Source organism: Saccharopolyspora gregorii, assembly GCF_024734405.1.
Lineage (GTDB): Bacteria > Actinomycetota > Actinomycetes > Mycobacteriales > Pseudonocardiaceae > Saccharopolyspora_C > Saccharopolyspora_C gregorii.
In genome coordinates, this window is sequence record NZ_CP059556.1 from 744,878 (window position 1) to 975,563 (window position 230,686).

At 73.4% G+C, this 230,686-nt stretch carries 160 protein-coding genes and 3 pseudogenes (2 of these 163 cut by a window edge); 95 read left to right on the forward strand and 68 right to left on the reverse strand.

Annotation, left to right across the window (positions count from 1 at the left end; all coding sequences use genetic code 11):
* Nucleotides 1-558: the 5' portion of a CPBP family intramembrane glutamic endopeptidase gene (locus H1226_RS03400; protein ID WP_258346004.1), read on the reverse strand. Its footprint begins 306 nt before the window's first position; the window shows 558 of its 864 coding nt (coding positions 1-558); the start codon lies at nucleotides 556-558; its stop codon lies beyond the left edge, outside the window.
* Between the two features lie 62 nt (nucleotides 559-620).
* Here H1226_RS03400 and H1226_RS03405 point away from each other — a divergent pair, with 62 nt between their 5' ends.
* Nucleotides 621-1,295, forward strand: coding sequence for a TetR/AcrR family transcriptional regulator (locus H1226_RS03405; RefSeq protein ID WP_258346006.1), 675 nt, complete (start codon nucleotides 621-623; stop codon nucleotides 1,293-1,295).
* A 233-nt stretch (nucleotides 1,296-1,528) separates the two neighbouring features.
* Here the strand turns inward: H1226_RS03405 and H1226_RS03410 are convergent, their stop codons facing one another.
* Nucleotides 1,529-2,617 (reverse strand): DUF418 domain-containing protein, encoded by a 1,089-nt coding sequence (locus tag H1226_RS03410; RefSeq protein WP_258346008.1) that lies wholly within the window; start codon nucleotides 2,615-2,617, stop codon nucleotides 1,529-1,531.
* Between the two features lie 409 nt (nucleotides 2,618-3,026).
* The gene (locus H1226_RS03415) at nucleotides 3,027-3,251 is read right to left on the reverse strand and encodes a hypothetical protein (RefSeq protein ID WP_258346010.1); all 225 of its coding nucleotides are present in this window, start codon (nucleotides 3,249-3,251) and stop codon (nucleotides 3,027-3,029) included.
* Between the two features lie 316 nt (nucleotides 3,252-3,567).
* Between H1226_RS03415 and H1226_RS03420 the strand changes: the two genes are divergently transcribed.
* The 3 genes from H1226_RS03420 to H1226_RS03430 all read left to right on the forward strand — a co-directional run bounded on the left by H1226_RS03420 (nucleotide 3,568) and on the right by H1226_RS03430 (nucleotide 4,885).
* The gene (locus tag H1226_RS03420) at nucleotides 3,568-4,419 is read left to right on the forward strand and encodes a helix-turn-helix domain-containing protein (RefSeq protein ID WP_258346012.1); all 852 of its coding nucleotides are present in this window, start codon (nucleotides 3,568-3,570) and stop codon (nucleotides 4,417-4,419) included.
* Nucleotides 4,416-4,610, forward strand: a complete 195-nt coding sequence (locus H1226_RS03425; RefSeq protein WP_258346014.1) for a DUF397 domain-containing protein — start codon at nucleotides 4,416-4,418, stop codon at nucleotides 4,608-4,610. The genes H1226_RS03420 and H1226_RS03425 overlap by 4 nt, the downstream gene beginning before the upstream one ends.
* 80 nt (nucleotides 4,611-4,690) lie before the next feature.
* Entirely contained in the window at nucleotides 4,691-4,885 is a 195-nt protein-coding gene (locus H1226_RS03430) for a DUF397 domain-containing protein (protein ID WP_258346020.1), read from the forward strand.
* Nucleotides 4,886-4,922: 37 nt separating this feature from the next.
* On the opposite strand, the gene H1226_RS03435 is transcribed toward H1226_RS03430, so the two are convergent.
* Together H1226_RS03435 and H1226_RS03440 are read right to left on the reverse strand one after the other, a co-directional pair.
* Nucleotides 4,923-5,600, reverse strand: coding sequence for a response regulator (locus tag H1226_RS03435; RefSeq protein ID WP_258346030.1), 678 nt, complete (start codon nucleotides 5,598-5,600; stop codon nucleotides 4,923-4,925).
* Nucleotides 5,597-6,718 (reverse strand): sensor histidine kinase, encoded by a 1,122-nt coding sequence (locus H1226_RS03440; RefSeq protein ID WP_258346032.1) that lies wholly within the window; start codon nucleotides 6,716-6,718, stop codon nucleotides 5,597-5,599. Before H1226_RS03440 ends, H1226_RS03435 begins: the two co-directional genes overlap by 4 nt.
* A gap of 134 nt (nucleotides 6,719-6,852) precedes the next feature.
* Here H1226_RS03440 and H1226_RS03445 point away from each other — a divergent pair, with 134 nt between their 5' ends.
* Nucleotides 6,853-8,037 carry a serine hydrolase domain-containing protein gene (locus H1226_RS03445; RefSeq protein WP_258346034.1) on the forward strand — a complete coding sequence of 395 codons (1,185 nt, stop codon included), beginning with the start codon at nucleotides 6,853-6,855 and terminating at the stop codon, nucleotides 8,035-8,037.
* 140 nt (nucleotides 8,038-8,177) lie between these two features.
* Here H1226_RS03445 and H1226_RS03450 read toward each other — a convergent pair whose 3' ends face one another.
* On the reverse strand, nucleotides 8,178-9,344 hold the full coding sequence (locus H1226_RS03450; RefSeq protein WP_258346044.1) for a sensor histidine kinase: 1,167 nt from the start codon (nucleotides 9,342-9,344) through the stop codon (nucleotides 8,178-8,180).
* Complete coding sequence (locus H1226_RS03455; protein WP_258346046.1) at nucleotides 9,341-10,006, reverse strand: response regulator transcription factor; 666 nt, start codon at nucleotides 10,004-10,006, stop codon at nucleotides 9,341-9,343. Before H1226_RS03455 ends, H1226_RS03450 begins: the two co-directional genes overlap by 4 nt.
* A gap of 191 nt (nucleotides 10,007-10,197) precedes the next feature.
* Between H1226_RS03455 and H1226_RS03460 the strand changes: the two genes are divergently transcribed.
* The 5 genes from H1226_RS03460 to H1226_RS03480 all read left to right on the forward strand — a co-directional run bounded on the left by H1226_RS03460 (nucleotide 10,198) and on the right by H1226_RS03480 (nucleotide 14,898).
* Entirely contained in the window at nucleotides 10,198-10,551 is a 354-nt protein-coding gene (locus H1226_RS03460) for a hypothetical protein (protein WP_258346048.1), read from the forward strand.
* 460 nt (nucleotides 10,552-11,011) lie between these two features.
* Nucleotides 11,012-11,365, forward strand: a complete 354-nt coding sequence (locus tag H1226_RS03465) for a hypothetical protein (RefSeq protein ID WP_258346049.1) — start codon at nucleotides 11,012-11,014, stop codon at nucleotides 11,363-11,365.
* Nucleotides 11,366-11,713: 348 nt separating this feature from the next.
* A complete protein-coding gene (locus H1226_RS03470) occupies nucleotides 11,714-12,451 on the forward strand; it encodes a helix-turn-helix domain-containing protein (RefSeq protein WP_258349328.1) in 738 nt (245 codons plus the stop codon).
* A gap of 175 nt (nucleotides 12,452-12,626) precedes the next feature.
* On the forward strand, nucleotides 12,627-13,508 hold the full coding sequence (locus H1226_RS03475; RefSeq protein ID WP_258346050.1) for an SAM-dependent methyltransferase: 882 nt from the start codon (nucleotides 12,627-12,629) through the stop codon (nucleotides 13,506-13,508).
* Nucleotides 13,509-13,578: 70 nt separating this feature from the next.
* Nucleotides 13,579-14,898: an aspartate aminotransferase family protein gene (locus tag H1226_RS03480; protein ID WP_258346051.1), complete on the forward strand. Its 1,320-nt coding sequence runs from the start codon at nucleotides 13,579-13,581 to the stop codon at nucleotides 14,896-14,898.
* 91 nt (nucleotides 14,899-14,989) lie between these two features.
* Here the strand turns inward: H1226_RS03480 and H1226_RS03485 are convergent, their stop codons facing one another.
* The gene (locus H1226_RS03485) at nucleotides 14,990-15,679 is read right to left on the reverse strand and encodes a type 1 glutamine amidotransferase domain-containing protein (RefSeq protein ID WP_258346065.1); all 690 of its coding nucleotides are present in this window, start codon (nucleotides 15,677-15,679) and stop codon (nucleotides 14,990-14,992) included.
* Nucleotides 15,680-15,855: 176 nt separating this feature from the next.
* On the opposite strand from H1226_RS03485, the gene H1226_RS03490 reads away from it, so the two are divergent.
* Nucleotides 15,856-16,074, forward strand: coding sequence for a hypothetical protein (locus tag H1226_RS03490; RefSeq protein WP_224958477.1), 219 nt, complete (start codon nucleotides 15,856-15,858; stop codon nucleotides 16,072-16,074).
* Here H1226_RS03490 and H1226_RS03495 read toward each other — a convergent pair.
* The 3 genes from H1226_RS03495 to H1226_RS03505 form a co-directional block, all read right to left on the reverse strand.
* On the reverse strand, nucleotides 16,071-17,927 hold the full coding sequence (locus H1226_RS03495) for a transglycosylase domain-containing protein (RefSeq protein WP_258346068.1): 1,857 nt from the start codon (nucleotides 17,925-17,927) through the stop codon (nucleotides 16,071-16,073). The two genes, H1226_RS03490 and H1226_RS03495, sit on opposite strands and share 4 nt — an antisense overlap.
* Before the next feature lie 139 nt (nucleotides 17,928-18,066).
* A complete protein-coding gene (locus tag H1226_RS03500; protein WP_224958470.1) occupies nucleotides 18,067-18,354 on the reverse strand; it encodes a winged helix-turn-helix transcriptional regulator in 288 nt (95 codons plus the stop codon).
* Nucleotides 18,355-18,646: 292 nt separating this feature from the next.
* Nucleotides 18,647-19,030, reverse strand: coding sequence for a hypothetical protein (locus tag H1226_RS03505; protein WP_258346079.1), 384 nt, complete (start codon nucleotides 19,028-19,030; stop codon nucleotides 18,647-18,649).
* 367 nt (nucleotides 19,031-19,397) lie between these two features.
* Between H1226_RS03505 and H1226_RS03510 the strand changes: the two genes are divergently transcribed.
* From H1226_RS03510 to H1226_RS03530, 5 genes are all read left to right on the forward strand, one after another.
* Entirely contained in the window at nucleotides 19,398-20,759 is a 1,362-nt protein-coding gene (locus H1226_RS03510) for an MFS transporter (RefSeq protein WP_258346081.1), read from the forward strand.
* Nucleotides 20,760-20,825: 66 nt separating this feature from the next.
* Complete coding sequence (locus H1226_RS03515; protein WP_258346083.1) at nucleotides 20,826-21,959, forward strand: L-talarate/galactarate dehydratase; 1,134 nt, start codon at nucleotides 20,826-20,828, stop codon at nucleotides 21,957-21,959.
* A 212-nt stretch (nucleotides 21,960-22,171) separates the two neighbouring features.
* On the forward strand, nucleotides 22,172-22,387 hold the full coding sequence (locus H1226_RS03520) for a PLDc N-terminal domain-containing protein (RefSeq protein WP_224967240.1): 216 nt from the start codon (nucleotides 22,172-22,174) through the stop codon (nucleotides 22,385-22,387).
* A gap of 149 nt (nucleotides 22,388-22,536) precedes the next feature.
* Nucleotides 22,537-22,803, forward strand: coding sequence for a PLD nuclease N-terminal domain-containing protein (locus H1226_RS03525; RefSeq protein ID WP_258346085.1), 267 nt, complete (start codon nucleotides 22,537-22,539; stop codon nucleotides 22,801-22,803).
* A 303-nt stretch (nucleotides 22,804-23,106) separates the two neighbouring features.
* Nucleotides 23,107-23,325 (forward strand): PLDc N-terminal domain-containing protein, encoded by a 219-nt coding sequence (locus tag H1226_RS03530; RefSeq protein ID WP_258346087.1) that lies wholly within the window; start codon nucleotides 23,107-23,109, stop codon nucleotides 23,323-23,325.
* A gap of 28 nt (nucleotides 23,326-23,353) precedes the next feature.
* On the opposite strand, the gene H1226_RS03535 is transcribed toward H1226_RS03530, so the two are convergent.
* Genes H1226_RS03535 through H1226_RS03550 form a run of 4 tightly spaced genes read right to left on the reverse strand, consistent with a single transcriptional unit; the run spans nucleotide 23,354 to nucleotide 27,339 of the window.
* Nucleotides 23,354-24,025: an N-acetylmannosamine-6-phosphate 2-epimerase gene (locus H1226_RS03535; RefSeq protein ID WP_258346089.1), complete on the reverse strand. Its 672-nt coding sequence runs from the start codon at nucleotides 24,023-24,025 to the stop codon at nucleotides 23,354-23,356.
* Nucleotides 24,022-24,921 carry an ROK family protein gene (locus tag H1226_RS03540; protein WP_258346092.1) on the reverse strand — a complete coding sequence of 300 codons (900 nt, stop codon included), beginning with the start codon at nucleotides 24,919-24,921 and terminating at the stop codon, nucleotides 24,022-24,024. The genes H1226_RS03535 and H1226_RS03540 overlap by 4 nt, the downstream gene beginning before the upstream one ends.
* On the reverse strand, nucleotides 24,918-25,847 hold the full coding sequence (locus tag H1226_RS03545) for a dihydrodipicolinate synthase family protein (protein WP_258346095.1): 930 nt from the start codon (nucleotides 25,845-25,847) through the stop codon (nucleotides 24,918-24,920). Before H1226_RS03545 ends, H1226_RS03540 begins: the two co-directional genes overlap by 4 nt.
* Nucleotides 25,848-25,869: 22 nt before the next feature.
* Nucleotides 25,870-27,339 carry an MFS transporter gene (locus tag H1226_RS03550; RefSeq protein WP_258346097.1) on the reverse strand — a complete coding sequence of 490 codons (1,470 nt, stop codon included), beginning with the start codon at nucleotides 27,337-27,339 and terminating at the stop codon, nucleotides 25,870-25,872.
* 345 nt (nucleotides 27,340-27,684) lie between these two features.
* Here H1226_RS03550 and H1226_RS03555 point away from each other — a divergent pair, with 345 nt between their 5' ends.
* A complete protein-coding gene (locus H1226_RS03555) occupies nucleotides 27,685-28,242 on the forward strand; it encodes a FadR/GntR family transcriptional regulator (protein ID WP_258346105.1) in 558 nt (185 codons plus the stop codon).
* Between the two features lie 159 nt (nucleotides 28,243-28,401).
* On the opposite strand, the gene H1226_RS03560 is transcribed toward H1226_RS03555, so the two are convergent.
* Nucleotides 28,402-28,983 carry a DUF4232 domain-containing protein gene (locus H1226_RS03560; protein WP_258346107.1) on the reverse strand — a complete coding sequence of 194 codons (582 nt, stop codon included), beginning with the start codon at nucleotides 28,981-28,983 and terminating at the stop codon, nucleotides 28,402-28,404.
* A 340-nt stretch (nucleotides 28,984-29,323) separates the two neighbouring features.
* On the opposite strand from H1226_RS03560, the gene H1226_RS03565 reads away from it, so the two are divergent.
* Entirely contained in the window at nucleotides 29,324-31,234 is a 1,911-nt protein-coding gene (locus tag H1226_RS03565) for an N-acetylmuramoyl-L-alanine amidase (RefSeq protein WP_258346109.1), read from the forward strand.
* A gap of 51 nt (nucleotides 31,235-31,285) precedes the next feature.
* Here H1226_RS03565 and H1226_RS03570 read toward each other — a convergent pair whose 3' ends face one another.
* The 3 genes from H1226_RS03570 to H1226_RS03580 all read right to left on the reverse strand — a co-directional run bounded on the left by H1226_RS03570 (nucleotide 31,286) and on the right by H1226_RS03580 (nucleotide 33,543).
* On the reverse strand, nucleotides 31,286-31,657 hold the full coding sequence (locus tag H1226_RS03570; RefSeq protein WP_258346111.1) for a hypothetical protein: 372 nt from the start codon (nucleotides 31,655-31,657) through the stop codon (nucleotides 31,286-31,288).
* A gap of 67 nt (nucleotides 31,658-31,724) precedes the next feature.
* A complete protein-coding gene (locus tag H1226_RS03575) occupies nucleotides 31,725-31,982 on the reverse strand; it encodes a DUF3040 domain-containing protein (RefSeq protein WP_224958444.1) in 258 nt (85 codons plus the stop codon).
* 355 nt (nucleotides 31,983-32,337) lie between these two features.
* Nucleotides 32,338-33,543 carry a cytochrome P450 family protein gene (locus H1226_RS03580; protein ID WP_258346120.1) on the reverse strand — a complete coding sequence of 402 codons (1,206 nt, stop codon included), beginning with the start codon at nucleotides 33,541-33,543 and terminating at the stop codon, nucleotides 32,338-32,340.
* A gap of 92 nt (nucleotides 33,544-33,635) precedes the next feature.
* Between H1226_RS03580 and pabB the strand changes: the two genes are divergently transcribed.
* From pabB to H1226_RS03595, 3 genes are all read left to right on the forward strand, one after another.
* On the forward strand, nucleotides 33,636-35,630 hold the full coding sequence (gene pabB / locus H1226_RS03585; protein WP_258346140.1) for an aminodeoxychorismate synthase component I: 1,995 nt from the start codon (nucleotides 33,636-33,638) through the stop codon (nucleotides 35,628-35,630).
* Between the two features lie 204 nt (nucleotides 35,631-35,834).
* Entirely contained in the window at nucleotides 35,835-36,422 is a 588-nt protein-coding gene (gene idi, locus H1226_RS03590) for an isopentenyl-diphosphate Delta-isomerase (protein ID WP_224958440.1), read from the forward strand.
* 64 nt (nucleotides 36,423-36,486) lie between these two features.
* Nucleotides 36,487-37,236: a thioesterase II family protein gene (locus tag H1226_RS03595; RefSeq protein WP_258346151.1), complete on the forward strand. Its 750-nt coding sequence runs from the start codon at nucleotides 36,487-36,489 to the stop codon at nucleotides 37,234-37,236.
* Nucleotides 37,237-37,258: 22 nt separating this feature from the next.
* Here H1226_RS03595 and H1226_RS03600 read toward each other — a convergent pair whose 3' ends face one another.
* Nucleotides 37,259-40,099 carry an AAA family ATPase gene (locus H1226_RS03600; RefSeq protein ID WP_258346157.1) on the reverse strand — a complete coding sequence of 947 codons (2,841 nt, stop codon included), beginning with the start codon at nucleotides 40,097-40,099 and terminating at the stop codon, nucleotides 37,259-37,261.
* Between the two features lie 226 nt (nucleotides 40,100-40,325).
* On the opposite strand from H1226_RS03600, the gene H1226_RS03605 reads away from it, so the two are divergent.
* From H1226_RS03605 to mycP, 3 genes are all read left to right on the forward strand, one after another.
* Nucleotides 40,326-43,109, forward strand: coding sequence for an AAA family ATPase (locus H1226_RS03605; RefSeq protein WP_258346159.1), 2,784 nt, complete (start codon nucleotides 40,326-40,328; stop codon nucleotides 43,107-43,109).
* A gap of 296 nt (nucleotides 43,110-43,405) precedes the next feature.
* Nucleotides 43,406-46,300, forward strand: a complete 2,895-nt coding sequence (locus tag H1226_RS03610) for a hypothetical protein (RefSeq protein ID WP_258346161.1) — start codon at nucleotides 43,406-43,408, stop codon at nucleotides 46,298-46,300.
* Complete coding sequence (mycP, locus tag H1226_RS03615) at nucleotides 46,297-47,592, forward strand: type VII secretion-associated serine protease mycosin (protein WP_224958435.1); 1,296 nt, start codon at nucleotides 46,297-46,299, stop codon at nucleotides 47,590-47,592. The genes H1226_RS03610 and mycP overlap by 4 nt, the downstream gene beginning before the upstream one ends.
* A 430-nt stretch (nucleotides 47,593-48,022) precedes the next feature.
* Here mycP and eccCa read toward each other — a convergent pair whose 3' ends face one another.
* Nucleotides 48,023-52,006, reverse strand: coding sequence for a type VII secretion protein EccCa (eccCa, locus tag H1226_RS03620; protein ID WP_258346186.1), 3,984 nt, complete (start codon nucleotides 52,004-52,006; stop codon nucleotides 48,023-48,025).
* Between the two features lie 136 nt (nucleotides 52,007-52,142).
* Between eccCa and eccD the strand changes: the two genes are divergently transcribed.
* From eccD to H1226_RS03695, 15 genes are all read left to right on the forward strand, one after another.
* Nucleotides 52,143-53,552 carry a type VII secretion integral membrane protein EccD gene (gene eccD, locus H1226_RS03625; protein ID WP_258346205.1) on the forward strand — a complete coding sequence of 470 codons (1,410 nt, stop codon included), beginning with the start codon at nucleotides 52,143-52,145 and terminating at the stop codon, nucleotides 53,550-53,552.
* Nucleotides 53,552-54,979 carry a type VII secretion protein EccB gene (eccB, locus tag H1226_RS03630; RefSeq protein WP_258346208.1) on the forward strand — a complete coding sequence of 476 codons (1,428 nt, stop codon included), beginning with the start codon at nucleotides 53,552-53,554 and terminating at the stop codon, nucleotides 54,977-54,979. Before eccD ends, eccB begins: the two co-directional genes overlap by 1 nt.
* 165 nt (nucleotides 54,980-55,144) lie before the next feature.
* Nucleotides 55,145-55,468: a hypothetical protein gene (locus tag H1226_RS03635; protein ID WP_224958429.1), complete on the forward strand. Its 324-nt coding sequence runs from the start codon at nucleotides 55,145-55,147 to the stop codon at nucleotides 55,466-55,468.
* A gap of 52 nt (nucleotides 55,469-55,520) precedes the next feature.
* Nucleotides 55,521-55,823 carry a WXG100 family type VII secretion target gene (locus H1226_RS03640; protein WP_258346220.1) on the forward strand — a complete coding sequence of 101 codons (303 nt, stop codon included), beginning with the start codon at nucleotides 55,521-55,523 and terminating at the stop codon, nucleotides 55,821-55,823.
* A gap of 125 nt (nucleotides 55,824-55,948) precedes the next feature.
* The gene (locus H1226_RS03645; protein WP_258346222.1) at nucleotides 55,949-56,395 is read left to right on the forward strand and encodes a hypothetical protein; all 447 of its coding nucleotides are present in this window, start codon (nucleotides 55,949-55,951) and stop codon (nucleotides 56,393-56,395) included.
* An 81-nt stretch (nucleotides 56,396-56,476) separates the two neighbouring features.
* Nucleotides 56,477-59,707: a hypothetical protein gene (locus tag H1226_RS03650; RefSeq protein ID WP_258346223.1), complete on the forward strand. Its 3,231-nt coding sequence runs from the start codon at nucleotides 56,477-56,479 to the stop codon at nucleotides 59,705-59,707.
* Nucleotides 59,708-59,711: 4 nt separating this feature from the next.
* Nucleotides 59,712-61,511, forward strand: coding sequence for a hypothetical protein (locus H1226_RS03655; RefSeq protein WP_258346224.1), 1,800 nt, complete (start codon nucleotides 59,712-59,714; stop codon nucleotides 61,509-61,511).
* Entirely contained in the window at nucleotides 61,508-61,978 is a 471-nt protein-coding gene (locus H1226_RS03660; RefSeq protein WP_258346226.1) for a YbaB/EbfC family nucleoid-associated protein, read from the forward strand. Before H1226_RS03655 ends, H1226_RS03660 begins: the two co-directional genes overlap by 4 nt.
* Nucleotides 61,971-62,294, forward strand: coding sequence for a WXG100 family type VII secretion target (locus H1226_RS03665; RefSeq protein WP_258346229.1), 324 nt, complete (start codon nucleotides 61,971-61,973; stop codon nucleotides 62,292-62,294). Before H1226_RS03660 ends, H1226_RS03665 begins: the two co-directional genes overlap by 8 nt.
* Nucleotides 62,295-62,406: 112 nt before the next feature.
* A complete protein-coding gene (locus H1226_RS03670; RefSeq protein ID WP_258346236.1) occupies nucleotides 62,407-114,636 on the forward strand; it encodes a WXG100-like domain-containing protein in 52,230 nt (17,409 codons plus the stop codon).
* A gap of 70 nt (nucleotides 114,637-114,706) precedes the next feature.
* Entirely contained in the window at nucleotides 114,707-116,005 is a 1,299-nt protein-coding gene (locus H1226_RS03675; protein ID WP_258346237.1) for a type VII secretion system-associated protein, read from the forward strand.
* 95 nt (nucleotides 116,006-116,100) lie between these two features.
* Complete coding sequence (locus H1226_RS03680; RefSeq protein WP_258346238.1) at nucleotides 116,101-117,057, forward strand: hypothetical protein; 957 nt, start codon at nucleotides 116,101-116,103, stop codon at nucleotides 117,055-117,057.
* A gap of 47 nt (nucleotides 117,058-117,104) precedes the next feature.
* A complete protein-coding gene (locus tag H1226_RS03685; protein ID WP_258346240.1) occupies nucleotides 117,105-117,722 on the forward strand; it encodes a type VII secretion system-associated protein in 618 nt (205 codons plus the stop codon).
* Complete coding sequence (locus H1226_RS03690; RefSeq protein ID WP_258346243.1) at nucleotides 117,719-118,333, forward strand: type VII secretion system-associated protein; 615 nt, start codon at nucleotides 117,719-117,721, stop codon at nucleotides 118,331-118,333. Before H1226_RS03685 ends, H1226_RS03690 begins: the two co-directional genes overlap by 4 nt.
* A 295-nt stretch (nucleotides 118,334-118,628) precedes the next feature.
* A complete protein-coding gene (locus tag H1226_RS03695) occupies nucleotides 118,629-121,040 on the forward strand; it encodes a right-handed parallel beta-helix repeat-containing protein (RefSeq protein WP_258346250.1) in 2,412 nt (803 codons plus the stop codon).
* Nucleotides 121,041-121,208: 168 nt separating this feature from the next.
* Here the strand turns inward: H1226_RS03695 and H1226_RS03700 are convergent, their stop codons facing one another.
* The 6 genes from H1226_RS03700 to H1226_RS03725 all read right to left on the reverse strand — a co-directional run bounded on the left by H1226_RS03700 (nucleotide 121,209) and on the right by H1226_RS03725 (nucleotide 129,774).
* The gene (locus tag H1226_RS03700) at nucleotides 121,209-123,206 is read right to left on the reverse strand and encodes a hypothetical protein (protein ID WP_258346252.1); all 1,998 of its coding nucleotides are present in this window, start codon (nucleotides 123,204-123,206) and stop codon (nucleotides 121,209-121,211) included.
* A gap of 362 nt (nucleotides 123,207-123,568) precedes the next feature.
* Nucleotides 123,569-126,652, reverse strand: coding sequence for a hypothetical protein (locus H1226_RS03705; protein ID WP_258346254.1), 3,084 nt, complete (start codon nucleotides 126,650-126,652; stop codon nucleotides 123,569-123,571).
* Between the two features lie 249 nt (nucleotides 126,653-126,901).
* On the reverse strand, nucleotides 126,902-127,642 hold the full coding sequence (locus H1226_RS03710; protein WP_258346267.1) for an ABC transporter ATP-binding protein: 741 nt from the start codon (nucleotides 127,640-127,642) through the stop codon (nucleotides 126,902-126,904).
* A gap of 282 nt (nucleotides 127,643-127,924) precedes the next feature.
* Nucleotides 127,925-128,278, reverse strand: coding sequence for a hypothetical protein (locus H1226_RS03715; protein ID WP_224955954.1), 354 nt, complete (start codon nucleotides 128,276-128,278; stop codon nucleotides 127,925-127,927).
* A 56-nt stretch (nucleotides 128,279-128,334) separates the two neighbouring features.
* Complete coding sequence (locus H1226_RS03720) at nucleotides 128,335-128,550, reverse strand: DUF397 domain-containing protein (RefSeq protein WP_373690007.1); 216 nt, start codon at nucleotides 128,548-128,550, stop codon at nucleotides 128,335-128,337.
* Between the two features lie 309 nt (nucleotides 128,551-128,859).
* Nucleotides 128,860-129,774 (reverse strand): helix-turn-helix domain-containing protein, encoded by a 915-nt coding sequence (locus tag H1226_RS03725; RefSeq protein WP_373690008.1) that lies wholly within the window; start codon nucleotides 129,772-129,774, stop codon nucleotides 128,860-128,862.
* A 220-nt stretch (nucleotides 129,775-129,994) separates the two neighbouring features.
* Here H1226_RS03725 and H1226_RS03730 point away from each other — a divergent pair, with 220 nt between their 5' ends.
* From H1226_RS03730 to H1226_RS03745, 4 genes are all read left to right on the forward strand, one after another.
* A complete protein-coding gene (locus H1226_RS03730) occupies nucleotides 129,995-130,792 on the forward strand; it encodes an exodeoxyribonuclease III (RefSeq protein WP_258349329.1) in 798 nt (265 codons plus the stop codon).
* 160 nt (nucleotides 130,793-130,952) lie between these two features.
* Complete coding sequence (locus H1226_RS03735) at nucleotides 130,953-131,750, forward strand: thymidylate synthase (RefSeq protein ID WP_224965993.1); 798 nt, start codon at nucleotides 130,953-130,955, stop codon at nucleotides 131,748-131,750.
* On the forward strand, nucleotides 131,747-132,205 hold the full coding sequence (locus tag H1226_RS03740) for a dihydrofolate reductase (RefSeq protein WP_258346277.1): 459 nt from the start codon (nucleotides 131,747-131,749) through the stop codon (nucleotides 132,203-132,205). The genes H1226_RS03735 and H1226_RS03740 overlap by 4 nt, the downstream gene beginning before the upstream one ends.
* Before the next feature lie 47 nt (nucleotides 132,206-132,252).
* A complete protein-coding gene (locus tag H1226_RS03745) occupies nucleotides 132,253-132,894 on the forward strand; it encodes an HD domain-containing protein (RefSeq protein WP_258346280.1) in 642 nt (213 codons plus the stop codon).
* A gap of 45 nt (nucleotides 132,895-132,939) precedes the next feature.
* Here H1226_RS03745 and H1226_RS03750 read toward each other — a convergent pair whose 3' ends face one another.
* The gene (locus H1226_RS03750; RefSeq protein WP_258346289.1) at nucleotides 132,940-134,457 is read right to left on the reverse strand and encodes a S8 family peptidase; all 1,518 of its coding nucleotides are present in this window, start codon (nucleotides 134,455-134,457) and stop codon (nucleotides 132,940-132,942) included.
* Nucleotides 134,458-134,955: 498 nt separating this feature from the next.
* On the opposite strand from H1226_RS03750, the gene H1226_RS03755 reads away from it, so the two are divergent.
* From H1226_RS03755 to yhjD, 3 genes are all read left to right on the forward strand, one after another.
* Nucleotides 134,956-135,201, forward strand: a complete 246-nt coding sequence (locus tag H1226_RS03755) for a hypothetical protein (RefSeq protein ID WP_258346291.1) — start codon at nucleotides 134,956-134,958, stop codon at nucleotides 135,199-135,201.
* Between the two features lie 85 nt (nucleotides 135,202-135,286).
* Nucleotides 135,287-136,351 carry a tryptophan--tRNA ligase gene (gene trpS, locus H1226_RS03760; protein WP_373690009.1) on the forward strand — a complete coding sequence of 355 codons (1,065 nt, stop codon included), beginning with the start codon at nucleotides 135,287-135,289 and terminating at the stop codon, nucleotides 136,349-136,351.
* Nucleotides 136,352-136,446: 95 nt separating this feature from the next.
* Complete coding sequence (yhjD, locus tag H1226_RS03765) at nucleotides 136,447-137,484, forward strand: inner membrane protein YhjD (RefSeq protein ID WP_224965989.1); 1,038 nt, start codon at nucleotides 136,447-136,449, stop codon at nucleotides 137,482-137,484.
* A 243-nt stretch (nucleotides 137,485-137,727) separates the two neighbouring features.
* Here yhjD and H1226_RS03770 read toward each other — a convergent pair whose 3' ends face one another.
* Nucleotides 137,728-138,972: a D-alanyl-D-alanine carboxypeptidase family protein gene (locus H1226_RS03770; RefSeq protein ID WP_224965988.1), complete on the reverse strand. Its 1,245-nt coding sequence runs from the start codon at nucleotides 138,970-138,972 to the stop codon at nucleotides 137,728-137,730.
* A 514-nt stretch (nucleotides 138,973-139,486) separates the two neighbouring features.
* Between H1226_RS03770 and H1226_RS03775 the strand changes: the two genes are divergently transcribed.
* Complete coding sequence (locus H1226_RS03775; protein ID WP_224955942.1) at nucleotides 139,487-139,714, forward strand: SCO4848 family membrane protein; 228 nt, start codon at nucleotides 139,487-139,489, stop codon at nucleotides 139,712-139,714.
* Nucleotides 139,715-139,728: 14 nt separating this feature from the next.
* Here H1226_RS03775 and H1226_RS03780 read toward each other — a convergent pair whose 3' ends face one another.
* Together H1226_RS03780 and H1226_RS03785 are read right to left on the reverse strand one after the other, a co-directional pair.
* Nucleotides 139,729-139,959: a tautomerase family protein gene (locus H1226_RS03780; RefSeq protein WP_258346305.1), complete on the reverse strand. Its 231-nt coding sequence runs from the start codon at nucleotides 139,957-139,959 to the stop codon at nucleotides 139,729-139,731.
* 31 nt (nucleotides 139,960-139,990) lie between these two features.
* Nucleotides 139,991-140,761, reverse strand: coding sequence for an SDR family oxidoreductase (locus H1226_RS03785; RefSeq protein ID WP_258346313.1), 771 nt, complete (start codon nucleotides 140,759-140,761; stop codon nucleotides 139,991-139,993).
* A gap of 100 nt (nucleotides 140,762-140,861) precedes the next feature.
* Between H1226_RS03785 and H1226_RS03790 the strand changes: the two are divergent.
* Nucleotides 140,862-141,712 (forward strand): annotated as a pseudogene (locus H1226_RS03790) (helix-turn-helix transcriptional regulator).
* A gap of 67 nt (nucleotides 141,713-141,779) precedes the next feature.
* Here the strand turns inward: H1226_RS03790 and H1226_RS03795 are convergent.
* The 4 genes from H1226_RS03795 to sdhC all read right to left on the reverse strand — a co-directional run bounded on the left by H1226_RS03795 (nucleotide 141,780) and on the right by sdhC (nucleotide 145,287).
* The gene (locus tag H1226_RS03795; protein ID WP_224955938.1) at nucleotides 141,780-142,568 is read right to left on the reverse strand and encodes a succinate dehydrogenase iron-sulfur subunit; all 789 of its coding nucleotides are present in this window, start codon (nucleotides 142,566-142,568) and stop codon (nucleotides 141,780-141,782) included.
* Nucleotides 142,568-144,358, reverse strand: a complete 1,791-nt coding sequence (sdhA, locus tag H1226_RS03800; RefSeq protein WP_224955937.1) for a succinate dehydrogenase flavoprotein subunit — start codon at nucleotides 144,356-144,358, stop codon at nucleotides 142,568-142,570. The genes H1226_RS03795 and sdhA overlap by 1 nt, the downstream gene beginning before the upstream one ends.
* A 68-nt stretch (nucleotides 144,359-144,426) precedes the next feature.
* Nucleotides 144,427-144,846 (reverse strand): succinate dehydrogenase hydrophobic membrane anchor subunit, encoded by a 420-nt coding sequence (locus H1226_RS03805; protein WP_224955936.1) that lies wholly within the window; start codon nucleotides 144,844-144,846, stop codon nucleotides 144,427-144,429.
* 3 nt (nucleotides 144,847-144,849) lie between these two features.
* The gene (gene sdhC / locus H1226_RS03810; RefSeq protein ID WP_224955935.1) at nucleotides 144,850-145,287 is read right to left on the reverse strand and encodes a succinate dehydrogenase, cytochrome b556 subunit; all 438 of its coding nucleotides are present in this window, start codon (nucleotides 145,285-145,287) and stop codon (nucleotides 144,850-144,852) included.
* 415 nt (nucleotides 145,288-145,702) lie between these two features.
* Between sdhC and H1226_RS03815 the strand changes: the two genes are divergently transcribed.
* From H1226_RS03815 to H1226_RS03840, 6 genes are all read left to right on the forward strand, one after another.
* Nucleotides 145,703-146,869, forward strand: coding sequence for a BMP family lipoprotein (locus H1226_RS03815; RefSeq protein ID WP_258346361.1), 1,167 nt, complete (start codon nucleotides 145,703-145,705; stop codon nucleotides 146,867-146,869).
* A 254-nt stretch (nucleotides 146,870-147,123) separates the two neighbouring features.
* Entirely contained in the window at nucleotides 147,124-148,695 is a 1,572-nt protein-coding gene (locus H1226_RS03820; protein ID WP_258346376.1) for an ABC transporter ATP-binding protein, read from the forward strand.
* A complete protein-coding gene (locus tag H1226_RS03825; protein ID WP_258346383.1) occupies nucleotides 148,695-149,756 on the forward strand; it encodes an ABC transporter permease in 1,062 nt (353 codons plus the stop codon). The genes H1226_RS03820 and H1226_RS03825 overlap by 1 nt, the downstream gene beginning before the upstream one ends.
* Nucleotides 149,753-151,009, forward strand: coding sequence for an ABC transporter permease (locus tag H1226_RS03830; protein WP_258346389.1), 1,257 nt, complete (start codon nucleotides 149,753-149,755; stop codon nucleotides 151,007-151,009). The genes H1226_RS03825 and H1226_RS03830 overlap by 4 nt, the downstream gene beginning before the upstream one ends.
* A gap of 119 nt (nucleotides 151,010-151,128) precedes the next feature.
* Nucleotides 151,129-151,506: a cytidine deaminase gene (locus H1226_RS03835; protein WP_224955930.1), complete on the forward strand. Its 378-nt coding sequence runs from the start codon at nucleotides 151,129-151,131 to the stop codon at nucleotides 151,504-151,506.
* Between the two features lie 278 nt (nucleotides 151,507-151,784).
* Nucleotides 151,785-153,062 carry a thymidine phosphorylase gene (locus tag H1226_RS03840; RefSeq protein ID WP_258346421.1) on the forward strand — a complete coding sequence of 426 codons (1,278 nt, stop codon included), beginning with the start codon at nucleotides 151,785-151,787 and terminating at the stop codon, nucleotides 153,060-153,062.
* A 193-nt stretch (nucleotides 153,063-153,255) separates the two neighbouring features.
* Here the strand turns inward: H1226_RS03840 and H1226_RS03845 are convergent, their stop codons facing one another.
* Nucleotides 153,256-154,461, reverse strand: a complete 1,206-nt coding sequence (locus H1226_RS03845; protein ID WP_258346435.1) for an apolipoprotein A1/A4/E family protein — start codon at nucleotides 154,459-154,461, stop codon at nucleotides 153,256-153,258.
* Between the two features lie 378 nt (nucleotides 154,462-154,839).
* Between H1226_RS03845 and H1226_RS03850 the strand changes: the two genes are divergently transcribed.
* Nucleotides 154,840-155,838, forward strand: a complete 999-nt coding sequence (locus H1226_RS03850) for an adenosine deaminase (protein ID WP_258346447.1) — start codon at nucleotides 154,840-154,842, stop codon at nucleotides 155,836-155,838.
* A 79-nt stretch (nucleotides 155,839-155,917) separates the two neighbouring features.
* Here the strand turns inward: H1226_RS03850 and H1226_RS03855 are convergent, their stop codons facing one another.
* Nucleotides 155,918-157,150, reverse strand: coding sequence for a primosomal protein (locus H1226_RS03855; RefSeq protein ID WP_258346458.1), 1,233 nt, complete (start codon nucleotides 157,148-157,150; stop codon nucleotides 155,918-155,920).
* Between the two features lie 263 nt (nucleotides 157,151-157,413).
* Here H1226_RS03855 and H1226_RS03860 point away from each other — a divergent pair, with 263 nt between their 5' ends.
* The 3 genes from H1226_RS03860 (at nucleotide 157,414) to H1226_RS03870 (ending at nucleotide 159,070) form a co-directional block, all read left to right on the forward strand.
* Complete coding sequence (locus H1226_RS03860) at nucleotides 157,414-157,938, forward strand: SMI1/KNR4 family protein (RefSeq protein ID WP_258346463.1); 525 nt, start codon at nucleotides 157,414-157,416, stop codon at nucleotides 157,936-157,938.
* 176 nt (nucleotides 157,939-158,114) lie between these two features.
* A complete protein-coding gene (locus H1226_RS03865) occupies nucleotides 158,115-158,465 on the forward strand; it encodes a PadR family transcriptional regulator (RefSeq protein WP_224955924.1) in 351 nt (116 codons plus the stop codon).
* A gap of 5 nt (nucleotides 158,466-158,470) precedes the next feature.
* Nucleotides 158,471-159,070, forward strand: a complete 600-nt coding sequence (locus H1226_RS03870; protein WP_258346474.1) for an HAAS signaling domain-containing protein — start codon at nucleotides 158,471-158,473, stop codon at nucleotides 159,068-159,070.
* Between the two features lie 124 nt (nucleotides 159,071-159,194).
* On the opposite strand, the gene H1226_RS03875 is transcribed toward H1226_RS03870, so the two are convergent.
* The 5 genes from H1226_RS03875 to H1226_RS28065 all read right to left on the reverse strand — a co-directional run bounded on the left by H1226_RS03875 (nucleotide 159,195) and on the right by H1226_RS28065 (nucleotide 166,904).
* Complete coding sequence (locus H1226_RS03875) at nucleotides 159,195-160,079, reverse strand: aldehyde dehydrogenase family protein (protein ID WP_258346491.1); 885 nt, start codon at nucleotides 160,077-160,079, stop codon at nucleotides 159,195-159,197.
* The gene (locus H1226_RS03880) at nucleotides 160,069-161,502 is read right to left on the reverse strand and encodes an aldehyde dehydrogenase family protein (protein ID WP_258346510.1); all 1,434 of its coding nucleotides are present in this window, start codon (nucleotides 161,500-161,502) and stop codon (nucleotides 160,069-160,071) included. The genes H1226_RS03875 and H1226_RS03880 overlap by 11 nt, the downstream gene beginning before the upstream one ends.
* A complete protein-coding gene (gene deoC, locus H1226_RS03885) occupies nucleotides 161,499-162,476 on the reverse strand; it encodes a deoxyribose-phosphate aldolase (protein WP_258346525.1) in 978 nt (325 codons plus the stop codon). The genes H1226_RS03880 and deoC overlap by 4 nt, the downstream gene beginning before the upstream one ends.
* A 61-nt stretch (nucleotides 162,477-162,537) precedes the next feature.
* A complete protein-coding gene (locus H1226_RS03890) occupies nucleotides 162,538-162,840 on the reverse strand; it encodes a CU044_2847 family protein (RefSeq protein WP_258349331.1) in 303 nt (100 codons plus the stop codon).
* Nucleotides 162,841-162,938: 98 nt separating this feature from the next.
* Nucleotides 162,939-166,904, reverse strand: a complete 3,966-nt coding sequence (locus H1226_RS28065) for an nSTAND1 domain-containing NTPase (RefSeq protein ID WP_309148779.1) — start codon at nucleotides 166,902-166,904, stop codon at nucleotides 162,939-162,941.
* Between the two features lie 183 nt (nucleotides 166,905-167,087).
* Between H1226_RS28065 and H1226_RS03900 the strand changes: the two genes are divergently transcribed.
* The 5 genes from H1226_RS03900 (at nucleotide 167,088) to H1226_RS03920 (ending at nucleotide 170,858) form a co-directional block, all read left to right on the forward strand.
* Nucleotides 167,088-168,221, forward strand: coding sequence for a glutathione-independent formaldehyde dehydrogenase (locus H1226_RS03900; RefSeq protein WP_224965980.1), 1,134 nt, complete (start codon nucleotides 167,088-167,090; stop codon nucleotides 168,219-168,221).
* A gap of 113 nt (nucleotides 168,222-168,334) precedes the next feature.
* Nucleotides 168,335-168,958, forward strand: coding sequence for a uracil phosphoribosyltransferase (gene upp, locus H1226_RS03905; protein WP_224955918.1), 624 nt, complete (start codon nucleotides 168,335-168,337; stop codon nucleotides 168,956-168,958).
* Nucleotides 168,959-169,007: 49 nt separating this feature from the next.
* Complete coding sequence (locus tag H1226_RS03910; protein ID WP_224955917.1) at nucleotides 169,008-169,214, forward strand: type II toxin-antitoxin system VapB family antitoxin; 207 nt, start codon at nucleotides 169,008-169,010, stop codon at nucleotides 169,212-169,214.
* A gap of 14 nt (nucleotides 169,215-169,228) precedes the next feature.
* Entirely contained in the window at nucleotides 169,229-169,609 is a 381-nt protein-coding gene (locus tag H1226_RS03915) for a type II toxin-antitoxin system death-on-curing family toxin (RefSeq protein WP_224955916.1), read from the forward strand.
* Between the two features lie 79 nt (nucleotides 169,610-169,688).
* Nucleotides 169,689-170,858, forward strand: coding sequence for a glycosyltransferase (locus tag H1226_RS03920; RefSeq protein WP_258346573.1), 1,170 nt, complete (start codon nucleotides 169,689-169,691; stop codon nucleotides 170,856-170,858).
* Nucleotides 170,859-170,913: 55 nt separating this feature from the next.
* Here the strand turns inward: H1226_RS03920 and H1226_RS03925 are convergent, their stop codons facing one another.
* The 5 genes from H1226_RS03925 to H1226_RS03945 all read right to left on the reverse strand — a co-directional run bounded on the left by H1226_RS03925 (nucleotide 170,914) and on the right by H1226_RS03945 (nucleotide 176,758).
* A complete protein-coding gene (locus tag H1226_RS03925) occupies nucleotides 170,914-171,252 on the reverse strand; it encodes a hypothetical protein (protein ID WP_224955913.1) in 339 nt (112 codons plus the stop codon).
* Nucleotides 171,253-171,690: 438 nt separating this feature from the next.
* Entirely contained in the window at nucleotides 171,691-172,143 is a 453-nt protein-coding gene (locus tag H1226_RS03930; protein ID WP_258346595.1) for a flavodoxin family protein, read from the reverse strand.
* A 16-nt stretch (nucleotides 172,144-172,159) separates the two neighbouring features.
* A complete protein-coding gene (locus H1226_RS03935; RefSeq protein ID WP_224968407.1) occupies nucleotides 172,160-173,830 on the reverse strand; it encodes a phospho-sugar mutase in 1,671 nt (556 codons plus the stop codon).
* A 308-nt stretch (nucleotides 173,831-174,138) separates the two neighbouring features.
* Nucleotides 174,139-174,948, reverse strand: a complete 810-nt coding sequence (locus H1226_RS03940; RefSeq protein ID WP_258346623.1) for a purine-nucleoside phosphorylase — start codon at nucleotides 174,946-174,948, stop codon at nucleotides 174,139-174,141.
* A gap of 112 nt (nucleotides 174,949-175,060) precedes the next feature.
* A complete protein-coding gene (locus H1226_RS03945; protein ID WP_258346636.1) occupies nucleotides 175,061-176,758 on the reverse strand; it encodes a serine/threonine-protein kinase in 1,698 nt (565 codons plus the stop codon).
* A 491-nt stretch (nucleotides 176,759-177,249) separates the two neighbouring features.
* On the opposite strand from H1226_RS03945, the gene mbhE reads away from it, so the two are divergent.
* The 13 genes from mbhE (at nucleotide 177,250) to H1226_RS04010 (ending at nucleotide 189,553) form a co-directional block, all read left to right on the forward strand.
* Nucleotides 177,250-179,646: a hydrogen gas-evolving membrane-bound hydrogenase subunit E gene (gene mbhE / locus H1226_RS03950; protein ID WP_258346644.1), complete on the forward strand. Its 2,397-nt coding sequence runs from the start codon at nucleotides 177,250-177,252 to the stop codon at nucleotides 179,644-179,646.
* Nucleotides 179,643-180,212 carry an MnhB domain-containing protein gene (locus H1226_RS03955; protein WP_224955907.1) on the forward strand — a complete coding sequence of 190 codons (570 nt, stop codon included), beginning with the start codon at nucleotides 179,643-179,645 and terminating at the stop codon, nucleotides 180,210-180,212. Before mbhE ends, H1226_RS03955 begins: the two co-directional genes overlap by 4 nt.
* Nucleotides 180,209-180,643 carry a Na(+)/H(+) antiporter subunit C gene (locus tag H1226_RS03960; RefSeq protein WP_224955906.1) on the forward strand — a complete coding sequence of 145 codons (435 nt, stop codon included), beginning with the start codon at nucleotides 180,209-180,211 and terminating at the stop codon, nucleotides 180,641-180,643. The genes H1226_RS03955 and H1226_RS03960 overlap by 4 nt, the downstream gene beginning before the upstream one ends.
* Complete coding sequence (locus H1226_RS03965; protein ID WP_224955905.1) at nucleotides 180,640-182,169, forward strand: Na+/H+ antiporter subunit D; 1,530 nt, start codon at nucleotides 180,640-180,642, stop codon at nucleotides 182,167-182,169. The genes H1226_RS03960 and H1226_RS03965 overlap by 4 nt, the downstream gene beginning before the upstream one ends.
* The gene (locus H1226_RS03970; protein ID WP_224955904.1) at nucleotides 182,166-182,735 is read left to right on the forward strand and encodes a Na+/H+ antiporter subunit E; all 570 of its coding nucleotides are present in this window, start codon (nucleotides 182,166-182,168) and stop codon (nucleotides 182,733-182,735) included. The genes H1226_RS03965 and H1226_RS03970 overlap by 4 nt, the downstream gene beginning before the upstream one ends.
* Nucleotides 182,735-183,001: a monovalent cation/H+ antiporter complex subunit F gene (locus tag H1226_RS03975; protein ID WP_224955903.1), complete on the forward strand. Its 267-nt coding sequence runs from the start codon at nucleotides 182,735-182,737 to the stop codon at nucleotides 182,999-183,001. Before H1226_RS03970 ends, H1226_RS03975 begins: the two co-directional genes overlap by 1 nt.
* Complete coding sequence (gene mnhG, locus H1226_RS03980) at nucleotides 182,998-183,345, forward strand: monovalent cation/H(+) antiporter subunit G (protein ID WP_224955902.1); 348 nt, start codon at nucleotides 182,998-183,000, stop codon at nucleotides 183,343-183,345. Before H1226_RS03975 ends, mnhG begins: the two co-directional genes overlap by 4 nt.
* 142 nt (nucleotides 183,346-183,487) lie before the next feature.
* Nucleotides 183,488-184,024, forward strand: a complete 537-nt coding sequence (locus H1226_RS03985; protein WP_258346748.1) for a hypothetical protein — start codon at nucleotides 183,488-183,490, stop codon at nucleotides 184,022-184,024.
* 126 nt (nucleotides 184,025-184,150) lie between these two features.
* Nucleotides 184,151-184,444, forward strand: coding sequence for a hypothetical protein (locus H1226_RS03990; RefSeq protein ID WP_224955900.1), 294 nt, complete (start codon nucleotides 184,151-184,153; stop codon nucleotides 184,442-184,444).
* Between the two features lie 565 nt (nucleotides 184,445-185,009).
* Nucleotides 185,010-186,302 carry an amidohydrolase gene (locus tag H1226_RS03995; RefSeq protein WP_224955899.1) on the forward strand — a complete coding sequence of 431 codons (1,293 nt, stop codon included), beginning with the start codon at nucleotides 185,010-185,012 and terminating at the stop codon, nucleotides 186,300-186,302.
* Nucleotides 186,299-187,651, forward strand: a complete 1,353-nt coding sequence (locus H1226_RS04000) for a M20 family metallopeptidase (protein ID WP_373690010.1) — start codon at nucleotides 186,299-186,301, stop codon at nucleotides 187,649-187,651. The genes H1226_RS03995 and H1226_RS04000 overlap by 4 nt, the downstream gene beginning before the upstream one ends.
* 78 nt (nucleotides 187,652-187,729) lie before the next feature.
* Complete coding sequence (locus tag H1226_RS04005; RefSeq protein ID WP_258346779.1) at nucleotides 187,730-188,611, forward strand: hypothetical protein; 882 nt, start codon at nucleotides 187,730-187,732, stop codon at nucleotides 188,609-188,611.
* Between the two features lie 153 nt (nucleotides 188,612-188,764).
* A complete protein-coding gene (locus H1226_RS04010) occupies nucleotides 188,765-189,553 on the forward strand; it encodes an HAD family hydrolase (protein ID WP_258346797.1) in 789 nt (262 codons plus the stop codon).
* A 5-nt stretch (nucleotides 189,554-189,558) separates the two neighbouring features.
* On the opposite strand, the gene H1226_RS04015 is transcribed toward H1226_RS04010, so the two are convergent.
* Together H1226_RS04015 and H1226_RS04020 are read right to left on the reverse strand one after the other, a co-directional pair.
* The gene (locus tag H1226_RS04015; RefSeq protein ID WP_258346804.1) at nucleotides 189,559-190,344 is read right to left on the reverse strand and encodes a DeoR/GlpR family DNA-binding transcription regulator; all 786 of its coding nucleotides are present in this window, start codon (nucleotides 190,342-190,344) and stop codon (nucleotides 189,559-189,561) included.
* 85 nt (nucleotides 190,345-190,429) lie between these two features.
* The gene (locus H1226_RS04020) at nucleotides 190,430-190,882 is read right to left on the reverse strand and encodes a gamma-glutamylcyclotransferase (protein WP_224961533.1); all 453 of its coding nucleotides are present in this window, start codon (nucleotides 190,880-190,882) and stop codon (nucleotides 190,430-190,432) included.
* A gap of 170 nt (nucleotides 190,883-191,052) precedes the next feature.
* Here H1226_RS04020 and H1226_RS04025 point away from each other — a divergent pair, with 170 nt between their 5' ends.
* Together H1226_RS04025 and H1226_RS04030 are read left to right on the forward strand one after the other, a co-directional pair.
* Nucleotides 191,053-192,456, forward strand: coding sequence for an NAD(P)H-quinone dehydrogenase (locus H1226_RS04025; protein WP_224961531.1), 1,404 nt, complete (start codon nucleotides 191,053-191,055; stop codon nucleotides 192,454-192,456).
* A 72-nt stretch (nucleotides 192,457-192,528) separates the two neighbouring features.
* Complete coding sequence (locus H1226_RS04030; RefSeq protein WP_258346827.1) at nucleotides 192,529-192,912, forward strand: thiol-disulfide oxidoreductase DCC family protein; 384 nt, start codon at nucleotides 192,529-192,531, stop codon at nucleotides 192,910-192,912.
* A 40-nt stretch (nucleotides 192,913-192,952) separates the two neighbouring features.
* On the opposite strand, the gene H1226_RS04035 is transcribed toward H1226_RS04030, so the two are convergent.
* Nucleotides 192,953-194,092 (reverse strand): macrolide family glycosyltransferase, encoded by a 1,140-nt coding sequence (locus H1226_RS04035; protein WP_373690058.1) that lies wholly within the window; start codon nucleotides 194,090-194,092, stop codon nucleotides 192,953-192,955.
* 697 nt (nucleotides 194,093-194,789) lie between these two features.
* Nucleotides 194,790-195,812 (reverse strand): tetratricopeptide repeat protein, encoded by a 1,023-nt coding sequence (locus H1226_RS04040; RefSeq protein ID WP_258346839.1) that lies wholly within the window; start codon nucleotides 195,810-195,812, stop codon nucleotides 194,790-194,792.
* Between the two features lie 395 nt (nucleotides 195,813-196,207).
* Here H1226_RS04040 and H1226_RS04045 point away from each other — a divergent pair, with 395 nt between their 5' ends.
* The 4 genes from H1226_RS04045 to H1226_RS04060 all read left to right on the forward strand — a co-directional run bounded on the left by H1226_RS04045 (nucleotide 196,208) and on the right by H1226_RS04060 (nucleotide 198,927).
* Nucleotides 196,208-197,047 carry an NAD(P)H-binding protein gene (locus H1226_RS04045; protein ID WP_258346841.1) on the forward strand — a complete coding sequence of 280 codons (840 nt, stop codon included), beginning with the start codon at nucleotides 196,208-196,210 and terminating at the stop codon, nucleotides 197,045-197,047.
* The gene (locus H1226_RS04050) at nucleotides 197,044-198,027 is read left to right on the forward strand and encodes an alpha/beta fold hydrolase (protein WP_258346860.1); all 984 of its coding nucleotides are present in this window, start codon (nucleotides 197,044-197,046) and stop codon (nucleotides 198,025-198,027) included. Before H1226_RS04045 ends, H1226_RS04050 begins: the two co-directional genes overlap by 4 nt.
* 43 nt (nucleotides 198,028-198,070) lie before the next feature.
* A complete protein-coding gene (locus H1226_RS04055; RefSeq protein WP_258346866.1) occupies nucleotides 198,071-198,610 on the forward strand; it encodes a GNAT family N-acetyltransferase in 540 nt (179 codons plus the stop codon).
* A 173-nt stretch (nucleotides 198,611-198,783) separates the two neighbouring features.
* The gene (locus H1226_RS04060; RefSeq protein ID WP_258346875.1) at nucleotides 198,784-198,927 is read left to right on the forward strand and encodes a hypothetical protein; all 144 of its coding nucleotides are present in this window, start codon (nucleotides 198,784-198,786) and stop codon (nucleotides 198,925-198,927) included.
* Between the two features lie 246 nt (nucleotides 198,928-199,173).
* Here H1226_RS04060 and glpK read toward each other — a convergent pair whose 3' ends face one another.
* Entirely contained in the window at nucleotides 199,174-200,673 is a 1,500-nt protein-coding gene (gene glpK, locus H1226_RS04065) for a glycerol kinase GlpK (RefSeq protein ID WP_258346902.1), read from the reverse strand.
* A gap of 148 nt (nucleotides 200,674-200,821) precedes the next feature.
* Entirely contained in the window at nucleotides 200,822-201,565 is a 744-nt protein-coding gene (locus H1226_RS04070; RefSeq protein ID WP_258346915.1) for an MIP/aquaporin family protein, read from the reverse strand.
* 418 nt (nucleotides 201,566-201,983) lie between these two features.
* Here H1226_RS04070 and H1226_RS04075 point away from each other — a divergent pair, with 418 nt between their 5' ends.
* Together H1226_RS04075 and glpD are read left to right on the forward strand one after the other, a co-directional pair.
* Nucleotides 201,984-202,865, forward strand: a complete 882-nt coding sequence (locus H1226_RS04075; RefSeq protein WP_224961508.1) for a DeoR/GlpR family DNA-binding transcription regulator — start codon at nucleotides 201,984-201,986, stop codon at nucleotides 202,863-202,865.
* A 148-nt stretch (nucleotides 202,866-203,013) separates the two neighbouring features.
* Nucleotides 203,014-204,711, forward strand: coding sequence for a glycerol-3-phosphate dehydrogenase (glpD, locus tag H1226_RS04080; RefSeq protein ID WP_258349332.1), 1,698 nt, complete (start codon nucleotides 203,014-203,016; stop codon nucleotides 204,709-204,711).
* A gap of 59 nt (nucleotides 204,712-204,770) precedes the next feature.
* On the opposite strand, the gene H1226_RS04085 is transcribed toward glpD, so the two are convergent.
* From H1226_RS04085 to H1226_RS04115, 8 genes are all read right to left on the reverse strand, one after another.
* On the reverse strand, nucleotides 204,771-205,580 hold the full coding sequence (locus H1226_RS04085) for an ESX secretion-associated protein EspG (RefSeq protein WP_258346924.1): 810 nt from the start codon (nucleotides 205,578-205,580) through the stop codon (nucleotides 204,771-204,773).
* Complete coding sequence (locus H1226_RS04090) at nucleotides 205,577-206,446, reverse strand: PPE domain-containing protein (RefSeq protein WP_258346929.1); 870 nt, start codon at nucleotides 206,444-206,446, stop codon at nucleotides 205,577-205,579. Before H1226_RS04090 ends, H1226_RS04085 begins: the two co-directional genes overlap by 4 nt.
* Nucleotides 206,447-206,477: 31 nt before the next feature.
* Nucleotides 206,478-206,864 (reverse strand): hypothetical protein, encoded by a 387-nt coding sequence (locus H1226_RS04095; protein ID WP_225044459.1) that lies wholly within the window; start codon nucleotides 206,862-206,864, stop codon nucleotides 206,478-206,480.
* Between the two features lie 136 nt (nucleotides 206,865-207,000).
* The gene (locus H1226_RS04100) at nucleotides 207,001-207,741 is read right to left on the reverse strand and encodes a DUF3558 domain-containing protein (RefSeq protein ID WP_224967651.1); all 741 of its coding nucleotides are present in this window, start codon (nucleotides 207,739-207,741) and stop codon (nucleotides 207,001-207,003) included.
* Between the two features lie 228 nt (nucleotides 207,742-207,969).
* Nucleotides 207,970-208,341 (reverse strand): DUF1707 SHOCT-like domain-containing protein, encoded by a 372-nt coding sequence (locus H1226_RS04105; RefSeq protein WP_224961859.1) that lies wholly within the window; start codon nucleotides 208,339-208,341, stop codon nucleotides 207,970-207,972.
* A gap of 131 nt (nucleotides 208,342-208,472) precedes the next feature.
* The gene (locus tag H1226_RS04110) at nucleotides 208,473-209,804 is read right to left on the reverse strand and encodes a dicarboxylate/amino acid:cation symporter (protein ID WP_258346963.1); all 1,332 of its coding nucleotides are present in this window, start codon (nucleotides 209,802-209,804) and stop codon (nucleotides 208,473-208,475) included.
* A gap of 164 nt (nucleotides 209,805-209,968) precedes the next feature.
* Nucleotides 209,969-210,046: a putative leader peptide gene (locus H1226_RS28235; RefSeq protein WP_373690059.1), complete on the reverse strand. Its 78-nt coding sequence runs from the start codon at nucleotides 210,044-210,046 to the stop codon at nucleotides 209,969-209,971.
* Between the two features lie 142 nt (nucleotides 210,047-210,188).
* Nucleotides 210,189-210,803, reverse strand: coding sequence for a Maf family protein (locus H1226_RS04115; RefSeq protein WP_258346970.1), 615 nt, complete (start codon nucleotides 210,801-210,803; stop codon nucleotides 210,189-210,191).
* A 418-nt stretch (nucleotides 210,804-211,221) separates the two neighbouring features.
* Here H1226_RS04115 and H1226_RS04120 point away from each other — a divergent pair, with 418 nt between their 5' ends.
* On the forward strand, nucleotides 211,222-212,358 hold the full coding sequence (locus H1226_RS04120; RefSeq protein ID WP_224961853.1) for a S1 family peptidase: 1,137 nt from the start codon (nucleotides 211,222-211,224) through the stop codon (nucleotides 212,356-212,358).
* Nucleotides 212,359-212,421: 63 nt separating this feature from the next.
* On the opposite strand, the gene H1226_RS04125 is transcribed toward H1226_RS04120, so the two are convergent.
* From H1226_RS04125 to H1226_RS04135, 3 genes are all read right to left on the reverse strand, one after another.
* The gene (locus H1226_RS04125) at nucleotides 212,422-214,356 is read right to left on the reverse strand and encodes a Xaa-Pro dipeptidyl-peptidase (RefSeq protein WP_407074030.1); all 1,935 of its coding nucleotides are present in this window, start codon (nucleotides 214,354-214,356) and stop codon (nucleotides 212,422-212,424) included.
* A gap of 186 nt (nucleotides 214,357-214,542) precedes the next feature.
* Entirely contained in the window at nucleotides 214,543-216,405 is a 1,863-nt protein-coding gene (locus H1226_RS04130) for a sensor histidine kinase (RefSeq protein WP_258346991.1), read from the reverse strand.
* Nucleotides 216,389-217,096: a response regulator transcription factor gene (locus H1226_RS04135; RefSeq protein ID WP_258347001.1), complete on the reverse strand. Its 708-nt coding sequence runs from the start codon at nucleotides 217,094-217,096 to the stop codon at nucleotides 216,389-216,391. The genes H1226_RS04130 and H1226_RS04135 overlap by 17 nt, the downstream gene beginning before the upstream one ends.
* A gap of 146 nt (nucleotides 217,097-217,242) precedes the next feature.
* Between H1226_RS04135 and H1226_RS04140 the strand changes: the two genes are divergently transcribed.
* From H1226_RS04140 to H1226_RS04165, 6 genes are all read left to right on the forward strand, one after another.
* The gene (locus H1226_RS04140) at nucleotides 217,243-217,632 is read left to right on the forward strand and encodes a hypothetical protein (protein WP_258347009.1); all 390 of its coding nucleotides are present in this window, start codon (nucleotides 217,243-217,245) and stop codon (nucleotides 217,630-217,632) included.
* Between the two features lie 10 nt (nucleotides 217,633-217,642).
* Nucleotides 217,643-218,272, forward strand: coding sequence for a class F sortase (locus H1226_RS04145; RefSeq protein WP_258347029.1), 630 nt, complete (start codon nucleotides 217,643-217,645; stop codon nucleotides 218,270-218,272).
* A 237-nt stretch (nucleotides 218,273-218,509) separates the two neighbouring features.
* Entirely contained in the window at nucleotides 218,510-219,523 is a 1,014-nt protein-coding gene (locus H1226_RS04150; protein ID WP_258347036.1) for a trypsin-like serine peptidase, read from the forward strand.
* Between the two features lie 60 nt (nucleotides 219,524-219,583).
* Complete coding sequence (locus H1226_RS04155; RefSeq protein WP_258347052.1) at nucleotides 219,584-220,408, forward strand: biotin--[acetyl-CoA-carboxylase] ligase; 825 nt, start codon at nucleotides 219,584-219,586, stop codon at nucleotides 220,406-220,408.
* Between the two features lie 107 nt (nucleotides 220,409-220,515).
* Complete coding sequence (locus H1226_RS04160) at nucleotides 220,516-221,034, forward strand: PH domain-containing protein (protein WP_258347055.1); 519 nt, start codon at nucleotides 220,516-220,518, stop codon at nucleotides 221,032-221,034.
* Nucleotides 221,031-221,984 carry a hydroxymethylglutaryl-CoA lyase gene (locus tag H1226_RS04165; protein WP_258347056.1) on the forward strand — a complete coding sequence of 318 codons (954 nt, stop codon included), beginning with the start codon at nucleotides 221,031-221,033 and terminating at the stop codon, nucleotides 221,982-221,984. Before H1226_RS04160 ends, H1226_RS04165 begins: the two co-directional genes overlap by 4 nt.
* A gap of 75 nt (nucleotides 221,985-222,059) precedes the next feature.
* Here H1226_RS04165 and H1226_RS04170 read toward each other — a convergent pair whose 3' ends face one another.
* A complete protein-coding gene (locus H1226_RS04170; RefSeq protein ID WP_224968281.1) occupies nucleotides 222,060-222,509 on the reverse strand; it encodes a MaoC family dehydratase in 450 nt (149 codons plus the stop codon).
* A 258-nt stretch (nucleotides 222,510-222,767) separates the two neighbouring features.
* Here H1226_RS04170 and H1226_RS04175 point away from each other — a divergent pair, with 258 nt between their 5' ends.
* Together H1226_RS04175 and H1226_RS04180 are read left to right on the forward strand one after the other, a co-directional pair.
* Nucleotides 222,768-224,498 (forward strand): glycohydrolase toxin TNT-related protein, encoded by a 1,731-nt coding sequence (locus H1226_RS04175; protein ID WP_258347080.1) that lies wholly within the window; start codon nucleotides 222,768-222,770, stop codon nucleotides 224,496-224,498.
* A pseudogene (locus H1226_RS04180) lies at nucleotides 224,495-224,746 on the forward strand (hypothetical protein); the annotation flags it as partial. The gene H1226_RS04175 and the pseudogene H1226_RS04180, both read left to right, overlap by 4 nt.
* 128 nt (nucleotides 224,747-224,874) lie before the next feature.
* Here the strand turns inward: H1226_RS04180 and hisN are convergent.
* Nucleotides 224,875-225,642 carry a histidinol-phosphatase gene (hisN, locus tag H1226_RS04185; RefSeq protein WP_258349333.1) on the reverse strand — a complete coding sequence of 256 codons (768 nt, stop codon included), beginning with the start codon at nucleotides 225,640-225,642 and terminating at the stop codon, nucleotides 224,875-224,877.
* 126 nt (nucleotides 225,643-225,768) lie between these two features.
* Here hisN and H1226_RS04190 point away from each other — a divergent pair, with 126 nt between their 5' ends.
* Nucleotides 225,769-226,443, forward strand: a complete 675-nt coding sequence (locus H1226_RS04190; RefSeq protein ID WP_224961839.1) for a response regulator transcription factor — start codon at nucleotides 225,769-225,771, stop codon at nucleotides 226,441-226,443.
* Between the two features lie 11 nt (nucleotides 226,444-226,454).
* Nucleotides 226,455-227,729 (forward strand): ATP-binding protein, encoded by a 1,275-nt coding sequence (locus tag H1226_RS04195; protein ID WP_258347105.1) that lies wholly within the window; start codon nucleotides 226,455-226,457, stop codon nucleotides 227,727-227,729.
* A 106-nt stretch (nucleotides 227,730-227,835) separates the two neighbouring features.
* On the opposite strand, the pseudogene H1226_RS04200 reads toward H1226_RS04195, so the two are convergent.
* Together H1226_RS04200 and H1226_RS04205 are read right to left on the reverse strand one after the other, a co-directional pair.
* Nucleotides 227,836-228,339 (reverse strand): annotated as a pseudogene (locus H1226_RS04200) (GtrA family protein); the annotation flags it as partial.
* A gap of 84 nt (nucleotides 228,340-228,423) precedes the next feature.
* Nucleotides 228,424-230,686, reverse strand: the 3' portion of a protein-coding gene (locus tag H1226_RS04205) for a sigma-70 family RNA polymerase sigma factor (protein ID WP_258347110.1). 140 nt of this gene lie beyond the right edge of the window; only the last 2,263 of its 2,403 coding nucleotides appear in the window; the start codon falls outside the window, past its right edge; the stop codon is at nucleotides 228,424-228,426.

Genomic DNA, 230,686 nt, shown 5'->3' on the forward strand with positions numbered 1-230,686 from the left:
GGCGTGCCACACGGCCCAGATGATGCCGAGCATCACGTTGGAGGCGAACGGCGACACCACGGACTGGAGCCGGGGGAGGGCGTAGCCGCGCCAGCCGAGCTCTTCGTTGCCGCCGCCGACCAGCGCGATGAACAGGAACGTGGTGGGGGCGCTGAGCAGCGCGGCCTGCAGCGCGGCGTCGTCGATCTGCCCGCCGCTCAGCAGCAGGTGGAACATCCCCGAGATCATGATGAACAGGCCGGGAACCAGCGCGAGCAGGTAGGGCAGGACGCCGCCGCGCCCCCGCGGGGAGTACCGCCGGAACATCGCGCCGACGCCCGCCTTGCCCTGCGTCGCCGCGGTGACGATCACGGAGGCGGTGGCCGGGCCGAAGCTGCCCGCGATCACGAAGGGCATCGGGTTCACGCCGGGGAACAGCTTGCTCGCGTACCAGATGCCCCAGGAGAGGCCGAAGGCGAGGAGGAAGAAGGCGGCGAGGCCGCGGGCCGGGAGGGTCCTGGTGCGGGCCAGGTCGGCGGTGTCGTCGGTGAGCTGCCGCGTGGGCGCATCGGTGATCATGTGGAGAAACATACACTGTAGGAGTGCTCTCATACAACGTAGGTCTCAACTATGCTGGATCTATGTCCGACACACCCCCTGAACAGCACGTGGACAGCGTCTTCTACCGCCCGCCGCGCAAGCGCCGCACCGAATCACCGCTGAGCCGGGACCGCATCGTCATCGCGAGCGTCGCGCTGCTCGACCGGGACGGGGCGAGCGCGCTGACCATGCGCAAGGTCGCGGCGGAGCTGGACGTGCACGCGACGAGCCTCTACTGGTACGTGCAGCGCCGCGAAGACCTCATCGACCTGGCGCTGGACCACGTGCTGGCCGGGCCCGCGGGCGACCTCCCCGGCGACGACGTGCCCTGGGACGAGGTCGTGTTCCGCGTCGCGAAGCAGTACTACGACGCGTTCGCCGCGCACCCGTGGGCCGCCGGGTTCGCGGGGACGCGGCCGCTGATCGGGCCGAACGCGATGGCGCTGGCCGGGCGGATCATCGCCGCGCTCACCGAATCCGGGGGCACGGAGAAGGACCGGATGATCGCCGCCACCGCCATCTCCCAGCAGGTCCTCGGCGCGGCCACGACCGCCGTCGTCGCGCGCGGCTTGTCGAACGCGCCCGCGGAGGACTACGCCGCGGCCGTGGGCACGCCGCAGACGCTCGACATCTGGCTCCCGTCCTTCGACGACGTGCTGACCCTGCTGGTGGAAGCCATCCGCACCCGCCTCAACCCCACCGGACCCACGACCTGAACAGGACCTGCGCCGACCACTCCGCACGTCGAGCGCGGGCTCGCCCCCGCACCCCGGCCCGCGTCGTCTTCCTGTCAGCGGCGAAGCCGCTGAGCCGCCGACCACCTGATCAGCAGGACCACCCGCGGGTTCTCAGCGCCCTCCTCGCGAGGACAGCTTTTTCACCTGTGGCGGAGCCACAGGTGAAAAAGATCCCGCAGCGAGGAGGGCGCTGAGGTTCCGCCACCCCAGCGCTACGCAGCCGAAGCGGGCAGCCCCCGAAAACGGATCGGGGGCAGGTTCCACCAGGTCAGGCAGCGCCAGGCCCACTCCAACGGCCCGTAGCGGAAGTGCGCGAGCCACAGCCTGCTCCACACCGCCTGCACCGCGATGACCGCGACGGCGAACCCGAGCATCGTCCACCAGGAGCTGGAGTCCGCCAGCCCGAGCAGCCGTCCGGCGCTCACCATCAGCAGCGTCGCGCTCACGTAGTTGGTCAGCGCCATCCGCCCCAGCGGTTCCAGCACCGCCGAGATCGGCCGCCCGGCCCGGGTCCGGAGCAGCAGCGCCAGCCCGCTGCTGTACGCGGTGGCCAGGCACAGCCCGGCGACCACGGTGGTCAGCGCGAACCCGAGGTCGCGCGGGCCGTAGAGCTGGGTGAGCAGTGCGGGCACCGACAGCCCGGCCGACACCGCGAACACCACCGCCAGCTGGTTCCGCCGCGCGTGCAGCGTCTGCGGGATCTCGTAGCGGGCGAGGGCGTAGCCGAGCACCAGCGCGCCGGGCACCGGGCTGATCGGGAGCACCAGCGCCACCAGCAGGGCCGCCCACCGCGGCGCGAAGCTCAGCGGCAGCAGCAGCGCGACCCCGAGCACGCCGTAGAACAGCAGGTATTCGCCGGGGTGCAGCAGCTGGTGCAGGCCGCCGAGCGGGAACAGCACGGCCAGCCGGCGCGCCAGCAGCAGCCGCGGCCGGGGGTGCTTGCGGGCGGCGCGCTGCAGGAAGATGCCGAAGCCGATCCCGAACAGCAGCGCGAAGATCACGTTGAACCGGTACTGCACGAACAGGTCCAGCGCGCGCCGCACCGGCGCTTCGACGCCGCCGACCTCGCTCGGCATGCCCAGCACGTGCGGGATGTTCACCAGCAGGATGCCGAACAGCGCGAAGCCGCGGAGCGCGTCGAGCGTCGTCACCCGCTGCCCGGAGGAGCCGCCGGGCGCCCGGGCCGGGACCGCGGCGGGCACCCGGGCGGCGATGGGCACCGTGTCCTGCGCGTCCGGTCGGGTGAGCCGCCGGGTGGCGGACCACGGGTCGGCGCCGGGGTGCGGGGCGCTGTCTCGCATCGGATCACTTCTTCGCGGCTCGGTTCCAAGAACCGGGCGCGTCGTCCCGCCCGGCCCGAGCCAAGTTAGGGATCCGCGGCACCGCGGTGATCGCCTTCCGAGCCGACCCGCCTACGACTTTCGGGTATGGCCGGGAGAACGGCCCGTTCGCCCACTCCGGTCGGGCGGTGGGCCGTTCACGTGCTGGGTGGGTGCCGGTTCTTGTCGGGTGAGTGGCCCGTTCGCCCGTTCTCGTCGGGCTGGTGGGCCGTTCACCTCTGGTGGTGAGCGGGGGCGCACCGGAGTGGTGCGCCCCCGCTCCGCCTCCCTGGCGCGGGCCGGGTCGGGGTTTCCGGCGCCGCGACCGGCGGGAGGCCTGCCCGGGACGGGAACGGGACGGGGAGAGGGGTCCCGTCCGCCCCGGGAGTCTTCAGCCGAACAGACCCGGCTCGGGCCTCGGGAGCTCGGCGCGCAGCAGCTCGTTGCAGGCGGTGCAGGTCGGGGCCACCACCCAGTCCTGTTCGGACGGATCGGACGTCAGCTCCACCCCGGCACCGCACACCGCGGTCGCGCTCGGCTCACCGCACCACCGACGACCCCGGAACGCGTGCCGCACGGAATCCCCGCCGGGACGCCAGAAATGCCGCTCACCCATCACCCACCGCCGCGCACTCCAGGCAGGCGTCCCGATCGAACACGCCGTCCGGACACGCACCCCGCCGCAAGTGCACCGGCCCGTACACGAACACCCCGCACCACGCAGGCAACGCACCACCATCGGACCGCCGCACCCCGTGCCACCGCGAATCCACCGGCCCGCACGACGCGGCCCAGATCGGAACAGCCATCGCTTTACCCCTGTCGCCGTATTTACCGCCGCGTGCCGACTCATGATCAGGTATCGGTAAATAGGGGCACAATTCCCCGATAGAGGGATGATCTGTGCTGCTAGAAGGCTTATGATCATTTTCATGACTGGAAAATCGGAGCACACCCCCAAGGCGCGAGCGCTCGGAGCGGAACTGCGCGCCTGCCGGACCGCGGCAGGGCTCACGCAGCAACAGCTGGGCGAGCAGATCGGCATCAGCTACGTGTCGATCTCCCGCTACGAAACCGGTTCGCGGACGCCGAAACCCGAGGGCGTCGCGCAAATCCTCGCGACGCTGGGTGTGACGGGCGAGCGGTACAGCTCGCTCGTGGAGATGGCGCGGGGAGCGGACCAGCCCAACTGGCTCGACACCGGGGTGGGCATCCGCAAGGAGCTGACCAGGCTGATCCACTTCGAGCGGACCGCCACGGAGATCACCGATGTGGCGACGAGCATCGTTCCGGGGCTGTTGCAGACGGCGGACTATGCGCGGGCGGTCATGGCCGACATGGCCAGCGACGAGATCGAGCCTTACGTGACCATGCGGGTGGGGCGGCGCGAAGTGCTCACCAGGAGGGATCCGGTGCGGTTCACGGCATTCGTGTCGGAAACCGCGTTGCGGGACCGGATCGGTGGTGCCGAGGTCATGCTGGATCAGCTCCGGCACCTCGAAACGGCGCTGGCGAGCGAGAACATCACCATCTACGTGATTCCTGCTGTTTCGGACCGGTGGCACCCGGCTCATGTGGGCTCGTTCAGCTACTACACCTTCGCTAAGACCTCGCCGATCGTCCATTTGGAGCACTACGCGTCCGGTGTCTTCCTCTATGACGAAATCGATGTGGCTCCCTACGTGCCCGCTCTGGATAGGCTTCGTGAAGTGGCGATGAGCCGAGACCACTCGGCGAAGTTCATCGCTGGACTCATCCGTGATCTGGAAGGTGCGCCGACATGAAGCCGATCCCGACGAACTGGCGGAAGTCCAGCCGTTCGCACCAGGTCTCCAACTGCGTCGAGGTCGGGAGCTTCGGCTCCGGTGCCGCGGTTCGGGACACCAAGGACCGCGCGGCCGGGTACGTGTCCGTCGACGGCGCCCGCTGGAACGACTTCCTCGCGGCCATCAAGTCCGGCCGCTACGCGCGCTGAGTCCGTGACCGGTGTCGGCGTGAGTCGCGTGCTCCGGGACTCATCGCCGACCTGCCTCGTCACCTGGAAGGAGCGATTCCGTGACCACCATTCGTGCGAAGTGGCGCAAGTCCTCCCGGTCGAACTCGGGCGGCAACTGCGTCGAGGTGGCGATCACCCCGACCGTGATCGGCGTGCGGGACACCAAGGACCGCGCCGCCGGGCACTTCACCACCGACCGCACCCGATGGAACGACTTCCTCGCGGCCATCAAGTCCGGCCGCTACGCGCGCTGAACCGTCCGGCGGTGGGCACGCTGATCGGAACCCCGGCTCAGCTCCGGTTGCCGGGCCGGGCGGCCGGGACGATCAGGCCCGACTCGTAGGCGACCACGACGGCCTGCGCCCGGCTGGTCAGGTCCAGCTTGGCCATCATCCGCTTGACGTGCGTCTTCACCGTCGCCTCGCTGAGCACCAGGCGCTGCGCGATCTGCGCGTTGGTGAGGCCGTTGCCGACCAGCCGCAGCACCTCCGTCTCCCGCGCCGTCAACCGGTCCAGCCGGTCGTCCGCGAGCGCGTGCGTCCGGTGGTGCTGAGCGTAGGTCTCCACCAGCCGGTGCGTGATCTGCGGCGAGATGAGCAGATCGCCCGCGGCCACCGCCTGCACCGCGGCGACGATCCGGTCCGCCGGGGTGTCCTTGAGCAGGAAACCGGCGGCACCGTCGCCGAGCGCCGTGTACACGTACTCGGGCAGGTCGAACGTCGTCAGCACGATCACCCGGACCTCCGGGTCGGCCGCGAGGATGCGGCTGGTGGCGCTGATCCCGTCCAGGGACGGCATCTTGATGTCCATCAGCACCACGTCCGGCCGCAGCTCGGCGGCCAGCCGCACGGCGTCCGCGCCGTCCGCGGCCTCGCCCGCGACCTCCAGCCCCGGCGCGGCGGTCAGCAGCGCGACGAGCCCGGCCCGGATCAGGGTCTGGTCGTCGACGACCAGCACTCGGACGGTCATGCCGCCTCGCCCGTCGGAAGCCGCAGCACCACGGCGAACCCGCCGCCGGCGCGCGGACCCGCGGTGAGGGCACCGCCGTACAGCTCGGCGCGTTCCCGCATGCCGCGGATGCCGTGCGAGTGCGGCGAGAACTCCGGCGGCACCGGTGCGGTGCCGTCGTCGGTGATCTCCATGGTGAACGTCAGCTCCCCGTGGTCGAGGTGGATCGTGGCCTCGGCGGGCCCGGCGTGCTTGAGCACGTTCGTCAACGACTCCTGCGCGATGCGGTACGCGCACAGGTCCGGCCCGGCCGGGAGTTCGCGCGGTTCCCCGGTGACCACCAGGTCCACCGGCAGGCCCGCGGCCCGGGTGCGCTCCACCAGGCCGTCCAGCGCCGCCAGTCCCGGCTGCGGGCGGTACTCCGCCTCCGGATCTGGCCCGGCGGGACCGTCGTCGACGCGCAGCACGTCCAGCAGCCTGCGGAGTTCGTGCAGCGCCTCCCGGCTGGTGTCGCCGACGGTGGCGAGCGCGCGCGCCGCGGTGGGCGGGTCCGACTCGATGACGTACTTCGCCAGCCCGGCCTGCAACGAGATCACCGACATGTGGTGGGCGACGACGTCGTGCAGCTCCCGCGCGATGCGCACCCGCTCGTTCGCCACCGCGTGCACCGCCTCCTCGGCCAGCCGCTCGGACCGCTGGGCCCAGCGCTTGGTGCCCTCGCCGACCATCCACACGATGAACATCGTCGGCGCAGCCTGCGCCAGCTCCGCCCAGGTCAGCTGCATCGGCGAGACGAACCCGGTGAACATGACGGTGCCGGTGCCGACCAGCCACATCACCGCGGCGGCGGGCGTGGAGCGCAGCGTGGCGATGGTGAACATCGAGATCACCACGCCCACACCGGCGTTGGTCAGGCTGCCGTTCCCCAGCGCGTGGTAGCCGATGGTGGCGAGCACGATCGTCGCCGACGTCAGCACCGGGGCCAGCTGGCGCAGCGCGACCGGTGCCACGGTGAGCGGCAGCAGCACGGCGGCGATCCAGTTCATCCCTTGGCCGCCGACCTGCGCGATGACGGTCAACGCGGTCAGCGCGACCGCCAGCAGCACATCGGCCCAGATCGTTCGGAGGTTCCACGGCACAAGATCACCGTAGTGAGCGCGGCGGCCGGAATCGCCGCTCCGCAGGGGTATCCGGGACTACCCCCACGGGGGTAACCGAAGATGCCGTTCCAGGGCGACGACCGGGATCCGCGGCGAACCTAGTGTTCACCGCCATGAAGCGAACCCTCGCAACCCTGATGATCGTCACCGCCGTCCAGACGGCCGTGTTCGCCGGAACCGCCGGAGCCACCCCGGTGCGCGACACCATGCAGCACGACGCGGACGTGCTGCTGTCCCACGGTGCTCCCGGCGTGCTCGCCGAACTCCAGACCCCGGACGGGTCGACGAAGGTCCGCAGCGGCTTCGGCGACACCGAGGCGCGGACCCCCGTGCCGTGGGACGCGAACTTCCGGATCGGCAGCTTCACCAAGACCTACGTGTCCGCGACGCTGCTGCAGCTGGTCGGCGAAGGCCGGATCTCGCTGGAGGACCCGGTGGAGAAGTGGCTGCCCGGCGTCGTGTCCGGCAACGGCAACGACGGCAGCCGGATCACCGTCCGGCAGCTGCTGCAGCACACCAGCGGCCTGCCCGAGTTCGTGCTGCAACTGCCGTGGATGTTCGACGAGGAGGGCTTCCAGCAGCACCGCGACGACACCTTCGCCGCCGAGCACCTGGTCTCGCTGGCCATGCAGCAGCCGCCGAAGTTCGAGCCCGGCACGTCCTGGAGCTACTCGAACACCAACTTCGTCCTCGCCGGCATGATCATCCAGCGGGTCACCGGGAACGAGTGGCAGACCGAGGTCCAGGACCGGATCATCGAACCGCTCGGGCTGCACGACACGTACACGCCGCGCGCCTCGAAGCACATCCCCGGGCCGCACGCCACCGGCTACCAGCGGTTCCCGGACGACATGAACTCCCCGAACCCGACCTTCGGCGCACCGCTGGACGTCACCGAGATCAACCCCACCTGGGCCGGGGCGGCGGGCGACATCATCAGCAGCACCGCGGACGGCAACCGCTTCCTGCGCGCCCTGATCGACGGCGAAGTGCTGCGCCCCGCGGAACTCGCCGAGATGCAGCGGACGGTGCCCGCCACCGAGATGGAGGCGAACTGGCCGGGCCTGCGCTACGGGCTGGGCCTGATGTGGGCGCCCAACGACTGCGGCGGCTACTGGTCGCACGGCGGGGACATCCCCGGCTACAAGACCCGCAACGGCGTCAGCCCGGACGGCGAGCGCAGCGTGGTCGTCAGCATCAACACCGACTCGCTGGTGCCGGAGCCGGGCGTGCCCGCGCCCACCACCGACCCGGTGTCGGAGATCGTCGAGAACGCCCTCTGCGGCGACGGCAGGTAAGGCCGGTCCGGCGCGCCGGACCCGAACGTCCACATCGGACTCGGGTCCGGCGCCGACGTCGTCCGGCGAGCCGGGTCCACGCCTCCGCGAGCTGGTTCCGCTCGAACTCCGGCCGCCGGCCCCGCGAGCCCCGCGCCGGATCAGCCCGCGCTCGATCGGCCCCGCGCCGGACCGGCCGCCTCGGGGAGCCGGACGGTGACGGTGAGCCCGCCACCCGGGTTCGGCGCGGCACCCGCCGTCCCGCCGTGGGAGCGCGCGATCGCGCGGACCAGGGTGAGGCCGAGCCCGTGCCCGCGGGTGCCGGTGCGGCCCCGGTGCCTGCGGAAGGCCTCGAACAGCTCGCCGGTGTCCGCGGCCGTGAGGTCATCGCCGGTGTTCGTGGCGGTGATCGTCACCGAGCCGTCGGCGACCTCGACGGACAACCGGGCACCACCGCCCCGGTGGTTGTGCCGCACCGCGTTCTGCAGCAGGTTCAGCACCAGGTGGTGCAGCAGGTCCCGATCCCCGTCCACCCGGGCCGGGTGCGGCTCGCCGCGCACCTCCACCCCGGCCGCCGCCGCCTCCGCCCGCACCTGCTCCAGCGCGCCCTCGGCCACCGCGGCCAGGTCGACGGGCCGCGGATCGGTGATGCCGTGATCGGCCCTGGACAGCGCCAGCAGCGACTCCACCGTGGTGATGCTGCGGTCGTTGGTGGCGAGCAGCTTCGGCCCCAGCACGGCGAGTTCGTGGTCGTCGGGATGCGCCAGCGCCACCTGCAGCATGGTGCGGGTCGTCGCCAGCGGCGTGCGCAGCTCGTGCGAGGCGTTCGCCGCGAACCGCTGCTGCGCCTCGAAGCTGTCGTGCAGCCGGTCCAGCATCGTGTCGATGGTGTCGGCTAGCTCGGTGAACTCGTCGCGGCGCCCGCCCAGCTGGATGCGCTCGTGCAGGTTGTCACCCGCCACGGTGCGCGCCGTGGACGTGATGCGGTGCACCGGCGCCAAGATGCGGCCCGCGATGATCCAGCCGAGCACGAACGCCACCAGCGCCAGCCCGGCCAGCGCCAGCCCCGACACCTGCAGCAGCACGCCGAGGAAGTCGTCCCGGGTGGCGATGCTGCTCCGCATCGCGGGGCGCACCAGCGCGCCCGGCGGGATGGCGTTCGGCGCCAGCGGCGTGCTGGGCGCGGCGTAGTCCGGCAGGTACCGCATCAACGCGTACACCGTCACCAGCAGCAGCACCCCGCACGCCAGCACCGCCCCGCCCAGCAGCAGCGTCAACCGCACCCGGATCGACGGCCGGGTGCGCCGCAACGCGGCCGAGACGCTCATGCCGGAGCTCCCAGGTAGTAGCCGACGCCGGTGGCGGTGCGCAGCACCGGCGGATCGCCGAGCTTGCGGCGCAACGTGGACACGGTGATGCGGACCGCGTTCGTGAACGGGTCGGCGTGCTCGTCCCACGCCTTCTCCAGCAGGTGCTCGGCGCTGAGCACCGCGCCGTCCGCGCGCATCAGCAGCTCCAGCACCGCGAACTCCTTGCGGGTCAACCGCAGCGGCCGCAGCCCGCGGTGCGCCTCCCGGCGCGCCGGATCCAGCCGCAGGTCGTCGAAGGTCAGCACCGGTGGCCGGGCCGGGGCGGCGCGCCGCCGCAGGGCGTGCAGCCGGGCCACCAGCTCCGGGAAGTCGAACGGTTTGGCCAGGTAGTCGTCCGCCCCGAGGTGCAGCCCGTCGACCTTGTCGGCGAGCCGACCGGCGGCGGTCAACATCAGGATGCGGCAGTCCGGGTGCTCGGCCACCACCTGCCCGCACACGTCGTCGCCGTGCACGCCCGGGATGTCGCGGTCCAGCACCAGCACGTCGTAGTCATGGACCGCCACGTTCTCCAGCGCGGTGTGCCCGTCGCCGGCGACGTCCACGGCCATGCCCTCCTTCCGCAGGCCGGAGCGCAACGCCTCGGCGAGGAACTCCTCGTCCTCCACGACCAGCACCCGCACCGAAGTACCTCCCGGAAGTTCCGCGCCCCGCGCGCCGGGGTGAGCACATGATCCGCGACGGCGGATATGGCGGCCGTATGGCGTCGGCCAGACGCTCGCCACAACCCCGGCCTGGCTCCATGGGTTCCGAACGCGGCACCCCGCCGCGGTCCCGCCCGCCGGGCGGTTCCTCGCAGGGAAGGGAAGTTCTCATGATGTCCATCCGCAAGAAGGTCGTCGTCGCCGCCGCGGGCCTCGCCGTCGTGCTCGGCGGCGCGGGCGGTGCCGTCGCGTTCGCCGGTACCTCCGACGAGCCGGGCCGCCCGGTCCGGTGCGCGCCCGTCACGCCGCTGGACCGGGACCAGCCCGGCCTGGTGGTCGAGCCCGCGAAGCCCCTCGAAGGCGCCGAGGACGAGATCGTCGGCTGCGCGCCCACCCCGCCGGTGCGGCCGGGCCGCCACGTCGTTCCCGCCCAGCCGGGCTGGCCCGCGCAGGACGCCGCGCCCGCGCGGCCGGGCCAGGACGGGGCGCCCGCGCGTCCGGTGCAGGGCGCCGACGCCGAGTGAGCCGACGCGGGCGGCCGGAGGAGCGGGTCCGGTGGAGCGCGGGTGGGGCCGCGGTCCTGCCTGCGCCCGCACCCGGCCGCCCGCCGGAGCACGAGGGGCCCGCGGGCGGTGATCGAGGCCCCCGGCGGCGGGCTCCGCGTCGAGGTGGCTCTTCCGCCCGCGCCCTCGGCTCGCCGCGCGATCGATCGTCGGCGGACGGGCGCCGCCCGGGGCGGTCGCCGGGCCGCCCCGGAAACCGGCGGCTTCGCGTCGTCCTTGCAGGTCAGAGGTTTGTGCTCATTGTCCTGGCGCGGGTGGACAAAGCCGTGGCCGAAGCGGGACGGCTTTGGTCAAAGTTGGCTGGAAGCGGGTCGCGGGTGGTGCTTAGCGTGATCGGCGTACGGCGCTCCGGGGGTGGGCGCCGAGCAACGGGAACCGACGGCCGGGCCGCGCGTCCGGCCGCGCACTGGGAGGAACTCAGATGAACTCGAAGGCTTTCCGCCGCATCGCCGGAGCGACCGCGGGCACCGCAGCCTGCCTGGCGCTGCTCGTCGCGCCCGCCTCGGCGGCACCCGACGCGACCGCCAAGGCCGACCACCACTACTCGGTGAGCTGCACGGGCGGCAAGGCGAACCTGTCCTGGTCGACCGGCAGCCTCAACACCCGCGTCTACTACAACAACCACTGCTCCACGACCGCCAAGGTCAGCGTGCAGCTGGCCGACGCGGAGAACACCTGGCTGGAGTGCCTGTCGATGCCGGCCGGGAAGAAGAGCAGCAAGGAGTTCAACCATGGGCTGTCCGGCTCCATCCAGAAGATGATCAAGGGCTGCTGATCTCGGCCCGTCCCGCCGAGCGGGGCCGGGGGCGGGACGCGGCGGTGTCCACGCCGCGGCCCCGCCACCGCCCGTCGGCCCCCGGCCCGTCCGACCCGTGCGGTCGGGCGGGCCGCGGTGCGTCCGGCACCCGCGCCGGTCTCCCGCGCGGCGGTCTCCCGCGCGCCGGGGGAGCGGGCCGGGGCCGCGGTGCGCGGCGGCCCGTGCGGCAGCGGCGACCCCGAGATCCACTCGATATGCTCCGCGGCACCGGCCCAGGGCACCGGACGCGCCCGAGCACCGGCCCACCGCGGCGAGCGGTCCCGGGCGCGGCCGGTGGAGAGTGGCCGGTGGGGAGGGATGAGCGCGGTGGGCTGGAGCACCCGGGAGATCGCGGAGCTCGCGGGCACGACCCTGCGCGCGGTGCGGCACTACCACGACGTCGGCCTGCTCGACGAGCCCGAGCGGGGATCGAACGGCTACAAGAAGTACGGGGTGGCGCACCTGCTGCGGGTGCTGCGGATCAAGCGGCTCACCGAGCTCGGCTTCTCCCTCGCCCAGGTCGCCGAGATGGGCGCCGACGACGAGCACCCGGCGGAGGCGCTGCGCGCGCTGGACGCCGACCTCGCCGCCACCATCGAACGGTTGCAGCGCGCCCGCGTCGAACTCGGCATCGTCCTCAACCGCGCGGCCCCCGCCGAACTGCCGCCGGACCTGGCACCGGGCGTGCGGGACCTGTCCGATGCGGACCGGAACCTGGTCGTGGTGGTGACCCGCGTCCTCGGCCCCGAAGGCATGCGGACCTACGCGAAGATGCTGGAGAACCTGCCGCAGGACCCGGCGGCCGACGAGTTCGACGCGCTGCCCGCGGACGCCGACGAAGCGACCCGCGCCGATCTCGCCGAGCGCATGAAGCCCTACGTGCGGGCGCTGCGGGCGCTGAACCCGGACCTGACCGAGGCGCACGAGGACGCGCCCGGCGGCCCGGCGTTCGCCCGGCGGACCGTCGGCAAAGCCGTCGCGGAGCTCTACAACGCGGCCCAGCTCGACGTGCTGCGGCGGGTGGGCCCCGAGGGCGCCGAGCGGCGCCGGGACGACGGCGGATGACCGGAACGCCCGGTTCGCGGAGTCCGCCGCGAGGTGGCGCGGCACGGGTCGAGGAGCGCCTGACGAGCCGCGTTCCGAGCCAGAGCGGTCCGGTGACCGTGCGTGGATCACAGCGTGCACGCGGAGTACTACAGTGTGCGGACGACTTCTCGGCGGCGGCAGGAAGATCACACGTATGAGCGTCTCGGGCAAGGATCCGTACCCACCGCAAACCGCGGACTTGACCAAGCCCAGCGTGGCCCGGGTGTACGACTGGTACCTGGGCGGCAACGCGAACTGGGCGATCGACCGGGCCTTCGGCCGCAGCGTCATCGACAAGTACCCGCTGCTGCGCCCGATCGCCGTCAGCAACCGCCTGTTCCTGCACCGGGCCGTGCGGCGGCTGGTCGCGCACGGCGTGCACCAGTTCATCGACATCGGGTCCGGTGTGCCCACCATGGGGAACACGCACTCGGTCGCCGAGGAGATCGAACCGGACTCGCGCGTGGTCTACATCGACAACGAGCCGGTGGCGGTCGCGCACTCCAAGGTGCTGCTGGACAAGCACGGCGACCCGAAGCGGCACGCCGCCGTCAACGCGGACCTGCGCAACCCGGACAAGCTGTGGCAGCGCGCGCTGGAGACCGGGGTGCTGGACCTGGAGAAGCCGATCGCGGTGCTGCTCATCGCGGTCCTGCACGTCCAGCAGTTCGGCACCGACGGCACCGACATCTCCGAGCAGGTCGTCGCCCGCTACCGCGAACTCGTGCCGCCCGGCTCCTACCTCGCGATCTCGCACATCACCGACGACGGGGTGCTGCCGGAGATGGAGGACAAGCTCGCCGGCATCAAGGCCATGTACGACCGCTCCTCCAGCCCGGTGATCTGGCGGCCGCGCAAGGACATCGAAGGCCTGCTCGGCGACTTCGAGCTGATGGAACCGGGCATGGCCTGGACGTCCGAGTGGCACCCGGAGGACCGCAGCCCCAACCACACCAAGGACCTCGGGTTCGAGCACCCCGAGCAGTCCGGGATCTGGGCGGGCGTCGGCCGCAAACCGCTCCAGCCGCGCGGCTAGCACCCTTGCCGTCCCGCCGCTGATTGTTAGGCTCGGCGGCGCACACGTGGCGCCGAGCCGGGAGCGGACAGTGGACGACCAGGACTTCTGGCGGTGCGCCGCCGACCACCTCGTCAGGTACGGCGGGCCGTTCACGCCGCGGATCATCGAGCGGGCCGCCGGTTCGCACGTCCACGACTCGGACGGGAACGCCATCCTGGACTTCACGTCCGGGCAGATGAGCGCGCTGCTCGGGCACGCGCACCCGGACGTGGTGCGCGCGGCGGGGGAGGCGGTGGCGAACCTCGGCCACCTGTACTCGGGGATGCTGAGCCGGCCGGTGGTGGAGCTCGGCAGGCGGCTCGCCGCGACGCTGCCGGACCCGCTGAGCCGGATGCTGCTGCTGAGCACCGGCGCCGAATCCAACGAGGCCGCCATCAAGATGGCGAAGCTGCACACCGGCGGCTGGGAGGTCATCGCCTTCGACCGCTCCTGGCACGGGATGACCTCCGGTGCCGCGGCCGCCACGTTCTCCGCGGGCCGCCGCGGGTACGGGCCGCCGGTGCCGGGGAACCTGACGCTGCCGACCCCGGACGCCTACCGCTCGCCGTTCCGGCACGCCGACGGATCCTACGACTGGGAGTCCGAACTGGACTACGGCTTCCGGCTCGTCGACCAGCAGTCCACCGGGAACTTCGCCGCCTGCGTGGTGGAGCCGATCCTGTCCTCCGGCGGCATCATCGAACTCCCTGCGGGTTACCTGGCGAAGCTGCGGGAGCACTGCGACCGCCGCGGCATGCTGCTGGTCCTCGACGAGGCGCAGACCGGGCTCGGCCGCACCGGCACCATGTACGCGTTCGAGCGCGACGGCGTGGTGCCGGACCTGCTGACCCTGTCGAAGACGCTCGGCGCGGGGATTCCGGTGGCGGCCGTGCTGACCTCCCCGGAGATCGAGCAGTCCTGCCACGAGCGCGGATTCCTGTTCTTCACCACGCACGTGTCCGATCCGCTGGCCGCGTCGGTGGCGCTGGCCGTGCTCGACGTGCTGGAGCGCGACGAGCTGGTGCCGCGGGCCGCGCGGCTCGGCAAGGAGTTGCGGTCCCGGCTGCTGGACCTGCACGACCGGTACGAGGTGGTCGGGGACGTGCGCGGCCGCGGCCTGCTGCAGGGCATCGAGCTGGTGACCGACAAGGCGAGCAAGACCCCGGCCGACGACCTGGGCCGCGCCGTCACCGCCGCCTGCCTGGAGCGCGGGCTGCACGTGAACATCGTGCAGCTGCCCGGCATGGGCGGGATCTTCCGCATCGCGCCCCCGCTGACCATCGAGGAGGCCGACCTGCACGAAGGCGTGGACCGCCTGGAGTCGGCGCTGCGCGCGGTGGTGGGCGGCCCGCCGTCCACCGCGCGCTGATCGGAGGCCGCCCCGGCGTCGTGCACCGGCCCGCTCGGGCTTCCCGGTCCCGGCGCCCGATCGCCCGGCCGCCGGGCCGGTCCCGACCGGGTCAGGCGCTCCGCTCGCCGAGCAGCGCCACCAGGTCGTCGGCTGCCGCGGCCGAGGAGGCCGGGTTCTGGCCGGTGATGAGCAGGCCGTCCCGCAGCACGTAGGACGACCAGTCCGGGCCCTGCGAGTAGTCGCCGCCGAGGGACTTCAGCTCGTCCTCCACCAGGAACGGCACGACCTCGGTCAGCTGCACCGCGGCCTCCTCGGAGTTCGTGAACCCGGTGACGCGCTTGCCGCGGACCAGCGGGGAACCGGCGGGATCCGTGACGTGCCGCAGCACCCCGGGGGCGTGGCAGACGAGCGCGACCGGCTTCCCGGCGCGCAGCACGTCCTGGATCAGCCGGATCGAGTTCTGGTCCTCGGCGAGGTCCCAGAGCGGTCCGTGCCCGCCGGGGTAGAAGACGGCGTCGAAGTCGTCGGCCGACACCGAGTCCAGCCGCACCGTGGAGCGGAGCGCGGCGGTCGCCTCGGGGTCGGCTTCGAAGCGGCGGGTGGCGTCGGTCTGCGCGTCGGGTGCGCCGCTGTTCGGGTCGAGCGGCGGCTCGCCGCCCTGCGGGGAGGCGAGCACGAGCTCGGCACCGGCCTCCTTCAAGCGGTAGTAGGGCGCGGCGAGCTCCTCCAGCCAGAAACCGGTCTTGTTCCCGGTGTCGCCGAGGCGGTCGTGCGAGGTGAGGACGATCAGGACCTTCATGAGCTGCTTTCCACTTCGGCTGCAGGACGTTCGGTCGGGCGGTGCCCACGTCCGGGGTCCCCGGCCGGGCCGATCTTTACACCAGGCGACCGGTCCGAGCGTGGTGATCCCGCCGACCGGGTACTCCCGGTGCGGGAGGCCCCGCCGCGGGGCCCGCACCGGACCAGGAGGCGCACATGGCGAACAACGCGCACTTCATCACCGCGAACTCCGGCGGGCCGCCCGTGGTCGTCGTCCGCGACGACCGCGGCTCGCCGGTCACCGAGCTGGAACTGCCCGCGGGCGATGCGCGGATCGAACGGGCCGACGCCGAGCTCGGCGCCGCGGGCTGGACCCGCGAGGTCGAGTGGACCGCCGCGGACGACGGCTGGGTCGTCCCCGTCGTCCCGGCCTAGGCGCCCGGCCTGACCTCCCGGTCCGGCTCCTCGTCCCGGCCGCCCGGCCTGGCCCCCGGTTCGGCTCCCTGCTCGGGCTGCGGGGGCAGCGCCCCGGCGCCTCCGCGCCCCACCTCGAACAGGCGCCAGACGTCGTCGGTGGCGGCCGTCCCGTCCAGCGGGAGGCCGTCCGCGTCGACCAGCGGCCGCGACCGGTTCTGCTCGTCGGTGGCGCTGAGCACCACCGACGTCGCCAGCCGCGGGGTGAACCCGCTCGTCCACGCCGTCATCGAGTGGTAGCGGCCGCGCTCGACCACCAGCGGCTCCGTCCCGTAGGACCGCGCCAGCTCCGGCCACCGGGAACCGGCGACCTCGCGCGCCAGCAACGCCGAGGCTCCGGCGTCCGCGGCGAACGCCGGGTGCGGGGCGGACTCGGCGGCCAGCACCTCGCGGCCGTCCCGGTCCAGGATCCGGCTCAGCATCCGCGGCTTCCGCTCCTGCCCGTTCGCGGCGATCGTCGCGTAGGCGTGCGCGACGTCGGTGGCGCTGACCGGCTGCTCGCCCGTCGTCAACGCGTCGAACGCGGACCGGCCGGACGGCTCCCACGCACCGGTGTCGAAGCCGAGCCGCGCCGCGCTCCGCCGGACGGTCTCCGCCTCCAGGGCGGCCTGCGGGCGCGGGGACGAGCACTCCGGGCCCTCGCAGCCGGCCTGCTGCGACGCCTGCGAGCCCGCGAGCTGCAGGAACTGCGCGAACGGTTCGAACGCCGTGCCGGGGTGCTGCGGCGCCGCCGCCCAGTCGTAGCCGCCCGCCGTCGTGGCACCGCTGTGGTACGCGCGCACCGCGCCGGTGCCGGGTTCGATCGCGACCAGCGCCGCGTGCGAGCCCGGTGCGCGGGCGGTCACCTCGGCGACGGCCCGCTCCGCCGCGCGCTGCGCCGCGGCGTCGATGGTGGTGATGATCGAATAGCCGCCGCGCTGCAAGGTGCCCTCGGTGAAACCGGCCCGCTCGGCCTCCTCCAGCACCTGCTGGCGGATCTCGTAGGTGGTGCCGGACAGCGCCTCGCCGCGCCAGGCGAAGCGCTCCCGGGTTCCGGGCATCCGCATCTTCGCCGCCTGCGCGTCGTCGACCATGCCGTGCCGCCGCAGCTGCCCGGCGACGTACTCCCAGCGGGCCCGGCCCTGCTCGGCGTTGTACGCCGGGTCGTTCTCCGTCGGGCGCTGGACCATCCCGGCCAGCAGCGCGGCTTCGCTCGGGTCGAGGTCGGCGGGCGGCTTCCCGAAGTAGGCCTCGGCGGCCGCGTGCACCCCGTACGCGCCGCGCCCGTAGTACGCGGTGTTCAGGTAGGCCTGCAGGATCTCGTCCTTCGGCAGCTCGTTGGTCACCTTGAACGCGAGCACGACCTCCTTGAACTTGCGGGTGTAGGTGTGCTCGTCGGCGCCGGTGGCGAGCTTGACGTACTGCTGGGTGAGCGTGGAACCACCGCCCACGCCGCCGGTCACCTGCGACCACGCGGCCCGCACGATGCCGAGCGGGTCGAACCCGCTGTTGCGGTAGAAGGACGCGTCCTCGGCGGCGAGCGTCGCGTCCCGCATCGGCTTCGACACGTCCGCGCGCAGGTCGTCGACCATGGTCCGGTTCCCGGACGACGGCACGATCCGGGTCATCTCGCTGCCGTCGGAGTGCGCGATCAGCACCGACTGGTCGGTGCGCGCCGCGATCTCGACCGGGTCCGGGATGGGCCACACCAGGTAGCCGATGCCGAACGCGATCCCCACGGCCGCCACCAGCGCGCCGCACGCGATCAGCACGCCCCGGAGGGCGCGGCGCCACCGCTTCCGCGGGCGCCGCGCCGCGGTCGTGTCCTCGTCCATCCCGCTGATCTTGCCGGGCGGCCGGCGGATGTTCCACCGCTTCCGGCGAGGGCTCTCCCCGCGAGCTGCGGCCGCGGCCCCAGAACCGCACGACCCGGAGTACCGCGCGCCCGTCCGGGTCGCCGGAGCGGGCGTCCGTTCAGCGCGGGAGCTGGTCGATGTGGTCCTCGACCCAGGCGCGCAGGGCGTTGAGCGGGACGGCGGCGCCGCGGCCGAGCTCGGTGAGCTCGTACTCGACGTGCAGCGGTACCTCCGGGTACACGGTCCGCGCCACGAGCCCGGTCGCCTCCAGGCGGCGCAGCGTCCGGGTGAGCACCTTCGGGCTGACCCCTTGCAGGCGCCGCTGCAGGGCACCGAACCGGTGCGGTCCCGCTTCGAGGGCGCCGATCGCCAGCGCGGACCACTTGTTCGCCAGCAGGTCCAGCACCGATCGGCAGGGGCACTGGGCCTCGTAGACGTCGTGGTGCTCGTGCTCGCCCGTGGGGCACCGAGTGCTGATCGCGATCCCTCCGTCCGCTCCGCCGAGCAGAGTACTGGGCGATCGGCGGCGGCCCGCCCCCGGTTCGTCCTCCGCCCGAATCGCTCCGGGCGCGCGGGAACACGCGCGGCGCATTCTTGCGCGCGCCGCGCGTGTTCCCGGGTTCGATTCGAATTCAGGATTCAGCCGATTCCTGCCGCAATTGTCGTACCGGAATCGGTGGGGCGGTGGATAGGGTGCATCAGATGACCCGCAGGTACAGGCTCACCGTCGTTCCGGAATGCGATTTGTTGAACTCCTTCTTGGTGCCGTTCCCACCGGCCCGGACGGTGCCGAAGCTGTCGCCGTTGCCCCAGCTCCCGTACACCTCGGCGGCCTTGCCGTCCGCCTTCGTGTCCTTGACCCAGCCCTGCACCCGGACCTTCCCGCCGCCGCAGGTGATGGTCCACCCGGCCGCGCCCCCGCCGACCGAGGGGGAGAACGTGTCCCCGCACGTTCCCAGAATGGTGATGACGCCGTCCGAATCGTTCGGAGCCGCGGCGGCCGCGCCGCCTCCCACCAGTGCGGTTCCCAGGACGGCGCCGGTCAGCGCGGCGGCGGTGGCCGCCTTCTTTGCGATGTGCATCCGCTTCCTCGATTTTCTGTTGGACCCCAGTCCGGCATTCCCCCACGGATCGCCGGCGGAAGCCTGATCGGCTTCGGTGAGATCTTCACACGATTCTCCGGAGCATTTCCAGGCTGATCACCGCAATGGCCGAACGAGAATTCTTCGGATGAGTCGGATTCCGCCGAGGTGGTACCGGATGCTGCTCCGATCGGTCGTCGCCGTTGGTCCGCGCGGAATCCCGATTCATTTTCGGCATCGGATGATGCCGAAACGGTGTTGGCCGCGCATGATCTGCCGACCCTAGTCTGCTGGCACTTCGCGATCGGGAACCCCGGTGGTGCCGCTCCGGGACTACCGGCTCGCTTTCCCCTGCGGAAGGACGACGATGTCTGGCAATGAATCGGGAGCGGCCGGGAGAACGGCGGGGACGCGCATCCCCACTCGCTACCTGGTGCTCGCCCTGATCTTCACGATCACCGTGGTGAACTACGCGGACCGCAGCAGCCTGTCCATCACCGGCAGCAGCGTGCAGGCGGAGCTGGGCTTCAGCACCGTGCAGCTCGGCTACGTCTTCTCCGCGTTCAGCTGGGCGTACGTGGTGGCGCAGCTGCCCGGCGGGATGCTGCTGGACCGGTTCGGCGCGCGCCGCGTCTACGCGTGGAGCCTGGTGCTGTGGACGGCGGTGACGCTCGCGGTCAGCGCCGTCGGGCTGGTCACCACACCGGTGCTCATCGCGGTGACCACCATCTTCGTGCTGCGGCTGCTGCTGGGCGCGTTCGAATCGCCCGCGTTCCCCGCGAACGCGCGGGTCGCCACCGCCTGGTTCCCCACCGCGGAGCGCGGCCGCGCCACCGCGATCTTCAACTCGGCGCAGTACTTCGCCACCGCCCTGTTCGCCCCGATCATGGGGTGGATCACCCACCAGTACGGCTGGCGCTGGGTGTTCGTGCTGCTCGGCGTGCTCGGGTTCGCGCTGGCCGCGCTGTGGCTGCGCTGGATGGACTCGCCGCGCGACCACCCGCGGGTGTCCGCGGCCGAATTCGAGAAGATCAGCTCCGGTGGCGGGCTCGTCGACCTCGACGCCCCGAAGAGCGGGGACGCGCAACGGGTGCAGGAGCGGGCACCGCTGAACGCGGCCACCTTCCGGCAGATCTTCTCCGCCCGCGCCCTGTGGGGCGTGTACGTCTCGCAGTACGCGGTGAACGCGCTGACCTACTTCTTCATCACCTGGTTCCCGGTGTACCTCGTGCAGGGCCGCGGGTTGTCCCTGCTGGAAGTCGGTTTCGTCGCGGCGCTGCCCGCGCTGTGCGGCTTCGGCGGCGGGCTGCTCGGCGGATTCCTGTCCGATGCGATGCTGCGGCGCGGCTTTTCCCTGACCGCGGCCCGCAAGGTGCCGTCCGTGTTCGGCATGCTGCTGGCCACCAGCATCGCCCTCTGCAACCTGACCGACAGCAGCGCGCTGATCGTGGCGCTGATGACGCTGGCCTTCTTCGGCAAGGGCGTGGGCTCGCTCGGCTGGGCCATCACCACCGACATCGCGCCGCCGCAGGCGTCGAGCTTCGTGGCCTCGACGATGAACGCCTTCGGCAACGCGGCGGGCATCGTGACGCCCATCGTCATCGGCTACACGGTGCAGGCCACCGGTTCGTTCACCACCGCCCTCTGGTTCGTCGCCGCCCACGGGCTGCTCGCGCTCGTCGGGTTCGCCGTGATGGGCCCGATCAAGCGCATCCACTTCGACTCCTGAACCGCTCGTTCCCGCTGAGATCCAGGCAGTGACCGGAAAATCCCCTCGTGCAAGGGAGTTCGCCCGATGCCCCAGTCCGCCACCCTCGACCGGATCAGCCGCGTCAAGATCTCTTCGGTGACGCTGCCGCTGGCCACGCCGATCAGCGACGCGAAGGTCCTCACCGGCAGGCAGCGGCCGATGACCGAGGTCGCCATGCTGTTCGCCGAGATCAGCACCGAATCCGGTTGCGAGGGCATCGGATTCGGCTATTCGAAGCGGGCCGGCGGCCCCGGCCAGTTCGCGCACGCCCGCGAGATCGCGCCGGTGCTGATCGGCGAGGATCCCAGCGACATCGGCAAGATCTGGGACAAGCTGGTGTGGGCGGGCGCCTCGGTGGGACGCAGCGGTCTGTCGGTGCAGGCGATCGCCGCGTTCGACGTGGCGCTGTGGGACCTGAAGTCGAAGCGGGCCGGGCTGCCGCTGGCGAAGCTGCTCGGCGCGCACCGCGATTCGGTGCGCTGCTACAACACCTCGGGCGGTTTCCTGCACTCGCCGGTGGAAGAAGTGGTGGAGCGCGCCGCCGAATCCGTCGCCGGCGGCATCGGCGGCATCAAGCTGAAGGTCGGGCACCCGGACGGCCGCACCGACCTGGCCCGCGTGTCCGCGGTGCGCGAGAAGATCGGCGACCAGGTCGCGCTCATGGTCGACGCGAACCAGCAGTGGGACCGGCCGGCCGCGCGCCGGATGTGCCGCGCCCTGGAGCCGATAGACCTGGTGTGGATCGAGGAACCGCTCGACGCCTACGACGCCGAGGGGCACGCGGGCCTCGCGGCCGCGTTCGACACCTCCATCGCCACCGGCGAGATGCTCACCAGCGTCGCCGAGCACGCCGAGCTGATCCGGCTGGGCGGCGCCGACATCGTGCAGCCCGACGCACCGCGCATCGGCGGCATCACCCGGTTCCTCAAGGTGATGGCGCTGGCCGAGCAGCGGAACCTGCAGCTGGCACCGCACTTCGCGATGGAGATCCACGTGCACCTGGCGGCGGCCTACCCGCACGAACCGTGGGTGGAGCACTTCGAATGGCTCGACCCGCTGTTCAACGAGCACCTGGAGATCGCCGACGGCCGGATGCACCTGTCCCCGCGACCCGGCCTCGGCATCACCCTCAGCGACCAGGCCCGCGCCTGGACCGTCGCGGAGCACGACCAGACCTGACCCTCCCGGTCGGCGGGCGCCGCACCGCGGTCGTCCGCCGGGACGGGCGGTCGGCGGGCGGTTCGTCCGGCCGGTCGGTGCCGGACCGGACGGGCTCGGCCGATCGGTCCGCGGAGTCCGGCCGGTTCGTCGAGGCGAGCGGCCGGGGAGAGCGGGAACCGTGGGACGCGTCGGTGGAGGTGCCACCGGCCCTGCGAGGAATGGAGTTCCCGATGTCCCACTTCGACCCGGTCGCCGCGTTCCTGACGCTGTTCCTGATCGGCTACGCGATCTTCTTCATCACCGCGGTGACGAGCGTCCTGACCTCCGGGACCGGCTGCGGGATGACGCTGGTGTGGTTGATCGTCGTGTGCGTGGCGCCGATCCTGGGCGGCCTGCTGTGGTTCGCCGTCGGCCGCGAGGACGCGCGGCGCCGGCTCCGCTGCTGACCGGCGGGCCGTTCGGCAGCGGAGGTAGGACTTTCGGTCAATCCCGTTCCGGCCGATCTTCTGAGGTGCGAGGACGTCCCGAACTGCGAAAGTGGTTCACGTCGGCGGCGGACGCCACCGAGACGGTCCACTGAGAACGGAGCTTTCCGATGATGTCCTTGGTCGCACAGCAGTCGATGGCCGCGGCGAACGGCACCGAACAGATCTGGGGTTTCCTGCTGGTGGGCGGGAGCCTGCTCGTGGCGGCGGCCTTCGTGTTCCTGTTCATCGCGGCGCTGATCAGCATCCTCGGCTCGGCGCTGAGCGGCGGCATGAAGCTGGTGTGGATCGTGCTGGCCTTCATCGCGCCCTTCCTGGGCAGCCTGCTGTGGTTCGTCGTCGGCCGCCCGGACGCCCACCGGCGCTACGCCCGCTGACCGGGCGGTCGCTCACCCGACGCCCGCTGACCGGACGGTCGCTCACCCGACGCCCGCTGACCGGGCGGCCACCCCGGACCGACGCGGTCCGTCCGCCGAGCGCCCGCCGAGCCGGCCCGGCCGAGCCCGGCGCGGCGTCCCGCTCACCGAGCCCGACCCGGCCGAACCCGGCTGCGAGCCGAACGGCCACCCGGGGATCGACCTTCGGACAGCACGACGAGGTCGATCGATCGACGCGGGAGGGCGGCTCCGGCTGCGACGGTGGTTCCACTACGGCGAACCACCGAGAACGGAGCCGACACCGTGCACCACCTGCTCGACCACCTGGGCGTACCCGCGCTGTGGCAGCTCGCCCTCCTGCTGGCCTTGCTGCTCTTCCTCCACGCGCTCGCCGACATCCTCGTGCAGCCGGAGCTCGACGGCGGCCGAGCACTGCTGTGGGTCCTGCTGGCGCTGGCGCTGCCGTTCGTCGGCCCGGTGCTCTGGTACGTCCGCGGTCCCCGCACCCTCCGCTCGACCTGAGGCCGGGGCGGGCGATCGGCCCGTCGGCTCACCGGGAGGGCAGCGCCCCGGCGAACCAGCCGGTGATCGTGGTGGGGTGCGTGATGGCGGTGCCGACGACGACCGCGTGCGCGCCCCGGGCGATCGCCTCGGCCGCCTGCTGCGGGGTGTGGATGCGGCCCTCGGCGATGACCGGCACCGGCAGCGCCGCGGCCAGCTCCGCCACCAGGTCCAGGTCCGGGCCGGTCGGTTTCGGCCCCGCACCGGTGTAGCCGGACAGCGTGCTGCCGACGACGTCCGCGCCCAGCTCCGCCGCCCGCACCCCTTCTTCCACAGTGGACACGTCGGCCATCGCGAGCCGCCCGGCGGCGTGGATCGCGGCGATCGTCTCCGCCGGCGGCCCGCCGTCCGGTCGCGGCCGGTCCGTGCCGTCGAAGGCGACCACGTCCGCACCCGTCCCGGCCACCGCCACCGCGTGGTCGGCGGTCGGGGTGATGTACACGCCTTCCGCGCCGTCCTTCCACAACCCGATAAGCGGCACGTCCACCGACTCGCGGATCAGCCGCAGGTCGTCCAGGCCCTGCGCGCGGATGCCCGCCGCACCGCCGTGCAGCGCGGCCAGCGCCACCCGCCGCATCGAATCCGGGTCGCGCAGCGGCTCCCCGGGGTAGGCCTGGCAGGACACGATCAGCCGGCCCCGCAACCGTTCCAGCACGTTCACGCCAGTTCCTCCCACGCCATCCGGGCGGCGCCCAGCACCGCCGCGTCCGCACCCAGCTCCGCGGGCAGCACCGGTGTCCCGCGCACCGCGGGCAGCACCTCGGCCGCCACCGCCGCGCGCAGCGGCTCCCACCAGGCCGGGCCGCAGGAGGCGACACCGCCGCCGACGAGCACCAGCTCCGGGTCGACCGCGTTCACCAGCCCGCCCAGCGCCTGCCCGGTCGCGGTCGCGCCGTCGGCGAGCACCGCCGCCGCGAGCGCGTCCCCGGTCCCGGCGAGCGCCGCGACCTCCGGCAGCGTCGTCGCAGTCCCGCCGCGCGCCCGGTACTCGGCGAGCAGCGCCGGCCCGCTGCCCACGCCTTCCACGTGCCCGGAGCCGCCGCACGGGCACGGCCGCCCCGCCGCCGCGGGCACCGGCAGGTGGCCGAGGTGCCCGGCCACCGCGTGCGCGCCGCGGTGCGGCCTGCCGTCCACCACGATCGAACCGCCGATGCCGGTGCCGACCGCGGCGAACAGCACGTGCCGCCTGCCCGCGGCCGCGCCCGTCCACAGCTCGCCGAGCGCGTGCGCGTGCACGTCGTTGTCCACCACGACCGGAACTCCCAGCCGTGCCGCCAGTTCCGCGCGCAGTTCGGTGCCGGCCCAGCCGCTGATCGAGTCCGTCGCGGAGCGCACCGAGCCCGATCCGCGGTCGATCACCCCGGCGCTGCCCACCCCGGCGGCGGCGAACTCCCCGCCGAGCCGGGACGCGGCCGCAGCGACCGCGTCGAGCACCGCCACCGGCCCGTCCGCCGCCGGGGTCGGCACCGCGGCGCGGTCCCAGATCGCCCCGTCCGCGGTGACGAGGCCCGCGACGATCCCGGTGCCGCCGATGTCGACGCCCAGCACGAGCGTCACAGCAGACCTGCCGCGACCAGCCGCTGCCGCACGCCGTCCACCTCGTCCACGGTCAGCGGCAGCTGCGGCGGTGCGGTCACCGCGTGGTCGATGACGCCGCGCAGGTGCAGCCCCGCCTTGAACGCGCCCAGCGCGGAGGAACTGGCCCCGATCCGCGCCGGATCGCCCACCGAGGTCAGCGCGAACAGCTGCACCAGCCGCTCCTGCTCGGCCAGCGCCGCGTCCCAGTCGCCCGCGGCGCACGCGCGGGCCAGCCGCACGTATCCGTCCGGGTCCACGTTGCCCAGCCCGGGCACCACGCCGTCCGCGCCCATCCGCAGGTTCGTGTCCACCGTCAGCTCCGAGCCGGTGAACACCCGGAACGACTCCAGGCCGCGGTCCGCGCGCTCCACCAGCAGCCCGCGCAGCGCGGCGTCGTCCCCGCTGGAGTCCTTGACCCCGGCCAGCACGCCGTCCGCCGCGAGCTCCAGCAGCGTCGCCGCGCTCAGCTTCGAGTGCACCGACACCGGGATGTCGTAGGCGAACAGCGGCAGCTCGGTGCTCTCGGCGAGCAGCCGGAAGTGGTGCGCGATCTCCGCCGGGTGGGTGCGGGTGTAGAACGGCGCGGTCGCCACCACCGCGTCGCACCCGGCGCGTTCCGCGACGCGCACGTGCTCGCGCACCCGCGGGGTGGTGGTGTCGATGACCCCGGCCAGCACCGGGACCCGCCCGGAGACGACGGCGGTGGTGGTGCGCAGCACCTGTTCGCGCTGCGCGTCGGTCAGGTACGCCATCTCGCCGGTGGAGCCGAGCGCGAAGACGCCGTCCACCCCGGACGCCAGCAGGTGCTCCAGCAGCCGTTCCAGCGAACCGGTGTCCACCTCCAGATCGGGGGTGAGCGGGGTGCACACCGGCGGGACGACGCCGCCGCGGATGCGGGATTCCATGTCTCTCCTTCGGTTTCTCGGTTCAGGACGCGGCGCGGATCTCGCTGCCGTCGACCGCGTCGGTCGTCCACACCGCGTCGGGGCGCAGCCACCGCTGCATCCGGGACGGGGCGTCGACGGCGATGAGGACCAGCACCACGAAGGTCAGGCCGAACGACAGCACGGCCAGCGCGGTGCCCAGGCTCAGGCTGCTGCCGAGCGCGGCCCCGAGCGCCGGGGCGACGGCGCCGCCCAGCGAACCGACGTTGTAGCTGAACCCGAGCGCGGCGGCCCGGTGGCGCACGTCGAAGTAGCCGCCGATCCACTTCGGCAGCAACCCGGCGATGCCCTGCCCGAACACCTGCTGCACGAACAGCAGCGCGCCCAGCGCGAGCAGGCTGCTGCCGCCGATCGCGAACACCGGGAAGATCACGACCTGCGAAACGAGCAGGCTGATCCAGTAGGCCCGCCGGGTGCCCAGCCGGTCCCCGGTGAACCCGGCGACGCAGCAGCCGACCGCGGCGCCGAGCCCGGCGAAGAACAGCACGTTCCCGGTCTCGGTGGCGCTGTAGCCGAGGTCGGTCTTCAGGTACGTCGGCAGCAGCGATTGGATCGGCCACGAGTACAGGAACGCGGTGAACACGATGACCAGCACCGTGATGCCGGTCGGCCAGCGCGGCCCGGTGAACTGCACCATGTAGGACGCGAACACGGCCGCGGCGACCACGCCCAGCACCGCGATCAGCCACGCCGATCCGGCGGTCTGCGTGAAGATCGCGATCAGCGCGCCGAGCGCGGCGAGCCCGCTGACCGCGTTGAGCACCGCCCGGCGCCCGGTGAACAGGATGCCGATGACGGACGGGGTCGCGTCCTGCCGCGCGGCGGCCCGCGACCAGTCCCGCGACTCGGGGAGGCTGCGGCGCAGCCAGACGGCGAGCAGGATCGGCAGCAGCCCGATCCAGAACAGGGCGCGCCAGCCGAAGTTCGGCACGATCAGGCTGTAGGCCTGCGCGGCGACCACGGTGCCGATGGAGTAGCCGGAGATGAGGAATCCGCTGGCCTTGTTCCGCATCGACGTCGGCCAGGACTCGATGACGTAGGTGGAGCTGGCGCCGTACTCACCGGCCATGCCGAGGCCGACGACGAGCCGTGCGGCGAACAGCACGCCGAAGGTGGGGGCGAGCCCGCAGATCAGGGTGCCGACGGAGAACAGCACGATGCTGGCGATCATCGCGGACTTGCGGCCGAACCGGTCGGCCAGCGCGCCGAGGGTGAGCCCGCCGATCCACCGGGAGATGAACGCGGCCGACACGAGCGTGGCCGCTTGCACCGCGGTGAGCCCGAATTCCGCCTTGACCTCGGTGAGCACCAGCGTGATCAGCACGAAGTCGAAGCCGTCCAGCAGGTAGCCGATCCAGGCGGCCGCGAACGCCTTCCACTGCGCGCGGTCCAGCTGCCGGTACCAGGGGGCGGACGCGCTGGGCGGATCTGCGGTGGGGGTGGCGCGGCGCATGGGTCACCTCGGTTCACGAGCGCTCGTCGTCGGCCCGGGCCGCGCGGGGGTACCGGCGTCGGCAGGGTCAGCGGTGAGCTCTGAACGTGCCGCACCTCGCTGTGCGGACGTAGGACGTCAGACGTTGGACGTCTTGGTCGGTCGGACTGTAGAGTGCGGCCGACGGCGTGTAAACCCCGCGACACCAGTGCGATGCGGAGAACCGATGACAGACGTGGCGATCGGCGCGGCTCGCCGCCCGGCGCTGGATCCGCTGCCGGAACGGGTGCTGGAGCTGATCCACGACCGCGGGCTGCGGCCCGGCGACCCGATGCCGACCGAGCTCGAACTGATCGAACTGCTCGGGTGTCGCGCAACAGCGTGCGGGAGGCGGTGCGCTCGCTGCGCGCCCTCGGCATCGTCGACGTCCGGCACGGGCACGGCACCGTCGTGGGGGAGGCATCGCTGCACGTGCTGTCGCCGTCGCTGGCGTTCCGCGCCGTCGCCGGCGGGGACGACCTGGCGGGGCTGCGCAACCTCATCGAGGTGCGGGAGCTGATCGAGGTCGGCGTCGCCGGGCGGCTCGCGGGCGAACTCGATGAGTCCACATTGGACCGGTTGGACGCGCTGTGCACCGCGATGGGCGAGACCGAGCTCGACCCGGAGACCGACCGGGAATTCCACCGGCTGCTGTACGCGCGGGTGGACAACCCGCTGATCGGGCAGCTCGTCGACGTGTTCTGGGACGCCTACCGCACCGCGCACGACGCGCTCAGCGCTCCCGGCCCCGCCGAGCAGGCCGAGACCGTGCGGCTGCACTCCGCGATCGTCGACGCGCTGCGCGCCGGGGACGCCGCGGCCGCGCGGGAGGCGATGACCGCCCACTTCGCAGAGATCAACCACCGCCTGGGTTTCGACGGTTGACCGGCTGGGCCCGGAAACGCGGAACCCCCGCCGCGCGCGGCGACGGGGGTCCGCGCCGGAATTCCACCGGCGCCGTTCTCGGTCGGCGCCGACCGCTCCGCGCGGTGGCGGACCGGAGCGGGGAATTCGCGGCGCAGCTCCGGCGGAACCGGAGCGGGATCAGAAGGTGACGCCCTGCGGCGACGGCTGCAGCGTGCCGACCTGCATCGACTTGATCGGGAACTCCAGGTACTCGGCCTCGCCGCTGTCGACGTTCACGTTCACGTCGCCGGAGGTGTCCGAGAAGCTCGCCCGGAAACCGGTGGCGGTGCGCACGTCGTTCTTGTCGCCGAGTTCGAAGTGGACGCCCGCGAACGCGGTGCGGTTCGGCTCCAGCGAGATCTCGGTGCGACCGCCCGGGATGTCGACGTTCTCGCTCGGCACGCCGTCGATCGGGGAGCCCGTCATGTCCTCCGGCGTCAGCTCCACCCAGCCCGCCACCGGGCAGGTCCGGTCCGACTGGTTCGTGACGGCCAGCAGGTTCACGCCGGGGCGTCCCGGCTGCGGGATCAGGTCGACCGAGTAGTCCGCCGCGGAGCAGGGGGAGGCCGAGATGTCCTCGGTCGTCCCACCCTGCTCGACGGCCGCGTTCGACGCCCCGGACGGCGCGGCACCGGTGGCCTGGCCGCAACCGACGAGCAGCAGCGCACCGCTGAACAGCGCGGCGGCGGCACCGATCTTGCGGGTCTTGGTCAGCGACATGGTGGTTCTCCCCCTTCGGCTTCCGCACGGTCGTCCCGTGCCCTTCACGCCGTAGGACGTGCCGCTCGCGACCGGGTTGCCGCCGCCGCGCCGGGAGATCGTTCGTGCGGGTATTCCCGCTCCGGCTTTCCGGAGCAGTGGCCGCGATCGCCCTGATCGTTATGATTCACCCACTCGTGCGCGGACGCGACATCGCGCCGAGCGGTGCCGGACGCCGATGTCTGCCGCGCCGCCGGTGCCGCGCAGGCCCCGACGTGCGAGCCGCCGGATCGCCGCCGCGCGATCCCAGAAGACACGGGTAGTGGTCCACATGAGAACGTCCTTCGTCAGAGGGGGTGCGGTGCGCGCCGGTCGGTTGCCCCGCGCGCTCGCGGTGTTGACGGGGGTGACGGGGCTGCTGGTGAGCGCGGCGGCCCCCGCCTTCGCCGAAGAAACACCGGAACGCCCCGACACCGTCCAGCAGCGGGCCTACGAGTCCGCCGCCGCCGAGTTCGGCGTGCCGCAACAACTGCTGATGGCGGTGTCCTTCCAGCTCACCAGGTGGGAGGACCACCACGGTGAGCAGAGCAAGGCCGGCGGCTACGGCCCGATGCACCTCGTCGAGGTCAGTGCCGAGCAGCTCCGCGAGCAGCACCCCAAGCTCGTCCGGTACGCCGACGAGCCGTCGCTGCACACCCTCACCGAGGCCGCCGAGCTCACGGGCACCGACCCGGAGCAGGTGAAGTCGGACGTCGTGCAGAACATCCGGGCCGGTGCCGCGCTGCTCGCGCACCGCGCCGAGGAGATCGACGGCGGCGCTCCCGAGGAGATCGACGACTGGTACCCGGCCGTGGCCGAGTTCAGCGGTGATGCGCAGGCCGACGGCGCGCAGTCCTTCGCCGACGACGTCTACGACGTGCTCGGCCAGGGCCGCGCCCGCACCACCTCCAGCGGCCAGCGCCTCGCGTTCCCGAAGGTCGCCGCCGAGCCCGAACCGGACCGCGACCTGTCCGCGGCCCGGCTGAAGGCCGCGCCCGCTGAGGACGCGGACCAGCCGAAGGCGGAATGCCCCGAGGGCCTGGACTGCCGTTACCTGCCCGCGGCCTACCAGCCCACCGACCCGGAGGACCCCACCGCCGGGTACGGCAACTACGACACCGCGAACCGCCCCGAGGACGTGAAGATCGACTCGATCGTCATCCACGACACCGAGGTGTCGTACCAGTCGACGATCAGCGCGTTCCAGAACCCGGCGCACGGCGCCTCCTCGCACTACGTGGTCCGCTCCTCCGACGGCCAGATCACGCAGATGGTGCCCACCAAGGACATGCCGTGGCACGCGGGCAGCTGGGACCGCAACATCCGCTCCATCGGCATCGAGCACGAGGGCTGGGCCGCGGAAGGCGGCACCTGGTACACCGAGCCGATGTACCGCGCCTCGGCGAAGCTCGTCCGGTACCTCGCGGACAAGTACGACATCCCGCTCGACCGCGCGCACATCCTCGGCCACGACGAGGTCACCGCGGAGAAGCCCGCCAAGGCCGGGCTGGAGCACTACGACCCGGGCCCGTTCTGGGACTGGGCGCACTACATGAACCTGATGGACGCGCCGCTGGACAACGACACGGGCGGCGACGACGTCGTCACGATCTTCCCGCGGTTCGACACCAACCGCCCCGAGGTCGTCAGCTGCCCGCAGGGCGAGGAGTGCGAGACGCTGCCCGCGCAGCCCGCGAACTTCCTGTACCTGCGCACCGAACCGCGCGCCGACGCGCCGCTGCTGAGCAACCCGGCGCTGCACGCCGACGGTGAACCCGGCACCACCCGCATCGAGGACTGGAGCGCCAAGGCCGCCGTCGGCAGGCAGTACGTCGTCGCCGAACGGCGCGGCGACTGGCTCGCCATCTGGTTCGACGGCAAGAAGGCGTGGCTGAAGGACCCGGACGGCACCAACACCGCCCCCGCCGACGACGCGGAACTGGGCACCCCCGCCCGCGACGGCATCCCCACCTACGGGCGGGCGCTGCCCGCGCCGGGCGACTACCCGGAGGGCGTCGAGGCCCAGGAGCTCGAACCGCTGCCGTACAAGATCCCGGCCGGTCAGAAGTACGTGACGGGGGACGAGACCAAGGCGGTCGACTACCACGCCACCTACGACGAGCTCGACGATCCGAAGAACCACACCGTGATCAAGGGTTCGGAGACCTACGTCCCGGTCTCCTACAACCACCGCTGGGTCTACGTCAAGAAGTCGGACCTGGACGCGGCCTGATGAGCCGCGGGGCGCCCCGATCCGGTCGGGGCGCCCCGCGCTTCCTCGCGATCAGCCCTGGTGGGCGAGGTTGCGCGCGTAGTTGACGCGGTTGCCGAAGTCGACCACGGCGAACGCGGAGTGCACCGGGATCTGCGTCTGGTGCGCGATCCCGGAGCCGTGCACCGCCACCTGCACCCAGCCCTCGGTGCGTTCCTCCTTCGCGAGCAGGAACAGCAGACCGAGCAGGCAGAAGAACGCGAAGATGATCGCGCAGACGATCGCCCAGGCCGGGATGCCCCGCGTGGTGCGGCTCAGGTCGGTGAACGACCAGGTGGTGCCCGCGATCGGGGCGCGCCCGGACGGGGTGATCACTTCGTGCTGGGTGCAGGCGATGTCGCCGATGGCGACCAGGATCGGCGGTTGCGCGGGGTAGGGATGCACGGGAGTCGATCGTACGTCGCTGCCCGGCGCGATTCAGGCGAACGCACCTCGCCGCCACCCCCGGCGCTCAGTCGGACCAGAGGTGCCAGGTCCGCGTGGTGATGAGGACCGCGGACAGGGCGGTGCAGAGGGCGAAACCGGCCGCGTCGTCGATCAGCAGGCTGATCACGGCGAGCAGGCCCGCCACGACGCCCAGCACCAGCCGCGCCTTGCCGGGCGTGGCCGGGTGCAGGTCGGTGCGGGAGAAGGTGGCGGCGAACTCGGGGTCGTCGGCGGTGAGCCGGTCCTCGATCTCGGCGAGCCGGCGTTGCTCGTGTCGGTGCACTGGCTCCTCCTCCCGGCTCGGTGCGGGCGTGTGCCCGAGCGTGCCCGGGCGCAGGCGCGCGGGTGAGAGGACAACGGCCCGCGTTCCCGGGACCAAAGGCCCGGGCGGGCCCCGGCGAGAACCCGGCCGAGCGCCGAGACCTGGCTCAGCGCCGAGCCGCGGCTGAGCGTGCCGACCGGCCCCGTGCCGAGAGGGACCGGCCCGCTCCTACCCGCGCCGCGCGGCGGATTCCCCGGCGCGATCGAGGTTGGCTGGAACGGCCGTCCGATGAGTTCTCGCGACCGCATCACCTGATCGGCCGTCCCGGGAGCGGATCACGGCCGGGAGCCCGCGACTCCGGGCTCCCGGCCGGGGCTCAGCCGAGCACCACCGGCAGCGCCCGGAACCCGTTCATGATCAGGCCGCGGTTGCGGCGCAGTGCGCTCCCGCCGACGGCGAGGCGGGCCTCCGGGAAGCGGCGGGTGATCTCCTGGAACGCCACCTCGCCCTCCAGCCGCGCGAGCGGGGCACCGAGGCAGTGGTGCAGCCCGTGGCCGAACGCGAGGTGCCCGGACCGGGGCCGCTCCAGGTCCAGCTCGTCGGCCCGCTCGAACTGCTCGCCGTCCCGGTTCGCCGAGGACAGGTTGATCATGACGAGTTCGCCCGCCGGGATGGTCACGTCGCCGATGGTCACGTCCTCGGTGGTGAACCGGTGCGTGCTCATCCGCAGCGGCCCGTCGTAGCGCAGCACCTCCTCCACCGCGCCGGGCAGCAGTTCGGGCCGTTCGCGCAGCTCGGCCCACTTCGCCGGTTCGGCCAGCAGCCAGCGCAGCCCGTTGCCGACCAGGTTCACCGTCGTCTCGTGCCCGGCCACGATCAGCAGGAACGCGGTGGCGAGCAGTTCCTCCTCGGTGAGCCGGTCCTCCTCGTCGGAGGCGGTGGTCAGCGCCGAGAGCAGGTCCGCACCGGGTGCGGCGCGCTTCGCCGCGAACAGCTCGCGGAAGAACCCCGCCATCTCGCGGGACGCACCGAGGCTCTGCCCCCGTTCCGCCGGGGTCAGCAGTGCGGCGGTCCACTCGCGGAACCGGGAGCGGTCGCCCTCCGGGATGCCCATCAGCTCGCAGATCACCGTGATCGGCAGCGGGAACGCGAAGTGCTCGATCAGGTCGACCGGCTCGTCCCGCGGCAGCGCGTCGAGCAGCCCGGTGACCAGCTCCACCACCCGCGGCCGCAGCGCCGCGATCCGGCGGACGGTGAAGTCGCGCGCCAGCAGCTTGCGCAGCCGGGTGTGGTCGGGCGGGTCGGAGTTGAGCATGTGCTTGGAGAACAGCCCGGACAGCTGATCGCCGAGCTCGGGGTTCCGCTTGCTGCGGATGACGTCGCTGAGGCGGTCCGAATCCTTGGCCAGCCGTGGATCGTTGAGCGCGGCGCGGGCGTCGGCGAATCGGCCGATCACCCAGATCGGGAGCCCGTCCCCGGGGACGGCGCGGTGCACGGGGGCCTGTTCGCGCAGCGCGCGCTCCACCTCGTCGGCCCGGTCCCAGTAGTCCTCGTCGAACAGCGCGGTTCTCGTGTCGGTCACCCGGCCGAGTCTGCCCGTCGCGCAGCGCTACCGGCCACCAGATGATGTCGACGGTCCTCCGGCGGTGGACGCGTCCGGGGGAGTATGTCCCGGTGCGGACGCTGCTCATCGACAACCACGACTCGTACACCTACAACCTCTTCCACCTGCTCGCCGAGGTCAACGGACGGGATCCGGAGGTGGTGGCGCACGACGCCGCCGAGGTGGGCGACCTGCGGCTGGAGGAGTTCGACGCGATCGTGCTCTCGCCGGGCGCGGGCGATCCGCGGCGGCCGCGGGACTTCGGGCTGTGCCGCGACGTGCTGTGCAAGGCGGAGCTGCCGATCCTGGGCGTCTGCCTCGGGCACCAGGGCATCGCGGTGTCCGAGGGCGCCGAGGTGGTGCGCGCCCCGCAGGCCCGGCACGGGTTCCGCAGCCGCATCGAGCACCGCGGCGATCCGCTGTTCGCCGGGATGCCCGCCGAGTTCGCGGCCGTGCGCTACCACTCGCTGTGCGTGGCCGAGCCGCTGCCGTCGCAGCTGGAACCGCTGGCCTGGGCCGAGGACGGCGTGCTCATGGCGCTGCGGCACCGCTCGCTGCCGCGCTGGGGCGTGCAGTTCCACCCCGAGTCCGTGGCCACCGAGCTCGGCGCCCGGCTGCTGGGGAACTTCCGCGACCTGGTGCGGCCCGCGAGCCGCCCGCCCGCGCCCGCCCGCGCCGCCGCCCGCCGCGCCGAACCCGAGGTCGAGTACCGCGCGCACGTCCGCGAACTACCGGCGGTCGACGCCGAGGCCGCGTTCGCCGCGCTGTTCGCCGCGTCCCCGGACGCGTTCTGGCTGGACAGCGCGCAGGTCGTGCCGGGCACGTCCCGGTTCTCGTTCCTCGGCGACGGCTCCGGCCCGCTGGCCGAGACCGTCCGGCACCGCACCGGGGACGAGCCGTCGATCTTCGACCGGCTGGACGCGGAGCTGGCGCGGCGCCGGGTGCGGGCGCCGGAGCTGCCGTTCGACTTCGTCGGCGGCTACGTGGGGTACTTCGGGTACGAGCTGAAGGCCGAGTGCGGCGGCGACGCCCGGCACCGCGCGGGCACGCCGGACGCCTGCTGGCTGTTCGCGGACCGGTTCCTCGCCGTGGACCACGAGCTCGGCCGCACCCACCTCGTGGCGCTGAGCGCCGACGCGGGCACCGAGCGGGCGGCGCGGCGCTGGCTCGCGGACGCGACCGCCGCGCTGGAGCGGCTGCCCGCGCTGCCCGACCCGCTCGCCGGGCACCGCGGGGTCGCCGACGTGCAGCCGCTGCTGGAGCGCTCCCGGGACGACTACCTGCGGGCGGTGGCGGCCTGCCGGGAGCAGCTGCTGGCGGGGGAGAGCTACGAGATCTGCCTGACCACCGGCGCCGCGCTGCCCGCCGCCGACGGCGCGTTCGAGACGTACCGGCGGCTGCGGGCGCTGAACCCCGCGCCGTACGGGGCCTTTCTGCGCTGCGGCGACGTGGAGGTCGCCTGCTCGTCGCCGGAGCGGTTCCTGAAGATCTCCGGCGGCACCGCCGAGGCCAAGCCGATCAAGGGGACCGCCCCGCGCGGTGACACCCCGGAGCGGGACGCGGAGCTGCGCGACGGGCTGGCCGCCGACCCGAAGTCCCGCGCCGAGAACCTCATGATCGTCGACCTGCTGCGCAACGACCTCGGCCGGGTGTGCGCGCCGGGCTCGGTGCACGTGCCGGTGCTGATGGACGTGGAGAGCTACCGCACCGTGCACCAGCTGGTCTCCACGGTGCGCGGCGAGCTGCGGGAGGGGAGCGGCGCCGTGGACTGCGTGCGGGCCTGCTTCCCCGCCGGCTCGATGACCGGGGCGCCCAAGCGGCGCACCATGGAGATCATCGACGAGCTGGAGGACCGGGCGCGCGGGGTGTACTCGGGCGCGCTCGGCTACCTGAGCCTGACCGGGGACGCGGACCTGTCGGTGGTCATCCGGACCGCGGTGCGCAGCGGCGGCGGCTGGCGGATCGGCGCTGGCGGGGCGGTGGTGCTCGACTCGGACCCCGAAGCCGAGCACGCCGAGATGCTGCTGAAGGCGACCGCCGCGGCCCGCTGCCTGCCCGAGCCGTGACCGCCCGCGGGTGCGGCGGGGCCGCCCGCCGGGGCGGGCTGTGCGGGCACCGAGCGGCGCCGAACCACTCGGAAGGGTGACCGCGGGCGGTCCGCGGACCGCGGGAGGTGGAGGCGCGGCGCGGAACCGTGGATGATCGATTCCTGTTCCCGGCGACCGGCCCGTCCGGCGACCGGTGTTCCGGCGATGGGGAGGACGAAGCACATGGAGCGAGTGGTTCTGCTCGACGAGGGCGGTCGGGCCGCGGGCACCGCGGACAAGGCGACGGTGCACCACGAGGACACCCCGCTGCACCTGGCCTTCTCCTGCTACCTGTTCAACGAGCGCGGCGAGCTGATGCTCACCCAGCGCGCCCTGAGCAAGCGCACCTGGCCCGGCGTGTGGACCAACACGTGCTGCGGGCACCCGGCGCCCGGCGAGACCCCGCACGACGCGGTGCTGCGCAGGCTCGGCGAGGAGCTCGGGCTGCGCATCGAGCACATCGAGCTGGTCCTGCCCCGCTTCCGCTACCGCGCGGTGATGGGCAACGGCGTGGTGGAGAACGAGATGTGCCCGGTGTTCCGGGCGGTCGCCGAACCCGTGCCCGCGCCGAACCCCGCCGAGGTGGAGGACACCCGCTGGGTGCCGTGGACCGGGCTGGTCGAGCAGGTGCGCGACGGCGGCGCCGACATCTCGCCCTGGGCGGCGCTGCAGATCACCGAGCTCGCCGAGCTCGGCCCGGACCCGCTGGCCTGGCCCACCGGCGACGCGGCGGAGCTGCCGACCGCGGCCCGCGAGCCCACGACCGCGTGATCGCCGGGCGGCGCGGGCCGGTTGGTAGCGTCGCCCCGCACCCCTCGACCGCGCGGAGGATTCGATGACCGGGAGTACGGCGGACACCGCCAAGTGGATCCGGCGGTTCCAGCCCGCCCCGGAGGCGACCGCGCGGCTGGTGTGCTTCCCGCACGCGGGCGGTGCCGCCTCCTACTACTTCTCGGTGGCGAAGCGGCTGGCCCCGGCGATCGAGGTCCTCGCCGTGCAGTACCCGGGCAGGCAGGACCGCCGCACCGAACCCTGTGCGGACAGCGTGCAGGAGCTGGCCGAGCAGGTGCTCGACCAGCTGCGGCCGTGGAGCGACCAGCCGCTCGCGCTGTTCGGGCACAGCATGGGCGCCAGCGTGGCCTTCGAGGTCGCGCGGCGGCTGGAGGAGTCGGGCACGCCGCCGCGCGCGCTGTTCGCCTCCGGCCGCACCGCGCCGGCGCGCACCCGGAACGAGGGCGTGCACGCGCTGCCGGACGACGAGTTCCTGGACGCCCTGCGGGAGCTGGACGGCACCGAGTCGGCGGCGCTGGAGAGCGAGGAGCTGATGAAGCTCGCGCTGCCCGCGCTGCGCGCCGACTACCGGATCGCCGAGACCTACGCGTACCGGCCGGGGCCGCCGCTGCACTGCCCGCTGCACGTGCTGCTCGGCGTCGACGACCCGAAGGTCTCCGCGGACGAGGCGCGGGACTGGGCCGCGCACACCACCGGCGCGTTCCGCTTCCACCCGTTCCCCGGCGGGCACTTCTACCTCAACGCCGAGTCCGACGGGGTCCTGCGGCTCGTCCGCGAACACCTGGCCCGCTGAACCGGTAGCGGGCGCGGGCCGCTCAGCCGACGGCGGTCTTCTCCGCGAGCCTGCCCTCCAGCGAGGCCGTCGCCAGCTCCACCCGCGACCGGCAACCGGTGCGGGCGAACAGCCGGGTCAGCCTGCTCTCCACCGTCTTCTCGCTGACCTGGATCGCCATCGCGATCTGCCGGTTGGTGTAGCCGTCGCTGACCAGCCGCACGATCCGGCTCTCGGTGCTGGAGATGAGCTGCTGCTTGCTGCGGGTGCGCGGCGGGGCGATGCCGCGGCGGCGCATCAGGTCCTGCGCGGCGTAGCGCAGCTCGGTCCAGCCGAGCCTGCGGGCGATGGCGTGCGCCTCGTGCAGCGGGGCCTTCGGGTCTTCGGCGAGTTCGGCGAGCAGCATGTGCAGCACCGCCAGCTGCGGGACGTCCGCGCGGCGCCGCGCGATCTCCAGGGCGCGCGCGGCGGGTTCGGCGGAGCCGCGCAGCTGGGCGCGGGCCATCAGCACCGCCGCGGAACTGGTCTCCGAGCGCAGCCGTTCGTCCAGCGCGACCAGCTCGTCGAACAGCTCCGCCGCCGCCTGCTCGTGCCCCTCCCGGTGGTGCAGCGCGACCAGCCGGTGCAACAGGTGCTCCAGCCCGGCCGGGGAGCCGCCGCCGTCCCTGAGCTGCTCGTACTCGGCGCGCGCCACCCGCAGCGCCTCGTCCGGGTCACCCGCCCGGTAGGCGACGCCGAGCCGGGCCCAGGACAGCACGTGCCCGCCCGCGAGGTGCCGCGGCGTGTCCTGCAGCCACTCCTCGGCGCGCCGGTGCTCGCCGCGGGAGGCGCAGATCTCGGCGGCGACGGCGCGCGCGAGGAACCGGGCCGGGGTGCGCCGCTGCGGGGAGAGCTCGGCCTCCATGCGCCGTGCCGCGGACAGCGCCGCGTCCCACTCGCCGGTGCGGAACGAGCGCAGGATCTCCTGGTAGTACAGGACGCTGCCGCGCGAGGGCAGCCGGTAGCCGTCGCCGAGCACGATCTCCAGCGCGGTGGCGTGGTCGGTCATCGCCCCGGCTTCGCGCAGCCGGTCGGGGGCGTGGTCGACGGGGTGCTGCGCGCGGTCCCGCCACAGCGACCAGGCGCGCTGGAAGGTGTCCGCGTCGCCGCTGGCCGCGTGCAGCAGCATCAGCACTTCGGGCAGTTCCGGCAGGTCCTGCGGTTCGGCCTCGCGGTCGGCGTCTCCGGAGAACAGCGCGTTGAACCGGTCGGCGGCCTCGTCGAAGCGGCCGCAGCGGACGGCGGCGGCGAACTCCTGCAGCTCGGCGTCGAAGACCGCGCCGCCGGTGAGCGCCTTGAGCAGCCGGGCCGGTTCCTGCACCTGCGCGGACTGCTCGTCCTGCAGCAGCGTGGTGAGCCAGCACAGCCCGACCGCCACCAGCAGCGTGCGGCGCAGCGGCTTGGCCTGGTCGTCCTGGTTGGACCCGGCGATCAGCGCGGGGACCAGCAGCCCGAGGTCCTTGGTGAGCTCGTCGTACTGGCCGAGGCTGGCGCGCAGCCGCAGCAGTTCCTCCAGCAGCGGCGGCCACCGGTCGTCGTCGTCGGAGAGCTGGCGCAGCGCGGCCTTGTACCAGGCGGCGGCGACCTCGGGGTCGGCGCTGGACATCCGGTCGGCTTCCTCGATGAGCACCCGGATCGCGGCGGCCTCCCCGTCCAGGCTCTCGCCGATGTGCACGAGGTGGGTGGCCAGGCGGGTGCGGTCCACCTGGCCGTTGCGCTCCAGCTTGGCGAGCATCTGCCGGGCCAGCGCGGTGTGCAGCGCGCGGGCGCGTTCCGCTCCGGAGCGGCGGCGCAGCGCGGCGGTCAGCGCGGGCACCGCGAACCGCAGCCTGCCGCGCTCGCCGATCTCCAGGATCCCGTCCTCCACCAGGGAGTCCAGTCCGCGGCCCGCGCCGTCCAGGCTGATCGCGGCGGCGGCGGTGAGCATCGGCAGCTCGTCCACCGACACCTCGTCCTGCAACGCGAGCAGCACGGCGAGCCGTTCGGTGTCGTCGCCGTCGGCGACGACGGCGCGGACCAGGTGGTGGGATTCGGGCAGCGAGATCGGTTCGTCCAGCGGGGACAGGCAGAAGTGCTGGTCGATGAGCACCAGCCGGCCCCAGGCCAGCAGGTCGTCCAATGTGGACAGGATGGTGGCGGGGTTCCCGCTCAGCGGCCCGAGAGCGGCGCGCAGCGCCTCCGGCACGGTGGGGTCGAGCCGGGTCCGGCCGTGGGCGGCGCACCAGCGCTTGAGCAGCGCGTCGAACTCCTGCTCGTCCAGCGGACGCAGGTCGATGATCTTGTCGGCGAACGGCGTGAGCCGGGTTTCCCCCGCCGTGGCGCGAGGTCCGGAGCCGGTGGAGACGACGACGGTGCACCCGACGGCCCGCAGCCGTTGCGCCAGCAACGAGATGAGCGAGCCGGTGGCGCCGTCGCCCCGGTCCGCGTCGTCGACGACGATGACGGTGCGGCCCTGCTCGGCGGCGACGCCGAAGACGCGCGCGAGCTCGTGCACCAGCGGCAGCGCGGACGCGTGCGGGGTCTTCTCCAGGTCGGCGCGGATGCGGGTGGCGGTGGCGAGCGCGTCGAGCAGGACGGCGTGCCAGCTGGACTCCAGCTGCTGGCGCGCGGCGTCCAGCAGCGAGTCGATCATCTGGGGCGTGCCGGTGGCGGGATCGACGGTGATGTAGCACACGGTGGTGTCGTCGTCGCGCCAGCTCTCCGCGAGCGACTCCAGCAGGGTGGTCTTGCCCTCGCCGGGACCGCCGCGCACCAGCACCAACGTCCCGCCGGCCGCACGACAGGCCTCGTCGGCCTCGGTCCACTGGTCTCGTCTGCCGGACAACGTCGAGCGTTCCCGCGCCATGGGGTCCTCTCCGCTTCACCTGGTGTGGTGGTGCTACATCGTCGAGGTGTTTTGATATTTTTGCACTAGCAGAGGATCAAGCGCTCGTCATTGAACACGCCTAGTGACCAATGGTCGTTAACTCTTCGCGATCGCGCTAGTAAAGGTGTCGCCCATTATGGTGAATGTATAGCACACCGTTACCAGTGGCTCAGGGCAGCGATCGAGCCGTGCGGAGGGAGTCACCGTGGCGGTACACACCTCAGCCGCATCAACGTCGATCGGCGAGCCGGACGCGGAGCCGTTGTTCCGCGAAGGACTGCTGGATGAAGCCGCCTCGGTCGGCGGCCCCGGCAGGCCTCCGCTCGCGCTGCTCGTCGGAGAGCCCGGCGCGGGCGGCAGCGCGGTGCTGGCCGCCGCGGGCAGGCGCCTGGAGGCCGGCGGCTGCCGGGTGCTGCGGCTGACCGCGTCCAAGCAGGACAAGCGGACCCCGTACGGCGCGCTCTACCGCCTGCTGTCCGAAGTGGACCGCAGCGCGCCGCCGGAGCAGGAGCGCGCCGCGCTGCTGGGGCTGGTCGCCAAGCTCAGCCGCGGGACCAGCCCGGACTCGCTGCGCGTCGCCGTCGAGCAGGTCGCGCTGTCCATCCGCAACGTGGTGCGGCACCTGCTGCCGGTCGCGGTGCTGGTGGACGAAGCGCAGTGGCTCGACCACGGCACGGCGTCGGTGCTGGAGCCGCTGGCCAGGCGGATGGCGGGCGCCCGGTTCTCGGTGCTGCTGGCCGCGCGCGCCGACCCGGACGCGGCGCCGCTGGAGCCGTTGTGGAATCGATTGTCCGCGCAAGGACTTCTGCGGGCGCTGCCGATTCGCCCGTTCTCGAAAACGGAGAGCGGACAATTCATCGCCCGTTCCATCGGTGCGAAACCCAATGTTCACCTGATCGATGAGTTGTACGACATCGCACGCGGCCGGCCCGCGATGTTGCTCGCCGCGATCGACGCCTACCGCCGGGCAGGCGCGCTCGTCGTCGTCGACCAGAACGCCTACCTGCTGCGCAAGCTCGGGCCCGAGCTGCCGGTCGACGGCAGCGCCCTGCTGGCGCCGGTCCGCGAGGCGGGGGACGCCGCGTGGTCGGTCGCCAAGGCCATGAGCCTGCTCGCCCCGCTCGGCCCGCACGCGGTGGACGTGCTGGCCGCGGCGCTCGGCCTTGCCGAGCGGGAGGTGCGCGAATCGCTGGACGCGCTGGTGCAGCACCGGCTGCTCGCCCCGGACGGCGCGGGCTGGCGGTTCCGCGTCCCGCTGCTCGGCACCGCGCTGGCGCGCGCCCTCGGGCCCTACGAGCACCGCAAGCTCGCCGCCGCCGCCGTCACCGCGATCTGGGCCGGTGCCGCGGAGGTCGCCGACCCGGCCTACCTGCCGGACCGGATGGCGGACGCCGGGACCCTCGTGGACGCCCGCCGCGCCGGTGAGGAGCTGATGGCCCACGCGGGGAACCGGCTGATGGACCCGAACGTCGACGCCTCGCGCTGGCTGCGCGCCGTCGTCGAGCGGGTGGACGACCCGGTGCTGCGGATCGAGGCGCTGCGCAGGCACGTCACCGCCTGCCTGGTGCGCAACGACCTGCCCGAGGTGCTGCGCAGCTCCCGGGTGCTGGTGCGCCACCACGCGGGCGAGCTGTCCCCGCAGATCCTGCCGGGCACCGTGCTCGCCTACCTGATGGTGCTGGCGGCGACCGAGGAGCGCGGCGAGCTGCGCCGCATCGCGCAGGGCGAGCAGGTGGTCCCGGGCGGTGCCGCGCAGCGCATCGTGGCGCGCGCGTTCGCCACCGGCTGGCTCGGGGACTGGCTGGGCGGGCAGCGGCTGCTCGACGAGCACGCCACCGAACTGCTCGCGGCCGAACCGGTGCTGGTCCAGCAGGTCGACATCTACCGCGCCGGTGCCGCCGTGATGCGGGGCGACGTCGCCGAGCTGCGCCGCTTCGGCGCCTCGCTGGCCGAGGTCCCGCGCGGCGCGGAACCGCACTCGCAGTGGGTGGAGGCGATCCGGCACCACGTGGACCTGCTGCTGGCGCTCGGCGAGGCGCGCGAAGCGCGGCAGGTGATGGACCGCAGCGGGCTCGCCGAGGACCGGCTGGTGCTGCCCGACCGGTTCCTGCTGCACCACGCGCGCGGCGAGTGGAACAGCGCGATGGACATCGCCCGCCGCTGCATGTCCTCGCCGGTGCACGCCGTGCGCCCGTTCGCGTGGGCGACGATGCACGCGCTCGCCGCCCAGGTGCACATCGACTCCGGGATGCTCAGCCGGGCGCGGCGGCTGGTGGAGATCGGCAAGGACGGGCCGTTCGACCACCTCTTCCACTTCACCGAATCGCTGGTGAGCCACGTGCTGGGGGAGCTGCACCAGTCGCACGAGCGCCTGCGGACCGCGGTGCGCCGGGCGGACGAGGCCGGGTTCACCTTCGGCACCGACGTGGTGCTGGCCGAGCTCGCGCACCGGGCGCACACCTCCGGCAGCTTCGACGAGGCGGCCGGTGCGCTTCGGCGGCTGGAGGAGGTCACCGCGCGCCTCGGCACCGGCCGCGCCGAGCTGGCGCTGCTGCTGACCCGCGCCCGCCTGGAGTCCGACGAGGCCGCCGCGGGCGCCGCGGTCGAACTGGCGCGGGAGCGCGGCGAGCCGTACGAGATGGCGGTGACCTTCAGCAAGCTCGCCGCGGGCGGGCACCGCCCGGCCGAGCTGCTGCCGGAGGCGTACCGGCTCGCGGGCGGGCTGGACGCGCTGCTGCTGCGCGCCCGGCTGCGGCACGTGATGCGCCAGAACGGCGTGCCGGTGCCGGACCGCAGCGCGACGACCTCGGAGAACGAACGGCTGCTCGCGGTGCTGGTCGCCGAGGGGCTCAGCAACCGGCAGCTGGCGACGGTGTTCGCCACGACGGAGAAGAGCGTCGAGGGCAGGCTCACCCGGATGTTCGCCCGCATCGGCTACCGGTCGCGGGTGGAGCTCGCCGCCGCGATGCTCACCGGGGACTTCGGGTGATCCACCGGTCGTGCCCGTTTCGTTCCGTTCCGGTCCGCCGCGGCGCCCGCCCCGGCGCCCGAACGAGACCGTTCCGCCCGGTACCGGGTAGTCGGGGCCGGTTGCCGGGGGCCGTCCCATCAGCGGAAACGCATGCATGGCCGCGGTTTCCCGACCGGTGGGAACGCAGGTGAGGGAATCCCCCTGGAACCCACAGCTTCGGATACCCCTGACAAGGTGGCCCGGTGGTCCCCGCGATACTCGATCGCTGAGGTGTCGCATCGAGTCGCGTACCAATGTGCTCGACGGGAGTGGAGATGCAGCAAGGTTCGGCAAGACGGTCGCTCGGCCCGCTGGTCGCCGAATGGTGCGGGGCGCACGTCCTCGTCCGCTGCGAGGGCGAAGACCCGGCTGAGCGCGCCTTCTTGGCCCACCTGCCGTCCGCGGCGAACGAGCTGTTCCTGTCCGCTTCGCGCGGTGCCTGCGCCGATCCGGAACTGCTCGCGGCGCTGCCGGGGCTGCTGCGACCGCTGCTGCGCGCCGCCGCTGCCGTGCCGCACGTGCTGTGGCTCGGCGTCAGCGGGCTGGCCGGCCGCGCGGACGAGCTGACGAAGCTGGCCGTCGACCTGGAGCTCGACGTGGTCGCCCCGGACGGCGCCGTGTCCGGCGAATCCGGCACCACGGTGCACGCGGGCCGCGTCAGCGGTGGCACCGGCTGGTACCTGTTCCGGCCGGGCAGCAGGCCGTGGTTGTTCAGCACCCGGTACCCGATCCCGGCGTGGGAGCGCTGGGTGCCGATCCAGCCCGTCGCGAACCCGCGGCTGCTGGTGGACCCGGTTCCGGCCGGGTTGCTGGTCCGCGACCCGCGCAGCTCCTGGGCGGAGGTGCGGCGGGCCGCGGCGCGGGTGCCGGTCAGCGGCAAGGTGCCGAAGGTGCTGCTCGCCGGTCGGCCGCTGCCCGCGCCGGCCGAGGTCGCGCAGCTGCTGCAGGCGCTGCCCGAGTTCGTCCGCGCCTCCGTCGTCCTGATCCCGGTGGCCGCCGCGGCCGCCCGGCACGAGTGGCTGGTGGAGCTCTCCGCGCGGTCGTCCCGTCCGGTCGTGTTCAGCACCGGCGCGGAGTTCGCCGACGGGCCGCGCCGCCAACCGGTGGCCGCCGTGCTGGATGAGGCGGGCGAGGAGGTGTTCCGCCCGTTCGCGAGCGCGTTGCGCCAGCCGGCCGGTGCCGGTGACCAGCAGGTCGTGGACATCGCCGAGCCGCCCGCGGGCTGGCAGCGCTGCGGCCAGCGCACCTACCGCCCGGTGCAGGGCCCGACGGTGTTCGCCGAGGTCGTGCCGTCCGGGCTCGCGCTGCGCGACGAGCAGGGCGCGCCGCTGGTGGTCTCGCTGGCCGCCGCGGGCGCGTTCGACCCGGCGCGCTGGGTGCTGCACCTGGTTCCGGCGGAGGGGGCGCTGTCGGAGGACGTGCTCGCCGGGCTGGGCCACCTGCTGGCCGGGCTGGACGAGCAGCGCCGCCGCACCGCGATCATCCGGGTGTGGGGGCCGCTGGACCAGGGCCCGAGCGCCGAGCTGCACGCGCTCGCGGAACCGTTCGGGGTGCCGGTGAGCAGCAACGGGCGGCCCGTGGACGCCGATCGGGAGGTCGGCGAGGCGCCGGCCGCCGCGGCGGTGCCGCCGGGCTCCGCGGAGCAGGCGGTCGCCGAGCCCTCCGCTCCGGAGACCGCGGCGGCCCCGGCCCCGGCCCCGGCCGAGCAGCCCGCCGAACAGCCGGCCGAGCAGCCCGCCGAACAGCCCGCCGACGGTGCGGAGGCCGACGGCTCGGATGCGGACCAGGCCGACTGGACGCCCGCCGCGGCGCCGGTCGCCGCCCCGATCGCCACGGTCTCCGCGGCCCCGGTGCCGACCATGTCCGGCATGCCGCACCGGTCCACTGTGGACGAACCGTTGCAGGACGTGCCGATCTCCGAGCCCGCCGCGGTGGATCCGCCCGCCGAGCGCGCGGCCGACGAGGCGCCAGAGCCCCCGGCTCCCGCCGAACCGGTGGCGGCCCCCGAACCCCCGGCGGACGCCGCGCCGCAGGAGCCCGCCGCCGCGCCGGAACCGCAGCCCGAGTCGGAAGTGGACTCCGCACGGCCGGTGGTGGAGTCCGGCCGCCCGGCGGTCGAGTCGGGCCCGCCGGTGCCGGAGCCGGCCGAGCCCGAACCGCAGGCCGAACCCGAGCCGCTCGTCACCGACCCCGAACCCGAGGACGTCGCGGAGCTCGCCGAGGACGAGCTGGCGGACGACGACTCCGCCGAGGAGTCCGAGCCCGGTGCGACGGCCGCGCCGCTCAGCCCGCGCGACCTGCGGGACCGGGCGAGCAACGGCGGCGAGCAGAGCCGCTTCACCACGGCGGCCGGCCCGTCCTTCTCCGACGCGCTGGCGACGGTGAACGCGGCGATGGCCTCCTGGCCCGCGCTGCGCCAGGACGACTCGCCCGGTGCGAAAGCCGACTTCGTCGCGGTGTGCCTGTACCTGGGCCGCGGCGAGGGCGGGGCGGAGCAGGTCAACGCGGCCATCCGCGGCGGCGTGCAGCCGGAGCTGGACGGGCACCTGCCGTGCCTGGTCTCCGGGATCCGCCGGTTGCCGACGCACCGCCGCCCGGTCCTGCGCCAAGGAGTGCTCAAGGGCACGGCGGAGGAGAACTCCACGCCCGGCACGCTGTTCGTGGAGCCCGGTTTCCTCAGCGCCAGCATGAACCTGGACGTGACGGTGCCGGGCGCGCTGGTGGACGTGCTGATCTGGCCGCACCGCGCGCGCCGCACCTCCGAACTCGCGCTGAACCGGCCGATGGACGAGGTGGTGTTCCTGGCGGGCACCCGGTTCAAGACGCTCGCGGTGCGCGATCTCAACGAGCAGGAGGACGCGGACGAGGCCGAGGAGCGGGACGAGGACGCCCCGGCGGCGCCGAAGATGGCGGTGCTGTTCCGCGAACTGGCCCCCGACGAGCGCGCCACCAGCACCGAGCTGGACGAGCGCGACCTCGCCGCCCTGAGCAAGCTGGACCGGGCGCTGGCCCGCCGCCAGCGCGGCTCGCTGCGGATGCTGGAGGACGCGGACGCGATGTCCCGGCTGACCGGCTCGATGGTCGAGACGGACCTGGCGACCGCCGGTGCCCCGCAGGAGGAGCGGCGGGACACGCTCATCACCACAGGAGGACAGGTGGGACACCCGTGACGCGGACCCCGGTGCGGTCGGCCGCGGCCCTGCTGCTGGCCACCGGCATCGTCGCCGCGACGGCCGCGCCCGCCGCCGCGCAGTCGTCGATCCCGTCGATGCCCACCGGCGAGCAGCCGTGCATCCAGCCGCCCACCACGACCTACCCGGAAGAGCCGTGGGCGCAGCAGATCCTCGCGCCGGACCAGGTCTGGGACCTCACCCGCGGGGCCGGGGTGACGGTCGCGGTGGTGGACACCGGGGTGGACGCCGATTCGCCGCAGCTGGCCGCGCCGGGCTCGGTGCTGCCGGGGCGGAACGTGATCTCCGGCCAGTCCGGTCCCGCCGACGACGACTGCTTCGGGCACGGCACGTTCGTGGCGGGCATCATCGCCGCCGATCCGACCCCGGGCACCGGGTTCGCCGGGATCGCGCCGGACGCGACGATCCTGCCGGTGCGGGTCGCGACCGGACTGGAGGAGGAGACCGGCGACACCTTCGAACCGGAGGCGCTGGCGCAGGGCATCCGCAGCTCGGTCGACCTCGGCGCCGACGTGATCAACGTGTCGGCGAGCACGAACTTCCCGAACCAGGCGCTGGCGGACGCGGTCCGCTACGCGGCCGACCGGGACGTCGTGGTGGTGGCCTCGGCCGCGAACGGGGCGCAGGAGGGCGATCCGGTCACCTACCCGGCCTCGTACCCGGGGGTGATCGCGGTGGGCGCGGTCGACGTCTCCGGGACGCACGCGAACTTCTCCCAGACCGGCGAGTTCCTGTCCGTCGTCGCCCCTGGCGTCGACGTGATCAGCATCGGTCCGCACGGCCCGGGGCACTGGCAGGGCAGCGGCACCAGCTACGCGGCACCGTTCGTGGCCGGGACGGCGGCGCTGATCCGCGCCTACCACCCGCACCTGAGCGCGCCGCAGATCAAGCAGCGCTTGGAGATCACCGCGAGCCACCCGCCGACCCGGATGCCGGACCCGGCGCTGGGCTGGGGGACGGTGAACGTGACCGCGGCGGTGGCCTCGGTCGTGAGCGGTGAGGGCGCGGACGGGGCGATCGTGGTGCCGCCGTCCCCGGCCGCCGCCTACCGGGTTCCGCCGGACGAGATCGGCCCGATGCTGGCGGTGCTGTTCACCGTGCTGGCCGGGGTGGGGGTGGCGCTGGCGGTGCTCACGGTGCGGCTGTCCACCTCGGGGCACCGGCGCGGCTGGCAGGCGCCGCGCACGATGCGCGTGATCACCAAGGACGAGCCCGGGAAGTCGGCGGAAGAACCCCCTGCGGAACCCGCCGAACCCGCCGAAGCCAGATGAGCCCCGCCCCGCCGCGGAGAACGGCCCGCCCGATCGAGGTCGACTCGATCGAGCGGGCCGTCCGCACCTCCGCTCCACCGGCGAAGCCGCTGAGCGGAACCGCAGGTGGGCGGGGCACGTCGTCGTCCTGCCGACGGCGCAGCCGCTGAGCGGCGCCGCGCACGCGGCCGCGGGTTCTCGGCGCCCCCTCGCGAGGGCGGCGTTCCCCCCTGCGGCGGAGCCACCGGTGAGGACGATCTCGCGGCCAGGAGGGCGCTGACCGCCTGTCCCCGAACCTGACCGCCTGTCCGGCCGGGTGCGGCCGCATCGGCGAAGCGGGCAGCGGGGGAACCGCTGAGGTCCCGCTGCCCGAGCGCTCCGCAACACGAGTGCGAAGGCGGGCGGCGAGGTTCCGCCGCCCGCCCTGAGGAACAGGGCGGGCGGCGGAGGCTCAGTCCCGGGACTTCGGCGGCCCGGGGACGAGCGGGGTCTGCACCAGCCGGACCGTGCGGCGCCGGTTGATGTACTGCGCCCGCCCCGGCGGCAGCGTCCGCGGCTTGAGGTTGCCGAGGAACCGCTCCTCCTTCGGGCAGGACAGCAGCATCGCCGGGGTGCCGAGTTCCCACATCCGCCGGATCACCTGGTTGCTCATCGAGCGGCTGCCACCGGAGGTGCTGCGCGCGAGGATCAGGTGCACGCCGACGTCGGCGCCGTGCGGCACCAGCGAGTTCAGCGGCTGCAGGATGCCCGCGCCCATGCCGCCTTCGGCGAGTTCGAAGTCGTCGATGATGATGAACAGCCGTCCGCCGTTCCACCAGTCGCGCTTCGGCAGCCTGCTCGGCGGGATCTCCGGCCCGGGGATCCGCTTCTCCAGGCCGCGCGCCGCGTTCGCGATGGAGTTGCCCAGCGCGTCCGCTCCGACGGCGTACTCGATCTGGTTCTCCGCGGGGATCGAGTCGTGCAGTTCGCGGCGGAAGTCGCCGAACATGACCCGGGCCTCGTTCGGGCCGTAGGTCGCCGCGATGGACTTGGCGATGTGCCGCAGCACGCTGGTCTTGCCGGACTCCGCGTCCCCGTAGATGAGCAGGTGCGGGGTGGTGTCGAAGTCGTACCACTGGACGTTGAGGCCGGTGTCCTCGATGCCCAGCGGCATCCGCAGCTCCTTGTCCCCGCCGGGGCGGGTCGGTGCCGGGAGCTCCTCCGGCGCGAGCGTGACCGGCAGCATCCGCACCCGCGGCGCGACCGGCGCCTCGGGCAGGGCCAGCGATTCGGACAGCTCGGTGGTGGCGTCGGCGACGTCGTCGTTGCTCGGGTCGCCGTCGATGCGCGGCAGCGCCGCCAGGAAGTGCAGCCGGTCGGTGGTGATGCCGCGGCCGGGGATGTTCGGCACGGTCGCCGCGAGCCTGCTGTTGACCTCGGAGTCGACCGGGTCGCCGAGCCGCAGCTCGAACCGGGTGCCGAGCACGTCCCGCAGCCACGGCCGCATCTCCGCCCACCGGTTGGTGGCGATGAGCAGGTGGATGCCGAAGCTGAGCCCGCGCGCGGCGAGTTCGGTGAACCGGTCTTCGAGCTCCTCGAAGTCCTGCCGGATCGTGTACCACCCGTCGACGACGAGGAACACGTCGCCGTAGGGGTCGAGGTCGGTGAACCGGCCGGCCCGCCGCGCCTTGCGGTAGGTCGCCATCGAGTCGATGTTGTGCTCGGCGAACAGCGTCTCCCGCTTGGCCAGCAGGTTGGTCACCTCCAGCACGGTCCGGGTGACGCGGTCCTTGTCGAGGCGGTTCGCGAGGCTGCCGACGTGCGGCATCTTGCCGAGCGAGGCCAGGGTGCCGCCGAAGTCCAGGCAGTAGAACTGCACCTCGGCCGCGCTGTGCGTCAGCGCCAGGGCGCTGATCAAGGTGCGCAGCATGGTGCTCTTGCCGGTCTGCGGGCCGCCGACGACGGCCGCGTTGCCGCGGCTGCCGCTGAGGTCGGCGGTGAGCAGTTCGCGCCGCTGCTGCGCGGGCAGGTCGATCAGGCCGACCGGGACGTGCAGGTTCGCGGTCTGCAGGTCGCCCACCGGACGCGGCCCGAGCACCGGGTGGTCCACCAGCGGCGGCAGCAGCTGGTCGAGGGTGGGGGACTTCTTCAGCGGCGGCAGCCACACCTGGTGCGCCCGCGGGCCGATGTCGCGGAGCCGTTCGATCAGCACGTCGAGCACGGTCTGCGTCGGCTCGTCGGCGTCCGGTTCCGGTTCGGGTTCCGGCTCGGGCAGCTTGGCGGGTTCGATGTAGTCGGTGCCGAAGGCCACCACCTGCTGCTCGGCTTCGGCGCGGGTGCTGCGCTGGCGCTTGGTGCGGTAGGTGCCGGAGACGAACGCGCCCTTGAACCGGGTCAGCGTGGTGGTGTCGGGGCGCAGGTAGCCGTTGCCGGGTCCGCTGGGCAGCTCGTAGGCGTCGGGGACGCCGAGGATGGAGCGGGACTCCATCGCGGAGAACGTGCGCAGGCCGATCTTGTACGACAGGTGCGTCTCGATCTTGTGGATGCGGCCTTCGTCGAGCCGCTGCGAGGCGAGCAGCAGGTGCACGCCGAGGCTTCGGCCCAGCCGGCCGATCATCGCGAACACGTCCACGAACTCGGGCTTGCTGGAGAGCATCTCGCTGAACTCGTCGACGACGATGAACAGCGCGGGCATCGGCTCCAGCTGCACGCCCTGCTGGCGCGCCGCTTCGTAGTCGCGCCGCGACGCGTAGTTGCCGGAGGCGCGCAGGTGCTCCTGGCGCCGGTTCATCTCACCGGTCAGCGCGTCCTGCATCCGGTCCACGAGCTCCAGCTCGTCGACCAGGTTGGTGATGACCGCGGAGGTGTGCGGCAGCTGGTCGAAGCCGAGGAACGCCGCACCGCCCTTGAAGTCGACGAGCACGAAGTTGAGCTCTTCGGAGGTGTGCGTGGTGGCGAGCGCCGCGACCAGGGTCCGCAGCAGCTCGCTCTTGCCGGAACCGGTGGCGCCGATGCACAGGCCGTGCGGGCCCGAACCGTCCTCGGCGGATTCCTTGATGTCCAGTTCCAGCGGGGATCCGTTGGCGGCGATGCCGATCGGCACCCGCAGCCTGCGCTTCGCGGTCATCCGCTCGCGCCGGTACTTGGCGGGGGAGAAGGTGCGCACGTCGCCGAGGCCGAGCAGCCCGGCGAGCTCGTAGTCCCCGGCGAGCGGTTCGTCGCTCTCGGCGACCGCTTCGCCGACCCGGTAGCGGGCCAGGGTGCGGGCGAGGGCGGCGATGCCGATGGTGCTCAGCGAGTCGGGGCGGCACAGCGGGCTGCCCGCGGGCTTGCCGAGCCGGTCGAAGGTGACGGTGCTGACCTGCTCCGGCTCGACCTCCAGGAACAGCGCGTCCGCCTTCGCCTGCCACGGCAGGGTTTCGCCGACGTCGAGGACCACGGTGTTGCGGTAGCCCTCCTCCCCGACGCGGTGGTCGGCGGGCAGCTGCACGCCGTCGAGCACGATGACGACGAGCGGTTCGCCCGGGGTGACCGGGGTGTCGGCCTCGAAGCGGGGCCGGGAGGTGAAGTCCCCGCCGCCGAGCAGGTCCTCGACCTCGGTCATGGTCTCGCCGACCAGGCGGCGCGAGCCCGCGGCGTCGCGGCCCTCGCCCTGGTTGTGCGGCAGCCACTTCAGCCAGTCCCAGTCGTCGCGGCGCTGCTCGCTCGCGCACAGCGCGATCCGCACCTCGCCGGGTGCGTGCGCGGTGACGAGCTGGGCGAGCATGGCGCGGGCCAGGCCGCGCACCGCCTCCTCGTCGCCGCGGAACCGGATCTGGCTGAACCCGCGCAGGTACACGGCGATCGGCGCGTTCGACAAGGTCGTGTAGGCGCGCAGGAACCGGCGCAGCGCGTGCGCGGACAGCGGCTCCAGGTCCTCGATCGGCTTGCTGTCCGGCGGGACCAGCTTCGTCGCGGAGCGCTGCTTGCCGAGCCCGATCCGCACTTCGCCGAAGTCGTCGTGGGCCGGGCGGCGCTCCCACAGCCGGTAGCCCAGCGCCAGCGACCACAGCGAGCGCGGGTCCGGGTGGATCCAGCGCGCGGCCTTCTGCTGGCTGGTGAGCGCCTTGCGCACCTGGCGGCGCAGCTGCCCCAGGTACCGGATGTAGTCGCGGCGGAACCCGTGCAGCTTCTGCTTGTGGTTCACCGAGTTCCGCAGCAGCTGCACCAGGATCATGCCGATGGCGGAGCACATCATGATCCCGCCACCGATGTAGGACAGCACCCCCGACCCCGGGCGCACGAACATCATGACCATGGCCAGCGAGCCGAGCCCCATCGGGGCGTACATCATGACGGAGCTGATCCCGCCACCGGTGTTCTCCGGAACCGCGGGCGGCTCCTGGATCTCTATCTCCTCGCTCGGTGAGGTCGGTTTCGGTCGGCGAGAACGCCGAGCGAACAGCACCGTGCTCACGTGCTCTCCCTTTGGTGAGTGGAATCCCCTGGATGTCCGCGGGGACGGACTGATCAGTAACGTCTGGGCCCGCAAGCGTTACGTTGCTGACCGGGTCGCGGTCTCTCAACCTGGCAGGAAAGGACCCCGGGCACCCATGGCGATTTCGGAAGAGCAGGTCCAGCATCGCACAACAGACTCGGGGAGGCTACGGTTCGTCCTCGGCAAGAAGTCGACCGACGTCGCCCTGCCCGCTGAAGTGCCGCTGGCGGACCTGCTTCCCGCCGTCCTGCCCCAGTTCGGCGCCGAATGGGTCGAACAGGGCGCGGACCACGAGGGCTGGGTCGCCCAGCGCGTCGGCGAGGCGCCGCTGGACGAGGACCGGACGATCGCCGAACTAGGTCTGCTCGACGGCGAGACGATCTACCTCCGCCCGCGGGCGGACCAGCTCGAACCCATCGATTACGACGACCTCGTCGACGGCGTCGGCGAGCAGGTGCAGAACCACGCCGGCCGGTGGCGCCCGGCCCGGACCCGCTGGCTGCTGCGGGCGATGGGGCTGGCGGCGCTGCTGCTCGGCTTCCCGCTGCTGCTGGCCGGGACCGAGGTCGCGGTGGAGGCGCCCATCGCGGGCGGCATGACCGCGCTGCTGCTGGCCGTGGCGACGCTGGTGGCGCGGGGCGCCGCGAACCCGGTGCTGGCGACGATCATCACGGGCGTCGCGGTCTGCTACTCGGCGCTGACCGGCGTGCTGCTGCTGCTCGCGCTGGACCCGGTGGCGACGGTGCCGATGATGATCAGCTGCGCGGCTGCGGGTGCGTTGATCGCGCTCGTCGTGGGGCTGCTGGGCGTCGCGGACTCGTCGCTGCTGTTCACCACCGCCATCACCTTCACGATCCTGGTCGGCATCCCGGCGCTGATCGCCTCGGTGAGCCCGGCCTCCGGCCAGCAGGCCGCCTCGATCGGCATCGTGGTGACGATCGTGCTGAGCGTGTTCATCCCGTCCCTGTCGTTCCGGCTCTCCGGACTCACGCTGCCGCTGCTGCCGACGACGCCGTCCGAGCTGACCGAGGAGATCGAGCCGATCGGGCAGCAGATCGTGGTGGAGCGCGGTGCGGTCACCGTGGGCTACTCGCGGGCGCTGCACGTCGGCGTCGGTGCCGCGCTCACCTTCATGGTCCTGGGCGCGCTGGTCGGCGAGGCCGACGTGTGGACCGTGGTGTTCGGCGCGGTGGTCTCGCTGCTGCTGTTCCTGCGCTCCCGGCATCCGGACGGCGCGATCCAGCGCTGGGCCCTGGTCGTCCCGGCCGCGGTCGGGTTCGCGACCTGCACGCTGCTGGTGGTGACCTGGGCGGGTCCGCTGGTCGCGATCCTCGCGGTGTGGCTGCCCTCGCAGGCCGTGGGCGCGCTGCTGCTGGTGCTCTCCGAGTTCCTGCCGAACCGGAGGCTGCGCCCGTACTGGGGTCGCGCGGTGGACATCTTCGAATCCCTGACGGCGGTGGCGGTGCTGCCGCTGCTGCTCCAACTCCTGCACGTGTACGCGAAGATGCGAGGGCTGGCCGGCTGATGCAGTCACGCAAGGATCAGGTCCAGGCGTACTTCTTCGTGGTCGGCAGGCTCGTCGCCGCGGTCACGCACGGACGTCCGGACGCGTTGGAATCGCCGAACCGCAGGGTGAAGAACGGCACCATGTTCGGCGTGCTGGTCGCGGCGCTGCTGATGGCGGTCTTCGGCATCCTCGGCCTGTTCCTGCCCGGGGGGAACACCTCCTGGAAGCAGGCCGGGTCGATCGTGATGGACAAGGAGACCGGCGCCCAGTTCGTGTACCTGGACGGGCAGCTGCACCCGGCGCTGAACTACTCCTCGGCGAAGCTGGCCTCCGGCAACACCGGCGGCACGGTGTCCTCGGTGTCCCGGGAGTCCATGGAGGGCACTCCGGTGGGGCAGCCGATCGGCATCCCCAACGCGCCCGACTCGATCCCCACCGCGGAGACGCTGCGGGTCACGCCGTGGACGGTGTGCGTGCAGCCGCTGCCGCCGAACCAGATGATCGGCAACCCGACGATCACGCTGATGATCGACGCGCAGGCGGGCACCGCGGCCACGCACGGGCAAGGACTGCTGGTGCGCACCCCGGACGGCGCGCTGCAGCTGATCTGGGAGGGCAAGCGGTACCGGGTGACCAGCCCGGCGGTGGTGGACGCGCTCGGCTACGGCGACACCGCGCCGCTGGAGGTCCCGGCGACCTGGCTGAACCCGATCCCGGCCGGACGCGACCTCGAGGTGCAGGACACCCCGGGCGCCGGGCAGGCCGGTCCGGCGATCGACGGCAAGCCCAGCCGCGTCGGCCAGGTCTACGAAGTGCGCAACCCGGCCATCGACTCCAGCCAGTTCTACCTGGTGCGGCAGGACGGCGTGACGCCGCTGAACCGGATGAGCGCGGCCCTGCTGTTCGCCGCACCGTCCACCCGGGACGCCTACCCGGGGATGCAGGTCGCGCCGATCCAGGCGGGCCCTTCCGCGATCTCCGGGGTGCCGACCTCGCAGGGGCCGGACCTGGTGACCGGATTCCCGGGCGTGGTGCCGGAAACGGTGATCCCGCCCGCGGATTCGCAGCCGTGCGTGCGCTACGCGTCCTCGGCCTCGGGCAACATGAAGGTGACGCTGGAGCTGCAGCCGACCTCGCGGGTGAACGCGGGCGCGGTGGACACCGCGCAGCACATCGCGGGCACCGTGGCGGACCGCATCGTCGTCCCCGCCGGGGGCGGAGTGCTGGCCAGGGACCTGCCCGCGCCGGGCGCGGCGCCGGGCACCGCGTACCTCATCACCGACGTGGGCACGAAGTACCCGCTGGCGGACGCGAACGTGCTGAAATCCTTGGGTTACTCGGAGAATTCCGTGATGCAGGTGCCCACGGACCTGCTCGCCCTGCTGCCCAACGGCCCGGTGCTGAGCACGGCAGCCGCCACCCAGGTCCAATCCCCGTCTTCTTGATCTCCCAAGTTTGATGAGGGGAGTCCCTAGCTTGACGCGGTCAAGACCACTCGCGGGTCGCACCGGCTGCGCGGAGATCTAAGTTGGTAGTCGGGTTAGACCCGATATCCACAGAGCACGAGAACTGCGGCGGGCCGCCGCGGCGATTGCCAAACGGAGGCACAAGTGGCTATTGACGGCGCACTTTTTGACGAAGCGGAAATCCAGCAGGTCGCCGGTCGGCACGACACCGCCCGCGAAGAGATCGAGCAGCAGCTGACCCAGCTGCGCAGCCAGCTCGACGGCGTGGGCCAGCGCAGCCCGAACGAGATGACGAAGATGCTCGTCGACCAGTACGAGCAGGACCTCACCCGCCTGAAGGACTCCGTGCTGGCCGACCTCCAGGCGATGTCGCAGGACATGCGCTCGACCGCCGGTCAGCAGACCGAGCAGGACCAGAGCAACGTCAAGCCGATCACGAACACGCCGATCGAGAACTTCATCGGCTGATCGCGCTTCGCGCACCCGAACATCCGCAATCCCGCACTGAGGAGCAGCAGAGATGACCAGCCCCAAGACTTATGACTACGGCGCACTCGAAGAAGCCCAGAACTTCCTGAAGCAGGGCCTCGAGTTCGTCAACGAGCGCGCCAGCGAGCTCATCAAGGACGCCACCAACCTGCAGGAGAAGGGTTGGCAGGGGCAGTCCGCCACCGGCTACAACGCCTCGGCGGAGCGCCTGCGCGGCCGGCTGGACGGTTTCGCCCAGTACATCGAGCAGCAGAAGCAGAACGTCCAGACCGGTACCACCAACATGCAGGACACCGACCAGGCCGGTGGCAAGCGCATGAGCGCCTACAGCTGACCGGTGCCGGGCGCCTTTGCGGTGGCCGGGCCGGTCGCGCGACTCGGCCCGGCATCGCTCTTCTCCACCCGCCGCTCTCCGCGGCCACGTTCGATGCTGACGACACCACGTAAGTAGGGATGGTCATGGCGGACAAAACCGCTTTCTCCCCGGATGACATCAAGAACGCTGCCAACGAGATCGGCAAGCTGACCGAGGACATGGCGGCCTTCCAAGAGCTGAAGGCGCACTGGCCCAACGCAGGTCACTTCGAGACCGCGCAGTGGCTGGAGCGGATCGTCGACGACCGCCGCAACGGCCTGGTCGCGCACGCCGAGCGGTTGAAGAACATCTTCGACAACATGAAGACCGACCTCACCGCGATCGCGAACGACTTCGAGAACGCCGACGGCGAGAACGCCGACAAGATCAAGGCCGAGGTCGCCGACATGCGCGGCCACATCGACACGGCGATCTCCTCCCTGGACAAGGGCACCGAGCAGGACCAGCACAACTTCTCGGAACACCCGGACATCGACGCCGACGACAACGCGACCGACGGCGACGGGTACAACGACAACCTCAACGCCTGAGCGTGGTGCCGGGTAGCGGTACCAGATCCCGTTAGTCATTCGATCGGCCGGTGGGCCGCTTCTTTGTGAGGACCTTTCCCGATGGCGGACAAAGCCGAAAACGTGGTGGGCGTCTACAGCGCCTCCGCCCCTCCCATGGCAGTCGACAACTACTCCAACTGGGAAGAGATCGACGCCGCCACCTGGGACCTCACGCACAACGGAGGGGCCACCGGCGATCACGCGAGTCTGAGCAGCAACAAGACCGCGGAAGCCTGGTACGAGCTGGAAGCCGCCTTCAAGAAGGCGACCGAACGGCTCGGTGAGATCAACGAAGGCTTCAACAAGCAGATCAAGGCCCTGCAGGACCACATGCAGGGCGTCGCGGGCGACGAGTTCAACAAGTACGCCACGGATCTGTTCAAGGAGAGCGAAGACCTCTACAACACGCTGACGAACCAGGCGTACGCCACCACCGTCGGCAACATCGGTCACGCCATCCAGGACTACGCGCATCGCTGGTGGGAGGCGCTCGACAACGAGCACGCGCGCCGCAAGACCGCGATCGAGAAGATCGAGGCGGTCTCCACCGAGCTCACCCAGTCCGAGTTCGACAGCAAGGTCCAGGAAGCGGTCGACGTCAGCGAGGAGAACCTCCTCAAGGAGCTGAAGGTCCTGCTGACGAACCTCACGAACCAGTACAGCTCGCGCGGTTCCGACCTGAGTCCGCTGCACATCGCGCTGAGCCCCGCCGCCGAGAACACCGGCGGCGGCGACGGCAAGGACGGCAAGGACGACAAGGACGGCAAGGACGACAAGGACGACAAGGACGACAAGGACGACTCCAGCGGTTCGGGCGACGACGAGGACTCCTCGGGCTCGGGCGACGACTCCTCGGGTTCCGGCGACGACGAGGACGACACGTCGCAGGACGAGAAGGACGCCAAGGACGACGCCGACGACGCCATCGACGACCTGACCGGCAAGGGCGAGGGCGACGGCGAGGGCTCGGGCGAGGGTTCCGGGGAGGGCTCCGGTTCCGGATCGGGCTCCGGCGAAGGGTCCGGCGAGGGCTCGGGCGAGGGCTCCGGCAAGGGCGAGGACTACGACAAGGGCCTGCAGGACGCGAAGAACGCCGCCAACGACGCCATCGACGGACTCACCTCGGATGGCCCGGGTGCCGGTGGCGGTGAGGGCGAAGGCGCCGGTGGTGGCGAAGGCGCCGGTGCTGGTGAAGGTGCCGGTGCGGGCGAGGGCGCCGGTGCCGGTGAAGGCGCCGGCGAAGGCCAGGGCGACGACTACCAGCAGGCCACCGAGGACGCGAAGAAGGCCGCGAACGACGCCATCGACGGGCTCGGCGAGGGTGCCGGCGCCGGTGGCGGCGAGGGCGCCGGTGAGGGCGAAGGCACCGGTGGCGGTGTCGGCGGCATGCCCGGCGGCATGGGCTCCGGTTCCGGTGGCGGCACCGGCAGCAAGAGCGGTGGCGCGGGCGACAGCCAGCGCGACAAGGGCCTCGAGGACGCGAAGAAGGCCGCGAACGACGCCATCGACTCGCTCGCGGGCGGCGGCGAAGGCGGCCCGGAGACCGAATCCGGCGGCCCCGGCAGCGAGGGCTCCGGCGGCGGTGCCGGCGAAGGCGTCGACACCGGCGAGGCGAAGAAGGCCGCGGGCGACGCGATCGACGACCTCAAGAGCGAGGGCCAGAGCCCGGAGACCCAGCAGCGCCTGGACGACGCCAAGAAGGCCGCGAACGACGCGATCGACGACCTGACCAAGGACGGCGGGCAGCCCAGCGCGGAAGAGGCGAAGAAGGCCGCGTCCGACGCCATCGACTCGCTCGGCCAGGACGGCGACAGCCCCGAGCAGAAGCAGGCGATGGAGGACGCGAAGAAGGCGGCCGACGACGCCATCGACTCGCTCTCCGGCAGCGGCGGACCGAACACCGAGTCCGACGGTCCCGGCGGTGCCGACCAGAAGCTCGACGGCGGCGAGGCGAAGAAGGCCGCGGGCGACGCGATCGACGACCTCAAGAGCGACGCGCAGAGCCCGGAGGCCCAGGAGCGCCTGGACGACGCCAAGCAGGCGGCGAACGACGCGATCGACGAGCTCACCAAGGACGGCGGCCAGCCGACCGCGGAGGAGGCCAAGCAGGCCGCCGACGAGGCGATCGACGCGCTCGGCCAGGACGGCGACTCCCCCGAGGTGCAGCAGGCGATGGAGGACGCCAAGAAGGCGGCCGACGGAGCCATCGACGACCTCGCGGTGAAGGACACCCCGGTGGACGGGGGCCAGGCCAAGACGGCGGCCTCCGACGCGATCGGCGACCTCGCCAAGGGCACCCAGGACCCGGCCGCCCAGCAGCGGATGGAGGACGCGCAGCAGGCCGCGAGCGACGCGATCGACGAGCTCACCAAGGACGGCGGTCAGCCGACCGCGGAGGAGGCGAAGCAGGCCGCCGACGAGGCGATCGACGCGCTCGGCCAGGACGGCGACTCCCCGGCGCAGCAGCAGGCCATGGAGGACGCGAAGAAGGCCGCGGGCGACGCGATCAACGAGCTGGCCAGCCCGTCCGACTCCGGCGGCCCGATCGACGACGCCCAGGCCCGCAAGGCGACCTCGGACGCCATCGGCGACCTGACCACCAAGAGCGCCGACCCGGCCGCGCAGCAGCGGCTCCAGGAAGCGCAGCAGGCGGCCAACGACGCCATCGGCCGGCTCAGCCAGGACGGCACCCCGCCGAGCGCCGAGGAGGCCAAGCAGGCCGCGTCCGACGCGATCGACAAGCTCGGCCAGGACGGCGACTCCCCGGCGCAGCAACAGGCGATGGAGGACGCGAAGAAGGCCGCCGACGACGCGATCTCCGGTCTCGCCTCCGGCGGCACCGGCGGCGGCGGTGCCGGTTCCGAACTGGACGACTTCCTCGGCGGCGGTGGCGGCGGCGGTGCCGCGAAGGCCGCCGCGGACGACGCGATCTCCAGCCTCGGCTCCGGTGGCGGCGGCGGTGGCGGCTACGGCGGTGGCGGCTACGGCGGCGGCGACAGCCCGAGCGCCCAGTTCGACGTCGCGGCCAAGCAGGGCCTGGCCGCTCCGGGCGGTGCCGCGGCCGCGGCCGCGGGTGGTGCCGCGGGCGGTGCTGCCGGTGGTGCCGCGGGCGGCATGGGCGGCGGTGGCATGCCCATGGGCGGCATGCCGATGGGCGGTGGCATGGGCGCGGGCGCCGGTGCCGCCGGGCAGCAGAACCAGGAGCGCGAGCCGCAGATCTGGATGAAGGCGGACGACGGCGTCTGGGACGAGGACAAGGACAACCCGCCATCGGTGCTCGGACGGAGCTGATCTCGTGCCCACCAGCACACCCATCCCGTCGAACCTGGACCAGCTGAACTTCGACCAGCTGGCCCAGCTGATCAACGAACGCGACCCGGAGCTGTACCACCAGCGCGCCGACGAGTTCGATCGCGCCACGGCGGGGCTCCAGCAGCTGATCGACGGCCTGCGCGCCACCATGCGCAGGCTGGAGGTCGGCCTGTCGGGGCTGTCGATGGACCAGGCCGCGCAGGCGGCCGAGCACCTGTCGGCGAAGAACGAGGCCGTGCTGCACGCGATGCAGCAGCCGGGCTACGCCGCGATGCTGCGCCGCGCCGCCGAATCGCTGGCGTCCGCGCAGCAGCGGCTGCGCGATCTGCAGCAGCAGCGGGCCGAGCAGAGCGACGCCCCGCCGGAGGAGGCCGGGAAGGCCGACGAGGACCGCACCGAGCAGGCCCGCCAGATCCTGCGCGACCTGGCGACCTCCTACGGCGACGCGGCGGGCGGGTTCACCCCGCTGCCCGGCACCGGCCCGGGCAGCACCCCGGTGGACCAGATCACCGCGAACGGCGGCGCCGAGGGCGGCCAGTCCGGTAGCGGCGGGGAGTTCTCCACCGCGGTCTACTACGGACCGGACGGCACGCCGCAGGTGTCGGACGCCGGCTACGCACCGGGCGCGGGCGGTGGCGCCGTCGGCACGATGGCACGCACCTTCGGCAGCCCGGCGGGCATCGGCGGCAACGGCTCCGGCGACGGTTCGGCCTACGGCGGCGGGACCGGCGGTGTCGGCGGCGGCGGTGCGGGGGAACACTCCGGCGGGAACGCCGCCCCGTGGCTGGCGGCCTCCGCGACCGGATCGCCCGCGGTGCTCGGGCAGTCGCCCGCGGGCATCGGCGGCGGTGGTGGTTCCACGACTGCCGGCGGCGGATGGCGGATGGGTTCGGCCGCCCGCTCCGGCAGCGTGCAGGAGGGCTCGCCGCAGGTCCTCGGCAAGCGGATGGTCGCGAGTTCGGCCACCGGCGGGACCGACGCGTCCGCCGGGAAGAAGGAGAAGCGGCCGCAGACCTCCAGCCAGGAGAACGTCTCCTCGGGGCAGGAGGAGATCAGCACGATGAGCTCTCCGGTGGAGGAGCACAAGGAATCCACCGCTGACGCGCCGTTCCTGCAGTCCCACTCCCCGGGCCACCTCACCGCGACGGCCACCGCCGGCGCGGCGGCGGGCGCGACGGCGGCGGGCACGCTGTCGTCGAACACGCCCGGTTCGCACGCGCCGCTGCACGCGCAGACCCCGGCGCCGGACCCGTCCGCGAATCCGCCCGGCGGCGGGAACCAGCCCGGCCAGCACACGCCGGTGGCGAAGTCGACGACCGCGGGAGCGCCGCTGGACGCCGGTTCCGCCGGCGCGCACAGCACCACCAGCGGCGGGCCGCGCAGCGCGCCGAGCTCCGCGCTGGACCTCGGCCAGGTGCGCACCCCGGGCGGTACGCCGACGCTGCCGCGCCCCGGCGGGGAGCTCTCCGCCGCGATGCCCGGCACCGGTGGCGGGGTGCCCGGCGGCACCGGGCAGCCGGGCGGTCCGATGCACGGCCCGATGGGCATGATGGGTGCCGGTGCGGGCGCGGGTGGCCAGCGCGACCAGGAACGGCAGCCGAACGTTCCCGTTCCGGCGGACCGGGATTCCTGGGACGACGGCAACGGGGTGCTCGGCGCGGTCGGTCGCCGCTCGCGGTCCGATGAGGACGATCCGGCGCCGAAGGAGAAGCCGGTGGGCGACGCGAACGCCCAGATCGACGAGATCATCAATGGTCTCCGGGAGGAGCGGAAGATTCGATGACCGAGATGAACCGCAGTGGTGGCGGCGCCTTCCAGGACCTCGAAGCGGCCATGGCCGCGCTGGAGCAGGAGCAGCGCAAGCTCGCCGAGATCGGCGAGGTCCGCCAGAACGAGACGACGACGGTCCAGGCGAAGGACCGCTCGCTGGAGATGACCTTCGACGGCGGCGGCGAGCTGTCCGAGCTGAAGTTCAACGGCACGAAGTACCGGAACATGGCCCCGGCGCAGCTGGCCCACGTGATCGTGGAGACGCTCCAGCAGGGCCGCGCGCAGGCGATGGCGAAGATGACGGACCTCATGGGATCCGATGTCCTGCCTGGAATTGATCTAGCGGGCATCGCCGCGGGTAAGGTGGACCCGAGCAGCGTGATCGACGCGCTGCTGTCCCCGATGCTGGACGGCATCGTCGACGACGACGACCGCCCCGGCAAGGATTCCCGTTCGGAGAAGGGTGGCCAGGATGGCTGACGACTTCTACCTCGACCCCGACGGGATGCGGGACGCCAACCAGCGGATCAAGACGGCGCACGACGAGATGTCCGCCGCCTTCGACGAGCTCAACGCCGAGCTGGCGGAGCTCTACGGCTGCTGGGGCAACGACGACGTCGGCAAGGCGTTCGAGGGGAACTACAAGGAGCCGGCGGAGAACATCAAGAAAGGCTCCCAGGGCATCCTCGACGGCGTGAACGAGCTGACCGGCATGCTGGACGAGACGGTGGACGAGTTCGTCGCGGTGGACGAGCAGAACCGCCGGAACGTCGAGAACACCGGGTACGAGTCCTGATCCCGGTGCAACCGGTGGTGCGGCCGCTCGGTCCGACGAGGGACGCGAAGACGTGAGTTGACCATTTGGGCGCAGCGGGGCGCCCGGGTTCGAATCTGGAGGAGGGGGCCCGGTGAGCAAGTACGAGACCACCGAGCTGCCTCCCAAACTCCAGAAGTTCTTCAAGATCACCCTCGGCATGGAGTGGCCCGAGGGCAGTGAAGGCGGCCTCAACGCGATGCACGACGCGTTGGAGCGCTACGCCGACCGCACCGACGAGATGGCCGCCAAGATGGAGTCGGCCGGCGGGGACATCGACGACGCCCTGGACGGCGACACCTCCGACGAGACCGTCCGGTACGTGAAGGGCGATCTGCCCGGGTACCTGCGCGAGCAGTCCGCCGTCGCGCGCGACCTGGCCAGCAAGGCCAAGGACGCGGCCGCGGACATCCAGAAGAACAAGATCATGTTCATCGCGATGACCGCGATGACGCTGGCGACGGTGATCTCGCTGATCGCCTCGCTGTTCGGCGCCTTCATGGTGCCCGCAGTGCTCGCCGCCGCACGGGTGGGCATCACCGCGCTGCTGCGCGAACTGATCAAGCAGATCGCGCAGAACATCGTCAAGCAGCTCGGCCGCATCCCGCAGGCCATCAAGGCGGGCGGCTGGCAGGCCGGGGCGAAGGCGGCGGGTTCGCAGGCGTGGCAGCTGGGCAAGTACCCGGCGGGCGGTGCGGCGTTCGGCGCGGGCGTGATGGGCGGTCTGGACGCGGGCATCCAGGGCGCGCAGAAGGCGGCCGGTTACCGCGACAACATCAACACCGAGTCGATCAAGGGCATGGTCATCGGTGGTGCGATCGGTGGTGCGGCTTCCGGGTTCGCCGCCGGTGCGGTCCGAGGTGTGGCGAAGAACCTCGACGACGTGATGGTCAACATCAACAAGAACATCACGAACGCGAACAAGCTGCGGGGCCCCAAGGAGCAGATCCCGGAGAAGAAGTTCACCCGGGGCCAGGTCGCGTTCGGGCGCTTCGCCGACGGTGCGCTGCAGATCGTCTCGGTCGCGGCGAGCAACCCGCTGGTCTACATCGCCACCGACGACAAGCACGGCGTGGCCTCGGACGGCATGTTCGGCGCCTTCGCCAGGGGCGGCCTCGGCGGCAAGTCCGGTGGCGGCGGCAAGGCGGGCGGCGGCACTCCCACGATCAGCGAGGTCAAGGGGCCGGGCGACCTGAAGATCCCCGGCCCGGGCGAGATCGGCGGCGAGAAGTCCGGCGGCGGCGACGCCACGGGCGACAAGAAGGGCACCGGCGGCGCGAAGGACGGCGCGACGTCACCGGACACCTCCAGCGACGGGCCGCCGAGCTACGAGCACGCCGCCGAGGGCCTGCCGTCGTACGCGGAGGCCACCGGCGAGGGGGCCGCGGGGGCCGGGCAGGGCGGCCAGGATTCCAGCGGGCAGTCGGATTCCAGCGGCCAGTCGAACTCCAGCGGGCAGTCGAACTCCAGCGGGCAGGCCGATTCGAGCGGGCAGTCCACGTCGTCGGGCGACCGGTCGACGTCCCACTCCGGGAGCGGCCAGCCGGACTCCGCGGGCTCGCGCGACAGCCTGGTGGACTCGAACCGGGACGGCGCGGGGCAGCAGGACTCCTCCTCGCGGAACGTGAGCCACGGCGGCACGAACCTCGGCTCGGTGTTCTCGAACTCCGCGCCGGTGGCCACCGAGTCGAACGGGATCGGCTCGGCCGACGGCGGCACGACCGCGGAGAGCTCCGGGACCTCGCCCTCGCACAGCAGCGGCTCCGGGCAGATCTCCTCGACCGGCGGCTCCGATTCGACCGGGTCGCAGTCGACCTCGCACTCCAGCGACTCCTCGTCGTCCGGCCAGGCGCAGGGCGTTGCGCAGGGCGGGTTCGGGCAGTCGCAGAGCACCTCCGGCGGGCAGGTCGGCGGCGCGGCGAACTCGACGGCGGGCACGAGCACCTCGGGTTCCACCACTTCGTCCGCGCCGAGCTCCAGCACGACGTCCTCGGCCACGAGCGGCCCGAACACGGTCTCCACCGGCGGCCCGAACACGACGGCGACCGGTCCCGGAACCACCGCCACCGGCCCCGGCACGACCACCACGGGGCCGAGTACGACGGCGACGGGGCCGGGCACCACCGCGACCGGGCCGGGCACGACGGCGACGGGGCCGGGCACGACCGCGACCGGGCCGGGCACGACGGCGACGGGGCCGGGCACCACCGCAACCGGGCCGGGCACGACGGCGACCGGGCCGAACTCGACGGCGACCGGACCGAACACCACCGCGACCGGACCGAATTCGACCGCTACCGGAGCGACCTCGACGTCCACGGGTCCGAGCACGACGGCCACCGGCCCGAACACGACCAGCACCGGCGGGTCGAGCACCACCACCACGGGCGGGCAGACCAGCACCACAGGTGGGCAGACCTCGTCGACCAACCCGTCGACCGCGGCCACCGGGCCCGGGCAGGCGCAGAGCACCCAGGGCGGTGACCGCACCGGGACGCAGGGCGGCCCGAACCAGACCTCGGCCACGAACCAGAGCGGTTCGACGGGCACCGGATCGGACGGTACGACCCCGTCGAACAGCACCGACGGCTCGTCGAACGAGATCGAGGGTTCCGGCACCCGGCAGGACGCCGCGGGTGGGGACCGGATCGACACCGGGTTCCGCGACGACGTGCCGAACTCGCGCGACGACTCGCAGTCGTTGCGTGACGATGCACAGAGTTCGCGGGACGAGTCGCGGGCTTCGCGGGACGATTCCCAGGTCTCGCGGGACGAGTCGCAGCTTTCGCGGGACGAGTCCCGGTCCTCGGGCGAGGAATCGCAGGTCTCCCGGGACGAGCCGAACTCCCGCGAGGAGCAGAACTCCCGGGACGACGAGTCGACCACCGAGCCCGGGCAGTCCCGCGACGACTCGGCCGAGCTCACCGAATCGGACCGGCCGGCGGAATCCGAGCGCACCCCCGATTCCCGCGCCGACGAAGCGGAATCGGGCCGCGACCGGAGCGAGGACTCCGCCGCGCCGGTGCCGGTGCAGGGCCAGCACCAGGCGGGCGGCCAGCCCGGGAACCAGGCGACCCAGTCCGGGAACCAGGCGAGCAACCAGCCCGGGCGCGGTGCGGCCACCACCCCGCAGGCGGGTGGCGAGGCGCGGGCTCCGCAGTCCGGCACGCCCGCCGGGGGCAGGCAGGACGGCGCCGCGCCCCCCGCGCGCACCAGCGGCGAACCGGACTCCGCCGCCGCGAACCAGACGGCCGAGCAGCGGCCCGAGACCACCGCCACCCCGGAAGTGGACCCGGCCACCGGGCCGCGGTCCGAGTCCGCGCCCCGCACCGAATCCGAGGGCCGCCCGGACACCACCGCCGAGCCGGAGACCGGCGCCACCCGCTCCGACGGCTTCACCGAGCAGTCCAGCCGCACCGAGGACGCCGAGCAGTCGGCCCGTGATGCGGACGGGCAGTCGACTCGCGCGGAGGACGAGCAGCCGACCCGTGGCGCGGACGGGCAGTCGACTCGTGCGGACGCCGAGCAGTCGGCCCGTGATGCGGACGGGCAGTCGACTCGCGCGGAGGACGAGCAGCCGACCCGTGGCGCGGACGGGCAGTCGACTCGTGCGGACGCCGAGCAGCCGGCCCGTGATGCGGACGAGCAGCCGACTCGCGCGGAGGACGAGCAGTCCGCTCCCGACGCGGAGCGCACCGGACCGGCAGCGTACACGGCACCGCACCAGACGACGCCGACGACGCCGAACCAGACCAGCCCGAACCAGTCGACGCCCAACCAGTCGACCCCGAACCAGGGCACCAACCAGAGCACGCAGAACCAGACCAGCCCGAATCAGGCGACCCCCGGGCAGACCACCCCGAACCAGCCCGGGCAGCAGCCCGCCGGGCGCCCGAACGTCACCTCGCAGCCCGACCCGGGCCAGGCGCGCGGTGGCGACCAGACCGGCAACCGCGGTACCGACTCCCGCGGCCCGGCCACCGAGAGCAGCACCCCGAACCGGACCCAGGAGGGAACCCGGACCCAGGACGGGACCCGGACCCAGGACGGGGAACGCGGCCTCAACGTCACCGCGCCCGACCCGCGCACCGCTCCCAGCACGTCGCGGGGCGGCTCCACCACCTCCGCGCACGCCCGCGAGGGCGGCAGGCAGGACCCGCCGCTGCCCCCGGTGTTCGCCGCGCTGCTCACCGATCCCGACCTGGTGCCCGCGCCGACGCCGGACGCGCCGCGCGCCCCGCAGGGCGGCAGGCTGAACGGCCCCGCCCAGCAGGGCGAGACCCCGCTGCGCATCCCGAACCCGGACGAGGTCGTGGTGGGACTGGGCCCGCAGGGCGGCCGGTCGCTGGTGATGGGCGGCGAGCCCGTCGCGCAGCGCACCACGACGACCCAGCAGGACACCGCGGCGGGCACCTCGTTCGCCCGGGACGTCCCGCTGTCCGAGGACCTCGAATCCGCCGCCCGCTCCTACAGCAAGCTCGCCGCGGGCCGCACCCGCGAACTGCTGGACACCGCGGCCGTGCTGCTCAGCCGAGCGGGCGAGATCCCCGGCAAGGTGCCGACGGTCCTGTGGGAAGCGATCGCGGCGCGCATCGCGAAGGGGGAGCACGGCCGCGCGGACGAGTTCGTCCAGCGCTACGTGCACGAGAAGGACTCGCTGGCGGGGTCCGAGCTGGCAACCCGGGTCGGCCGCCCCGACTCCGACACCCCGCCGATGTCCCCTGTGGACGGTCCCCGGCGCGGTGACGGCGCCGAGGACACCGGCACCTCCACCCCGGAGGGCGCGAAGGACGCCGAGGACGGCACGCGCGGCACCGACGACGCGAACTCCGACGGCAGGCGCTCGGACGACTCCAACGACGCCCGCGGGTCCGACCGCGGTGAGGACTCGGACGGCGCCAAGGATGCCGAGGACGGCGGGAAGAAGAAGGACTCCGACGAGGCCGCGAAGGACGCCGAGGAGGAGGCCAAGAAGACCCCGAAGCCGGTCCGGGAGATCCGGGAGGCCCTGCCGGACTACGTGCGCAGCGGCCAGTCGCTCGGCCCGATCGAGCAGATCGGCGCCACCCGCCGCGCGAACCTGCCGGAGGACACCCGCACGCTGGAGTTCACCGGCCCGGACGTCGTCGCCCACCTCAACAGCCTGGTCCCCGGCGGGAAGGGCAAGTGGGAGGACACCGGCGTCGTCCAGCGCCGCATCGACAACGCGGTGCACAGCCTGGTCGGCACCGGCGACACCTTCACCGTCCGCAAGGGCGGCAAGTTCTACGAGCTGCTGGTCCGGGCCGTCCCGCAGTTCGACGAGATGAAGTCGGTGAAGCCCTCCGAGGAGTCCATCAAGGCGAGCGCGAAGACCGAGAAGTCGACCTCGCACACCAGCGCCGAGGCGCGGGACAAGTCGTTCTCCCCGCAGCTGGCGACGACCTCGGTGCCCGGCCTCTACGTGTACGTGAACCCGACGCTGCCCGGCGGCTTCTCCGAGACGCACCTGTCGGAGCAGAGCCAGAAGCACGGCAGCGAGCACAAGTACGCGATCAAGGAACTGCACGACGTCGACGTCCCGATGAAGTTCGAGTTCTCGCTGCGCGACAGCAAGGACCGCGTCGTCACCCCGTCCGGCGTGGAGCGCGACGTCACCGGCCCCATCGCGAACCACAGGCTGGAGCAGCACACCACCTCGGAGACGGCGGACGTGGCGCTGCGGGTGCCGATCGGGCTCTCCAACGGCCGGTCCATCGGCAACGTGCTCGCCGACGTCCACTCGCACCTGGACAGCTACCACCAGCCGCTGAACCAGCGCCGCCAGCTGAAGCTCGCCGAGCAGGGCGTGCACGAGCTGGGGCCGCTCGGCGAGGCGGGCAGCCGCGCCGTCCGGGACTCGGCGCCGATCGGCGTCACCCTGCACACCGGGCCGGTCGCCGGCTCGCTCTTCCACCAGGTGCAGCAGATCCTCGGCAAGCGGTTCCGGCAGGAGAGCGCGGTCGACGCGCACGGCCGTCCCGCGCTGCAGGAGTTCCTGCACAAGGACAGCATCGCCGAGCGGCTGCCGGAGATGACGGTCTTTGAGGGCGCGCACCCCGAGGCGGGCTGGGTGCAGTCCGGCGAGATCTACAAGGGCCGCAACCTCTCGCTGTTCCGCTCGCACCCCGGCACGAAGATCGAGATGCGGGCGGTGGCGTCCTGGATCAAGGTCGGCCACGAGCACGCGGACGTGAAGCACTCGGATTCGCAGACCGCCAAGTTCGCCAGCAAGGACGTCCGCAAGACGGACCGCTCCGGCGGGCTGAACGCCATCGGTGGCCCCGGTGTCGTCGCCGGCCCGTTCCGGGTCGTGGCGGGCCCGAACGTCGGTTTCAACATCGGCCGCGCCAACGAGCAGAGCATCAACCGCTCCACCGAGGTCACCCACACCACCGACACGACCGGTGAGACCGCGCGGTACCAGCTCGGCTACAAGATCCAGGTCCGCAAGCTCGGCGGGGACCCGGTCACGCTGGACGGCATCGTCGCCGCCGACATGCTCGGGGACCGCGGCAAGGCGGCGGAGGCCGGGCTGTTCGAGGGCACCCCGCTGGCCGACGCGCACCGCCCGGAGAACTTCCGCTCCGGCACCGAGCGCACCCACTTCCTGCCGGAGTCGGTCGAGAACGGCCACGCCTTCATCGGCAGGCTCACCGACCTGCCCGTCGGGCGGGACCTGTACAACGGGCTGGCGGACCTGCTGCGGGACATCCCGCTGCGCGGGAAGGTCCGGCTGGACCAGAACATGTTCATCCGGCAGTTCGACGACCAGGCGTTCGCGAAGGGCCTGTCCGCGAAGATCGCCGACGTGCTCAAGCGGGGGCGCAGCCTCGCCGACCTCCTCGCCGATGAGGAGGTCGTCAAGCAGCTCGTCCCGCACATGGTCGACGGGGCGCTGCACCTGCCGCTGAAGCGGGAATCACTGCTGACCGACTACGTGTCCGTCGTGCGGCTGTCGATGGAGACCAGCAACATCCGCGACGGCGAACCGGTCCGCTCCGGCGGCGAGTCCTTCGGGGACGGCTCAGCGCGGCTGGACGGCGACGCCACCCCGGAGGGCAGCGGCGGCCGGTCCGGCGAGGAGTCCGGCAGCGCCGCGAAGGACGGCAAGGGCACCAAGGACGGGGCCGAGGACGGCGCGTCCAAGAGCGCGCTCAACACCGGCCGGAAGGTCACCGACGAGACCACGGTGAAGAGCAGCCGGTTCCGCAAGAGCGGCCTCGTCGGCGGCGTCCAGGCCCGGCTGTACTCGTCGCTGGGCATCGGTTCCTACGTCCTCAACGGCGGCTACCGCGCCGAGGGCAACCGCACCCGCAAGCGGGGCTTCGAGTTCACCCGCGAGACCGCGGTCGAGCGCAAGCGCGGCGGCAGCATCGCCCCGGACGGCAAGCTCACCGACCACGCCCTGCGCTCGTTCCGCGCGGACCTCGACTTCAAGGCCGAGGTCATCTCCTACAAGCGCCCCAGCGAGGGGATGCGCCGCATCCGCCCGCAGCGCCCCGGCAGGCACGTGCCGGTGTTCCAGGAGCTCACCAGCGACTTCCCGGTCGACCTGAGCTCGCAGGAGCGCTCGCGGCAGAAGCCCAACCCGCACGTCGCCGAGCCGATCACGAAGCGCGTCGACGCCCGCTTCGTGGTGCCGGAGAGCCTCGTCAGCGAAGAGGACCCGCTGGCGATGACGCACTTCGAGGAGGGCACGCCGGACGCCCGGGTCGAGCAGATCGCCGACCCGCCCGCGCCGCACCAGCTGCCCCCGGGCGGCAGCCGCAAGCTCGACGGCGCCCAGCTGGTCGGGTTCACCGGCGGGAAGATCCTGCGCCAGATGGCGGCCGACCTGCTCAACCAGGTCACCCGCAACGACCCGATCGTCCGGTTCCCGGTCCCGGAGATCACCAGCCCGATCTCGCACATGCTCGGGGCGGACCGCATCGAGGGCGACCCGCGGCTGTTCAGCAGGCCGCGCACCACGTCGATCTCGTACTCGCGGGCGCGCCGCGACCTGTCCATCGAGATGGGCACCTCGTTCAAGCCGGTGCTCGACAGCAGCAGCCCCGTCACCCGCAGCGAGTACGAGCAGGCCACCCGGGAGCTCACCGGCAAGGCGGGCGCCGGGCGCACCACGGGGTGGAACGTCAACCACGGCGGCTACGTGGGCGCGGTGTTCACCGGGCCGCTCGGGCAGGGCGTCAAGACGGGCACGCACGACGTGGACGGGCTCGGCGTCGGCGTCATCAACCTGCAGCCCTTCAGCCACTCGCGCGGCGCGGAGAACTCGCGCTCGCTGGAGAGCGGGCAGACGCTCACCGTCGAGACCGCGCCGGAGAAGGTGTACCTGGCGCGGGTCAAGGTGCACGCCGGGATGGTCGCCGAGGCCACCTACAAGGGGAACTTCGACCAGCTGGAGCTGTTCTCCCGGCCGGATCCGCGGCGCCGCGGGCAGTACGTGGAACTGCCGGAGTCGCAGCTGGTGTGGCTGACCAAGGAACAGCTGGACGAGCTCAGCCCCGGTCTCGGCGGGGAGCGCGGCGGCACCGAGCAGTCGTCGTCGACGACGCCGGACACCGACCCGGCGACCGGCGCCCGGACCACCGGCGACCCGGCGACGAGCGACCCGGCGACCGGCGAGCCGCCCACCGGCGACACGGCCTCCGAGTCGACCGCGGCCTCAGCCGGGGGCCGCAGCACCGCGGACGCCTCGCTGCCGCTGCCACCTACTCTGGACCCGACCCGCGCGGTGCGGCCGTCCTTCGGCCTCGGCGGCATCATCGACCCGGTCGACCTGGCGAACCAGATCGGCGAGATCCGGGAGAGCTTGAGCAGCAAGCTCGGCGAGGACGTCGCCGAGGCGCTGCTGCCGAGCACCGCCGCGGGCAACCCGCGCAACAACCACGCTTCGCTGCAGGCGCTGCTCACCGACATCAACAACTCGGTGGAGCAGGCGCTCAACGGCGGGGAGCGGACCACGCTGCGCTACGAGCGCCGGTTCAAGGGCAACACCTACCGGTTCAACCTGGAAGCCGACTTCCTGCCCGACCACGGTCCGGGTTCGATCCGGCACGTCGAGAAGCTCAAGGTCACCAACCTCGCCAGCACCGCCCTGGAGAAGGTCCGCACCAGCGGCCGGACGCTGCTGACCACGATGTTCGCCGGTCGGCTCGGCGTGCGCGGCACCGAGATCCCGCCGACCGACCCGCAGGCCAGGCAGACCGAGCACACCGGGCTCGGCGCGGCCGGCGTCGGCGTCACCCCGCAGGCGCGCTGGGGCAACCGGACCCAGCAGCTCACGAACAAGGACGAGGTCGGGCACGAGCGGTCGGCGGAGACCAGCGGTCCGGTCGCCGAGCACGGCGGCCGGCTGCGGCTGAACCTCCAGGTCGCGCACGGCAACGGTCCGGCCACGCACGCGATCTCGGTGGACCGGCCGGTCACGGTGACCAAGCTGGCCGAGGAGGCGCTGCCGCCGCCGGACGGCACCCGCTACGGGCAGACCACCCACCGCGGCAAGCTCACCGCCGACCAGATGACCCCGGACGCGCTGAACGCCTGGCGCGGCGAGGGCAAGTTCACCCTCCCCACCGCCGACGCGCACTGGGGCGAGCACTTCTTCGGCGACATCGACGAGCTCGTGCAGGCGGGGCGCGGCGCGCTGACCGACTCCGGGGTCAAGGTGCCGCGGGACGTCGACAGCGCGCTGTCGATCGCGATCACCGTGGCGCAGCTGCGCTCGCGGCTGCCCGACCAGCTCGACGGCACCTTCACGGTGCCCATGCCGGACCTGAACCGGACGCTGGAGTTCCACGCCCGCGTCCCGGAGACCCCGAAGTTCGCCAGCACCAGCGGCTCGGTGAAGTTCGAGGGCAAGACCAAGCCCAAGGACGAGCGGACCTCCGAGGTCGAGTCCGGGCACACCACGGAACTGCGCACCACCGAGCCGTGGGGCTGGGGCGGCAACACGCAGCCCGCGGACAAGAGCCCCTACGCGTTCGGCCAGAACTCCGGCTACGCGGCGCGCGACCTGGTGGCGCTGTCCTCCCGCGATCCCGCCAAGCTGCTGCAGAGCGGGGAGCTGCACTCGGAGGACGCGGCGCGGATGCCGATCTCCGACAAGATCATCCACAACGAGGAGACCGTCACCAGGGCGCTGCTGAGCGGCCTGGAATTCCACGTCGTCGCCCGCGAGAACCCCGGGCCGCTCACCTTCGGCGAACCGAAGGTCGGCGGCCGCACCGTCGGCTTCCGCGACGCCTTCGTCTCCCGGCTGTGGGACGACGACGCGACCGCGCGCACCGGGCACGCGATCTCCCCGGACCTGATCCAGGCCACCAAAGACCTCGCCACCAAGGGCGAGGAGTGGTCGAAGGCGGACAAGGCGCTCAAGGGCGCGCGGGAAGAAGCCGACGGCGTCGCGGGCCCGAGCCGGTCCGAGGGGTCCGACGAGCTGGCCAAGGCGCAGGAGGCCGAGTCCCACGCCCGGTCCCAGTACTCGAAGGCCAAGCGCACCTGGGACCAGCTGACCCAGGCCGAGCACGAGCGCGACGCGCGCACCCGCGAGGACGCCCGCCGCAGCGCGCGGCAGGCCGTGCAGGACCGCGCCGAGCTGGCCGCCGACTCCGCGGCGAAGTACCGGCTGCCCCCGATCCGCCGCGCCTCGGTCGCGGACGACCTGCTCAGCGGCTGGGAAGAGGTCATCAACTACGGGCTGCCGAGCTCCTCGCGCCCGCACGGGCCCGCGCTGCCGCGCATCCCGGAGGAGATCGAGCTCAGCGACCTGGCGCCGAACCGCACGCGCGGCGGTGACGACCTGTCCGGACCGCCCGCGGACACCACGACGCCGCCGGGGGAGAACTCCGGCCGGCGCGGGGGCGGCGCGAACCGCGGCGACGATGCGAACCCGGGCGAGGAGTCGAACCGCGGCGAGGAGTCGAACCGCACCGAGGACTCGAACCGCAGCACCGACGGCACGACCCGCGACGGCGAGGAGTCGAACCGCCGCGGTCGCGACCGCAGCGGCACCCAGGACAGCTTCGACTTCGCGAACGACCCGGACGCGCAGCAGTGGCGCCGGATGATGGGCGTCTTGGACCGCGACATCGCCGCGCACGACGCCGCGCGCGCCCTCGGCACGCTGGACGAGGTCGGCCCGCTCGGCGAGGTCGAACTGGACTCGCTGCCCCCCGGCCGCTCCACCGACTCCGACGCGGCGCCCGCCACCGAGCCGGCGCCCGACTCCTCCCGGCAGGCGCCCGAGCGCCGGTTGCAGATGGGCGGCGACCCGGTCGCCCCGCACCGCGCGATGGTCGACGCGCTCAACGAGTCCGCCGCCCAGCACTCCCGGAGCGGCCGCGAGCCGGAACCGCGCACCGAGCTGCTCGGGCCGGACGTGTTCGGGCGGCGCGCTCCCCAACCGGCTCCCGACTTCCTCGCCGGGCACGACTACTCCAACCTGCCCGCGGACCGCATCATCAGCATGTTCCGGTCGCTCGACATGGCGCGCCCGCAGGGCAGGCCGACGCACGCCGAGATGGCGCCCGACGCGCTGATCGCCGACCCGCGCTCGGTGGTCAGCTCGCACCGGTCGCCGATGCAGCGGGCCCGGTGGGCGCCGCAACCTCCGGTGCCGCTGCCGGAGACGCTGGAGATGCCGCGGCTGATGCACCACGTCTGGCTGGGCGGCCCGCTCTCCGGCGAGGGGCGGCACGGCTTCCACCGGGAGAACATCGGGAACTTCGCCCGGGAGCACACCGGTCAGCTGGAGACGGTGCTGTGGACGGACGTGCCGCGCTCCCAGTTCGAGCAGGCCGCCGCGCACACCGGCCCGATGCGCCGGGACCACCCGCTGGCGCCGGTCCGCGACATGCTCGGCTGGGCGCGGCAGCACAACGTCCGGTTGCTCAACCTGGACGAGGTGTCCAACGCGGAGAACCCGCTGCTCGGCCACGAGTTCACCGCGAACGAGCGGGCCAAGATGACCCCGGCGGGCAGCGCGGGCGCGAGCGACATCCTGCGCCCGGCGCTGGTGCACGAGTTCGGCGGCGCCTACCTGGACGGCGACAACGCGCTGGCCGACGTGAGCAGCCTGTTCGACGTGGTCCTCGACGGCCGGGAAGGCTACGCGCTCCACGTCGACACCGAGCGCGAGATCTTCAGCAACTCGGCGGTCGCGGCCGCGCGCCACCACCCGGCAATGCGCGCCTACCTCGACACCATGATCGGCAAGTACGAGAAGCCGTACGCCGACGTGGTGGACGGCAGGCTGCGCAACGCCGACCCGGAGGCCTTCGACGACTCGCGGGTCGCGATGCGGCGCAACTCGATCTGGGAGCGCACCGGCCCCGGCAACCTGGAGGAGTTCGCCGCGTCCCTCGGGCATCGGGACGTACTGGACCTGCCCGGGCTCAAGAACGTCATGGTGCAGAGCACCGGCACCTGGATGTACCCGGCGCCCCCGCCGCACCCGCGGGTGTGGGACGCGGCGTCGACCCAGCGGTTCACCGAGAACGTCGTCCAGACCCTGGTGCGCGGGCTGCACAACCGGCCCGGCGAGCTGCTGATCACCGAGGTCGGCGACGTGGTCGAGACCCACCCCGACCCGGACCTGATCTGGAACTCGGCGATCACCTTCCTGGCCGAGCACCCGACCTTCGGGCCGATGATCGAGGGCATCACCTTCGCCCGCCACGACTTCGGGCGGCCCAACAACCACGAGCTGCCCGACCACGTCCACGAGCTGCTCAACGTCGACCACGACGACCCGTACGTCCGCTACGGCGAAGTCGGGCTGCCCACCCGCATCGAGAACCCGGGCCACCCGAGTCCGGACGCGGTGGAGATGGGCGGGCACCCGCTGGACGAGGCGCTGCCGCGGGGGACCGGCAAGGACCTCACCTTCGCCGACGTGGACTTCGTGCCGCTGCTCGGGGGCAAGGACGGCGAGGTGATCGGCGTCGGCTTCCCGCGCTCCGACGCCGAAGCCGAGACCATGCGCGGCGCCTTCGAAGCGGGTGCCGGGGGCCGGGCGGCGCAGCTGTACGGCACGCCCGCCGACGGCAAGAACTACTTCGTGGTGCCGCACTTCAAGGACGGCCGCTTCACGGTCCGGGACCGCGAGGGCGTGCTGCACCGCCTCGACCACGAGCAGATGAGCAAGCTGCTGCTCAGCGCCGGCCGTCCCGGTCCACAATGGACGCAGAGTACGAACCTGCTGTGGCTGAGCTGCAACCTCGGCTCACCGGAGCACTCCGGCGTCGGCCAGGGGCTGCACTCGCTGCTGTCCGGCGAGGTCGGGGAGCAGTACGCGCCCAGCGGCAAACCGGAGCTGCTGGAGAGCGGCGGCATCAACCTGCGCGGCAGCGCGCAGATCACCCGTCTCGGGGACGCGGACGACGCGCACCTGCCGACCCACGACGACGCGGGCACCACCCCGGGCCGCGGCCTGGCGATGGGCGAGGAGGGGCCGCCGCGCACCGGCGTCGACGAGCACGTCACCGCGCAGGGCCCCGGCGGGCGCAGCGCGGCGCACGACCCGGCCGCGGTCGACGGCATCGTGTCCGCGCTGAACGACGCGCGCGCGGAGCACGCCGGGACCGCCGACGAGCCCGCGCCGCTGCTGGGCGAGGACCTGTTCGGCCTGCTGAGCCCGGAGTCGACCCCGGAGTTCTTGCGGGGCTTGGACATTCCGAACCTGGAGGCCGACAAGCTGTCGTCCCTGTTCGACGCGATGGACCTGGCGCACGACGCGCCGACGAGCAGGCTCACGTCGGACGGCCTGGCGAGCCGTCCGGACCAGGTGATCACCTCGCGGCCGTCCGCCGAAGCGCGGGACGGCTGGGCGCCGCGCACGGACCACCCGCTGCCGGCGACGCTGGAGCTGCCGAAGCTGCTGCACAGCATCTGGATGGGCAGTCCGGTGCAGGCGGCGACGCGTTCGGCCGAGGTGTTCGAGAACTTCGGTTCGGCGGCGGCGCGCTACGACGGGACTTCGGTGCTGTGGACGGATGTTCCGCGCGCCGACTTCGACGCGGCGCGGGCGAGCGAGCCGCCGGCGGACGGTTCGCCGGATCCGCACGCGGGCACCCGCGAGATGTTGGACTGGGCGCGGGACAACGGCGTCAAGCTGGTCAACATCAACGAGTTCTTCCACGAGGACAACCCGATGGTCCTCGACCCGTACTTCCGGGAAGGCACGCAGCGGCTCACCGGTGAAGGCTGGGCCACCGGCAGCGACATCGGCCGCATCGAGATCCTGCGCGCGCTGGGTGGTTTCTACAGCGACGGCGACAACCACGTGCACGACCTGCCGCGCGCCGAGCGGGAACTGCTCGACACGCCGCAGTCGTGGGCCCGGCTCTCCGACCAGACCGAGAAGGTCGACAACGCCGCCTACGGGATGCCGCGGAACCACCCCGTGGCCGACGTGCTGCTCGACTCCATGCGGGAAGCGCTCGGCGAGGAGCAGTCCAGGCTCAACGCGGACCTGGGCGGCGAGCTGACCACGCAAGCCTTCGGCGAGAACATGCACCACGTGCGCCGCAACTCGGTGATGAAGCGCACCGGCCCGGACCTGCTCCTGCGCGCCACCGGGAAGCTCGGGTACGCCAGCCTGCACGACCTGCCCCGGATCGGAGCCGTCGCCGTGAAGTCGGCGGGCAGCTGGATGCGCGACGGCGCGAGCACCACGGCGCAGGCGGACGGCCCCGCGCGGCTCGACGGCCCGGAAGCCGCGGTCGACCTCGCCAAGCGCGCCGTGCAGACCCTGGTGCGGAACCTGAACAACCGCGACGGCGACCTGCGCCTCACCCGGCTGACCCCGCTGCTGAGCAGGCACCGCGACCCGGAGCTGGTCCTGGCGAGCGCCCTGCGGTTCATCGCCGACCGGCCGGAGCTGGCGCAGCAGGTGCGCTCGATCACCACGACCAGCTGGAACCGCCCGCCGCCCGCCGCGCGGCCGGACTCGCCGAACACGGCGAGCGCCCTCGACCGCGGAACGATCTCCGAGGTGCAGGTTCCGGAGGCCGTGCGCCACCGGTTCGTGGTCTCGCAGACGGGCTGGCAGCAGCGGCTCGGCGAGTTCATCCGCCCCGCGGTGCCGCGCGACGGTGCGTCCGGCGAGGTCACCTCGGCCGAGTCCCACTGGGCGGACCCGGCGCAGGCCGCGGAACGGGCGCGCGACCTGTACGGCTTCGACCGGCCGGGGCGGCGGGAGGCCGACCTCGTCACGGCGGTGGACCGGCTCGCCGAACGGGCACCGTTCGGCTCCCGCCCCGGGGTGGACGCGCTGCTGGGGCTGGCCGACGAGATGGGCATCCCCGAGGGCCCCCGCCAGGACAGGCTCCGCGCGCTGGTCGAATTCGCGGACGAGCACCCGAACGCGCTGTTCTCCCGCCAGGACTTCGTGGCCGCCCACGCGTTCGAGCGGCAGCAGGCCACGCAGTGGGACCAGGACGCGTTCCCCGACGTGCAGTGGGAGCGGCGCGACGACGGCGCCGACGCGTCCCGCCGGGACGAGGACTCCGACTCCGAGGACGACGGCCTGTTCCAGGCGCCGCCGCCGCGGAAGGACGAGGCGGGTGGGGCGTCTCGTCGGGACGAGGATTCGGATTCCGATTCGGATGACGGCCTGTTCCAGGCGCGTCCCGGGCGCAGCGTGGTCATGGGCGGCGACGACGTCGCCGCGCCGCCGCAGGGCGAGCGCGCCGAGCTGGCCTCCGCGCTGAACGACACCGTCGAACAGGTCCGGCGGCACCTCGACGCGCTGCCCGCCGACGCGGCGCCGCGACTGCGCGAACGCGCCGAGCTGTGGATCGACGCCGCGCGCGGGGGCACCTTCGCCGCCGCCGACGCGGCCCAGCTGCGGTCCCGGCTGGACGAGGCGTCCGCGCTGCTGCACAACGCCCGCACCCAGCGCGTCACCCACCTGACCCAGCAGTTCGAGCAGGCCCGCGCGACCGCCCGCGACGGCGGATCCCCCGTCGAGTTCCACCTGTTCGGCGTCGAGGGCGGCCAGTCCGCCCGCCCCGACGCGCAGGTCGGCTTCGAGGTCGAGGTGCGGTTGCCCGGTGCCGACCCCGACCGCAGGGCCGGTGAGCTCGGCGCCTCGCTGCTGGAGCAGGGCGTGCTGCACGACTCCCGCGTGGGCGGCAAGACCGACACCTTCGAAGCGCACGCCGCGGACAAGTGGGCGATGGTCGAGGAGCCCGACCTGGACCACGGCGTCGAGCTGGTGTCGCCGATCATCCGCACCGGCGAGGACGGCATGCCGTGGGCGGACCTGCAGGACATGCTGGAGACCGTCCGGGACCACGACGGCGAAGCCGGCGCGGGCACCGGCGGGCACATCAACGTCAGCTTCCGCGACCAGGTGCTCACCCCGTCCGAGTACGTGCGGCTGGCGCAGCTCACCAAGGTCTTCGAGTCCACGCTGTACCGGCTCGGGAACCACCCCGGCGACGTGGGGCAGCGCAACACCTTCCAGGTCGGGCCGAACCCGCTGCCGATCGATCCGCGCGCCGACCTCGGCTACGCCGACGTCCGCCGCCTCAACCAGGAGCGCGAGGAAGCGGTCAGCTACCGCAACGTGGACGGCGGCCCCGGCGACCGGGTCGAGTTCCGGTTCTGGGCGGGCAGCACCGATCCGGCGCTCTGGCAGGTGCGCACCGAGCTGAGCCTGTCGATGCTGGCCGCGGCGAAGGACCCGTCGATCCACGCCCGGCTGGACGAGCTGATGGCGGAACCGCAGCTGCTCGGCCGCGGCTCGGCGGAACTGCCGGACCTGCTGAACCTGCTGGAACTGCTGCCGATGAGCGAGGCAGCGCAGCAGCAGGCGGTGCAGCTGTTCGCCGCGACCGAACCGTGGCACGACACCGGCACCAACGACGTCCGGGTGCGTGCCCAGACCATCGGCACGCCCCACGGCGGGCTCCGATTCCCGACGCCCGGCACCTCGATCGCCGACGCCGTCTCCACCGCGCGGCGCACCACCGTCCCCGACGGCGCGGACCTGGTCGTCGCCGAGCAGGCGCCGGGCGGCGCCGGGGTGAAGCTGTGGGACGGCGGAGCCCTGCCGCCGAAGGAGTTCGGCGACCTCGTCGAGAGCAGGCTCCGGCGGCTCGGCGGTGGCGGCCCCTCGGTGTTCGCGCTCGCCGCGGGCGGCGGCAAGGGCGGCTGGCTGCCGCAGCTGGTGAACCGGATCGACGTCCCGGTGCTCACCACCGACGCGACCGTGGTGCAGGGGCCGGACGGCGGGCTGCGGGCCGTGGACCAGTTCGTCGGCCAGGACGGCGCGCTGCGGCACCGCCCGGCCGCCGACGGCTGGGTGCTGCACGAGAAGGGCGGGACCACCCGGCCCACCGGGCACGCCGACCTCGACGCGGCCGTCGCCTCGGTCACGGCGGACGGCTCCCGGCGCCCGGACGGTGCGGCGGACGGTGCGACCGCGTCCGCGCGGGAGGACGGTGCCCCCGCGCGCGACGGGGAGCGCGCCCTCGTCATGGGCGACGACGACGTGGTGATGCCGGACCTCGGCGCGCCGCACGTCGACGAGCGCGCCCAGCTGGCCGAGCGGCTGCAAGGCGCCGTTCCGCAGCTGCAGCGCCACCTCGCCGTGCTCTCGCCGGACGCGCTGCCGAACGGGGTGCTCCCGCAGCTGCGGGAGCGGGCCGCCGCCTGGGCGCAGGGCTTGGACTCCCTGCCGGTCTCCCAGGTCGACCTGAACCGGCTGCGCGAGCGGGTCGGCCAGGCCGAGCAGCTGCTGCAGAACATCCGCGGCGTGCGGGCCCGCGGCCTGGCCCAGCAGCTCCAGCAGGCGCAGGCGGTCGCGCAGTCCGGGGTCTCGCCGGTCCAGTTCCACCCGGAGGGCATCAGCGGCGGCGCCTCCGCGCGGCCGGACCTGCGGGTCGGGCTGGAGGTCGAGTTCCAGCTCCACGGCGAGAACTTCGACGCCCGCGTCGCCGCCCTCGGCGACACCCTGCACCGCCAGGGCATGCTCGCCACACCGTCCATGGTGGACAAGGGCGAGACCGGAATCCCGAACAGCGTTGGCAAGTGGGCGCTGGCCGAAGAACCGTCGGACGAGCAGGCCGTCGAACTGGTGTCGCCGATCCTGCGCCCCGGCGAGCAGGGCAGCACCGCCTGGACCGAGCTCGGTGGGCTGCTCGACACCGTCAACCAGGCGCAGGGCGACGCCGGCCGCACCGGCGGGCACGTGAACCTGAGCTTCGACCGGCCGATGACGCCCGCCGAGTACCACCGGCTCGCACAGCTGATGAAGGCGCACGAGGCGGTGCTGTACCGGCTCGGCAACCACCCCGGCGGCGGCGCGCACCGCGAGACCCACGAGGTCGGCCCGAACCCGCTGCCGGCTCGCCCGAGCGCGAGCCTCACCTTCGCCGACGTCCAGGAGCTCAACTGGGGCCGCGAGGATGCGATCAACTTCCTGCACGTGGAGGACACGCCGCAGGACCGCGTGGAGTTCCGCCTCTGGTCCGGCAGCACCGACCCGGCGTACTGGCAGGTCCGCACCGAGCTGAGCGCCGCGATGCTGGCCGCCGCCCAGGACCCGTCGATCCAGCCGCGGCTGGACCGGCTGATGGCCGACCCGCAGCTGCTGGGCCGCGGGTCCGCGGAGCTGCCGGACCTGCTGAACCTGCTGGAAATGCTGCCGATGAGCGAGGAATCGCAGCGGCAGGCGGTGCAGCTGTTCGCCGCGACCGAGCCGTGGCGCAACACCGGCACCAACGACGCGGTCCTCCGCTCCGAGTCGATCAGCCTCGGCGGCGGCGGGATGTACTTCCCCGGCCCGCACACGCCGACGCCGGACGCCGTCTCCGGTGCCCGCGCCGTCGTGCTGCCGCACGGGGCGGGCCTGGTCGTGGCCGACCTGACGCCGGACGGCTCGCACGTCGCGCTGTGGGGCGGCGGCACCACCACTCCCGAAGCCTTCGTGGAGGGCATCGCCACCCGCCGCGGCATCGGCATGGAGCAGCCCGTCGTGTTCGCCGCGTCCGGTGCCGGGCACTCCCCGGTGCTGGCCGCGCTGGTCGAGGAGTCCGCGCACCCGGTGCTGGCCACCGAGAGCGGTGTGGTCCGCACGCCGGACGGCGGCCTGCACGCGGGCCGGATGGTGCCCGGTCCGGACGGCACGCTGACCTTCCAGCCCGACCCCGCCGGGTGGACGGTGCACCACCGCGGCAGGGAATCCTGGTCCACCGGCGAGTCCGAGATGACCTCGGCCGTCGACGTGCTCTACAACGACGGCCGCTACGACCCGAACGCGGACTCCGACGCCGAGTCCGGCATGGAGATGGGCGGCGACCGCGCCGAGGGCCCCGCGGCCGGTCGCGGCAAGGACCTCACCTTCGCCGACGTGGACTTCGTACCGCTGCCCGCGGGCAAGGACGGCGAGGCGATCGGCGTCGGCTTCCCGCGCAGCGACGCGGAAGCCGAGATCATGCGGCACGCCTTCGAGGCCGGTGCGGGGGAGAACGCGGCCCGGCTCTACGGCGTGCCCACCGACGGCGACAACTACGTGGTGGCCCCGCACTTCAGCGACGGCCGCTTCACCGTCCGGGACAAGAGCGGCGAACTGCACCGCCTGGACCAGGACCAGATGAGCAGGCTGCTGCTCAGCGCGGGCCGCCCCGGGCCGGAGTGGACACCGAGCACGAACCTGCTGTGGCTGAGCTGCCGCCTCGGCGACGCCGACGGCTCGGTCGGCGCCGGGCTGCACTCGCTGCTGTCCGGCCAGGTCGGCGAGCAGTACGTCCCGCACGGCAGGCCGGAGATCTTCGAGGGCGGCCGCACGCGGCTGCTCGGCTCGCAGGACGTCTCCCGCCTCGGCGACCCGGACAGCGCCCACACCCCCGGCGACCAGGACGCCACCGGCGGCACCACCCCGGACGGCGAGCGCAGCGTCCGGATGCTCGACGACGCCCGAGGCAGGCTCGACCCGCTGGTGGATCTGGTCGCCGACGTCCGGCGGAACCTGAACGCGCTGCCGCCGGAGGCGATGCCCGAGGCGCGGCAGCAGGTCACCGGGTGGACGAACTCGCTGGAATCGCTCAACGCCCTGTCCGACTCGGCGCTGCGCGCTTTCGAGAGCTCCGCGCGCGAACTGGCCGCGCAGGTCCGCGACGCGCGCGTCCGGAACATCGGCGAGATCTTCCGCGGCGCCGAGCAGGCCCGCGCCGACGGCGCCCGCGAACCGGTCTTCCACCGCGACGGCGTGCCGGGCGGCGCGAGCTCCCGGCCCGGGGTCAAGGTCGGGCTGGAAGTCGAGTTCAAGTTCCTCGGCACCGACAACGACGGCGCCACCGCGAAGGTCACCGGACTCGGCGCCCGGTTGCAGGACGCGGGGCACTCCGAGTGGCATCCCGTCGTCGCGGAGCCCGCCCGCGAAGCGCGGCCGGAACCGATGAGCCCGGACTCCGACAGCGACTCGTCGCGCTGGTCCTCCAGCGACAGCGAGGAGCTGGAGTCCAACGTGCTGGAGGTGCTGCCCGACCCGAAGGCGGAGATCGTCGGGGACCTGCACGCCCGCGGCAAGTGGGCGCTGGTGCAGGAGACCGCCCACGACTACGGCGCCGAGCTCGTCTCGCCGATCCTGCGGCAAGACCGGCAGCCGGAGATGTGGGCCCAGCTCGATTCGATCCTGCGCGACGTCGAAGCGGTCGACGGCAACGCCGACAGCACCGGCGGCCACGTCAACCTGAGCTTCGACGAGCCGCTGACGCCCCGCGAGCACGTGCGGCTCGCGCAGCTGGCCAAGAGCTTCGAAGCCGTGCTGTACCGCCTGGGCAACTACCCCGGCGGCGGACAGCGCGCGATGCACATGGTCGGCCCGAACCCGATCCCCGCGGACCCGGCGAAGGTCACCACCCCCGAGCACGTCCGGGCGTTGAGCCGGGACCGCTACGACGCGATTAACTTCAAGCATGTCGAGGGCGGTCCGGCCGACCGGGTGGAGTTCCGGTTCTGGTCGGGCAGCACGAAGGCGAGCGTGTGGCAGGCGCACGTGGAGCTCAGCGCGGCGATGCTGGCGGCGGCGAAGGACCCGTCGATCCAGCCGCGGCTCGACGCGTTGCAGAACACCCCCAAGCTCGTCGGCCGGGACACCGGTGCCGCGCTGCCGGACCTGGTGGAGTTCCTGGAACTGCTGCCGATGAGCCCGGAGTCGCAGCGGCAGGCCGTCGAGCTGTTCGCGCTCAACGACGCCTGGCGCCACACCGGCGCGAACGACGCCCACCAGCGGATCGTCACCGTCAGCGCCCCGGACGGCGGGCTGATGTTCCCGACCCCGCGGCACTCCGTCGAGGCCGCGGTCCGGGCCGCCCGGGACCAGCAGCCCTATCCCGACGTCGACCTGGTGCTGGGCGAGCTCGATCCGCACGGCCGGGGGCTGATGCTGTGGAACGGCCAGTTCCTCTCCGGGCCGCAGCTGATCGAGACGATCGCCTCGCGCCACTTCGGTGCCCGGCACGGCATCGTGCTGGCCATCTCGGGCGTGGACCAGGCACCGTGGTTCCGGGACCTCTTCGAGCCGGAGAACTTCCAGGACGAGGCGGTGCTGACCGCCGAGAACGTGCTGCGGCTGCCCGACGGCAGGCTCGTCGCGGGCGTGTTCAGGCAGGGCCCGGACGGCCGGGTGCTGGTGGCGCCGGACCCGCGGGGCTGGGTCATGCACGGCGACTACATCGGCGACTCGATGACCCCGCCGGACCAGACGGGCCGCGCGGACCTCGGCGAAGCCATCCAGGTGATGCAGGCCAAGCTGGGCCTCGACCAGCCGCAGGACGGGCCGGGCCACGCCGCCGAACAGCCCTCCGGTGGCGACCGCGGCCTCGTCATGGGCGACGACCCGGCACCGGCGCTGCCCGCCGAGATCGCGCCGCTGGTGGACCAGGCCCGGCGCACCCTCGGTTCGCTGCAGCGCAACCTCGACGCGGCCCCGGTCGGCGAAGCGCGGTTCGACCAGGCCAGGGAGCGGCTCGCGACCTGGCAGCAGGCGCTGCGCAGCGACGACCTGCCGCGCGCCACCCCGGACGAGCTGCGCGCCTTCGACCTGGACGCCCGCATCCTGCTGGGCGAGGTCCGCGCCGACCGCGCCGCGCGGCTGGAACGGCTGCACGAGGAGGCGAAGGCCCGCGCCGAGGAGGGCGGCGCCCCGATCGTCTTCCACGAGGGCGGCGTTCCCGGCGGCGTGACCAGCCGGCCCGGCGTCAAGCTCGGCTTCGAGGTGGAGTTCAGCCTCCCCGAAGCCGGGTTCGAGAACTCCGTCCGCGAGCTGTTCACCGACCTCAAGGACGGCGGCCACACCCAGCAGGACGGCGCCGGGTTCCCGCTGCCCCAGCAGGGCGGCGACATCGTCAAGCGGGCCAACGACGCCCACGGCTGGGCGATGGCCGACGAGGCGTCCTTCCCCGCCGGCGTCGAGCTGATCTCGCCGATCCTGCGCCCCGGCGACGACGCGGCCGTCTGGCCCGGGCTCGCCGACGTGCTCGGGATGGTCCGGGATCACGGCGGCAGCGCTCGTGGCACCGGCGGGCACGTCAACCTGAGCTTCGCCGAGCAGCTCACCCCGCAGCAGTACGTGCGGCTGGCGCAGCTGACCAAGGGCTTCGAATCGGTGCTGTTCCGCCTCGGCAACCACACCGACGGCAGCGGCGACCGCAGCCTCGACTACGTGGGCCCGAACCCGCTGCCGGTCGACCCGGCCACGGTGTCCGGGGTCGGCGACCTGCGCGCGCTCAACCAGGGCGCGCAGCGGCAGGCGAAGTACGACGCCGTCAACTTCCGCAACATCGAGGGCTCGGCGAGCGACCGCGTGGAGATGCGGTTCTGGGCGGGCAGCCTCGACGAAGCCGAGTGGCAGGTGCGCGCCGAGCTCACCGCCGCGATGGTCGCCGCCGCGCAGGACCCGACGATCCACGCCCGCCTCGACGAGCTGATGTCCAGGCCCGCGCTGCTCAACCACGGCAAGGCCGACCTGGCGCAGCTGCAGGAACTGCTGGAGCTGCTGCCGCTGAGCCCCGAGTCCGAGGCGCAGGCCGTCCAGCTGTTCGCCCGCACCGAGCCCTGGACCCTGGACGGGTCGAACGACAGCTACGACCGCGCGCAGAGCATCACGCTGCCCGGCGGCGGGCTGTACTTCCCGAACCCGCGCAACTCGCTCACCTCCGCGATCGAGGTGGCGCGGCGGCTGCCGAACCTGCCGGACACCGACCTGGTGCTCGCCACCCTCGTCCCGGACGACCCGGACATGGTGCAGCTGTGGGACGGCGAACCGGTGGACGGCACCGGGTTCGCGTCCTCGCTGAAGGAACGCGGCATCGGCGGCGAGAACGCGATCGTGCTGGGCATCTCCGGGGTGCTGCAGTCCGACCCGGACGTGACGCACGACGGCCCCGACCCGTTCGCCGAGGACCTGGAGTCCGACTGGGTCAGCGACCTCGTCGTGGACAACACCGTCTACGCGGCCTCGAAGGTGGCGCTGACGCCCGACGGCAGGCTGCTCGCGGTCCGCGAGGTCGTCCGCGGCCAGGACGGCACTGTCCGCTTCGAGCCGGACCCGCGCGGCTGGGTCGTGCTGGAGGAAGGCCACTCCTACGCCACCGGCGAATCCGACCTGGCGACGGCGCTGGAGACCGAGCGGGACGCCGAGGGCGAGCTCGACTCCGAGTTCGCGTCGAACCGCGACGAGGACTCCGACGTCGACATGTCCGACGACGCGTCCGAGGGCTCGCGCGGCGACGAGGACGCCGACGGCGAGACCGACCCCGACTTCGCCTCCGACCGGGACGCCGACTCCGACGTCGACATGGACGACGTCTCGGACGGTTCCCGCTCCGACGAGGACGCCGAAGGCGAGATCGACTGGGACCACTACCAGCAGCACGCGGCCGGCGACCCGGGCCAGAGCACGGCGCGTCCCGCCCCGGCCCCGCAGGGCGACCTGTTCGACGGCGGCTTCTCCGACTCGTTCGGCGAGCAGTTCTGGGAGCAGTTCGCCCAGGACGACCCGTTCGGGACGAACTGGGGCGAGTTCGGCGACTTCGGGTCGCTGCCGCCGGCGGACGACGTCAACGCCTGGCTGCCCGGCCTCGACGCCCTGGTCGACGACGCGCGCGCCGAGCCCGTCAGCCGCTGGTCGACGCTGCTGGAGTCCGCCGGCGACGGCGCGCTCCCGCCGGAGGCCGTCCGCGAGCTGCACGGCGACACCGCCCGCACCCTGGCCGCCGAACTGCTGGAGGTGGCCGCCGGGAAGCGCGAACCGTTCGAGATCCACGTCGTCTCGCACAGCGTCGACGAGAACCCGGCCACCAACGCGCGGCGCAGCAACGAGGTCGTCTCCCGGCTCACCGCCGCCCTGGAAGCGGAGCTGGCGGCCGCCCAGCCGGACGTGCCCGCCGAGCAGCGGCGCGCGCTGCACGACCTGAACGTCCCGCTCGTGGTCGAGCGCGAGTACTCGCTGCTGGACTCGGCGGGGGTGACGACCGCGCCGGTCACCGACTACGCGAAGCCGTGGAAGGCCGACTCCGAACCGTCCGTCGAGGACCCGGCCTGGCGGCGCGCCGAGGTCACCCGCGCCGGCTGGTTCGACCCGCACTGGGGCAGGTTCGAGCCCTCCGACTGGGAACACCTGCGGCGGCCCATCCCGGACGGCACGGTGCGCACCGAGGACGCCATCGGCACCATGGCGGCGACGGTCGCACCGCGGGACGCGGCCCCGGACCGCGCCGCGTTCGCGTTCGGCCCGAACACGGTGACCACGCAGATCACCTACGACTTCCAGCGCATCGAGGTCCGGCCCGGCCGGTTCGTGCAGGAGCTCACCTACCGTCCGTACCTGGACACCGACTCGTTCCTCGCCCCGGCCCGCGAAGCCGCGAACCGCGACCGGGAGCTGCTGGAGGCGAAGCAGGAGGTCCTCAAGAGCGACCGGCTGATGGTCGAGATCCACGAGGCGGCGAGCCAGCCGGAGGAGGCCGCGTCCGCCCGGGCCACCGCGGACTTCACCCAGCTGGAGGTCGACGGGTTGCAGCGGAAGGCGGACGCGTCCGCCGCCGAGCTCGCCCGCCAGGAAGCGCGCGTCGAAGCGCTCAAGGACCGGGTCCGCGCCCAGGTCACCGAGAACCCGTTGCAGGGCCGCCGGATGGCCGTGTCCGGTGACCAGTTCCACGCTCGCATCGAGTTCGCCACCGATCCCGCTGCCGCGCACCAGGTGGTGCGGGTCGGCGAGAAGGTCCGGGCGAACCAGTTGCTCTGGGACGTCGACATGACGGGCAAGATCGGCGAGCACGAGTGGTTCCACTCCTACGGCCTGCCCGACGAGTACGCCGACCGGAACGGCTACGACCGGGGGACCAGGGACTTCGGCGGCGAGCAGATCCGGGAGTACCAGGTCCGGCTGCACCTGGACGAGGCCCACCTCGCCGAACACCGCACCAAGATCGCGGAAGAGGCGGAGAAGAAGGCCGACGGCGCGGAGTTCACCGCCGACGCCGACGAGTTCAACGCGGCAACGATGCCCGCGGCGCGCGACGAGCACGGTGCTCCGATGTACGACGCCGCCGCGCTGCAGCGCCAGGCCGAGAGCTCCCGGGAGAACGCGCAGCGGCTGCGCGCCGAAGCCGACCGCGCGCGGCAGCGGGTGGGCGAGGTCGCCCAGGACCTCGCCGAGCTCAAGGAACGCGCCACCCGGGGCGTCCGCGAGCTGTTCGACCCGAGCCGGATGCACCCGAAGGCGCGCTACGGCGTCGAGGTCTCCTTCGTCGACGAGCCGTTCTACGCGCACAAGAAGCTGAAGGTCAGCGACGCCGCCGACGTCGCCACCACGGACACCGAGCACTGGGGCAGCTCCGACGACGCCGCGGCCGCCGCCGAGCACGTCGCCGCGCACCTCGGGCTCACCCCGGACTTCGTGTCCGCGCTGCGCTCCGGCGACGCCGCCGAGCTGCGGCAGCTCCCGCGCGACGAGCGGCGCGTCGTCAACCGCGCCGACCCGCCGCTGCCCATCGACACCGCCACCGGGGAACGGCACCCGCGCCGCAACGCCTACATCGACGACGGCGGCCTGATGGGCCAGCAGGTCGGCGACCTGCTGCCCCGCCACCTGTGGCGCATCGAGCAGATCGCGCGGGCGTCCGGCATGCGCCCCGACGTGGTGCAGCCCGGCCCGGAGCGCGTCGCGCGGCGCCTCGAATTCCTGCTCGGCAGGCCCGAGGTGCAGCCGGACCTGGTGCTGGGCGAGCTGCGCGACCTGGTCGGCAACCAGGCGGGCATCGACGCGGTGCGGGAGCGGTTCGGCCGGGACGGCGAGCCCTCGTTGGACGAGCGGATCAAGTCGGCGCTGCCCGAGGCCGACGCGAACCGCGCCGAGCGCTACCTGAGCGGCCACTCGCAGGAGGTCCTCGACTTCGAGGACTTCCTCGCCGCGGAACCGCTGCCGGAGCTGGACCTCGACGGCCTCGGCGACCTCGACCTGTTCGGAAACCTGGACGGGACCGGCACCGGAGCGGGCGGGGTGTTCGATCCGTTCACCACCGATCCGCTCGGCACCGATCCGTTCACCACCGGGAACGTCGGGGACGGGACCACCGCGAATCCGGAGCTGTTCGCCGCGCTCGACGTCAACGCGATCGACGTGAGCGCGCTCGACTTCGGGAACCTCGGCGACTTCGACGTGAACGCGCTGGGCGACCTGGCGAACCCGGTGGACCCGGTGGACCCGGTCGACTGGGGCGCCTTGGGCGATCCCGCGACCTGGGGTGATCCCGCGACCTGGGGCGACCTCGGGAACCTGGACGGCACCGGACTCGCGAACCCGGCCACCGACGGCGCCGGGAACCCGCCCCAGGGCGACCAGATGCCGGGCCTGGACTTCACCGCCGCCTCGCACGGCACCTTCGCCGCGGGCGACCCGTTCGCCGCGCTCGGCGACCTGCCGCCCGCGGACCCCGAGCTGCTGCGGATGCTCGGCGACCACGGCGACGTGGAGATGACCGACGCCCGGACCGACGCGCCGCAGCGCGAGCCCGCCGAGGGCACCGGGCAGGACCGGCAGCCGTCCGCCCCGTCCACGGCCCCGCCGCCGGACCCGCGGTTCGACCCGCGCCTGCTCGAATCCGGAACCGAGCGCTCCGGCATCTCGCCGGACCTGCGCGCCCGGCTGGACGCCGCGCCGGTGCAGCAGCGCGGCCGGATCCGCGAGCTGCCCGACACCGACGTGGTGGAGCGCTCCGCGTTCGAGGTGCGCCGCGCGGTGTCCTCCGACGGCGTGCTGGTCAGCGAGGCCACCGTGCGCATCCGGCAGCGGAGCTCGCTGCCGCGCACCGCGGCCGACGCGGACTGGGCGCGGATGGTGCACGACGTGGACCGGCGGTTCAACCGGCCGAACCTGGTGCTGCCCAACGGCGACGTGCTCCGGGTGCGGGTGCTGCGCGCCGGCCCCGGCGAGGAACCGCACCACTCGGTGACGCTGGACGCCGCGGGCCGCGGCGACCAGACCTCCTGGCGGTTCGGCGACCCGAACCGGTTGCGCGCCATCGGTTCCATGCTGGGCCTGCCCGTCGAACCGGACACCGCAGGCAGTCTGATGGGCGTCCCGGACGAGGCCGGCAACGCGGTCCTGCGCACCCGGCACGCCGAGGTGCTCGGCCAGCACATCGGTGAGGTCCCCGCGCACTCGCCGGAGTTCCAGGAGCCGCGCCTCGCCGAGAGCCGGGGCCCGGCCGCGCGGCTGCGCGCCGCCGCCGACCTGATGCGCAGGCACCTGAGCACCAGCGCGCACCGCTTCACCGGCGACCAGCTGGAGCGGTTCGCCCAGGTCGTGCGCGCCGCCGACGCGCCGTCGCTGAGCGGGGTCCCGCTGCACGGGCTGCGCGCCGCCGCCGACCGGGCCGAGCAGGCCGTGCAGCAGATCCGCCGGGTCGCCGCCGACGAGCTGCGCGGCGGCTACGAGCGGGCGCGGCTCGACGCCGACGACGGCCGCAACCCGATCACCTTCCACGTGGACGGCGTGCCCGGCGGCGCCAGCTCGCGGCCGGACGTCCGGCTCGGCCTGGAGCTGGAGGTGCAGTACGACCGCACCGTGCAGGGCCTGCGGGAGGCGGGCGACGCCACCACCTACCTGCGGCAGGTCGGCGACCCGGACCCGGTGTTCGAGGAGCAGCTGTCCGGCCTCGCCCACGAACTGCGCGAAACCGGTTTCCTGCCCGAGGAACCGGTCGAGGGCACGCTGCTCGCGCCGCAGGACGAGCGGGTCGCCGAGGCGCGAGACGCGGGCAAGTGGTCCCTGGTCGAAGAGGGCGCGCACATCCAGGGCTTCGAGCTGGTCTCGCCGATCCTGCGCCCGGGCGCGGAACCCGGCACCTGGCACGACATCGCCGAGCTGACCGGGCTGCTGCGGGCCCACGAGGGTTCCGCGGCGAACACCGGCGGGCACGTCAACGTCAGCTTCACCGAACAGCTCACCCCGACCGAACACGTCCGGCTGGCCCGCATCCAGAAGGGCTTCGAGTCGGTCCTCTACCACCTCGGCAACCACCCGGGCGGCCTGAAGCAGCGGCTGCTGACGATGGTGGGCCCCGGCCCGCTGCCCGCGGACCCGTCCCGGGTGCCCACCGCCACCGAGGTCACCGGGCTCAACCGCACCAGGGACGAGGGGCTCAGCTTCCGGCACATCACCGGCGGCGACTCGGACCGGCTCGAATTCCGGTTCTGGGCGGGCACCCTCGACGCGGGCGAGACCCAGGCGCACGCCGAACTCAGCGCCGCCATGATGCTCGCCGCGAAGGACCCGAGCATCGATCGCGCGCTGGACGCGCTGATGACCGAGCCGAAGCTGCTCGGCCGCGCGCCCGCCGGGCTGCCCGAGCTCGCCGACCTGCTGGCGCTGCTGCCGCTGAGCCCGGCGGCCCGGGAGCAGGCGGTGCAGCTGTTCGCGGTCACCCGCGAGTGGGAGAACACCGGCACCAACGACCTCGACCACCGGACGCAGGCGGTCGGGCTCCCGCACGGCGGCCTGCTCTACCCGGCGCCGGGCACCTCGGTGCGCAGCGCGGTCGGGCAGGCCCGCAACCTCTCCGCGCTGTACTCCTCGGTGGACGTGCTGTCCGCGGCGGTGCGCCCCGACGAGCGGATCGCGCTGTGGGACGGCGGCGTGCTGGAGCCGGCGGACTTCATCGACTCGGCGAGCGAACGCAACTTCGGGCAGGTCGTGCCCGGCGTGCTCGCGGTCTCCGGGGGCAGCCGGCTGGGCTGGCTGCCGGACCTGGTGGCCGCCACCGACGAGGGCATCATCGCCACCGCCGCGCAGGTGTTCCACACCCCGGACGGCAGGCTCGTCGCCGGACACGCGGTCGTCGGCGCCGACGGGACCGTGCGCGTCCAGCGCGACCCGCAGGGCTGGACGAAGCACGGCGAGGACGGCGCGGAGCACAGCGGCCTGGCCGACCTGGGGGAGGCGCTCGCCGAGTTCGGCCACGACGGCGACCGCGCCGGGCAGCCGGTGGAAGGCCGGATCACCGAGCCGCTGCCGGAGACCGCGCGCGGCTCGCGCCGCCGCCCGGCCGCGAGCCCGGACGACATGGACGTGGACTCGCCGAGCTACGAGTCGGCACCCAACCCGGGCTGGGCCGGCGACGCCCCGACGCCGGGCGCGGACTCCCTGCCGGACACCGCCTCCCTGCCGGACACCGCCTCCCTGCCGGACACCGAACCGTGGGGCGGCTCGCCCGCGCCGACCCCGGGCGCGGCGATGGACCTCGACCCGGACCAGCCGGTGAACTCCATCGAGTCCGACCCGCCCGAGGAGATGGTGGAGTGGGCCGGTCACTTCGACGACGCCGACCCGGCCCTGCTGCCGCGGGACGCCGCGGTGAAGCTGCGCGACGAGTCCGCGCGCTCGCTGGCCACCGAACTGCTGGAGGTCGCGCGCGGCGAGCGCGAGCCCTTCGAGATCCGGGTGCACGGCGGGTACACCGACGCGCACGGGCCCGAGGTGAGCGCGCAGCGCACCCAGCAGGTGCTGGACGGCCTGCACCGGTCGCTGGAAGCGCACCTGGACGCGCTGCAACCGGAACGGCCCGTCGCCGAGCTGACCGCCGCGCTGGAGGCGGTCCGCGTCGCCCGCGAATCGGCGCTGCCGCTGCACGACCTCGCGGATGCCGTCGGCCCGGTCCGCGACGAGCTGCCGCAGGGCGAGGCCCGCGCCGCGCTGGACGCCCTCGGCGCCGCGGTGCGCGACACCACGCAGCAGGCCGCCGGAGCGCGGGACCGCCTCGGCGCCGCGCTGCAGCGGGCGGAGACCGCGCTCGCCGCCGAGGTCCGCGCCGCCCAGCGGCACACCCTCGCCAGCCTCGGCGTGCGCATCGGCGCCAAGAACGCGGCGGACGACGAGAACGCGGTGTTCATCACCAGCATCGAGACCGAGGCGCACGGGAAGTACTGGCCGGACGGCGTCGAACCGCCCACCACCTCCTCGGAGTGGCGGCACACCAAGGCGCGGCACGCCTCCTGGTTCGACCCGCTGTGGAACAAGCTGGAACCGGCGGACTGGGAGCACCTGCGGCGGCCCATCCCGGACGCGACGGTGAACTCCGAAGCGCTCGACCTGCAGCTGAGCAGCACCGTCCACAAGCCGGACCCGAGCGACGTCGGCCCGGACCTGCCGAGCGACGCCATCCCGACCCTGGCGTTCGACGGGCAGTGGCTGACCGGCGACATCGCCTACGACGTGCAGCGCATCGAGGTCGAGCCGGGCCGGTTCGTGGAGGAGCGCACCTTCAAGGCGTACCTGGACGTGGCGAGCCTCGCCGATCTCCGGGCGGACGCCCGACGGCGCTCGCGGCTCGCCGACCGCGAGCAGCAGCGCGCGCTCGACCTGGACAACGCCGCCACGTTGCTGGAGATCGGCGGCTCCGCGCACGACCCGGAGGTCCGCTCGGCGCGGGCGAAGGCCGACGCCGCCCGGAAGCGGGCGGACCTGCAGCGCGCCAAGGCCGACGACGCCGCCCGCGCGCTCGCCGCCGAGGAGCAGCGCGTCGAGGGCCTCAAGGAACGCTCGCTGCAGCAGGTCGAAGAGATCCACAACACCGGGTTCCGGCTCCCCGTCGGCGACCAGTTCCACGGCAGGCTCGTGTTCCCCGAGGACCCGGCGCAGGCCCACCGCACCGTGGCGGTGTCCGGCAAGACCGACATGGACCAGACGAACTGGAACATCGACGACGACGGCAGCGGCGTCGCGCACGAGGTCGGCCACTTCTGGGGCCTGCCCGACGAGTACCGGGTGCGGGCCAAGTTCGACCGCAGCGGCACCCGCGAGTTCCGCGGCAAGAAGCTGCCGGTCTACACCGTCAAGGTCCACCTGGACACCGGTCCGCTGCTCGCCCGGCACCAGGACCGCGCGCACAGCTTCCGCCGCGAGGCCGATGAGGCCGCGGAGATCGCCGAGCTCGACCGGGTCGAGGCCGACGAGCTCGAAGCGCACCTGATGGACGACGACTCCGAGACCCCGCCGCCGGAGGTGGTGGAGGCCCGCGACCAGGCCGAGCAGTCCCGCGACATCGCCGACGTGCGCCGCCGGGAGGCCGAGGAGGCCGAGGAGAAGCTGGCCGAGGCCCGCGCCGAGCTCGACGAGTTCCAGGAGAAGGCGGTCAAGGGCGTCGAGACCGAGTTCCACCCGAGCCGGATGCACCGCGAAGCGCGGTACTTCGTGGACCTGCAGTTCGTCGACGACCCGCGCGAGGCGCACCTGAGCCGGGAGATGCACCCGAAGCGCAAGGGCGACCCGGACCCCGACCTGTGGGAGATCAGCGACAAGCCGGAGCTGGTCAACACGCGGATCGGCGCGCAACTGGGCCTTCCGCTGAAATACCTGCACGCGCTGCGCAGCGGCAAGACCGGCACGCTGCGCGCGCTGCCGAAGGACGATCGGCGGATCTTCAACGTCGACGACCAGAAGCTGCCGATCGACCCGGCGACCGGCGAGCCGCACCGGCCGTTCAACTCGTACGTCGACGACGACGGGCTGATGACCGGCAGGCAGCGGGTGTTCCTGCCGCGCAACGCCTGGCGGATCGAGCAGGTCGGTCACGACCTGGGCGTGCGGCCCGACGTGCTCCAGCCCGGCCCGGTGCGGCTGGCGCAGCAGGCCGAGCGGCTGCTGTCGCAGAGCGAGGCCGAGCACCAGAAGCCCCGCCCGCTGCCGAAGGGCCTCACCGTCGCGCCCGCGGAGCGCTACCGGCCGACCCGGCAGATGGCGCTGCTGGAGGAGTTCGCCGAGCTCGCCCGCAACCCGGAGGGGCTGGACGCGGTCCGCGCCGAGTTCCACCGCGCCACCGGGCAGGACCTGGACCAGGTGATCCACCGCGAACTCGGCCCGGACGCGCTGGACCAGGTGCGGGCGCTCGTCGACGGGTCCGACGACACCGCGATGTCCGACGGGGGCTCGGAGACCGAGCTCAACACCGAACCCGAATCCGGGGACGAGTCCGACGGCGGGAGCACCGGCAGCCGCCCGTCCGGCGCCGAGCGCGGCGACCACGTCATCACCATCCCGGACGACCTCCGCCCCGACGACGGCCCGCGCTACCCGATGCCGGACCTGACGGCCGCGCCGGAGACCGAGCCGCTGCTGGAGCGGACCCACCAGGTCCAGGAACTGTTGCCGCGCAACGTGGTCCGCGCCGAACAGCTCGACGGCACCGCGCTCCGCGCCGACGTGCGCTCGGCCATGCTGCAGGTCGCGGTGCCGCCGGAACGCGCCGACCAGGTGCTGCACGGCCTGTCCGACACCGAGCTCAAGAACGGTTTCACCGCGCTGCACGGCGAAGGGCTCGTCGTGTCCTCCGGCATCGGCGACGACGCCGTCGAAATCCTCGTGCGCGCCCGGCTCGACGACGACAGCACCGGGGGAGAGCCGGCCCCGCCGACCACCGCCCCCGCGAAGAAGGGCAAGGAGAACAAGCTCGACAACGCCTCCGGCGGCTTCGGCAAGGTCAAGAATTCCTCGGACTCGCCGTCGATCCGCGACGACGGCTACGCCCACCGCGGCAGCATTCCGCTGCCGTGGCTGCCCGGGACGTCGATGCAGACGGCGCTGAGCCTGAAGGGCCTCACCCCGCAGCGCAGCTGGAGCAGCACCGACAGCTCCGAGTTCCAGCACGGCTCCAACGTGGAACCGGGCGGCAAGCGGACCCGCAGCCTGCACGACATGGCGCACACCGCCACCGTGCTGCGCAACGGCCACGCCGCGGTGCGGGTCAGCGGCTCGACGCCGGGCGCGGTCACGGTCAGCACCCCGAACTCGCTGCACGGCCTGCGGCCCACCGAGGACGCCGACGGCACCGCCGACTTCGGCGCCCCGCGCCCCGGCGACTCCACCCGCCTGCGCGGCGACCGCGCGCTGTTCGAGCAGGCCCGCGAGCTGGTGCACCGGCACCCGGACTGGGCGGGCAAGGCCGACGAGATCGGTTCCGCGCTGCGCGGCACCCTGCGCGGGCTGGTCAGCAGCACCTCGCTGAGCCGTCGCGGCGTGGACCTGCTCTCCGGCGGCACCCTCGTCGAGCAGCTGCGGACCGTCGGCGCCGACGGCCGCGACCGCACCGCCACCGTGGAGCTCAAGGCCCGCCGCGGGGCGAACCGCGAGCACGTCACCGACGGCGGCCTCGACGGCAAGATCGCCACCAAGTCCGGGCGCAAGGACGGCCACGCCGCCGAGCGCACCGTCGAGCAGCCGGTGGACCTCGGCGGCCGCGTCCGGCTCACCCAGAACGTCTGGGGCGACGACGCGGGCAACAGCATCGACGTGCGCGGCGCGGTGCAGGGCAAGCTCACCTCGCACGAGGAGCACGGCGTCACCCGCAACGACGACCTGCGCACCGAGCTGGCCTGGGAGCGCAAGGGCGCGCTGCACGTCGGGACCGCCGACCTCACCTACGACCTGCGGATCCGCTTCGACGACGGCGTCGTCGAGGACGGTTCGGTGGACGTGCCCGCCGGTGCCACCGCCTGGCGCGGGGAGAGCCCGGACGGCACCGCGCCCGAGTTCATCGGCGGCGACCCGTTCCCGCCGCAGCACGTCCTCGGCGCCGCCGAGACCCGCTACCCGAACGTCGAAGGCGTCGCCGCCGCGCTGCGCGAGATGCTGCCCGAGGGCGTGCTGCCGCCCGAGGACTCGGCGGGCACCGCCGAAGCGCACGCCACCGAGAACGCCGCCGTGCTCGCCGACGCCGTGTCGGAGAGCGGGTTCAGCAGCCGGTCCGCCGCGCTCAACGGGTCCGGCACGTCCTTCGTGCTCACCCGCGCCCGGCACGCGGTCTCCGGCGCCCCGGACGACCTGGTGGGCGTGCTGGTGGAGACGGTGCCGCGCGCCGACACCGGCTACGGCACCTTCCAGCGCTCGCCGCTGAGCTCGCCGACGACGCCGGACGCCCCGGGCTCGCCGACGACCGTGCCCGGCGCCGGCCTCGGTGGCGAGCTCACCGGCAGCACCGGTGTGCAGCACGAGACCGCCGCCAAGTCCGGCCGCACCCTCGGCGCCGGCGGTGGCCTGCGCGGGCGGGCGCCGTCGCTCGGCCGGTTCGGCGGGCTCGACCTCAACCTGCAGCGCAACGACAAGTCGGACACCGAGCGGGCCACCCTCACCACCGCGAGCGGGCTGGGCCGCGGGCGGGGCTGGAAGTCCGGCGACGTCGTCGCGCACCCCGAGCTCATCGACTACCGGATCACCGTGCACGGCGCGGAAGGCGTGCTCGCCGAGCGGATCGTCGAGGGCGGCCGGGCCACCACCTACGCGGGCGGGCTGCTCGACCCGGCCGCGCGCACCGGCGAGCCCGCCGCCCGGTACCAGCGGGTCGAGCACGACGCGCCGCGCAGGCCGGAGGGCTGGGAGCCCGCCGAGCTGCCCGAGAACTTCGTGCTGCACGGCCTCCAGCTGCCCGAGATCGACGGGTACCGGATCACCGAGGACGTGTTCGGCGGCTTCGGCGACAACAAGGTCATCGCCGCGCACCAGGCGCACTCCTTCGTCTCGCCGGAGGAGGTCGCGGTCAACTTCGACGCCGTGGTCACCGGCGCCTACGAGGGTTCGGTGCACCGCTACGAGCAGGGCGCGCTGCGGCCCACCGAGCAGCGCATCGGCGACCTCAAGCTGCACCTCGCGCTCAGCAACGCGCGGCCGAACGGCCCGGTGCAGCAGGTCGAGCTGACCTTCACCCGCAAGGTCACCGGTAGCACCGGGCACGGCACCGAGACCTTCACCGGCGGCGGCTGGACCGGCCGCGCCCGCATCGGCAACCCCGGCTCCGGCGCCTCCTCGTCCGCGACGCCGGTGCTCAGCGCGGGCGAGGCGGAATCCGGTTCGCACGGGCGGTCCGAGGCCCAGGAGTTCGAGCGCACCACCACGACCACCTACAAGGGCCCGGCCCAGCTGGTCGAGTACGACACCACCGCACTGCTCAGCGGCGGCGATCCGGACCGGCCGGACGCGGCCGTGCACCTCGAAGCGCACCGCACGGGCTCGGCGCAGCTCTGGGTGCCCGTCGCGGACCTCGCCAGGTACGGCCTCGGCCCCGAACCGGAACCGGCAGGCGGCGCCGTGCACGCCCCGCCCGGCATCGACGCCGACGGCCACACCACCGCCACGGTCCGCCCCGAGGTCACCGCGCACCTGCTCAGCGGGATCAAGGACGTGCTCGCCGCGGTGCCGCAGCAGGACGTGCCGCGCAGCGCGATGCGGCGGTTCGGCGACTACCTCACCTCGCTGGCCCTCGGCGACGCCGAACGCCTCGCCGGACAGGACGTGTACCGGCAGAGCGCCCGCGACGTCGCCCCGAGCGGCCTGCAGGCGCTGCTGTCCGACCTGCGCGGACCCGGCAAGCACTGGACCGCCTCCGTCCCCGGCCCGCTCGGCACCGTCGACGTCTCGTTGACGCTGAAGGGCGAGCAGGGCCCCGGGAGGTTCGACGGCGTCGAATCCGGGTGGAGCGAGAAGCACGAGACGAAGACGACCTCCTCGACCACCGAGACCGGCAAGACCGGGCACCAGCGCAAGGCCCAGCCGATGGTGCTGCTGCGCGGCGGCGGCGAGGAGCAGCACCGCCGCGGCGCGCTGCTCGGCCAGGCCGGGCTGACCTCGAAGTCCAGCGACAAGCACGTCGAGACGCACAGCAGCGACAACACCCGCACCTACTCGGCCAAGAGCGACTTCGCGACCTTCGGGCACGACCTGGACCTGCGGCTGGAGGTGCGCAAGACCGCGCACGCCAACCGCACTCCGAACACCCTCACCGGCGGCCTCGCGGACTGGGGCGCCCCGGCGAGCACCGGCGAGACCCTGGTGCTGCCGACGCTGCGCGACGCGGTCCGCACCCGCGTCCCGGTCGGCGAGCTCGGGTTCGGCGAGCACCAGCCGGGGCGGATCGACGAGCTCCCCGAGGTCAGCCACGTCGTCGCGAACTCCGACGACGTGCACCGGGTCGTGCGGGACGTGCTGGACGGAACCCCGGGCGCCGATCCGGACGCGGCCCCGCCGGTGCCGGAACGCGCCACCTGGACCCGGCACGGCCTGCTCACCGGGACCACCACCAGCGCGCTGTCCGCGCACCTGCCCGCGGCGATGCGCGCGGACGGCTACCGCATCGGCGGTCTCGACCACGACGGCCACGCCGCCGAGAACACCCCGCACCCGCTGGAATCGGTGCTGCTCACCGCGGAGCTGGACGACGCGCACGTGGTGCCGACCGGGGACGACGCCGGGCTCACCACGAAGGACTCGCGGACCACCGCGATCAAGGAGCAGCACAAGGAAGGCCCGGGCGTCGGCTTCACCGGCCGCGTCGGGCTGGACTCGCTGGCCGACCCGCGGCAGGCCGTGGACGCGTCCGGGGCGAACTACCGGCAGTCGCCGCAGGTCTCGCTGCCCGGCCCGAGCTACTCGTGGCAGCGCACCTCGGCCGCCGACGGCAAGTTCAAGGACGCCCAGTCCGAGCAGCGCTCCGCGGGCGAGACCTACCTGGTCAACGCGATGGCGAACTGGACCCTCACGCCGCGGTACCGGGCGGGCGCGCCCGAGGGCTGGGGCGAGCCGCGGCACGCCCGCGACCGGGTCTACGTGCACACCGACCGCGCCGGGCTGCTCATGATGGGCCTGACCCCGCCGGAGCCGATCGCGGTCCCGGAGATCCGGGAGCCCGCCGACCAGGCCGCGACCAGCGAGGACGGCGCTGCCGGGCAGCGCACCCCGGACCCCGGCCCGACCCCGGAGCCCGCGCCGACCCCGGACGCGATCCCCACGCCGGCCCCGATGCCGTCCCCGCTGTCGGAACGGGACGCCGCACCGGCCGAGCCCGCTGAGCCGCGGACCGCGCTGGACGACTTCCTGTTCCCGGCGGAGCCCGAACCGGTGACCGAGACCCGCCCGGAGTCCGATGTGGACGAATCGGGCCGGGGCGGGGGCGCCGCGCGCGACGAGTCCGAAGTGGACTCCGAAACCTCGGCCGACTCCGACGCCGAGTCGCGGGCCGACTCCGACTCCGACGCCGAGTCGCGGGCTGACTCCGACTCCGACACCGAGTCGCGGGCTGACTCCGACTCCGACACCGAGTCGCGGGCTGACTCCGACTCCGACACCGAGTCCGACGCGGGCACCGACATCACCGAACCCGATGAGGGCCTCGATCCGCGGGGCAAGGTGCACGAGCAGGCGCAGCAGGCGCAGGACGCGCTGGGCAAGATGACCGAGCGGGCCTTCGAGGAGCTGTTCGTCGAGGCCCGCGGGATCGTGCAGCCGCTGCACCAGGTCCCGGTCGTGCTGGACTCCCCGAAGCCCGCCGAGGCGCGGATGCGCGCGCTGATGGACGACGTCACCACCGTCGTCGCCCGCGAGCTGCACGAGAAGGGCCCGGAGGCGGCGACCGCGCTGGCCCGCGAGCTCGCCGACGAGCTCGGCACCCACCGCACCGAGGGCCTGATCGGTGGCGGCCGGTTCGGCGCGGGCCCGCTGGAGGCGATGCCCTCCGCGATTCCCGAGCACGCCGAGGCCGGGCCCTCCGGCACCACCCGCGACCGCTCCGCCGACTCCCGGCCGAGCACGCACCCCGACGCCGAGCCGGAGCGGGGTGCGGAGAGCTCCGCCGAACGCGACGACGAGGTCTCCGGCGGGACCGAGCAGCGCGGGACCGAGCAGGACGGGACCGAACAAGACGGGGCCCAGCAGGACGGGGCCGCCGGGACCGCCCGCACCGACCAGGACGGCCGCGCGGAACGGGGCTCGCACCCCGAGCAGGACGGCCGCACCGACCAGGACGGGGCCGCCCGCACCGAGCAGGACGCCGCGGACCGCTCCGCTGAGCTGGACGGCGAGTCCGCGGACCGCTCGGCCGACGCCGACGCGGCCGACCGCGGCACCGACGCCGAGCAGGTCCGCGACGAGTCCGACCAGAACCGCGACGAGTCCGACCAGAACCGCGAGGACACCGCCCGCGAGGAGGCCGCCCGCGAGGACGCCGCCGCGGCCGCCCCCGAGCGCCGCAAGCGGCTGCGGCTGCCGAGCTACCTGTCCCGCGGCCGCGGCCTCGGCGCGGGCGTGCAGCTGAGCCGCACCGAAGGCGCCGAGCAGGTCGTCAAGGCGGTGACCAACTCCGTCGGCGGCACGCCGAAGAAGAGCGAGATCGACGCGCTCAGCCACGCCGTGCGCAACGAGTTCGGGTCCTTCCTCGGCGACGGCCGGGTGGTGACCGTCGGCAAGGAGCGGTTCCGCATCACCGCCGACCTGGACTGGCCGAAGAGCACTCCTTCCGAGGCCGCGGCGAGCTCGAACGCGGCGAGCACCGGCGGCTCCACCGGTGCGAAGGCGGCCACCAGCACCGGCCGCACCCCGATGTCGCGCTGGTTCTTCTTCGTGCCGACGGTGCCCGGCCTGTTCGCCATCGGTGCGGTGAACGTGCCGACCGACGTCGGCTTCTCCCGCTCGAACTCGCGGGAGAACTCGCAGAGCACCCGGATGACGGTGGCGCTGCCGGAGACGGTCGCCGACGGCGCGGCCGGCTACCGCGGCATGACGGCGCGGCGCGTCCCCGCCACCTTCACGATCAACCGCCTCGATTCGGCGGGCGACCCGACCTTGCCCACCACGTTCGTCGGCAGGACGCCGGGCGCGGACCCGGTGGCCGTGGAGCTCAGCGTCCCGGTCGGCCTCGGCGGCGAGGGCCGCGAGGTGGCGGTGCCGGAAGCGCTGCCGCCGTCGGTGGTGGAGAACGCCGACGTCCGCGGTCAGGCCCGCGGCCGCTACCGGGGCAAGCGGTTGGCGCGGCGCTTCGGTCGCGACGACGGGATCGTCGAGCAGGTCGCCGCGCACCTCGGGAAGCTGAGCGAGGACGGGCAGAACACGCTGCGCTCCTTCCTCGGCTCCGCGAACGTGAAGCAGCGGCTGCCGGAGATGGCCGTGACCCCCGAGCAGGCGGCGAAGGGCCACGGCTGGATCCAGTCCGACGCGCTGCTGCCCGGCGGCAACCCGCTGAAGCGGCTGCTGCCCGGCCACACCCGCGCGGTGCAGATGCGGGCGGTCGCCCGCAAGGTCGCCTATGAGCAGACCATCGAGGGCGCGCACTACGCGGAGGTCCGCACCGAGGGCTCCAGCGCCGCCAGCACCAACGCCACGGCCCGCGACGGCAGCGGTTCGCTCACCGCGGGCCCGGGCTACGACGTGGGCGTGGTGTCGGTCGCGGCGGGCGCCAACGTGGCGCTCGGCGGCGGGCACGGCCGCACCCAGGAGTACGGCCGCAGCACCGGGTCCGAGCAGGCCACCTCGCACACCGGGGACGTGGTGCGCTACCGCACCGTCTACGACCTGCAGGTCCGCAAGCCCGGCGACTCGCCGATCACGTTCGCCGAGGCCGTCGAAGCCCACCAGCTGGCCCGCCCGGAGGACGCGAGCGCGGCGGGCATCACCGCGGACGGCACCACGACCGCACCGGTCGGCAGGCAGGAGGTCGCCGACGCGGCGGCGTCCGCCGCGCTGGACCACAACGCCGCGAGCGAACTGCTCAGCAGGATCATGCGGGATTCGGCGGCGGAGCTGCCCGGCCACCACCGGTGGAAGTGGCGGGACACGTCCTTCGTCACCGAGTTCGACGACCCGAAGCTCTCGCACGGCATCGACGGCAAGGGCGAGCGCAAGCTGGCCCGCGGCGAGCAGATCCACGAGGCCGTCTCGCCGGAGCAGCTGGTGCGCCGGGCGCCGGACATGGTCGCCGACCGCCCGCTGCACCTGGACCTGCAGCCGGAACCGGGCCGCGGCAACGACTACCGCGCCTCGTTCCAGGTGAAGGCGGAGCTGCAGGGCGAACTGCGTCCGCTCGGGCCCGCCGAGGGCACGCCGACCTCGGCGGCGCTCACCGAGTCCGAGTCCGGTTCGCACGCCAAGTCCCGCAGCTGGTCGCTCGGCGGCGGCATCATCGCCCGCCTGTACACGGCGCTGCACGGCACGGGGATGATCACGACCCAGCACAAGGGCGGCTACTCCCGCACCACGGGCACCGAGCTGGGGCAGCGCGCCGACAGCTCCACCGGCGGCGTCCGCGGCGGCACCCTCGACGGGTCGGGCAACGTGCGTCCGGAGCCGATGCAGCGCTACGCGGCGACGGTGAAGCTGACCACCACCGGCCAGCACTGGTCCCGGGCGAACGAGCTGGTGCGCGGCGTGACCGTCGGCTCCCGCGGCCTGGACACCCCCGAGCTGCACGACCTGCGGATCGTCGACGAGTCGGCGGCGGCCGAGGGCCGCGAGCCCGGCACCGTCACGGTGGACGTGGTGGTGGAGCTGCCCGCCTCGCACGGCCCGCTGCGGCTGGAGGTCGCCCCGGAGAACCGGACCGAGCTGGCCGACGTCTCGATCAACCGCAGCGCGGAGCTGCGCCGCGGCGCCTCCCGCAAGCTGGACGGGCTGCAGGTCGTGGCGTTCCACGGCCTGGAGCACGTGCGCGACTCGGTGCGGTCGATGCTGGCGAAGGCGTCCGACGACCCGATCTGGCACTTCGCCGACGGCGACAACTCGGGCCTGATCGACCAGGCGATCTCGGTGGAGGCGCTGCGCGGCGACCCGCGCGCGTTCAGCCGCCGCACCAAGCTGACCGGATTCCGCTGGCACCGCAGGCGCTCCGACGTCGAGGCCGCCGCGGCCGTGTCCTACATGCTGCGCGACCCCGAGGTCGTGGAAACCCAGTGGCAGCAGCCGAAGCAGTCCACGACCGGGGCGACCACCTCCGGCCAGGACGTCACCGGCACCTGGTCCGGCGGCAACGCCGTCGAACCCGCGATGCTCATGGTCAGCGAGACCTCGAACCACACGCCGGGCACCTCCGCGCACGGCGTCGGCCTGTTCATGCACGAGCTGAGCCTGTGGATCAGCAGCTTCAGCAAGAAGACCGGGCACCGCACCGAGGTCTCCGCGGAGCGCGCGCTGGCGCAGGAACCGCGCCGGATGCACCTGATCAACGCGAAGGTCGAGACGACCGTCGCCGCCGAGGCGATCCGGCGCGGCAACCTGGACCGCTGGCGGATCCGGAAGCCGAAGCCGGTGGGCACGGCCGCCGAGCGCTTCGAGCTGCCCGGCGCGGTGCGGGTGCTGGTCACCGACGAGCAGCTGCACGAGATCCGGATCAAGCAGGCCGAGGAGGACGCGCGCCGCGCCGCCGAACAGGCCGAGCAGGACCCGCCGGAGCTCCCGCCGCCGGACCGCTCCGCCGACCCGGGCCGCACCAGCGCCGTGCCGGACGGCGCACGGGTCGGCGCGCCCCGCTGGGCGGGCGGCGTCACCGAGGCGATCGACCTCGTCGACCGCATCGATCCGTTGTACGAGCAGCTGGTGCACACCATCGGCCAGGAGAACGCGGACCGGTTGCTGCCCGCCTCCTCGGTGGAGACGCCGCACGACAACCACCGCGAAGTGGAGCGGGCGCTCTCGCAGCTGCAGGCCTCGCTGGAGGACCTGGCCAACGGCGGTGTGACCTCGCTGATCCGGCAGGAGTTCCGGGTCAGCGGCGAGACCTACGAACTGCGGGTGGACGCCTCGCTGCTCGGCGAGCCGGAGCTGACCGGCATCAAGCACGGCGAGCTGTCCAAGGCCACCTCGTCCTCGTTCACCACCAGCGTCGCCCGCAAGTTCAGCCGGGTCCTCGTCGAAGCGATGACGATGATGGCGCCCGCGGGCATGTTCCAGAACGAGTCGGCGCTGCACTCGGCGGAGGCGGACCCGAACGCAAAGCACGGCGCCGCGTACGGCAACTTCGGCTTCGGCGGCATCCACGTCCTGGAGTGGCTCAAGCAGACCCGCGACTCCAAGCAGGACGAGGTCACCCAGCACCAGCACAGCGAGTCGGTGCGCGGCGCGCTGGCCGAGCACCGGGCGGAGGTGCTGTTCGACGTGCGCATCGAGCGGCACGGCGAGCGCGTCGCCGCCGCGCCGGATACCCGCACCATCACCACGCACAGCGCCGTCGAGGACGCCCGGATCGCCCCCGCGGGCGGTCCCCGCAAGCCGGAGGTCACCGCGCGCACCGCCGCCGACGCCACCCCGGAGGCGCTGTCCGAGTGGCGCGACGCCGGGAACCCGGAGGCGCTGCCCACCGACCCCGCGCAGTACCGCGTGATCGACTTCGACGGCGACACCGCGGGCCTGGTCGGCGCCGCCGAGCAGGCGCTGGCGGGCGCCCGCGCCGACGTGGACCCGCACGTCCGGACGCTGCTGCGCGCCGAGCTCACCCCGAGCAGGCTCGCCGCGCTGCTGGACGCCCACCGGGACTCCGCGGAGGGCGTGCCGCTGGACCTGCCGCCGGAGCTGGGCGTGCGGCTCACCGTGCACCCGAAGGTGCCGGGCGGCGGCGAGCTGGTCGGCGCGAGCGGCCGGATCCAGCTGGGCGGCAGCACGACCTCCACCGGTTCCACGCACACCGAGGTGGCCACCGGCAACGGGAACGTGGTCGCGGCGGTGCCGATCGTGGCGACCGGCGTGCCGCAGGCCCCGCACTCGGCGACCTACGCCGACGGCCGCACCCCGTTCGGCGCCACCGGCGACTGGGCGCTGGCGATGGAGCCGCTGGGCGCCGCCGGTGCGGAGCACGAGCAGCAGGGCGCCGGGTCGACCGGTGGCGCCGAGCTGCCCGCGCCCGGCGCGCGCCCGGACCGGAGCGCGCTCACCAGCACCTGGGCGCACGGTGCCGAGTTCCGCTTCGTCGCCGAACCGACCTCCGCGCTCACCACCAAGCGGACCGCCGTCGTCGACGCCGAGTTCGCCCCGGGCGACGGCTACGTGCTGCGCCGCGCGGACCGCACCGACCGGCTGCCCGAGTCGCTGGTGCGCGCCACCGAGGACTTCGCCGCCCGCGACCGCGAGTGGGCCGAGGCCCGCGCCGCCCGCCGTGCCGCCGACCCGTTCGGGCCGGACGCGGTGGACGGGGAGCTCGTCGCCCGCGCCGACGAGGAGTTCGCGTTCCGCACCGCCACCGAGGCCGAGCAGGCCGCGGAAGCCGCCTGGTGGCAGGCGAAGCAGCACTACGACGCCGAGCTGGCCGCCGCCCGCCGCGACCCCGGCCTCAGCGGCACCGCCCCGGACCAGCGGCTGGAGCTGCCCCGCGCCGGCGAGCAGCTGCCGCCCGCGCAGCGCGCGAAGCTGTACTCGCTGGCCAGGGAGGTCGTGCGGGCGCACGACGCGGGCACCCCGGTGGTCGCCCGCTACCGCGTGACCGGTGAGCTCGGCCTCCGCTCCGCGCAGGACTTCTCCGCGATGATGTCCGAAGTGGACCGTTCGCTGCGGCTGGCGCAGTACGGGCGGCCGGACGCGGAGCGGCTGCGCCGGAGCGCGCTGGGGATGGGCGGCACCCCGCACTTCGTGAACGGCGACGGACCGACCCGGGTCGAGATCTGGCTCGAACCGGACCCGGCGGCCCGCCTGGTGGACGGCGACGCCGAGCCGGTCGGCGTGCCGCGCGTGGAGGTCGAGGACACCGACGGCTCGCGGAACGGCGAGAGCTCGCGGGACGACGGCGACGCGCTCTCCCGCGGTGACGAGAGCTCCCGCGACGGTTCCCGCACCGATGACGAGCCGCGGGGCCGCGAGCGCGAGCGGCTGGCACCGTCGGCGCGCTCGCGCTCCACGGTGCCGCGCAGCATCAGCCAGGACTGGTCCCGCCCCTCGCACCCGACGCCCGACCTCACCGACGCGGCGATCGAGCGGGCCTACGGCATCACCACCGAGAACCAGCGCCTGTTCCAGGAGTTCGTCGAGGAGCACGGGCTGGTCGTCGACGTGCGCCCGACGAACCCGGATTCGGTGCGGCTGCTCAAGGAGGGCGCCTACCCGAAGCCGCTGGAGATCAAGGCGAAGACGATCAACCACCAGGACGTCCGGCTCGGCGCCCCCGAGCACGGCCTGGGCGCCGTCGGCTTCTTCGAACCGAAGCTGCCCGCGGACCTGACCGAGGCGGAGGCCCCGAGCCTGCGGGAACGCGCGCGGCAGCGCCTCACCGAGTACCGCGAGCTGTTCTCCACGATGAAGGACCTCGCCCAGCAGTACTGGGTCGAGGACGGCGTGGTGCGCACCAACTCCGGCCTGGACGAGGGCGGCGCGTCCAGCGGCCGGAGCGTGCCGGTGGCCGGCGACCACGACGTGTTCAACATCCGCTCCGCCGAGGACGGCCGGGTGCTGCCGGAGGGCCGCTACCACGAGATGGTGCGCGAGCTGGTCGCCCGCAACATGGGCGTGCAGCACGGGGCGCACCGCTACTGGAACCCGCGCCGCGCCACCTACGAAGCGACGATCTTCGACACGATCAACCGGGGACACGACCCGGGCCACGAGCCGCTGATCCGGTTCGCCCCCGGCGAACCGCCCGCCGAGGTGTACGCCGACCTGCCGGACATCCCGCAGGCGGGCGCCGACTTCGCCGCCGACATGGCGGCGCTCGCCGAGCGCTACCTCGGCCCGGAGGACGACGCCCGGCCCGAGCCCACCTTCCACTCCGACCCCGTGTCGGCCTGGGGGCCGTCCGCCGAGCCGCCGCGGGTGTGGACCGACGAGCAGGTGCGCGCCGACCTGGAGGCCGCCGCCGAGAACCTCTTCGACGAGAACCGCGGGCGGTCCCGGGACATCGGCGACCCGCAGTCCCGCGAGGTCTCGCCGTTCACCCGGCTCGACGGGGACGTCGCGCGCACCGAACCGGACGCCGAACCCGCCCGCACCGCGGAGGAGGACGTCCGCGACGGCTACCAGCGGGCGGTGCCGCCGGAGCTCGCGCTGCCCGAGCAGCAGCTGCGGGAGCGGGCCGCCGAACTGACCTCGTTCGGCGATCCCGCCGCGCTGGAGCGGCACGCGCTCAACCCCGGCACCTCGGACCTGCTGGGCAGGCTCGGCGCCCGGATCGACGCGCTGCCCGACGAGGCCCGCCGCCAGGAGCTGCGCTCGCTGGTCGCGGACGCGGTGCTGGCCGCCACGACCGTGCCGGTGCGCACCGCCGAGCTCCCCCGCGGCGGGACCGAGCGGTTCCCGCTGCGCGCGATCACCCCGGCCCGGCTGGACCAGCTGCTCGTCGACGCCGAGCAGGCGCTGCGCTTCCGCGTCGACCCGCTGCGCACCGCGGGCCAGGAGCTCACCGAGATCGGCTACCGCGCCGACGAGCCGATGCCCGCCCGGCTGGCCCGGCTCGGCCTGCTCGCGCTGAACTCGCCCGCGCGGCAGGCGACGCTGGCCGAGCCGTTGTTCAGCGTGCTGCTGGCGAACCCGGAGGCGCTGCTGAACTCCTGGTTCGGCGCCACCGGCAACGAGCGGCAGCTGTTCCTGAACACCTGTATGAGCGCGGCGATCAACTCCGAGGTGCGGGCCTCGGTGCCGACGCTGGCCGGGTTGCTCCAGGTCGGCCGGGGTACCGCGGACGTCGTGCTGCACAACCTCGGCCGGGTGCCGGAGGAGCGGCGCGAGAGCTGGGAGAACGCGTTCGGCCGCACCTACGAGGACATGGTGCGCAGCCGGGTCGAGCAGGCCAAGGCGGTCTTCGACGAACTGCGCGCCGACGGCCTCGAGCTGGTGCGCGAGGGCGGTGGCCGCGCGGAGTGGGCGGCGCTGACCGAGCGCTGGTCGCGGACGATGCAGAAGCTCTCCGGGGCTTCGCTGCGGGAGAAGCCGCCGGTGCTCACCGATCAGGTCCTGCCGGGTCGCTGGGCGCTGAGCACGCTGCTCGCCCTCCCGCGCGGTTTCGACCGGCCGTTCCGCCGGATGCAGGGCGTCGACGCTCTGGTCTACACCGAGGCGCTGCGCACCCGGTTCGGCCTCGAACCGGACGCGTCGCCGTTCGGCGGGAACGGCGCGCAGTCGGTGCGGCCGGACCGGCTCGTGCCGCTGCCCGAGGTGTTCGCGACGCCGGAGGGCGGGCACGCCCTCTGGCAGCGCGTCGCCGAGCGCGCGGGCGTCGTGGTCTACACCCCGGGGCACGCGCTGTTCCTCCGCGCCGCCGAGCAGGACGGCGCCCCGGTCTTCGTCGTCCACGACCCGAAGTACGACAGCTCGACGACCATGCGGGTGGACGAGTTCGCCGAGCTGGCCGACCGCCGTTCGATCTCGGTGTCCCCGCGCCTGCTGCCCGACGAGGACGACGGCACGTCCACCGACGACGGCGGCACGCCGCGCGACGACGACGGGCCGGACGAGGGCACCGACGGCGAACCGCCCGCCCGGGACCCGGAGGACTCCGACGACGCCGACGGCCCGCCCGCGGCGGAGCGGGACGAGACCGGTTCCGAGCCGGACCGGCCCGCCGGCCCGGAGCCGGAGGCCGCGCGCTCCGGCCGGGACGACGCCGGTTCGACGCGCACCGATCCCGCGGAGCAGACCCGCACCGAACCGGCCGAGGAGTTCTTCGACGCGGAGGAGGGACGCCCGTCCGAGCGGCGCGAGTCCGACGCCGACGTCTCCATGCGCTTCGCGGACAACTACTACCCGCAGGGCTACGGGTCGGGCAGCCACTACCAGTACCCGCAGGGCTACGGCAGCGGCACGCGTTATCCGGAGACGACGAGCGGCTACGACCGCGATGCCACGCCCGGCTCGACCGTCCCGATCGCCTCGGACTTCGCCGACCCGCGGTCGAAGATCTTCGGGCGGGACGACCGCGGCCGCAAGCTCGGCATCCCGCTGAGCCAGATCGACTACGAGATCATGCCGTCGAGCGGGGACTACAGCAGCGGCATCTCGTTCCGCCGCACCGGTTACTCGCTCACCGAGTCCTCCGACCGGTTCGTGGCGACGCTGCCGGGGGAGCGGGTGGTCGACGCGGCGGCGCACACCAAGCGCCCCGGGGACATGCAGCTGGACGGCAACGCGTTCTTCGTGGACGCGGCGCGCGCGGGCGAGGGCTTCGAGATCAGGCTCCGCGACGGCACGCCGGTGACGATCAGCCAGGAGACGCTCGGCGCGATCGTGTCCCGCGTCAACGACTTCCGCGCGTTCAACCGGGAGCGCAACTCCGCGGGCGATCCGGTCCCGCTGTCGGTGGTCGTGCTGAGCTCGCCGCGCGCCAAGGTGTCCGGGGTGCTGGCGCAGCTGCGCGAGGAGGGCTTCCAGGGCGAGGTGCTGCGGCCGCGCGGCGACGTCACCCAGCTCACCGACGGCCGGTTCGGCGTCGCGGGCAACGAGGGCTGGAGCCGCTACGGCCCGGGCAGCAGCAGCTCTAAGTTCGTGTACTCCAAGGGCAACGTCCGCAACATCAAGTTCTTCGAGCGCTACCTGCCGAACGCGGAGTTCATCCCGGACCACGACAAGGCCATCAAGGTCACGGACAAGAACTGGAAGGAGTACTGGATCACGCCGAGCGAGGCGCGGCCGAAGGCGTTCACCACGCGGGCCGGCGGGGTCTGGCGCGTCAACGGCCTGTCGTTCGTCGGCAAGAAGCACGAGGTCCGCACCGACGCGGCGATCGCCGCCGACCTCGACGGCTTCACCCGGGTCGTGCGCACCCGCCCCGGCGAGGGCATCTCCGACAAGCTCGTGCACCGGCTGCCGAAGCTGTCCCCGGAATACGACCCGACGGCCCGGCTCGCGGCGCTGCCGTGGCAGCTGGAACGCCGGAACGTCCTGGACGTGACGACCGGCAAGGTCAAGACCGTCCGGACCGGCCCGGCGCTGCTGAGCTCGCACGGCAACGCCGAAGAGATGACCATGCACATCAAGCGGGGCGACCAGCAGCTGGAGATGTGGCTGCCCGGCAGCTCGTTCATCTACATGCTGGTGCAGCAGAAGGAGTTCCAGGACCTCTACGCCGCCAACCCCGGCGTGGAGTTCGCGGTGACCGTCTGCGAGGCCGGGGCCGAGGGCGCCAAGGTGCTGCCGAAGATGATGGAGATGGCGAAGCGGTTCAGCATGCCGAACCGCTTCTTCACCGGTGCCGACACCATCAGCATGATCAAGCTGGAGGACAAGGACCGGAAGGGCGCCACCATCGGCGTCGCGAACAACAAGGGCTGGGTGTCGTCCTACGTCGCCGCCGACGGCCAGGTCGTGCACAACTCCTACCCGCATACCCGGTACTCCGACGAAGAGCTGGAGACGCTGCCGTTCCGCTCGAAGATCTCCAGCGGCGGGCACAACCACCGCGGCGCCGGGCCGGTGCCGCTGAGCACCGAATACCTGAACCCGGGCATCTCGGTGCGGGCGCAGGACGAGCAGGGCAGGCCGATCGCGCTGCCGATCGACCAGATCGGCTACCACCGCACCGCCGGCGACTCCGGACTCGGCGTCGCGTTCGGGCGGCCGGAGTTCCGGCTCGACGGCGACGCGGACCGGGTCGTGGCCACCATGCCGGGCGAGACCGTCGAGCAGGCCGCCGGGCACGAGAAGCGGCCCGGCCACGAGAGCGCGCTGCCGAAGGGCGCGAAGTTCTACGCCGAGGCCGCGAACACCGACCGCGGCTTCCGAGTCCCGCTGGTCGGCGGCAGGCACGCGTTCCTGCGCGGCGACGCGCTGGCCGCGGTGATCGGGCAGATCCCCGCCGCGAACGAGTTCCTGAACAGCGGCGCGCACCTCGCGCTGCTCGCCGACGACGTGGCCCCGGCCGAGGTCGTCGCGGGGCTCTCCCGGCAGGGCTTCGAGAGCTCCGTCATCTCCACCGGGGGCAAGCTGGGGCAGCTGCCGGACGGGCGGCTCGGCGCCGCCGACAACGCCGGGTTCACCACGACGCGGGCCGACGGCACCAGCAGCACCCACGGCCGGTTCTCGGCGGGCAACGTGGAGAACATCGCGTTCTTCGAGTCGGAACTGCCGCGCAGCGAGCACATCCCGGACGCCGACGCCCCGATCCGCGGCGTGGACCTGAACGGCGAGCCGTTCGAATTCTTCCCGCACGAGGTGCACCGCGCCGGCTACCGCACCGGCGACGACGGCGGCGCCCGCACCACCGCGGTCGACTTCACCGGCATGGACCGGCTCCCGGTGTCCAAGGTGAACCCGTTCAAGGTCCTCGCCGAGCAGGCGGACTCGCTGCAGCAGGTCGCCCGCACCCGGCCGGGCGAGGAGTTCGCCAAGACCTCCGCGTCCGGGCGGCGCAGGCTCGGCACCTCCGACCCGCTGCGGCGGCTCGTCGACTCCCCGTGGAACCCGACGAAGATCGAGGTCACCGACCCGGCCACCGGGCAGCGGAAGGTCGTGGACGCGGGCCCGAACATGCTCGGCGGGCACGGCAGCGAGCGCCACGTCGGCGTGCTGGTGCACCGGAACGGCGTCGAGCACAAGGTCCGGGTCAGCGGCGCGGACTACATCCGCACCCTCGCGCAGACGCCCGAGTTCCGGGACATGCGCCGCGCGAACCCGCACAGCCCGTACCTGCTGACCGTGTGCAAGGCGGGCGGCGACGGCGGCACCACCTTCTCCTCCGCGGTGCGGGAGCTGCGCTCGATGTCGGTGCGCAACGAGGTCATCGCGGCCCGCGACGTGCTGGACCTGACGGTCACCGGGAGCAGGCCGATCGTGTCGGTCATCGACAACCAGGGCTGGGTCAGCAGCCGGATCGAGGACGGCGTCGAGACCCCGGTGCTGCACGAGGGCACCCGCTACACCGCGGCCGAGCTGGCGACCATGATCGGCTACCGCCCGGGCGACGCGCGCGGTCCCGCCGCCGAGCACTCGACGTCCTTCGGCGAGGACGGCGGTCCCGGCCCGTCCCGCGGCCCGCGGCCGAGCCGGGAGGCGATCATCGCCGAGGTCGACCGGCTGGCCAAGAAGTGCACCTGCAAGCAGAACAAGAAGCAGTGGGGCCGCGTCACCCACGACGTGGTGGTCCGCTACGCCCGCAGCTACGAGGGCGACCGCACCGGGCAGAGCCTGCGGCACCTCGACCGCCAGATGTACAACGCGGTCGTCGCCGCGGAACGCCGCGAGCGGACGGGCGACGCCGAGCCGGTCGCGGACGGGCAGAAGGTCCCGGCCGCGGTCGCCGAGCAGGAGCTCCAGACCATGCTGCACAACGGGCACCTGGTCTTCGCCAGCAACTACAACCGGTCCGTGTTCCGGCTGCACGACGTGCTGACCGACCTCAGCGGCACCGACCGCGACGCGGACCTGGGCGGCAGCGACGCCCTGCAACGGCTGGTGCAGCAGGACTTCGGCGAGCCGGGCCGCGCCGGTGCCGACAGCGACGGCGAGGCACCCCCGGCCGTGCCGCCGAAGAAGGGCCCCGGCAAGCGCGCCTCCGGCGTCCCCGACGGCGGCGGCAAGCGCCGCCGGACCCTCGACGGGGTGGACGACTCCGAGCAGCAGCCCGGCGGCAAGGCGCTGCGCGAGATCGAGCGTCGGCGCCGCGACCGGGAGGCCATGCTGAAGGTGCGGGAGGGGCTCACTCCCGACCAGCAGGCGATGCAGGCGCGGGACTCGAAGGCGGCTGAGCCGGGCTCCTCGGACGACGTCGTGTTCAAGCGGGACAACGAGACGCTGCAGGCGCTGCGCGAGGCCTCGCACATCCGCCTCGTCGACATCTCCAACGACAAGGCGAACGACCCGGCCTACCGCGACTACCTGGCGAAGCTGCTCTCCGACGACGCCGAGTACGCCGGCTACGCGTACCTGGTGCACGACGGCGAGGGCGCGGGCAAGATGCACGCCGAGCAGAAGCTGCTCCAGCTGCTGCAGAACGCGGGGATCACCGCGGAGACCCAGGGCGGCCCCACCCACCTCCGCGGCACCAAGCGTCCCTGCGACCCGTGCCTGTCGCTGCTGCGCTACTTCCGGGACAAGGTCGGGCTGGACCTGCGGTTCAACGACCGCGGCAACCACTACTACCGGGAGTCCCTGGAGACCGGGGTGCGCCACCTCGCCGGGTACGACGAGTCGAAGGGGCCGGAGCTCGGCGAGCACCTGCGGGACGAGCTGGGTGATCCGAACCGCGTCATGTACATGTCCGCGCCGAAGCACACCAGGCCCGCCCCGGCCGGGTCCGCGCCCGGACTGCGGGGCGTCGAGCTGGGCGCGGAGGGCGGCGAGCAGCAGCGCTACACGGTGCCGGAGAAGACCCGGGACGCCCAGGGCGAGCCGGTGCTGGAGTTCCCACCGGACTCCGACATCCAGGGCATGGTGGACACCCCGTCCAGCAGCGAGGCCGAGGACGACGCGGCCATCACCGACCTGGTCTCGCACACCCGGTACCTGCGGATCGGCAACCGGGCGGGCGCCGAGGCACCCGAGCTGAAGGAGCCCACCGCGGTCCGCAAGCAGCGCGAGCAGGCGCACTTCGACGCCGTCGTCGCCCCGCAGCTGGAGCACGCGGCGGGTGCGGAGTTCTGGCGCGAGGTCGAGGCCCGCCCACCGCGCGGCGGCAAGTTCACGCTGGAGTTCCCCGACGAGCTGCGCCACAAGATCAAGGAGCTGATCGACGCGACCCCGGAGCTCAAGCCGCGCATCTCCGAACGACTCCGGATGACCACGGTCGCGATGGACAAGCAGCTGGACAAGATCGGCGGCTCTACCCGCAAGCTGGCCTACCGCGTCGAGAACATCGCGGGCGCGGAGGCCCGCCTGTCGGCCGCCATGCCCGCCGAATTCCGGGCCATGTGGGAGGCCGAGAAGCGGGCCGCGGCGAACGAGGGCCGCGACCCGAAGAACCTGGACTCGAAGAAGGTGGAGTTCACCGAGGCGTTCGAGGACGTGCTGCACGCGATGGTGAACGAAGACGAGAAGAAGATCTCCGCCAACTCGATCGCGGAGTTCCTGCTCATGCCGAAGGGCACCTTCAACAACCGGATGAAGAACATCGCGAAGAATCGCGGCGCCGGGAGCTAGCGGCGCGGGCCCGACCGGAAACGGCACGGATAAGGTGGGTCGCGGGGCGGCCCCGATCGAAGGACTCCTGATGCGAGATGAGACCCCGCCGGACGACGCGGACCGCCAGTGGGTGCTGCTGGTCGACCCGGCCTGGCAGCCCGAGGCGGAGGACGAACCGGCCCCGGCGGAGGCCGTGGTCGGCGCCTGGGTGCTCGAGGCCGACGGCTCCGTCGGCCCGTTCCAGCCGAACCCGGACTACCTGCCCTCGCGCGAGGACTCGCCGACCGATCCGGTCGACGCCGCCGTGCAACTGGTGGTGCGCGGGGAGCAGCCGGAGCGGGCCGCGATCGAGACGATGCGGGACGCGATGTTCGGCATCGCCCTCGACGGCCGGGGCGCCGCGATCGTGGCGCCGTCGCCGGACGGCGTGCCCTCGGTGCTGGTGGCGACGTCCCCGGTGCACGCCCGGCCGCTGGACGTGCCGAGCTGGCAGGAGATCAGCGCCGCCGACCTGGCCGCCTCGCTGCCCGCGGAGGGCGTGGACGTGCTGCTGAACCCGGGCGCCCCGGCGTCGATGCGGGTGGTCGCCGCCGCGCTGAAGGAGGTCGTCGCCGAACCCGCGCCGACCGCGCGGGCCCCGTTCGCCCGTGACGAGCCCATCGCCCGCGCCGAGCGAACCGGCCGCGCCGAGCCGACCGGCCCTGACGACCCGGTCGCTCCTGACGACCCGGTCGCTCCTGACGACCCGACCGGCCGCGCCGACCCGATCGCTCCTGACGACCCGACCGTGACCACGAACCGAGAGGACCCCGCCGTGGCGGACACCGACAGCGCCGAGGCCGCGCGGGAGGACACCGGCGAGCACTGGGCGATGCTCGTCGACCCGAACTACGCCCCCGAGCATCCGGACGACCCGGTGCCGGAGGAGGCGATCGTCGGCGCCTGGTACGTCAGCGACGGCGGCGTCACCGAGCGGTTCGCCCCGAACCACGCCTACCGCCCGTCGAGCCCGGAGCTGCCGACCGACCCGTTGGACGCGCAGCTGCGCCTCGCCGCCCGTGGGGAGGGCACCGCGGACGACTTCGTCGCCTCGCTGCCCGGCGCGCTGATCTGCCTCGCGCTGGACGAGGACGGTTCGGCGATCGTCACCCGCGCCCCCGACGGCGTGCCGTCGGTGCTGGTCGTGACCTCGCTGGCGCAGTCGCACCGGCTCACCGTCGAATCCTGGCAGGAGATGGACGTGGAGCGGCTCGCCGCGCTGCTGCCGGCGGAAGGCGTCGACGTGCTGTTCAACCCGGGCGGGGAGGCCTCGGTGCGGCTCGGCGCCGACGAGCTCCGCCGGGCGCTGGCCGCGGAACCGGAGGAACCGGGCGCCGCCGGTTCGTGAGGGTTTGACCGCACCGCGGAACCCCTGACCGGGTCGAGGACCGGGGTCGGGCGCGGTCGTGGGACGATCGTCCGAGGGAGAGGGAGGTGCGCGGGGTGTCCACTGCCGATCGGATGCACGACCTGTTGCTGCACTTGGCGGGACGGGTGCCGGACGACTTCCTCGCGTCGATGCGGGAAGTGCTGTCCACCGGAGTCGTCGGCCGGGTCGCGGGATCGGTGTGCGAGCGGCTCGCGGAGGACAAGGTCTCGGTGACGATCGCCCAGGCCGGTCTGCTCAGCGAGCTCGTCGACGACGCCGCCTCCGCCGTGTTCACCGGCATCCCCATCGCCGACGAGACCCCGCCCTCGGTGTGGCTGTTCGACGCCGACGAGGCGCCGGAGCGGACCGCGGACGCGACCGCCGCGCTCAGCGCGGTGCTGTCCCGGAACCCGTCCGCCCGCGGCCTCTGGACCGCGTGGCGCCGCCCGTTCCGCGGCGAGGGCTCGCCGCTGCCGGTGCACGTGGTCACCACCGACGAGGACGGCGACCTGCCGCGGCTCAGCGGCGAACTGCACCGCGCGCTCGCCGACCACCCCGACGTGCCGCGGATCGAGGTGGTGGGCCCGCGGGACGTGCCCGCCTACCAGCGCGCCGCCCGCGGGCGCGGCACCCTGTCCTGGGCCGTGGACGAACCGGGGGAGCTCCGGATCGCGCGGGTCTTCGACCGCGTCGACCCGGACCGCGGCCCCGAGTTCGACCGCGACCACCCGGTGCTCGAAGCCGAGGACCGCGAAGAGGCGCTGGCCTACCTGCGCGCGGGGGAGCTGCTGCTGAGCACCGGCGCCGCGATGGACGACGTGGTCGACCCGGACCGCGGCCAGGTCGTGCCGACCAGCTACCGCGGCGACGGCGTCTGGCTGTGGCCGGAGGCGGTCACCTACTACCTGGAGGAGCACGGGCTCGCCCCCGACGAGCTCTTCCTGGAGCACATTCGCCGCGCGGGCGGTCTGCCCGAGCCGCTGGACGCGGTGCGCACCCACCGCGCGCTGCGGCACCTCTTCGAATCCTGATCAACCCCGCAGAACGCACCCCCGGCGGGGAGTGAGGAGACCGCGGCATGCCGGACACCGGCGAGTCCCGCTTCTACCTGCTGATGGACCCGGGCTGGGCGCCGTCGGCGGCGGAGACCGAACCCCCGGTCGAAGCGATCATGGGCCTGTGGCCGACGGCCGAGGACGGCGGGCTCGGCAGGTTCCGGCCCAACCCGGACTACGCGCCCACCGATCCCGACGCGCCCGCCGATCCGCTCGACGGGCTGTTCCGGATGCTCACCGCGCGCCGGGCCGAACCGGACCAGCTGCGGCTGCTGCTGCACGACAGCGAGCTGGAGGTGGCGCTCGGCCGCGGCGGCGGGCCGCTCGTGGTGCGCTCGCCCGACGACGTGCCCTGCCTGCTGGTGGCGACCTCGCCGCACTACCGGCTCGGCTCGGAGCAGATCGGCTCCTGGTGGCGGACCGGGGTGGACGGCCTCGCGGACCTGATCCCCGAGGGCACCGACGTGCTGTTCAACCCGGGCAGCCCGGGTTCGCTGCGGCTGGTGGCCGGATTCGTGCGCTCCGCCCGGGAACCGTCCGCCGAGCAGCGCGCCTCCGCGCGCGCCGGCCTGCCCACCGCCGCGGGTGAGCAGCTGCGCCTGCTGGCCTGGCCGATCGATCCCGCCGAGGAGCCCCGATGACCGAGCCGACCCCGGAGCAGGACCTCGCCGCCGGTGCGGCGGCGGTACCGGACCGGGAGACCGCGCCGACCGACTGGATGATGCTCACCGACCCGGCGTGGGTGCCCCCGGAGGAGGGCGCCGAGCCGCCGCGCGAGGTGCTGCTCGGCGGCTGGCCGATGTGGATCGACGGTTCCTGGGGCCGGTTCCAGGCGAACCCCGCCTACCAGCCGCTGACCCCGGAATCGCCGAGCGACCCGGTGGACGCGGTGCTGCGCATCATGGTCCGCGAGGACTACGGCGCGGAGGCCCTGCTGTCGGTGCTGGCGGACACCGCGCTGGAGATCGCGCTCGACGAGGACGGCGTCGCCGTCCTCGACCGGTCCCCGGACGGCGTGCCCTCGGTGCTCGTGGTCACCGCCCCGGTGCACCGCGACCGCGTCGACGCCGCCGACTGGCGCGGCACGAACGCCGCCGAGATCGCCGGAGCGCTGCCGGAGAGCGGCGTCGACCTGCTGCTGAACCCGAACTCGCCCGCGTCCATGCGGCTGTCCGCCGACGCCCTCCGCGCGCACCTCGCGGCCGACGAGGACGAGGCCGCCCGCGGATCGCTGCGAACCGAGATCGGATAGCGTGTGACCAGGGTGTCGCCCACCGCGATCACCCATGAAGGATGTCCCCAGGAACAGCGGCCCACCGGCTCCAGAGCCGTCGTGGCGACCGGGTCGGCGGTTATGACTGAATCGGATCGCCGCAGCGGGCCGCGGAACCGCCGGTCCACCCGGCGCGCGGTCATCGCGGACGCGCTCGCAGCGCACCGCGATCCGGATCGCCTCGGGTGCCGCCACGCCGCAGGAGCGGCCAGGAGCCGCTGCTCGGCGGGGACGCATCGGTCGCACGCACGGTGAGTACGGAGGAACCGGGAACGTGAGCCAGAACGTCATCATGGTCACCCAGGGCACCGGCCAGGGGCACCGGAGCATCGGAGACGCCGTCGACAGCGCGTCCGAGGGTGCGGTGATCGTGGTGGGTCCGGGGCGCTACACCGAGAACCTGGTGCTGACCAAGGCCATCACCATCACCGCCGAGGATGGTCCCGGGACCGTCCGGATCGTGGCGCACAAGGGGGTCGCGGTCGCGCTGGCCGCCGACTCCGCCGCGCTGTCCGGCGTCACCGTGGACGCCATCGACGGGGAGAACCCGGCCGTGCTCGCGACCGCCGGTCAGCTCACCCTCACCGAGTGCGAGGTCCGCGCCAGCGGCTGGGCCGCCATCTACGCCCGGGACACCGGCAGCGTGCTCATGCGCGAGTGCAAGGTGCGCAACCAGGTCGGCGCCGGAGTCGTGGTCACCTCCAAGCAGGGCGGTGTGCTGGACTCCTGCGAACTGCTGGAACTGGGCACCTCCGCGGTCGTCGTCGCCGACGGCGGTGGGCTGACGGTGCGCGCCTGCGCGGTGCGCGAGGCCGCGGGCAACGGGATCTGCCTCAACGGCCGGGGCCGGATCACCGTCGAGGACACCACCGTCGCGGGCACGTCGAAGCCCGCGATCGCCGTGGAGCAGCACGCGCAGCTCACCGCGACCCGGCTGAACGTGGTGGACAGCAAGGGGATCGGCTTCTACCTCGCCAGCTCCGAGTCCGTGCAGCTGGAGGAGTGCCGGGTGGAGCGCGCCGGCGCCGAGGGCATCTACGTCGCCGAATCCTGCTCGCCGATCATGCGCGGCTGCCGCGTCCAGGGCGCCCGCGGCCGCGGCCTGCACTTCGCGGGCCGGGCCTCCGGCGAGATCAGCCGCTGCGAGGTGTCCGATGTGGACGGAATCGGCATCGGCGTGACCGAGCGCAGCGTCCCCGAGTTCGACCAGACCGACGTCTCCGCCTGCACCGGCGGCGTCCGCGTCGACGACGGCTCCGACCCGTTCTTCCGCAGGCTCCGCGTGGTCGGCAGCGACGGCGCCGCGATCGCCGTGGACACCGGGGCGCGCGGCCGGCTGGAGAACATCGAGGTCGACCAGACCGGCGGCTCCGGCCTGGAGGTCACCGGCGAGGCGCGGCCCGCCATCAGCGGCCTCAGCATCCGCCGCGCGGGCGGCTCCGGCGTCGAGGTGAAGGGCGCCGCGCTGTCGCTGTCCAACTGCGACATCACCGAATCCGCCGGGTACGGCGTGCACGCCGGCCCGGGCGCGGACCTGTCGCTGGCCAAGTGCCGGGTGCACGGCAGCGGCAAGGTCGGCTGCCACTTCGCCGACGGCGCCTCCGGATCCGTCACCGACTCCGAGTTCACCGGCAGCGCCTCCGACGGCGTCCACCTCGAAACCGAGGAGACCGTGGCGCTGTCCGGCTGCACCGTCCGCGACAACCGCGGCAGCGGCGTCCGGCAGCTCAAGCCCAGTGCGAAGATCACCGTCGAGAACCTGGTCAGCGGCGGCAACGGTGCGCAGGACGCCTACGGCAGCTCTGCGGCGGCCACCACCGACCAGCAGTCCGCCGACCCGCAGGCTCAGCCCGCGCGGGACCGCGCGCCCAGCGGCTCCGACCCGCTCGGCGAGCTCAACCGGCTCGTCGGCCTCGACGGCGTGAAGCGGGAAGTGACCTCGCTGGTCAACCTGAACAAGATGGCGCAGCGCCGCGTCGACGCCGGGCTGTCCGCGCCGCCGATGGCCCGCCACCTCGTCTTCGCCGGCGCCCCCGGCACCGGCAAGACCACCGTCGCCCGGCTCTACGGCCAGGTCCTCGCCGAACTCGGCGTGCTGCGCTCCGGCCACCTCATCGAGGTGGCGCGGGCCGACCTCGTCGCGCAGATCATCGGCGGTACCGCGATCAAGACCACCGAGGCGTTCAACACCGCGCTCGGCGGCGTGCTGTTCATCGACGAGGCGTACACGCTCAGCTCCGGCCGGGGCGGCAGCGGACCCGACTTCGGCCGCGAAGCCATCGACACCCTGGTGAAGCTGATGGAGGACCACCGCGACGACGTCGTGGTGATCGCCGCCGGGTACTCCAACGAGATGCGCGAATTCCTCAGCGCCAACCCCGGCATGGAATCCCGGTTCAGCCGCACCATCGAGTTCGCGAACTACTCGCCGGAAGAGCTCGTCACCATCGTCGAATCACAGTGCCGCAAGCACGACTACAAGCTCGAGGACGACGCCGTCACCGTGCTGCTGGAGTACTTCGAGGCCATCCCGAAGGACGGCACCTTCGGCAACGGCCGCACCGCGCGCCGGGTCTTCGAGGCGATGACCGACCGGCAGGCGTCCCGGCTCGCGGCCGACGTGTCGGCGATCGACGACGACCTGACGATCCTCAAGGCCGAGGACCTGGACACCTCGCTGGTCTGACGGGTTCGGCGGCGGGAGCCGGACGGCCTCCTGCCGCACCGTCTCGCGCGGCCCGGGCCCGAACCGCCTCCTGCGGCGCGGAGACCGCGCGTCCGCGCTGCGGGAATTCGGCGCTGCCGCGGGAGAACCGGGCTCCGGTGGCCGCCCGGGACCGCCCGGTTCGCGCGGTCAGCTGGCTTGCGCGGTGGAGTCGCCGGAGGTCGCGGGCGGGTGCTCCGCCGCCGTCGCGGCCCCCGGCTCGGCCGGTGCGGCTGCCTCGGCCGTTGCCTCGTGCTCGGGTTCGGCGGTCATGGCGGCGCGGAGGGTGGAGACGTCGACCCGCACCGTTTCGGCCGAGGTGGTGGGGACGGGACCCCCGGACATCGTGATGGGCGGCGCCCCGGCCGCGGACGGTCCCGCCGCGGTGGCCGCGGCTGCGGTGGACCCGGAAGTCGCCGGCGCGGCACCGTTGTTCGTTCCCGCCTCCTGCTCGGTGGAGGCTCCCGCTGCCGCCGCGACGTCCGCGGCTCGCACCACCGTGGTCTCCTCGGTGGGCGACTCGGGTGCGGCCTGAGCTGGGGCACTGCCCGTGCGGAGCGCGTCGGGTTTTTCCGCCGCCGCGACGTCCGCCGCCCGCACCACCGTGGTCTCCTCGGCGGCCGGCGCGGGTGCGGCCTGAGCCGGGGCACTGCCCGTGCGGAGCGCGTCGGGTTTCTGCGCCGCCGCGACGTCCGCCGCCCGCACCACCTGGGTGCGTTCCACCCGCTCGACCCGCTGGGTCCGCTCGGCCTCCGCCGGAGCGGTCGCCTGCCGGTGCACCCGCAGCGTCGCGTGCTCCTCCTCCCGCAGCGGCGCCGAGAGCACTTTCGGGAACGCGACCCGCCCGCGCAACTCCCCGGCCGCCGACAGCAGCGCCGACCGGGCGGCCCGATCGGCGACGCCGAGCACCAGGATCCGCACCCGCGCCAGCTGCTCCCGGTCCAGCCCGCCCAGCACCCGGTGCAGCGCCAGCGCCGCGCCCTCCGGCATCGGGGTGCACGGCACGCCGACGGTGATCGTCAACCGGTCGGTCTCGAACGAGAGCCGGTCCGCCGACGTCGAGGACGCGACCTTGCTCGCGGGCACCAGGGCCAGTCCGGCGGGCACCACCTTCGCGATGATCTCGTGCGGCGTCGGCTGCACTTCCGGCGAACCGCTCCAGCGGTAGGCCAGCGGGCCCGCCGGCATCCAGCCGCGCGGTGCCAGGTTCGCCTGCACCGCGGCGATCCGTCCGTCGGCACCGTGCCGCAACGCGGCCGCGAACGGGCGCCAGGTCGGCGCGCCGATCGCGTCGACCAGGTGCGCCGCTTCGAGCCCGCCGAGCTGCTGCAACGGGCCGATCGTGGACACCACCTCGTGCCCCAGCGTCCGCGACAGCTCCGCGAGCCACCCGCCGGACGCGGTCCACTGGTCCAGCGGCACCAGCTGCATCCGCAGCCGCACCGGCTCCGGGAACCGCCGCAGCAACGCGGCGACCTGGTGCGGCAGCAACCCGCGTCCGCCGATCACCAGCCGCGGCCGGGCGGGCGCGACCGGGATCCACCGGGCGAGCTCCAGCACCGGCTCCGCGCCGTCCAGCGCCGCGGCGAGACCCGCGGGCACCGGCCGCAGGTGCAGCGTGCCGTCGTAGCCGGAGCCGCGCGGCAACCGGTCCTCCCACTCCGGGCGGGGGAAGCGGGTGCCGTGCGCCTCGCCGGGACCGTCCGCGGTGAACCGGATCCACCGGTGGTCCTCGTCCCCGGCGTACGCGCAACCGCCCGCGACGATCCGGACCGGGCCGCTCGGCGCGTGCACCTCGGCGCCCAGTTCGCGGGCGAGCTTCTGCCCCTGCGGGCGGCCGCGGCCGCGCTCGCCCAGGGACGGCACCGCCACCCACAACCTGGCCGGCTCCGCCGGGTTCCGGGTCCGCTCGGCGGCGGCCACCGCGGCCCGGCAGGCCTTGCGCAGCGCGGTGCGGAACCCACCGGCCTGCACCGCGGCGGGGGAGGTGAGGACGAGGCCTTCGCCGGGCCCGACGGGAACGGCGCCCGCCAGCGCGGCGCTCTCCTTGTCCGCGGCCGACCGGCGCACGACGAGCACGGTCGAGCCGTGCGCTCGCACGACCAGGTCGCGAACCCGCGCGGTCCCGGATTCGTCGAGGTCAGACATGGATTCGCTCTCGTTCTCCGCGCTCGGAGGTCCGCGAGCCGCCCGTGCGTCCGCCGCGCCTGCGCGGCGCTCGCGTTGACCGGCTGTCCGGGGCGTCCGGCGCCACCTGCGCTCGGACCAGGCGAGCGGCTGGTGGATCGTTCCGGCCGCGGTTGCGCCAAGTGTGCACTTCCGTTGAACACTAACACCGAACGGGTGTGGCGAACCGGTCCGCGGTGACCCGCCGCAGCGCCCGCCTGCACCGGGAACCGACCGGCGCTCGGAGGCGTTCGTGCTGCTCAGCAAGGAGCTTCCGGAGCAGGGGCCGCGGTGCGGGCCGGGTGCCGCGGTGCTGTCGGAGGGTTTCCCTCGGATGGGGACCGCTACCGCTCCGCGGGCTCCGGCAGCTCGTCCGGGACGAACCCCACCGGTTCCGCCAGCCGGGCCAGCGCGTCTCCGGCGGGGGTGCGCGCCGCGGCCCGCCGGTGCTTGCGGGCGAGGCGCATCAGCTCCAGGTGCTCGGCGTCCGAATCCGGTGCCTCGCCCGGTTCCTCCGCCCGGCCCAGTTCGCGCAGCAGCACCACCGGACCGTCCGGGTCGCGGTCCACGGCGAGCACCGCGAACCGGGCCCCGGCCGGGAACACCACCTCCCCGGTGGTGTCGCCCAGCGGCGTCGTGCGGCGCGCGTCCTGCGACCAGAGCATCACCTGCGCGTGGCCCTCGGCGCGCACCGGTTCGGTGCCCGCGCTGAGGAAACCCGCCTCGGACACCGGCATCCCCGGCTCGTAGACGTCCAGCGCGTCCAGCTCCAGCAGCCGGTGCACCGGGCCGCCGTGCACCGGCAGCCTGCGCAGCCCGGACATGAGGCACACCGCGTGGTCGCCGAACTCGTCCCGCCCCGCGCCGCGCAGCGCGCGGTTCACCGACACGGCGCCGAAAGCGCCGTCGCCGAGGTAGAGCCGGACGGCCACGAGGTCGGCTTCCGGCTCCGGCTCCACGACGTCGGTGGCGGCGGCGAGCGCGGCGCGCACCTGCGCCAGCCCGGCCTCGAAGTCGGTGCCCGCCCGCTGGGCGAAGGCGGTGCGCTGCTGATCGCTGCTGCGCCGCTCGGCCAGGAACTGCGGCAGCGCCGGGATCGGCACCAGCGCCGAGCGCTCACCGGACGCGGTGCGGCGCGGCGGCAAGCGCAGCGCCGCCACCGACAGCCGCATGGTGCGGTCCGCCGGGGCGACCGCCGGTTCCGCCGCCGCGTTCGGTTCCGGCGGCTGCACCTGCGCGGCGCTGATGGTGGCGAGCTGGGTGACCCGCACCGGTTCGGGCCGTTCCGCGCGCTTCGCGGCGGCCGCGGACAGCCGCGCCTTGCGCTGCCGGGATTGCAGGGACAGGGGTGAGGCCCCCGGCTGCCGCTTCGGCAGCGCCGCCGGGGCGGCGAGCTGCGTCATCGGCACCTCGGCGGACATCCGGGGGACGTCCTGCGCGGAGTCGGCGCGCACCGCCACCGGGAACCCGGCGTCGGCCGGGAGCAGGCCGGTGAGCGGAATCCTCCTGGTGGCCAAGGACGTCATCGGTGCCGGGGACTCGTCTTCGGTGCCGGGACCGTCCGACGTGCTCGGTGCGGCGGCGGCCGATCCGGTCGGCGGGCCGTCCGCGCCGTCCGGAGCCGCGCCGCCCGGAGCGGCGGGAGCCGTCCCCGCGGGCGGGGCGGTGCTCGCAGCGGACGGCCCGTCCGCGGAGTCCTGCGGGGTTTCCGCCGCGGGCGCGTCCTCCGCCGCGGGCGCCACCGGTTCGTCGGAGGCGGCCACCGGCGACGGACCGTTCGGCACGGGACCGCCTGGCACGGGACCGCCTGGCACGGGACCGCCTGGCACGGGACCGCCTGGCACGGGACCGCCTGGCACCGGACCGCCTGGCACCGGACCGCCTGGCACCGGACCGCCTGGCACCGGACCGGCCGACGCAGGACCACCCGACGCAGGACCGCCCGACACCGGACGGCCCGACGCCGCACCGGGCGACGCTGGACCGGCCGATGCCGGATCGACTGACACCACACCGGGCGACACCGCACCACCCGACACCGGTTCGTCCGGAACCGGATCTCCCAGCCCCGCCGCCGCGGGCAGCACCGCCGGGAACCGCAGCCGGTCGGCCAGCGGCCCGGCCGCGCCGCGCAGCTGCTCGCGCATCGACTCCGACGCGATCCCCTGCACCAGCAGCCGCGCCCGCACCCGCTGCTCGGCGTCCAGCCCGGCCAGCAAGCGGTTCAGCGCGGCAGGCATCCCCTCCGGCAGTGGCGTGCACGGCCAGCCCAGCACCACGGTCAGCCGGTCCGGTTCGAACGTGAGCCGGTCGGCGGCACCGGGCACGCCCGCCCGCGGCGCGGGCAGCAGCGCGACGCCCGCGGGCACCACCTTCGCGATCACCTCGTGCGGGGTGGGGTGCGGATCGGTCATCCCGCCCCAGCGGAACACCAGCGGCCCGGCGGGCACCCAGCCGCGCGGCGGCGCCCCGGCCAGCACCGGTTCCACCCGGCCGTCGGGGGAGTACCGCAGCAGCGCGGCGAGGGGCAGCCAGCTCGGCCCGCCCCGCTGGTCCGGGACGAGGGTGAACTCGGCGTGGACCCCGTGGCGGATCAGCCCGGTGGCGGACACGACGTCGTGCCCGAGCAGCGCCGCGAGCTTGCCGAGCCACTGCGGGGAGGCCGGTTCCGGGTGCGCGGGCACCAGCTGGATCCGCTCCCGCACCGCGTGCGGGAACCGCCGGAGCAGCGCCGCCACCTGGTGCGGTGCGATGGCGGGGCCCTGCGGCCCGCCGAGCACGATGCGCGGGTGCTCCGCGGACACCGCGACCGCGTGCCACACCTCGTCGGCGGTGGTCTCCGCGGTCGCCGAGGCCGCCAAGCCCGCCGGGACCGGTTCCGCGTGCAGCCCGCCGTCGTGCACCGCGCCGCGCGGCAGCAGCGCCTCCCACGGCGGCTGCGGGTAGCGCGCGCTGTGCAGTTCGCCCGCACCCCCGCCGGCCGGGAACCGCACCCAGCCGTGGTGGTCGGCGCCGGTGAAGATCGAGCCGCCCGCGACGAAGGTGACCGGGCCGTCCGGGGCGTACACCTCGACGGCGAACTCGCGCGCCAGCTTCTGCGCGGTGGACCGGCCCCGGCCGTCGAGCCTGCCCGCCCCGGAGATCGCCAGCCACAGCCGCGGCGGGCCGGTGCCCGCGTCCTTGGCACGGGCCGCGGCGGTGGTGACCGCCGTCCGGCTGGCGTGGCGCAGCGCGGCGCGGAATCCGCTCGCGCGCACGGCTTCGGCCGCGGCCAGCACGAGGCCGTCGCCGGGCGCCACGGGCACGGCACCGAACACGCGCTGCTCGGCCTCATCGCCGCCGGAGGAGTGCAGGATGAGCACCGTCGAGCCCTGCGGCCGGACGATCAGATCGCGGACCCGGACGGGTTCGACTTCCGGTTCTGACATCGACCTGCTCTCGTCGTGCGCGCTCGGAGGTCCCACCGGTCGGCACTCGCCGGGGATCGGGAGGATCCACCCGTGGTGCGGCCGCGGTCGGGACGCCGTGCGCGGGGTTCGGTGGGGCAGGGCGGTCGCCGCGCGGCGGCCGCGTGCGCACCATGATCGCATCCGCCGCGCTCGGTGTCGCCGGTCACTCGGAACCCGGTGCGGGCGGGGCGCGCCGACGCCGATCGGGAGCAGATCGGGGCCGCGGGATCAGGCGATGTGCTCGGTGCTCCCGGGCTCGCAGCCGCAGTCCGCGGGGCGGTCGCGCTCCTGCACGACCCGCCCGTCCTGCAGGGCGATGACCCGGTCCGCGTGGGCGGCGGTGGCCGGGTCGGCGGAGAACAGCACGAGGGGCAACCCGAACTCCGCGCAGCGCCGGCGCAGCAGCCGCAGGTGGTGCCTGCCAGTGATCGCGTCGAGCCCGGCGGTCGGGTCGTCGACCAGCAGCAGGTCGGCCCGTTGCAGCACGGTGCGGGCCACCGCGACGCGCAGCTCCTCGGCGCGGGTCAGCGCCGGGGTGGCGCGGTCCAGCAGCTCCCGCACGTCCAGCAGGTCCAGCGCGCGCTGCAGCAGGTCCGGGTCCGCGCGCCTGCCCGCGGTGTCCAGCGGCAGCAGCAGGTTGTCGGCCACGTCGAGCTGGGGCAGCAGGTTCGCCTGCCGGTAGACCACGCCGATCCGGGTGCGGCGGAACTCGGTGCGGGCGGCCTCGTCGAGCGCGGTCAGCTCGGTGCCCGCGATCCGCACGGTGCCGCGGGTGGGCCGTTCCAGCCCGGCCAGGCAGCGCAGCAGCACGCTCTTGCCGGAGCCCGCGGGGCCGACCACGGCGGTGCAGCGTCCGGGTGCGGCCCGGAGGGTCACGTCGTGCAGCGCGGGTCGGCGGGCCGTCCCGAACTCCTTGCTGATCCCGTCGGCGATCACCGCGCCGCCGGTCATCGGGCATGTCGCGGACACGGGGTCCTCCTCCTCGTCGTGGGCGCGCCCGGCTTCGGCCGCGGCGTGCGCCCACCGTCGTCGACCGCGGGAGCCGGGCGGATCAGCACATCGGCCAGGAGCCCTCCTACCGGAGGATGAGATCGGGCGCGCCTCCCTCCTCCGAGACGTCCGGGGAGCGGTCGGGTTGCGCGGGCCGGGTCCGCCGGGCGCGGGGGCGGATGCGCGAACGGCCGCGGTCGTCCGCTGCGTGGAGCGGGCGACCGCGGCCGCGTGGTTCGTCAGCCGCCGGGCCGGGCCGGGTCAGGCGGAGGCGGCCAACCAGGTGGAACGCCCCGCGTGGGTGGGTACCCAGCAGCCTTTCGCGGAGGCCCGGTCCTCCTCGGGGTCCTCCAGCGCCAGTGCCGCTTCGACCACTTCGTCCGCGGACCCGGTGGTCCGCCACAGCACGGTCTTCGGGAACAGGACGTCCGGCTCGTCGCCCGGGATGCGGGCGGCGTCGGCCTCGTCCTCGCCGTAGAGCTGCACGATGTCGATCACGCCGTGGTGCACCCGGATCCCGACGACGGCGATGAGGGTGCCGTTCGCGTCGCGGGGGTGCGCGAAGTGGAAGTCGCGGGCGATGAGTGCCTGCAAGCCGTCCGTTATGTCGTTCATGACGCCACCGAGGGTTCTGCGCGAGCGCTGGTCGATTGCGGGGGTCGGGGCGGGGGTCAGACGATCAGGTCGTCGAACTCGCCGTCCTTGGCACCTGACAGGAAGGCCGCGATCTCCTCCCTGGTGTAGATGAGCGCGGGCCCGTCGGGGTAGCGGGAGTTGCGGACGGCGATGTCTCCGTCGAGCAGGGAGGCCAGCTCCACGCAGTTGCCCACCGAGCCGCTGTGCGCGCTCTTGCGCCAGGACGCTTCGGGCAGGTTCCCTGCGATCATTCCGTTTCGGATCTCCGGCATCGAAGTTCCCAGCCTTTCCCCGAGTTGCTTGCAACGACCAGATGCACGTGCATCCGATCGTGCAAGGACCGTATCACTGAACGTTGGAATGATGTATGCACGTGCAGACGCACGGCCGCCCGGGTAGGTGACGCAGAGGTCCCTTGTGATCACGGAGCGTCGAACTATTGCGGCCACAATCGCAGATTAATCCTGCATATGGCTTCGTGCAGGATCAGGCATCGCGGGAGCCCGCGTAACAGATCGCAAAAAACTGTGAGGTAACTCACAGGAAGGGGAATGTGCGGGTCAGCTCGCGTTCCCGAGCGCCTTGCGCGCTGCTTGCAAGGTCTTGCGGGTCGCCTCCGGCGTGTGCGCATCGACCGCGAGCCGGTGGCTGACCTTGCTGTAGAGCTCCACGTCCTCCGGCTTGTCCAGGTACAGCGCGCCCGAGAGGTGCTCCAGGTAGACGATGTCCGGGATCTCCTGCTCGGCGAACCGCAGGATCGTGAACGCGCCCTCCGCCCCGGAGCGGCCCAGGTCGAACGGCAGCACCTGCAACGAGATCGTCGGCAGCTTGATCACTTCCAGCAGGTGGTCGATCTGCTCGCGCAGCACGTCCACGCCGCCGATCGGCCGGTGCAGCACCGACTCGTCGATCACCGCCCACAACCGCGGGGCGTTCGGCTGGGTGAACAGGCGCTGGCGGTGCATCCGCAGCCGAACCCGGCGCTCCACCTCTTCCTCCACTGCCTCCGGCCGCCCCTGGCTGGCGATGGCCCGCGCGTAGTCCTCGGTCTGCAGCAGGCCGGGCACGAACTGGATCTCGTAGGTCTGGATCCGCGACGCCGATTCCTCCAGCCCCACGTAGTCCTGGAACCAGGACGGGACGAGGTCGCTGTAGCGGTGCCACCAGCCGGGCTGGTTGGACTGGCGGACGAGTTCGAGGAAGGAGCTGCGCTCGCCCTCGTCGGACACCCCGTACAGGGTCAGCAGGTCGGCGACGTCGCGTTCCTTGAACCCGACCCGGCCGAGCTCCAGGCGGCTGATCTTGGACCCGGAACCGCGGATCTCGTACCCCGCGTCCTCGCGGGAGATGCCGCTGGCCTCGCGCAACCGGCGCAACTGGCTCCCCAGAACCAGGCGACGCGCGGTGGGGCCGCCACTCGCGGCACCATCCGTGGGCACGTCCAGACCTCCCGAATCACGCACGGTCGTTTCCATCGACACATCGTCGTACCAGCGGTACGCACCGTTACCCGGCATGGCAGTTTAGCCCATCTCACCGCACCGCCCGCGAAGGTTGTGAACCGTTCCAGCAGGTCGAACGCGCATGATCAACATCCCCGGTGAATCCCCAGTCACCCCAGCCGGAACAGTATCGGCGCACGATCGCGCCGAGCGCAATGCCCGATCGTCGGTACCGATCGCTACGCTCACCGGCGTGTTCACCGCCTCGACCGTCAACGTCAACGGATTGCGCGCCGCAGCGAAGAAGGGATTCGTCGAGTGGTTGTCCGGAACCACCGCCGACGTGATCTGCCTGCAGGAGACCCGCGCCGAACCGGATCAGCTGCCCGCCGCCGTCCTCGAACCTGACGGCTGGTTCCCGCTGCTCGCGCCCGCCGCAGCGAAGGGCCGCAGCGGTGTCGCGCTGTACTCGCGGGTCGAACCCGCCGCCTCCCGGATCGGTTTCGGCAGCGAAGAATTCGACGACAGCGGCCGTTACGCGGAGATCGAACTGCCCGGACTCGTCGTCGCCAGCCTCTACCTGCCCAGCGGTGAGGTCGGCACGGAACGCCAGGACGAGAAGGAGCGGTTCATGGCGGAATTCCTGCCGCACCTCGATTCGCTCCGCACCCGCGCGCGCGAAGACGGCCGCGAAGTCCTGGTGTGCGGGGATTGGAACATCGCACACCGCGAGGACGACCTGAAGAACTGGAAGGCCAACCGGAAATCCGCGGGATTCCTGCCGGAGGAAAGGGAATGGCTCAGCCGCGTCTTCGACGAACTCGGTTACGTCGACGTGTTCCGCGCCCGGAATCCCGAAGGCCCCGGTCCGTACTCGTGGTGGTCGTACCGCGGGAAGGCCTTCGACAACGATTCCGGCTGGCGCATCGACTACCAGGTCGCCACCCCGGGGCTCGCGGAACGGGCCACCAGCGCCGTCGTCGAGAAGGCGCCGTCGTACGACAAGCGCTGGAGCGACCACGCGCCGGTCACCGTCACCTACGACCTCTGATCGCGCGCACGGCGCAGCGATCGCCGTCGGCCTCCGGGCGGGCGGGACCCGTCCGGCCCGCCCGCGCCGCGCCCGCCCGCCGGAGCCGCCCGCGCCGACCACCGCCCACGGGCGCTCGGGCACCGCGGTGATCGGGAACTGCTCGTCTACGCTCGACGGCATGCCCGACACGCAGTACGAAGACCTGCTCCGCCACGTGCTCGACCACGGCACCCGCAAAGCGGACCGCACCGGCACCGGCACCCGGTCGATCTTCGGGCACCAGCTGCGCTACCGGCTCTCCGACGGCTTCCCGCTGATCACCACGAAGAAGGTGCACTTCCGCTCGGTCGCCCACGAGCTGCTGTGGTTCCTGCGCGGCGACCCGAACGCCACCTGGCTGCAGGAGCGCGGCGTGAAGATCTGGGACGAGTGGGCGGCGCCGGACGGCGACCTCGGCCCGATCTACGGCGTGCAGTGGCGGTCCTGGCCCACGCCGGACGGCGGGCACGTCGACCAGATCTCCGAAGTGCTGCGCACGCTGCGGGAGAACCCGGACTCCCGGCGGATCATCGTGTCCGCGTGGAACGTCGCCGACCTGCCGCGGATGGCGCTGCCGCCGTGCCACGCGTTCTTCCAGTTCTACGTCGCCGACGGCCTGCTCTCCTGCCAGCTGTACCAGCGCAGCGCGGACCTGTTCCTCGGCGTGCCGTTCAACATCGCCAGCTACGCGCTGCTGACCAGCATGATCGCCGAGCAGGTCGGGCTCGGCGTCGGCGACTTCGTGTGGACCGGCGGGGACTGCCACATCTACGACAACCACGAGGAGCAGGTCCGGACCCAGCTCGCGCGGGACGCGCGGCCGTTCCCGCGGCTGGAGCTGAAGCCGGCGGAGAGCCTGTTCGACTACACCTACGAGCACATCTCGATCGAGGGCTACGACCCGCACCCGGGCATCAAGGCGCCGGTGGCGGTGTGATCGGCCTCGTCTGGGCCCAGTCGACGACCGGTGTCATCGGCCGCGACGGCACCATGCCCTGGCACCTGCCGGAGGACCTGAAGCACTTCCGCACCACGACCGCGGGCGCGACCGTGCTGATGGGCCGGCGCACCTGGGAATCGCTGCCGCCGCGGTTCCGCCCGCTGCCGGGCCGCCGCAACCTGGTGCTCTCGCGCACCCCGCAGGACGGCGCGGAGACCTTCCCCGACCTGGCCGCGGCGCTCGCCGCGGCGGAGGGGGACGTGTGGGTGATCGGGGGTGCCGCGGTGTACCGGGCGGCGCTGCCGCTCGCGGACCGGATCGTGGTCACCGAGATCCGGGAGCGCTTCGACGGCGACACCGTCGCGCCCGACGTGGGCCGCCCGCCGGACTCGACCGGGGACTGGCAGGAGTCCAGCACGGGGCTGCACTACCGCTTCCTCACCTGGGGCTGACCGGAACGGCCGTTCACCCGGGCGGACCCGGCGGGCATGATCGGGTGGTGGACGACGAAGACCTGATCGCCGAGCGCACCCCGCTGCCCGACGCCATCGGCGGGCGGCTGCGGGAACAGCTGGTGTTCCTCGCCGAGGTGGACAAGCTCAAGACCGTGCTGCGCCAGTCCCCGCTGGCCGCGGCGGACCGCAGGGAGAACGACGCCGAGCACTCCTGGCACCTGGCGCTGATGGTGTCGGTGCTGGCCGAGCACTCCGACGAACCGATCGACGTCGGGCGCACCGTCGAACTCGTCGTGCTGCACGACCTGGTCGAGATCTACGCCGGGGACACCCCGCTCTACGACGACGCGGGCCGGGAGAGCCAGCAGGAGCGCGAGGAGGCCGCCGCCGACCGGCTGTTCGGCCTGCTGCCCGCCGACCAAGCGGCGCGCTTCCGCGGCCTGTGGGACGAGTTCGAGTCCCGCGGTTCACCGGAGGCGCGCTTCGCGAAGGCCGTGGACCGGGTGCAGCCGCTGCTGCTGAACTGGCTGGCGCGCGGCGGCACCTGGCGGACGCCCGGCGTCACCGCCGACACCGTGCGCGCCCGCAAGGCCGTGATCGGCAAAGCCTCCACTCCGCTGTGGACGATGGTGCAGGAGCTGATCGGCGAGGGCGAGCGCCGCGGCTGGGTCAGCCCGGGGGAGTGACGCCGAGCCCGGGCGCGCCCCGCGCGGAGCGCGCCCGGAACCCGTTCAGCGGACCGCGTCGAGCGCGTCGATGAGCCCCGCGCCGTAGAACCCGGCGCCGGTCGCACCGCCCGCGCACACCGCGTCCGGCTGCCCGTCGCCGTCCGGGTCGTAGCCCTCCGGGCACGGCAGCGCGTCGGCCTGCCCCGACAGCGCGCCGGTGACCTGCGGGGCGCTCCACTCCGGGTGGGTGGCGCGCAGCAGCGCGACCACGCCCGCCGCGTGCGGGGAGGCCATCGAGGTGCCCTGCATCCAGCCCCAGCCGCCGCCGGGAACGCTGGAGAGGATGCGGCCGTTCGCCGACGGCGTCTGCGGGATCTGCCGCGCGTCCCCGCCCGGCGCGGTCACCGCGACCGAACCGAGCCCGTAGTTCGAGAAGTACGACTTCACCGCGTCCGAACCCACCGAGGACACCGCGACCACGCCCGGCAGCTCACCGGGCAGCGCCGCGCAGTCGTGCCCGGCCCACCGGTCCTGCTGCGGCCCGCCGTTGTTCGGGCTGTCCGTGTCGTGGATCGGCTGCGACAGGTCCCAGCCGCTGTTGCCCGCCGCCGCGACCGTCACCACGTCGTGCCCCGCCGCGTAGGCCACGGCCCGGCGCACCGCTTCCGCGCCCGCGCGCTGGTCCGGGTCGCTCTCGCACCACAGGTACCAGGGGTCCACGAAGTAGGAGTTGTTCGTGACGTCGATGTCGTGCTCGGCGGCCCACAGGAACCCGCACACCGCGTACTCGGGGTAGATGAACCCGTCGTCGTCGATCACCCGCACCGAGGCGAGGCTCGTGTCCGGGGCGACGCCCGCCACGCCGACCCCGTTGCGGGCGGCGGCGATGGTGCCCGCCACGTGGGTGCCGTGCGCCTGGGTGTCGTCGGCCGGGGCCCACGCCTCGACCGCGGTGTCCGGGATGCCGTCGCGGGCGCAGCTCACCGACTTCGACAGGTCCAGGTTCGGCTTCAGGTCGGGGTGTTCCGGGTCGATGCCGTAGTCGAGGACGCCGACGGTGACGTCCGGGCTGCCGGTGGAGATCTCGTGCGCCCGGTCGGCCCCGATCAGCGGCAGGTCCCACTGGTCGGCTTCCAGCGGTTCCCGGTCCGCGGCGGCGGTGGCGGGTCCTGGCGCGGCGGTCCCCTCCAGCACCTCCAGCCGGGTGCTGGGGGCTGCGGGCGGCAGCTGCTCCGCCAGGTTCCGGCTGGCCCCCGCCTGGTCGACCGCGGGTTGCGCGCGCACGACGGCCGCGAACCCGGGGTCGGTGGAGGTGGCGAGCACGACGCCGATCTGCGGCCAGCTGTGCACGACGGAACCGCCGACGGCGCGCACCGAGTCCTCGGTCAGGCGCAGCCCGTCGCCGGTGGGGCCCAGCACCACGAAGTGGGCGGGCGTCGCCCCCGGCGCGGCGGTGGCGGCCGGGGCGACGCCGGTCGGGACGGCGGCGACGGCCGGGACCAGCAGGCTCAGCGCCAGCGCGGAACCCGCCAAGCGCAGGTGCTTCCCGCGCGGGCGCGGTGTCGATCGTTGTGGTGACACGTGTCCTCCCACGGCACTCTCGTACCGAGCGATCAGTGACTGATCGTCGGATGATCCGCCCACTCGGCGGACTTCGACAGGGCGAAAAGGAGCAATCCGGCGGGGGAACCGGGTGGTGGTCGGCGCCGGTCCGCGCGGGCTCCCGCCGGGTCGCCGATCCGGTGGCCGCCGCTAGGGCCGGACGAGTCAATGCCTTGCCAGTCTTGCCACTCGACCGAGTTATGGCACTCGTCACCGGCTCGGCCGCGCCTATTCGTTGCATCGTGCGAGTCCGAAGGCGCATACCGGCTGCGATCAGTGATAACGCTCGCTTCGGGTACCCGGTGCGGGACCGGTTCGGGGGGTAAATAGGATCTTTGCGTCGTGTCCGGTTTACGCAACGCGATCGTGGTGTTCACACACGATCGGTACGGTCCGCAACCGGGTTGAACGAGATCTGTGACCCGTACGGGTTAACCGTCAAGGGAGGCAACGCTCGTGCGTAGCCGATTTGCTCGCATGATCAAGCGGGTGCTGGTGCCGGCGCTGCTGCTGGCCACCGCGGTCCTGACCACCGCGCTCCTCGGCGCCGCCACGGCGCAGGCCGCGGGCAGCGGCCAGGTCCTCGCGCAGGGCACCGCCCTCGCGGGCGCCGCCACCCCGGTCGGCATCGCCGCCGTCGGCTTCGGCATCGTCGGCATGCTCGCCGGCGTCCTCCGCCGCAAGAAGATCGAGATCCAGCCGGAGAACCAGCGCAAGGGCTGACCGCACGCCCGGCGCGGCGCACCGGCCTCCACCGGGAAGCGCCACCCGGTCCCCCCGCCGCCGCGGACCTTGCGAGAATCGACGGGTGAGCAGCGACGACTCGGCCACCCAGAACCCGCACACCTCCGCAGGCGGCTCGGCGCCCGGGCGCGGACCCCGCGTCCTGTCGGGCATCCAGCCCACCGCCGACTCCTTCCACCTCGGCAACTACCTGGGCGCCCTGCGGTCCTGGGTGCGGATGCAGGCCGACCACGACGCGTTCTACTGCGTCGTCGACCTGCACGCGATCACCGTCGCGCAGGACCCGGCGCTGCTGCGCGAACGCACCCGCGTCTCGGCGGCGCAGTTGCTGGCCCTGGGCATCGATCCCGACGCGTCCACCCTGTTCGTGCAGAGCCACGTCCCCGAGCACGCCCAGCTGAGCTGGGTGCTCGAATGCCTCGCCGGGTTCGGCGAAGCGGGCCGGATGACCCAGTTCAAGGACAAGTCGGCCCGGCAGGACGCCGACCACATCAGCGTCGGGCTGTTCACCTACCCGGTGCTGCAGGCCGCGGACATCCTGCTGTACCAGGCGAACCAGGTCCCCGTCGGCGAGGACCAGCGCCAGCACCTGGAGCTCACCCGCAACCTCGCGCAGCGGTTCAACTCCCGCTACGGCGACACCTTCACCGTGCCCTCCGCGCACATCCCGAAGGAAGCCGCCAAGATCCAGGACCTGCAGGACCCGTCGGCGAAGATGAGCAAGTCCCAGCCGAGCGGCGTCGTCGACCTCCTGGAGGACCCGAAGCGCTCCGCCAAGAAGATCCGCTCCGCGGTCACCGACAACGAGCGCGAGATCCGCTACGACCCGGAGCAGAAGGCGGGCGTGAGCAACCTGCTCGCCATCCACTCGGCGCTGACCGGCCGCACCATCGACGAGCTGGTCGCCGAGTTCGAGGGGAGCGGCTACGGCGACCTGAAGAAGGCCGTCGGCGAGGCGTTCGTCGAGTTCGCCGTCCCGTTCCAGGAGAAGGTGCACGGCTACCTCGCCGACCCGGCCGAGCTGGACAAGGTGCTGGCCCGCGGCGCCGAGCACGCCCGCGAGGTCGCGACCGAGACCCTGCGGGTCACCTACGAGCGCGTCGGATTCCTCCCGCCGCTGGCCGGCTGACGGCGCGCCGATCTTGCGCTGACGAGATCATTCGGCGGTAGCCTCAGGCCCGTTCGGGGCAACGCGTCCGTCCCGGACGGGCCTGGAGGTGACCCGTGACCGATCGCAGCCAACCCGCGCGCGCCGCCACGACCGGGGGAGGCCCCGGTCTGCTGGAGCGGTTGCGCCGGGACCATCCCTGGCTGGACCGGCTGATCCGCGCCGCGGCGCGCTACCAGAGCCAGTACGGCGACTACTACGCCGCGGCGATCACCTACTTCAGCGTGCTGGCCCTGGTGCCGCTGCTGATGATCTCCTTCGCGGTGGCGGGTTTCGTGCTCGCGGGCAACCCGGACCTGCTGGAGCAGCTGCGGTTGTCGATCACCGAGGCCGTCCCGAACCGCGAGATGAGCGGCATGCTCAACCAGGTCGTGGGACAGGCGATCGAGCAGGCGGGCACGGTCGGGATCATCGGGCTGCTCGTCGCCCTGTACTCCGGGCTGGGGTGGATGACGAACCTGCGCGAGGCGCTGACCGCGCAGTGGAGCCAGCAGCAGCAGGCCCCGCCGATGCTCAAGCGCCTCGCCTCCGACCTGGTGTCGCTGATCGGGCTGGGGCTGGCGATGGCGGTGTCGTTCGGGCTCAGCGCCCTCGGCGGTGGCGTCGGGCGGGCGCTGTTCGCGGCGCTGGGGATCGGGAACACCTGGCCCGCGCGGATCGGGCTGTCGCTGCTCGCGATCCTGCTGTCGCTGGGCGCGGGCTGGCTGGTGTTCATCTGGGTGCTGGCGCGGCTGCCGCGGCTGCCGGTGTCGTTGCGCAGCGCCGTGTGGGGCGGGCTGTTCGCGGCGATCGGCTTCGAGGTGCTCAAGCAGGTCGGGGTGGTGTACCTCGGCAGCGTCACCGGGTCGCCCGCGGCGGCCGCGTTCGGTCCGATCCTGGGCCTGCTGGTGTTCGCGTACCTGACGTCGCGGTTCATCCTGTTCGTCACGGCGTGGACCGCGTCGTCGGCGGAGAACGAGCACCGCGCGCTGCCGGAACCGCCGCCGCCCGCGGTGATCCGGCCGCAGGTGCGGGTGGTCGGTGCGGGGGCGAAGTCCTCGGCCGCGCTGTTCGGGCTCGGTGCGCTGGTCGGCTGGTCGTTGCGCCGCCGCTGAGGTGACCGCGGGGCCCACCCGGCCAGGTTCGGGGCGAGGCCGGGTGAGCCGTGCCCCGTGCGGTGGCCACCGCACGGGGCCGGAGTCGGCGACCGGCTCGGGGTAGCACCGTCCGGGCGGTCCGAGCTGCGTCTTCCGGGGACCGCCCGCCGCTCGACTCCTACCAACGAGAATGCCGGGTTCCGGTTCCGGTCGGACCGGTGCGATTACCCGAGTACTACCTAGCCCGTCCGGGTGATCAGGTCACGGGTGGTCCGGCCCGCGGTTCGCCGCGCGCCGGGCCGCGGCGAGCCGGGTGCGGCGCCTGCGCAGCACCGCGAACGCCCCGGCGACCACGATGATCAGCACGGCCAGCGCCGTCAGCGGCACCCCGACGGTGCCGAACATGGGCGAGCTGGGCAGATCCCCGTCCGCGGCGGCCTGGGCGGCGGGCTCCTCGGGCTCCTCGGACGGCTCCGGTTCGGTGACCAGCTCGCCGACCGAGGTGCCGGGCGGGAGCGAGAAGCCGTGGTCGAGCAGCTGCATGGTGAACTTCGACTGCCGGACCGGCTTGTTCTCCCCGCGCATCAGCACCGCGACGAGCCGCCTGCCGTCGCGTTCGGCGGCGGCGATGAACGTGTGCCGGGCGTCGTCGGTGAACCCGGTCTTGCCGCCGAGCGCGCCCGGGTAGTTCCACAGCACCGCGTTGTCGCTCTCCACCGGCAGCGGCGGGCCACCCGGCTTGCCGGGCAGCGTGGTCTCGCGGACCGATTCGGCGTGCGCGAACTCGGGGTGCCGCATGGCCTCCCGGAAGATCAGCGCCAGGTCGTAGGCGGAGGTGCTCATCCCCGGGCCGTCCAGCCCGGACGGGGTGGCGGCGCGGGTGTCGTGCGCGCCGAGTTCGTCGGCGAGCGCGTTCATCTTCCGCACGGTGTCGTCGATGCCGCCGAGCTTCCTGGCGAGCGCGTGCGCCGCGTCGTTGCCGGACTGCATGATCAGCCCGGCCAGCACCTGCTCGACGCTGTAGGTGGTGCCGGGTTCCAGGCCGACCCGGCTGCCTTCCTGGTCGGCGTCGTCCTGGGTGACCACGAGCGTGTCGGAGAGGTCGAGCTCGCGGATCGCGACCAGCGCGGTGAGCACCTTGATGGTGGACGCAGGCCGGTGCCGGGCGTGCGGGTCGCGGGCCGCGAGCACTTCCCCGGTGTCCAGGTCGGCCAGCACCCACGACTGGGAGGCGATCGGGTCCAGCGCGGCCGGCGGTGCGCCGGGCGCGTTGATCTCGCCGCACTCGCCGAGCCGCGCACCGCCGACCGGCTCGTCCGGCACCGGCAGCGGTTCTGGGACGGGTTCGCCCGGAGCCGGGACCTCGGAGGTGTCGACGGCGGGCGGCGGAGCGGCGGCACCGGGGCACCCCGCCGGTTCCTGCGCGGCCGCGGTCAGCGGCGCGCCGCCCAGCAGCACGAGCGCGGCGCACCCGGCGGCGACGAGCCTGCCCGCGACGCGCCGCACGCCCGCGGCATTCGGTGCGAATGCCGGATTTCTCGGCGGGAAGGGGTGGGATGTGCGGACCGGGGCGAACGGGTGGTGAGCTCTCGCGGGCACGCGCTCAGGCTAGCGAACCGGAGCCCGCCGCGACCCCCGGTCCGCCGGAAACCCTTCCGTTCTGCGGTCGGGCGGCGGACCCCACGGCCTGCCTCCCCACCTCTGCCGCGCAGCACGGGGATGGCGGAACCGCAGCGGTTCCCCCGCTGGAGGGCGATGTCCGCTGCGTCGGTCCGTGCACGGGGACATCGCCGTCCTCGCGGGGAAAGCGCTGCGACCCCGCGGGTGGTCGCTCAGCGGATCCGCTGACCGGAGGACGGCGCGGCCCGCCGCGCGGGATCGAGGACCGTTCGCCGGAGGCCGCGGAGCGCGCCGGGCGGGCGCCCACCCGCCGAGAGCCGGCCCACTCGGCAGCGAGAGCCGGGCCACTCGGGAGGTGGGCGCCGGGCCGGGCCGCCGGACGCGGGGAGATACTGCCCCCGTGACGTTCTCCCGCCGTACCGCCCTGTTCCTGCTCGCCTTCGGCGTGTGGTCGTGGCTGCTGTGGCCGACGTTCTTCCGCAACATCTGGGTGAGCGAGAACTCCTGGCAGGCCGGTTCCCCGACGCCGTTCCTCTACGTGCACTTCGTGATCGCCGCGGTGTCGCTGGTCCTGGGCACCGCGATCGGCGTGCTGGGCTGGCGCGCGTTCCGCGCGACCCGCCGCTGACCCTCCGGCGCGCCCTACCCGGCGTCCGGCGCGGTTCCCGCCCCGCTCTGCAGCGCGGCGAGCGTCAGCACGTTCCCGCCGATGCCCCAGCCGCCGTCGGCGACGTCCTCCACGAGCACGAGCGTGGTGGCGCGGGCCCGTTCGCCGAAGACTTCGGCGTAGAGGTCGGTGACGCGGTGCACGAGCCGTTCCTTCTGCTCGGCGTCGAGGGTTCCGGCGGGCACCTTCAGGTTCGCGAACGGCATGTCTTCCTCCAGCAGATCGTTGCGCTTCCGGTCAGGCCGCGTTGCCGTGCGGGTCGGCGGCGTCGAGGGCGGCCACCACCTGGTCGAACTCGCCGCGGACCTCGGAGTAGCGGAGGAATTCGACCCGCTCGACGAGGATCTCCCGCGCTTCGGGGTCGGCCTCCAGCAGCGCCATCACCTCGTCGATGAACTCGTCCAGCGGCATCGCGTGCGCGCTCTCCCGGTGCCCGGGCATCAGGTCGGTCCGCACGGCGGGCGGCACGAGTTCCTGCAGCCGCACGCTGGTGCCCTTCAGCTGCAGCCGCAGCGATTCGGTGAGCAGGTGGATCGCGGCCTTCGAGGCGTTGTAGCTGGGCGTGACCCGCAGCGGGGTGAACGCGAGACCAGAACTCACGGTGAGGATGGTCGCGTCCGGCCGCCCCTGCAGGTGCTCGATGAACTCGGCGATGAGCCGGATCGGCCCGAGCACGTTGGTGGCGATGACGTCCTCCGCCGATTCGAGGAACCCGGCGGGGTTCCGCCAGTTCTCGGCGCGCATGATGCCCGCCATCGGGACGAGCACGTTCAGGTCGGGGTGCCGTGCCAGCACCTCGGCGGACGCGGCGCGGATGCTCGCCGGGTCGAGGGTGTCGATCCGCTGGGTGTCGATGCCGGGGTGCTCGGCGGCGATCCGCGCGAGGAGCTCTTCGCGCCTGCCGCCGACGATGACGGTGTTGCCCTTCTCCTGGAAGCGCAGCGCGAGGGCGAGGCCGATGCCGCTGGTGGCTCCGGGGATGAAGAGGGTGTTTCCGCTGATGTGCATGCCACGAGTCTGCGGCGGTGCCGTCCTCACGTGCAGAGATCGGTTATCGGGGGATCGGCGGTCCCTGGTCGGCGTCACCGGCCGGGTCCATGCTGGTGGCATGGACCGACCCGCGCTCGCCACCTTCCTCACCCGCCGCCGCGAGGCGCTGCGCCCCGCGGACGTGGGCCTGCCCCCGGGCGCGCGCAGGCGCACCCTGGGCTGCGGCGGGAGGAGGTCGCCTCGCTGGCGGGGATGTCCACCGACTACTACACGCGGCTGGAGCAGCGCCGCGGCCCGCACCCGAGCGCGCAGCTGCTGACCGCGCTGGCCAGGGCGCTGCGGCTCAGCGACGACGAGCGGGACTACCTGTTCCAGGTGGCCGGGCACAACCCCCCGCGGCGGGTCCTGGCGTCGGCGCACGTGGCCCCGGCGCTGCTGCGGGTGCTGGACCGGCTGGACGACACGCCGGCGCTGATCCTGTCCCCGCTGGGGGAGACGCTGGTGCAGAACCGGATGGCCTGCGCCCTGCTCGGCGACCGCTCCGGCTACACGGGGCTGGCCCGCAGCGAGGTCTACCGCTGGTTCACCGACCCGGAGCACGAGCGCCGCATGTACCCGGAGGCCGACCGGGACCGGCAGAGCCGCGCGCAGGTCGCGAACCTGCGGGTCGGCTACGGGCTGCTGGGCGACGCCTCCGCCGCCGGTGACGTGGTGCGGGCGCTGCTGCGGGAGAGCGCGGAGTTCGCCGAGCTGTGGCGGCGCCACGAGGTCGCGAAGCGCTTCGAGGACCACAAGACGCTGCTGCACCCCGAGGTCGGCGCGATCGAGGTGGACTGCCAGGTGCTGTTCACCGAGGACCAGACCCAGGCGCTGCTGGTGCTCACCGCGGCCCCCGGCAGCGACGGCCACGCCAAGCTCGAACTCCTCAACGTCGTCGGCCACGAACGCTTCACCAGCCCCCGCACCTGACCTGGTGAACGCGGAAGCGCCCGCCCCCGTGGGCCGGGGGCGGGCGCTTCGCGGTGTTCGTGCCGGGTCAGCGGCGGCGGAACATGAGGGCGCGCTTGACCTCTTGGATCGCCTTGGTGACCTGGATGCCGCGGGGGCAGGCGTCCGTGCAGTTGAACGTGGTGCGGCAGCGCCACACGCCGTCCACGTCGTTGAGGATGTCCAGGCGCTCCTCGGCGGCCTCGTCGCGGCTGTCGAAGATGAACCGGTGCGCGTTGACGATGGCGGCGGGACCGAAGTACGAACCCTCCGACCAGTACACCGGGCAGGACGTGGTGCAGGCCGCGCACAGGATGCACTTGGTGGTGTCGTCGAAGCGCGCGCGCTCGGCGACGGACTGGGTGCGCTCGCGGGTCGGCTCGTTGCCCGAGGTGACCAGGTAGGGCTTGATCGCCCGGTACGCCTCGAAGAACGGTTCCATGTCGACCAGCAGGTCCTTGTGCACCGGCAGGCCCTTGATCGGCTCGACGGTGATCGTCGTCTCGCCGTTCTTGGCCAGCAGGTCCTTCATGAGGACCTTGCAGGCCAACCGGTTGACGCCGTTGATGCGCATCGCGTCCGAACCGCAGACGCCGTGGGCGCAGGAGCGCCGGAACGTCAGCGAGCCGTCCACGTACCACTTGATGTAGTGCAGCAGGTTCAGCACGCGGTCGCTGGGCAGCGCCGGGATCCGGAAGGACTCCCAGTGCAGGTCCTCGTCGACCTCCGGGTTGAACCGCTGGATCTTGACCGTGACCATCGTGGCGCCCTCGGGGATGGGCGGGGCGTCCGAAGGCAGGTCGGTGGTCTGTTCGGTGTTCGTCACGGTTGCGGTCATCAGTACTTACGCTCCATCGGCTGGTACCGGGTGACGACGACGGGCTTGTAGTCCAGCCGGATGTCGGACTGGAAGCCGGTCAGTCCCAGTGGCGCGTTCGGATCCTCGGCGTCGGGCAGCTGCTTGTACGACATGCTGTGGCGCATGAAGTTGGTGTCGTCGCGGGCGGTGTAGTCCTCGCGGGCGTGCCCGCCGCGGGACTCCTTGCGCGCCAGCGCCGCGTTCACCAGCGACTCGGCCAGGTCCAGCAGGAAGCCGAGCTCGATGGCCTCCAGCAGGTCCGAGTTGAACCGCTTGCCCTTGTCGTGCACCGCGATCCGGCCGTAGCGCTCCTTGAGCGCCTGCACGTCCGACAGCGCCTGCTTCAGCGTCTCCTCGGTGCGGTAGACCGAGGCGTTGGCGTCCATCGTCTCCTGCAGCTCGGTGCGGATCGTGGCGACCCGCTCCCCGCCGTGCGCGGTGCGCAGGTGCTCGACCATGCCCTCGACGAGCTTGGTGGGCTCCTCCGGGAGTTCCACGTGCTCGTGCGCGTTGGCGTACTCCGCGGCGGCGATGCCCGCGCGGCGGCCGAACACGTTGATGTCCAGCAGCGAGTTCGTGCCCAGCCGGTTCGAGCCGTGCACCGACACGCAGGCGCACTCGCCCGCGGCGTACAGCCCCGGCACGGTGTGCTCGTTGTCCCGCAGCACCTCACCGGTGATGTTGGTGGGGATGCCGCCCATCGCGTAGTGCGCGGTCGGGTACACCGGCACCGGCTCGGTGGTCGGCTCCACGCCCAGGTAGGTGCGGGAGAACTCGGTGATGTCCGGCAGCTTCTGCTCCAGCACGTCCGCGCCGAGGTGCGTGACGTCGAGCAGCACGTAGTCCTTGTTCGGACCGGCGCCGCGGCCTTCCAGCACCTCCAGGGCCATGGAGCGGGCGACGATGTCGCGCGGCGCCAGGTCCTTGATCGTCGGGGCGTAGCGCTCCATGAACCGCTCGCCGTCGGCGTTGCGCAGGATGCCGCCCTCGCCGCGGACCGCCTCCGAGATGAGGATGCCCAGGCCGGCCAGGCCGGTCGGGTGGAACTGGTAGAACTCCATGTCCTCCAGCGGCAGGCCCTTGCGGTAGATGATGCCCATGCCGTCACCGGTGAGGGTGTGCGCGTTGGACGTCGTCTTGAAGACCTTGCCGAAACCGCCGGTGGCGAACACGACGGCCTTCGCCTCGAACACGTGGATCTCACCGGTGGCGAGCTCGTAGGCCACCGCGCCGGTGCAGACCTGCTCGCCGTCCTCGCCCTCGCTCATGGTGACGTCGAGGACGTAGAACTCGTTGAAGAACTCCACGCCGTGCTTGATGCAGTTCTGGTAGAGCGTCTGCAGGATCATGTGGCCGGTGCGGTCCGCGGCGTAGCAGGCCCGGCGCACCGGGGACTTGCCGTGGTCGCGGGTGTGCCCGCCGAACCGGCGCTGGTCGATCTTGCCTTCGGGCGTCCGGTTGAACGGCAGCCCCATCTTCTCCAGGTCGAGCACCGAGTCGATGGCCTCCTTGGCCATGACCTCGGCGGCGTCCTGGTCGACGAGGTAGTCGCCGCCCTTGATGGTGTCGAAGGTGTGCCACTCCCAGTTGTCCTCCTCGACGTTGGCGAGGGCGGCGCACATGCCGCCCTGCGCCGCGCCGGTGTGGGAGCGGGTCGGGTACAGCTTCGTCAGCACGGCGGTGCGGGCGCGCTGGCCCGACTCGATCGCCGCGCGCATCCCGGCGCCGCCGGCGCCGACGATGACCACGTCGTACTTGTGGTGTTGCATGGTCGCCTCCTAGGGCCGCTGGCGAGGCCGTCCGCTCACGGCGTGGCCTCGAAGCCTGCGCTGTGTCGTCAGCCGATGTTCGGGTCGAAGGTGAAGAGCACGAAGGTGCCCAGACCGACCGTGAGCAGGACCGAGACGTACAGCAGCATCTTCAGCCAGAACCGGGTGGCGTCCTTGCGGGAGTAGTCGTTGATCACGGTGCGCAGCCCGTTGCCGCCGTGCAGACCGGCCAGCCACAGCATCGTCAGGTCCCAGAACTGCCAGAACGGGGAGGCCCAGCGGCCCGCGACGAACGCGAAGTTGACCCGGTGCACCCCGCCGTCCAGGAACAGCATGATCAGCATGTGCCCGAGGACCAGGAACAGCAGCAGCACGCCCGACAGGCGCATGAACAGCCAGCTGTAGAGCTCGAAGTTGCTGCGGCGAGCGGCCGGGCGGTGCGGGGACCGGGGCTTGTCGACCGACAGCGGCGCGTCGATGGTGGTCATGGGTCAGTGCCCCCCGAACAGTTCCGTGACGGCGCGCGTGAGCATGCTGATGGCGGCGGGCACGATCAGCACCAGCCACACCACCAGAACGGTCCAGAGCATCGGCTTCTGGTATTTCGGCCCGTTCGACCAGAAGTCGACCAGCATGACGCGGATGCCGTTGAACGCGTGGAACAGCACCGCCGCGAGCAGACCCAGTTCGAACAGGATCATGATCGGGCTTTTGTAGGTTTCGATGACCGTGTCGTACGCCTCGGGCGATACCCGCACGAGAGCGGTGTCCAACACGTGCACGAACAAGAAGAAGAATGTGAGCACGCCCGTGATCCGGTGCGCTACCCACGACCACATGCCCAAGTCACCGCGGTAGAGGGATCCCTTGGCACGAGGGTTGCCCTCGCGCTGGGGGGCCTCCGCCGCGGAGGCGGTGGTGCTGGCCATGGTGGAAGGCCTCCAACGTCGCTGGTGGACTGACGGCCCGTTCGGGAACATGACGACCGGTCCGAGTCGTCGTCATTCGTACGCCCGTCACCGGCCACCTGAACAAGGCCTGGACTTCTCGGATGCTAGACCTGCACCATCCGCGCGGCCTACTCGCCTGTGCTCTGTGTGATCGACCAGACAGGGGCCCCTACCTGGTGGATCGATGTAGAAATCAACTCGTGACACCCGCGCAATGCCCAAGCAGCAGGGTCAAGCCTTAATTTCGAGAGCCACGTCACCGGACGTGCGTGCGCATCGGCCCGCATTTTCCCGCGAAGGGAGCGGGCCGCGGTCCGCGCCCCGCGATTCGCTCCGATCCGGAGCGGTCACCGGGGCGCGGAGCTGTGCGGCGGTTTTCGAAAGGGGAATGGCGATGCGGCGAACGGCCGGCCCGGCAGGGGAATCCGGGCGGGGGTGGCGGCGCCCCGGCGCCGCGTTGACCGCGGTGGCGCTGGCGGGGGTGCTGGCGCTGTCGGGCTGCGCCAAGGACGCCCGCGGCGGCGGGGGCGCCGTCGAAGGGCAGCCGTGCCGCACCGAGCAGGCACCGGCGGTGACCGGACCCGCCACCACGTCGAAGCGCGCCGACGCGCCCGCCCCCGACGCGAGCCGGCTGCGGGTGGGGCTGGCGTTCGACATCGGCGGCCGCGGCGACGCGTCGTTCAACGACGCCACCGTCGCCGGGCTGGAGCGGGCGAAGTCCGAGATGGGGCTCGCGGAGACCAAGGAGCTCGACGCCGCCGCCGGTGAACCGGAGGACGCCAAGCAGACCCGGCTGCGCCAGCTGGCCCGCGAGGGCTTCAACCCGGTCATCGCCGTCGGCTACGCCTACGCGGACTCGGTGAAGGTGGTGGCCCCCGAGTTCCCGGGCACGAAGTTCGCGCTGATCGACGAGGAGATCGACGGCATCCCGAACGTCACCTCGCTGGTGTTCGCCGAGGAGCAGGGCTCGTTCCTGGTCGGCGTGATCGCCGCGCACAAGTCGCGGACCTGCAGCATCGGTTTCGTCGGCGGGGTGGAGACGCCGCTGATCCAGAAGTTCCAGGCCGGGTTCGAGCAAGGCGCGAAGGCCGCCGCGCCGGACGTGCGGATCCAGACCGACTACCTCACCCCGGCCGGGGACTTCTCCGGTTTCCAGGACCCGAACAAGGGTTCCGAGGTGACCCGGGGCCAGCTCGACGCCGGCGCCGACGTCGTCTACCACGCGGCGGGCGCCTCCGGGAAGGGCGTGTTCGCGGCGGCGGCCGGGGCGGACGCGATGGCCATCGGCGTCGACTCCGACCAGTACGTGCAGCCGAACGTGGCGCAGTACAAGGACGTGATCATCACCTCGATGCTGAAGCGGATCGACCTGGCCGTGTTCGACTACCTGGCGGCCGTCGCGCGCGGCGACCTGTCCGCGGTGCCGCCGAAGTTCGACCTGTCGATGGACGCGGTCACCTACTCCACCTCCGGGGGGAAGGTGGACGACCTCACCCAGGTCGCCGACGCCTACAAGGCCGCGATCTCCCGCGGTGACATCCAGGTCAGCCCCACCCCGTGACCGCGCGGCGGGCCGCCCGCGCGGCGGCCCGCCCGAGTTCCCGAGCTGGTTGCGCGGCGCCGCGCAGCAGCGCGGAACCGGGACATCACCGCGCCCGCGCGGAAGCGGAGCGCGTGGAAGCGAGCACCACCGCGCTCGCGTGGAAGCGAGCACCGCCACCGCGCGCCGGCGCGGAACCGAAGCAGACCACCGCGCAGCAGCGCGGCCCGGAGATCCCGCCGCGCGACGGCGCGCGGCCCCGGAGACGGAGTCAGATGAGCACCACCAGACCGGACGATCCCGGTCCGCACCCTGCCGCGCCCGGCACCCCCGAACAGGGGCCGCCCGCCGTGGCGCTGCGCGGCATCACCAAGTCGTTCCCCGGCGTCGTCGCCAACTCCGACGTGCACCTGACCGTGCGCGCCGGCGAGGTGCACGCGCTGTGCGGGGAGAACGGGGCGGGCAAGTCCACCCTGATGAAGATCCTCTACGGCATGCAGTCGCCGGACGAGGGCACCGTGGAGCTCGGCGGCGAGCGGGTGCGGCTGCGCACCCCCGCCGACGCGATCCGGCACGGTGTCGGCATGGTGCACCAGCACTTCATGCTCGCCGACAACCTCACCGTGCTGGAGAACGTGGTGCTCGGCGCCGAGGGCGAGCACGGCATCGGCGGCCGGGCGCGGCGCCGCGTCGTCGAACTCGCCGCGCAGGCTGGGTTCGCGGTGCGGCCCGACGAGCTGGTGGAACGGCTCGGCGTCGCCGACCGGCAGCGGGTGGAGATCCTCAAGGTCCTCTACCGCGGCGCCCGCACGATCATCCTCGACGAGCCGACCGCGGTGCTGGTGCCGCAGGAGGTCGAGGAGCTGTTCGCCACGCTGCGCGCCATGCGGGAGCGCGGCTTCACGTTCCTGTTCATCTCGCACAAGCTGGACGAGGTGCTGGCCATCGCCGACTCGGTGACCGTGCTGCGCCGCGGCACCACCGTGGGCACCGTGCCCGCCGCCGAGGTGAGCACCCGCGAGCTGGCCGAGCTGATGGTCGGCAGCGAACTGCCCGACCCGTCCACCGGCGACTCCACCGTCACCGACCGCCCGGTGCTCACCATCACCGGGCTGTCCGCGGTGGACGGTGAGCGAGCGGTGCTGGACGACGTCGACCTCGTGGTGCACGCGGGCGAGGTCGTCGGCATCGCGGGTGTCGAGGGCAACGGCCAGACCGAGCTCGTCGAGGCCGTGCTCGGCATGCGCCCGATCAGCGCGGGCGGCCTCCGGCTTGGCGACACCGACCTGACCCGGTTGTCCACGCTGCGCCGCCGCGCCGCGGGCATCGGCTACGTGCCCGAGGACCGGCACCGGCACGGCCTGCTGCTGGACGAATCGTTGTGGTTCAACCGGATCCTCGGCCACCAGACCCGCCGCCCCGCCGCGCGCGGGCCGTGGCTGGACCGGGCGGGGGCGCGCGCCGACACCGAGCGCATCGTCGCCGAGTTCGACGTGCGCACCCCCGGCATCGACGTGGACGCGGTCGCGCTCTCCGGCGGCAACCAGCAGAAGCTCGTCGTCGGCCGCGAGCTCTCCGGCGACCCGAAGCTGCTCATCGCCGCGCACCCCACCCGGGGCGTGGACGTGGGCGCCCAGGCCGGGATCTGGGAGCACCTGCGCACCGCCAGGGCCGCCGGGCTCGCCGTGCTGCTCATCTCCGCGGACCTCGACGAGCTGATCGGGCTGTCCGACACGATCCGGGTGCTGTTCCGCGGCGCGCTCGTCGCCGAAGCCGATCCGCGCACCGTCACGCCAGAACGGCTCGGCGCGGCCATGACCGGGACCACCGGGGGAGGTGCGGACTGATGGGGGAGAAGCGCTCGACCCTGCTGCCGCCGGTGCTGGCGATCGCGTTCGCGGCGGTGCTGTGCGGCCTGGTGCTGCTGCTGTCCGGGGCGAACCCGATCGCGGCGCTCGGCGAGATGATCACCCAGGTGGGTCGCGGCACCACGGCCGTGGACATCGTCAACACCGCGGCCGCCTACTACCTGGTGGCGCTGGCCGCCGCCGTCGGGTTCCAGATGAACCTGCTCAACATCGGTGTCGAGGGCCAGTACCGGCTCGCGGCGTGCGTGGCGGCCATCGTCGGCGGCTCGCTGAGCCTGCCGTTCGGGGTGCACGCGCTCGTGGTGATCGTCGTCGGCGCGGCCACCGGTGCCGCGTGGGCCGGCATCGCCGCGCTGCTGAAGGTCTACCGCGGCGTGTCCGAGGTGATCTCGACGATCATGCTGAACGTGCTGGCGGGCGGCGTGATCGCGTTCCTCGTCAAGCAGTTCGGCGAGCTGCGCGGCAACACGCAGGGCACCGCGCTCATCGGCGAATCCGGGCAGGTGCCCGGAATTCCGCTCGGCTCCGCCGGGACCGTTTTCGGGCTGGTGCCGCTGGCCGTCGCGGTCGGCGTCGGTTACTGGGTGCTGCTCGGGCGCACCCGGTTCGGCTTCGAGCTGCGGGCCACCGGGCTGTCGCCGACCGCGGCGCTGGCCGGCGGGGTGAGCTCGAAGAAGATGGTGCTGGGCGCGATGCTGCTCTCCGGTGCCGTCGCGGGCCTCGCCGGGCTGCCGGAGATCCTCGGCCGCGACCACACGTTCACCATCACCTTCCCCACCGGCTACGGCTTCGCCGGGCTGGCCATCGCGCTGCTCGGGCGCAACCACCCGGTGGGGGTCGCGCTCGGCGCGCTGCTGTGGTCCTTCCTGGACAAGAGCTCGCTGACGCTGGACAACATCGGCGTACCGAAGGAGATCGTGATCATCTTGCAGGGCACGATCGTGCTGTCGGTCGTCGTCGCCTACGAACTGGTGCGCCGCCGCAGGCTCGACGCCGAGCAGCGCCGCGTCGGCCAGGTCCTGTCCGGAGGTGCGGTATGACCGCCACGCTCACCCCCGGCACCACCCGGCCCGCGACCCGGCGGCGCGCCGTGCCCGGCTGGGCCCGCGCCGCGCTGTGGGTCGCCGTCGCGGTCGTCGCCGTCTCCTACACCTCGTACGCGACGGGACTGCCCGAGCTGACCGCCTCCGGCACCGTGCAGTCCGCGGTGCGCCTCGGCGTGCCCATCCTGCTCGCCGGGCTCGGCGGGCTGTGGGCCGAACGCGCCGGTGTGATCAACATCGGGCTGGAGGGCATGATGGTCCTCGGCACCTGGGGCGGAGCCTGGGCCGGGTACCAGTGGGGACCCGTCGCGGGGCTCGTCGCCGCGGCCGCGTTCGGCGCCGTCGGCGGCCTCGTGCACGCCGTGGCGACCGTGAGCTTCGGGGTGAACCACATCGTCTCCGGCGTCGCCGTCAACCTGCTCGGGCTCGGCGTCACCCAGTACCTGGCGAGCCTCGTGTTCGAGCCGATCTCGCAGAACCCGCGGGAATCGCCGCCGGTGCCGAAGTTCGACACCTACTCGGCCTACCCCTTCGGGGAATGGTTGCGCTCGCTGGAATCCCTGCAGCGGGTGGGGATCTCCGACGCGGCCGGCATCATCGGCGGGCTCGTCACCGGGGTGTCGCCGCTGACCCTGCTCGCGTACCTGCTGGTGCCGGTCAGCTACCTGGTGCTGTGGCGCTCGCCGTTCGGGCTGCGGCTGCGGTCCTGCGGGGAGAACCCGGTCGCCGCCGCCTCGCTGGGCGTGCCGGTGCAGCGGTACAAGTACTTCGCGGTGATCGTCTCCGGGGCGCTGGCCGGGCTCGGCGGGGCCGCGCTCATCCTCAACCCCGGGCAGGCCGGATACCTGGAGAACCAGACCAACAACCGCGGCTACATCGGACTCGCGGCGATGATCTTCGGGAACTGGCGGCCGGGCGGGCTGCTCGGCGGGGCGGCGCTGTTCGGCTACTCCGACGGGCTCCAGCTGCGCAGCGGCGAGACCACGGTGCACGCGCTGTTCTACGCGGCCACGCTGGTGCTGCTGGTCGTCGCGGCCGTGCAGGTGTACCGGCGCCGGTGGTTCGGCGCGGGCACCGCCGCGGTGAGCGCCGCCGTCATGTACTCGGTGTACTGGTACACCGACGAACTGCCCGAGGAGCTGACCGCCTACACCCCGCACCTGGTCACCCTCGTGGTGCTCGCGGCGGCCGCGCAGCACCTGCGGCCACCCGCCGCGATCGGCGTCCCGTACCGCCGCGGCGAGGACTGACCGCGCGTCCGCCGACCGGCCCCGGGCACCGCGCCCGGGGCCGGTCCGCACGGCGGCAGCATTCCCGCGGCGCACGTGCGAAGGTCGTCCGGAAGATCGGAACCAGCTCGGGAGCGGATGTGGACACCATCAACTGGGAGGCCCTGCGGGCCGCGGCGGTCGAGGTCGCGGCGAAGGCGTACTGCCCCTACTCGAAGCTCCAGGTCGGTGCGGCCGCGATCTGCGACGACGGGCGGCTCGTCGTCGGCTGCAACGTGGAGAACACGTCCTACGGGCTGACGCTGTGCGCCGAGTGCACGATGGCCGGGCAGCTGCGGCTCACCGGCGGCGGCCGGTTCGTCGCCGTCGCCTGCCGCAGCGGCGAGGGCGAACTGCTGATGCCGTGCGGGCGGTGCCGCCAGCTGCTGCAGGAACTCGGCGGCCCGGACTGCCTGGTGGACACGCCGCGCGGTGTGCTCCCCATGAGACAAGTCCTCCCGGACGCCTTCGAGCTGTGAAAGGCCTCCCGGGTCGTCTTGCTGGGCGGGGTGGGTGGCGGAACCTCAGCGGCTTCCTCGCTGCGGGATCGATGTCACCGGTGGCTCCGCCACAGGAGAAATCGCTGTCCTCGCGAGGAAACCGCTGAGAACCCGCTGCGGTGCCGGTTGCTCTGGTGGTCGCCGCTCAGCGGCTTCGCCGCTGACAGGAAGGGGCCGGGGGTTCTTCGGTGTCGCGGGGGAGTGATCTGATCGGGATGGCGCTCGGCAGCGGGTCGGGCTCGGTGGAGGGGAATGGCATGGCGCACTCGGTGATCGACGTGATCCGGGCGAAGCGGGACGGCGGGCGGCTCGCCGACGAGCAGATCGACTGGGTGGTGGACGCCTACACCCGGGGCGCGGTCGCCGACGAGCAGATGTCCGCGCTGGCCATGGCGATCCTGCTGCGCGGCATGGACCGCGCCGAGATCGCCCGCTGGACCGCGGCGATGATCGCGTCCGGGGAACGGCTGGACCTCGGCGGCCTGCCCCGGCCCACCGTGGACAAGCACTCCACCGGCGGCGTCGGCGACAAGATCACGCTGCCGCTCACCCCGCTCGTCGCGGCCTGCGGCGCGGCGGTGCCGCAGCTGTCCGGGCGCGGCCTCGGGCACACCGGCGGCACGCTCGACAAGCTGGAATCGATCCCGGGCTGGCGGGCCGGGCTCACCGCCGCCGAGATCCGCGCGCAGCTCGGCGAGATCGGTGCCGTGGTGTGCGCCGCGACCGAGGGCATCGCGCCCGCCGACCGCAAGCTGTACGCGCTGCGCGACGTCACCGGCACCGTCGAATCCATCCCGCTGATCGCCAGCTCCATCATGAGCAAGAAGATCGCCGAAGGCGCCGGATCGCTGGTGCTGGACGTGAAGTGCGGCTCCGGCGCGTTCATGAAGGACCAGCGGCAGGCCCGCGCCCTCGCCGACGAGCTGGTGTCCATCGGCACCGCGCACGGGGTGCGCACCAGCGCGCTGCTCACCGACATGTCGGTGCCGCTGGGCGTCGCCGTCGGCAACGCGCTGGAGGTCGCGGAGTCCGTCGAGGTGCTGCAGGGCGGCGGGCCCACCGACGTCGTCGAGCTCACGCTGGCCCTGGCGCGCGAGATGCTCGCGCACGCCGGTCTGTCCGATGTGGACCCGGCCGCGGTGCTGGCTTCGGGGAAGGCCTACGACGCGTGGCGCACCATGATCGGCGCGCAGGGCGGCGACCCGGACGCCCCGCTGCCGCACGCCGCCCACGTGGAGACCATCCTCGCACCGGAGGACGGCGTGCTGTCCACGTTGGACGCCTACGCGGTCGGCCTGGCGGCGTGGCGGCTCGGTGCCGGCCGGGCCCGCAAGGAGGACCCGGTGCGGCACGCCGCGGGCGTCCGCTGCCTCGCCAAGCCCGGCGACCGGGTCACCGCGGGCGCCCCGCTGCTGGAGCTGCACACCGACGAACCCGACCGGATCCCCGCCGCCCGCGAGGCGCTGACCGGCGCGATCACCGTCGCCGCCGCGCACGCCCCGGCCGATCTGATCATCGACACGATCCGGCCCTGACCCGCGACCGACTCGTCCGACCGGCCCGACCGGCCCGACCGGCCCGACCGGCCCGTCCGACCGGACCGGGCGGGCCGGTCACCCGGTCCGGAAACGCGTCCGTGCAACGCACCGGTCCTGAAACGGCGCAGGGCCGCGGCTCCCGGAGGAACCGCGGCCCTGTGCTGCTGCGGAGATCAGTCGTGCTGCGAGATCAAGCGCTCTCGGCGGCGTAACCCTCGTCGGAGGAGTCGTCGGAGCCCAGCGCCTTGGTGTCGCCGTCGCGCTTGGCGCTCTTCGAGCGACCGCGGCCGCGCTGCTGGCGGGGCAGCGTGGTGGGCGGCGGCGGGCTGGACGGCCCGCTGCCGCCGAGGATCAGCTCGGCGAACGTGGCCATGGCCTCGTCGAGCTGGCCGGCGTGCTTGCGCTCGGTCTCCTCGCTGGCCTCGCGCACCATCGAGTTCACCGCGTCGGAGTCCGGGCGGGACGCGAGGGTGCCGCTGATCTGCGACAGGTTCTGCGCCAGCGTGCCGCCGAGCTCGCCGAGCCCGGTCTTGACGCCCTCTTCGACCGTGTCCAGCCGGGTGCTGACGCCCTGCTCGACCGCCTCGATGCGGGTGTGCACGTTGTCCTCGACGTTGTCCAGCCGCCCGGAGACGCGGTCCAGCCGCTCGGTGAGCTGTTCGAGGCGCTCGGCGAGCTTGTCGAGCTTGTCCGTCGGGTCCACCGCGGGGCGCTGCGCGAGGGCGTCGATGCCGGTCTGCAGCTGGTCGCGGCCACCGGTGACGGCTTCGGTGACGGCGTTCTGCACGCCGCTGCCGGTCTCGGTGACGGCGCGCTGCAGCGTCTCGCGGGTGCCGTCGAGGTGCTCGTGCACGCCCTCGTCGATCTCGGCGAACCGGCCGCGCAGGCTGGTCTCCAGGCCGTCGATGCGCTCGCGGACCGGGCCGGTGACCGAACCGGGCAGCGCTTCCAGGCGGGAGTCCTGCTTGTCCAGGTGGCCGCCGAGCTCGTCCAGGCGCTTGTGGATGTGCGCGAGCTTGTCCTCCAACCCGTCCATCCGGCCGGCGACGCCGTCGAAGCGGCCGGACACGCCGTCGAGGCGGCCGTCGAGCTGCGCGAAGGGCTTGGCGAGCTTGTCGAACAGGCCCTCCACCGCTGCCTTGACGTCACCGATCACGCCGTCCTGGGCGTCGATCTTGGTGAGGGCTTCGTCGACGCGCTCGGTCAGCACGCCGAGCTCGGTGCGGTCGGGGAGTTCGGACAGCCGCTTGCGAACCGAGCCCAACGATTCCAGCGGAGACATCCGGGCGTGGATCTCGTCGAGTGCGTCGAAAATCTGCTGCTGCTCGCTCTCGCGGATTTCGGCCGCACGCGTGAGCATGTTCCGCATGCGGTCGAAGGACATGTTCTCGTTCACGGCTCGGACGTCCTTCGTCGAGGGGCAGGGTGAGGACTAATGGAGCGTAGCTAGTCGTTTCCCGCGTTCCCAGCCACCCCCGGATACATTGAGTGAGCTTCGGGTGAACCATCACTCCGAAAGGTTGCCGGGAACTAGGCCGTTCAGACCAGCGGTGCTGTATGTCAATAGGTCGCTGGAGTTGCGCTTGGTCTTTCCGGGTGACTTCCCTGGCGACGTGCATTCGGGTGGTCTTCGGCATCGCCGCCGCCCGCTCAGGACGACCGTGGCCGGGTTGTAACGTAGTGCCATGTCAACACCGGTGAGCTTGGACACGATCCGACTGGCCCCAAAGTCCTGCTGCACGACCACCTCGACGGCGGTCTGCGTCCGCGGACGGTGATCGAACTCGCCGACGCGGCCGGTTACGAGGGCCTGCCGCACCAGGACGCGGACGCGCTCGGCGCGTGGTTCCGGGAAGCGGCCGATTCCGGCTCGCTGGAGCGCTACCTGGAGACGTTCTCGCACACCGTCGCGGTCATGCAGACGGCCGATGCACTGCGCCGGGTCGCCGCCGAATGCGTCGAAGACCTTGCCGCCGATGGGGTGGTCTACGCGGAAGTCCGCTACGCCCCGGAGTTGTTCCAGGAAGGCGGGCTGACCCTGCCCGAGGTCGTGGAATCCGTGCAGGAGGGATTTCGCGAAGGCGAGCGCCGTGCGGAATCGCAAGGAAAACTTGTCCGGATCGGAACATTGCTCTGCGCGATGCGGCAGAACGCCCGCTCGGCGGAAATCGCGGAGCTCGCGGTCCGCTACCGCGACGCGGAAGTGGTGGGCTTCGACATCGCCGGCCCGGAGGCCGGGTTCCCGCCCACCCGGAACCTGGACGCCTTCGAGTACCTGCGCCAGCAGAACGCGCACTTCACCATCCACGCCGGTGAGGCGTTCGGGCTGCCGTCGATCTGGGAGGCCATCCAGCACTGCGGCGCCGAACGGCTCGGGCACGGCGTGCGGATCGTCGACGACATCAAGGTCGACGAGGACGGCGAGGTGCACCTGGGCAGGCTGGCGTCGTACGTGCGGGACCGGCGCATCCCGCTGGAGATGTGCCCGTCGTCGAACCTGCAGACCGGCGCCGCCGACTCGCTGGCCGAACACCCGATCGGGCTGCTGAGCCGGTTGCGGTTCCGCGTCACGGTCAACACCGACAACCGGCTGATGGGCGACTGCACGATGTCCAGCGAGTTCGCCGCGCTGCACGAGACCTTCGGCTACGGCTGGACCGACATGCAGTGGTTCACGGTGAACGCCATGAAGTCGTCGTTCCTCGGCTTCGACGACCGGCTCGCGATCATCAACGACGTGATCAAACCGGGGTACGCCACGCTGCTGGGCTGACCGCCCTCGGCTTCCCGCTCCTGCTGCGGAGCGGAGAACGGCCCCCACCGTGCGGTGGGGGCCGTTGCGCTGTGCTCGGTCAGTGCTTGCGCAGGCGCTCGTCCTCGAACCGGACCACGAGTTCGCGCCAGGCCGCGACCTCGTCGTCGAACGGCGGGCTCGGCGGCATCCGGTTCGGGTTCGGGCGCAGCACGAACGAGACCAGCCAGCCGAGCAGCTCGGAGGGCTGCAACGCCTCGTCCACGGTCTTGTCCCCGGCCCACGTCGCCGCGTCCAGCAGCAGCTCCTCGGCGAGGTCCAGCTGGTTCGGGTCCACTTCGGACGGACCGGCGGCGAGGTCCTCGTCCAGCCCGGTGAGCACGTAGTCGTTGTCCGCCTCGACCTCGACCTCCAGCTCGCCGCCGGTGGCCTTCTGCGTCACCTGCGGCCAGGTCGCGACCCGAGCCAGGTCGTTGTCCTCCAGCGCGGAGTCCTCGGCCAGGAAGCGGGCCAGGGCGCGCGGCGAGCCGAACACGTCGATGCGCCCGTCCGAGCCGAGGAACACCGGGTCGTCGTCCAGGTAGCAGCGCAGCGAGTAGAACTCGCCCTGCGCGGTGGTGATGCGGATCGGGTCGATGCCGATCTCGCCCCAGAACCCGGGTTCGGCGTCCTCGTCCACCGGGTCCACATCGGAGTCGTCGTCGGCCTCGGCGCGTTCGGCCTCGTCGTGCTCCAGCGCCTCGGCGAGCTCGGTCTCGGCGGTGGCGACCGCGTCCGCGGGCACCTCCGGGGTGGCCACCACGGCGTCGAGGGCGTCGAGCAGGTCGTCCCAGCGCTCGGCGACCACGGCGCACAGCTCGGACCAGCGCTTCTGGCCGTCCTTGCCGGTGAACACCAGGGTGCCCTGGTCGAGCAGGCTGAAGCCGTCGGCGGCGTCGAGGACCTCGTGCACGGTGTCCAGCTCGCACACGTCGGCCAGCGAGCGGGCGATCTCCACGATGTCGTGCAGCTCGTTGATCGTCCACACGTCGGGGGTGTCGGCGACCAGCTCCGGCACGCCCACCAGGTCGAACTGGTGATCCTCGTCCGGGTTCAGCTCGACCGCGGACAGCGCCGGGACCACGTGCCAGGCCGGATGGTCGTCGAGGTCGTGCTCCCGCGCGGTGCGGACGAACGCGGCCAGCCGTGCGGCGTCCGGGAAGGCGTAGAGGTCTTCCTCGTGGCCGAGGAACGCCTCCCACTCCTCGCCGTCCTCCCGCCAGCGCGGTGCCCACAGGGTCACCACATCGCCTTGCGGCAGCCCCAGTTCGATGGGGACGATGTCCTGCGCCATCTTCCTACCTCCGGTCGCCGAACAGACGTCCGCGAAGCCTACGGGTTCCCCGCCGCACGCCTGCCGTCCGGTCGGGCTGCCCACCGTATCGACCATGTCGAGCGCGCTCGCGACCGAACCTGCCGGGCGGGTCGTCCGAGGTGAGCCGGGTGCGTGATCACGGTTGGCGGTACCGGCCTCCCGCGGCCCCGTCGATCATGGTGCGAATGGATGTCACGGAGCTGTGGACGAGAATCGTGCTTTGGTTGGGTGAGCACGCACCGGTGACCGCAGCGGCCCTGCTCCCGCCCTCCCCGCCGCCGGATTTCGCCGAACTGGAGGCGGAATTCGAGATCCGGTTGCCGGAGGAGCTGCGCGAGTGGTGGTCGACCTGCGGTGGGACCGATGGTGACGTCCTCGCCGACGTGCTGCCGCCGTTTTACACGCCCTACAGCGCGCAGCGCGCGTGGGAGGTGTGGAGCGGGCACCGCAAGACCTGGGCGGCGCAGTGGGAACGGCCCGCGTGCGACTACTACGCGGGTTCGCCGGGATCGAGCTACCACCCGGCGTGGATCCCGATCGCCGGGGACGGGTTCGCCGACGAGCTGGTGGTGGACCTGCGGCCCGGGCCGATGCGCGGGTGCGTGCTGGAGTGGGAGCAGGAGGCGGGTCAGGTGCAGCGGCCGGAGTGGCGCGGCATCTCGGCGATGCTCTCGGACGTGCACCGCTCGTTGACCGAGGGGGCGCCCGCCGGGCACAGCCATCCGACGGTCACCGAGGACGGAAGGCTGGACTGGCAGATCCGCTGACGCCACCGGTGGTCCGCGCTCCGGCCGGGGGTGCGGGGTCGCCGCCGGTGCGGACGGCTCGTCGAACCACCGCCCACCCGGATCGCCCCGGGTGGGCGGTTCTTCTTCTCTCCCGGACGTGCCCGCTGCCGACCTACTAGTTTGCGACGCCTACTAGTTGGTGTTACGTTGTCGCTGTGCCTGACAAGAAGCCCGACGCGCGGCAGACCCAATGGCTGCGCGGCGTCCTCGACCTGGCGGTCCTGGCGCTGCTCGCCGAGAACGGGGAGGGCTACGGGTACCTGCTGCTGCAACGACTCGCCGAGGCCGGACTGCCGGACATGAAAGCGGGAACGCTGTACCCGCTGCTCAACCGGCTGGCCGCCGACGGACTGCTGAGCACCGAGTGGCGGGCGGGGGAGAGCGGCCCCGGCCGCAAGTTCTTCGCCCTCACCGAACAGGGGCGCGCGGTGCTCGCCGAACAGGGACCGAAGTGGACGGAGTTCGCGAAGAACGCGAGCTCGGTGATCGAACGGGGGACGGGATGATGACGGTGGATGCCCAGAAGTACCGGGACGAGCTGCTGATCGCGCTGCGGATGCACGAGATCTCCGGTGCTCGCGTCGGAGACGTGCTCGCCGAAGTCGAGACGCACCTCGCCGAATCCGGTGAAGATCCGGTCGAGGCCTTCGGCACCCCGCGCGAGTACGCCGCCCGCGTCGCCGCGCAGCTCGACGGCGACCCCGCGAAGCAGTCCCGGCCCGCCGTGCTCGGCGGCGCGCTCGGCACCGCCGCGCTGACCCTGTTCGGGCTGGAGTTCTTCGTCGACGGATTCCGCGGGCCCGCGCCGGTCGTCCTCGCCGACCTGGTCGGAGCGGTGTGGATGCTGCTGCTGATCGTGGTGGCCGTCGGGGCGGCGTTCCGCGCGGGGACCGCGCTGCGCGGCAGGCGCTGGTACCTGGCGGGTGCGGTGGTCGCCGGCCTGCTCGCCATCGCCGGTACGAACGTGGTCGACCGGTTGCTCGGCGACGGGCCCGTGCTGTTCGAGCTGCCGGGCTGGGCGGCGATCGCGCTCGGCGCGGTGCTGCTCGCGGGTGCGGTCCGGGTGCTGGTCGTCGCGATCCGGCGCGGCCGGGTCGTTCCCCCGGCCTGAGCGGAGCACCGGCCGGGTGCGCGGGGCTGGACGCCCGCGCGCCCGGGCGCGGTCCGCGAGATCGTTCCGGCCCCCGATCGTCCGGGACGCGGGGCCGGCGGGCACCGCACTTCGCGGCGGACGGTCAGGTGCCCACCGGGTGCCAGGTGGTCTTGACCTCGGTGAAGGCGCGCAGCCGCTCCAGGCCGGGCGCGGCCGTCCAGTCCGGTGCACCCCGGCCGGCGCGCAGCACCCGCTTCACGGTGCCCGCCGCCGCCCGCTCCAGCTCCGGGCGCAGTTCCGCGTCCGCGCCGCTGAGGTCGAGCGCGTCCACCTCGCCGTGCGCGGCCAGCCACGGACCGAGCTCCGCGGCCCGCCCGGTCAGCAGGTTCGCCGCCCCGCCCGGCACGTCGGATGTCGCCAGCACCTCGGCCAGCGTCACCGCGGGCAGCGGGCGCTCGGCGCTGGTCACCACGACCGCGGTGCAGCCGGTCGCCAGCACCGGCGCGAGCACGCTGACCAGACCCAGCAGCGAGGAATCCTGCGGGGCGAGGACGCCGACGACCCCGCTCGGTTCCGGCACGCTGAACGAGAAGTACGGCCCGGCGACGGGATTCGCCGCACCGAGCACACCCGCGATCTTGTCCGTCCAGCCCGCGAACCACACCACCCGGTCGATCGCCGCGTCCACCACCGCCGCGGCCTCGTCCGCGCCGAGGCCCTCCGCGGCGGCGACGTCCGTGCCGAACTGGGCGCGGCGGCCCTCCATCACCTCGGCGATGCGGAACAGCACCTGCCCGCGGTTGTAGGCGGTGGCCCCGGACCAGCCGGGGAACGCCCCGCGCGCGGCCGCGACCGCGTCCCGCAGGTCCTTGCGGGAGGCGTGCGCCACGTTCGCCAGCGGCGCGCCCGCCGCGTCGCGCACCGGGTACACCCGGCCGGACTCGGAGCGGGGGAACTTCCCGCCGACGTAGAGCTTGCAGGTCTTGGCCACCGCGACCCGGCCGGTCTCGTGCTGCTCAGACGTCAAGGTATGCCTCCAGACCGGCGCGGCCGCCCTCGCGGCCGAACCCGGATTCCCGGTAGCCGCCGAACGGCGCGGTCGGGTCGAACCGGTTGAACGTGTTGGCCCACACCACGCCGGCGCGCAGCCGCTGCGCCGCCCACAGCGCGCGGGACCCCTTCTCCGTCCACACGCCCGCGGACAGGCCGTACGGGGTGTTGTTCGCCTTGGCGATCGCCTCGTCCGGGGTGCGGAAGGTCAGCACCGACAGCACCGGGCCGAAGATCTCCTCCCGTGCCACGCGCATCGACTGCTGCACGTCGCCGAACACGGTGGGGGAGAAGAAGAAACCGCGCTCCGGCAGCGGGCAGGAGCTGCTCCACCGGGTCGCGCCCTCGGCCTCCCCGGCCGCGACGAGGTCGGTGATGCGGGCCAGCTGCTCGGCCGAGTTGATCGCGCCGACGTCGGTGTTCTTGTCCAGCGGGTCCCCGACCCGCAGCAGCTCCACCCGCGAGCGCAGCTTGCCGAGCAGCTCCTCGGCGATCGATTCCTGCACCAGCAGCCGGGATCCGGCGCAGCACACCTGGCCCTGGTTGAAGAAGATGCCGCCGACGACGCCCTCCACGGCCTGGTCCAGCGGCGCGTCGTCGAACACGATGTTCGCGGCCTTGCCGCCGAGCTCCAGGGTGAGCTTCTTCCCGGTCCCGGCGAGGGTCCGCTGGATCTCCTTGCCGACCGCGGTGGAGCCGGTGAACGCGACCTTGTCCACGTCCGGGTGCGCGACCAGCTGGGCGCCCACGTCACCCGACCCGGGCAGGACGTTCACCACGCCGGGTGGCAACCCGGCCTCCTGGCACAGCTCGCCGAACACCAGCGCGGACAGCGGCGTGGTCTCGGCCGGTTTCAGCACCACGGTGTTGCCGCAGGCCAGCGCGGGGGCGATCTTCCACGCCAGCATCAGCAGCGGGAAGTTCCACGGGATCACCCCGGCGGCGACGCCCAGCGGCCGCGGCTCGGGGCCGTACCCGGCGTAGCCGAGCTTGTCCGCCCAGCCCGCGTGGTGGAAGAAGTGCGCCGCGGCGGTGGGGATGTCGGAGTCGCGGGCCTCCTTGATCGGCTTGCCGTTGTCCAGCGTCTCCAGCACGGCGAGTTCCCGGCCGCGCTCCTGGATGAGCCGGGCGATGCGGAACAGGTACTTCGCGCGCTCGGCGCCCGGCATCGGGCCCCAGGTCCGCTCGAACGCGCGCCGCGCCGCCCGCACTGCTGTGTCCACATCGGACTGAGCGGCGGTGGCGACCTCGGCGAGCGGTTCGCCGGTGGCCGGGTTGAGCGTGGTCAGCGGGGTGCCGGCGCCGTCGGTGAACTCGCCGTCCACGAACATCCGGTACCGGTCGCGCAGGTTCGCCACGGCCGCCGATTCCGGCGCGGGCGCGTACTCCCAGCCGCTCATGCGTCCACCGCCACGTGGTGCGCGGCCGCGTAGTGGCCGGTGCGTTGCGTTCGTCGTTGCATCAGCAGATCTCCCAGCAGGCTCGACGCGCCGAAGCGGAACAGCGCCGGGGTCAGCCACTCCGGCCCGGCGACCTCGCGCACCGCCACCAGGTAGCGCATCGCGTCCTTCGTGGTGCGGATGCCGCCCGCCGGCTTCACCCCGCGCGGCTCGCCGGTGCGGTCCCGCCAGTCCCGCACGGCCTGCAGCATCAGCGTCGTCACCGGCAGCGTCGCGGCGGGCGAGACCTTGCCGGTGGAGGTCTTGATGAAGTCGCCGCCCGCCAGCAGCGCCAGCCAGGAGGCGCGGCGCACGTTGTCGTAGGTGGCGAGCTCGCCGGTCTCCAGGATCACCTTCAGGTGCGCGTCGCCGCAGGCCGCCTTCACCTGCTGGACCTCCTCGAAGACCTGGCCGTAGCGCCCGGACAGGAACGCGCCCCGGTCGATCACTATGTCCACTTCGGACGCTCCGGCGGACACCGCGAGCGCCACCTCGTCCAGCTTGACCCGCCGCGCCGAGCGGCCGGACGGGAACGCCGTCGCCACCGAGGCCACGCCCACGCCGGAACCCGCGAGCGCCGCCACCGCGGTCGCCGCCAGGTCCGGGTACACGCAGACGGCCGCCACCGGCGGAACGTCCGGGTGCTCGGCGTCCGGCCGGCGCGCCTTCGCCGCCAGCGCCCGCACCTTGCCCTCGGTGTCGGCGCCCTCCAGCGTCGTCAGGTCCACCATGCCGATCGCGGTGTCGATCGCCCACGCCTTGGCGTCCTTCTTGATGCTGCGGGTGGCGAGTCCCGCGGCGCGCTGCTCCAGCCCCACCTGGTCCACGCCGGGCAGGCCGTGCAGGAACCGCCGCAGCGACCGCTCGTCCCGGGTGACCTCGGCGAGGTCCGGCGGCAGCGCGCCGGTGCGCGGACCGTCCAGTGGTTCGACCATGCCGCGCAGTCTAGGTCAGCGGGGCGCCGGCCTCGATCCCTCCGAGAGCCGAACCGGCCGTTCAGGAGTCCTTCGGCTCCCACTCCAGCGTGACGGTGAAGTTGGCCTCGCCGGAGCTCTTCGCGACCGCGAGGTTCGCCTCACCGGTGAGCTTGACGCCGAACTGCACCTTGATCTTCGACGGCGTGGTGTCCATCCGGCGGAACTCGTCGAGCACCGCCTCCGCGGCCGGGCGGACCTTGCCCAGCGACTCCTGCAGCGTCTCGGTGGCGCGCCGCACCACGTCGCCGCGGCCGACGCGCTGCGCGCCCGAGGCGTCCTCGGCGGCCTCGATGAGCACCTCGCCGCCGCCCGCCAGCGGCATGCTGACCACTCGACCCGTGTTCCGCTCCCGTGCCGGTGAACCGATCCGAGATCAAGTTAGCGCTCCGGCGGGCCGCGGCGGGGCGGAATCGGGGCGGATCACCGTTCGTCGAGCACCGAGCAGGGGCGGTCCGGGTGGGAGTCGGCGGGCAGCAGGGCCCGTTCCTCCGCGGTGAACTCGTGGTCGTCGATGCGGCACAGCTCGCCGACGAGCTCCCACGGGTCCAGCGGGACGCGCACCGGGTCCTGGTCCTTCCAGCGCACCACCAGCGACCGGCCGTCGGAGGAGGTGGTGGCGTCGGTGAACGCCGGTTGGGCGATCGCGCGGCGCTGCGGGGTGAACCACACCTCCGGTGCCGAGCCTTCTTCGACCAGCAGCGGGGGGACGAAGGCCGCGATGCGGCCGAGGGTGTCCACCTCGGACACCAGCCGACCGGTGTCCAGGTCCGCGATCCGCGCCCGCGTCGAAGTGGAGATCACCAGCTGCGCGCCGTCCGGCGACGTCGTCAGGCCGGTGGCCTCGTCGCCCGGGAGCGGGATGGTGCGGACGGTGCGGGGCGCTCCGCCCGGGCCGTCCAGCCGCCAGAGGTGGACCGAGTCGCCCCAGGCGAGCACGAGCTCACCGGGATGCCCGGGCCGGGCGAGGAGCGCGCCCGCGCCCTCCGGCGGCACCGGTGTCGCCGGCAGCGGGTCGACGGCGATCCGCTGCCCGGTGCGCGGGTCCAGCCGCAGCAGCGCACCGGCGTTGAGCACGGCGACCTCGCCGGGCCCGAGCTCGGCGATCGGCGGCGGATCCTCCTGCGGCGGCAGCGGAATCTCCTGCTCCACGTGCAGATCGTCGGCGTCGTACACGACCAGCCGGTCCGGCCGCGTCTCGTACAGCAGCGAGCCGTCCCCGCTGAACAGCACCTCGGTGTTCCCGCCCGCGGCCGGACCGCGCGCGAGCACGTCGCTGCGGCTGCGGCCGAGCAGCAGCAGCGCCCCGTCCTCGTCGTGGGCGGCGGACTTCGTCCCGTCCGCGGAGGTGGCCAGCGGCTGCGACACCTGGCCCGGGTCGGGCAGGCCCAGCGGCGGCGGCAGGGTCGCGGTGAACAGCGCGTCCTGCTCCAGGAAGACGCCGGTGACCGTCCCGCCGCCGCCGGGGAACGCCGTGATCAGCCGGCCCTGCGAGACGGGGCCGTTCACCAGCCCGAGCGCGTACCGCAGCCCCGTCCCCAGGTCCAGCAGGGTCGAGCCCCGCTCCACCAGGTAGCGGCCCGCTCGATCGAGGGACAGCGGGCAGTCCGCCCCGGGCACCTGCCGAACGGTGGCGCCGGTCGCCACGTCCAGCACCACCGGTGCTCCGCCCTGATCGCAGCGCAGCACCCGGGTGCCGTCGCCGATCACCCCGTTGGCCCTCGCGTCCGCGCTGACGACCTGCGGCGCACCTCGGGTGGAGGTGGTGAGCACGTCACCGCCCGGCACCAGCACGACGACCGATGCCGGATCACCGGTCGGGAACAGGTCCGCGACCGCGTTCAGCGGTATCCGCGGCGGCGGCAGTTCCGCGCGCCGCGCCACGTCCCACAGCACCGGGACCACCTCGGCGCCCGGGGTCGCCGTCCGCGACGGCAGGTAGAGCAGGTGGCGCCCGTCCGCGCTGAACCGCAGGACCGGCCCGGCGCCGGACAGGTCCGGGGCCACCGATGGCCTCGGACCCGGCAGCACGCCCAGCTCCCGGCCCGTCGCCGCGTCCCACAGCGACACCGCGTTCCACCGGTCCGCCACCGCGACGAGCTCGCCGTCCGCGCTGAGCTCCGCTTGGACCACGTCCCGCGTCGGCAAGGTCCGGACCTGCGGCCGCGCCCGGCCCACCCCGCGCACCACGTGCAGCGGGGTCGGGCCGACCTCGCCGGGGGTCAGCGCCAGGACCGTGCGCCCGTCCGCCGACGCCGACGCGTCGCGCAGCTCCCCGGGCGGGATCGGCAGCACGGCGCGCACCCCCTGCATCTTCGCCCGCTGCTCCAGCAGCAGGCCCCACGCCGACGGATCACCGGGCGATTCGTGCCAGGCCGCCAGCGCCAGTTGCAGCGCCACGCGCGGCCGCGGGATCGACTGCTCCCGCGCGGTGGCCACCAGCTGTCCCGCGTTGATCTGGTGGATCCGCTCGCTCAACGACCGGTTCCCCCGGTGCAGGCCCAGCGCCAGCAGTGAGGCGACCAGCGCGAGCACCACCGCCAGCGCCGTGATCGTCCACCACTGCCTGCTGCGGCGGCGGGCGTGCCGTTCGCCGTGGCGGACGAAGTCCTGCTGGTCCGGGGTCAGCCAGTCCGGCCGGGCGCGGAGGTGCTCGGCCGCGGTGGTCAGCGCCGCACCGCGCAGCAGCAGTTCGGGCTCGCGGCCGGAGTCCAGCCAGCGCCGCACGCCACCGCGCAGCTCCTCCTGCCAGGCCACGAACTCGGCGTCGGCGCGCAGCCAGCCGTCCAGCCGGTCCCAGTGCGTGATCAGCGCCTGGTGCACCAGTTCCACCCGCGGCTCGGGGCCGTCCTCGATCACCAGCAGCCGTCGCGCGGCCAGCTCGCGCACCAGGTCGTGCAGCCGCGGCGGGATCTCGCTCCACCGCAGCGCGCTGCGCGCGAAGCCACCGCCGTCCTGCCTGGTGAGCAGCACCAGCAGCCGTCGCGTCGCGTCCCGGTCCCGCGCGGGCAGCGCGGCGAACGCGGCGTCGGCGGTGCGGCTCAGCGCGCCCCGCACCTCGCCGATGCGCTCGTAGGCGTCGTGCGTGAGGAAGCCGCCGACCCGGTGCTGCCACAGCAGGTCCAGCACCAGCGACACCAGCGGCAGCGAACCCGGTTCGGGCGGCGCGTCGGACAGGATCCGCTGCACCAGCCCGGCCTCGAACGCCAACCCGCCCGCTGCCGCCGCCGGGCCGGTCATCGCGGCGCGCAGCTGCTCCCGGGTCATCGGGCCGAGCAGGTGGGTGCACTCGTTGAGCCAGGTCGTGGTGGTCGCACCCGCCAGCTCCTCCAGCGAACCGGGGCGCAGCGTCAGCACCGGCCGCGGCCCGCCCGCGGGCTGGTCGGCGAGCCGCTCCAGCAGGGCGCGGGCGGCGGCCGGGTCGGCGCCGACGTACTCCTCGAACTGGTCCAGGAACAGCAGTTCCGCGTCGGCGGGGACCTCGGCGAGCACCGCGTCCGGCACGGCGCCGGGTTCCGGCCGCACCTCGTGGATCCGCGTGCCGCGCGCCCGCAGCCGCGGCAGCAGGCCCGCGCGCACCAGCGAGGACTTGCCCGCGCCGGAGGCCCCGGCCAGCACCAGCCGTCCCTCCCGGTCCAGCACGGCCAGCACCGCGTCGACGTCCTCCTCGCGGCCGTGGAAGTACGGCGCGTCCCGCTCCTCGAACGCGCGCAGACCGCGGTACGGGTTGAGCAGGCCCGCCTGCCACGACTCGCCGAGCTCGGCCGTCGGCAGCAGGTGCGCGGTGGTGTCGCTGTCGGTCGCCGAGGTCACCACGATCCCGACGACGCAGCGCAGCTCCTCGTCCCACACCGGGGTGCCGCTGTAGCCGGGCCGGATCGTCGGCTGGTGCGGGCCGGCCCGCATCTGCCGCCAGCCGGTGCCCTGCGCGCCCAGCAGCTCGCCGGTCACCCAGAGCCCGTCGTCGTGGCCGTGCGGGAAGCCGAACACCCGGAACCGGTGCCGCCACACCTCGCCGGTCACCCGGGCCGGTGCGGGCAGGGCGCCCGCGGGGACGGGGCCGGTGACCCGCAGGATCGCCACGTCGCCGCGGCCGTCGGGGCGGATCGGACGCCAGTCCGCGACCTCCGCGTCGACCTCGGGGGCGCCCGGCAGCAACGGGAACTCCAGCCGGACCGCGCCCGCCGGGGCGTCGACGGCCTCCGCGTCGGCGTCGAGCACCGCGGCCACCACGTGCGCGCAGGTCGCCACCCGGTCCGGGGCGAGCAGCACGCCCGCGCCGACGACCTCGCCGCCCGCCCGCAGCCGGACCAGGGCGGTGCCGAGCGGGTCCTGCCGATGCTCGTCGTCCGGCCGCACGCGCCACCCCCGGTTCGCGCCGTCGATCACGTCCGCCGGTGAACCTAACCAACCGGGTGGTGCGGGTGGTGCGGATTCCTGGTTCATCCCGGAATCGCAACCTCCCCACTCGAAAGGAGGACGCTAGGTCGTGGGGTGCGGGGTAATCCGGAAGCAGCGCGCACCTCGGCACGGGGCGCGCACCGGACACCGGTACTCCGGAGGTGGTTCCCCATGAAGGCAGTGGTCTACCGAGAACCGTTCGAAGTCACCGTCGACGAAGTCGACCGACCCGCCGTCCAGCACCCCAACGACGTGATCGTGCGCGTCACCTCCACTGCGATCTGCGGATCCGACCTGCACATGTACGAAGGCCGCACCGCCGCCGAACCCGGCATCGTGTTCGGGCACGAGAACCTCGGCATCGTCGACGAGGTCGGGGACGGGGTCGTCGGCCTGAACCGCGGCGACCGGGTCGTGATGCCGTTCAACGTCGCCTGCGGCTTCTGCACGAACTGCACGGCCGGGAACACCGCGTTCTGCCTCACGGTCAACCCCGGATTCGCGGGCGGCGCCTACGGCTACGTCGCGATGGGCCCGTACACCGGCGGGCAGGCCGAGTACCTGCGGGTGCCGTTCGCCGACTTCAACTGCCTGGTGCTGCCGCCGGACTCCAGCAAGGAAGCCGACTACGTGCTGCTCGCCGACATCTTCCCCACCGGCTACCACGGTTGCGAGCTCGCACAGGTGTCGCCGGGGGAGACCTGCGCGGTCTACGGCGCCGGGCCGGTCGGCCTGATGGCCGCCTACTCGGCGCTGCTGCGCGGCGCCTCCCGCGTGTTCTGCGTGGACCGGATCCCGGAGCGGCTGGCGAAGGCCGAGGAGATCGGCGCCATCCCGATCGACTTCAGCGCGGGCGACCCCGTCGAGCAGATCAAGGACCTGACCGAGGGCGTGGGCACCGACAAGGGCGTGGACGCCGTCGGCTACCAGGCGCACACCGCCGACGCGGGCACCGAGGAACCCGCCGTGGTGCTCAACTCGCTGATCCACACCGTCCGGCCCACCGGGCGGCTCGGCGTCCCCGGCCTGTACGTGCCCGCCGACCCCGGCGGCCCGGACGAGAACGCCAAGCAGGGGATGCTGCTGGTCGCCATCGGCAAGATGTTCGAGAAGGGGCAGGTCGTCGGCACCGGCCAGTGCAACGTGAAGCGGTACAACCGCCAGCTCCGCGACATGATCACCGCGGGACGGGCGGCGCCGAGCTTCGTGGTCTCGCACGAGCTGTCGCTGTCCGAGGCGCCGGACGCCTACCGCAAGTTCGATCAGCGGATCGAGGGCTACACCAAGGTCGTCCTGCACCCGTGACGCCGACCGCGCCGGCTCCCCGCCCCTCGGGGACCGGCGCGGGCGGGATCTGGCGCACATCCGCCGGTCTCCGCCGCCGCCCGCGGTGGTCGCGGCCGTTACTGTCCTCGGCCATGGACGTACGGGTCGTGGACCACCCGCTGGCGAAGTCGAGGCTCTCGACGATGCGCGACGCGCGCACCGAGAACGCGGCTTTCCGCGCAGCGCTGCAAGAACTCACCCTCATGCTGATCTACGAGGCGACCCGCGACGCCGAGGTCGCCGAAGCGCCGATCCACACCCCGGTGGCCCGCACCACCGGGTACCGGCTGGCGAATCCGCCGCTGCTGGTGCCGGTGCTGCGCGCCGGGCTCGGCATGGCCGACCAGGCGCACCGGCTCATCCCGGAGGCGCAAATGGGCTTCGTCGGGCTCGCCCGCGACGAGGAGACGCTGCAGCCGACGCCGTACCTGGAATCGCTGCCGAAGGACCTCTCCGGCCTCCCCGTGCTGGTGCTGGATCCGATGCTGGCCACCGGCGGGTCGATGCTGCACACCATCCGGCTGCTGGTGGAGCGCGGCGCGACCGACGTGACCGCGATCTGCACCCTCGCCGCCCCGGAGGGCGTCCAGCACCTGGCGGACTCCGGTCTGCCGCTGCGGGTCGTGACCGCCAGCATCGACGAGCGGCTCAACGAGTCCGGCTTCATCGTCCCCGGCCTCGGCGACGCGGGGGACCGCGAGTACGGCGCCGTGTGACCCGAGCGCACCTTGGACCGGGTGGTACCAGCGAGATACCATCCGGTCCATGGCCATGACGCTGCGGCTGACCGACGAGGAGAGCGCTCGGCTGGCGGAGCTCGCCGCCGCCGAAGGCCGCTCCAAGCAGGAGATCGTGCGCGCCGCGCTCGCCGAGCGGTGGGCCCGGCAGCGCAAGGACCAGCAGCTCGGCGAAGTCGTGCAGCGGGTGCTGCCGCACTACCGGGGATTGCTGGACGACCTCGGACCCGCATGATCGATCATTGATCGGTGCTCGTCTACCTCGACGCTTCCGATCTGCTGCTGCTCGCCACCGCCGTCACCCGCGGTGACCTGGTGGTGCGGGACAGCGGCCTGCTCGACTCGGCCGCGTACCGGCCGCGGGCCGAGGTGCTCGGCGTTCCCGCCTACGGGACGTTGTGGCTGAAGGCGGCCGCGCTGCTGGACTCCCTGGTGCGCACCCGGCCGCTGGTGGAGGGCAACTGGCGGCTCGGCTGGGTCGCCGCGGTCGCGATGTGCGACGTCAACGGCTGGTGGATCGACGCCGACGAGACCGAGGCCCTGCAACTGGTGCGCGACGTGGGGCGCGACAAGCGGGAGGTCGCCGAGATCGCGGACTTCCTGGAGCGCTGCGCCGAACCCAAGGGGTGAGCGCCGGCCGCGTGCCGTTCCCGAGGTGTTCGCCCTGCCGATCTCGGGTGTTTCGCCCGTTTCGTGGGACGCTGGACCGGTGGCTCACCGAGGATCCGCCGTCGCCGCCGCCCTGCTGGGAGGAGCGGTCGCGGGGGCCTGCTACCGCAGCGTCCGCACCGTGCGCCAGGTCCGCGCGCTGGTCCCGCTGCACGAGGCACCGCCGGATCCGGGCGTGTTCCCGGCCGCGGTGACCGTCGTCGTCCCGGCCCGCGACGAGGCCGCCGTGATCGACGACTGCCTGCGCGGCATCCGCGCCCAGACCTACGCCGACCGTGATCCGGCGGCGCTGCGCGTCGTGGTCGTCGACGACGGGTCCACCGACGGGACCGGGGACCTCGCCCGCGCGCACGCCGCCGCGGACGAGCGGATCCGGGTGGTGCGGGTGGACGGCCCGCCGCCGGGCTGGGCGGGCAAGGTGCACGCGATGCACGTCGGCGTCGAGGCGGCCGGGCCGCCCGGGGCGGGGGAGTGGCTGCTGTTCGTCGACGCGGACACGGTGCTCGCCCCCGACCTGCTGGCCAGGCTGCTGCTCACCGCCGACGCCGTGGACGCGGACCTGGTCTCCACGCCGGGCGGGCCGCCGCCGCGGCGCTCGGCGGCCTGGCCGCTGCTGATGCCGCCGGGGCTGCAGCTGATCGGGGAGAACGCCGCGCCGGACGGACGTGGCGCCAAGGCCTTCGCCATCGGGCACTGCATCCTGCTGCGCCGCTCGCACTACGACAAGATCGGTGGCTGGGAGTCGATGGCCGGGCTGCGCAACGAGGACGTCGCGCTCGCCACCTCGGTCCGCGACCACGGCGGTGTCACGCGGCTGGTGGACGGGCTGGACCACGTGACGACCACCGGCATGGACCCGTTCGCGCAGGGCTGGGCGTCGTTCCGGAAGAGCTTCGTGGCCGGTACCCGGCAGTCGGTGCCGGTCCTGCTGGGCGGCGGGCTCGGGCAGGTCGCGCTGTCGCTGGCCGCACCGGTCGCGCTCGGGTTCGGCGTCCGGCGGCGGCGACCGCTGCTGGCCGCGGCCGGGGTGATCGGCTGGGTGGCGCAGGGCGTCGCGCACGCGCACACCGCGCGCTACATGCGGGCGGGGCCGGAGCTGGCGCCGCTGGCCCCGTTCACCGGGGCGCTGTTCGGCGGGGTGCTGCTGGACGGGGCGGTCCGGGTGCTGAGCGGGACCGCGTCCTGGAAGGGGCGCCGCAGCGGGAGCTGACGCCCGGGTGTGGCCCGTTCCGCGGAACGGGCCACACGGTGGGTTCCGTCAGCGGTCAGTCTTCGACCTGATCCGTTTCGTGCTTGCGGAGGGCGAGTGGCGCGCCGGCCAGGTCCTCTTCGTTGCAGAGCAACTTCAGTTCGTAGTACGGCGCACCTTTGCGGTCGTCGTAGTCCAGGTGGACTGCGATGACGTCCACGGGCTCGCCCAACCAGGACTGCGCTTCGCGCAGCCAGCGGGCGGACCGTTCCAATGCGGTCGGCAGATCGTCGTCGCGGAACTCGACCGGCCGGTAGGGCACCCCGTGCACCTGGTCCCCGGGATGTTCGGGCTGGGGCAGATCAACGGAGACACCGGAGTCGTCGAGTTCGAGTTCGATCGTTTCCTCACTCACCGTGAAAGGGTAACGCGTGGCCGGTGACCTGGTCGAACGTCGGTGCGGTGAGCGGTCGGCCGAGGTCCGGGCAGGCTTCGCCGCGGCGGTGGCGCGCTGGTCGGCCGGTTCCCCGGCGAGGTGCGGGAGGGACGCCCCGAACTCGACTCGACAGTTGAGGGAAGGCGGGCCATCGCCCAGGGCGCCCCGTTCGCCGCACGGGTGCGCGTCCCGGCGACGTAGATCACCATACCGGGTGATGATCGATCAAGATCAACAGGGGGGTTTCCGGCCCTGCCAAAGGAAAATCTGCGCGTACGGGCACGCTCGGACGCAGATCGGGCAGCGGAGCGGGCCGACCCGCGCAAGATCGCGGACCCGCTCCCGGCCGACCGGCCCGGCCCGCCCGCGGACGCGCCGAACCGCTCCCCGCCGCGGGAGTGCGCGGTCCCGCGGCGATCAGGGCATCAGGCCCGCCGCGACCGCGGCGCCCAGTTCCCAGCACGCGGACAGGTCCGCCTGGTCGGGCGTGCCGGACAGCACCACCGGTTCGGCGGCCTGCCGCCACGACAGGCCAGAGGTGATCGACGCGATGGCCCGCAGCGCGCCCTCGGTGCCCTCGTTCCCGTGCACCCAGCAGCCGAACGGGCGACCCGCGGTCGAGTCCAGGCAGGGGTAGTAGACGGTGTCGAAGAAGTGCTTCAGCGCGCCGCTGATGTAGCCCAGGTTCGCCGGGGTGCCGAGCAGGTACCCGTCCGCGGCGAGCACGTCGGAGGCGGTCGCGGCCAGGGCGGCGGTGCGCACGACCTCGACGTCCTCGATCTCCTCCGTGGTCGCACCGGCCACGACCTGCTCGAACATCGCCTGCATCCCGGGCGAGGGCGTGTGGTGCACGATCAGCAGCCTGGGCATCGGCCCCTCCGTTCGGTCAGGAGTCCTCGCGGACCAGTTCGGTGACGGCGGCGTCCAGCCGGTCGAGGCGGTCGCCGGCCCGCCGCTGCGCCGCCGCGAGATCGCCGTTCGCCGCCTCCACCACCTGGAAGTAGCACTTGAGCTTCGGCTCGGTGCCGGACGGGCGCACCACCAGCCGCAGCCCGCCCTCCCCGGTGATCACCAGCGCGTCGGTGTCCGGCAGCAGGTCCCGCACCCGCACCGGGGTGCCGAGCAGTTCGGCGGGGGGATCGGCGCGGAGGCGGCGCATCGTCGCGGCGATCTCGTCGAGGTCGGTGACCCGCACCGAGACCTGCCCGGTGCGGTGCACGCCGTGCTCGGCGGCGAGCTCGTCGAGCAGGCCGGGCAGGTCGCGCCCCCGCTCCCGCAGCGTCGCGGCCAGGTCGCAGGCCAGCACCGCAGCGGAGATGCCGTCCTTGTCCCGCACCCGGTCCGGGTCCACGCAGTGCCCGAGCGCCTCCTCGTAGGCGTAGACGAGCCCGGTGCCGCTGCCGTCGCCGGAGCGCACCAGCCACTTGAACCCGGTGAGCGTCTCGTCGTAGCGCACGCCGTGCTTGCGGGCGAGGGAGCGCAGCATGGTCGCCGACACGATCGTCGTCGCCACCAGCGGGTCCGGGTGCGCGGCCCGGTCGAGCCCGGAGAGCACGTGCTCGCCGAGCAGCACGCCGGTCTCGTCGCCGCGCAGCATCCGCCAGCCGTCGCCGTCCCGGACGCCCAGCGCGCAGCGGTCCGCGTCCGGGTCGAGCGCGATCGCGAGGTCCGCGGAGACGTCCGCGGCCAGCGCCAGCAGCAGGTCGGTCGCGCCCGGCTCCTCCGGGTTCGGGAAGCCGACGGTGGGGAAGTCCGGGTCCGGCCCGGCCTGCTCGGGCACCCAGTGCACGTCGGTGAACCCGGCGAGCTCCAGGGCTTCTTGCAGCGGTCCGGCGCCGACGCCGTGCAGCGCGGTCGCCGCCACCCGCAGCGCGCGCGCCGTGCCGCGGGGCAGCGCCGCCACCGGCGCCAGGTAGTCGGCCAGCGCCCGCTCGTGCACCGCGTGCTCGCGCCGCCGCGGCACCTCGGCGGCGGGCGGGCTCGCGGCGACGCACCGCTCGATCTCGGCGTCGGCCGGGCCGACCAGCTGGGTGCCGCCGGAGAGGTACAGCTTGTACCCGTTGTCCTGCGGCGGGTTGTGCGAGGCGGTGATCTGCACCCCCGCGACCGCGCCGAGCGCGCGGGACGCGTGCGCCAGCACCGGCGTGGGCAGTGCTCCGGGCAGCACCCGCACGTCGAACCCGGCGGCCGCGAACACGTCGGCGGTGTCCGCCGCGAACTCCGCGGATCCGTGCCGCGCGTCGCGGCCGACGACGACGATCCCGCCGCCCAGCCCCCGCTCGGCCAGCCACCGGGCCACGCCCCAGGTGGTGCGCACGACCACGGCCCGGTTCATGCCGTTCGCCCCGGCCCGGACCGCGCCGCGCAGCCCGGCGGTGCCGAAGGTCGGCATCCCCGACATGCGCTGCGCCAGGTCCGCGGCCGCGTCCGGATCCCCGCCGGTGGCGGCGTCGAGCACGGCGGTCAGCTCGGCGCGCGCCGCCTCGTCGACGTCCGCGCCGATCCAGGCCCGCGCGGCTTCCACGCACCCCGGATCGAGGTGCTGAGTGCTGACCACGACGTCACTCCTTCGCTGGTGGACCGGCCGCAACCGGCTCGGCGCGTGCCACGGCACGCAGATGATCTCGAAACAGCACATCCCGAACAAGCCGAACCGCGACCGCCCGGGAGCGGACCCTCGTCCTGCCACCGGCGAAGCCGCTGAGCCGCCGACCACCGAAGCAGCGGAACCAGCCGCGGGTTCTCAGCGGTTTCCTCGCGAGCACGGCGTTTCGGAGCCACCGGTGAGAACGATCCCGCAGCGAGGGGGCCGCTGAGGTTCCGCCACCCGGCCCGAACGCAACAGGAGCACCGACCAGACCGGGATCAAGCGGACTCGACGAGGGAGCGCAGGAGCTTGCCCATCCGGCCGGCCGAAGCCTTGCCCGCCTCCAGCACCTCCTGGTGGTTCAGCGGCTGCCCGGACAGCCCGGCGGCCAGGTTCGTCACCAGCGACAGCCCGAACACCTCGGCGCCCGCGGCGCGCGCGGCGATCGCCTCGGCGACCGTGGACATGCCGACCAGGTCGACGCCGGAGCCGCGCAGCATCCGGATCTCGGCCGGGGTCTCGAAGTGCGGTCCGGGCAGCCCCGCGTACACGCCCTCCTCCAGCGAGTCGTCGATCTCCTGGGCGAGACCGCGCAGCCGCGGCGAGTACAGGTCGGTGAGGTCCACGAAGTGCGGCCCGACCAGCGGGGAGCGCGCGGTGAGGTTCACGTGGTCGCTGATCAGCACGGGCTGCCCGACCGACATGCCTTCGCGCAACCCGCCCGCGGCGTTGGTGAGCACCACGGTCCGGCAGCCCGCGGCGACCGCGGTGCGCACCCCGTGCACCACCGAGTTCATGCTCTTGCCCTCGTACAGGTGGGTGCGACCGAGGAAGACCAGCACCTGCTTGCCCGCGACCGGCACGGACCAGATCCGGCCGCTGTGCCCGCTGGCGCTCGGCGGTTCGAAGCCGGGCAGGTCGGACATGGTCACCTCGGCGACGGGGGAGCCGATCTCCTCGGCGGCGGGCCGCCACCCGGAGCCGAGCACGACGGCGAGGTCGTGGTGGGCGGCACCGGTGCTCTCGGCGAGGGCGGCCGCGGCGGCGCTGGCGGTGGCGAACGGGTCGGAATCAGCAGAAGGAGTCACGACCGCTCAGCGTAGTCATCTCCGCGACCCGCCTCCGCCGTCGACCGGCGGCGGCGATCACCCGGGCGGTTCGCCCGTCCGGCCGCACCGCTCGGTCGAACGGGCCCCGGGCTCAGGACGTGATCTGGAAGCCCCCCAGCGCTTCGTCGAACAGCCGCTGGTGGGCGCCGGGCTGGTCGAGCGGCGTGGTCACCCGCAGCACCCACAGGTCGCTGCCGCGGGGCATCAGCTGCGAGGTGGTGCTGCGCTCGGAGTCGGCGACGGCCGGTCCGATCACGCCGCCCTGGCTGGCGGTGTAGCGCAGGAAGCGGTCCGTCTCGCCGCTGACCTCGTCGGTGGCGCCGGTGGGCCGGTCCTCCTCCAGCCGGAAGGTCCCGTGCTCGCCCGCGGAGCGCTCCTGGAGCACGTCCACGTAGTCCTGCGCGGTGGAGCGGTCGCCGTAGTAGCCCTCGAACCGCTCCACGGCGACCTCGGCGCGGCCGTCCGGGGAGATCAGGTACACCACCATGCTCTCGGTGGGCTGGTTGCGGCTGCCGCGGAACACGTCCCAGCCCTCGGGGGCGACGACCTCGAAACCGCCGCCGCCCTGCTGGCTGCGCTTGGCCTCGTCGACGTAGCGGGCCAGCCGCGGCGTGGCCGGCTGGGACGGAGCGGGAGTGGTGATCTCGGGCAGCACGTCGTGCCCGGCGAGCGCGCGGGTCGCGGCGAACCCACCCGCGGTGGAGGCGGCGAACAGCACCACGGCCGCCAGGCCCAGCACCACCGCGCCCCAGCGGAACCGCCTGCGCGGCGCGGGCGGCGGTTCGCTGAGCATGAACGGCAGCGGGCCGGGGTCGGCGGCCAGCGGCGCCGGTTCCTCGTCGGTGGCGGTGCCGGGGGCGGTGTTCGGCGAGGTGCTGGGGACCTTGCGCACCCGCACCGTCGGCGCCTCCGGGTCCAGCAGCATCTCGAACGGCCGGGTGCCGGAGGGCGGCAGCAGGTCCTGCACGTGGCGGCGCACCTCCTGCGCCGTCATCCGCTGCGCCGGGTCCTTGACCATGAGCCCGGCGATGATCTCGCCGATCGGCCCGGGCCGGTGCGGGGCGGGGACCGGCCCGCGCACCACCGAGGTGATGGTGGCCAGCGGGTCGTCGTTCGCGCCGTAGGGCGCGGTGCCCTCGGAGGCGGCGAACAGCGTCGCGCCCAGCCCCCACAGGTCGGCGGCGTCGGTGACGGCCTCGCCGGAGGCGATCTCGGGGGCGATGAACGCCGGGGTGCCGAGCATGATCCCGGTGGAGGTGATGGTGTGCTCGGAGACGTTGCGGGAGATGCCGAAGTCGCTGAGCTTGATCCGCCCGTCGTCGCCGATCAGCACGTTGCCCGGCTTCACGTCGCGGTGCACGATGCCCGCCCGGTGCGCGGCGTCGAGCGCGGCGGCCACGCCGTCGGCGACCAGCGCCAGCTGCGGGTCGCCGAGCGCGCCGTGCTCGGCGAGCACCGCCGCGAGGCTCTGCGAGGGCACCAGTTCCATGACGACGAACGGTTCGCCCTCGTGCCGGGCCACGTCGTAGAGCGTCACCACGTTGGGATGGGTGACCAGCGCGATCGCCCGCGCTTCGCGCAGCGCGCGTTCCCGGAGCTCGGCGGCCTCGCCCTCGGGCATCCCCCGGGGCAGCAGCACCTCCTTGACCGCCACGGGCCTGCGCAGCAGTTCGTCGGTGCCCGCCCACACGATGCCCATCGCGCCGCCACCGATGCGCTGCTCCAGCCGGTAGCGGTCGGCGATCAGCCGGTCGGCGCCTGCGGCGGCCTCTTCCTCAGTCGTGGGCACCCGCTCATTCTCCACCCCGCGTCGTCGGGTCCGGTCCAAACCCGCCCGTTCACCTGCCAACAGCGGATATCACTCAGCGTGTTCAGCGGAGTCCGCTGGGCGGGACGGCGGTGTTACCGGTAGTGAAGTTTCCCACGTGGTCGGTTCCGGCCGGTCACCGCACCAGGTGCCCAAGATTATTTCGCGCCAACGGGAAAACCCGGCCGACCGGCGCCGTTCGCGGCCCCGGCGGCGCGGCTCGGGATTATGACCAGTCGGGGCGATTCGGATAAGTTGGGCGCGGCCGGGACCACCGCCAGCGGGAGCAAACCGTTCGGCGACCCCGTCACGCACCGCTCGTCGCCCGCCACCCGGCGGGTCGGTGGGAGTGCCCGAAGGCCCCATCGGACCCCCGGTGGGGCCGCGCGATGGTGGGCGCAGCGTGAGTGACGAACAATTCCACGGGGTCGCCTGGTCCACGGTCTGATCACCGGCTCGCCGAGGAGGTGCCCTTGTCCGCGTTCGTCCTCGTCCACCTGCTGGTGGCTCTGGCGTTGCCGATCGTAGCCCGGCGCAACACCGGGATGGCCTTCGCGATCGCCGCCCTGCCACCGGCGGCCGCGCTGACCTGGGTGCTCGCGCGCTCCGGGGCGGTGCTCAGCGGGGACGCCATCGTGGAGGAGGTCCCGTGGTCGCCGCTGCTGGGCCTGGAGTTCACCTTCCGGTTGGACGCGCTCGCGGTGCTGATGACGCTGCTGGTGTCCGGCATCGGGGTGCTGGTGCTGGTCTATTCGATCGGGTACTTCCACGCGGGCAGCGGTGACGCCCGGCGTTCCGCACCGCTGCTGCTGACGTTCGCGGGCACCATGTTCGGGCTGATCCTGGCCGACGACCTGCTCACCGTCTACGTGTTCTGGGAGCTGACGACGGTCTGCTCCTTCCTGCTGGTCGGTCAGGCGGGCATCAGCCGGGAGTCGCGGCGGTCGGCGCTGCAAGCGCTGATGATCACCACGATGGGCGGGCTGGTGATGCTGCTCGGCTTCGTGGTGCTCGGCGAGGCCGCGGGCACCTACCGCATCTCGGAGATCGTCGCGGAGCCGCCCGGCGGCACCCCGCTGGCCGTCGCGGCCTCGCTGATCCTCGTCGGCGCGCTCACCAAGTCGGCCCAGGTGCCCTTCCACAACTGGCTGCCGACCGCGATGGTCGCGCCCACCCCGATCAGCGCGTACCTGCACGCGGCCTCCATGGTGAAGGCCGGGGTGTTCCTGGTCGCCCGCCTCGGCCCGGTGTTCGTCGGGGTGCCCGAGTGGTGGCTGCCGACCGTGGTGTTCGGCCTGATCACGATGGTCTTCGGCGGCTGGCGGGCGCTGCACGAGACGGACCTGAAGAAGCTGCTCGCCTACGGCACCGTCAGCCAGCTCGGGTTCCTGATGGTGCTCGTCGGGCAGGGCACCTACGCGGCCGCGCTGGCCGGGGCGGCGATGCTGCTGGCGCACGGCATGTTCAAAGCGACCCTGTTCCTCGTCGTCGGCATCGTCGACCACCAGACCGGCACCCGGGACGTGCGGGAGCTGTCCGGGCTCGGGCGGCGGATGCCCGCGCTGGCCACGATCGCCGCGCTGGCGGTGGCGTCGATGGCGGGCCTGCCGCCGATGCTGGGCTTCCTCGGCAAGGAGGCCGCGTTCGGCGCGTTCCTGGAGGAGGGCGGCGGCACCGGGTTGCTCATCGACTTCGTGCTGCTGCTCGGCTCGGTGTTCACCGTGGCCTACAGCGCGCGGATGCTGTGGGGCGCGTTCGCCCGCAAACCGGGCGTGGCCCCCACCGGGGGCAAGCAGCCCGGGGCGGTGCTGCTGGTGCCCGCCGCGATCCCCGCGTTCGCCGGGGTCGTGCTCGGCATCGGGTATCCGCTGACCGACGAGCTCGCCGGTTCCTACGCCGCCGTGTACGGCGCCGGGGTCGACCCGCTGCACCTGGAGCTGTGGCACGGCTTCGAACTGCCGCTGCTGTTCTCGGTGGTCGCGGTCGCCGCTGGGTTGTGGGTGCACGCGATGCGCGTCCCGCTCACCGCGCTGCGCCGCAGGCTGCCGAAGCCGCTCGACGCGCAGCGCGGCTACGAGCGGATCATGGCCCTGCTGGAGCGCACCGCCGTCGGCGTCACCGGCCGCACCCAGGTCGGTTCGCTGCCGACCTACCTGGCGATCATCCTGCTCACGGTGGTCGCCGTCCCCGGATCGGTGCTGGTCTACCACGCGCACGTGCCCGCGGACATGGCGCTGCACCACAACCTGCTGCAGATCCCGCTGGCGATCCTGGTGATCATCGCGGCGATCGCGGTGGTGCGGGCGAAGCGGCGGCTCACCGCGGTGCTGCTCGTCGGCGTGATCGGCTACGGCATCGGCGGCCTGTTCATCGTGGACGGCGGGCCGGACGTGGCGCTCGCCCAGTTCCTGGTCGAGACGCTGACCATGGTCGCGTTCGTGTTCGTGCTGCGGCGGCTGCCCGCGCGGTTCACCAAGGGCGACGCGGCGCGGTCGCTGCGCTGGCCGAAGCTGGCGCTGTCGGTGGCGGGCGGGGTGGTCATCGCGCTCGGCGCGGTGCTGTTCAGCGCGGCGCGGCAGCAACCGCCGGCGGTCAGCGCCGACTTCATCGCGCAGTCCGAGGAAGGCGCCGGGGCCACCAACATCGTCAACGCGATCCTCGTCGACTTCCGCGCGTTCGACACCGTCGGCGAGATCTCCGTGCTCGCCGTCGCCGCGACCGGTGTCGCCAGCCTCGTGCTGGCCTCCCGGTTCGACCGCAGGCGCCGCAGCTCGCGCGGCGCGCAGGCGACGGCTCCCGCGGAACGCCCCGGAGTCGTGCTCAGCGGGAACGGGAACGGGCGGCGCCAGGAGGAGGAGGAGCAGTCATGACCGACCCCAGGATCACCGCCCCCCGCAACGGGGAACGCCCCGGCGTGCCGTGGACCGGGTGGGACGCCCCGCGGGAGCGCTGGCTGCTGTCCGGCTTCCCCCGCGACGGCCGGGAACGGGCCGTGCTGCTCGAACTCGCCGCCCGCATCGTGTTCCCGACCGTGCTGGTGCTGTCGATCTACCTGCTGTTCGCCGGGCACGACCGGGCGGGCGGCGGCTTCAGCGGCGGCCTCGTGGCCGGGCAGGCGTTCGCGCTGCGCTACCTCGCGGGCGGCCGGATGGACGACAGCGCGATCATCTCGCTGCGGCCTCCCGTGCTGATCGGGCTCGGGCTCACCATCGCCACCCTCACCGGGTTCCTGCCGCTGGTGTTCGGGCAGGAACTGCTGGAGAGCGCCATCTTCAAGATCTCCGTCCCGCTGCTGGGCCAGATCAAGTTCGTCTCCAGCATCCTGCTCGACATCGGCGTCTACCTGCTGATCATCGGCGTGGTGCTGGACCTGCTGCGCACGCTCGGCTCCGGAGTGGAGGCCGACGCGGCCGCGGCGGAGAGGGGACAGGCATGACCGCGAACCTCACCGTGAACCTCACCATGGCCGTGGTGCTGGCCGCGCTGTACTCCGCGGGGTTCTACCTGCTCATGCAGCGCTCGCTGATGCGCATCCTGATCGGCACGGTGATCGTCGGGCACGGCGCCAACCTGCTGCTGCAGCTGGCGGGCGGACCGCCCGGGCGGGCCCCGATCCTCGGCGACGCCGCACCGGAGCAGATGACCGATCCGCTGCCGCAGGCGATGGCGCTGACCGCGATCGTGATCACCTTCGCGCTCACCACGTTCCTGCTTGCGCTCGCCTACCGCTCGTGGGTGCTGCTCGGCCACGACGAGGTCCGCGACGACGTCGAGGACCGCCGGATCCGGCGGCTGGAACGCAGGCTCGCCGAATCCGAGGACGACAAGGCGAACGAAGACGAACTCGAACGGGAGGCCACCCAGTGACGGTCCTCGTGGCCCTGCCCGTCCTGCTGCCGCTGGCGGCGGCCGGGATGTCCCTCGCACTGGGCCGGTTCGCCGACTTCCAGCGCATCATCGGGCTGGTCGTGCTCGCCGCGATCATCGCCGACGCGGGATTCCTGCTGTACCTGACCGACCGCACCGGGCCCGTCGTGCTCCAGATCGGCGGCTGGGCCGCGCCCGCGGGCATCACGCTGATCGCCGACCGGCTCTCGGCGCTGCTGCTGGTCGTCTCGGCAGTGGTGACCTTCGCGGTGCTGATCTACTCGATCGGGCAGCGGCTCACCGACTACGGCCGGGAGCGCGCCAGCACCACGTTCCACCCGATGTACCTGGTGCTGTGCGCCGGGGTGTCGCTGGCCTACCTCGCGGGCGACCTGTTCAACCTGTTCGTCGCGTTCGAGATCATGCTGTCCTCCTCGTACGTGCTGATCACGCGGCGCACCACGGCCAGCCGGGTGCGCGCGGGCATGACCTACGTGATCGTCAGCCTCACCTCGTCGCTGCTGTTCATCACCATGATCGCGCTGGTGTACGCGGCCACGGCCACCGTGAACCTCGCCGACCTCGGCGGGAAGGTCGCGCTGCTGCCCGAGGGGCTGCAGGTGGCGCTCGGGCTGATGATGGTGATCGTGTTCGGGGTGAAGGCGGCGATGGTGCCGCTGCACTTCTGGCTGCCGGACAGCTACCCGACCGCGCCCGCCCCGGTCACCGCCGTGTTCGCCGGACTGCTCACCAAGGTCGGCATCTACGCGCTGATCCGCACCCAGACGCTGGTGTTCAGCCACGACCGCAGCTGGACGCTGATGCTGGTGATCGCGCTGGTCACCATGCTGGTCGGGGCGCTGGGCGCGCTCGCGCAGAACGACCTCAACCGGATGCTGTCGTTCCTGCTGGTCAGCCACATCGGCTACATGCTGTTCGGGCTCGGCGTCTACGACGTCATCGGGCTCACTGGCGTGATCCTCTACGTGGTGCACCACATCACCGTGCAGGCGACGTTGTTCCTGGTCAGCGGGTTGATAACCCGGCACACCGGCACGGTGGCGCTGAGCCGGATGGGCGGGCTGGCGAAGGCGGCGCCGATGATCGCGGTGCTGTTCGCGCTGCCCGCGCTGAGCCTCGCCGGGGTGCCGCCGTTCTCCGGGTTCGTCGCGAAGCTGGCGCTGCTGCAAGCGGGCATCGGCGCCGGGACCTGGTCGGCCTACGCGGTCACCGCCGGGACGATCCTCACCAGCCTGCTCACCCTCTACGCGATGGCGCGGGTGTGGACCAGGGCGTTCTGGGGGCAGGTCCGCGCGCCCGAAGCCGACCCGGACCCGGACGACGAGCTCGTCGTCGGCACCGGGAACTCGACCCGGCCGATGGTCGCGGCCACCGGCGTCCTGGTCACCGCCAGCGTGGTCATCGCCCTGGTCGCCGGGCCGCTGGCCGGGGTCAGCGAGCGCGCCGCGGACGACCTGATGCAGGGCACGACCTACCGCGAAGCGGTGCTGGGAGGTGCGCGATGACCACGCCGGCCCGACGGGCGCTGCGCAGGCTGCCGCTGGTGCTGTGGCTGACCGCGGTGTGGATCCTGCTGTGGGGCACCCTCGACCTGGGCACCCTGGTGTTCGGCCTGCTGGTGGCGCTGCTGGTGACGCTCGTGTTCCCGCTGCCGCCGGTCACCACGCACATGGTGGTGCGGCCGCTGTCCCTGCTGCGGCTGGTCTGCTACCTCGCGGTCGACCTGGTGGTGTCCACGGTGCGGGTGTCCTGGCAGGCGGTCCGGTACGGGCCGCGGACCAGGGCGGGCATCGTGCGGGTGACGCTGCTGACCGACTCCGACCACCTCACCGCGATGGTCGCCAACGCGGTCTCGCTGGCGCCCGGCAAGTTCGTCATGCAGATCGACCGGGCGCACCGCATCTGCTACGTGTACGCGCTCGGCATGCGCGCCGGCGGCGAGGAGCTGGTGCGGCGCGAGGTGCTGGCGCTGGAGCGCCGCATCGTCCGGGCCGTCGGTTCCGCAGCGGAGCTGGAGCTCGTCGGCCGCATCGAGGACTCCGCCGGGACCGCGGGGAAGGAGGACGCCTGATGGACGTCGTGTTCGTCGTGACCTTCGCGCTGCTGTGCCTGGCGGCGCTGCTGGCGCTGATCCGGATGATCATGGGCTCGTCGACGCTGGACCGCATCGTGGCGCTGGACGTCATCGTCACGCTGATCGTGGCGGGCACCTGCGTGAGCATGGGCTGGCTGCGGGACGGCTCCAACATCGCGCTGCTGACCACGTTCGCGCTGCTGGCGTTCATCGGTTCGACCAGCGCGGCCCGGCTCGTCGAGAAGAAGGAGCCGTACCGGTGAGCGTGCTCGATGTGATCTCCGCGTGCTGCCTGGTGCTCGGCGCGCTGTCCTGCCTGCTCGGCGCGGTGGGGCTGCTGACCTTCCCGGACGTCACCGCCCGGCTGCAGGCGGCGACGAAGCCGCAGACCCTCGGGCTGATCCTGGTGCTGATCGGGACCGCGTTGCAGCTGGACTTCCACTACTCGCTGGCGCTGGCGCTGGTCGCGCTGTTCCAGATGCTCACCGCCCCGGTGCTGGCGCAGCTGGTGGGGCGCGCGGCGTACCGGGCGGACAGCATCCGGCGGGAGAACCTGGTCGTCGACGAGATGGGCGAGCGCATCGAGCGCGAACACGACCGGCCTTGATCGACGTGCGTGCGCTGCGGGTACCGTTCCGCCCGGGGAGGTTGCGCGTGCGCGCTGTGTTCTCCCCCACTCCCGGCCAACGCGGGAGGTCGGTACCGCGTCCACCGGATCGCGGTGCAGCACAGGCAACGAGGGAGCAGTCATGCGCGTCCGACCAGTCGCCGGAGCGTTGATCGCGGGGCTCTGCCTCGCCGCGTGCGGCGACCCCGCGCCCCCGGCCGCGCAGGAGCCGCCGGCCGTGGTCACGCTGCCGAAGGCGATCTCGCCGCCGCCCGCGGGCGCGTCCACCAGCGCGACCCCGCCCGCGCCCTCGGTCAGCAGCACCACGACCGCGAGCAGCACGCCGCGGGCCACCAGCACCCCGGACGAGGAACCGACCTCCGGCGCCGAGGAGTCGAGCACCGCCCCCGACGGCGGGGACGTCGAGTGCGGGACGTTCACCGACAAGGCCGGGCGCGGCCACCGGCTGTTCGCCGGGCGCAGCGACGCCGGCGAGGTCCTCAGCTGCGGGGAAGCCGACCGGGTGATGAACAAGTACTTCTCGTTGCCCAAGGACCAGGTCGAGGGCAGCGGCAGGTTCGCGAACTTCGAGGACTACGGCTGCGCGAGCACCCCGAAGGACCGGGTGCAGGCGCTCTGTTCCAGCTCCGACGGCAAGTCGTCCTACATCACCGCCTGACACCGTGTTGCGACGATCCGGGCAACCTGCCGCGCGCAGCGGCGAGCACCGCCCGCACTGTGATCAAATGGCCTGGTGCGGCGGCCCGTCGCCGCGAAGCGCTGCGTGGAAAGGTGTGGAGTGCTGATGGCACGCATGGGGCGACTGCTCGCGGTCCTGACGCTCGGCGGGGTTCTGCTGTTCTCGCCCGCGGCCGGTGGTGCCGCGCCGGCCGAAGCCGCCCCGGCGCCCACCGCGGTGGTCGCGCAGGCGGAACCGTCCGCGCCGCCCGGGCCGGACCTCAACGGCGACCGGCAGTCCGCGGCCGAGGACAAGCAGCGGCTCGTGACCGGTATCGCCGGCATCGTGCTCATCGCCGCGGTGCTGCTGTCGCGCAAGGCGCGCAAGCGCCCGGTCTTCAGCTTCAAGTGGAAGAACTAGGGATTTCCCTCGCCGAACAGACCGGGAAAAAAGGCAACGCGGTCGGTTTTCGGCATTCTTTTCGAAGATTTCGCGCTATGGCCTAGACCTGGCGGGCTAACCTGTGGGATTTTCACAACTGCACGGGTTGTGCGCGCCGCTCCGGGCGTGCCGCGCGCTCCCGGCGGGACGGTTCGACACTTGGGGTTCGCGCCCCTCGCAGACGTGGGCCGGCACCGGGAAGCCCCCCGACCGGTGCCGGCCCACACCCTACTCACCGCCCCTTCGCGGAACGTCCGCCGCGGCCGCGTGCCGAATGCCCGCCGCGCAATCCGCTCGCCCCGAGTTCCCGCTGGGTACGGCCCGCGGAATTGCGGTGCGGAAGCGCTCGCCGATGCGGTTCCGCTCGTTTCCGCCGGGCTCGCGGACCGGGAACTCGCCGAATTCCGCCGGGGAAGTTGAAGGTGAAACTTCTACTCCTCGGCTGATCACACGGCACCGCTGAGCGCAATCCGCCGACCGGCTGGCGGTCCGGGGCTCCGACTCCGGGTTCCACCGCGATCCGGTCGTGCAGGATGGTCGGCACATGAACCACGACACCGCAGCCCGCGACACCGCGCTCCGCTCCGAAACCCGCGCCACCTGCCGGGAGATCGTCCGACGCCACGAGCGCGCACTCGTCGAGCTCGCCCGCGGGCTGCACGCCGAACCCGAGACCGCCTTCGCCGAGCACCGCAGCGCCGCGAAGGTGCGCGAGCTGCTCGCCGCGCACGGGTTCGAGGTGGCCGCGCCCGTCGCCGGGCTCGACACCGCCTTCACCGCGGACCGCGGCACCGGCGACCTCGTCGTCGGCATCTGCGCCGAGTACGACGCGCTGCCCGAGATCGGGCACGCCTGCGGGCACAACATCATCGCCGCGGCGGCCGCGGGCGCCGCGCTCGCCCTCGCCGAGGTCGCCGACGAGCTCGGCATCACCGTCCGCGTCATCGGCACCCCCGCCGAAGAACTCGGCGGCGGCAAGGTGCTCATGCTCGAACGCGGCGTGTTCGACGGGCTCGCGATGGCGATGATGGTCCACCCCGGGCCGGAGGAGATCTGCGCGCCGCGCTCGCTGGCCATCAACGACCTGGAAGTGCGCTACACCGGCCGCGCCGCGCACGCGGCCGCCGCCCCCGAGCTCGGCGTCAACGCCGCCGACGCGCTCACCGTCGCGCAGGTCGCGATCGGGCTGCTGCGCCAGCACCTCGAACCGGGGCAGATGGTGCACGGTATCGTCACCTCGGGCGGCGCCGCTCCGAACGTCGTTCCCGCCCGCACCGCGGCGATGTACAACCTGCGCGCCGCCGAATCGGCTTCCTTGGAGCGCCTGGAGAACCGCATCCGGGCCTGCTTCGAGGCGGGCGCGACCGCGACCGGCTGCACCTCCGAGGTCGTGCAGATCTCGCCGGTGTACGCCGAACTGTCCTGCGACGACGAGCTCTCCGAGGCCTACCGCGCGGCGATCACCGAGCTCGGCAGGGCACCTGTGCCGCGCGCCGAGCAGACCGACCAGGTCATCGGCAGCACCGACATGGGCAACGTCTCGCAGCTGCTGCCCGCGATCCACCCGATGATCGCGCTGGACTGCGGCGACGCGGTGACCCACCAGGTGGAGTTCGCCGCCGCCTGCGCCTCGCCCTCCGCCGACCGCGCGGTGCTCGACGGAGCGGTGGCGATGGCGTGGACGGCGATCGCGGCGGCCACCGACCCCGGCCTGAGATCGCGGCTCGCGACCTCGGCCGAAGACCGCCCGGGGCGGACCGGGAAGCACAACTCGGCCGGGCAGGGGGACGCCCCCGGCCCGGTGCGACGGCAACACACGTCGGGAGGCGTGGCGTGACGGTAGTGGATTCACGCGGCCCCGAGCCGCGCAGGACACCGAACGACGGCGGGACGAGCACCGCGGATCCGGCTGCGTGGGCGCAGGCCGAACTGGGCGCGCCACCGTCCGGCGAGCCGATCGGCGGCGACGGCGACACCATGTCCGGCGTGGAAGATCTCGGCTCCGGACGCGGCCCCGCCTGGCTGGATGCCTGGCTCACCGCCAACGCGGGGCACGTGGTGGCCTGGCGACGGCACATCCACGCCAACCCGGAGCTCTCCCGCGCCGAGCACGGCACCACCGCGTTCCTCTTCGAGCGGCTCACCGAAGCCGGGCTGAGCCCGCGCGTGCTGCCCGGCGGCACCGGCCTGCTCTGCGACATCGGGCCGGACGGCGGCCAGCCGCGGCGCACCGTCGCGCTGCGGGCGGACATCGACGCGCTGCCGCTGACGGAGGCGACCGGGCTGCCGTTCGCCTCCGGCACCGACGGGGTCGCGCACGCCTGCGGGCACGACGCGCACACGACGGTCCTGCTGGGCACGGCGCTGGCGCTCGCCACCGGACCGGAGCTGCCCGGGCGGATCCGGCTGATCTTCCAGCACGCCGAGGAGGTCATGCCCGGCGGCGCGCTGGACGTGCTGGCCGCGGGCGGGCTCGACGGGGTGGAGCAGATCTTCGGGCTGCACTGCGATCCGCGGCTGCCCGTGGGTCGGATCGGGGTGAAGTCCGGTGCGATCACCTCCGCCAGCGACCTGCTGGAGCTGCGGCTGAACTCGCCGGGCGGGCACACCTCGCGGCCGCACCTGACCGCGGACCTGGTGCACGCGCTCGGCACCGTCATCACCGGGCTGCCCACGCTGCTCTCGCGCCGCGTCGACCCGCGCACCGGCACCGTGCTGACCTGGGGTGCGGTGCACGCGGGGGAGGCGCCGAACGCGATCCCGCAGACCGGCGTGCTCACCGGAACGCTGCGCACCGGTGACCGTGGCACCTGGGCGGAGCTGGAACCGCTGACGCGGGAACTGGTGGCCGGGCTGCTGGCGCCGCTGGGCGTGGGCTTCGACCTGCAGCACCGCCGCGGCGTCCCGCCGGTGGTCAACGACGCCGCGAGCACCGAGCTGATGTCCGCGGCGATCCAGGAGGCGCTCGGCGAGCACGCGGTCACCGGGACCCCGCAGTCCTCCGGTGGCGAGGACTTCGGCTGGTACCTGGAACACGTGCCGGGCGCGTTCGTGCGGCTCGGGGTGCGCTCCGGGCAGGCGCGGGCGCGGGACCTGCACCAGCCGACGTTCGACCTGGACGAGCGGGCGCTGCTGGTCGGCATCCGGGTGATGGTGGGGACGGCGCTGGCGGCCTTGACGCGCTGACCTGCGAGAACGGTGCGGTGATCGGGTTGTCACCCGATCGGGATGTATCTGTTCGGGGGTTCGCGGCCTCTTCAGGGCATGACCGCGAACCTGCTCACCGATCCCGCTGATCCGGCGGCCGCTCCCGCCGCCGCCCGGCCCGTTCCCGTCCCGCCCGTTCCCGTCCGGCCTGTTCCCGTACCGCCCGCGGCCGTCGTGCCCGCGGCCGTCGTGCCCGCGGCCGTCTCCCGCGCGCCCGATCGGCCTGCCGCGCGGGCCGCGCCCGGTCCGCCTGCCCGACGGCGGGGCCGGTTCGATTCGGGGCGCGGGCGACGCCCCTGCGCCTCGCTGCACGGCGCGCTCGCCCGCTCCACCGCCGAGGAGGTGTTCGGCGCCGACCGGGTGCGCGCCGAACTGGACGCCGGGCGCTGGGTCGAACCGTGGGGCGGTGTGCTGCTGCCCGCCCGCCGCGCCCGGGACCCGCTCGCGCGGGCCGAGGCCGCGCTGCTGCGCGCCGGTCCGCACGCGGTGCTCAGCGGGCCCACCGCCGTCGCCATGCACGGCTGCACCGAGGCGTTCGACGACGAGGTCGTGCACGTCGCGGTGCCCTACCACCGCCAGCCCCGCTCGGTGCCCGGCCTGCTGATCAAGCAGGCCTGCGTCCGCGAGTCCGAGGTGCTGGAGCTCGACGGGCTGCGGGTGCACGCGCTTGAAGTCGCGCTGGTCGAGATGCTCTGCACCGGGGAACGGCGCACCGCGCTCGCCTGCCTGGAGCAGGCGCTGGCCGCGCTGGGCACGGCCGCCGAGCGGTTCCACGCCGTGGTGGCCGAGCAGGTGCACCGCAGGCGGGACCGCCGCGGCACCCGCCGCGCCGCGGAACTGCTCGATCTCGCGCGGCTCGGTCCGTCCGGTGCGGTCCCGATCGTCGCCCGCATCGAAGCCGCCGCACCGGCGAACGCGCTCGCCGGAGGTGCGTCGTGACCGAGCGCCGGGACATCACACGAACGCCTGTGATGACCGCATCCGAATGCGTTATGTTCAGCGAGGAACCCGGTATTCCGGCCCGATCCAGCACTCGCGTCCGCCGCCCCGCCGCGCGGATCCGCTGGGGCCGCGGGACGAGGAGGGCACGAGGTGTCACGCAACGACGATCGGTTCCCGGACCAGGTGCGGGGCTCGGCCCCTGTCCTGCCGAACGGGACCGCGGTCACCGGCACGGCGGAATCGCGCGCGGCGCTCGGCGAGCCCGTGGAGCTGGTGCTGCTGGACGTGGGTGGGCCCGTCTACGACGACTGCTGGTACCGGGAAGCGCTGCTGCGGGCGACCTGCGAACTCGTCGCGGAGAACGGCGGGATGCTGCTCGAAGCGGAGTTCCAGCGGGTCTACGACGCGCGGCGGCAGTCGCAGGAAGGTTCGCTGCGCACCGCCATGGCCGAGCACTTCCTCCGCGACGGCGACCGGGAGCGGTTGTCCGACCGGGCCGAGAGCTACTGGTTCTACCCGCCCTCCGCCCTGCACCCGGACGTGCTGCCCGCGCTGCGGCAGCTGTCCGAGCGGTACTCGATCGCCGTGGTGGCCAACCAGCGGGCGCTGGTCGTGGACGCGCTGCGCCGCGACGGGGTGGCCCCGTTCATCGACCACTGGGCGATCTCGGAGCTGGTGGGGGCGGCCAAACCGGACCCGGAGATCTTCTGGCACGCGCTGAACCGGGCCGGCGTGCTGCCGCGGAACGCGGTGCACGTCGGCAACCGGCTCGACTCCGACGTGCGCGGCGCGCAGCGCCTGGGGATGCGCACCATCTGGGTGGTGCGCGGCGAAGCACCGCCGGACCCGACGCCGGAGCAGCTGGGCGAACCGGACATCGCGGTGTTCTCGCTGGCCGACGTGCCCGCCGCGGTGGAACGCCTGCAACGAGCCCGGTAGCCGGGTCAGGCTTCGGCGACCTCCACCGCGACGCCGCGCTCGCGCAGCTCGTCCAGCACCGGTCGCGGGGTCGCCGGGTCCACGACGACCAGGTCGAACTCGGTCAGCGGCGCCAGCTCGTGCACCGCGCGCCGCTCGAACTTGGAGCGGTCCGCCAGCAGGACGCGGGTGGCGGCGGTGCGCATCAGCGCCCGCTTCACCTGCACGGACTCCAGCGAGCGGTGCAGGCAGTGCCCGTCCACCACGGCCGTCGCGGACAGCAGCAGCACGTCCGAGCGCAACGCGCCCGCCATCTCCGCGGCGTGCAGGCCGAAGAACGCGTCGTAGCCCGGGTGGAAGTCGCCGCCGAGGCCGATCACGTGCACGCCGTCCTCCTCGCGCAACCGGTTGATCACCGGGAGGAAGTTGGTGACGACGGTCAGCGGGGCCAGCTCGCCGAGCCGTTCGGCGACCGCGAGCCCGCTCGTGCTGTCGTCGAGCGCGACGACCTGGCCGGGGGAGAGGTGGCGCAGCGCGTGGCGGGCGATCCGGGACTTGGCCTCCGCCGCGTCGGACCGGCGGGCGCCGACCGACCTGGGCAGCAGCGAACCCGGGGTGGAGGTGGCGCCGCCGCGGACCTTGCGCAACCAGCCCTGGCGTTCGAGGACGTCCAGGTCGCGGTGGATGGTCATCCCGCTGACGCCGTACTCCTCGACGAGCCGCTCGATGCGCACGGTGCCGTCGGCGAGCACCGCCTGCCGGATGCGCTCGCGCCGCTGCTGCTGGGACACCGCCCCGCTGACCTGGCCCACACCCACCTCACCACCGACGTGTGCCGTCGGTGTGATTATCACACGCGGGAGGTGACGTCCGGGCCGCTCGGCGGTGCCGAGTCGATCACGGTCCGACGTTGCCGCAGGGCCGGGTGCGCAGCTTCGCCACGTAGTCCTCGGGCGCGCCCGCCGCCTCCGCCGCGTCGGCCATCACGCCGAGGTAGCGGGCCGAGGGCAGGCCGCCCTCGTAGGCGTCCAGCACGTACAGCCAGGCGAGCACCGGTCCGTCCAGGGTCTGCACCCGAAGCCGCAGCTTCTTGTGCATCCCCAGCTCGGAGCCCTCCCAGCGGTCGAGCTGCCGTTCGTCCTCGGGGCTGACGTCATACAGCACGGTGAAGACCTGCTCGCCGGGGTGCTCGACGATCGTCGCCAGCGCACCTTCCCAGCCGTAGTCCTCACCACCGAAGGTCAGCCGCCAGTCCATCAGCCAGCCCGTTCCCGCCAGCGGGGAGTGCGGGGCTCGCTCGGTCATCTGGGCCGGATCCATGTTGGACCCGTACGCGGCGTACAGCGGCACGCCCCACAGGGTAGCGATCGATGGGCCCGATGTCGGAGTGGACCGCGTCACCGCGGCGGCGAGTCGCGGTCCGAACGCCGCGAACGGGCGGGTACCGCCCGAATCGCCGCGAGCCGGCGAGACATAGGGTGGTGGCGCCCACGAGGCTCGGAGTACGGAGGGACCGCGAAGTGACCCGCATCGTGATCATGGGAGGTGGGCCTGCCGGTTACGAGGCGGCCCTGGTCGCAGCGCAGAACGGCGCCGACGTGACGCTGGTGGAGCCGGACGGGCTCGGCGGCGCGTGCGTGCTCTACGACTGCGTCCCGTCCAAGACCTTCATCGCCTCCGCGGGCGCGCGGTCGGCCGCCCGCGACGTGCGCGAGCTCGGCATCCGCAGCGATCCGGACGGCGTCGAGGTGGACACCGCCGTCGTGCACGGCCGGGTCAAGGGCCTCGCGCTGGCGCAGTCCGCCGACATCCGCGCCCGGGTGCGCCGCGAAGGCGTCAAGATCATCGCGGGGCGGGCCCGGTTCACCAACCCCGCGCACGGCATGGCGCAGCACCGCATCGGCGTGGACCGCGCCGACGGCGGCACCGAGGAGCTGGTCGGTGACGTGGTGCTCATCGCCACCGGCGCCACCCCGCGGGTGCTGCCGGGCGCGGTGCCGGACGGGGAGCGGATCCTCAGCTGGCGCCAGCTCTACGACCTGCCCGAGCTGCCCGAGCACCTGGCCGTGATCGGCTCCGGCGTCACCGGGGTGGAGTTCGCCTCCGCCTACACGGAGATGGGCGTCAAGGTCACGATGATCTCCAGCCGGGACCGGGTGCTGCCGCACGAGGACGCCGACGCCGCGGGCGTGCTGGAGGAGGTCTTCGCCGAGCGCGGGACCGAGGTCGTCAAGCACGCGCGGGCCGAGCGGGTCGAGCGCACCGAGAAGGGCGTCGTCGTGCACCTCGCCGACGGCAGGCGCGTCGAAGCCAGCCACGCGCTGATGACCGTCGGCTCGGTGCCCAACACCGAGGACATCGGGCTGGAGCGGGTCGGCCTGGAGACCGACCGCGGCGGCTACGTCAAGGTGGACCGGGTGTCCCGCACGCAGGTCCCCGGCGTGTACGCGGCGGGCGACTGCACCGGGTTGCTGCTGCTCGCCTCCGTCGCGGCCATGCAGGGGCGCATCGCCATGTGGCACGCGCTCGGCGAGGGCGTCAGCCCGATCAAGCTCAAGACCGTCGCAGGCAACGTGTTCACCCATCCGGAGATCGCTACCGTCGGCATCAGCGCGCAGGCCATCGACTCCGGCGAGGTGCCCGCGCGCACCGTGACGCTGCCGCTGGCGACGAACCCGCGGGCGAAGATGGAAGGTCTGCGCCGCGGCTTCATCAAGATGTTCTGCCGCCCGCAGACCGGTGTGGTGATCGGTGGCGTCGTGGTCGCGCCGAACGCCAGCGAACTGGTGCTGCCCATCGCGCTGGCGGTGCAGAACCAGGTGACGGTGGAGAACCTGGCGAACACCTTCTCGGTGTACCCGTCGCTGTCCGGGTCGCTCACCGAGGCCGGGCGCCAGCTCATGCGCCACGACGACCTGGACTGAGCCGCCACCGCCGCGGGACCGGCCTCGACGGCGGCGGGGCCGGCGGGGACCCTGGGGACGGGAGGCATTGCCATGGCGACACCGGTGCTGGTCTACGACGGCGACTGCGGCTTCTGCACCCGCAGCGTGCGGCTCGCGGAGAAGCTGCCGCTGCGCGCGCGGATCGTGCCGTGGCAGGAAGCGGACCTGACCGCGCTGCGCACCACCGAGCAGCGCGCCCGGCACGAGGTGCTGTGGGTGGACGAGGCCGGCCGCGTCTCCGGCGGGTCGGACGCGGTGGCCGCGCTGCTGCGGCACTGCGGATTCCCCTGGTCGCTGCCGGGGGCGGTGCTGTCGCTGCCGGTGCTGCGCGGGATCGCCCGGCTCGGGTACCGCTGGGTCGCCGACAACCGGCACCGGCTGCCCGGTTCCACCCCGGCCTGCGCGTTGCCCGCCGACCAGCGCCCCGGCGCCTGAGCGGTGCCCGGCGGCGCGGGGGTCCCGCGCCGCCGGGACGTCAGGCCGACTCCGCGCCGAGCCGCGCTTCGACGATCTCCGCGGCGCGCCGGGCGCCGCCCGCTTCGCCGATCTCGCGGCGCATCGCCGCCGACCGGGCCAGCACTTCCGGGTCGGTGGACACCCGGTGCAGCGCCGCCCGCAGCGCCTGCGGCGTGGCCTCCTCCTTCGGCAGGTGCACGCCGAGGCCGAGCTCGGCGATCCGCGCCGCGTTCGCGAACTGCTCCGCGGCCTGCGGGATCGCGATCATCGGCACTCCCGCGTGCAGGGCCTCCATCGTCCCGCCCATGCCCGCGTGCGTGATGAACGCGTCGGCCTGCGACAGGACGTCGAGCTGCGGCACCCACCGGTGCACTTCGACGTTCGGCGGTACCTCGCCGAGCACCGCCGGGTCGACGACCTCGCCGATGCTCAGCACCACCTGCCAGTCGAGCCCGCCGAACGCCGCCAGGCAGTCGCGGTACAGCTGCGGCTGGTCGGTGAAGGCCGAACCCATCGAGATCAGCAGCACCGGGCGAGCACCGGACCGCTGCCACCTCCCCTGGGTGCGGCGCGCGGTCAGCATCGGGCCGACGAAGGTGTGGTTCGCCGCCACCGACTCGGCGTAGTACTGGAAGGAGCGCGGGATGGTGACCACGCTGCACTCCCGGTCCATGGTCGCGAAGGTCAGCGGCGCCCCGTGCTCGGCGAAGAAGGCGTCGGCCTTGGCGTGCACCGCCAGCAGCTCGGGGGAGTCGTCGAAGCCGAAGACGTCCTCGATCCCCTCGAACCGGACGTGCGTCGGGGACAGGCAGATCGCCGGGACGCCCCACTCGTGGGCGAGCACCGGTGCTTGCAGGGCCCCGATGTCGTAGATCACCAGGTCCGGCCGGTCCGCGGCGTAGGCCGCGGCCAGCTGCGGGTGCACCGAGATCATCTCGTCGACGAACAGCAGCACGGCCGCGGCCTGGTCCTCCGGCCACTCCTGCTGGGTCGCGGCCGAGGGCAGCGTCGAGGTGTACCGGACCGGTTCGGCACCGGCCTCGGCGACCTGCGGGGCGAAGTCCTCGGTGACCGCGTAGGTGACGCGATGTCCCCGGGCGGCCAGTTCGGCGACGAGGCCGAGGCCGGGGTTGACGTGGCCGTGCGCGGGGACGGCCATGAAGGCGATGTGCGCGGATCTGGGCACGGGTTCACTCCGATTCGAGCTGAGCTGAGCTGGACTGGGCTGAGCTGGGCTGAGCTGAGCTGAGCTGGGCGGGCGCTCGCGAGCACGAGCGGGCGGGATCCGCGCGGCACTTCGAAGGGGCTCACCACCGCGGACGGGGGAGCGGCGCGCGGGTGCGCCGGATCAGAGGTGCTGGTACCCGAACATGGCGCCACGGTAGCCCGGAAACGGTGGCGCCGTCCTCCCTTTTTCGCCCGCCCGGCCGGGTTCCCCGTCCAGCCCGCGTCCCACTCGCGTCGCTGATCGCTGATCGCTGCCCGCACGCCGGCCGCTGCTCCCGCGCTGACCGGCGTCCGCACGTCAAGCCGCGGTCCGCACCGGCTCCGCCCGGCCCGGCCGGAGAGCCGCAGCTCCGCGTTCGCGGGTCGGCGCTGCGCACGACCCCCGCCTCTGGAACGGCCGTCCGGCGAGAAGAACAGCCTGCCCGACGCCGAAACCGCTTTCCCCGCGAGCAGAACGCCCGCCCGACGCCAGACACGGCCCGCCGCGCGAGTAGAACGGCCCGCGAGACGACCTGCCCGGCGAGCAGAACGTCCTGCGGGACGGCTGGAACGCCCGTCCGACGAGAACGACCGGCCCGGCGAGCAGAACGCCCCGCCCGACAGGGTCGGACGGGCCGCCGCACCCGCGCTCAGCCGGTGCGTTCCGCGATCGCGTTCTCCACCATCGTGCGGGTCTGCCACAGCTGGTTCCCGTTGACCTCGTCGCGCAACGCCATCAGGTCCGCCATCGTCGCTTCCGCGGGACGCCCCAACGCGTCGAGGCTCTTGAGCAGTCCCAGCCGGGACAGCGCGATGCCGCGCGGTTCGCGCAGCGCGCGGAACTTGTCGTGCGCGTCCCGGTAGGTGCGGGCGGCCTCCTGGTGGCGGCCGGCGCGGAACTGCACGTTGCCGCGCATCTTGCGGTTGTAGGCGAGGGCGCTGGAGAGGTCCATCCGGCGGCAGGTGCGCTCGGCGGCGGAGAGCAGCTCCAGCGCCCGGACGTGCTCGCCGCGCAGCGAGAGCACGTCCGCCTGCCCGCGCAGCGCCCACGCGTGGCCGCGGTCGTCGCCGGACTCTTCGGCGACCTGCGCGGCTTCGGCGAACCGCCGGGCCGCCGAGTCGAGGTCGCCGGTGTTGCGCTCGATCTGGGCGAGGCCTTCCAGCGCCCACACGATGTGCCGGGATTCCTCGCGACGGCGGGCTTCGGCGAGCACGTGCTCGTGGAGTCCGCGCGCCTGCTCGAAGTCCCCTCGGATGCGCAGCGTCTCGGCGACTCCGGCGAACGCGTAGCCGTAGGCGGTGATGTCCCCGGCCTGCCACGACAGGTCGCGGCCCCAGCCGAGCAGCCGCAGCGCCAGGCTCAGCTCGCCGCGCTGGCGGGCCAGCGTGCCGCCGCTCCACAGCGCCCAGCCGCGGACGCCGTCGTCCCCGGCGGTGCGGGCGGCCCGGTAGGCGGCCTTCCACGCCCCGTCGGCCTCTTCCAGGTGGCCGAGCCTGCGGCAGGCTTCCGCGACGGCGAGCTCCGCTTGCGCGACGTCCAGCGCGGTGCCCTGCTCCGCCGCCCACCGGGACCGGTCGCGCGCCTGCGCCAGGACGTCCTCGTACGCGGTGTTCACCGACATGCCCCGGAGCGCGCCCTGGTACTCGGGGGCGAAAGCCCTGTTGCCGTCCATTCCGAAACCTGCCTCACTCGCCGAGCACCGCTGCCCGGCCGCCGTTCCTCGCTGAGGCGGGTGGCCGCCGCCCGACGCCCCGTGGCGGTGACCACCCGCGTTCCCCCGGTACCCCTGACCCTCGTCGAACCTAGGCGCGCGGGTGGCGGGCGCGGATCGGCCGAAGTGCCGGAGGAGCTCGATCGATAGGCCGTGAAATCGCCGGCTCCTCGTACTTTCGGCCAGCGCTCGGCCGCTCGGCCGCTCCTTCCGCGGGTGCCGCAGATAGGTCTCCGCGGCGCCGGTCAACGTGATGATTCGAATGCCCGCGACGCGTGCTCAAGGCTGTGACCTGCGCGTACGGTCGCGGATCGGGACGGGCGGAGCAGCCGTCCGCGATCTGCTGGGGGGATGGCATGACGGTGCTGGTGACCGGGGCGACGGGATCGGTCGGCCGGGAGGTGGTGCGCGGGCTGCTGGAGTCCGGCGTGCCGGTGCGCGCGGTGACCCGCGACCCGCGCCGAGCGGAGCTGCCGGCGCGGGCGGAGGTGGTCGCCGCCGATCTGGAGCGCCCCGCGGAGCTGCGCGCGGCGTTGGACGGCGTGTCGGCGGTGCACCTGTTCCCGGTGCCGGGCGGCGCGCGGGAGTTCGCCGAGCTGGCGGTGCGGGCGGGCGTGCGGCGGATCGTGGTGCTGTCCTCGGCGTCGGTCCTGGAGAGCGGGGCGGGCAGCTTGAGCGCGCAGCAGCACGCCCCGGTGGAGCGAGCGGTGGAGGAGTCGGGCGTCGCCGAGTGGACCCACCTGCGGCCCGGGGCGTTCGCGCTGAACGTGCTGGACTGGGCCGCGGACGCCCGGACGGAAGGTGTGGTCCGGCTGCCGTTCGCCGCGGCCGCTCAAGCGCTCGTCCACGAAGCGGACGTCGCCGCGGTCGCGGTCGAGGCGCTGCTCGGCGAGGGGCACGCCGGGCGGGCCTACGAGATCACCGGGCCGGCGGCGGTCTCCCAGCGGGAGCAGGTGGCGGCGATCGCCGAGGCGATCGGCGAACCGGTCCGCTTCGAGGAACTCACCCCCGAGCAGGCCCGGCAGGCCCTGCTCGGCCGGGGTTGCCCGCCGGAGGTCGCGGAGATGCTGCTGGACTACCTGGCCGCCGCGGCTGTAGCGCCGGACGTGCCCACCTCCACCGTGCGGCGGCTGACGGGCCGCCCGGCGCGCCGGTTCGACGAGTGGGCGCGCGACCACGCGGCGGACTTCCGGTGACGGCGCGGACGATCCGCTCCGGCGACGTGCGGTTGTGGAGCGAGTCGATCGGTGACCCGGCCGCGCCGCCGCTGCTGCTGGTGGCGGGGGACGTGACCTCCTCCCGCGGGTGGCCGGACGGGTTGGCGGCGCTGCTGGTCGAGGCCGGGTTGCGGGTGCTGCGCTACGACCACCGCGACACGGGCCGTTCCACGCACCGCGAGTTCGCCGCGCACCCGTACGGCTTCGACGATCTGGCGGCGGATGCGCTGGCGGTGCTGGACGGCTGGGGCGTGGCGTCGGCGCACGTGCTCGGCATGGGCCTCGGTGGTGGGTTGGTGCAGCTGCTGGCGGTCGCGGCCCCGGATCGGCTGCGCAGCGCGACGCTGCTGTGCACGCACGCGTTGGGCGTGGACTTCGCCCGGAACTGGGCCCTGGCCCGGGCGGGCGAGCCGAGTCCGGACGAGTTCCCGACGCCGCGGCCGTGGTTCGTGCGCCGCGGCGAGGAGCCGTCGGCGGCGACGGACCTGGAATCGGCGCTGGCCGAGCGAGTCGAGTGGCACCGGCTGCTGTCGGGGGAGGAACTGCCGTTCGACGCCGCCGAGTTCCGGCGGGTCGAGCTGCGGGAGGTCGAGCACGCAGGCACCTGGCGCATCCGGGAACCGCATCCGCACGCGCTCCTGCCGCAGGTCCTCGTCGAGCGCGGCGCGGGCCTGGCGCGGATCGGCACCCCGACGCTGGTGCTGCAGGCGCCGCTGGATCCGATCAACCCGCCGCCGCACGGCAGGCTGCTGGCCGCCGCGATCCCCGGGGCGCGGTGCGCGGAGATCGCGGGCATGGGCCACGCGTTGCCGGGCGCGGTGCACGGGCAGCTGGTGCGGCACCTCGTCGAGCAGGTGGAGCTCGTCGACCGGGCGGAGCCGGCCGACCACGTCGAGCTCGTCGACCGGGCGGAGTCGGCCGACCAGGCGGAACGGGCCGAGGGCGCGGAGCGGTCCTGAAATTCGGTACCGCCGAGGTGCGGAGTGCAGCAGACTCCCGCGCATGGAGCCGAGCGAGCAGTTGCACCACGACGGAGTGGACCTGCGCCGGTGGCGGCTGGAGGACGCGGGCACGGCGCTGCGGGTCGTGACCGAATCCCTCCAGCACCTGGGGCCGTGGATGGCGTGGGCGGCACCCGGCTACGGGATGAAGGAGGCCGCCGACTTCGTCGGCAAGGCCGAACGCGAGTGGGCGGCGGGCACGTCCTTCACCTACGCGGTGCTCGGCCCGGAGCGGCAGGTGATCGGGTCGGCGAGCCTGATGGACCGGATCGGGCCGGGCGGCCTGGAGATCGGCTACTGGCTGCACCCGGACTTCGAGGGCCGCGGCATCGCGCGCCGGGCGGCGCTGGCGCTGATCGACGAGGCGTTCCGGCTGGGCGCCGGGCACGTGGAGATCTGGCACGACGAGGCGAACCACCGCAGCGGCGCGATCCCGAAGGCGCTGGGGTTCGTGGAGGTGGGCCGCTCTCCGGCCGCGCCGGAACACGTCAGCCCGGCAGGAACCGGGATCCTCGTCGTCTGGCGCCTCCCCCGGCCATGACGCCGCTCGGCTGGTCCGCGACGGGATCCGAGCGCCGGGTCGGCGTGGGACCGGGCGGTTCGGGCGGCGGTGCCGCAGAATGCCGGAGCCGGTGGGCCGCCGCGGGACGAGCGGGGGCCGGGGGCGAAGCCGTCGTCGGACGGCACCCGCACCGGCCGGGACGAGGGGGACGCATGCCGAAGGTGTCGGCGTCGTGGGCGCTGGCGGTCGCCGCGCTGATCGGGGTGGTGCTGGTGGTGCTCTCCGGGGGAGAACCCGTCGAACCCCGCCACGCCGAGTTCACCGGAGTCCCCGCCGCGGAACGAACGGCCCCCTGATCCAACCGCTGACCGCCTGTCCCTGAACCTGCCCGCCGGGTCGTGTCGTTTTCCTGTCAGCGGCGAAGCCGCTGAGCGGCGACCACCAGAGCAACGGGACCACCCGCGGGTTCTCAGCTGCTTCCTCGCGAGGACAGCGTTTTCGCATGTGGCGGAGCCACCTGCGAAAACGATCCCGCAGCGAGGAAGCAGCTGAGGTTCCGCCACCCGAGAACTACGCGGCAGAAGTAGCGACAGACAGCGGAATCACGCCCAGTCGAAGGTCTTGGTGACCGCCTTCTGCCACTGGCCGTACTCGTGCGCCCGCCGCTCCTCCGGCATGACCGGGTCCCACTGCTTGTCTTTGGCCCAGTTGGAGCGGATGTCGTCCTCCCCGGCCCAGAATCCGACGGCGAGCCCGGCGGCGTAGGCGGCGCCGAGCGCGGTGGTCTCGCTGACGACCGGCCGGATCACCGGGACGCCGAGGATGTCGGCCTGGAACTGCATGAGCAGTTCGTTGCCGACCATGCCGCCGTCGACCTTCAGCGACTTCAGCGGGACGCCGGAGTCGGCGTTCATGGCCTCGATGACCTCGCGGGTCTGGAAGGCGGTGGCTTCGAGCACGGCGCGGGCGAGGTGGCCGCGGTTGACGAAGCGGGTGAGCCCGACGATGGCGCCGCGCGCGTCGGACCGCCAGTGCGGGGCGAACAGCCCGGAGAAGGCGGGCACGAAGTAGGCGCCGCCGTTGTCCTCGACGCTGCGCGCGATCTGCTCGATCTCCGGGGCGCTGCCGATCAGCCCGAGGTTGTCCCGCAGCCACTGCACCAGCGAGCCGGTGACCGCGATGGAGCCTTCCAGGCAGTACACCGTGTCCTTCGAGCCGATCTTGTACCCGACGGTGGTGAGCAGCCCGTTGTCGCTCAGCACGGGCTCGGTCCCGGTGTTGAGCAGCAGGAAGTTGCCGGTCCCGTAGGTGTTCTTGGCTTCACCGGGCGACAGGCAGGCCTGGCCGAAGGTGGCGGCCTGCTGGTCGCCGAGGATGCCCGCGATGGGGAGTCCGCCGAACACGCCGCGCTCGCGGAAGTGCCCGTAGACCTCGGAGGAGGAGCGGATCTCCGGCAGCATCGAGGTGGGGACGCCGATCTGGCGGCAGATGTCCTCGTCCCACTCCAGCTTCTCCAGGTCCATCAGCAGGGTCCGGGAGGCGTTGGTGGGGTCGGTGACGTGCAGGCCGCCGTCGGGGCCGCCGGTGCTGTTCCACAGCACCCAGGTGTCCATGTTGCCGAACAGCAGCTCGCCCTTCTCGGCGCGGGCGCGGACCCCGTCCACGTTGTCCAGGATCCAGCGGATCTTGGTGCCGGAGAAGTACGGCGAGAGGGTGAGGCCGGTCTTGGCGTGGAACCGGTTCTGCCCGCCTTCCTCGGCGAGCTCGCCGACGATGGCGTCGGTGCGGGTGTCCTGCCAGACGATGGCGTTGTAGACGGGCTTGCCGGTGGTCTTGTCCCACACGACGGTCGTCTCGCGCTGGTTGGTGATGCCGACGGCGGCGATCTCGGAGGTCACCAGGTCGGCCTTGGCGAGCGCCCCCGCGCACACCTGGCGGGTGTTGCTCCAGATCTCCTCCGGGTCGTGCTCCACCCAGCCCGCCTTGGGGAAGATCTGCCGGTGCTCGACCTGGTCGACGGCCACGACGCGCCCGCCGTGGTCGAAGATCATGCAGCGGGTGGAGGTGGTGCCCTGGTCGATCGCGGCGACGTAGGAGGCCATGATGTCGTCCTTTTCGATGGATTCCGAGATGTGCGTGGGCTCGGGGTGAGTGTCACCCGCCCGGCCCGGTCGGGCAGCCCCCCGGTGCGGGAACCGCGCGGTGCGGGCCCGGTCGGAGGGCCCGCACCGCGGGGGACGTGGCCGCGGCTCAGGTCGCGGGCAGCACCAGGGCGACCGCGCCCGCGAGCACCCCGCCGATGATCGGCCCGGCGACGGGGACCCAGGAGTAGCCCCAGTCGGCGGAACCCTTGCCGCGGATCGGCAGCAGCGCGTAGGCGATGCGGGGGCCGAGGTCGCGCGCCGGGTTGATGGCGTAGCCGGTGGGCCCGCCGAGCGAGGCGCCGATCCCGATGACGATGAACGCGACGGCCGCGTAGCCGAGCGCGTCGTTGCCGAAGCTGAAGGCACCGTCGTCGCCGGGGCCGGAACCGGGCGTCTGGATGATCCACAGCACCAGCACGAAGGTGCCGATGATCTCGGTGACGAGGTTCCACGGCGCGTTGCGCACGGTGGGGGCGGTGCTGAAGATCCCGAGGGTGCCGGCCGGGTCGTCGTGCGTGTCGAACTGCAGCTTGTAGGCCGCCCAGCACAGCGCGGCGCCCAGCGTGCCGCCGATGATCTGGGCGACGACGTAGACGGGCACCTGGCTCCACGGCACCTGGCCGTCGACGGCGAGGCCGAGCGTGACGGCGGGGTTGATGTGCGCCCCGGTGGGTTCGGCGATGCTGGCGCCCGCGAACACGGCGAAGCCCCAGCCGAAGTTCACCAGCAGCCAGCCGCCGTTGTTGCCGAGCGCCTTGCGCAGTGTCACGTTGGCGACGACGCCGCACCCCATCAGGGTCAGCACGGCCGTGCCCATCAATTCCCAGAGGAAGATCTCACCCAGACTCATGTCCCAGGTCCCCTCGTCGCGGCGCCATCGGCGCGGTCGGGTGTGCGTTGCTGGTCCGGCTGGGCGGGTGGTGCCGGACGGCACGCCGCGCTGATCCGCCCCGGGTGAGCGCGCCGGTTCCGCGCCGCGGTTCCGCGGGCCGCTGGACGGCCGCGGATGTCGCGAGCACGGGCACGTCGACCTCCTCCGTTGGAGCCGCTTCGGCGGCCGGACGCGCCGAAGAACATGGTCACATTAGGCATGTGAAAACAAACATTGCAATAGCTTTGCGATGGTGTTTTTATCGCGATGTACGGTGAACTCGCTGTGTCCGGGATTCGCGCGGCGAGGCACGACCGTCGGGCAGGGGTTCGGCTAGGAGGATGGGCACCCAATGGTGGAAGTCCCCGCAGGGGATGTGGCGGTGAGGGGGACGACGATGTCCGCTACGTCGGGTCGGCGCCCGTCCGGCAAGCAGCAGGACCGGCGGCGCAAGATCACCGAACTCGTGATGGCGGAAGGTTCGCTGCGCATCGACGACCTGGTCTCGACCGTGGGCGCCAGCGCCATGACCGTGTACCGGGACTTGGCCGACCTGGAATCGCAGGGCCTCGTGCACCGCAACCGCGGCTACGTCTCCGCGGCCTCCTCGCTGCTCTACGAGGCGGCCTCGGAATACCGGATGCAGCAGAACGAGGCGGAGAAGGACGAACTCGCGAGCGCCGCCGCCGAACTGGTCGAACCCGGCCAGGCGCTGGTGCTCGACGACTCGACCACCGGGGTCTACCTGGCTCGGCGGCTGCCGGAACGCGCACCGCTGACCGTGGTGACCAACCACCGCGGGGTGTTCGGCGAGCTCGCCGGGCAGCAGGGCGTGCACCTGATCTCCATCGGCGGCGACTACCTGCCGTGGGCGGACGCGTTCGTCGGCGGCATGGCGCTGGACGCGCTGCGCGGGCTGCGGGTGGACCTGGCGATCATGTCCGTCTCCGCGGTGACCGACGGCATCTGCTGCTACCCGCAGCAGGAGATGGTGCAGATCAAGAAGGCGATGCTGGCCGCGGCCAGCCGCCGGGTGCTCTACGTGGACCACACCAAGTTCCGCAGGCGCGCGTTGCACGCGGTCGCGCCCGCCGAGGACTTCGACATGGTGATCGTCGATTCCGCCACGCCGGAGGCCGACGTCGAGGTCCTCGTCGAGCGCGGCGCCACGGTCCGGCGCACCGGCGAGATCCAGCAGGACCGGGCGAAGAAGGATCTCGCCACGGCAGGTCAGAGCAGCAATGGCGCGGCAGGCGTGCAAGGCGCAGGCCGGGCATGATGACCACCGCGGAACGCGCCGACGGGGTGCGGGTCGGCGGTGATCGGGATTCGAGCGAGGAGGACGCCAGGTGTCCCACGACGAGAAATCAACCGCGACGACCGGTGCCACCGACGCCACCCGGGCCTCGGAGGAGGCGCAGGGCAGGCTGGGGCCGGGCGACCGCGAACGCAACTGGAACAGGCTGGGCTCGGAGGAGTTCGACGTCGTCGTGATCGGCGGCGGCGTCACCGGCGCCGGCGCCGCGCTCGACGCGGCCACCCGCGGGCTGCGGGTCGCCCTCGTCGAGGCGCGCGACCTGGCCGCCGGCACGTCCAGCCGCTCCAGCAAGCTCTTCCACGGCGGCCTGCGCTACCTGGAGCAGCTGGAGTTCTCGCTGGTCCGCGAGGCCCTGCGGGAGCGGGAGCTGATGCTGACCCGGCTCGCGCCGCACCTGGTGAAGCCGGTGCCGTTCCTCTACCCGCTCAGCCACCGCGTGTGGGAGCGGCCGTACACCGCGGCCGGGCTGCTGATGTACGACACGATGGGCGGCGCCCGCTCGGTGCCCGGGCAGAAGCACCTGTCCCGGGCCGGTGCGCTGCGGATGGTGCCCGCGCTCAAGCGGGACGCGCTGATCGGCGGCATCCGCTACTACGACGCGCAGGCCGACGACGCCCGCCACACCATGACCGTGGCTCGCACCGCGGCCCGCTACGGCGCCGTCGTCGCGACCTCCACCCAGGTCACGGGCTTCCTGCGGGAGGCCGACCGGGTCGCGGGCGTGCGGCTGCGCGACGTCGAGACCGGCGCCGAGACCGAGGTCCGCGCCCAGACGGTGATCAACGCGACCGGGGTGTGGACCGACGAGCTGCAGCGCCTCTCCGGCAGCCGCGGCCGGTTCCGGGTCCGCGCCAGCAAGGGCGTGCACATCGTGGTGCCGCGGGACCGCATCGTCTCCGAGGCGGGGATGATCCTGCGCACCGAGAAGTCCGTGCTGTTCGTCGTGCCGTGGGGCGGCCACTGGATCGTGGGCACCACCGACACCGACTGGAACCTGGACCTCGCGCACCCGGCGGCGACGAAGAAGGACATCGACTACATCCTGGAGCACGTCAACACGGTGCTCGCCACGCCGCTGACGCACGCCGACATCGAAGGCGTGTACGCGGGGCTGCGGCCGCTGCTGGCGGGGGAGAGCGACGAGAGCTCCAAGCTGTCCCGGGAGCACGCGGTCGCCCGCGTCGCGCCCGGCCTGGTCGCCATCGCCGGTGGCAAGTACACGACCTACCGGGTGATGGCCGCCGACGCGGTGGACGCGGTGGCGCCGGACCTGTCCGGCCGGGTCGCGTCCTCCATCACCGACCAGGTGCCGCTGCTCGGCGCCGACGGCTACCACGCGCTGGTGAACCAGGCCGACCAGATCGCGTCCGCGCACGGCGTGCACCCGTACCGGATCCGGCACCTGCTGGACCGCTACGGCTCGCAGGTGCACGAGGTGCTCGCGGCCACCGCGGACCGGCCGGAGCTGCTCAAGCCCGTCCCCGGCGCCTCGGCCTACCTGCAGGCCGAAGTGGTGTACGCGTGCACCCACGAGGGCGCGCTGCACCTGGAGGACGTGCTGACCCGGCGCACCCGCATCTCCATCGAGTACCCGCACCGCGGGGTGGAATCGGCGGAGCCGGTGGCGCGGCTGATGGCCGACGTGCTCGGCTGGGACGAGGAGCGCGTCGCCCGCGAGGTCGAGGTGTACACCGCCCGCGTCGAGGCCGAGCGGGACTCGCAGACGCAGCCCGACGACGAAGCCGCGGACGCGAAGCGCTCCGCCGCCCCCGAGGTGCGGGACCGCATCGAGGAACCCATCGCCTGATCGCAGCGACCAGGTGGCCACGGGCCGCTCGTCCACCCGGACGGGCGGCCCGTTCCGCGTCAGCGGGCCAAATCGGTCAGCAGCTCGTCGACGTGGGCGATCATCCGGCGGGTGTCGGCGGGCGAGACGGTGCTCCAGGAATCACCGGACGGCGAATCCCGGCGCAGCTGCGCGTACCGGCCGTGCGGGGTGTCGAAGAACCCCACGACCCGCGGCGCCCGCACCCGGCGGCCCAGCCGGTCCCGGGCGGCGGCGCCGAACTGCCCGCGCGCCCCGGCCTCGCGGACCATCGAGGTGAGCATCTCCGCGTCGTCGCCGCGCACGCCGCGGCGGACCAGCTCGCCCGCCAGCGCTTCGGCGTTCCCGCCGGTCGCGGCCGCGGCGGCGTCCAGGTCGGCGCTGCGCACCGTCACCGATCGGCCCGGCCCGGCGCCGAGCACCGGCAGCACCGAGGCCACCTCCCGGACCAGTCCGGCGGCCGACACCGGCCGCAACGTCAGCGCGTCCTCGTCCTTGACGACCAGCACCGCGTCCGCTCCGCTGCCGTCCGGCACGCCGGCGGCGGCGAGCACCCGGAGGCTGCGGTCGAACCAGGTCCGTCCGTCCACTTCGGACTCCGGGTGCGCGAGCAGCCGCAGCATCCGGTCCAGCGCCGGGTCCAGCTCGCGGCGGTCGCCGAGCTGCTTGGCGCTCATCGACCGCCACGCCGAGTCCGCCAGCTCCGCCCGCTCCGTCCAGGTGCGACCCGGCGAGGGCACCCGCAGCACCAGCGGCATCGTCTCCAACCCCAGGTGCTCGACGAGCACGTCGAACTCCAACGCGGACAGCCGGACCGGGCCGGCACCCGCGAGTGCCGAACCGCCGATCATTGACCGGGATCTCCGCCGATGACCGGCCGGGACAGGGTCTGCGGTGCGTCGAAGAAGCCGGTGCTGCCGCCGACCTGCTCGGTCACCGAGCGGTCCACCGCGTCGTCGTCGCGGCGCCGCGCCCGGCCCCCGCCGGAACCGGTCGGGTGCGTGCCGCGGCCGCGCTCGCCGCCGCGCCCCGCCGTACCGCGCGCGGGCTGCCTGCGCGCGCCGCCGGGGGTGGTCGCCGAACCGGTGCCGCCGCGCGGAGCGGGCACCGGGGCGCCCGCCCAGCTGATCGTGATGTTCGGCTGCTGCAGGCCCTTCGCCGCGCCCGGCGGGGGGACGTGCGCGTCCACGACCACCTGCGGCGGCGGCGCGAAGGAGGCCAGCGAGGTCGTGTTGGCCCGGGTGGAGGCCTCGTAGGTGCGCATCACCTCGAACGCGCGCTGCTCGGCGGCGTCCCGGCGGGACTCCTGCACCTCGTAGTCGGTCTGCCCGCCGAACAGGTGCACCAGCCCGGTGATCGCGGTGCCCGGGTCCTCGGTGGTCAGCGGCTGCGGCTGCGGCATGTCGGCGCGGGCCTTGCCGACGAACGAGGCCTGCTGCTCGGTGCGGTCCCGCATCGACTCGGCGGCCTGCTGCGCCTGCACGGCCCACTCGCCCAGCGGGCGGATCCCGCCGCGGGCGTTGTCGGCGGCTTCGCCCTGCCAGCCGGACATCGCGGAGCTCAGCGCGGCGGCGAGATCGCCGTCGATCTCGCCGAGGGTGCGGGTCAGCTCGCTCCAGCGGCGCACCGAATCGGTCGACGCGTCCGCGCCGGGGCCCTGGTGGATCTGCTCGTAGAGCTCCTCGTGGCGGTACCCCTGCCAGCGGTGGTCGCTCATCGGGTCGCGCCTCCCGTCGCACCGGTCACGGTCAGCACCCTCCCCCGAGCCGCACCGCGTTCACGTCGTCGGTGTCCTGGTAGTGCTGGTTGGCCAGCTGCAGGGACTCGGCGGCCGATTGCAGCTGGTCGCGGTAGCCGCACAGCGCGGTCAGCGCGTCCTGGTCGCCGCCGACCGAGCGCTCGTTGAACTGCTCGGCGGCGGTGCTGCTGATCGGGTCGCCGGCCCACGGCCGGATGCGCAGCTCGGTGATCGCGTGCTCGATCTCCACACCGACCTGGTCCAGCGAGGACTGCAAGGCGTTCACGAGGCTCGGGATGGCGGCGGGTTCGACGCGCATGGAGCCACCGGTGCCGGGGGTTCCCGGTAGGGCGGTGGAATCCGGCGAGCCGTCCCCCGACGGCGAGTACAGCGGCACGGGGTTTCCCTCCCACGGGTAAGACGTCCGCGCTCACTCTAATCACTATTCATCACCGTGGGGAGTGCTCCAAACGCGGTGAGTATCAACGCGGTTGGGCCGCGGGGTCCAGTCGCGTTGCGCCGGACGCCCGCGATCACTCCGTCGGACGGGGGCTCATCAGCGGCTCCGAGGAGCCGCTCGTGGACCCGTCCGCGGAGGGATCCGCGGACGTGGTGGCGGATTCCGAGGTCTCCGGCGCCGGGTCGGCCAGCGAGGCCACCGCGTTCTCGGCGACCAGCTGCGCCCCTTGGCACAGGGCGTCCAGCGGCGGCGCGGGCTGCCCGCCGTCGTCGCGGTAGAGCACGTCGAGGTGCTCGCCCTCGGCGAGGTCCACCGCCACGTTGCAGGACAGGTCCAGGTCCGGGGTCTTGATCACCAGCGCCGGGAAGCCGTGCACCACCACCGGGGTCGCCTGCACCTGCGCGGTGTCGTCCGTCCACACGCTCATCGACTCGGTGGTGATCAGCGACAACCGCGCCCCGACCTTCGCGGTGGTGTTGCGGAAGCTGCACGTGGGCGCGTCGCCGAAGCCGCCCTCGGTGTCGGCCAGCGGGTCGCGGTCGAACCCGAGCTGCCCGCGCTGCGCGGCGGTGAGCAGTTCGCACGGGTCCACACCGGACATGCTCAGCTCGTAGGGGCGCGGCGGCGGTGGCGGGGGCGTGCTGGTGGTGGGGGTGTGCGGCACGGGCGGCGGCGGTGCGGGCGTCTCCGCGGCGGGCTCGGAGCGGAGGAAACCGCATCCGGAGAGGGTGAGCAGCGCCGCAGCGCACACCCCGCCCAGCCGCATGGCCGACGTCCGGCCGTTCCGCGCCGAGGCGGTCCGCGAGCTCTGCATGGGATTCACCGTAACGAAAGCGGCGGCCCGCCCGGGGCAACTCCGGGGGCGTGCCGCGCGGAGATCGCCCGGGTGACCGGCCCGTCGGCCCGGTTCGGGCGCTCGGACGAGGCGTTCGTCCGGCACCGGGCCGAGCGGGGGGAGCGGGGTGCCGCTGTTCGGGCGCCGGGTGCGGGAACCCCGGCGTGCGGCGGGAACTGGCTGGTTCTCGCCAGTCGGCGGCGCCGGTCACCGCCTGCGGGCCACCCAGGCGATGAGGAAGATCGCGAGGAAGCCGAGCAGCCACAGGTCCCTGGTCACCACGACCAGCACCAGCAGCAGAGCGGCACCGCCGAGGCCGAGCAGCACTTCCGCCCGGGGCCGGGTGCGGGCCGGTCGCCTGCCGGGAGCCCAGGTCGCGCCGCTCGCGGGCGTGGTGTCGGGCAGGTCCCGGAACAGCGCGTCCAGGTCGTCGCCGCTGCGGGCCGCGACCACCCGGGCGCAGCGCTCGTCGTACTCGACGAGGTCCAGCCTGCCCGAGGTCAGGTGCTCGCCGAGCAGCGCGATCGCGGTTTCGCGTTCGGCATCGCCGATCCGCAGTTTCCGGTCCCTCGCACGCACTCCGCCATCCTAGGGCCCGCGCTTCCCGGCGCCGACGTCCCGGACCGGACCTACCGGGCGAACGGCCCGTCCGGCCCGGAGGGCGGGCCGCTCGTCCCCGCGTGCCGGCACGGGGACGAGCGGCCGGAGCATCACGCCTTGGCGGTCAGCAGCGGCGGGTCGGACGGGGCGTTGAGCACCTCGTCGTCGATGAGGCCCTCGCCGCGGGCGACGACGGTCGGCACCACGATCTGCCCGGCCACGTTGGTCGCGGTCCGCGCCATGTCCATGATCGGGTCGACCGCGTAGGCGACGGCGATGCCGGTCGCCACCACCTCCGGCGGGAAGCCGAGCGCGCTCACGGTGAGGGTGAGCATCGTGAACCAGCCGGTGACCCCGGCGGTGGCGATGGAGCCGAACACGGCGACCGCCACGATCGTCAGGTACTGCACGACGCCCAGCTGGATGCCGAACAGGTTCGCGATGAAGATCGCGCCGACCGCGGGGTAGATCGCCGCGCACCCGTCCATCTTGGTCGTGGTGGCCAGCGGCACCGCGAAGTTCGCGTACGAGCTGCTGACGCCCAGGTTCTCGGCGGTCTGCCTGCTCAGCGGCAGGCTCGCGCCGGAGGAGCGGGACACGAACGCGAACTGCAGCACCGTCCACGCCTTCGCGAAGAACGTCGCCGGGCTCACCTTCGCCACGAACCGCAGCAGCACCGGGTACACCACGAACAGCACCAGCGCGCAGCCGGCGTAGGTGGCGCCGATCAGCTTGAGCAGCGGTGCGAAGAACTCGTTGCCGTAGGTGGCGACCGCGTTGCCGATCAGGCCGAGGGTGCCGATCGGGGCGAGCCGGATGATCCAGCCCAGCACTCGCTGGATCACCTCGAACAGCGAGCGGTTGAAGTCCACGAACGGCTTCGCCGTGTCACCGAGGCTGTAAGCGGCGGCGCCGATGATGAGCGCCACGAACACCACCTGCAGCGTCTCGCCCTCGGAGAAGGCGCTGACCAGGTTGCTCGGGATCAGCCCGTTGACCAGGTCGAGCCAGGAGCCCTGCGTCTTCTCCCCGATGGACTTCAGCCGCTCCGGGTCGGGTTCGAGCACCAGGCCCTGCCCGGGCTGCACGAGCCGTCCCACCGCGATGCCGATGACCACGGCGATCAGCGAGGTGATCGCGAACCACAGCGCGGTCTTCCCGCCGAGCCGGGCCGCGGTCCGGCCGCCGCCGACCGAGCGCAGGCTGGTGATGCCCACGACGATCGCCGTGAAGATCAGCGGCAGCACGGTGAACGTGAGCAGGTTGGTGAACGTGGAGCCGATCGTGTCCAGCGTCGTGATCAGCCACTGGGCGTCGGTCGCCTTCGCGATCCAGCCCAGCAGCGCGCCGACGACCAGGGAGGCGACGACCGCGACGGCGAACAACCGCGGGTTGAACCGGGGCCGTCGCCGTTCGGGCTCGGGGGAGGTGGACACGGGCATCTCCTGACTGCGTGGTCCGGGTGGCGCGGGACGCGCCGGGGAGGATCGCTCGCGGGCTTCGCCCGGGCGGGGAGGTGCGCGGGCGGTGCGATCGGCCGGAATCGGCGCGGATCAGGTCGGTGCCGGAGCGCGCCGCGGGCGCGGGACCGGGGTTCGCCGCCCGCTCAGGGACAAGCGCTGCTGGCCTGCCGTCGCAGATCGACGTGCAGGCGTGAAGTCAGGTAACGCCGCTGAGCTCCCATCGCGGACAGTTCTAACCCGCGGTTCGGTCCAGACCATCCCGAATTAACCGAATTGTGTTCGCGTTCACCGGCGGAACGGCGGAATTCGGCCCACCCGGCGGAATTCGGCCACGAACCGCGCCGGAGCGGTCACTCCCGGAGATCAGGAGCGCTGCCACAGCTCCGCCACGCCGACGCCCACCTCGGCGAGCAGGGTGCGGGTCAGCGGCAGGCTGATGCCGATCACGCTCGACGGGTCACCGTCCACGCCCTCCACGAACCAGCCGCCGAGGCCGTCCAAGGTGAACCCGCCCGCCACCCGCAGCGGCTCGCCGGAGTCCACGTAGGCCGCCAGCTCCGCCTCGCTCGGTTCCGCGAAGCGCACCACCGTCGTCTTGTGCGCGTGCGCCCGGGACACCACCTCGCCGTCGCGCAGCCGCACCACCGCGTGCCCGGTGAGCAGTTCGCCGCTGCCGCCGGCCATCGCGCGCCAGCGCTTCAGCGCGATCTCCGGGTCGTGCGGCTTGCCGACGACCTCGCCGTGGATGGACAGCATCGAATCGCAGCCGACGACCACCGCGTCCCCGCCGATCTCCGGCAGCACCGCGTCGGCCTTCGCCAGCGCCAGCGCGGTCACCAGCTCCGCGGGCGACGGGTCCGGCAGCGCGGCGGCCACCGCGTCCTCGTCCACGCCGGACACCTGCACGGCGGGATCGATCCCGGCGGCGCGCAGCACGGCGAGTCGGGCGGGGGACGCGGAGGCGAGGACGAAGCGCACGCGGCGACTGTAGCCGCGCCCCGCGGCGGGACCTGAGGGCGGCCCGTTGCCCGCTTCGGCGTCGCCTGGACAGGCCGAACGGCCGAGCCGCAAGCCTGTGCGGTGCGGTTTCGTGCGTTCACAGGGAATGCCATAGCTCTAATGGCGGTGCCTGGTTCAGGTGGAAGATTCCTAATGTCCTTCTCGCGGACACCTCCGGCGACGGCCGGACGAGACCGCGGGCGGGGAGCTCTCCTCGCCGGTTCCACCCCTTCGCAGTGGATCCACGCCTCCTCCCGGCCCGCGGGCCGGACACCGCTCTCCTCCAGCGCGGACGCCCCCCGTTCGCCTGACCCCGCGCGTCCCCGGAGCGCCGATCACGCCCCGCCGCGCGGCTCGCCCCATTCCGCAAGCACCGGATATCGAGGGAGATCGAAAGATGAGCCGGAAGCGAACCCTTCGCCTGGCGAGCGCCGCGCTGCTCGTCGCGGGCACCGCGACCGCGGCGATCAGCCCCGCCGTCACGGCCTCGCCGCTGGACCCCGACCTGCTCGCCGCCGTGCAGCGCGACCTCGGCCTCACCGAGCAGCAGGCCCGCACCCGCCTCGCGCAGGAGGACACCGCACGGCGGCTCGACGAGACGTTGAGCCGATCACTGGGCGGCAGCTTCGGCGGCGCCTACTTCGACGCGGCGAGCGGCGCGCTCGTCGTCGGCGTCACGGACGCCGCGAAGATCGCCGAAGTGGAGGAAGCCGGCGCCACCGCCCGGGTGGTGCGGCACAGCAGCGCCGAGCTCGACGCCGCCGTCGCCGCCCTCGACCGCGCCGAGGCGTCCGCCCCGGCGTCCATCACCGGCTGGTACGTGGACGAACGGGCCAACACCGTCGTCGTCGACGTGCAGGCCGCGCTGCGCGACGCCGCCACCGACGGCTACCTCGCCGAGACCACCGGGAACGCGCCGGTGCGGGTCGACGAGGTCACCGAGGCGCCGCGCACGCTCTACGACCTCGTCGGCGGCGACGCCTACTACATGGGCGGCGGGCGCTGCTCGGTCGGCTTCCCGGTGCGCACCTCCAGCGGCGCGTCCGGCATGGTCACCGCCGGGCACTGCGGGACCCGCGGCACCTCCGCCTCCGGCTACAACCAGGTCGCCCTCGGCTCGTTCCAGGGGTCCTCGTTCCCCGGCAACGACTACGCGTGGGTGTCGGCGAACGGCAACTGGACCGCCCGCGGCCTGGTGAACATGTACAACGGCAGCGGCCGGGCCGTCTCCGGGCACAGCACCGCGCCGACCGGGTCCTCGGTGTGCCGCTCCGGCTCCACCACCGGCTGGCACTGCGGTTCGGTGCAGGCGCTGAACCAGACCGTCCGCTACGCGGAGGGCTCGGTCAGCGGGCTCACCCAGACCAACGTGTGCGCCGAGCCCGGTGACTCCGGTGGTTCGTTCATCAGCGGCAACTCGGCCCAGGGCATGACCTCGGGCGGGTCCGGCAACTGCTCGTCCGGCGGCACCACGTACTTCCAGCCGGTCGGGGAAGCGCTCAGCGCCTACGGCCTGAGCCTCGTCACGAACTGATCCGGGGGAACGGCCCGTTCGACCGAGCGCATCGGGCGAACGGGCCGCTCGTCCCGTTCCGGGTCAGGCGCCGTCGCGGTTGAGCAGCACCCGCGGTTCGGCGGGGAGCCGGTCCGGGCGGACCGCGGCCGTCCCGGTCGGGGCGCGGTCGAGTCCCGCGTCCCGGACCGCGGCGGCGCCGCCGACGACCGGCAGCGACACCGAGGTGCCCGCCAGCCCGACCTCGACCCGGCCCGGTTCGGCCGGTGCCTGGATGAACGCGGAATCGGTCCCGCCGACGACCAGTCCCAGCCGGTGCCCGGCGGGGATCACGTGGTCGGTGGTGGCCAGCCGGAACGTCATCTCGTACGGCGTGCCCGGCGTCAGCGGCGACTCCTCGGACAGCGATCCGTGGTTGGCCAGGTCGGCCCAGCCGCGGGACAGCACCTGGTAGTCGACGTCCGCGGTGGTGGCCTCGGTGTCCCGGTAGCAGGCGTCGTCGCCCTCGCGGCTCTCGCCCCAGCAGGACTCCGAGTCCAGGGTGCGGATGCCTTCGCCCTCGCCGAGCGCGTCCCGCGTGGTGGCGGGGCCGTAGTCGACGAGCACCGCCGACAGGTGCGCGGTCGGCGTCGCGGGCGTCGCGGTCACCGAGATCGAGCCGGTGCCTGCCAGCCGCAGGTCCTGCTCCAGCGGGGCGGTGGTGAACAGCGCGCGGGCCGGGGAGGCCTGGTCGGGCTCGCGCGCCCAGTCGTACTCGTCCTGCGCCGGGTCGTCGGTGAACGCGGCGCGCGCGTCGGCCGGGGCCGGTTCCGAGGTGAGCCCGCCGAGCCCGTCGGTGTCGCCGGGGACCGGGTGCAGCGTGGTCGGGGTCGCGGACTCGCCGGACCAGGACGCCTCGTCGGACCACTCGTCCGGGGCGCGTTCCACGCTGGCGGCCGGTTCGGCGTCGATCCCGTTGTCCATGCCGAGCAGCTCGTGGTCGAACCAGCGGTGCAGGGTGTCCACCCACTCCGCGCGGCGGAAGTCGAACGGGTCGACGTGGCCGGTCTGGCTCAGCCACACCTTGCGCGGCACGTCGTTCGCGGCCAGCGCGTCCCACCACTGCCCGAACTGGATCATCTTCACGTTGAGGTCGTTGCGGCCGTGCACGGCGAACACGCTGGCCCGCACGTTCGCGGCGTCGGCCGCGTGGTCGCGTTCGGCCCACAGGTCGGTGACGTCGCCGTTGGCGGGCGCGCCCTCGTCGAGCCGCTGCTTGACCGGCGCGCACTCCGGCCGGCCGCCCTCCTCGACGGTCTCGGCGAGCCCGCGCGGGTCCGCGCCGAAGGACACGCCGTCGGAGCGGTAGTAGTCGTACCAGGAGCTGATCGCCCCGATCGGCACGATCGTGCGCAGGCCCGCCACCCCGGTCGCGGCGACGCCGTTGGCGATCGTCCCGTCGTAGGACTTGCCGATCATGCCGACGGCGCCGGTGGACCAGCCCGCACCGACCTCGGCGCCGCCGGTGGCCGCGTCGTAGCCCTTCGCGCGGCCGTTCAACCAGTCGACCACCGCCTTCGCCGAGCCCACGTCGGACGGGCCGCCGACGTCCACGCAGCCCTGCGAGCGGTTGGTGCCCGCCAGGTCCACGAGCACCGTCGCGTAGCCGCGCGGCACGAAGTAGTTGTCGTAGAACAGCGGGAACCCGACCGGCCGGCCCTCGTCGTCGTAGGTCTTGAGCTCGTTCTCGTTGCCGCGGCCGCAGCACGAGTAGTACGGACTCGCATCCATGATCACCGGGACGGGCCCGTCGGTCCGCGGCCGCGCGATGTCCACCGCGACCCGGTCGGTCGCGCCGTCCGCGTCACCGTCCAGGCCGGTGTCCACCCAGACGGTTTCGCGCACCGGGTCGGCGGCGAACACCGGTTCGCTGCGCGGTGCGTCCGGTGCCGGTGCCGGGGCTGGGGCTGGGGCTGGTGGCGGTTGCGGGGCGGCGACCGCGGGGGTCGCGGTCAGCGCGAGCAGCGCGCCGCAGAGCACGGACGCCGGGGCGCGCCACCCTCGGGTTCCGGGGCGCGGGGAGCGGGAAGTCGGCACGGTCACCTCCGATGATCTCGCGGAACACTAAGCGGCGAGATCAACGCCGTGCCACGGCCGAAAGTGTGGCGCGACGCGGGGGAGGGGTGAACCGGCGGGTTCGTCCGGCGGCGACGCGGCGCGGCCCGGCTAGCTCGGGTCCTCCGGGCGCCGGTGCGCGCCGGACCGGAGGTGGATCGTGAACGTGCTGCCCGCGCCCACCTCGCTGCGCACGTCGATGCGGCCACCGTGGGCCCGCACCAGGTGGTGCGTGATGGCGAGGCCGAGGCCGCTGCCGCCCGCAGCCCGGTTCCTCGACTTCTCGGCCCGCCAGAAGCGGTCGAAGACGTGCGGCAGCGACTCCGCGTCGATGCCGGTGCCCGTGTCCGCGACCTCGAGCAGCACCTCGTCGCCGGTGCTGCGGGCCCGCAGCTCCACCCGGCCGCCCGGCGGCGTGTGGTGCACCGCGTTCGACACCAGGTTGCCCAGCGACTGCCGCAGCCGCGTCGGGTCGGCCCGCAGGTCCGGCTCGCCGTCCACGTGCACGCCCAGTTCGACGCCGACGGCCGTCGCCCCGCCCCGGTGCGCCGCCGCGACCTGGTCCAGGACGGACCGCACGTCCACCGGCTCCGGGTGCACGCGCAGCTTCCCCGCGTCGGCGAGCGCGAGGTCCTGCAAGTCGTCGATGAGGTGCTGCAGCAGCACCGTCTCCTCGAGCAGCGACGCCACCAGCGGCGGGTCGAGCTCGGCGACGCCGTCCTGCACGGCCTCCAGCCATCCGCGCACGTTGACCAGCGGTGTCCGCAGCTCGTGCGCTACGTCGCTGACCATCGTCCGGCGCTGCCGCTCCGAGGTCTCGATCCGCGCCGACATCGTGTTGAACGCCGCCGCCAGCTCACCGATCTCCCCCTGCGCGCCCGTCTCGACCTGGACGGAGCGGTCACCGTCGCCCATCCTCCTGGCCGCGCTGGTGAGCGCGTGGATCGGGCGGACGAGCCTGCCCGCCGCGAACGCCGCGACGCCGATCGTCACGACGAGGACGGCCAGCGCCGTCCACACGATCTGCGACACGCGCACCGTGGACAGGTCCGCCGCGGCGACGTTGCCGTCGGGCCGCGTGATGTACAGCTGCGCGGCGGGCGCGACGTAGGGCCCGAGCTGCTCCCGCCGCGCGGTGTCGACGCACCGCTTCGCGTCGGGGCCGGTGGTCAGCTCGTCCGGTGCGGTCAGCGCGAGGGCATCGACGGGCAGCGGTCCGCTGCCCTGCCGGGCGAGGCACGCGTTCACGAGTTCCAGCAGGGTCTCGTTCGCGTCGCGCTCGGTCTGCGTCGTCGGCGGCGGGCCGGCGCAGACGTCGTCCCGCCAAGCCGGGGAGTCCTCGGCGGTGGCCCGCGCGGTGCCCTCGGCCGCGTGCCGGGACGAGCGCTGCTCGGCCGCCCGCGGCGCCGCCGACGGGGTCACGGGCGTGACCGCCGCGCGCCCGTTGGGCCGTTCGACGATCACGCCGTCCTCGCCGTACCTGCGCACGCACGCCAACTGCGCCTGTGCGCTGCGGCGCAGCCGCTCGCGCTCGACCTCGGTGAGCCGGTACGGCCCGACGGCGCGCGCGTCGATGCCCGACGCCGTGGCGCCGGGGTTGAGCGCCGCGTCCACGGCGAGCGGATCGACCACCGCGGACGGGGTGCGCGGCAGGCCGACGCCCGGCGCGCCGCCCGAGTCGGCGATGGTCGCCCGCGTCGTGGTCGTCACCGTGACCCTGCGGCCGGTGCTCGTGGCCAGATCGTCGACGAGCCGCTGCACCCCCGGCCACCGCGGGTGCGTCGCGGCGTAGCCGAGGAGCGAATCGTAGATCTCCGCATCGTCGGCCAGCGTCTCGCCGAGCTCGCGGTTGATGGCGCCGCTCGTGCTCTGCGCGGCCAGCCACGCCGTCGCACCGATCGAGCAACCCGCGACGACCACGGCCATCACGAGCAGCCGGGTGAGCAGGCCGTGCCCGCTACGCCGGAGCGGCATCGGCCGAACCGCCCCGCAGCTTGTAGCCGACCCCGTACACGGTGAGCAGGAGGACCGGCTTGCGCGGGTCGGGTTCGAGCTTGCGGCGCAGGTTCATGACGTGGACGTCGATCGTGCGCTCGGTGCCGAACCTGTCCACGTCGAACGCCCGGCTGAGCAATTGGCCGCGGCTGAACACCCGACCCGGCTCCGCGGCCAGCACCGCGAGGACGCGGAACTCCGCGGGTGTGCAGTCCAGCAGTTCCCCGGCCAGCGCGACCTCGTGCCGTGCCACGTCGATCGTGAGCGCACCGACCTGCAGCACCTGCGGCTCCAGGCGCTTCTTCCGGCCGGACCGGCGCAGCACGGCGCGGACGCGGGCGGCGAGCTGGCGCGGGCTGTACGGCTTGGTGACGTAGTCGTCGGCGCCGAGGTCGAGCCCGAGCAGCTCGTCGTCCTCCGTGGTCCGCGCGGTGAGCAGGACGATCGCCAACTCGGACTCGGCGCGCAGCACGCGGCAGACGTCGAGACCGTCGACCTTCGGCATCATCACGTCGAGCAGGGCGAGGTCCGGCGGCTTGCGCCGCGCCTCGTCGATCGCCGCGCGCCCGTCGTGCACGATCCGCACCGCGTGGTGGTCGCGCACCAGGTAGCGGCGGATCAGCTCGGCCTGCTTGGGGTCGTCCTCGGCTACCAGGATCTGTGCGCACACCCGGAGCATTGTCACCGAAGCCGGCGGCCGTCCGACATGACCGGATCGAAAATCGAACAACTTCTTCACGATCACCGAACCGGATCCTGAAAGCGTTCCGGGAGCGTGCACCTCGTCCGGCAAGCAGACACGAGAGGACGCGATCGATGAGGATCAACCGAACTTGCGCGGCCGCCGCGGTGCTCGGGGCGCTGGCGTTGCCGCTGACGGGGACCGTCGGCTGGGCGGACACCGCGGCTCAGGAACGCGACCGGCCGGGGACGAGCGAGCAGGAGCAGGTCTCCGCGCGGGAGCGGGCGGCGGCGGAGCAGCGGGCCGGGCAGGACGCGGAGGGCAGGAGCTCGGCGGAGGGGACCGGTGCGGCCGAGTCCCGCCGCCAGGTCTCGCAACGACCGGTCGGAGCACCCGACACCGGCGGCGGTCCGGCCGGGTGGACCGCCACGCCCGCCTCCCTCGCGGGCGGTGCGGCGGCGGTCGTCGCGGCCGGGGGCGGGGCCGTGCTCCTGCTGCGCCGGCGGCCCGCGGACGAGCGGTGAGGCACGGCGGATGAACACGCGTTCCCGCAGGTGGGGAGGTCGCCGCGCCGCGGCCTCCCCGCTGCCGGTGCTCGTCGCCGTGCTCGCGCTGTCCGGCTGCTCGGCTCACGGGCAGCAGATCGACCTCGCCCCGCGGTCATCGGTCCCGGCGGTGGAGCGCTCGGCCGGGCGACCGCTCCCGGTGTCCGCACCGGCCTGGCTCGACGTGCCGGACATCGGCGCGCGCTCGACGCTGCTCCCCCTGGGGCTGAACGACGACCGCACGGTCGCGGTCCCCTCCGTCCACGAGCCGATGCAGGCCGGCTGGTACCGCTACGGGCCGACGCCCGGCGAGACGGGGCCCGCGGTGGTGCTCGGGCACGTCGACGGCGACGGCCGAGACGGCATCTTCGCCCGCCTGCACCAGCTCGTGCCCGGCGCCGAGGTCCGCGTCGGGCGGTCGGACGGGACCGTCGCGCGGTTCACCGTGACCCGCATCGACCAGGTGCCGAAGGACCGCTTCCCCACCGACGAGGTCTACGGCGACACGACGACGCCCGAGCTGCGGCTGATCACGTGCGGCGGCGCGTTCGACGACGCGGCCGGCAGCTACCGCGACAACATCATCGCCTACGCCCGCCTCACCGAGGTCGGGCCGTGAGCGGCCGTCCCGGGCGGTTCGCGAGGGGTACCGCCCGGGACGGGCGTCGCCGGGGAAGGGGAGCCGGCGGGAAGGGGAACGCCGGGGAGGGGAGCGCCGCGCCCGCGATCGACGTCCCCTCCCGGACGGCCTTCGGTCGCGCGGGCTCCCGGGACCGAGTCCCGCGCACGGCTCGGCCGAACCGGAACCGCACGAGAAGCCAACGAGTTCCTGACATCCGCTCCCTAGCCTGACCGGATGATGACCACGAAGTTGCGGAGCCTGGTGATGGGCTGCGCGGCGCTGGCGACGGGAGCGTCGACCGCCGCACCCGCCACCGCCGAGCCCGCCCCAGCGCCCGTCGTCGAGCACCGCATGGCCACCAGCGCGGCGGAACAACGCGCGGTGCAGGACTACTGGACCCCCGAGCGCATCGCCGCGCTCACCGGAACCCCGTCGGACAACCCGCCCGTGGCCGGTCCGGACGGCGCCCCGTGGACCAGCGGGAACGCCCCGTCCAGGAACGTGGGGCGGTTGTTCTTCACCGACCACGGCGAGGACGCGAGTTGCACCGCGACCGTGGTCGAGGCGGACAACCGCAGCACGATCGTCACCGCCGGGCACTGCGTCCACAACACCGACCTGCTTGGCGAGGACGGCCGGTGGACGGAGCACGTGCTGTTCATCCCCGGCTATCGCGACGGGAAGGCGCCCTTCGGCCGGTTCACCGGCCGGGTCGGGTTCGCCGACGAGACCTGGTTGCACAACGACCAGCAGCACGGCGAGGTGTACGGACCCCACGACCAGGCGTTCGTGGTGCTGAACCCGGACGAGCGCGGGCGGCGGCCGGTGGACGTGATCGGTGTCGCCCAGCGCATCGGCTTCGACGAGCCGGGTGCGGGCGCCGCGACGTCGTTCGGATATCCGCGCGCCTCGTCGGATCCCGCGCGCGACGGTCTACCGGAGTACATCGGCGAGCGCCTCGCCCACTGCTGGGGAACGGCGGCGGAGGCCCCCGGTGCTCCGGGGCGGTGGGGCGTGCCCTGCACCATGGGCGGTGGCGCCAGCGGCGGCCCCCGGATCTCCGGGCTGTCCCCGGAGACCGGCGTGGGCGCGGTCGTCGGCATCAACACCGAAAGCGCCTTCCGCGGCGGTGCCGGGACGGCGTGCCCTCCCGGTGAGCCGGCGGGGTGCACCCGGTACCTCGTGGGGCCGCGGTTCACCACCGAGATCACCGGGCAGCTGTACCGGGCGGCCGAGCGGATCGGGTAGTCCGCCACCCGCGGCGCACTCGACCGCGGCCGCGCCGGTGCGCGCTCGTAACCTGGGGTCATGGTTGCACTGCTCGACGAGGCTGAGCTGCGCAGGCGGCTGGTCGACGAAGGCCCGTACGCGAAGCTCGACGTGGTCACCGTGACCGGATCGACCAACACGGACCTGTCCGCGGCCGCCGCGGCCGGTGCCCCGGACCGCACGCTGCTGTTCGCCGAGGAGCAGCAGGCCGGGCGCGGCCGGATGCGGCGGACCTGGATCTCGCCGCGCGGCTACGGCCTGCACGTGAGCGCGGTGCTGCGGCCCGCGTCGGTGCCGCAGGGCGCGCTCGGCTGGCTGCCGCTGCTCGCGGGGATCGCCCTCGCCGAGGTGGTCCGCGACGCGTGCGGGGTGCCCGCCGCGTTGAAGTGGCCGAACGACCTGCTGCTCGGCGGCGATGACGCCTGGCGCAAGGGCGCCGGGATCCTCGCCGAGGCGGTCAGCACCGCGGACGGGGTGGCGATCGTCGTCGGCATCGGCGTGAACGTGCACCACGGGCCCGGCGAGCTGCCCACCGGGGCGGGCGGGCTGCCCGCGACCTCGCTCGCCGAGCAGGGTGCGGACGTGGACCGGCAGGAGTTCGCGGTGCGGCTGCTGACCGCGCTCGCCGCGGTCGACGATCTGTGGCGCGAGCACGCCGGGGACGTGCTGGCGAGCGGCTTGCTGGACCGCTACCAGCGGTTGTGCGGCACGCTGGGCCAGCAGGTCCGGGTGGAGCTCGGCGGGAACGACCTGCTGGGCACCGCGACCGGGATCGACGCGGACGGGCGCCTGCTGGTGCGCGGCGCCGACGGGGCGGGCACCCCGGTGTCGGCGGGAGACGTGGTGCACCTGCGCCCGCGCTGAGCGATTCGTCCCGTCCCGCGGCACGCCGCCTGATCGAGGGACGCTCGGCGGTGTGGTCGGACGGGTAGCGTGATCAGCGCCTGGTGATCGAGGGAGGGGATTCTCCGGTGGCGTATCCGGACGGTTTGCTGAGCGAGGACGAGTACGTGGTGGTGCACACCCACCCGCACTGGAAGATGCTCGTCGTGCCGGTGGTGCTGTTCCTCGCCGTGGTCGGGGCGGGCTCGTACGCCGCCGCGCTGGTCGCCGAGCTGACCTGGAACGTGCCGGTGTGGATCGCGCTCGCCGCCGTCGGTGCGGTGCTGGTCATCTGGTGGACGCTGGCACCGCTGATCCGCTGGCGCACCACCCACTTCGTGGTCACCTCGCGGCGGCTGATGGTCCGCGAGGGCGTGTTCACCCGCACCGGCGTCGACATCCCGATGTGGCGGATCAACAGCGTGCGGTTCAGCCATGGCCTGGTGGACCGGTTCTTCGGCTGCGGCACGCTGATCGTCGAATCCGCCTCCGACGAGCCGCTGGAGTTCGATGACATCCCCAAGGTCGAGCGGGTGCACACCCTGCTCTACCGCGAGGTCAACGACGAATCCGAGCACGACGACCAGGACCGGTGGGAGCGGCGATGAGCGCGCTGGAGGTCGGCCTGCCGGACCGGGTGCCGTCGCCGGAGCCCGGGGAACTGCCCGCCGCGGTCACCATCTGGGAGGTCGGGCCGCGCGACGGGCTGCAGAACGAGCAGGCCGTGGTGCCGGTCGAGGTGAAGCTGGAGTTCCTGCGCAGGCTCGCCGACGCGGGCCTGCGGATCGTGGAGACCACCAGCTTCGTGCGCCCGGAGTGGGTGCCGCAGCTCGCCGACGCCGCCGAGGTCCTCGCCGGGCTGGACCGCCGGGACGGCGTGCGCTATCCCGTGCTGGTGCCGAACTCCCGCGGCCTGGACCGCGCCCTCGACGCCGGGGTCGCCGACGTGGCCGTGTTCGCCGCCGCCACCGAGTCGTTCACCCGCCGCAACCTCAACCGCGGGCTCGACGAGCAGTTCGCCATGTTCGAGCCGGTGGTGCGCCGCGCCACCGACGAGGGCCTCGCCGTGCGCGGGTACCTGTCGATGGTCTTCGGCGACCCGTGGGAGGGGCCGGTGCCCGTCGAGCAGGTCGTCGCCGCCGGGCGCCGGTTGCTGGAGATGGGCTGCGGGCAGCTCTCGCTCGGCGACACGATCGGTGTGGCGACGCCCGGGCAGGTGGAGGCGGTGCTGCGCGCGTTCACCGCCGCCGGGGTGCCGGTGGCGTCGCTGGCGGTGCACTTCCACGACACCTACGGGCAGGCGCTGGCCAACACCTGGACGGCGCTGCGGCACGGGGTGTCCGCAGTGGACTCGTCGGCGGGCGGGCTGGGCGGCTGCCCGTACGCGAAGTCCGCCACCGGGAACCTCGCCACCGAAGACCTCGTGTGGATGCTGGACGGGCTCGGCGTCGAGCACGGCGTGGACCTCGCGGCGCTCGCCGCCACCAGCGCGTGGATGGCCGAGCAGCTGGGCCGCCCCAGCCCGTCCCGCGTGGTCAAGGCGCTCACCGGGGCCTAGGCCGCCGTGCTCGGGCCCGCGCGCGGAGGGCTCGGCGCTCGCCCGCGGCGCGGTCGAGTCCGGAGGCGAACCGCGTCAGGACTGCTCGCGGGTGCCGAACATCGCCAGGAACGTGAAGCGCATGATGCGGTCGGCGTCCCGGTCCGCGGTGCCGGTGATCTCCACCAGGCCCAGGTTCGGCCTGCTCTTCGACAGCCGCCTGCTGTTCACCGTCATGCCGAACCGCAGCTCGTCGTCCGGGAACACCGGCGCCGCCCAGGACAGCTCGTTGCCGCCGGGCGAACCCTGCGAAGTGGACCCGGCGAGCACGTGGTCCACGTAGGCCCGCATCCACAGCGACGAGGTGTACCAACCGGACGCGCACAGCCCGCCGAGCACCGACTGCGCGCCGGCCTCCTCGTCCAGGTGGAACGGTTGCGGGTCGAATCGGCGCGCGAACGCCACCATCTCGTCCCGGTCGATCAGCACCGAACCCAGGTCGAACACCCGGCCAGGTTCGAGGTCTTCGTACGCGATACCCGCCATGCCCGGATCATCGCAGGACGCCCGGGCCGGGTGGTGCGCGGTGCCCGATCCGGCTCCGGTGCGGCAGGATCGACGTGGAACCATCGACCGCATGGGCGCGTCCCGGAACGCGGGGCGGGCGGACGCGCCCGCCGACGCCTCGACTGCGGAAGGGGGAGTGGCGGTGGCCACCGATAGCGCGCACGCCGAGGAGCTCGCCGCTCGACATCGGCGCCCGCGAGGACGGCAGGCACTCCCCCGGACGGGGTCGGTGCGGCCATGAGCGGAGATCACGAGGACGTCCGGAAGCACGGCTCCCCGGCGCGGGACGAGCACTCCGGCGGCATCGAGCGGGCGCGGTGGCGCGGCGACGCCGACCACACCGGCCCCGTCACGGTCGAAGCGGCCGGGTCCGGCGCGCTCGCCGCGGGCTGGGTCGCGGACGGGGTGGACCCCGCGTCGGTGACCGCGCCGCACCCGGTGCGCCAGGCCTGGTCTTCCGCCCCGCCGCAGGGCCGCGGCGATTCCGCCGCTCGCGGACCGCGGTCCGACGGGTTCGGCGCGAATTCCGGGCAGGCGGGCGGAATCCGCCCGGGGCACGGTCCGGACCGCTTCGGGCCGGGGCAGCAGTCCCCCGAGGGGCGGCCGGGCGGACACGGGCAGCGCGCGCAGGTCCGGCAGGCGCAGCAGGGGCGGCAGAACCACCGGGGGCAGCAGGGCGACCAGGGCCAGCAGATCCAGCAGGGCAATCAAGCTCAGCAGGCCCAGCAGGGCAATCAAGCTCAGCAGGCCCAGCAGGGCAATCAAGCTCAGCAGGGCCAGCAGCCTCAGCAGGTCCAGCAGGTCCAGCAGGTCCAGCAGGGCCACCAAGGCCACCAAGCCCAGCAGGGACAGCAGATCCAGCAGGGGAACCAAGCCCAGCAGGGGCAACCGGGGCAGGGGAGCCAGCAGAACCAGCAGGTCCACCAAGCCCGGCCCGGCAGGCAGGGCCCCCTGAACCGCCCCGGCCAGCAGGACCGGCCGGACCACCGAGGACGGCAACCCCAGCAGGTCCGGCGCGCCGCCGCGCCGGACGCGGGCCCCCGCCCCGGCCAGGGCGATCCGGTCGCGCGGCAGGTCCGCCCGCCCGCCGACCCGGTCCGCCCGCGCCAGGGCGACCGCAAGGAAGCGGTCGCGTTCATGCTCCACCAGTTCCCGATCGGGTACCTCCCGGTCGCCGCGGCGACCGCCAGCCGCCAGCTGCCGATGCCCGCCGAAGGCGTCGATCCGCTGGCCGGGCGCCGCTTCCCGCCGCGCGACCACCCGCGCGCGGACCTCGTCGACGACCGCGACGCCCTCGCCAGGGCCCGCTCCGGGGAGCTCGCGGTGGACCCGGCCGGATCCGACGGGGTGGAGCGCCCCGCCGAGTTCGCCGCCGGGCACGACCCGCTCGCCGAACTCAGCGAACTGGAGTGGGAACGCCGCTACACCGGCCCCGCCGGACCCCGCTGGCCCGCTGCCGCATCGGTGCCGGAGGGCTGCGCGGAACCGGGCGAGCCGATCGTGCTCGAACCGGACGCGGTGCTCGACGCGCTCGGCTCCGACGCGGGCCGGGTCGCCGCGCCCGACGGCACCGCGTTCACCCGGCGCAGCCTGCCCCCGGACTACCTGGAGCTGCCGTACCACCGCTACCGGGTGCTGCGGCCGCTGCCGGTGTGGCGGGCGGTGTCCGCGCCGTGGTTCGCGGGCAGCGGCGGTGGCGTGCGCTACCGGCTGACGCACTCGCTGGCGGAACTGGTGGCGCTGGGCCACCTCGTCGAGCTCACCGCGGCGCGGGTCGCCGCGGAGGCGGGCACGCTGCGGCTGGACCCCGCCGTGATCGACGCGGCCGACCGCGCGTCCCGGCGCTCCGCGGGCGGGGGCGCGGAACCGGACGAGCGCGCCGACGCCGCACCGGACGAACCACCGGGCGCGGTCGACGAGCCCCGCCGCACCGACCGGCACGAGGTCACGGAGGAGATCGCGAAGTGAACACCGAATCGATGCTCGGCTGGCTCGCGGCGCTCGGCGTCCCCGCCGAGCTGGTGTCGATCGGCACCGAGACCGACCACACCTGGTGCCTGGTCCGCGAGGAGGTGGACGGCGCCGCCGGGTGGGAGGTGTTCTGGCGCGAGCAGGGCAACCGCTACGACTGGGCGCGGTTCAGCAGCGAGCAGGTCGCCTGCTTCTACCTGTTCGGCAGGCTCAGCTGGACCCAGGCGCTGCGCGGCGCCATCGGCCCCGTCGACCAGGACCGCCCGCGCGCCCCGAAGGCGCCCGCCGAGCCGGCCACCCCACCCCACGGCACCCCGGCCCAGTGACCGCCTGAACTTCGAACTCGGTTCGCGGAGCAGCACGAGTTCGGAATTCAGCGCAGCAGGTCCAGGGCCGTTGCGTGCAGGTGGCCGTTGGTGCTCAGCGCCGAGCCGCCCTGGAAACCGCGCCGCCCGCCCAGGTCGGTGAACTCGCCACCGGCCTCGCGGACGATGACCTGCACCGCGGCCACGTCCCACGGGTTCACCACCGCTTCGGCCGCCACGTCGATGGCGCCCTCCGCGACCAGGCAGTGCTGCCAGAAGTCGCCGAACGCCCGGTTCTCCCAGCACGCGTCCACCAGCCGCAGGTACGCCTCCCGCGAGTGGTGCTCCACCCAGCTGCCCAGGTGCGTGGTGGACAGGTAGGCGTCGGAGATCTCGCGCACCCCGGACACCGAGATCCGCTCCGCAGCGCCCCCGGAGCTCGCCCACGCGCCGCACCCCGCGGCCGCCCACCAGCGGCGGCCCAGCGCGGGTGCGCTGATCACGCCCGCGGTCGGCGTGCCGTCCTCGACCAGCGCGACCAGCGTCGCCCAGGCGGGCACCCCGCGCAGGAAGTTCTTCGTGCCGTCGATCGGGTCCAGCACCCAGGTGCGGGCCGAGGTGACCTCGCCGCCGCGCTCCTCGCCCGCGATCTCGTCGCCGGGGCGCTGCTCGGCGAGCACCGCGCGCACCGCGTCCTCCACCGCCAGGTCCGCATCGGTGACGGGGGTGCGGTCCGGCTTGCGGTCCACCGCGAGGTCCAGCGCGCGGAACCGGTCCGAGGTGAGCGCGTCGGCGGTGTCCGCGAGGTGCAGGGCCAGGTCCAGGTCATCGGCGATCGTCACGGCGGCGACTCTACTTCCGCGCTCCGCGCGGCCCCGCTGAGGTGCGGCTACCAGACGGGCCGGGCGGAACTAACCGCCTACGACCCGGACCTGATCATCGCGGACCTCTAGGGTGGAGGCGTGAGCGTAGTGCTGCTGGCCGAGGACGACCCAGCCATTGCTGTGCCGTTGTCGAGGGCATTGCAGCGGGAGGGCTACTCGGTCCGAGTCATCGACGACGGCCCCTCGGCGTTGCAGGAGGCGTCCTCCGGCGGAATCGACCTGATGGTGCTGGACCTCGGCCTGCCCGGGATGGACGGGCTGGAGGTGTGCCGGCGGCTGCGCGCGCAGGGCCGCGGCATCCCCGTGCTGATGCTCACCGCGCGCACCGACGAGGTGGACTTCGTGGTGGGCCTCGACGCGGGCGCCGACGACTACGTGGCGAAGCCGTTCCGGCTCGCGGAGCTGATGGCCCGCATCCGGGCGCTGCTGCGCCGCGGTTCCCCGGAGACGCTGGAGGCGTCCGGGGTGCGGCTGGAGCTGACCGCGCGCCGCGTGCTCGTCGACGAGCACGAGGTGGGGCTGGCGAACAAGGAGTTCGAACTGCTGCGGGTGCTCATGCAGCACGCGGGCCAGGTCGTCACCCGCGAGGAGATCCTCGACGAGGTGTGGCCGGAGGCCAGCCGCAAGGGCAGCAAGACGCTGGACATGCACATCTCCTGGCTGCGCCGGAAGCTCGGCGACGGCAACGGCCGTGCCGACGAGCAGCGGATCGCCACGGTCCGCGGCGTCGGCTTCCGGTTCAACGCGGACTGACGGGCGGCCCGGTGCACAGGCGGATCCTGGTCGCGACGCTGCTGGCGGTGGCGGTGACGGCGGTGGTGCTGGGCCTGCCGCTGGGCGTGACCGCGCTGAAGCTGGTGGAGGACTTCACCCGCACCGACCTGTCCACCCGCTCGCAGCAGATCGCGACCTCGCTGGACGAGCAGGTCGCCTCCCGCCACCCGATCGACGTGGAGTCGGTGCTGCTGGCGGTGCCGCGGGACGCGCGGCTGGTGGTGCGCACCAAGGACCACGAGTACGTCTACGGCACCGACCCGGGCAGGTCGCCGCTCACCGAGAGCGTGCCGATGGTGCAGAGCGGCACGGTGACGCTGTCCGCGCCCAGCGGCCCGGTGCGCACCCAGCAGTTCCAGGTCGCGGGCCTGGTGCTGCTGCTGGTGGTGCTCTCCGCGGGCACCGGCATGGTGGTGGCGGGGTTGACCGCGCGGCGGCTGGCCGATCCGCTGCGGCACGTCGCCGCGCGCGCCGCCCGGCTCGGCGCGGGCGATTTCCGGGCCGATCCGAAGCGGCACGAGGTCCCGGAGCTGGACCGGGTCGCCGACGCGCTGGACGCCTCGGGCGCCGCCCTGTCCCAGCTGGTGCAGCGCGAGCGGGAACTCGTCGGCGATGTCTCGCACCAGCTGCGCAGCAGGCTCACCGCGCTGCAGCTGCGGCTGGAGGCGCTGGCCGACGTGCCCGACCAGGAGGTCGCGGAGGAGGCCGCCGCGGCGCTGGAGCAGGCCGAGCGGCTCTCCAGCGTCCTCGACGACCTGCTCGCCGCCGCGACCGCCGCGCGCGCCAGGGACGCCGAACCGCTCGACGTGTCCGAAGCGCTGTCCGAGGCCGCCGCGGAGTGGCGCGAACCGCTGCGCGCCCAGGGCCGCGCGCTGCGCCAGCGGGTGCCGGACGGCCTGCTCGCCAGGGCCACGCCCGGCCGGTTGCGGGAGGCCATCGGGGTGCTGCTGGACAACGCGGTGCGCCACGGCAAGGGGACGGTGACGCTGACCGCGCGCAACGGCGGCGGGACGGTGGTCGTCGAGGTCGGCGACGCCGGGCCCGGGGTGCCGGACCAGCTGGTGCCCTACGTGTTCGAGCGCGGGTTCTCCGCGGGCGGGTCCACGGGCGTGGGCCTGGCCTTGGCGCGGGCGCTGGTGGAGGCCGACGGCGGGCGCCTGGAGCTCAGCAAGGCCCGTCCCGCCCTGTTCGAGATCTTCCTGCCGGTGGCGCGGGCCGACGACGTGCTCGGCGTGCCGTGGAAGATCGAGTCCCGGCCGCGCTGATCCGGTTCCGCCGCCCGGTCCGCGGGCGCGGCGCCGGAGGCCCCGGCGCCGGGAGCTCGGCGCCGGATTCGTCGCCGGAAGGGTCGTCGCCGGATGGTTCGTCGTCGGGGAGTTCGTCGTCGGGGGACCCGTCGGCGGGGAACACCCACTTCCGGAACGCCCACCACCGGAACACCATGCCCAGCACCAGGCCCACCACCTGCGCGGCGGTGAAGTCGGCGATCTCCTCGACGAGCCTGCTGGTGTACGGGGTCTGCAGGTGCAGGGCGTAGCGGGAGAACCACAGCGGCGCCGCGTACAGCGCGACCCCGATGCCGCTGAACAGGAAGTACAGCGTGGCCTCGTGGTGGCGTTCCCGGCCGCCGCGGGTGCGGAACGACCACTCCCGGTTCAGCACGTACGACACGATCGTCGCCACCAGCACCGCGATCACCTTCGCGGTGACCGGTTTCGGCACCAGGATCGTCAGCTTCAGCGCGTAGAAGATCGCCGAGTCGATGAAGAAGGTGCTGGCGCCGACGATCGCGAACTTCACCAGTTCGCGATGGCGCACCGCGCGGTCCCGCAGCGGGCGCGGGACGCGGGCCAGCACGGCTTCCACGACGGACACTCCGACGATGTTAACCGCCCCGCCGCGGCCGCCCGGAGCTCGTGCGGCCGCAGCGGTGCCGGGACCTCCCCGGCCGGTCTCCGGTCAGCGCGGGAAGCGCCACCAGGGCGGCGGGGCGGTCGGCGGCAGCAGCGGTTCCAGGATCGGCAGCCGCCGCTCGTCCGGGGCCGGTTCCGGTTCCGGGGACTCGGGCGGCCGGGTGGGCTCCGAGGACGGGGGTTCCGGCGGTGCGGAGGTGCCCGGTCCGGTCGGGACGGGCGTCGGTGCCTGCGTCGGTTCGGAACCGGGCGTCGGCTCCGGGGCGGGCGCGGGGCCCTGGCTCGGCGGCGCCCACCCCGGCAGGCCAGGCAGGCCCGGCAGACCAGGCGGGCCCGGCAGCTCCGGCAGGCCCGGGACCTCCGGCGGACCAGGTCGCTCGGGCAGCCCCGGCACGTCCGGCAGCCAGCACGGCCACTCCGCACCGTCCGCCGGACGCAGCGGCCACAGCGGCGGGAGCGGGCAGTCCGGCTCCGGCCGCGGGCGCCACGGGAACCAGAGCCGGGTGGTCACCGCGGCGCTGTCGTTCGCGGTGCCGAGCCGGGCGCGCACCGGGATGGTGACCTCGCGCTCCTCGCCGCCCGAGGCGCCGCGCGGTTCCACCGGAAGCCCGGCCAGCCACAGGTGGCCCCGGTAGGACTCGCCCGGATCCAGCTCCGCCGAGCAGCGCAGCTCGTCGTCCGACGGCAGCAGGTCGCACGCGGGCGGGATCCCCAGCGCGCGCGCACCGGCGGGCAGCACCGCGACCGCCTCGGCCCGGCCCCGGGTCACGCCGGTGTTGCGCACGTCGAGGTTCAGCCGCAGCGGCGGGCCCTCCGGCACCTCGCCGCCCAGCAGCAGGTCGTGCAGCGGGTGCGCCGCCGCCGACACCGACACGTCCACCCCGTCCCCGGAGCGCATCAGCACCTGGATCCGGGACAGCGGCAGGTCCAGGTCCGCGCCCGCCACGATCCGCGCGCCGATCTCGCCGCCGGTGGCGTCGGCCGCGGCCGTCACGTGCAGGTCGAAGGTCAGCTGCTCACCCGGTTCGAGGCCGCGCTCCGAGGAGCACTGCAGCCCGCCGTCCCAGCTCTCGCAGCGCACCCCCGGGCCACTGGCCGCCTCGGCGGCGCGCGCGGTGCGGGCGGACGCGGGCGCGGTCCCCGCGGGACCGGACTGCTGGGAGGTCACCCCCGGGATCTCCGAGCTGACGCCCGGCGGCAGCGACAGGATCGCGGTCACCGGATCGGACGGGCCGGTGCCGTCGTTGCGCACCGTGATCGGCAGGTCCGCGGGGTCGCCGCCCGGCACCAGCGTCAACGGCTCCGTCGGGCCGTGCGCGTCCAGCTTCGGCGTCGGCGCGGCGGGCGCCGGAGCCGGTGCGGGAGCCGGCTGCGGAGAGGGCTGCTGGGGGGCCTGCGGGCTCGGTGCGGGCGGGCGCGGTGCGGGCGGCGGTGCGACGGCGGGCTCGGGCGCGGGCGGGGGCGCCGAGGCGGACGGCAGCGGCGCCGTGCCCGAGGTCAGCGCCAGCGCCAGCGCCAGGCACAGCGCGGCGGAGGCCGCGACGCCCGACACCGCCTGGCGCGGCACCGAGCTCGCCGCGCCCGCCGCCGAACCCCCCGCACCGGCCGATGCGGCCGCGGCGGTCGCCGAAGCACCACCGCCGGAGAGCAGGTACGCCGTGGCACCGGTGCCGATCACCAGCGGCGCGATCACCGCGCGCAGGCCGCCGTTGACGTCGGCGAGCTCCGCCGCCAGCCCGCGGCACCGGCCGCAGCCGTCGAGGTGGTTGTCGACCTGCGCGGTCTCCCGCTTCGACAACCCGCCGCGCGTCCACGCGCCCAGCCGGTCCGCCGCCGCCCGGCAGGACGCGATCCCCGGTTCGTCGTCGGACAGCGAGCTCAGGTGCACCTGCAGGTACGCCTGGCGCAGGCCCTCCCGCGCGCGGTAGGCCAGCGCCGACACCCCGTTCGGGGTGAGGCCCAGCAGCGGGCCGACCTGGGCGGGCGTCTCGCCCTCCACCTCGATGTGCCACAGCACCGTCTTCCAGCGCTCCGGCAGCCGCGCGAACGCCCGCGCCGCCAGCGACCGCTCCAGCCCGGCGACCGCGGTGTCGGTGAACGGCACGCTCGCCTCGGCGCCGGAGACCTCGGTGACGTCCTCGGCCAGCTGCAGCTTCCGGTCCCGGCGCGTCCGGTCGTAGGCGACGTGGCGCAGCGCCGTCAGCAGGTAGGCGCGGAACGCCGTCGTCGGGCCGCGGCCGCCGCGCAACGTGGCCAGCACCTTCGCGAACGCCTCGGACACCAGGTCGTCGGCCTCGGCCTGCGATCTG

Bases quoted from the DNA above. Each gene is read 5' to 3' on its own strand.
- H1226_RS03405 (WP_258346006.1), top strand. From the start codon at position 621: ATGTCCGACACACCCCCTGAACAGCACGTGGACAGCGTCTTCTACCGC.
- H1226_RS03410 (WP_258346008.1), bottom strand. From the start codon at position 2,617: ATGCGAGACAGCGCCCCGCACCCCGGCGCCGACCCGTGGTCCGCCACC.
- H1226_RS03415 (WP_258346010.1), bottom strand. From the start codon at position 3,251: ATGGGTGAGCGGCATTTCTGGCGTCCCGGCGGGGATTCCGTGCGGCAC.
- H1226_RS03420 (WP_258346012.1), top strand. From the start codon at position 3,568: ATGACTGGAAAATCGGAGCACACCCCCAAGGCGCGAGCGCTCGGAGCG.
- H1226_RS03425 (WP_258346014.1), top strand. From the start codon at position 4,416: ATGAAGCCGATCCCGACGAACTGGCGGAAGTCCAGCCGTTCGCACCAG.
- H1226_RS03435 (WP_258346030.1), bottom strand. From the start codon at position 5,600: ATGACCGTCCGAGTGCTGGTCGTCGACGACCAGACCCTGATCCGGGCC.
- H1226_RS03445 (WP_258346034.1), top strand. From the start codon at position 6,853: ATGAAGCGAACCCTCGCAACCCTGATGATCGTCACCGCCGTCCAGACG.
- H1226_RS03450 (WP_258346044.1), bottom strand. From the start codon at position 9,344: ATGAGCGTCTCGGCCGCGTTGCGGCGCACCCGGCCGTCGATCCGGGTG.
- H1226_RS03460 (WP_258346048.1), top strand. From the start codon at position 10,198: ATGATGTCCATCCGCAAGAAGGTCGTCGTCGCCGCCGCGGGCCTCGCC.
- H1226_RS03465 (WP_258346049.1), top strand. From the start codon at position 11,012: ATGAACTCGAAGGCTTTCCGCCGCATCGCCGGAGCGACCGCGGGCACC.
- H1226_RS03475 (WP_258346050.1), top strand. From the start codon at position 12,627: ATGAGCGTCTCGGGCAAGGATCCGTACCCACCGCAAACCGCGGACTTG.
- H1226_RS03485 (WP_258346065.1), bottom strand. From the start codon at position 15,679: ATGAAGGTCCTGATCGTCCTCACCTCGCACGACCGCCTCGGCGACACC.
- H1226_RS03490 (WP_224958477.1), top strand. From the start codon at position 15,856: ATGGCGAACAACGCGCACTTCATCACCGCGAACTCCGGCGGGCCGCCC.
- H1226_RS03495 (WP_258346068.1), bottom strand. From the start codon at position 17,927: ATGGACGAGGACACGACCGCGGCGCGGCGCCCGCGGAAGCGGTGGCGC.
- H1226_RS03505 (WP_258346079.1), bottom strand. From the start codon at position 19,030: ATGCACATCGCAAAGAAGGCGGCCACCGCCGCCGCGCTGACCGGCGCC.
- H1226_RS03510 (WP_258346081.1), top strand. From the start codon at position 19,398: ATGTCTGGCAATGAATCGGGAGCGGCCGGGAGAACGGCGGGGACGCGC.
- H1226_RS03515 (WP_258346083.1), top strand. From the start codon at position 20,826: ATGCCCCAGTCCGCCACCCTCGACCGGATCAGCCGCGTCAAGATCTCT.
- H1226_RS03520 (WP_224967240.1), top strand. From the start codon at position 22,172: ATGTCCCACTTCGACCCGGTCGCCGCGTTCCTGACGCTGTTCCTGATC.
- H1226_RS03525 (WP_258346085.1), top strand. From the start codon at position 22,537: ATGATGTCCTTGGTCGCACAGCAGTCGATGGCCGCGGCGAACGGCACC.
- H1226_RS03545 (WP_258346095.1), bottom strand. From the start codon at position 25,847: ATGGAATCCCGCATCCGCGGCGGCGTCGTCCCGCCGGTGTGCACCCCG.
- H1226_RS03550 (WP_258346097.1), bottom strand. From the start codon at position 27,339: ATGCGCCGCGCCACCCCCACCGCAGATCCGCCCAGCGCGTCCGCCCCC.
- H1226_RS03560 (WP_258346107.1), bottom strand. From the start codon at position 28,983: ATGTCGCTGACCAAGACCCGCAAGATCGGTGCCGCCGCCGCGCTGTTC.
- idi (WP_224958440.1), top strand. From the start codon at position 35,835: ATGGAGCGAGTGGTTCTGCTCGACGAGGGCGGTCGGGCCGCGGGCACC.
- H1226_RS03595 (WP_258346151.1), top strand. From the start codon at position 36,487: ATGACCGGGAGTACGGCGGACACCGCCAAGTGGATCCGGCGGTTCCAG.
- H1226_RS03600 (WP_258346157.1), bottom strand. From the start codon at position 40,099: ATGGCGCGGGAACGCTCGACGTTGTCCGGCAGACGAGACCAGTGGACC.
- H1226_RS03610 (WP_258346161.1), top strand. From the start codon at position 43,406: ATGCAGCAAGGTTCGGCAAGACGGTCGCTCGGCCCGCTGGTCGCCGAA.
- eccD (WP_258346205.1), top strand. From the start codon at position 52,143: ATGGCGATTTCGGAAGAGCAGGTCCAGCATCGCACAACAGACTCGGGG.
- eccB (WP_258346208.1), top strand. From the start codon at position 53,552: ATGCAGTCACGCAAGGATCAGGTCCAGGCGTACTTCTTCGTGGTCGGC.
- H1226_RS03640 (WP_258346220.1), top strand. From the start codon at position 55,521: ATGACCAGCCCCAAGACTTATGACTACGGCGCACTCGAAGAAGCCCAG.
- H1226_RS03645 (WP_258346222.1), top strand. From the start codon at position 55,949: ATGGCGGACAAAACCGCTTTCTCCCCGGATGACATCAAGAACGCTGCC.
- H1226_RS03650 (WP_258346223.1), top strand. From the start codon at position 56,477: ATGGCGGACAAAGCCGAAAACGTGGTGGGCGTCTACAGCGCCTCCGCC.
- H1226_RS03660 (WP_258346226.1), top strand. From the start codon at position 61,508: ATGACCGAGATGAACCGCAGTGGTGGCGGCGCCTTCCAGGACCTCGAA.
- H1226_RS03665 (WP_258346229.1), top strand. From the start codon at position 61,971: ATGGCTGACGACTTCTACCTCGACCCCGACGGGATGCGGGACGCCAAC.
- H1226_RS03675 (WP_258346237.1), top strand. From the start codon at position 114,707: ATGCGAGATGAGACCCCGCCGGACGACGCGGACCGCCAGTGGGTGCTG.
- H1226_RS03685 (WP_258346240.1), top strand. From the start codon at position 117,105: ATGCCGGACACCGGCGAGTCCCGCTTCTACCTGCTGATGGACCCGGGC.
- H1226_RS03690 (WP_258346243.1), top strand. From the start codon at position 117,719: ATGACCGAGCCGACCCCGGAGCAGGACCTCGCCGCCGGTGCGGCGGCG.
- H1226_RS03700 (WP_258346252.1), bottom strand. From the start codon at position 123,206: ATGTCTGACCTCGACGAATCCGGGACCGCGCGGGTTCGCGACCTGGTC.
- H1226_RS03705 (WP_258346254.1), bottom strand. From the start codon at position 126,652: ATGTCAGAACCGGAAGTCGAACCCGTCCGGGTCCGCGATCTGATCGTC.
- H1226_RS03715 (WP_224955954.1), bottom strand. From the start codon at position 128,278: ATGAACGACATAACGGACGGCTTGCAGGCACTCATCGCCCGCGACTTC.
- H1226_RS03720 (WP_373690007.1), bottom strand. From the start codon at position 128,550: ATGATCGCAGGGAACCTGCCCGAAGCGTCCTGGCGCAAGAGCGCGCAC.
- H1226_RS03725 (WP_373690008.1), bottom strand. From the start codon at position 129,774: ATGGAAACGACCGTGCGTGATTCGGGAGGTCTGGACGTGCCCACGGAT.
- H1226_RS03735 (WP_224965993.1), top strand. From the start codon at position 130,953: ATGCCCGACACGCAGTACGAAGACCTGCTCCGCCACGTGCTCGACCAC.
- H1226_RS03755 (WP_258346291.1), top strand. From the start codon at position 134,956: ATGATCAAGCGGGTGCTGGTGCCGGCGCTGCTGCTGGCCACCGCGGTC.
- H1226_RS03780 (WP_258346305.1), bottom strand. From the start codon at position 139,959: ATGCCGTTCGCGAACCTGAAGGTGCCCGCCGGAACCCTCGACGCCGAG.
- H1226_RS03785 (WP_258346313.1), bottom strand. From the start codon at position 140,761: ATGCACATCAGCGGAAACACCCTCTTCATCCCCGGAGCCACCAGCGGC.
- H1226_RS03795 (WP_224955938.1), bottom strand. From the start codon at position 142,568: ATGACCGCAACCGTGACGAACACCGAACAGACCACCGACCTGCCTTCG.
- sdhA (WP_224955937.1), bottom strand. From the start codon at position 144,358: ATGCAACACCACAAGTACGACGTGGTCATCGTCGGCGCCGGCGGCGCC.
- H1226_RS03805 (WP_224955936.1), bottom strand. From the start codon at position 144,846: ATGACCACCATCGACGCGCCGCTGTCGGTCGACAAGCCCCGGTCCCCG.
- sdhC (WP_224955935.1), bottom strand. From the start codon at position 145,287: ATGGCCAGCACCACCGCCTCCGCGGCGGAGGCCCCCCAGCGCGAGGGC.
- H1226_RS03815 (WP_258346361.1), top strand. From the start codon at position 145,703: ATGCGGCGAACGGCCGGCCCGGCAGGGGAATCCGGGCGGGGGTGGCGG.
- H1226_RS03820 (WP_258346376.1), top strand. From the start codon at position 147,124: ATGAGCACCACCAGACCGGACGATCCCGGTCCGCACCCTGCCGCGCCC.
- H1226_RS03825 (WP_258346383.1), top strand. From the start codon at position 148,695: ATGGGGGAGAAGCGCTCGACCCTGCTGCCGCCGGTGCTGGCGATCGCG.
- H1226_RS03830 (WP_258346389.1), top strand. From the start codon at position 149,753: ATGACCGCCACGCTCACCCCCGGCACCACCCGGCCCGCGACCCGGCGG.
- H1226_RS03840 (WP_258346421.1), top strand. From the start codon at position 151,785: ATGGCGCACTCGGTGATCGACGTGATCCGGGCGAAGCGGGACGGCGGG.
- H1226_RS03855 (WP_258346458.1), bottom strand. From the start codon at position 157,150: ATGGCGCAGGACATCGTCCCCATCGAACTGGGGCTGCCGCAAGGCGAT.
- H1226_RS03880 (WP_258346510.1), bottom strand. From the start codon at position 161,502: ATGAGCGGCTGGGAGTACGCGCCCGCGCCGGAATCGGCGGCCGTGGCG.
- deoC (WP_258346525.1), bottom strand. From the start codon at position 162,476: ATGGTCGAACCACTGGACGGTCCGCGCACCGGCGCGCTGCCGCCGGAC.
- H1226_RS03890 (WP_258349331.1), bottom strand. From the start codon at position 162,840: ATGCCGCTGGCGGGCGGCGGCGAGGTGCTCATCGAGGCCGCCGAGGAC.
- H1226_RS03900 (WP_224965980.1), top strand. From the start codon at position 167,088: ATGAAGGCAGTGGTCTACCGAGAACCGTTCGAAGTCACCGTCGACGAA.
- upp (WP_224955918.1), top strand. From the start codon at position 168,335: ATGGACGTACGGGTCGTGGACCACCCGCTGGCGAAGTCGAGGCTCTCG.
- H1226_RS03910 (WP_224955917.1), top strand. From the start codon at position 169,008: ATGGCCATGACGCTGCGGCTGACCGACGAGGAGAGCGCTCGGCTGGCG.
- H1226_RS03930 (WP_258346595.1), bottom strand. From the start codon at position 172,143: ATGCCCAGGCTGCTGATCGTGCACCACACGCCCTCGCCCGGGATGCAG.
- H1226_RS03955 (WP_224955907.1), top strand. From the start codon at position 179,643: ATGACCGACCCCAGGATCACCGCCCCCCGCAACGGGGAACGCCCCGGC.
- H1226_RS03960 (WP_224955906.1), top strand. From the start codon at position 180,209: ATGACCGCGAACCTCACCGTGAACCTCACCATGGCCGTGGTGCTGGCC.
- H1226_RS03970 (WP_224955904.1), top strand. From the start codon at position 182,166: ATGACCACGCCGGCCCGACGGGCGCTGCGCAGGCTGCCGCTGGTGCTG.
- H1226_RS03975 (WP_224955903.1), top strand. From the start codon at position 182,735: ATGGACGTCGTGTTCGTCGTGACCTTCGCGCTGCTGTGCCTGGCGGCG.
- H1226_RS03985 (WP_258346748.1), top strand. From the start codon at position 183,488: ATGCGCGTCCGACCAGTCGCCGGAGCGTTGATCGCGGGGCTCTGCCTC.
- H1226_RS03990 (WP_224955900.1), top strand. From the start codon at position 184,151: ATGGCACGCATGGGGCGACTGCTCGCGGTCCTGACGCTCGGCGGGGTT.
- H1226_RS03995 (WP_224955899.1), top strand. From the start codon at position 185,010: ATGAACCACGACACCGCAGCCCGCGACACCGCGCTCCGCTCCGAAACC.
- H1226_RS04005 (WP_258346779.1), top strand. From the start codon at position 187,730: ATGACCGCGAACCTGCTCACCGATCCCGCTGATCCGGCGGCCGCTCCC.
- H1226_RS04030 (WP_258346827.1), top strand. From the start codon at position 192,529: ATGGCGACACCGGTGCTGGTCTACGACGGCGACTGCGGCTTCTGCACC.
- H1226_RS04035 (WP_373690058.1), bottom strand. From the start codon at position 194,092: ATGGCCGTCCCCGCGCACGGCCACGTCAACCCCGGCCTCGGCCTCGTC.
- H1226_RS04040 (WP_258346839.1), bottom strand. From the start codon at position 195,812: ATGGACGGCAACAGGGCTTTCGCCCCCGAGTACCAGGGCGCGCTCCGG.
- H1226_RS04045 (WP_258346841.1), top strand. From the start codon at position 196,208: ATGACGGTGCTGGTGACCGGGGCGACGGGATCGGTCGGCCGGGAGGTG.
- H1226_RS04055 (WP_258346866.1), top strand. From the start codon at position 198,071: ATGGAGCCGAGCGAGCAGTTGCACCACGACGGAGTGGACCTGCGCCGG.
- H1226_RS04060 (WP_258346875.1), top strand. From the start codon at position 198,784: ATGCCGAAGGTGTCGGCGTCGTGGGCGCTGGCGGTCGCCGCGCTGATC.
- glpK (WP_258346902.1), bottom strand. From the start codon at position 200,673: ATGGCCTCCTACGTCGCCGCGATCGACCAGGGCACCACCTCCACCCGC.
- H1226_RS04070 (WP_258346915.1), bottom strand. From the start codon at position 201,565: ATGAGTCTGGGTGAGATCTTCCTCTGGGAATTGATGGGCACGGCCGTG.
- H1226_RS04075 (WP_224961508.1), top strand. From the start codon at position 201,984: ATGTCCGCTACGTCGGGTCGGCGCCCGTCCGGCAAGCAGCAGGACCGG.
- H1226_RS04085 (WP_258346924.1), bottom strand. From the start codon at position 205,580: ATGATCGGCGGTTCGGCACTCGCGGGTGCCGGCCCGGTCCGGCTGTCC.
- H1226_RS04090 (WP_258346929.1), bottom strand. From the start codon at position 206,446: ATGAGCGACCACCGCTGGCAGGGGTACCGCCACGAGGAGCTCTACGAG.
- H1226_RS04100 (WP_224967651.1), bottom strand. From the start codon at position 207,741: ATGCAGAGCTCGCGGACCGCCTCGGCGCGGAACGGCCGGACGTCGGCC.
- H1226_RS04110 (WP_258346963.1), bottom strand. From the start codon at position 209,804: ATGCCCGTGTCCACCTCCCCCGAGCCCGAACGGCGACGGCCCCGGTTC.
- H1226_RS28235 (WP_373690059.1), bottom strand. From the start codon at position 210,046: ATGGGAGCTCAGCGGCGTTACCTGACTTCACGCCTGCACGTCGATCTG.
- H1226_RS04120 (WP_224961853.1), top strand. From the start codon at position 211,222: ATGAGCCGGAAGCGAACCCTTCGCCTGGCGAGCGCCGCGCTGCTCGTC.
- H1226_RS04130 (WP_258346991.1), bottom strand. From the start codon at position 216,405: ATGCCGCTCCGGCGTAGCGGGCACGGCCTGCTCACCCGGCTGCTCGTG.
- H1226_RS04140 (WP_258347009.1), top strand. From the start codon at position 217,243: ATGAGGATCAACCGAACTTGCGCGGCCGCCGCGGTGCTCGGGGCGCTG.
- H1226_RS04145 (WP_258347029.1), top strand. From the start codon at position 217,643: ATGAACACGCGTTCCCGCAGGTGGGGAGGTCGCCGCGCCGCGGCCTCC.
- H1226_RS04150 (WP_258347036.1), top strand. From the start codon at position 218,510: ATGATGACCACGAAGTTGCGGAGCCTGGTGATGGGCTGCGCGGCGCTG.
- H1226_RS04155 (WP_258347052.1), top strand. From the start codon at position 219,584: ATGGTTGCACTGCTCGACGAGGCTGAGCTGCGCAGGCGGCTGGTCGAC.
- H1226_RS04165 (WP_258347056.1), top strand. From the start codon at position 221,031: ATGAGCGCGCTGGAGGTCGGCCTGCCGGACCGGGTGCCGTCGCCGGAG.
- H1226_RS04170 (WP_224968281.1), bottom strand. From the start codon at position 222,509: ATGGCGGGTATCGCGTACGAAGACCTCGAACCTGGCCGGGTGTTCGAC.
- H1226_RS04175 (WP_258347080.1), top strand. From the start codon at position 222,768: ATGAGCGGAGATCACGAGGACGTCCGGAAGCACGGCTCCCCGGCGCGG.